Origin of the sequence: Lysinibacillus odysseyi 34hs-1 = NBRC 100172 (genome assembly GCF_001591965.1) — a bacterium.
GTDB classification, from domain to species: domain Bacteria; phylum Bacillota; class Bacilli; order Bacillales_A; family Planococcaceae; genus Lysinibacillus_B; species Lysinibacillus_B odysseyi.
Genome location: NZ_BCVX01000002.1, coordinates 170953 through 401638, shown reverse-complemented (window position 1 = coordinate 401638; position 230686 = coordinate 170953). Strand labels below are relative to the sequence as shown.

Annotated in this window: 209 protein-coding genes, 1 pseudogene and 1 other annotated feature (2 of these 211 running past the window's edge); of the genes and pseudogenes, 164 read left to right on the top strand and 46 right to left on the bottom strand. The window is 40.7% G+C overall.

Going from position 1 to position 230686, the window contains the following annotated elements; all coding sequences use genetic code 11:
• On the top strand, window positions 1-209 hold the final stretch of the coding sequence (locus BOD01S_RS04700; RefSeq protein WP_036155585.1) for an N-acetylmuramoyl-L-alanine amidase. 1501 nt of this gene lie to the left of the window's left edge; the window shows 209 of its 1710 coding nt (coding positions 1502-1710); its start codon lies off the left edge, out of view; the stop codon is at window positions 207-209.
• 176 nt (window positions 210-385) lie between these two features.
• The gene (locus BOD01S_RS04695; RefSeq protein ID WP_052124890.1) at window positions 386-1672 is read left to right on the top strand and encodes a hypothetical protein; all 1287 of its coding nucleotides are present in this window, start codon (window positions 386-388) and stop codon (window positions 1670-1672) included.
• 178 nt (window positions 1673-1850) lie between these two features.
• On the opposite strand, the gene BOD01S_RS04690 is transcribed toward BOD01S_RS04695, so the two are convergent.
• Together BOD01S_RS04690 and BOD01S_RS04685 are read right to left on the bottom strand one after the other, a co-directional pair.
• Window positions 1851-3773, bottom strand: a complete 1923-nt coding sequence (locus tag BOD01S_RS04690) for an S-layer homology domain-containing protein (RefSeq protein WP_036155587.1) — start codon at window positions 3771-3773, stop codon at window positions 1851-1853.
• Window positions 3774-3981: 208 nt separating this feature from the next.
• A complete protein-coding gene (locus BOD01S_RS04685) occupies window positions 3982-5880 on the bottom strand; it encodes an S-layer homology domain-containing protein (protein WP_036155589.1) in 1899 nt (632 codons plus the stop codon).
• A gap of 501 nt (window positions 5881-6381) precedes the next feature.
• Here BOD01S_RS04685 and BOD01S_RS04680 point away from each other — a divergent pair.
• The 5 genes from BOD01S_RS04680 (at window position 6382) to BOD01S_RS04660 (ending at window position 13509) form a co-directional block, all read left to right on the top strand.
• The gene (locus BOD01S_RS04680; RefSeq protein WP_036155591.1) at window positions 6382-8628 is read left to right on the top strand and encodes an S-layer homology domain-containing protein; all 2247 of its coding nucleotides are present in this window, start codon (window positions 6382-6384) and stop codon (window positions 8626-8628) included.
• A 276-nt stretch (window positions 8629-8904) separates the two neighbouring features.
• Window positions 8905-10071, top strand: a complete 1167-nt coding sequence (locus tag BOD01S_RS04675) for a polysaccharide pyruvyl transferase family protein (RefSeq protein WP_036155593.1) — start codon at window positions 8905-8907, stop codon at window positions 10069-10071.
• Complete coding sequence (locus tag BOD01S_RS04670) at window positions 10046-11146, top strand: glycosyltransferase (protein ID WP_036155596.1); 1101 nt, start codon at window positions 10046-10048, stop codon at window positions 11144-11146. Before BOD01S_RS04675 ends, BOD01S_RS04670 begins: the two co-directional genes overlap by 26 nt.
• Window positions 11143-12678, top strand: a complete 1536-nt coding sequence (murJ, locus tag BOD01S_RS04665; protein WP_036155598.1) for a murein biosynthesis integral membrane protein MurJ — start codon at window positions 11143-11145, stop codon at window positions 12676-12678. The genes BOD01S_RS04670 and murJ overlap by 4 nt, the downstream gene beginning before the upstream one ends.
• 237 nt (window positions 12679-12915) lie before the next feature.
• Window positions 12916-13509 carry a TetR/AcrR family transcriptional regulator gene (locus tag BOD01S_RS04660; RefSeq protein WP_036155600.1) on the top strand — a complete coding sequence of 198 codons (594 nt, stop codon included), beginning with the start codon at window positions 12916-12918 and terminating at the stop codon, window positions 13507-13509.
• 249 nt (window positions 13510-13758) lie between these two features.
• Here the strand turns inward: BOD01S_RS04660 and BOD01S_RS04655 are convergent, their stop codons facing one another.
• Window positions 13759-15120, bottom strand: coding sequence for a S41 family peptidase (locus tag BOD01S_RS04655; protein WP_407655989.1), 1362 nt, complete (start codon window positions 15118-15120; stop codon window positions 13759-13761).
• A 153-nt stretch (window positions 15121-15273) separates the two neighbouring features.
• A complete protein-coding gene (brnQ, locus tag BOD01S_RS04650; RefSeq protein ID WP_036155604.1) occupies window positions 15274-16593 on the bottom strand; it encodes a branched-chain amino acid transport system II carrier protein in 1320 nt (439 codons plus the stop codon).
• Between the two features lie 262 nt (window positions 16594-16855).
• Between brnQ and BOD01S_RS04645 the strand changes: the two genes are divergently transcribed.
• The 3 genes from BOD01S_RS04645 to BOD01S_RS04640 all read left to right on the top strand — a co-directional run bounded on the left by BOD01S_RS04645 (window position 16856) and on the right by BOD01S_RS04640 (window position 18725).
• Window positions 16856-17824 (top strand): C40 family peptidase, encoded by a 969-nt coding sequence (locus tag BOD01S_RS04645; protein ID WP_036155606.1) that lies wholly within the window; start codon window positions 16856-16858, stop codon window positions 17822-17824.
• Between the two features lie 54 nt (window positions 17825-17878).
• On the top strand, window positions 17879-18043 hold the full coding sequence (locus BOD01S_RS23195; RefSeq protein ID WP_169745620.1) for a hypothetical protein: 165 nt from the start codon (window positions 17879-17881) through the stop codon (window positions 18041-18043).
• Window positions 18044-18242: 199 nt separating this feature from the next.
• The gene (locus BOD01S_RS04640) at window positions 18243-18725 is read left to right on the top strand and encodes a C40 family peptidase (protein ID WP_036155607.1); all 483 of its coding nucleotides are present in this window, start codon (window positions 18243-18245) and stop codon (window positions 18723-18725) included.
• A 241-nt stretch (window positions 18726-18966) separates the two neighbouring features.
• Here the strand turns inward: BOD01S_RS04640 and BOD01S_RS04635 are convergent, their stop codons facing one another.
• A complete protein-coding gene (locus BOD01S_RS04635; protein ID WP_036155609.1) occupies window positions 18967-19863 on the bottom strand; it encodes an accessory Sec system S-layer assembly protein in 897 nt (298 codons plus the stop codon).
• A complete protein-coding gene (secA2, locus tag BOD01S_RS04630) occupies window positions 19863-22232 on the bottom strand; it encodes an accessory Sec system translocase SecA2 (protein WP_036155611.1) in 2370 nt (789 codons plus the stop codon). Before secA2 ends, BOD01S_RS04635 begins: the two co-directional genes overlap by 1 nt.
• Before the next feature lie 595 nt (window positions 22233-22827).
• Between secA2 and BOD01S_RS04625 the strand changes: the two genes are divergently transcribed.
• Window positions 22828-23874, top strand: a complete 1047-nt coding sequence (locus tag BOD01S_RS04625; protein ID WP_036155613.1) for a glycosyltransferase family 4 protein — start codon at window positions 22828-22830, stop codon at window positions 23872-23874.
• A gap of 225 nt (window positions 23875-24099) precedes the next feature.
• Here the strand turns inward: BOD01S_RS04625 and BOD01S_RS04620 are convergent, their stop codons facing one another.
• Together BOD01S_RS04620 and BOD01S_RS04615 are read right to left on the bottom strand one after the other, a co-directional pair.
• Complete coding sequence (locus tag BOD01S_RS04620) at window positions 24100-25161, bottom strand: LCP family protein (protein WP_036155615.1); 1062 nt, start codon at window positions 25159-25161, stop codon at window positions 24100-24102.
• A 94-nt stretch (window positions 25162-25255) separates the two neighbouring features.
• Window positions 25256-25891, bottom strand: coding sequence for a YigZ family protein (locus tag BOD01S_RS04615; RefSeq protein WP_036155617.1), 636 nt, complete (start codon window positions 25889-25891; stop codon window positions 25256-25258).
• Between the two features lie 179 nt (window positions 25892-26070).
• Between BOD01S_RS04615 and BOD01S_RS04610 the strand changes: the two genes are divergently transcribed.
• The 4 genes from BOD01S_RS04610 to BOD01S_RS04595 all read left to right on the top strand — a co-directional run bounded on the left by BOD01S_RS04610 (window position 26071) and on the right by BOD01S_RS04595 (window position 29821).
• Window positions 26071-27225, top strand: coding sequence for a sensor histidine kinase (locus tag BOD01S_RS04610; protein WP_036155619.1), 1155 nt, complete (start codon window positions 26071-26073; stop codon window positions 27223-27225).
• Between the two features lie 41 nt (window positions 27226-27266).
• Complete coding sequence (locus tag BOD01S_RS04605) at window positions 27267-27941, top strand: response regulator (RefSeq protein ID WP_036155621.1); 675 nt, start codon at window positions 27267-27269, stop codon at window positions 27939-27941.
• A gap of 367 nt (window positions 27942-28308) precedes the next feature.
• Complete coding sequence (locus BOD01S_RS04600; protein ID WP_036155624.1) at window positions 28309-28845, top strand: nuclear transport factor 2 family protein; 537 nt, start codon at window positions 28309-28311, stop codon at window positions 28843-28845.
• Between the two features lie 127 nt (window positions 28846-28972).
• Window positions 28973-29821, top strand: coding sequence for a DegV family protein (locus tag BOD01S_RS04595; protein WP_036155626.1), 849 nt, complete (start codon window positions 28973-28975; stop codon window positions 29819-29821).
• 254 nt (window positions 29822-30075) lie between these two features.
• Here the strand turns inward: BOD01S_RS04595 and BOD01S_RS23905 are convergent, their stop codons facing one another.
• The gene (locus BOD01S_RS23905) at window positions 30076-30231 is read right to left on the bottom strand and encodes a hypothetical protein (protein WP_322787991.1); all 156 of its coding nucleotides are present in this window, start codon (window positions 30229-30231) and stop codon (window positions 30076-30078) included.
• 6 nt (window positions 30232-30237) lie between these two features.
• On the opposite strand from BOD01S_RS23905, the gene BOD01S_RS04590 reads away from it, so the two are divergent.
• The 32 genes from BOD01S_RS04590 to BOD01S_RS04435 all read left to right on the top strand — a co-directional run bounded on the left by BOD01S_RS04590 (window position 30238) and on the right by BOD01S_RS04435 (window position 62060).
• Entirely contained in the window at window positions 30238-31269 is a 1032-nt protein-coding gene (locus BOD01S_RS04590) for a DEAD/DEAH box helicase (protein WP_322787990.1), read from the top strand.
• Window positions 31262-31855 (top strand): ComF family protein, encoded by a 594-nt coding sequence (locus BOD01S_RS04585; protein WP_036155629.1) that lies wholly within the window; start codon window positions 31262-31264, stop codon window positions 31853-31855. The genes BOD01S_RS04590 and BOD01S_RS04585 overlap by 8 nt, the downstream gene beginning before the upstream one ends.
• 104 nt (window positions 31856-31959) lie before the next feature.
• Window positions 31960-32376, top strand: a complete 417-nt coding sequence (locus BOD01S_RS04580) for a TIGR03826 family flagellar region protein (protein ID WP_036155631.1) — start codon at window positions 31960-31962, stop codon at window positions 32374-32376.
• Between the two features lie 595 nt (window positions 32377-32971).
• Entirely contained in the window at window positions 32972-33235 is a 264-nt protein-coding gene (gene flgM, locus BOD01S_RS04575) for a flagellar biosynthesis anti-sigma factor FlgM (protein WP_233153096.1), read from the top strand.
• A 58-nt stretch (window positions 33236-33293) separates the two neighbouring features.
• The gene (locus tag BOD01S_RS04570) at window positions 33294-33800 is read left to right on the top strand and encodes a flagellar protein FlgN (RefSeq protein WP_036155634.1); all 507 of its coding nucleotides are present in this window, start codon (window positions 33294-33296) and stop codon (window positions 33798-33800) included.
• A 133-nt stretch (window positions 33801-33933) separates the two neighbouring features.
• The gene (flgK, locus tag BOD01S_RS04565; protein ID WP_036155636.1) at window positions 33934-35484 is read left to right on the top strand and encodes a flagellar hook-associated protein FlgK; all 1551 of its coding nucleotides are present in this window, start codon (window positions 33934-33936) and stop codon (window positions 35482-35484) included.
• Between the two features lie 44 nt (window positions 35485-35528).
• Complete coding sequence (gene flgL, locus BOD01S_RS04560; protein WP_036155638.1) at window positions 35529-36452, top strand: flagellar hook-associated protein FlgL; 924 nt, start codon at window positions 35529-35531, stop codon at window positions 36450-36452.
• 60 nt (window positions 36453-36512) lie between these two features.
• Window positions 36513-37079 (top strand): DUF6470 family protein, encoded by a 567-nt coding sequence (locus tag BOD01S_RS04555; protein ID WP_036155641.1) that lies wholly within the window; start codon window positions 36513-36515, stop codon window positions 37077-37079.
• 13 nt (window positions 37080-37092) lie between these two features.
• Window positions 37093-37536 carry a flagellar assembly protein FliW gene (gene fliW / locus BOD01S_RS04550; protein WP_036155644.1) on the top strand — a complete coding sequence of 148 codons (444 nt, stop codon included), beginning with the start codon at window positions 37093-37095 and terminating at the stop codon, window positions 37534-37536.
• Window positions 37536-37751 carry a carbon storage regulator CsrA gene (csrA, locus tag BOD01S_RS04545; protein WP_036155646.1) on the top strand — a complete coding sequence of 72 codons (216 nt, stop codon included), beginning with the start codon at window positions 37536-37538 and terminating at the stop codon, window positions 37749-37751. The genes fliW and csrA overlap by 1 nt, the downstream gene beginning before the upstream one ends.
• Window positions 37752-37975: 224 nt before the next feature.
• Window positions 37976-38785 carry a flagellin N-terminal helical domain-containing protein gene (locus tag BOD01S_RS04540; RefSeq protein WP_036155647.1) on the top strand — a complete coding sequence of 270 codons (810 nt, stop codon included), beginning with the start codon at window positions 37976-37978 and terminating at the stop codon, window positions 38783-38785.
• A 977-nt stretch (window positions 38786-39762) separates the two neighbouring features.
• Window positions 39763-41445, top strand: coding sequence for a motility associated factor glycosyltransferase family protein (locus tag BOD01S_RS04535; protein ID WP_036155649.1), 1683 nt, complete (start codon window positions 39763-39765; stop codon window positions 41443-41445).
• A gap of 1 nt (window position 41446) precedes the next feature.
• Complete coding sequence (locus tag BOD01S_RS04530; RefSeq protein ID WP_036155651.1) at window positions 41447-41776, top strand: hypothetical protein; 330 nt, start codon at window positions 41447-41449, stop codon at window positions 41774-41776.
• A gap of 251 nt (window positions 41777-42027) precedes the next feature.
• A complete protein-coding gene (gene pseB / locus BOD01S_RS04525; protein WP_174523061.1) occupies window positions 42028-42999 on the top strand; it encodes a UDP-N-acetylglucosamine 4,6-dehydratase (inverting) in 972 nt (323 codons plus the stop codon).
• Complete coding sequence (gene pseG, locus BOD01S_RS04520) at window positions 42996-44039, top strand: UDP-2,4-diacetamido-2,4,6-trideoxy-beta-L-altropyranose hydrolase (protein WP_036155652.1); 1044 nt, start codon at window positions 42996-42998, stop codon at window positions 44037-44039. The genes pseB and pseG overlap by 4 nt, the downstream gene beginning before the upstream one ends.
• Before the next feature lies 1 nt (window position 44040).
• Window positions 44041-44544, top strand: a complete 504-nt coding sequence (locus BOD01S_RS04515; protein WP_052124891.1) for a GNAT family N-acetyltransferase — start codon at window positions 44041-44043, stop codon at window positions 44542-44544.
• A 16-nt stretch (window positions 44545-44560) separates the two neighbouring features.
• Window positions 44561-45229 (top strand): WbqC family protein, encoded by a 669-nt coding sequence (locus BOD01S_RS04510; protein ID WP_169804309.1) that lies wholly within the window; start codon window positions 44561-44563, stop codon window positions 45227-45229.
• Complete coding sequence (locus BOD01S_RS04505; protein WP_036155656.1) at window positions 45229-46584, top strand: MBL fold metallo-hydrolase; 1356 nt, start codon at window positions 45229-45231, stop codon at window positions 46582-46584. The genes BOD01S_RS04510 and BOD01S_RS04505 overlap by 1 nt, the downstream gene beginning before the upstream one ends.
• 12 nt (window positions 46585-46596) lie before the next feature.
• On the top strand, window positions 46597-47499 hold the full coding sequence (locus BOD01S_RS04500) for a class I SAM-dependent methyltransferase (RefSeq protein ID WP_036155658.1): 903 nt from the start codon (window positions 46597-46599) through the stop codon (window positions 47497-47499).
• A complete protein-coding gene (locus BOD01S_RS04495) occupies window positions 47496-48218 on the top strand; it encodes a cytidylyltransferase domain-containing protein (protein ID WP_036155660.1) in 723 nt (240 codons plus the stop codon). The genes BOD01S_RS04500 and BOD01S_RS04495 overlap by 4 nt, the downstream gene beginning before the upstream one ends.
• Window positions 48219-48255: 37 nt before the next feature.
• A complete protein-coding gene (gene pseI, locus BOD01S_RS04490; RefSeq protein ID WP_036155663.1) occupies window positions 48256-49302 on the top strand; it encodes a pseudaminic acid synthase in 1047 nt (348 codons plus the stop codon).
• Window positions 49302-50438, top strand: a complete 1137-nt coding sequence (gene pseC / locus BOD01S_RS04485) for a UDP-4-amino-4,6-dideoxy-N-acetyl-beta-L-altrosamine transaminase (RefSeq protein ID WP_036155665.1) — start codon at window positions 49302-49304, stop codon at window positions 50436-50438. The genes pseI and pseC overlap by 1 nt, the downstream gene beginning before the upstream one ends.
• 610 nt (window positions 50439-51048) lie before the next feature.
• On the top strand, window positions 51049-51435 hold the full coding sequence (locus tag BOD01S_RS04480) for a flagellar protein FlaG (protein ID WP_036155667.1): 387 nt from the start codon (window positions 51049-51051) through the stop codon (window positions 51433-51435).
• A 28-nt stretch (window positions 51436-51463) separates the two neighbouring features.
• Window positions 51464-53836, top strand: a complete 2373-nt coding sequence (fliD, locus tag BOD01S_RS04475; protein WP_036155669.1) for a flagellar filament capping protein FliD — start codon at window positions 51464-51466, stop codon at window positions 53834-53836.
• Between the two features lie 16 nt (window positions 53837-53852).
• Window positions 53853-54215 carry a flagellar protein FliT gene (locus BOD01S_RS04470; protein WP_233153097.1) on the top strand — a complete coding sequence of 121 codons (363 nt, stop codon included), beginning with the start codon at window positions 53853-53855 and terminating at the stop codon, window positions 54213-54215.
• Window positions 54216-54240: 25 nt separating this feature from the next.
• The gene (gene fliS, locus BOD01S_RS04465) at window positions 54241-54645 is read left to right on the top strand and encodes a flagellar export chaperone FliS (protein ID WP_036155673.1); all 405 of its coding nucleotides are present in this window, start codon (window positions 54241-54243) and stop codon (window positions 54643-54645) included.
• A gap of 823 nt (window positions 54646-55468) precedes the next feature.
• Window positions 55469-56047, top strand: a complete 579-nt coding sequence (locus BOD01S_RS04460; protein ID WP_036155675.1) for a competence protein ComK — start codon at window positions 55469-55471, stop codon at window positions 56045-56047.
• Window positions 56048-56233: 186 nt separating this feature from the next.
• On the top strand, window positions 56234-56623 hold the full coding sequence (locus BOD01S_RS04455; RefSeq protein WP_036155677.1) for a PilZ domain-containing protein: 390 nt from the start codon (window positions 56234-56236) through the stop codon (window positions 56621-56623).
• A gap of 85 nt (window positions 56624-56708) precedes the next feature.
• Complete coding sequence (gene hpf / locus BOD01S_RS04450) at window positions 56709-57266, top strand: ribosome hibernation-promoting factor, HPF/YfiA family (protein WP_036155679.1); 558 nt, start codon at window positions 56709-56711, stop codon at window positions 57264-57266.
• 343 nt (window positions 57267-57609) lie between these two features.
• Window positions 57610-60120, top strand: a complete 2511-nt coding sequence (gene secA, locus BOD01S_RS04445; RefSeq protein ID WP_036155681.1) for a preprotein translocase subunit SecA — start codon at window positions 57610-57612, stop codon at window positions 60118-60120.
• A gap of 324 nt (window positions 60121-60444) precedes the next feature.
• A protein-coding gene (gene prfB / locus BOD01S_RS04440; protein ID WP_143815047.1) for a peptide chain release factor 2 occupies window positions 60445-61549 on the top strand; the annotation gives its coding sequence in 2 pieces (ribosomal slippage) (window positions 60445-60516 and window positions 60518-61549; 1104 coding nt in all).
• 142 nt (window positions 61550-61691) lie between these two features.
• Window positions 61692-62060 carry a hypothetical protein gene (locus BOD01S_RS04435; protein WP_036155682.1) on the top strand — a complete coding sequence of 123 codons (369 nt, stop codon included), beginning with the start codon at window positions 61692-61694 and terminating at the stop codon, window positions 62058-62060.
• Here the strand turns inward: BOD01S_RS04435 and BOD01S_RS04430 are convergent.
• Complete coding sequence (locus BOD01S_RS04430; protein WP_036155684.1) at window positions 62044-62547, bottom strand: competence protein ComK; 504 nt, start codon at window positions 62545-62547, stop codon at window positions 62044-62046. The two genes, BOD01S_RS04435 and BOD01S_RS04430, sit on opposite strands and share 17 nt — an antisense overlap.
• Window positions 62548-62837: 290 nt before the next feature.
• On the opposite strand from BOD01S_RS04430, the gene BOD01S_RS04425 reads away from it, so the two are divergent.
• From BOD01S_RS04425 to BOD01S_RS04320, 23 genes are all read left to right on the top strand, one after another.
• Entirely contained in the window at window positions 62838-63080 is a 243-nt protein-coding gene (locus BOD01S_RS04425; protein ID WP_036156102.1) for an IDEAL domain-containing protein, read from the top strand.
• Between the two features lie 253 nt (window positions 63081-63333).
• Window positions 63334-65316 carry an excinuclease ABC subunit UvrB gene (gene uvrB, locus BOD01S_RS04420; RefSeq protein ID WP_036155686.1) on the top strand — a complete coding sequence of 661 codons (1983 nt, stop codon included), beginning with the start codon at window positions 63334-63336 and terminating at the stop codon, window positions 65314-65316.
• A gap of 6 nt (window positions 65317-65322) precedes the next feature.
• Entirely contained in the window at window positions 65323-68190 is a 2868-nt protein-coding gene (gene uvrA / locus BOD01S_RS04415) for an excinuclease ABC subunit UvrA (RefSeq protein WP_036155688.1), read from the top strand.
• Between the two features lie 72 nt (window positions 68191-68262).
• Entirely contained in the window at window positions 68263-69465 is a 1203-nt protein-coding gene (locus BOD01S_RS04410) for a DUF4097 family beta strand repeat-containing protein (RefSeq protein WP_233153098.1), read from the top strand.
• A 449-nt stretch (window positions 69466-69914) separates the two neighbouring features.
• Window positions 69915-70601 (top strand): cell division ATP-binding protein FtsE, encoded by a 687-nt coding sequence (ftsE, locus tag BOD01S_RS04405; RefSeq protein ID WP_036155691.1) that lies wholly within the window; start codon window positions 69915-69917, stop codon window positions 70599-70601.
• On the top strand, window positions 70591-71487 hold the full coding sequence (gene ftsX, locus BOD01S_RS04400; protein ID WP_036155692.1) for a permease-like cell division protein FtsX: 897 nt from the start codon (window positions 70591-70593) through the stop codon (window positions 71485-71487). Before ftsE ends, ftsX begins: the two co-directional genes overlap by 11 nt.
• 28 nt (window positions 71488-71515) lie before the next feature.
• Entirely contained in the window at window positions 71516-72805 is a 1290-nt protein-coding gene (locus BOD01S_RS04395) for a murein hydrolase activator EnvC family protein (protein WP_036155694.1), read from the top strand.
• Window positions 72806-72919: 114 nt separating this feature from the next.
• Window positions 72920-73486 (top strand): peroxiredoxin family protein, encoded by a 567-nt coding sequence (locus BOD01S_RS04390; RefSeq protein ID WP_036155697.1) that lies wholly within the window; start codon window positions 72920-72922, stop codon window positions 73484-73486.
• 92 nt (window positions 73487-73578) lie between these two features.
• Window positions 73579-74985 (top strand): S41 family peptidase, encoded by a 1407-nt coding sequence (locus tag BOD01S_RS04385; protein ID WP_088321730.1) that lies wholly within the window; start codon window positions 73579-73581, stop codon window positions 74983-74985.
• A gap of 296 nt (window positions 74986-75281) precedes the next feature.
• Window positions 75282-76451 (top strand): PDZ domain-containing protein, encoded by a 1170-nt coding sequence (locus BOD01S_RS04380; RefSeq protein ID WP_036155698.1) that lies wholly within the window; start codon window positions 75282-75284, stop codon window positions 76449-76451.
• A gap of 35 nt (window positions 76452-76486) precedes the next feature.
• A complete protein-coding gene (locus tag BOD01S_RS22835) occupies window positions 76487-76642 on the top strand; it encodes a hypothetical protein (RefSeq protein WP_156117042.1) in 156 nt (51 codons plus the stop codon).
• A gap of 346 nt (window positions 76643-76988) precedes the next feature.
• Window positions 76989-77603 carry a TVP38/TMEM64 family protein gene (locus BOD01S_RS04375; protein WP_036155699.1) on the top strand — a complete coding sequence of 205 codons (615 nt, stop codon included), beginning with the start codon at window positions 76989-76991 and terminating at the stop codon, window positions 77601-77603.
• Window positions 77604-77681: 78 nt separating this feature from the next.
• Window positions 77682-81212, top strand: coding sequence for a helicase-exonuclease AddAB subunit AddB (addB, locus tag BOD01S_RS04370; RefSeq protein WP_036155700.1), 3531 nt, complete (start codon window positions 77682-77684; stop codon window positions 81210-81212).
• Window positions 81190-84921, top strand: a complete 3732-nt coding sequence (gene addA, locus BOD01S_RS04365) for a helicase-exonuclease AddAB subunit AddA (protein WP_407655988.1) — start codon at window positions 81190-81192, stop codon at window positions 84919-84921. The genes addB and addA overlap by 23 nt, the downstream gene beginning before the upstream one ends.
• Before the next feature lie 140 nt (window positions 84922-85061).
• Window positions 85062-86234: a DUF418 domain-containing protein gene (locus BOD01S_RS04360; RefSeq protein ID WP_036155705.1), complete on the top strand. Its 1173-nt coding sequence runs from the start codon at window positions 85062-85064 to the stop codon at window positions 86232-86234.
• Window positions 86235-86291: 57 nt separating this feature from the next.
• On the top strand, window positions 86292-87194 hold the full coding sequence (locus BOD01S_RS04355; protein WP_036155706.1) for a fumarylacetoacetate hydrolase family protein: 903 nt from the start codon (window positions 86292-86294) through the stop codon (window positions 87192-87194).
• Between the two features lie 302 nt (window positions 87195-87496).
• Window positions 87497-87880, top strand: a complete 384-nt coding sequence (locus BOD01S_RS04350; protein WP_036155709.1) for a YisL family protein — start codon at window positions 87497-87499, stop codon at window positions 87878-87880.
• A gap of 322 nt (window positions 87881-88202) precedes the next feature.
• Window positions 88203-89681: an alpha-amylase family glycosyl hydrolase gene (locus tag BOD01S_RS04345; RefSeq protein WP_036155712.1), complete on the top strand. Its 1479-nt coding sequence runs from the start codon at window positions 88203-88205 to the stop codon at window positions 89679-89681.
• 647 nt (window positions 89682-90328) lie between these two features.
• The gene (locus BOD01S_RS04340; protein ID WP_036155714.1) at window positions 90329-91360 is read left to right on the top strand and encodes an ABC transporter ATP-binding protein; all 1032 of its coding nucleotides are present in this window, start codon (window positions 90329-90331) and stop codon (window positions 91358-91360) included.
• Complete coding sequence (locus tag BOD01S_RS04335; protein WP_036155716.1) at window positions 91338-92294, top strand: ATP-binding cassette domain-containing protein; 957 nt, start codon at window positions 91338-91340, stop codon at window positions 92292-92294. Before BOD01S_RS04340 ends, BOD01S_RS04335 begins: the two co-directional genes overlap by 23 nt.
• A gap of 1 nt (window position 92295) precedes the next feature.
• Window positions 92296-93258: an oligopeptide ABC transporter permease gene (opp4B, locus tag BOD01S_RS04330; protein WP_036155717.1), complete on the top strand. Its 963-nt coding sequence runs from the start codon at window positions 92296-92298 to the stop codon at window positions 93256-93258.
• Window positions 93259-93292: 34 nt separating this feature from the next.
• Entirely contained in the window at window positions 93293-94216 is a 924-nt protein-coding gene (locus BOD01S_RS04325; RefSeq protein WP_052124892.1) for an ABC transporter permease, read from the top strand.
• 188 nt (window positions 94217-94404) lie between these two features.
• Complete coding sequence (locus BOD01S_RS04320) at window positions 94405-96225, top strand: oligopeptide ABC transporter substrate-binding protein (protein WP_036155719.1); 1821 nt, start codon at window positions 94405-94407, stop codon at window positions 96223-96225.
• 51 nt (window positions 96226-96276) lie between these two features.
• On the opposite strand, the gene BOD01S_RS04315 is transcribed toward BOD01S_RS04320, so the two are convergent.
• The gene (locus BOD01S_RS04315; RefSeq protein ID WP_036155721.1) at window positions 96277-97083 is read right to left on the bottom strand and encodes a Cof-type HAD-IIB family hydrolase; all 807 of its coding nucleotides are present in this window, start codon (window positions 97081-97083) and stop codon (window positions 96277-96279) included.
• A 128-nt stretch (window positions 97084-97211) separates the two neighbouring features.
• Between BOD01S_RS04315 and BOD01S_RS04310 the strand changes: the two genes are divergently transcribed.
• Both BOD01S_RS04310 and BOD01S_RS04305 read left to right on the top strand, forming a co-directional pair.
• Window positions 97212-97964: a prolyl oligopeptidase family serine peptidase gene (locus tag BOD01S_RS04310; protein ID WP_036156109.1), complete on the top strand. Its 753-nt coding sequence runs from the start codon at window positions 97212-97214 to the stop codon at window positions 97962-97964.
• Between the two features lie 56 nt (window positions 97965-98020).
• Window positions 98021-98335, top strand: coding sequence for a metal-sulfur cluster assembly factor (locus BOD01S_RS04305; RefSeq protein ID WP_081977989.1), 315 nt, complete (start codon window positions 98021-98023; stop codon window positions 98333-98335).
• Window positions 98336-98443: 108 nt separating this feature from the next.
• Here the strand turns inward: BOD01S_RS04305 and BOD01S_RS04300 are convergent, their stop codons facing one another.
• Entirely contained in the window at window positions 98444-99139 is a 696-nt protein-coding gene (locus BOD01S_RS04300) for a Crp/Fnr family transcriptional regulator (protein ID WP_052124893.1), read from the bottom strand.
• A 178-nt stretch (window positions 99140-99317) separates the two neighbouring features.
• Here BOD01S_RS04300 and BOD01S_RS04295 point away from each other — a divergent pair, with 178 nt between their 5' ends.
• The 3 genes from BOD01S_RS04295 (at window position 99318) to BOD01S_RS04285 (ending at window position 103917) form a co-directional block, all read left to right on the top strand.
• Complete coding sequence (locus BOD01S_RS04295; protein WP_081977990.1) at window positions 99318-101441, top strand: ATP-dependent Clp protease ATP-binding subunit; 2124 nt, start codon at window positions 99318-99320, stop codon at window positions 101439-101441.
• A 50-nt stretch (window positions 101442-101491) separates the two neighbouring features.
• The gene (locus tag BOD01S_RS04290; RefSeq protein ID WP_036155723.1) at window positions 101492-101713 is read left to right on the top strand and encodes a hypothetical protein; all 222 of its coding nucleotides are present in this window, start codon (window positions 101492-101494) and stop codon (window positions 101711-101713) included.
• 167 nt (window positions 101714-101880) lie between these two features.
• Window positions 101881-103917, top strand: coding sequence for a catalase (locus BOD01S_RS04285; protein WP_036155725.1), 2037 nt, complete (start codon window positions 101881-101883; stop codon window positions 103915-103917).
• 215 nt (window positions 103918-104132) lie between these two features.
• Here the strand turns inward: BOD01S_RS04285 and BOD01S_RS04280 are convergent, their stop codons facing one another.
• Window positions 104133-104324, bottom strand: coding sequence for a YjzD family protein (locus BOD01S_RS04280; RefSeq protein WP_036155727.1), 192 nt, complete (start codon window positions 104322-104324; stop codon window positions 104133-104135).
• 206 nt (window positions 104325-104530) lie between these two features.
• On the opposite strand from BOD01S_RS04280, the gene BOD01S_RS04275 reads away from it, so the two are divergent.
• Window positions 104531-105466: a beta-ketoacyl-ACP synthase III gene (locus BOD01S_RS04275; RefSeq protein WP_036155729.1), complete on the top strand. Its 936-nt coding sequence runs from the start codon at window positions 104531-104533 to the stop codon at window positions 105464-105466.
• 16 nt (window positions 105467-105482) lie between these two features.
• Window positions 105483-106718 (top strand): beta-ketoacyl-ACP synthase II, encoded by a 1236-nt coding sequence (gene fabF / locus BOD01S_RS04270; RefSeq protein WP_036155731.1) that lies wholly within the window; start codon window positions 105483-105485, stop codon window positions 106716-106718.
• Window positions 106719-107045: 327 nt separating this feature from the next.
• Here the strand turns inward: fabF and trpS are convergent, their stop codons facing one another.
• The gene (gene trpS, locus BOD01S_RS04265) at window positions 107046-108035 is read right to left on the bottom strand and encodes a tryptophan--tRNA ligase (protein WP_036155733.1); all 990 of its coding nucleotides are present in this window, start codon (window positions 108033-108035) and stop codon (window positions 107046-107048) included.
• Window positions 108036-108081: 46 nt separating this feature from the next.
• Window positions 108082-108293: a binding site (T-box leader), on the bottom strand.
• Between the two features lie 573 nt (window positions 108294-108866).
• Between trpS and spxA the strand changes: the two genes are divergently transcribed.
• The 4 genes from spxA to pepF all read left to right on the top strand — a co-directional run bounded on the left by spxA (window position 108867) and on the right by pepF (window position 113556).
• On the top strand, window positions 108867-109265 hold the full coding sequence (gene spxA / locus BOD01S_RS04255; protein WP_036155737.1) for a transcriptional regulator SpxA: 399 nt from the start codon (window positions 108867-108869) through the stop codon (window positions 109263-109265).
• Between the two features lie 485 nt (window positions 109266-109750).
• Window positions 109751-110404, top strand: coding sequence for an adaptor protein MecA (mecA, locus tag BOD01S_RS04250; RefSeq protein WP_036155739.1), 654 nt, complete (start codon window positions 109751-109753; stop codon window positions 110402-110404).
• 171 nt (window positions 110405-110575) lie between these two features.
• Window positions 110576-111685 carry a competence protein CoiA gene (locus tag BOD01S_RS04245; protein WP_052124894.1) on the top strand — a complete coding sequence of 370 codons (1110 nt, stop codon included), beginning with the start codon at window positions 110576-110578 and terminating at the stop codon, window positions 111683-111685.
• A gap of 62 nt (window positions 111686-111747) precedes the next feature.
• A complete protein-coding gene (pepF, locus tag BOD01S_RS04240) occupies window positions 111748-113556 on the top strand; it encodes an oligoendopeptidase F (RefSeq protein ID WP_036155741.1) in 1809 nt (602 codons plus the stop codon).
• Window positions 113557-114058: 502 nt separating this feature from the next.
• On the opposite strand, the gene BOD01S_RS04235 is transcribed toward pepF, so the two are convergent.
• The 4 genes from BOD01S_RS04235 to BOD01S_RS04220 form a co-directional block, all read right to left on the bottom strand.
• Window positions 114059-114871 carry a DsbA family protein gene (locus BOD01S_RS04235; protein ID WP_036155744.1) on the bottom strand — a complete coding sequence of 271 codons (813 nt, stop codon included), beginning with the start codon at window positions 114869-114871 and terminating at the stop codon, window positions 114059-114061.
• Complete coding sequence (locus tag BOD01S_RS04230; RefSeq protein WP_036155745.1) at window positions 114864-115268, bottom strand: globin domain-containing protein; 405 nt, start codon at window positions 115266-115268, stop codon at window positions 114864-114866. Before BOD01S_RS04230 ends, BOD01S_RS04235 begins: the two co-directional genes overlap by 8 nt.
• Window positions 115269-115428: 160 nt before the next feature.
• Entirely contained in the window at window positions 115429-116145 is a 717-nt protein-coding gene (locus BOD01S_RS04225) for a lytic transglycosylase domain-containing protein (protein ID WP_036155748.1), read from the bottom strand.
• An 11-nt stretch (window positions 116146-116156) separates the two neighbouring features.
• On the bottom strand, window positions 116157-116744 hold the full coding sequence (locus BOD01S_RS04220; protein WP_036155750.1) for a CYTH domain-containing protein: 588 nt from the start codon (window positions 116742-116744) through the stop codon (window positions 116157-116159).
• Between the two features lie 119 nt (window positions 116745-116863).
• Here BOD01S_RS04220 and BOD01S_RS04215 point away from each other — a divergent pair, with 119 nt between their 5' ends.
• The 6 genes from BOD01S_RS04215 (at window position 116864) to BOD01S_RS04190 (ending at window position 121785) form a co-directional block, all read left to right on the top strand.
• Window positions 116864-117256, top strand: coding sequence for a UPF0738 family protein (locus BOD01S_RS04215; protein ID WP_036155752.1), 393 nt, complete (start codon window positions 116864-116866; stop codon window positions 117254-117256).
• Window positions 117257-117324: 68 nt separating this feature from the next.
• Window positions 117325-117996, top strand: a complete 672-nt coding sequence (locus tag BOD01S_RS04210) for a GTP pyrophosphokinase (protein ID WP_036155754.1) — start codon at window positions 117325-117327, stop codon at window positions 117994-117996.
• Window positions 117993-118787, top strand: coding sequence for an NAD kinase (locus tag BOD01S_RS04205; protein WP_036155755.1), 795 nt, complete (start codon window positions 117993-117995; stop codon window positions 118785-118787). Before BOD01S_RS04210 ends, BOD01S_RS04205 begins: the two co-directional genes overlap by 4 nt.
• Before the next feature lie 12 nt (window positions 118788-118799).
• Complete coding sequence (locus tag BOD01S_RS04200) at window positions 118800-119705, top strand: RluA family pseudouridine synthase (protein WP_036155758.1); 906 nt, start codon at window positions 118800-118802, stop codon at window positions 119703-119705.
• A 365-nt stretch (window positions 119706-120070) separates the two neighbouring features.
• The gene (gene mgtE, locus BOD01S_RS04195) at window positions 120071-121447 is read left to right on the top strand and encodes a magnesium transporter (protein ID WP_036155760.1); all 1377 of its coding nucleotides are present in this window, start codon (window positions 120071-120073) and stop codon (window positions 121445-121447) included.
• A 47-nt stretch (window positions 121448-121494) separates the two neighbouring features.
• Window positions 121495-121785: a hypothetical protein gene (locus tag BOD01S_RS04190; protein ID WP_036155762.1), complete on the top strand. Its 291-nt coding sequence runs from the start codon at window positions 121495-121497 to the stop codon at window positions 121783-121785.
• Window positions 121786-121954: 169 nt separating this feature from the next.
• Here BOD01S_RS04190 and BOD01S_RS04185 read toward each other — a convergent pair whose 3' ends face one another.
• On the bottom strand, window positions 121955-122467 hold the full coding sequence (locus BOD01S_RS04185; RefSeq protein ID WP_036155765.1) for a CotY/CotZ family spore coat protein: 513 nt from the start codon (window positions 122465-122467) through the stop codon (window positions 121955-121957).
• Between the two features lie 139 nt (window positions 122468-122606).
• Between BOD01S_RS04185 and BOD01S_RS04180 the strand changes: the two genes are divergently transcribed.
• The 6 genes from BOD01S_RS04180 to BOD01S_RS04160 all read left to right on the top strand — a co-directional run bounded on the left by BOD01S_RS04180 (window position 122607) and on the right by BOD01S_RS04160 (window position 125307).
• Window positions 122607-123002 carry a YhcN/YlaJ family sporulation lipoprotein gene (locus BOD01S_RS04180; protein ID WP_036156118.1) on the top strand — a complete coding sequence of 132 codons (396 nt, stop codon included), beginning with the start codon at window positions 122607-122609 and terminating at the stop codon, window positions 123000-123002.
• Window positions 123003-123458 (top strand): stage V sporulation protein AC, encoded by a 456-nt coding sequence (spoVAC, locus tag BOD01S_RS04175; RefSeq protein ID WP_036155767.1) that lies wholly within the window; start codon window positions 123003-123005, stop codon window positions 123456-123458.
• On the top strand, window positions 123452-124444 hold the full coding sequence (locus BOD01S_RS04170; RefSeq protein ID WP_036155769.1) for a stage V sporulation protein AD: 993 nt from the start codon (window positions 123452-123454) through the stop codon (window positions 124442-124444). The genes spoVAC and BOD01S_RS04170 overlap by 7 nt, the downstream gene beginning before the upstream one ends.
• Window positions 124445-124456: 12 nt before the next feature.
• Window positions 124457-124822, top strand: a complete 366-nt coding sequence (gene spoVAE, locus BOD01S_RS04165) for a stage V sporulation protein AE (RefSeq protein WP_036155771.1) — start codon at window positions 124457-124459, stop codon at window positions 124820-124822.
• A 65-nt stretch (window positions 124823-124887) separates the two neighbouring features.
• The gene (locus BOD01S_RS22450) at window positions 124888-125049 is read left to right on the top strand and encodes a YjcZ family sporulation protein (RefSeq protein ID WP_081977992.1); all 162 of its coding nucleotides are present in this window, start codon (window positions 124888-124890) and stop codon (window positions 125047-125049) included.
• Between the two features lie 12 nt (window positions 125050-125061).
• Window positions 125062-125307 carry a stage VI sporulation protein F gene (locus BOD01S_RS04160; RefSeq protein ID WP_036155773.1) on the top strand — a complete coding sequence of 82 codons (246 nt, stop codon included), beginning with the start codon at window positions 125062-125064 and terminating at the stop codon, window positions 125305-125307.
• A 275-nt stretch (window positions 125308-125582) separates the two neighbouring features.
• On the opposite strand, the gene BOD01S_RS04155 is transcribed toward BOD01S_RS04160, so the two are convergent.
• From BOD01S_RS04155 to BOD01S_RS04145, 3 genes are all read right to left on the bottom strand, one after another.
• Window positions 125583-126011: a GNAT family N-acetyltransferase gene (locus BOD01S_RS04155; protein WP_036156120.1), complete on the bottom strand. Its 429-nt coding sequence runs from the start codon at window positions 126009-126011 to the stop codon at window positions 125583-125585.
• Window positions 126012-126015: 4 nt separating this feature from the next.
• Window positions 126016-126531: a YjcG family protein gene (locus BOD01S_RS04150; protein ID WP_036155777.1), complete on the bottom strand. Its 516-nt coding sequence runs from the start codon at window positions 126529-126531 to the stop codon at window positions 126016-126018.
• Between the two features lie 84 nt (window positions 126532-126615).
• The gene (locus BOD01S_RS04145) at window positions 126616-127335 is read right to left on the bottom strand and encodes an alpha/beta hydrolase (protein ID WP_036155779.1); all 720 of its coding nucleotides are present in this window, start codon (window positions 127333-127335) and stop codon (window positions 126616-126618) included.
• A gap of 186 nt (window positions 127336-127521) precedes the next feature.
• On the opposite strand from BOD01S_RS04145, the gene BOD01S_RS04140 reads away from it, so the two are divergent.
• The gene (locus BOD01S_RS04140) at window positions 127522-128103 is read left to right on the top strand and encodes a phosphatidylglycerophosphatase A family protein (RefSeq protein WP_036155781.1); all 582 of its coding nucleotides are present in this window, start codon (window positions 127522-127524) and stop codon (window positions 128101-128103) included.
• A gap of 489 nt (window positions 128104-128592) precedes the next feature.
• Window positions 128593-129390: a thermonuclease family protein gene (locus tag BOD01S_RS04135; protein ID WP_036155782.1), complete on the top strand. Its 798-nt coding sequence runs from the start codon at window positions 128593-128595 to the stop codon at window positions 129388-129390.
• Between the two features lie 343 nt (window positions 129391-129733).
• Here the strand turns inward: BOD01S_RS04135 and BOD01S_RS04130 are convergent, their stop codons facing one another.
• Window positions 129734-130333 (bottom strand): TetR/AcrR family transcriptional regulator, encoded by a 600-nt coding sequence (locus BOD01S_RS04130; protein WP_036155785.1) that lies wholly within the window; start codon window positions 130331-130333, stop codon window positions 129734-129736.
• 173 nt (window positions 130334-130506) lie between these two features.
• Here BOD01S_RS04130 and BOD01S_RS04125 point away from each other — a divergent pair, with 173 nt between their 5' ends.
• Window positions 130507-131295, top strand: a complete 789-nt coding sequence (locus BOD01S_RS04125; RefSeq protein WP_036155787.1) for a tyrosine-protein phosphatase — start codon at window positions 130507-130509, stop codon at window positions 131293-131295.
• 511 nt (window positions 131296-131806) lie between these two features.
• Here BOD01S_RS04125 and BOD01S_RS04120 read toward each other — a convergent pair.
• Entirely contained in the window at window positions 131807-132658 is an 852-nt protein-coding gene (locus tag BOD01S_RS04120; protein WP_036155789.1) for a TetR/AcrR family transcriptional regulator, read from the bottom strand.
• Between the two features lie 115 nt (window positions 132659-132773).
• Between BOD01S_RS04120 and BOD01S_RS04115 the strand changes: the two genes are divergently transcribed.
• Window positions 132774-134204, top strand: coding sequence for an MDR family MFS transporter (locus tag BOD01S_RS04115; RefSeq protein WP_036155792.1), 1431 nt, complete (start codon window positions 132774-132776; stop codon window positions 134202-134204).
• 162 nt (window positions 134205-134366) lie between these two features.
• Window positions 134367-135014, top strand: a complete 648-nt coding sequence (locus BOD01S_RS04110; protein ID WP_036155794.1) for a FusB/FusC family EF-G-binding protein — start codon at window positions 134367-134369, stop codon at window positions 135012-135014.
• A 432-nt stretch (window positions 135015-135446) separates the two neighbouring features.
• Here BOD01S_RS04110 and BOD01S_RS04105 read toward each other — a convergent pair whose 3' ends face one another.
• From BOD01S_RS04105 to BOD01S_RS04095, 3 genes are read right to left on the bottom strand one after another with little or no spacing between them, the layout of a single operon-like run.
• On the bottom strand, window positions 135447-136571 hold the full coding sequence (locus BOD01S_RS04105) for a Ger(x)C family spore germination protein (protein ID WP_036155796.1): 1125 nt from the start codon (window positions 136569-136571) through the stop codon (window positions 135447-135449).
• Window positions 136546-137661 carry a GerAB/ArcD/ProY family transporter gene (locus BOD01S_RS04100; protein WP_036155798.1) on the bottom strand — a complete coding sequence of 372 codons (1116 nt, stop codon included), beginning with the start codon at window positions 137659-137661 and terminating at the stop codon, window positions 136546-136548. The genes BOD01S_RS04105 and BOD01S_RS04100 overlap by 26 nt, the downstream gene beginning before the upstream one ends.
• Window positions 137658-139001: a spore germination protein gene (locus tag BOD01S_RS04095; protein ID WP_036155800.1), complete on the bottom strand. Its 1344-nt coding sequence runs from the start codon at window positions 138999-139001 to the stop codon at window positions 137658-137660. Before BOD01S_RS04095 ends, BOD01S_RS04100 begins: the two co-directional genes overlap by 4 nt.
• 392 nt (window positions 139002-139393) lie before the next feature.
• On the opposite strand from BOD01S_RS04095, the gene isdC reads away from it, so the two are divergent.
• The 7 genes from isdC to BOD01S_RS04060 all read left to right on the top strand — a co-directional run bounded on the left by isdC (window position 139394) and on the right by BOD01S_RS04060 (window position 146370).
• Complete coding sequence (gene isdC, locus BOD01S_RS04090) at window positions 139394-140137, top strand: heme uptake protein IsdC (protein ID WP_036155801.1); 744 nt, start codon at window positions 139394-139396, stop codon at window positions 140135-140137.
• 31 nt (window positions 140138-140168) lie between these two features.
• The gene (locus tag BOD01S_RS04085) at window positions 140169-141989 is read left to right on the top strand and encodes an NEAT domain-containing protein (RefSeq protein WP_036155803.1); all 1821 of its coding nucleotides are present in this window, start codon (window positions 140169-140171) and stop codon (window positions 141987-141989) included.
• Between the two features lie 145 nt (window positions 141990-142134).
• Window positions 142135-143031 carry a heme ABC transporter substrate-binding protein IsdE gene (gene isdE, locus BOD01S_RS04080; protein WP_036155805.1) on the top strand — a complete coding sequence of 299 codons (897 nt, stop codon included), beginning with the start codon at window positions 142135-142137 and terminating at the stop codon, window positions 143029-143031.
• 60 nt (window positions 143032-143091) lie between these two features.
• On the top strand, window positions 143092-144048 hold the full coding sequence (locus tag BOD01S_RS04075; RefSeq protein ID WP_036155807.1) for a FecCD family ABC transporter permease: 957 nt from the start codon (window positions 143092-143094) through the stop codon (window positions 144046-144048).
• 18 nt (window positions 144049-144066) lie between these two features.
• A complete protein-coding gene (locus tag BOD01S_RS04070; protein WP_036155809.1) occupies window positions 144067-144837 on the top strand; it encodes an ABC transporter ATP-binding protein in 771 nt (256 codons plus the stop codon).
• Window positions 144838-144847: 10 nt separating this feature from the next.
• Entirely contained in the window at window positions 144848-145531 is a 684-nt protein-coding gene (gene srtB, locus BOD01S_RS04065; RefSeq protein WP_081977995.1) for a class B sortase, read from the top strand.
• 14 nt (window positions 145532-145545) lie between these two features.
• Entirely contained in the window at window positions 145546-146370 is an 825-nt protein-coding gene (locus tag BOD01S_RS04060; RefSeq protein WP_036155812.1) for an EfeM/EfeO family lipoprotein, read from the top strand.
• A gap of 133 nt (window positions 146371-146503) precedes the next feature.
• Here the strand turns inward: BOD01S_RS04060 and BOD01S_RS04055 are convergent, their stop codons facing one another.
• The 3 genes from BOD01S_RS04055 to BOD01S_RS23190 all read right to left on the bottom strand — a co-directional run bounded on the left by BOD01S_RS04055 (window position 146504) and on the right by BOD01S_RS23190 (window position 147995).
• Complete coding sequence (locus BOD01S_RS04055) at window positions 146504-146821, bottom strand: CotD family spore coat protein (RefSeq protein ID WP_036155814.1); 318 nt, start codon at window positions 146819-146821, stop codon at window positions 146504-146506.
• A 369-nt stretch (window positions 146822-147190) separates the two neighbouring features.
• Window positions 147191-147694 carry a hypothetical protein gene (locus tag BOD01S_RS04050; protein WP_036155816.1) on the bottom strand — a complete coding sequence of 168 codons (504 nt, stop codon included), beginning with the start codon at window positions 147692-147694 and terminating at the stop codon, window positions 147191-147193.
• Window positions 147695-147845: 151 nt separating this feature from the next.
• Window positions 147846-147995: a hypothetical protein gene (locus BOD01S_RS23190; protein ID WP_169745621.1), complete on the bottom strand. Its 150-nt coding sequence runs from the start codon at window positions 147993-147995 to the stop codon at window positions 147846-147848.
• A 229-nt stretch (window positions 147996-148224) separates the two neighbouring features.
• Here BOD01S_RS23190 and BOD01S_RS04045 point away from each other — a divergent pair, with 229 nt between their 5' ends.
• On the top strand, window positions 148225-149613 hold the full coding sequence (locus tag BOD01S_RS04045; RefSeq protein WP_036155819.1) for an aldehyde dehydrogenase: 1389 nt from the start codon (window positions 148225-148227) through the stop codon (window positions 149611-149613).
• A 193-nt stretch (window positions 149614-149806) separates the two neighbouring features.
• Here BOD01S_RS04045 and BOD01S_RS04040 read toward each other — a convergent pair whose 3' ends face one another.
• Window positions 149807-151384 (bottom strand): two-component system sensor histidine kinase NtrB, encoded by a 1578-nt coding sequence (locus BOD01S_RS04040; protein WP_036155821.1) that lies wholly within the window; start codon window positions 151382-151384, stop codon window positions 149807-149809.
• Between the two features lie 102 nt (window positions 151385-151486).
• Between BOD01S_RS04040 and BOD01S_RS04035 the strand changes: the two genes are divergently transcribed.
• The 8 genes from BOD01S_RS04035 to BOD01S_RS04000 all read left to right on the top strand — a co-directional run bounded on the left by BOD01S_RS04035 (window position 151487) and on the right by BOD01S_RS04000 (window position 163385).
• Window positions 151487-152548, top strand: coding sequence for a M42 family metallopeptidase (locus tag BOD01S_RS04035; protein WP_036155823.1), 1062 nt, complete (start codon window positions 151487-151489; stop codon window positions 152546-152548).
• 2 nt (window positions 152549-152550) lie between these two features.
• Window positions 152551-154020, top strand: a complete 1470-nt coding sequence (locus tag BOD01S_RS04030) for a UDP-N-acetylmuramoyl-L-alanyl-D-glutamate--2,6-diaminopimelate ligase (RefSeq protein WP_036155825.1) — start codon at window positions 152551-152553, stop codon at window positions 154018-154020.
• 144 nt (window positions 154021-154164) lie between these two features.
• Entirely contained in the window at window positions 154165-154734 is a 570-nt protein-coding gene (locus BOD01S_RS04025; protein ID WP_081977996.1) for a VanZ family protein, read from the top strand.
• A 130-nt stretch (window positions 154735-154864) separates the two neighbouring features.
• A complete protein-coding gene (locus tag BOD01S_RS04020; protein WP_036155827.1) occupies window positions 154865-156436 on the top strand; it encodes a peptide chain release factor 3 in 1572 nt (523 codons plus the stop codon).
• Window positions 156437-156733: 297 nt separating this feature from the next.
• Window positions 156734-159787, top strand: a complete 3054-nt coding sequence (locus BOD01S_RS04015) for an efflux RND transporter permease subunit (RefSeq protein ID WP_036155829.1) — start codon at window positions 156734-156736, stop codon at window positions 159785-159787.
• 14 nt (window positions 159788-159801) lie between these two features.
• Window positions 159802-160887, top strand: coding sequence for an SDR family oxidoreductase (locus tag BOD01S_RS04010; RefSeq protein ID WP_036155831.1), 1086 nt, complete (start codon window positions 159802-159804; stop codon window positions 160885-160887).
• Window positions 160888-161179: 292 nt separating this feature from the next.
• A complete protein-coding gene (locus BOD01S_RS04005) occupies window positions 161180-161935 on the top strand; it encodes a TerC family protein (protein WP_036155833.1) in 756 nt (251 codons plus the stop codon).
• Between the two features lie 100 nt (window positions 161936-162035).
• Complete coding sequence (locus BOD01S_RS04000; protein ID WP_036155835.1) at window positions 162036-163385, top strand: TrkH family potassium uptake protein; 1350 nt, start codon at window positions 162036-162038, stop codon at window positions 163383-163385.
• A 33-nt stretch (window positions 163386-163418) separates the two neighbouring features.
• Here the strand turns inward: BOD01S_RS04000 and BOD01S_RS03995 are convergent, their stop codons facing one another.
• The gene (locus tag BOD01S_RS03995; protein WP_036155837.1) at window positions 163419-165155 is read right to left on the bottom strand and encodes a B12-binding domain-containing radical SAM protein; all 1737 of its coding nucleotides are present in this window, start codon (window positions 165153-165155) and stop codon (window positions 163419-163421) included.
• A 209-nt stretch (window positions 165156-165364) separates the two neighbouring features.
• Here BOD01S_RS03995 and BOD01S_RS03990 point away from each other — a divergent pair, with 209 nt between their 5' ends.
• Together BOD01S_RS03990 and BOD01S_RS03985 are read left to right on the top strand one after the other, a co-directional pair.
• Complete coding sequence (locus tag BOD01S_RS03990; RefSeq protein ID WP_036155839.1) at window positions 165365-166771, top strand: ATP-binding protein; 1407 nt, start codon at window positions 165365-165367, stop codon at window positions 166769-166771.
• A gap of 73 nt (window positions 166772-166844) precedes the next feature.
• Window positions 166845-167291 carry a MarR family winged helix-turn-helix transcriptional regulator gene (locus tag BOD01S_RS03985; protein ID WP_036155841.1) on the top strand — a complete coding sequence of 149 codons (447 nt, stop codon included), beginning with the start codon at window positions 166845-166847 and terminating at the stop codon, window positions 167289-167291.
• Between the two features lie 41 nt (window positions 167292-167332).
• Here the strand turns inward: BOD01S_RS03985 and BOD01S_RS03980 are convergent, their stop codons facing one another.
• From BOD01S_RS03980 to BOD01S_RS03970, 3 genes are all read right to left on the bottom strand, one after another.
• A complete protein-coding gene (locus BOD01S_RS03980) occupies window positions 167333-168037 on the bottom strand; it encodes a hypothetical protein (protein ID WP_036155843.1) in 705 nt (234 codons plus the stop codon).
• Between the two features lie 58 nt (window positions 168038-168095).
• A complete protein-coding gene (locus BOD01S_RS03975) occupies window positions 168096-168707 on the bottom strand; it encodes a CPBP family intramembrane glutamic endopeptidase (RefSeq protein ID WP_036155845.1) in 612 nt (203 codons plus the stop codon).
• A gap of 79 nt (window positions 168708-168786) precedes the next feature.
• Window positions 168787-168975: a YkvS family protein gene (locus tag BOD01S_RS03970; RefSeq protein WP_036155847.1), complete on the bottom strand. Its 189-nt coding sequence runs from the start codon at window positions 168973-168975 to the stop codon at window positions 168787-168789.
• Between the two features lie 247 nt (window positions 168976-169222).
• Between BOD01S_RS03970 and BOD01S_RS03965 the strand changes: the two genes are divergently transcribed.
• The 12 genes from BOD01S_RS03965 to BOD01S_RS03910 all read left to right on the top strand — a co-directional run bounded on the left by BOD01S_RS03965 (window position 169223) and on the right by BOD01S_RS03910 (window position 181849).
• Window positions 169223-169411, top strand: a complete 189-nt coding sequence (locus BOD01S_RS03965; protein ID WP_036155849.1) for a hypothetical protein — start codon at window positions 169223-169225, stop codon at window positions 169409-169411.
• A gap of 68 nt (window positions 169412-169479) precedes the next feature.
• Entirely contained in the window at window positions 169480-169671 is a 192-nt protein-coding gene (locus BOD01S_RS03960; protein ID WP_036155851.1) for an aspartyl-phosphate phosphatase Spo0E family protein, read from the top strand.
• Window positions 169672-169902: 231 nt separating this feature from the next.
• Window positions 169903-170772 carry an NAD(P)-dependent oxidoreductase gene (locus BOD01S_RS03955; protein ID WP_036155853.1) on the top strand — a complete coding sequence of 290 codons (870 nt, stop codon included), beginning with the start codon at window positions 169903-169905 and terminating at the stop codon, window positions 170770-170772.
• A gap of 184 nt (window positions 170773-170956) precedes the next feature.
• Window positions 170957-171865 (top strand): chemotaxis protein, encoded by a 909-nt coding sequence (locus tag BOD01S_RS03950; RefSeq protein WP_036155855.1) that lies wholly within the window; start codon window positions 170957-170959, stop codon window positions 171863-171865.
• A 221-nt stretch (window positions 171866-172086) separates the two neighbouring features.
• Window positions 172087-173634: a Ppx/GppA family phosphatase gene (locus tag BOD01S_RS03945; RefSeq protein WP_036156125.1), complete on the top strand. Its 1548-nt coding sequence runs from the start codon at window positions 172087-172089 to the stop codon at window positions 173632-173634.
• Window positions 173631-175808, top strand: a complete 2178-nt coding sequence (locus tag BOD01S_RS03940) for an RNA degradosome polyphosphate kinase (RefSeq protein ID WP_036155857.1) — start codon at window positions 173631-173633, stop codon at window positions 175806-175808. The genes BOD01S_RS03945 and BOD01S_RS03940 overlap by 4 nt, the downstream gene beginning before the upstream one ends.
• 93 nt (window positions 175809-175901) lie before the next feature.
• Window positions 175902-177533 carry a putative bifunctional diguanylate cyclase/phosphodiesterase gene (locus tag BOD01S_RS03935; RefSeq protein ID WP_233153099.1) on the top strand — a complete coding sequence of 544 codons (1632 nt, stop codon included), beginning with the start codon at window positions 175902-175904 and terminating at the stop codon, window positions 177531-177533.
• A 405-nt stretch (window positions 177534-177938) separates the two neighbouring features.
• Entirely contained in the window at window positions 177939-178172 is a 234-nt protein-coding gene (locus tag BOD01S_RS03930; RefSeq protein ID WP_036155859.1) for a hypothetical protein, read from the top strand.
• Between the two features lie 288 nt (window positions 178173-178460).
• A complete protein-coding gene (cbpB, locus tag BOD01S_RS03925; RefSeq protein WP_036155861.1) occupies window positions 178461-178904 on the top strand; it encodes a cyclic-di-AMP-binding protein CbpB in 444 nt (147 codons plus the stop codon).
• 129 nt (window positions 178905-179033) lie between these two features.
• On the top strand, window positions 179034-179924 hold the full coding sequence (locus tag BOD01S_RS03920; RefSeq protein ID WP_036155862.1) for a LysR family transcriptional regulator: 891 nt from the start codon (window positions 179034-179036) through the stop codon (window positions 179922-179924).
• A 77-nt stretch (window positions 179925-180001) separates the two neighbouring features.
• Entirely contained in the window at window positions 180002-180718 is a 717-nt protein-coding gene (gene dapD, locus BOD01S_RS03915; protein WP_036155864.1) for a 2,3,4,5-tetrahydropyridine-2,6-dicarboxylate N-acetyltransferase, read from the top strand.
• Between the two features lie 12 nt (window positions 180719-180730).
• Window positions 180731-181849, top strand: coding sequence for an N-acetyldiaminopimelate deacetylase (locus BOD01S_RS03910; RefSeq protein WP_036155866.1), 1119 nt, complete (start codon window positions 180731-180733; stop codon window positions 181847-181849).
• A 97-nt stretch (window positions 181850-181946) separates the two neighbouring features.
• Here BOD01S_RS03910 and BOD01S_RS03905 read toward each other — a convergent pair whose 3' ends face one another.
• The 6 genes from BOD01S_RS03905 to BOD01S_RS03880 form a co-directional block, all read right to left on the bottom strand.
• A complete protein-coding gene (locus BOD01S_RS03905; RefSeq protein WP_081977998.1) occupies window positions 181947-183206 on the bottom strand; it encodes an MFS transporter in 1260 nt (419 codons plus the stop codon).
• A gap of 81 nt (window positions 183207-183287) precedes the next feature.
• Window positions 183288-184364: an ABC transporter substrate-binding protein gene (locus tag BOD01S_RS03900; RefSeq protein WP_036155869.1), complete on the bottom strand. Its 1077-nt coding sequence runs from the start codon at window positions 184362-184364 to the stop codon at window positions 183288-183290.
• The gene (locus BOD01S_RS03895) at window positions 184361-185158 is read right to left on the bottom strand and encodes an ABC transporter permease (protein ID WP_036155872.1); all 798 of its coding nucleotides are present in this window, start codon (window positions 185156-185158) and stop codon (window positions 184361-184363) included. The genes BOD01S_RS03900 and BOD01S_RS03895 overlap by 4 nt, the downstream gene beginning before the upstream one ends.
• Entirely contained in the window at window positions 185158-185961 is an 804-nt protein-coding gene (locus BOD01S_RS03890) for an ABC transporter permease (protein ID WP_036155873.1), read from the bottom strand. The genes BOD01S_RS03895 and BOD01S_RS03890 overlap by 1 nt, the downstream gene beginning before the upstream one ends.
• Entirely contained in the window at window positions 185951-187054 is a 1104-nt protein-coding gene (locus BOD01S_RS03885; protein WP_036155875.1) for an ABC transporter ATP-binding protein, read from the bottom strand. Before BOD01S_RS03885 ends, BOD01S_RS03890 begins: the two co-directional genes overlap by 11 nt.
• 17 nt (window positions 187055-187071) lie before the next feature.
• Entirely contained in the window at window positions 187072-187614 is a 543-nt protein-coding gene (locus BOD01S_RS03880) for a helix-turn-helix domain-containing protein (protein WP_036155877.1), read from the bottom strand.
• 445 nt (window positions 187615-188059) lie between these two features.
• Between BOD01S_RS03880 and BOD01S_RS22445 the strand changes: the two are divergent.
• The 3 genes and pseudogenes from BOD01S_RS22445 to BOD01S_RS03870 all read left to right on the top strand — a co-directional run.
• Window positions 188060-188330, top strand: a pseudogene (locus tag BOD01S_RS22445) (redoxin domain-containing protein); the annotation flags it as partial.
• Between the two features lie 41 nt (window positions 188331-188371).
• The gene (locus BOD01S_RS03875; RefSeq protein ID WP_036155879.1) at window positions 188372-188818 is read left to right on the top strand and encodes a redoxin domain-containing protein; all 447 of its coding nucleotides are present in this window, start codon (window positions 188372-188374) and stop codon (window positions 188816-188818) included.
• 72 nt (window positions 188819-188890) lie between these two features.
• Entirely contained in the window at window positions 188891-189547 is a 657-nt protein-coding gene (locus tag BOD01S_RS03870) for a potassium channel family protein (protein WP_036155881.1), read from the top strand.
• Between the two features lie 95 nt (window positions 189548-189642).
• Here the strand turns inward: BOD01S_RS03870 and rnjA are convergent, their stop codons facing one another.
• Window positions 189643-191310: a ribonuclease J1 gene (gene rnjA / locus BOD01S_RS03865; RefSeq protein WP_036155883.1), complete on the bottom strand. Its 1668-nt coding sequence runs from the start codon at window positions 191308-191310 to the stop codon at window positions 189643-189645.
• A gap of 6 nt (window positions 191311-191316) precedes the next feature.
• Window positions 191317-191526, bottom strand: coding sequence for a DNA-dependent RNA polymerase subunit epsilon (locus tag BOD01S_RS03860; RefSeq protein WP_036155885.1), 210 nt, complete (start codon window positions 191524-191526; stop codon window positions 191317-191319).
• Window positions 191527-191892: 366 nt separating this feature from the next.
• Between BOD01S_RS03860 and BOD01S_RS03855 the strand changes: the two genes are divergently transcribed.
• Window positions 191893-192666 (top strand): Cof-type HAD-IIB family hydrolase, encoded by a 774-nt coding sequence (locus BOD01S_RS03855; protein WP_036155887.1) that lies wholly within the window; start codon window positions 191893-191895, stop codon window positions 192664-192666.
• Between the two features lie 182 nt (window positions 192667-192848).
• On the opposite strand, the gene def is transcribed toward BOD01S_RS03855, so the two are convergent.
• Window positions 192849-193403, bottom strand: coding sequence for a peptide deformylase (gene def / locus BOD01S_RS03850; protein WP_036155889.1), 555 nt, complete (start codon window positions 193401-193403; stop codon window positions 192849-192851).
• 378 nt (window positions 193404-193781) lie between these two features.
• Here def and pdhA point away from each other — a divergent pair, with 378 nt between their 5' ends.
• The 5 genes from pdhA (at window position 193782) to BOD01S_RS03825 (ending at window position 202910) form a co-directional block, all read left to right on the top strand.
• Window positions 193782-194888, top strand: a complete 1107-nt coding sequence (pdhA, locus tag BOD01S_RS03845; protein WP_036155891.1) for a pyruvate dehydrogenase (acetyl-transferring) E1 component subunit alpha — start codon at window positions 193782-193784, stop codon at window positions 194886-194888.
• A gap of 2 nt (window positions 194889-194890) precedes the next feature.
• A complete protein-coding gene (locus BOD01S_RS03840) occupies window positions 194891-195868 on the top strand; it encodes an alpha-ketoacid dehydrogenase subunit beta (protein WP_036155893.1) in 978 nt (325 codons plus the stop codon).
• Between the two features lie 16 nt (window positions 195869-195884).
• Window positions 195885-197243, top strand: coding sequence for a dihydrolipoamide acetyltransferase family protein (locus BOD01S_RS03835; RefSeq protein WP_036155895.1), 1359 nt, complete (start codon window positions 195885-195887; stop codon window positions 197241-197243).
• A 5-nt stretch (window positions 197244-197248) separates the two neighbouring features.
• Entirely contained in the window at window positions 197249-198661 is a 1413-nt protein-coding gene (gene lpdA, locus BOD01S_RS03830; protein ID WP_036155896.1) for a dihydrolipoyl dehydrogenase, read from the top strand.
• Window positions 198662-199229: 568 nt separating this feature from the next.
• Window positions 199230-202910 carry an S-layer homology domain-containing protein gene (locus tag BOD01S_RS03825; RefSeq protein ID WP_036155898.1) on the top strand — a complete coding sequence of 1227 codons (3681 nt, stop codon included), beginning with the start codon at window positions 199230-199232 and terminating at the stop codon, window positions 202908-202910.
• A gap of 448 nt (window positions 202911-203358) precedes the next feature.
• Here the strand turns inward: BOD01S_RS03825 and BOD01S_RS03820 are convergent, their stop codons facing one another.
• The gene (locus BOD01S_RS03820) at window positions 203359-203709 is read right to left on the bottom strand and encodes a DUF5082 family protein (RefSeq protein WP_036155900.1); all 351 of its coding nucleotides are present in this window, start codon (window positions 203707-203709) and stop codon (window positions 203359-203361) included.
• Window positions 203710-203934: 225 nt separating this feature from the next.
• Here BOD01S_RS03820 and BOD01S_RS03815 point away from each other — a divergent pair, with 225 nt between their 5' ends.
• The 27 genes from BOD01S_RS03815 (at window position 203935) to BOD01S_RS03690 (ending at window position 230380) form a co-directional block, all read left to right on the top strand.
• Window positions 203935-204228, top strand: a complete 294-nt coding sequence (locus BOD01S_RS03815) for a WXG100 family type VII secretion target (protein WP_036155902.1) — start codon at window positions 203935-203937, stop codon at window positions 204226-204228.
• A gap of 75 nt (window positions 204229-204303) precedes the next feature.
• Window positions 204304-204543 carry an EsaB/YukD family protein gene (locus BOD01S_RS03810; protein ID WP_036155904.1) on the top strand — a complete coding sequence of 80 codons (240 nt, stop codon included), beginning with the start codon at window positions 204304-204306 and terminating at the stop codon, window positions 204541-204543.
• Window positions 204544-204555: 12 nt separating this feature from the next.
• A complete protein-coding gene (gene essB, locus BOD01S_RS03805; protein ID WP_036155906.1) occupies window positions 204556-205872 on the top strand; it encodes a type VII secretion protein EssB in 1317 nt (438 codons plus the stop codon).
• Between the two features lie 168 nt (window positions 205873-206040).
• Window positions 206041-210519, top strand: coding sequence for a type VII secretion protein EssC (gene essC / locus BOD01S_RS03800; protein ID WP_036155908.1), 4479 nt, complete (start codon window positions 206041-206043; stop codon window positions 210517-210519).
• Window positions 210516-213275 (top strand): type VII secretion protein EsaA, encoded by a 2760-nt coding sequence (gene esaA, locus BOD01S_RS03795; protein WP_036155910.1) that lies wholly within the window; start codon window positions 210516-210518, stop codon window positions 213273-213275. The genes essC and esaA overlap by 4 nt, the downstream gene beginning before the upstream one ends.
• Window positions 213253-213741 (top strand): type VII secretion protein EssA, encoded by a 489-nt coding sequence (gene essA, locus BOD01S_RS03790; RefSeq protein WP_169804308.1) that lies wholly within the window; start codon window positions 213253-213255, stop codon window positions 213739-213741. Before esaA ends, essA begins: the two co-directional genes overlap by 23 nt.
• A gap of 145 nt (window positions 213742-213886) precedes the next feature.
• Window positions 213887-214192 carry a DUF5344 family protein gene (locus BOD01S_RS03785; protein WP_036155914.1) on the top strand — a complete coding sequence of 102 codons (306 nt, stop codon included), beginning with the start codon at window positions 213887-213889 and terminating at the stop codon, window positions 214190-214192.
• Between the two features lie 140 nt (window positions 214193-214332).
• Window positions 214333-216480, top strand: coding sequence for a T7SS effector LXG polymorphic toxin (locus BOD01S_RS22440; RefSeq protein ID WP_156117043.1), 2148 nt, complete (start codon window positions 214333-214335; stop codon window positions 216478-216480).
• 20 nt (window positions 216481-216500) lie between these two features.
• Window positions 216501-216905: a hypothetical protein gene (locus tag BOD01S_RS03775; RefSeq protein WP_036155916.1), complete on the top strand. Its 405-nt coding sequence runs from the start codon at window positions 216501-216503 to the stop codon at window positions 216903-216905.
• 196 nt (window positions 216906-217101) lie between these two features.
• A complete protein-coding gene (locus BOD01S_RS03770; protein WP_036155918.1) occupies window positions 217102-217473 on the top strand; it encodes an Imm3 family immunity protein in 372 nt (123 codons plus the stop codon).
• 525 nt (window positions 217474-217998) lie between these two features.
• Window positions 217999-218343 carry a hypothetical protein gene (locus tag BOD01S_RS03765; RefSeq protein ID WP_036155920.1) on the top strand — a complete coding sequence of 115 codons (345 nt, stop codon included), beginning with the start codon at window positions 217999-218001 and terminating at the stop codon, window positions 218341-218343.
• A gap of 113 nt (window positions 218344-218456) precedes the next feature.
• A complete protein-coding gene (locus BOD01S_RS03760) occupies window positions 218457-218924 on the top strand; it encodes a DUF2004 domain-containing protein (RefSeq protein WP_036155922.1) in 468 nt (155 codons plus the stop codon).
• A 1012-nt stretch (window positions 218925-219936) separates the two neighbouring features.
• Entirely contained in the window at window positions 219937-220992 is a 1056-nt protein-coding gene (locus BOD01S_RS23505; RefSeq protein WP_198948689.1) for a hypothetical protein, read from the top strand.
• Between the two features lie 4 nt (window positions 220993-220996).
• Entirely contained in the window at window positions 220997-221398 is a 402-nt protein-coding gene (locus BOD01S_RS03750) for a hypothetical protein (RefSeq protein WP_036155924.1), read from the top strand.
• 335 nt (window positions 221399-221733) lie between these two features.
• The gene (locus BOD01S_RS23185; protein WP_052124898.1) at window positions 221734-221943 is read left to right on the top strand and encodes a hypothetical protein; all 210 of its coding nucleotides are present in this window, start codon (window positions 221734-221736) and stop codon (window positions 221941-221943) included.
• Window positions 221944-222229: 286 nt separating this feature from the next.
• Complete coding sequence (locus BOD01S_RS03740; RefSeq protein WP_052124899.1) at window positions 222230-222733, top strand: Imm6 family immunity protein; 504 nt, start codon at window positions 222230-222232, stop codon at window positions 222731-222733.
• 268 nt (window positions 222734-223001) lie between these two features.
• Window positions 223002-223538 carry a SecY-interacting protein Syd gene (locus tag BOD01S_RS03735; RefSeq protein ID WP_036155927.1) on the top strand — a complete coding sequence of 179 codons (537 nt, stop codon included), beginning with the start codon at window positions 223002-223004 and terminating at the stop codon, window positions 223536-223538.
• 180 nt (window positions 223539-223718) lie between these two features.
• Window positions 223719-224165: a hypothetical protein gene (locus tag BOD01S_RS03730; protein ID WP_036155929.1), complete on the top strand. Its 447-nt coding sequence runs from the start codon at window positions 223719-223721 to the stop codon at window positions 224163-224165.
• 333 nt (window positions 224166-224498) lie between these two features.
• On the top strand, window positions 224499-224840 hold the full coding sequence (locus BOD01S_RS03725; RefSeq protein WP_036155931.1) for a hypothetical protein: 342 nt from the start codon (window positions 224499-224501) through the stop codon (window positions 224838-224840).
• A 49-nt stretch (window positions 224841-224889) separates the two neighbouring features.
• Window positions 224890-225531 (top strand): hypothetical protein, encoded by a 642-nt coding sequence (locus BOD01S_RS03720; RefSeq protein WP_036155933.1) that lies wholly within the window; start codon window positions 224890-224892, stop codon window positions 225529-225531.
• Window positions 225532-225724: 193 nt separating this feature from the next.
• Window positions 225725-226087 (top strand): Imm3 family immunity protein, encoded by a 363-nt coding sequence (locus tag BOD01S_RS03715; RefSeq protein ID WP_036155935.1) that lies wholly within the window; start codon window positions 225725-225727, stop codon window positions 226085-226087.
• Between the two features lie 25 nt (window positions 226088-226112).
• Window positions 226113-226253, top strand: coding sequence for a hypothetical protein (locus BOD01S_RS22830; protein ID WP_156117044.1), 141 nt, complete (start codon window positions 226113-226115; stop codon window positions 226251-226253).
• Window positions 226254-226282: 29 nt separating this feature from the next.
• On the top strand, window positions 226283-226837 hold the full coding sequence (locus tag BOD01S_RS03710) for an SUKH-4 family immunity protein (RefSeq protein WP_036155936.1): 555 nt from the start codon (window positions 226283-226285) through the stop codon (window positions 226835-226837).
• 154 nt (window positions 226838-226991) lie between these two features.
• Window positions 226992-227504, top strand: coding sequence for an Imm6 family immunity protein (locus BOD01S_RS03705; protein WP_036155938.1), 513 nt, complete (start codon window positions 226992-226994; stop codon window positions 227502-227504).
• Between the two features lie 38 nt (window positions 227505-227542).
• Window positions 227543-228034, top strand: coding sequence for an SMI1/KNR4 family protein (locus BOD01S_RS03700; RefSeq protein WP_036155940.1), 492 nt, complete (start codon window positions 227543-227545; stop codon window positions 228032-228034).
• A gap of 380 nt (window positions 228035-228414) precedes the next feature.
• Window positions 228415-229116, top strand: a complete 702-nt coding sequence (locus BOD01S_RS03695) for an endonuclease V (protein WP_088321732.1) — start codon at window positions 228415-228417, stop codon at window positions 229114-229116.
• 481 nt (window positions 229117-229597) lie between these two features.
• The gene (locus BOD01S_RS03690; RefSeq protein ID WP_036155944.1) at window positions 229598-230380 is read left to right on the top strand and encodes an SDR family NAD(P)-dependent oxidoreductase; all 783 of its coding nucleotides are present in this window, start codon (window positions 229598-229600) and stop codon (window positions 230378-230380) included.
• Window positions 230381-230497: 117 nt separating this feature from the next.
• On the opposite strand, the gene BOD01S_RS03685 is transcribed toward BOD01S_RS03690, so the two are convergent.
• Window positions 230498-230686, bottom strand: partial view of a carbon starvation CstA family protein gene (locus BOD01S_RS03685; RefSeq protein ID WP_036155946.1) — the 3' portion only. The gene runs 1245 nt beyond the window's last position; 189 of the gene's 1434 nt are visible here — the last part of the coding sequence; its start codon lies beyond the right edge, outside the window; its stop codon occupies window positions 230498-230500.

Sequence of the window (230686 nt, the reverse complement as noted above, 5' to 3'; positions counted from 1 at the left end):
AAATCGTAAAAAATGTAAAAATGGTTGATCGGGGAACAAAGCGTGAGGACTTCTATGTCATCCGTAACTTATATATCCCGGCTGTCCTTGTAGAGCTAGGCTTTGTGACAAATAGTGCAGACCGCGCGAAGCTGACAGATGATGCCTCTATTGAGCTCTTCGCACAATCTATTTACAACGGGATTATAAAGTATTACTCACAATCATAGGAAAACCGCTTTAAATAACGGTTTAACATGCGGCTATTCTGTAAGAAACACTTTACGGAATAGCCGTTTTTATTTTCCTATGTTTTTTTTGATAGGCTTCTTGGATTTTATGGTATAATGCAAAGAGCAAATTATAGAGAGGAAAGGTAGACATCTGAGGATGTTGATGTATTATTATGTTACTAAAATTTAAACAAATTACTAATAAAATAAATAAGATTGATACTTTCTCACCTTATTTCTTTTTACCGTTCATTTTAGCTTTATATTTCTTCTTGAGTTTATTCGACTTCAGCCGCTTCGAGTTATTTAATGTACGCGCGTCGATTTGGCCGGCTGTTTTCCTGGCGATCATTTGCTATTATATCGGCGTGTATATCGTGGATAAGCTAGGGTGGACATTCCCAACATTCGGGCTTTCAGCTTTAGGGAAATACGTGATGCATTTTGTCGTATTACTGACGCTGATTGGACTTGTAGCGTATGTAACGATGATTTTCCAAGGAAGTGTCGGGATTTCAGATGAATCAGTACGACGCGGGCTTGATCCAAAGCTGAACTTCCTAAGTCAGCTATTATGGTTTGGGGTATTACTACTGTTATCGTATCGCATGATTAAAGAAAGTAATATGACATGGAAGAAAGCAATTGTGTATGCCCTAGCGTTTGCCGTTGTAATGACTGCATTCCTGCTTATGGGTTACCGTACGCCACTTGTCATTATGCTATTTACAGGGCTTATCATTTTCCACTATTGTGTAAAACGCATCAAGCTGACATGGTTCATCACATTTATTGCGTTAGTTGGAATATTCTTTGCAATGTTTGGATTCGTCCGTGTATTAACAGAGGACCCAACGCAAAAATTCAACGACCGCAGCCAGCCAGACCGTGAGCATATGGCAGAAGAAGACGTAGAAAAGCTCATTACTGCGGAACGCCGTGTAAACCTGACACCAAAATGGGTACGCGCGATCAACCAAGAGATGGTAACAGGCCATATTGTACTAAGTAAAATTATTGAGTACACAGAAGAGGAAGGCTATACCGGTGGAGAAATGCATAAGGGCATCTTCACGACGATTCTGCCTGGTGAGCAAGTATCACCGCGTATGCTTGTAACAGATGTTGTGAACTCGTTAAGTACGGAGGAAGGGAAGTATATTACGCGTCCTGGCCGTACAACGACACCAACCTTCATTGGACAGCTGTTCCTTGACGGAGGCTATCTGTTAGTGTCGATCGGCTTCCTATTATACGGAGCAATTATCTCTTTAGTTTACAATAAAATTAAAAAAGCGGGCGTGAAGACGTTCCATTCAGTGGCCTATGCATTTGTTATTACATTATTCACTGTATCGATGCATACAGGCCTGCTCGATCTTATCTTTGTGTTGATGTTTGCCTTCGTTGTTCTGGCATCGTCCATTCAAAGTACGAAAAACAGCAACAAACTTACTTAATAAAAGCGATTGATAGAAGGAAGTTCTTCTATCAATCGCTTTTTATTGTTGGCAGCTTGCATATGCATAGGATGAAAGTTATGATTCGCTCAATAGGAGGCTAAATTCGCGCAATAGACTCTACTATTCGCGCAATCTCTCAAAAACCCCTCTCTTGTTAGCAAGAGGGGGGCAGCTGTTATTTTGATGTATTTTCCAATGACCGCATAATAAATGTAGCAAACTGCTGCCGTGTGACAGGGCTGTATGGGCTATAAAGGGTCGCCGTTATACCTGTTGTGATCCGGTAATGATAAAGGGTGGCAATGTGACGATACTGGCTATAAGAGCTCGCTGTGCCGATATCAGTAAACACCATGTCACTTGTTCCCTGTAGTGCAAAGCCTTTTACAAGTGCCTGCGCCATTTCGCCGCGGCGCATCGGTGCATCCTTTGCAGCCAGGCCGTTCTCTAGATTAAGCAGCCCCATTTTGTAAGCTGTCGCCATCACATCATAGCCATACATCCCCTTCTTTAAATCTGTAACAGAGCTTGGCAAGGAAGCAGAAGCAGACGGGCTGGTTCCTTTCGCGCGCAACAGCATCATCATCGCATTTAAGCGTGAGACATTGGCAGTAGGTTTAAAAGTTTGGTCCCTGTAGCCCGTAATGATCCCGATTTTCGCGGCATTAAGTATGTTCTGGTAGTGGCCATTGCCTGAACCAATATCTTTAAAACCGGTGAAGTTTGCAAATGTGCCTTTGTTGCCCTGCTTTGTTAGCGTATGTGTCTCCGCTCTTGTAACATAGCCGGTACGGTCATGGCGTGTTTCTTCAAACGATGCTTTTACCGTATATTTCCCATCCTTTATACTGCCGGGTAATAGAATTTCAAACTTCTCTGCATAGCTTGATATGTCGTTTGGAGAAGGAGAGAGACCAACTAAAACCTTTTCGTATTTGCCGAGCACTTTGTTGTCAGCTTCCAATACATGAATGCGCAGTTTACCGCGTACCGGTACATCGCCGATATTCGCTGCTGTTACTGTACCCCGGACTGCAAAAGACTTCTGCGGTGTCATATTTGCCGTGTAATTCGATGCCGTAAGCTTTACATTATAATTACGCGGCTTAAAGGAATCAGAGCCTTCAAGCAGCCATTCCATTGAAGCAGAAAGGACAGCTTCTGCATCCTCCTCACCTGACGTTTCCGTATAAGGCTTGCCCGAATCTTCCTGCCAGCCACCTTCATGCTTCCCGACACCTACATAGTCATACATCTTAAATGGTGCATGAACGATACGGCCAGCTCCGTATTCCAACGCAAATAAAGCACCGGATTGACCCTTTTTTATATTGGCAGGCTTATCTGTCCAGCTGTAATTGGACACAACAAGCAGCGGTTTAACAGTAGACTTCCATGGTTGAACAATTTCATACCACTCATTGGCCGACTCAGTTAGTCGGATGGAATTCCGTCCCAGCTTTTCAAACGCTTTTGTTAAAATCGGATGGGTAACACCCGGAGTATTCGTAATGACAGCATCCCGCAGCTGCACATCATCAATAAAACGAGATTGGAAAATTTCCGTTAAGTTATCCCATTCCCACACCCATGTTAACGTATCAAAAATAAGGGGGGTGACATCCAGCTCAGAAGGGCTTTTCGCGAGTTTCGCCAATTCATTACGGGCCGTCGCATATAAAATCTGTACATTGCCTCCGCCGTAGATATAGGCTTTTACATTCTCCCGCTGCTGCCGGTTCATCAAAACGGAATAAGGGAAAACAATCACATCGTATTTATCCAGTGACTCCAGGCTGTTCAGCTCATCATGGCTTATTTTTGCAACTGAAAAGCCTGCCTCCTGGTAGAAGTAATACATTTTTAATGCTTTGTCATTGATTGGACTATATTTTACTTTAGCTGCTACGTCGACAGGTTTTGTGGCGTAGGGAAGAGTCATGGCACTCGTTTTTCCAGGATGTGTAGAAAGTGAGTAGTCATTAATAACATCTGAGAAGAGAATGCCGATCTTCTGTCCTGAGCTTGCCTCCTTAGGCGAAGGTAGGATCATGACCCATAAGAGCAAGGCAAAGATAGGAATCCATAGTTTTTTCAAAATATACGCCTCCTTTAAGATAGATTACTTGTTTATCGTATTGGAATAGGAAAAGTTAAAGGCTTTTTTAATAGGTTAGGTTAAATAGGAAGAGAAATTTAAATAAAGTGCTATAAAATTCAGGACTAAAGAAGTGAATCGCGCAATACCCGTCCCAATTCGCGCAATCTACTAAAAACTCCCCTCTATAAAAGAGGGGAGTGGCAGTTTATTTCGTTGTTTGCAAAATATTTACGTATTGCTTGTTAACATACCCAACTGGCAGGCCTTTTTGTTCGCCGATAATTTCGTACCAGTCTGCTAGATGGTCACTTGTGATAATAATCGGTAGATTTTTCCGGTTATACGTATACAGCGGTGAGTTATTAACTGTTGTAGCAACTGTACGGATATTCAGGCCGACTGTTGTCGTTAGGCCGATTGTATAAGGGTTGTTTGCATCCTTGAAGCCAAGGTATTGATCAGCACGGTAGAAATGACCCGCTGCTTTTGCACCCCAATATGGATCTGAAGCATATTTTACATTAATGCCGATTGCTTTGGAGCCGAATACCGCACCGTGAGCAAATGATGCGTTGGCAGGAATGTAATTTTTCCAGATGAACTGGTTAATATATTCAAGAATATTTGCCTCAACAGAATCGAACTTTTTATTTAACGGATTTGTATCGTATACATATAGGCCGAATAAATTATTCAGCTTTTGCGCATGGTCACTCATACCGAAATCGCTTTCGTGGAAGGCAAGTGCCAGTACCATCAATGCATTGACATTATACTGTTCTTCCATTTTCTTAAGTGTCGAGCCGAGACCGACAAGCTTGCTGATTTTTGTCGCATTCGCATACTTTGAGCTTACTTTTTCCCGTTCAGCCAGCGCGTAGTTGATATAACGGTCCAGCTCTTCAGCGGTATAATGCGTTTTAGAGTAAATCGGCAAGAACTGATAATAGTTATAGTAAGTAAAAGATTCGCCATTTCCTGAGAAATAAATCCCGTCCCAGCTATAGTAGGCTGCACCGCTGTTCATTTGGGCAGGGGCCTTGCCGGATGTATAGCTGCCTGTCACTTTTCCTTCTGTATTCACTAAATAATGACGTAATTCGCCGCCCTCATTCTTATAGTAAGAACGCCCTTTTGAAGTAGCAAACGGAATCAATGTGACATCATCTACTGATACAGTACCAATTTGGCCCGCTAGATTTACGCGGACATTTTTGCCGTCACTGCCGGAATACTGCATTTCCGTAGCTGCTGCAACAGCAATTTTGTCGCCAGCTGTTTCTGATGGCAGGGCAATGTACTTGTTTGAAACCACGTAGCCAAGACCTGATTTCATATAAACGATTTTGTCGCCTTTTGTAATGACCTGTGTATTCTGATCTGTTAGTTGATTATAAAGGGCATCATAGGAAACTGATGTTTTTCCTGTAGAGACAAGTTCTTTATTTTGAATGGCTTTAATCTCATACACATCAAATTTCGTATCAGGGTCTCCTAAATATTCATTCAAGCGATAGATAAATGTTGCAGTTTGGGCACGGTTTGTATTCTGCGCAGGGTAGAAGTATGTGCCGTCTTTCATTGGTGTACCTTTAATGATATCCAAATGGGCGCCGACCGCAACAGCATGGCGGTACTCAGGCAAAATTTGCGATTGATCCTTGAAGGCCGTCGGGTTTGGTGTATCAACAGACACTTTCAAATAACTTAATGCACGCTCAATCATAACAGCCATATGAACACGGCTAATCGTGGCATTTGGGTTAAATGTCTTTCCGCCATAGCCTGTCACGATATCAGCAGCGGCTGCCTTTTGGATAGATGCATAATAAGGTGAGTTTTTCGGAACATCTTCAAAATCTTTCACAGACTCTGCATTTGGTAGATTTAATGTGACTGCTAAATAGTGTGCAAATTCTGCACGCGTTACCATATTATTAGGATAATAGTTTCCTTTACTATCAGGAGTTAAGGCTCCTTTTAATATTAAATAACGCAGACTTTTTTCATGGTAAGTACCGGTTACATCGTCTGCAGCGTGAGCCGAGAAAGTGAACGAAACCATGAGCAATAGGACAATGGGGAACAGTAACAGCTTTTTCATTCTCTATTTCCTCCTTCTTTCATAAGTTTATAGTACCAAAAACTATTTTCTAGTAAAAGAGGAAATAGGATATACATCTATATAGAATATTCTTGTACAGAGTCTATTTTCTATAAAAAAAGATTCATCGCCTTAATAGGTGGTTGATTTCCACGTTGGCTGGACGCTTTCCCGGGGATACGGCTCCAACTAAATAGTTTCCGGGGTGGACCCCGAGACTATTGGATTTTCCGCACATTCTCATCCTCAAGGAGCCGCCAGACGCCATTCCAATCACCTTCCTATAAGAATAGCTTGTTATCCCCACTTATAGTAAAGGGTTAAATACTACAGAAAATGGAATCACTTCCTGTCAAAGAAAAAGCTTGCTAGAGCAGCGGTCATCCTGCTATACGGGAGATATATTATATAGGTCAAAAGTCGACACATTCTGAGGAAACATAGAATTTTTTTACATAGTTTGTTATCCTAAAAAGGTATTAAAAAAGAAAGGAAAGAAAAATGAAGAAAACAAGTAGATTAATAACTTTCATGGTTGCACTTGTCATTGTCCTTGCACAGGCGGGCCCCGCTTTTGCATTTCAAACTATAAATGAGCAATATCCGCTCTCAAGCGGGGTCATGTATAACAACTATACATATAAAAGCAGCAATACCAATTCCATTAATCATTTATCGATTAATCTGAATGATGCTTATACGAATGTAACCTTAGGAATGCCAGATCCATTCGCATCGCGGATTCGTACAACAGCACTTGCTACGAAGAACTCTACAGAAGGTAATCGTGTTGTTGGTGCGGTAAACGCAGCTTTCTTTAATATGGGAGAAGGCTATCCGTTATTTTTAATTGCACAAAATAACCGGATCATTAATGGAGGAATCGTTTCGAACGGATCAAGTGAATATATGAACGTACCGACTGCCTTTGGTATGAAGGAGAACGGTGAAGCGGTTATTGATTACTTTGATTTTGATGTGAACCTGACGGCAAATGGTGAGACGCTTCAGTTAAATGGTATGAACCGTGAGCGTAACAATCAGGAAACAATCCTTTTCACACCGGAATTTTATAAACCCGGTACAAATTCAAACCAGTACGGCTATGAAATCGTGGTGGATGCCGGAACAAGCACGCGTAATATCCACTTTGGCGATACAATTTCCGGGAAGGTCGTGCAGGTACTGCCATATGGGCAAAGCGTGAGCAAAATTCCGGAAAACGGTTTTGTCATCTCAGTACAAGGGGCATCTCCGTTGAATGCAAAATTGCAAAAATTGACTCCTGGTACAGATGTGTCGGTAAATTTCTCGATTGATTCACAATGGAACAATGCACAGTTTATCGTGGCATCAGGCCCAATGCTTGTCCGTAACGGGCAGCCTTATATTATGATGAGTACATCAAGCCCCCGTGCAAAGGAAGTAACAGCACGGACAGTTGTCGGTATTAGTAAAGACAAGAAAACCGTCCATTTTGTCACAGTAGACGGTAAACAGTCGAAAAGCCCAGGGATGAATATGTCGCAGCTTGCCGATTATTTAATCCGCCTTGGTGTCGACACAGCGATCAATCTGGATGGCGGCGGTTCGACAACGATGGGTATCCGTAAATACGGCAGCAATAATGTTGTCTTGGCAAATGTTCCAGCAGCCGGCTCGGAGCGTGCAGTAAATGCTATTTTACAGGCAGTAAGTACAGCACCTACAAGTGAGGCAGCAACAATCAAATATACACGAAATAATGTAGGAACAATGCTGGTCGGTACGACGTCTACTATTAATGTGCAGTATGTACTCGATCAGTATTATAATCCGCTGCCGATTGCAAACGGTACGATGAGCTTCAGCTCGCAAAATGGTACATTGCAGGTGAGCGGCTATAGCTTTACAACGACAAAAGCCGGTGATGATCGTCTTTACATGGCGCATAACGGCAAAGTCATCCAGTCCTTCCCGGTGAAGGTAGTCGATGGTCCATCTACACTGACAATCAGCGGCACAAAAACACTTGGAGTGAAGCAGTCCGCTGCTTACAGCATTTCAGCATTAGATGATGCAGGTAAGCCGATTATCTATAACGCAGATCAGGTGAAATGGTCTGTAGAAGGCGGTATTGGTTCTATTTCCAGCAGCGGCCAGTTTACAGCAACAAAAGAAGGACAAGGAAGCATCGTTGCGAAACTTGGATCGAAAACGGCAAGCTTCCCTGTAACGGTAAAAGGGGCAGCATTGTTCACAGACATCCCGGCAGATTACATCTATGCCAAGGAAGTAAAATTCCTGGTAGATAAAAAATATGTAACAGGCTATGGGGATGGGACATTCAAGCCGAACCAGACACTATCACGTGCCCATGCAGCAGTTATTATCAGCCGCGTGCTTGGCCTTGATACAACGAAGGTGAAGGATCCGGGCTTCAAAGACGTAACACCAAGCCACCAATACTATAAAGAAATTGCTGCTGTGCAAAACGCAGGAATTATCAGCGGAGTAAACGGTGCATACAACCCGAACAGCTATTTAACACGTGCACAAATGGCAAAAATCGTTGCTAACGCATTTAAATTAAAAGGCGTATCGAACATCCAATTTACCGATGTACCAAAAACAAGCTGGGAATATGAGTTTGTTCAGGCACTAGCAGCAAATAATATTACGACGGGGTATGGAAATAATCTCTTCAAACCTTATGAATCCATTACACGCATGCATTTCGGTCTGTTCTTATACCGTGTGCTAAACTAACAGGGAAAAAAGCAGCCTGCCTGCAGAAATAAAGATATAAATAGGAATCTCATTCTGAACGAATGGGGTTCCTATTTTAAAAAGAAGAAAGTAGTCATGTGCAGCATGAAGAAACGATCCAGTGTGATGGCGGTTTATCATCTCTATATCTATAAAACGCGCTGCTGACTCTTTTAGCGCATGCCACAGTGAGAGGGCAAATGCGCTTTTTCTTATTTCTATTCAGCTTCTATGCTATAATCTCTGTATTAAAAAATATTTAAAGGATGTAGTTTCATGAAAATCGGAATCGTAGGAAATTACGGAAATGATAATAACGGTGATGAATCGATATTATATGGCCTGATCGAACAGGTAAAACAAACATTTTCCGTAAATAGCGCGGATATTACGGTATTTAGTAATAATACGCAGCAGACATCCGAGCAGTACGGTGTCCAAAGCTACCCGCTGTATTATCGAAACAGCAATTTGTATAAAACCTTTTATAAAACGTATCAGACGAATAAAAAGTATGTAACCAAGTTCGACCTGCTCATTATCGGCGGAGGCGGACTCTTGATGGATTTTTACCGGCGTGAGGCACATCTGTATAGTACATATGCGTTAATGGCGAAGCACTGCAATATTCCTTACATTATTTACGGATGCGGGGCGGGGCCTCTTGATACGATAACAGGAAAGCTTATGATTCGTATGATGTGTCGTTTTGCCGAAAATGTTTCAGTTCGCGACCCGCAGTCTAAACAATTACTAGAGCGCCTCGGTGTAAGAAAGCCAATTCAGGTCATTGGAGATCCGGCGTTTACATTGCACCGCCCGAAGCAGGCACATGCAGAAGCACCGAAGAAAATCGGTATTTCAGCGGTTCCGATGTACAATGCGAACTACTGGCCATCAGGAGATTTAGAAAAATATGACTCGTATGTTACAAGTATGGCAGCAAATCTTGACCGCCTAGTAGAAAACAAAAATATAGAAATTACTTTTTTTGCTACGAAATATCCGCAGGATGTCACAGTAACAAAGGATATCCAGAAAAAAATGCAGTATGCAAAAAAGACAACCATCATCGACCAAAACTTAAAGCCAAACGCATTGATTGATATTACATCAAAACAAGACCTGATTATCGGTACCCGCCTGCATTCCCTTATTTTGGCCACAGACTCAGCAACACCGATTATAGCGATTTCATATCATCAGAAGGTAACCGATTTTATGAAACTAATCGGTCAGGAAAAGCGTTGTTGTTCGATAGAGGAAATTACGAATGAATCTGATATTTTATTGAAAATCTATAACACGATGGAAGCGGACTGGCCTGCTGTCGTGGAAAAAACAAAAATAACTTCAAAACAACTTCATGATGAAGCAATGCGAGGTAAACAATTGATGATAAAGGCAGTGAAGGCAAATGAAAAAGCTATTAATGATCAGTAATATGTACCCTTCCAACGAGCATTTATCATTCGGAATTTTCGTCAAAAATCAGGTAGAGGCTTTAAGAAAACAAGGCGTTGATGTGCTTGTTGCAGCGAATGATAATCCTGCGACCGGTAAAAAAAATACAATTATCAAATATGGCAAATGGGCGATGAAGACGATTTCAACGGCAATCCGCCACCGCAGATCTATCTCCATCACCCATGCACACTACGTATTCCCATCTGGTGTATTTTCACTTTTGTTGAAAAAGCTATTTAAGATCCCGTATATCGTAACGGCCCATGGCGGTGACATCGAACGGATGGCGAAGAAAAGCGCCCGAATCCGCAACTGGACGGAGCTTATTCTGCAGGAAAGCGACCATGTGATTGCAGTAGGACCGGTCCTTGCGGAGCAAATAGAAACAGAATTTCATATTCCTAAAGAAAAAATTACGATTTGCAGTATGGGTGTCAATCGTCACGTGTTCCGTCCAGGAGATAAGAAAGAAGCCCGTAATGCACTCGGACTTGAGCAGGACGCCTTTACGTACCTGTTTGTCGGGAATGTTATTAAACAGAAGGGAATTGAAGAGCTGTTAATGGCTTTTGAAAAGGTACAGACTGAGACGGACCGCAATGTAAAGCTCATCATTATCGGTTCTCGCCGTGATACGAAATTCATTGACAGTATTCAGCCGTTTGTAGATGGGGATGTACGATTTGTAGATCCGCAGCCGCAGCCGCAGCTTGTCAAATGGTTCCAGGCGAGCGATGTATTTGTACTACCTTCCCATTTAGAAGGATTTGGCCTTGTCGCATTAGAGGCGGTTGCTTGTGGTACTCCTGTCATTGCTTCTCGTGTAGGCGGTCTTGTATCATTGCTGGGTGATGGAGCAGGGCATCTTGTAGAGCCTGAAAATGCACCGGAATTAGCAATAGAAATGCTGAGTGCGCTCCATACACCGAAAGAACAATATAGCAATAAAGAGTCAGCAAATGCCATTTTACATGTGCATGATGAACAGGAAATTACAAAACGTGTGCTGGCCCTCTATGAATCTGCAATTAAAGGTGGCGCAGCGCGATGAATAAATTTTTGAAAATTATTGGGGCAGTTGCGATCATTAATATTGTGGCCCGTGTGTTCGGATTCTTCAGAGAGGCGGTTATCGGGTATCAATATGGATCTAGTCATATAGCGGACGGAATTTTTACAGCCTATACACTGCCGAATTTTCTGTATTTAGTAGTGGGCGGGGCTTTTACAACAGCCTTAATATCGATTTATAACAAGAAAGAAACCAATCAGTCGTTGTTTGTAAAGCAGTCCTTTACGATTGTTACCATTACAGGTATTGTCATGACAGCGATTGGACTGGCATTGACGACGCCAATATTAAACATGCTTTATGAAAACGCCACTGATATCTCGGCTCGAGATTTTGAGACGACTAAGCATCTTTTCTATTGGATGATGCCATCGTCCGTCTTGCTCATGCTGGCTTCTTGGTACAGCGGTCTATTGAATATACACTCGAAGTTTCACTTATCGAGCTTTGCGATATTGATTTACAATATTTTCTTCCTGATTATCGCTGTTGGATTGTCTTATGTCATTGGGCCCGTTTCCTACGGGGTCAGTGCCTTCTTCAGTGCGGTGCTCATGCTGTACTTCCTCGTACGCGGCTATCGTAAACTAGAAGGGCCAAAAGTAGGCTTATCATTTGCTCGTACGCAATCGACGCGTGATTTATGGATTATGGTATTCCCGATTATGATCGGTGGCGGTACGATCCAGATTTATGCGATGCTGCAGCGCTTCTTTGTATTGGTGCTTGGCCTTGGGGATAGCGCCATTTCGGCTGTTAACTATGCATCTAGGCTTACGCAGTTCCCGCAGTCGATTTTGATTACAGCGGTCACAACGGTTATCTACCCGATTTTAAGCCGCAAGGAAGCAGAAGATGATCACGAATCGATTAAGGGTCTGTACGGTAAGGGACTCCATTATTTGCTGTTACTCCTTGGCCCGGTAACGATTTTCTCTTATTTCTATGCAGAAAATCTCGTCCAAGTAATTTTAGAATATAAGAATTTTACAGCTGAGGATACGGCCATTACAACGCCAGTAGTCGCTATTTTTGTACTATCGATGTTATTTTTAGCAGCCAACACGTACATTACGCGCTTCTATTATGCAAAGGGAGATTCAATGACACCGGTCGTACTCAGCCTGCTAAACGTATTTGTTGTCAATATTGCAGTCATGTATATGATGGCAGATAGTACAGGCGTAAGCTCCATCGCATGGGGAACGTTGATCAGCTCTATTACAAATACAATCATGCTGGTTGTGTATGCAGCAATTAAATATGACTTAAAGCTTGGGGCGGGATTAAATAAACGTGAGCTTTTAAAGCCGATTATTCCGTTTATCGTTTTGACATTCATTATGTATATTTCCAGCAAATATTTCATTTTTGATTACAAGTGGATTACCTTCATCGTAGGGGTAACAGTCTTTGGAGTGAGCACGGTCATTTTATATGTGATGTTCCAAATCAAAGAAATTGAACAGTTCTATAAAAAATTAAAATCAAAATTAGTAAAATCGAATTAGGTGAAAGGAAAGGTATCTACAAACATACTATATGTTTGTAGGTATCTTTTTGTTTATTAAATCCTGCAACGAGCCTACTTTTGGATAATTTAAATGGACTATAATCTGTCATATTAATCGTTTGAATTATGACTAAAGCCTTTATTTTGAAAAAAAATTAATATATAATGAATGTACAATATTTGGTAACGTGTGAAGTACCAAACATCTATTAAAGAGAGATAAAGGTGGAGAAGTATGGCAAGAGGACGACGAGTGAATTCAAGTGGAGAAAGAAGCAAACAACTGTTATTGGAGAAAGCAATTGAGCTCTTTTCGGCTCACGGCTATCATCAAACAAAGATTAGTGATATTGTGAAGGCAGCTAATTTAACTCAACCTACGTTTTATTTGTATTTCCACAGTAAAGAATCCCTGTTCAACGACTTAAATTCCGAGTTTCAAAAGAGTTTTTATGATATTTTCAACGGTGGCTTAGCACAGCTGGAAGGCAATGAAAACGTTCGTAAAAAAATGTTTGCGATGTTAAAGGATATTTTATCTTACTTTGTACAAAATCCGAATCTGACGAAAATCGGCTTCTTTGAATCGGCAGAAGCGGAAGAGATGAAGAGAGAGCTTGCAGATCGCCTGGTGGAGATAATGACTGTCCATAATATCCAAGGTTCTATGCTGGAGCATGTAGATACTCGTATATTCGTAGAAAGTCTGTTAGGCTCGTTGGAACGTTTAACATTAACTAAACTATTAACAGAAAAGCGTACGCCTGAAATGTTGGCTGAGGATATTATTAATATCTATTTCGCTGAACAGGAAGAGCTTGTCCGTTAACATGCCAATGTATTTGCGCTTTAATTTCTGAATATTTAAAGCATTTGACAAAGCCGGTGCCGAGGGGGTGCCGGCTTTTTTTTATTGCTGATGAAATTCCAATCCATCTGCAAAGCTGCCTGTTTAAAAGAAACGTATAGGCTAAAAGGATAGAATGGCACAATAGAGGCCCGTATTCGTGCAATCGTCTATCAAACTCATATAAAAACCTCCCTCACTATATAGCGAGGGAGGAGCCGATTATAAAGGCTATTTTACTGTGATGTAAAGATATGAGCCCTTTTTCATTGTACTGTTGAGGCCCTTTATATTTGGGTGGACGACCAGCATATAGTGGCCGCCTGAAGTTAATGCTACCTTTGGCTTTATAAGTACCTTTGAGCCTTCTACCTTCACCTCAGCATCTATGCGCCCATCACCGAGTTTTACAAGATCAATCGTATCAGCAGGTACTGTTGTAAGATCATGGTTGAAGTTTACGGTAAATGTTTTAGTCGCTGGTACGTTCTTTAGCGCTGCAAGCTCCCGATAGGCGGGAAGATTGGCTGCAACGGCATCATAATGGGCGCGGTATATGCCGTTATCGGAAGTTTCAATATGCGGCTTTACACCAACATGGTTTATAACGGTAGTAGTAGGACCGGCAAACTGCGCCATTGTCAGCTTTAAATAGCTGCCATCCGATAATTCATAAAAGGATTGCATCGTTCCTTTGCCGTATGATCTTTCGCCGTACAGAATCGCTGCTTTTTGGTCCACCAGGGCAGCTGCTGTCATTTCTGAAGCGCTCGCGCTGTACCGGTTGATCAGGACTCGTGTATCCTTTGGAAATTGAATCGATTGGCGTTTGGCACGTATCAAATAGCTGCCTGAAGCATCCTCATACGTATAGGCATCTTTTGCATTCGGGAACAGACCGATTACTTCTTCAGCTGCAGTTACATAGCCGCCGCCGTTATCCTGAAGGTCTAGTATAAAGCTTGTGGCCCCGTTTGCTGTCAGATCTCGGATTGCCTTTTTGACAAGCCCTGCTGCGTCAGAAGAAAAGGAGGAAAGGGCAATATACCCAACATTTCCGTAAAGCAGCTTTGAAGTACCATTAGGCAAAGAAAAAGGCTTACGGACAATCGTTTTTGTAATGGACTGCCCGTTTGATGTTAAAACGGTTAAGGTCACACTCGTATTTTCCTCTCCTAATATAAGAGAAGAAGCTTGTGATGTCGTCAAATTGGCAGCCTCTTTACCGTCAATATGCGTGATAATATCACCAATAGCTATTCCCGCCTGTTCAGCGGTTCCCCCTTTTATAACATCAGAAATATAAATGCCTTTGCTGTGCTCCTCAATCACGATCCCGATTCCTACAGACGTCATTTCAATAGAATTGATAAATGCCTCAAACTCCTCAGCTGTAAAGTAAGCTGAATAAGGATCCAGCATATCGATGATTTGTTCCGCAGAGGAAGCCTTCTGTAAATCTCCCTTTATTTCCCCTACATAGAGCGATTCTACATAGTCTTTTATTTCATTTAATGGGGCAGCACTAGCTGACACTGGCAGTAATAAAAGAATGAATATACAGGCCAGCCATTGGATTTTCTTCAAAAACATCACACCTTTATGCGTAGTATCTTTATTATATAACGATTGTAAGAAGTTGGCTATTTTCCATATATACTTTTTCTCTAAAAGTTATAGATAAGTAATATGGAAGGAAAGGGATAAAAAAAGCCCGATGGGAGAGCGGCTCCCATCGGATACTTGTTACTTTTTGCTTACTAAGCTAATGATGATACCGATTACACATGCGATAACTGAAGGGATCAGCCAGCCGAGACTTTGCTCCTGCAACGGCAGCAGATTTAGTAGGTTATCATACGCAGCAATTTTAATACCTGCTGTTTTTAGCCCGTCGTTTAGCCCGACAACAGTCGCGACAAACAATGGAAGTGCATAAATAATTCTTGCGTGATTGAAGCGCCCGGCAAATAATGACACGATCATCAATACAATGGCGATTGGGTAAATCATCATTAACACTGGAAGCGAAATAGAAATCAATTTTGCCAATCCTACATTGGAAATGGCAAAGCTAAACACCGTAAAAATAATCAGATATGCCTTGTAGGACAATTTAGGGAAGAGACGATTAAAGAATGTGGCATTTGCTGAAAGTAACCCGACAGATGTTGTTAAACATGCCAGAATAATAGTAGCAGATAACACGATATTCCCGAAACTGCCGTACAGCACTTTTGCTGCTGCAGCAATAATTTGCCCGCCGTCTTCATAATAACCAGTTGCATGAACGCTTGTAGCACCGATGTAGCACAAGGAAATGTAAACAAATGATAAGCCGAGTGCTGCTACAATTCCTGCGAATATGGAAACTTTCACTTGCTTTGATACATCTTTTACACCACGGGCCTGCAGAGCCTGTACAATGACAATTCCGAATACTAATGCGGCAAGTACATCCATTGTTAAATAGCCCTGAATGAAGCTTTCAGAAAAAGCATGGCTGCTATAGTTGCCCTGTGACGCACCAAATTCACCCATAGGTGTCACGAAGGCTTTCACAGCTAAAATTAAAATAACGATTAATAAAGCAGGTGTCAGAAGTTTACCGATCCGGTCAACCAGCTTTGTTGGGTTGAACGCCAAGTACAGCGTCACACTGAAGAAAATCAATGTTGTAATAAATAAAGGCACCCAACTTTCCAACTGACTTTCTGTTAAGAAAGGTGTAATTCCGATATTATAGGATACTGCTCCTGTACGTGGAATCGCAAAGAATGGTCCAATCGATAAATACACGATCGAAGTAAAGATAACCCCGAAGATAGGATGCACCTGATTAGACAATATTTGCAAATCTCCGCCATTTTTCGCTACGGCGACAATTGCTAATAATGGTAACCCTACGCCTGTAATAAGGAACCCGATAATAGAAATAAAGAATTGTTCTCCTGCCTGCTGGCCGAGTAAGGGTGGAAAAATAATATTTCCCGCCCCCAAAAATAGGGCAAATAGCATAAAACCTACTGCAATATTCTCTTTGAAAAATCCTTTGTTACTAGACATATTTTTTAAAACTCCTTTTAATTTGAGAAAAGCGTAAACTTTCAAAAAACTTTAATGTTTCACACAAGAACTGATTCTATCATAAAAAAATGAGGTTGCCTATATTTTTCTTATAACTATTTTAGCAATTTTTTAAAAAAAGAAGTTGGTAAAAAAATGTAGTACAAAAGGCCTTTTTAATACTAGGTTATAAGTCTATTGATTAAGGCAGGGAAATTTCAGTAAAATGGTAGAATAATAGTAGAGAAGGCGGGCGGATTTTATGAGAAAATGGCAAATTATATTAGCCTCTGTCGTAATGACAAGCATGTTGGCGGCTCCGATAGCACACGCATCAACCTATACGGTGCAAAAAGGGGACACACTGTCTAAAATTGCCTTAGCGAACGGGACAACTGTTGCCTCATTAAAGCAATGGAACAACTTGCAGCAGGATACTATTTTTGTAAGCCAAAAGCTGATCGTCACAAAAGAGCAGTCGACAGGCGGGCAGACAAGTAAGCTGCCAATTGTAGCTACTACAGTTCCGGCCATCAAGCCAAGTGCTGTGTCATCAAAGATCTATACATATATCGTGGAAAAAGGCGATAATTTAACAAAAGTTGCTTCCAAAAACAATACGACTATTGCCAAGTTAAAGGAATGGAATGGATTGTCTTCCGATGTCATCTATGTCAACCAGACATTGATCATTAAAAAGGAAGAATTAACTTCTGCTGGGACGGTTGTCACATTGCCTAGTACTAATCCACCAGCAGATTCACAGCAGCCGGCTATGTCCAATGCAGATAAGGAAATAGCAGCCCAATTGGCGGCAGAGAAGAAAATTACCGTGCAGCCTAGCGCCGCCTCTCAGGAGAAGTATAAAAAGGCAATTGAAACAGCCTACTCTTTAATTGGCACTCCCTATATATATGGAGGAAATACGACATCGGGATTCGACTGTAGTGGATTTGTGAAATATGTTTATACAAATGCAATGGTAAATGTCAGCCGCAAAAGCAGTCTGGATTATTTTATGAATGATACGACAGTGGTGGCAAACCCTGTACCGGGAGACGTCGTTTTCTTTAAAAATACCTATATTCCAACCATTTCACATATGGGTATTTATATAGGAAATAACCAGTTTATCCACGCGGGCTCAAATGGCGTAGAAGTATCCAGTCTTTCCTATAGCTACTGGGATACAAGATTTGTAGCCTTTAAAAGATTTAATCAAATACAGTAAAAAAGAAACAGCCGGACAGAAAATGTAACTTTCTGTCTGGCTCTATTTTTGTCAGTGGAAGGGCGAGAGGCATACCGTCTACACATCGCAACAGTAAATGGCCCAGCACAGGCCTCTTTTCAGCAGCAAAAGAGCCTTGCCGCGTTAAAATACAATCTAGCACTGTTTCATTACAAATATTACAAAGTTGTTGTGAATAGATACGGAAATGTAAAATAATATGTAGTACTATTTTTGAATAGCTGGTTGAAGCTTTGATATATAAGCGTTTTTACTTTATGTAATATATTTCCTTAGGTAGTAAAACGTAACCAACTTGTTACATAACTGTAATGTTACAAAAGGCTCATACATGTTACTCTAATTACAGGATAAATTTTCAGAAAAAAATTATTTTTTTTGGCGATGGAGGTTTACGATGAGTAAAATTAGGGTATTAAAGTATGGTGCGCTTGCATTAATAGCAGCAATAGCAATCTTTTTCTCTCCAGTAATGGGAGACGACAAAGCTGAGGCCTCTACACTGACAGTCGAACAGCTTCAAGCAACAGCTAAACAATTTATCGGTGTAAAATACAGCTACGGAGGCACAACTACTTCTGGTTTTGATTGTTCCGGATATGTACGCCACGTATACAACCAAGTTGGTGTCTCACTGCCACGTACATCTAAATCAATGTATGGAACAGGCACAGCGATCAAGAAGGGCGATTTAAAAGCAGGAGATTTAGTTTTCTTCAATACTTCTGGAAAAGGAATCTCTCACGTAGGGATTTATATCGGAGGGAGCAAGTTTATCCATTCGATGACTGGTAAAGGAGTAACAATTACTGATATTAATGACAAGTGGTACTGGGGTAGCCGTTACGTAGGAGCAAAGCGTGTAGCAACTGTTCAATAGTAATAACGACTGATCATACATACTACTAATCAACGTATAATTTATCCATAATAAAGCCAAATAGCCAATATAAGAAACCCACCATCTGCAAGAGCGGAAGGTGGGTTTTTCGATGTATAGTTCTTTCTTCAGTTATTATTTCCCTCGTATGAGGCAGGTGGTTTTTAATATCTTATTGGTAAGGGCAAAAGCAGAGAAATAAAAATCCGCCTTCGATTAAACGAAAGGCGGATAAAAGAGACTATTGGGGTACGCGTGCTGTCCAGCGGGATAGATCAGCATCTTCTCCCTCTACAAGCTCAGCCGGGAAGATAAATGTCCACGGTTTTGTAGAGTTTGGCTGTACTGTTAAAACAGGATCCATTTTGAATGACCCTTTTGCTACACGTTTGCCGTTTGCATCGATAATTTCCAACGGTAACTGCTCCAGGTTGATGGATTTGTCGTTGCCGTTCCGAATGAAAATAGAAGCATGCAGCGATTTGTCTTCATTTAGACGAACCTGTAAGCCGGTAAAGTTAACTTCTGTTTTGCCAAGCTTCGGCAGATCTTTAATAATTTCGGCCAGTTTTTCCTGCTGCTCTTTCGGAAGCTGCTTTTTCCATGTCTCATCCAGATCGAGCTGATGGCCTCGCAGGGAGATCAGGTTAAAGGCAATTGTCCAGCCATCTTCCGGTATTTCTTCTGCTTCCACAGATGTTTTATCAAACTCAAATACCCATGGCCGTGCACTGTTTGGCGGGATGACGCCAAGATCCTTGAAATTAAATGTTTTCGCCCCGATCCGCTTACCTTCTTTATCCAGAAGCAGCAGCTCGATCTCGCCAAGCTCGATTGGCTGGGATAGGGAGGAGCGGAAGAATGCTTTCACATTCCAGGCTCCTGTTTTTTTATCTTCCTCAATATTGATTGCAGCGAGTGATAATTGGTTTGGCTTTAACGGCTGCAGATCATTTGCCAGGAAGTTGAACACATATTGCTGCTCCTGCGGTACATTCCAATCCGGATGGAAGGACAGCTTTGTTTTTACTTGCGATTTTGTACTTAATGGTGTTTTGCCTTGTACAATTTCTTTTGAGTCGACTGCTGAATCTTTACCGACTGTATCTGATTTCTTGAAAAATGAAAATAAACCCATTATTGTTGCTCCTCCTGCTCCTGCATCGTTAAATCCTTCATGAAAATAACGAGCTCTTCTACGATTTGTCGGCGTAGTTCTTGATAGTTTTTACCGAATAGCTCTAAGCCTTCCCGCTGATAGATACGCATTGGATCTTCCTGCTGATATTGGCGAAGGCCGATACCCTCTTTCAGGTGGGACATTTGCTCCAAGTGCTTTACCCACATACGGTCGATGTATGCGAGCATGACATTTGGAATAACCTGCATCATGCGCTCATTTTCGCTGTACGTATCAATCATTTGTTTGATTTCATCTATTTGCGGTTGCAGACTTGCTAAAATACGGCTTATTTTTTCTTCCTGACGATCGATTGTTACAGGTGTCAGGAATAGGGAATTGACTGTCTGCTCCATTTTATCGAAGTCCCATTCAACCATGCTCAGCTCTTCCGGTGCATTGTCACGGACAGCAAAGTCGACTGTTTCCTCTAACATCGTTTTTAATTTACCTAAAAGATCTTCGTTTTTTAGTACGCTGTCACGGAGGGAGTAAACAACACGACGCTGGTCATTAATTACATCATCAAGCTTCAGGTTGTACTCACGCATAGAAAAGTGTGCGCCTTCTACAATACGCTGTGTACGTTCAACCAGCTCATTGACCTCTTTATTGAGGATACGGCCGATTTCGTTTGCTTCCAGTTTCTTTTTGAACTTCTCTACATCTTCTTTGGCAAACCGGCGTAACATATCATCCTCAATCGAAAGGATAAACTGTGTTTCACCTGGGTCACCTTGTCGTCCGGAACGACCGCGAAGCTGATTATCTACACGACGGCTTTCGTGCTTTTCAGTACCAAGAACACAAAGTCCGCCTAAATCGTGTACACCTTCACCGAGCATAATGTCAGTACCACGGCCGGCCATGTTTGTAGCGACTGTAATACGGCCTTTTTGTCCGGCTTCGGAAATGAGCTGTACTTCCTGCTCCACAGTTTTGGCGTTTAATACTTGATGCGGTAAACTATATTTCTTCAAGTATTTTGATACTTCTTCTGATTGCAAAATAGAGGTTGTCCCGATAAGTACTGGCTGCCCGTTCTCATGCCGGCGCAGGGCTTCCTGTGCCACATATTCGTATTTCTGCTCGGACGTTTCGAATACGAGATCTTCCTTATCAATCCGGGCACGCGGCCGGTTCGTAGGAATTTGTACTACGCTCATGCCGTATACTTCCATGATCTCCTTTTCTTGCGTTTTCGCAGTACCTGTCATTCCCGATAAGACAGGGTACATACGGAAGTAGTTTTGGATCGTTACTTGTGCCTGGGCTTTGTTTTCCTCAGTGATCGTAACGCCTTCTTTTGCTTCGATTGCTTGGTGCAGCCCATCAGATAATGAACGGCCTTCCATAATACGTCCCGTGAACATATCAACAAGCTCGATTTTATCCTCACGAACGATATAGTCTACGTCCCGTTTGAACATCACATGTGCTCGTACGGCCTGAATGACGTAGTGGTAAAGTGTTTGATGCTCTAAATCGTATAAATTATCTACACCGAAGGCAGCTTCCACCTTTTCAATGCCTTTTTCAGTGAGGGAAGTAGCTTTTGTCTCTTCGTCGAAGTCATAGTCTTCTTCTACGACAAAGCGTTTTGCCAGCATAGCGGCAATTTGGTGCAATTCGGCATTGGCCATCATTTTCCCAGCGATAATGAGCGGTGTCTTCGCCTCATCAATTAATACGGAATCAACTTCATCGATAATAGCGAAATGATACGGACGCTGTACTTTGTCTGCAATGGAGTGGGCCATATTATCCCGCAAGTAGTCAAAGCCGAATTCAGTTCCGACACCGTACGTAATATCTGCATTATAGGCATCCTTTTTCGCATCCGGCTCCATCATCGGCACGTTTAGGCCGACTGTCAGGCCGAGGAATCGGTGAATCTGGCCGATCAGTTCAAAGTCACGCTTGGCCAAATAGTCATTTACCGTAATGACATGTACGCCTTTTCCTTCCAATGCGCGTACATAGGAAGGCAGGGAAGCAACGAGTGTTTTCCCTTCACCGGTAGGCATTTCGGCAATATTGCCTTCTGTTAATACAAGACCACCGATCAGCTGTACATCAAAGTGGCGCATGTTTAATACACGTTTGGAGGCTTCGCGAACAACCGCAAACGCTTCAGGTACGATTTGCGGGATTGTCTCACCTTTCTCCAGACGTTCTTTAAATACTACAGTCATATGCTGGAGTTCCTCGTCTGTCATCGGGGCAAACTTGTCTTCCAGGCGATTAATTTCATCCACAATTTTATAGTATTTCTTTAATTCCCGAGCACTTGTCTGCTCTTTATTACGTTTAAAAATTGAGAACATCTTATTTACGCTCCTTTTAATTCGTCTACTTTACTAGTAGACATAAAATATTTTATCAAAATTTAATAAGTTTTTCTACTAAATGTCAGATAGGGATACCACTTCTTTTACTAGAGAACATGTGCCTCTATTGTCAGGTAAGTAATGTTGTATAATCCAAAGGGTTATCCGCAAAAAATTGATAAATTGCATCCTGAAGGTATGAAGCGGCGTCACTATATATACAGGTTGAATTTATAACTCCCATTAGCTTACAAATGGTGCATTTGTGTCTGTTACGTTGCGTTGCAAGAGAGTGGAGAATGAGACCCCACAAGAGGGAGAATAAAGGCTAAAGAGCGCCACATCATGTGGCAATGCCTTTATGACTAGTATCATGCTGGTCTGAGGCTCAGGCAGAACGTGCAGCAAGCGCAAATGGTATAGGGAGAATTAAATTCAATATATAGAAATGGAAAAGGTTTCATTTTCGAAAAGGATGGTAAATATAACGGGAGATGCTCATACTACAGAGAAAGGCTATATTTTATGAATTGGACGTGCTATAATACACTTGAGTAAAAGTGTATACTATTTTTTCTTAAGGAGGATAGACATGATTTACGTGTCTTTAATCGTGGCGATGGTTGCTGCCATCTTATTAACTCCACTTGTAAAGCGTTTAGCCTTTCGGATTGGAGCGGTCGATGCACCAAACTATCGGAAAGTGCATGCACGCATTATGCCACGGCTTGGCGGGCTCGCTATTTTTGGAGCCTTTTTAATCGGAATCGCTGTATTGCGACCGGATAATCAATATATGCTGGCGATTATTTTAGGGGCGACGGTGATTGTAATTACCGGCGTGCTTGACGATATGTACGAAATATCAGCGAAAGCGAAAATGCTTGGCCAGTTAGTGGCGGCAGGTATTATCGTTTTTTACGGCGGTATCCAAATTGAAAACATCAATCTTCCCTTTACTGATGAAGGGACGTTAGCATTCGGGGCCTTGAGTATTCCGCTTACCATTCTTTGGATTGTCGGGATTACAAATGCCATTAACTTGATTGATGGGCTTGATGGACTGGCAGCAGGAGTTTCGACAATTGCCTTGATTACACTTGCAGCAATGGCATTTATTATGGGCAATGGATTTGTATTAGCTGTAGCAGCTATTCTTGCAGCAGGTACATTTGGCTTTTTATTTTATAATTTCCATCCCGCGAAGATTTTCATGGGAGATACAGGAGCGCTCTTTTTAGGATTTATGATTGCGGTATTATCACTGCTAGGATTCAAGTCCATCACAGTCGTATCATTTATCGTTCCTGTTATCATGCTCGGTGTACCGATTTCGGATACATTCTTTGCGATTGTCAGACGTCTACGGATGAAAAAGAAATGGTCTGACCCCGATAAATCCCATCTGCATCACCGCTTACTTGATTTAGGATTTTCCCACCGTCAGACGGTACTGATCATTTATGGTATTGCGATGCTGTTTGGATTGTTTGCCATCATTTTCTCCATGGCGAAAATTTGGGGAGCTATTTTACTGATTACGGTTATTTTAGTTGTAATCGAGCTATTTGTAGAAGTCATCGGGCTGGCCGGTAAAAACTATCGTCCACTCATTAATTTTGTACGTATGTTTAAATAAATAACCTAAGTGGATATAAAAGTCACTGTCTTCGGACGGTGGCTTTTTTTTGTTGTGATGTGAGGGGAGTGTGTAAGCCGAAAGAGATGATTAGCGCAATAAAGAGGAGAATTCGCATAATTGAGCCCTGACTTCGCGTAATACAACCACAAATTCATGCAATAGCAAACTCTTTGAGACTATGAAAAATAAAAAATCCCCCGCAATCGCTGCGGGGGACGGTTATTACTGGGATGCACTGCTGTTAGTTGAATCGGACTGTGTTTGTTCTTCTGAATCATCATTTGAAATACCCGAAACATTCGTTGATTCTGGAACAAGACCTAAATGGCTTTTCAAAATATGCTTTGTCTCTTCTAATGCTTCTTCATCCAATGAGTAGTAGTAGATGCCTGTTGACATGTCGTCATAGCCTTGTAAAGTCAATGTATCCACTCGTGGCATACCTTCGGATAAATAGCTGATGAAGGACTTCATTTCTTTAAATGTCATATCAGTTTTCATATTGTTGCCGACTGCTTCGATGACATCATCGTATTTTGTGATTGAAGAAGCGGATGCAACTTTTGAAAGAATGGCTGTAAGAATTTCCTGCTGGCGTTTTCCGCGCTCGATATCGTTGTCTTGCTTCCGTGTACGGGCAAGGGCTAGCGCTTCTTTACCGTTCAACTCCTGTAAGCCGGGCTCCAGGTCGATTGTATAACGATCAAATTCATCTTTTTCCAGCATCTTGTAAGGAACTTCTGCTTCAATACCGCCTAATGCGTCTACGACGTCAATGAAAGCGTCAAAATTCATGCGTACATAATAGTCAACTGGGATGTCAAACAGTTCCTCGACTGTTTCAATTGTAGCCAATGTGCCGCCTAATGCATGGGCATGTGTAATTTTGTCTTTGTAGCCGACGTAAGGGATCTCTACGTAGGAATCACGCGGAATACTTAGGAGCTTGACAGTTTTAGTTTTGTTGTTTAATGTCGCCAGCAAAAGAGCGTCAGAGCGTGAACCATCTGAACCCTGTCCGCGTGTTTCGCTATCATCGATACCGATGAACAGCACGGAGACATTGTCTTGAAGAGGTTCGACTTTTGTTTCGCGTTTATCAGATACTTCGCGGTTTTCCACGGCCTCATACGCGTTATTGACAGCGTGTTCAGCCTTCTTCGTCAAATAAATGCCGTACGTTGTCACACAAATGAGGATGGATGCTGCTAAAATAAGTGTTATTTTTAGAAAAAGACCAAGCTTGGATGAACGCCTTGGCTTTTTCTGCGTTAATCGATTCATATTAAATTCTCCTCTATCAGGAATAGTAGCTGCAAATTCTATTTAATCTGTTTAATTATACTCGTTTTTTGCTGGAGCGTAAATGAAAATTACTTTACAAAACGACAAATTCTACAAATTGCTTGTCGATACATGTAATATCCGCTTGTCCATTCGTTAATTCTGTCATCCATCCGGTAAACGCCTCTTCGTCATCTTTTTGTACAAACACATATAGCTCGACTCCTTCAGTATATTGGATATCACGCAATGTATACTGGGAGCTGCGTACCTCATTTTCCACTTTGCCGAGCCAAGTATAGTCGATTGCCACCTTCATAATATGATGGAGCTTGCGTTCAACTACCTGGGCAGCTGCAATCCCTTCAGTTGTTGCTTTGCCGTATGCGCGGATTAGACCGCCGCCGCCAAGCTTTATACCGCCGAAATAACGTGTAACGACAACGACGGTATCTTTGAGGTCCTGTTTTTTTAGCACCTCTAGCATTGGAACGCCTGCAGTGCCGCTTGGTTCCCCATCATCGTTCGCTTTTTGAATTTGATTATTTTCTCCTACCATATAACATGAGCAATTATGCGTAGCATTCGGATGGGTTTTCTTGATCTTTTCAATAAATTCCAGGGCTTCTGACTCAGATTCTGCCCGGTTTATATAGCAAATAAATCTTGACTTCGAAATAATTATTTCCTTTTCTCCATATCCTTTTATTGTTTTATAGTCCTTTCGCATTATGATGACTCCTCTCATTTTTGAAATTATAATGGATAGTATTTATAAATTTACTTAAATTTTGTTCGTTAAATGTTATAATAGTAGAGAATTATTGTATTTAAGTGTAATAAGATGTGTCTTGCTGTACTTTACTTTCCGAAATAAGTAGCAACATCTAAGAAGAATGGAGATTTTTTATGTTTTCGAATGATAAATTAGATATTGCTTCCCTGGATGTTATATTTAATAGAATGCTTGAAACGATTACGAGTTCGAAAGATGACATTTTTATTATAAGCGAACAAAGTCGAAGAAGCTTCGAGGAAATGCAGAAGGAACTGGAAATTGTCCGGCAGGAAATAGCTCTTGTCATTGATGAAGCAGACCATTTGGAGGTCAAATCACAACTTTCCAAGCAACGGCTCGTCCAAGTGAGTAAAGCCTTTGATAATTATAGCGAAGAACAGGTCCGCGCGGCTTACGAAGTAGCGAATGATTTACAAATCAAGCTTATGCTCGCTAGGGAAAAAGAAAAGCAACTGCGTGATAAACGGGATGATCTGGAACGGCGGCTAAAAGCCCTCTATGAAACGATAGAGCGTGCTGATCATATTGTCAATCAAGTGAATGTTGTCATCAACTATTTAACATCTGATCTAAGAAATGTAACGATTGCATTGGAGCAGGCGAAAATTAAACAAGATTTTGGCATCCGCATTATTGCAGCTCAGGAGGAGGAGCGGAAGCGGCTGTCTAGGGAAATCCATGATGGTCCGGCACAGATGATGGCGAATGTGCTGATGCGTTCCGGTCTAATTGAGCGCACATATCGTGAAAAAGGCATGGAAGCCGCTATTACAGAGCTGGCTGATTTGAAGATAACAGTACGAAATGCCCTTTCCGAAGTGCGGAGAATCATATATGATTTAAGACCTATGGCGTTGGATGATCTAGGAATTGTCCCGACGCTGAAGAAATACTTATCGACCGTAATGGAGTATAATCCAGGAGTACAAATTTATTTCCAATCATTTGGACGGGAAAAGCGAATTCCCTCCGAACACGAGGTAGCAATTTTTCGGTTAGTTCAAGAATGTGTTACAAATGCATTAAAACATGGCAAACCTAAGGAAATAAATGTTAAATTAGAATGGTTGAAAAGCGGGATTAATATCGTCGTCAAAGATGATGGTACGGGCTTTGAGAAAGAGACAGTAAAAGAACAGTCGTTTGGACTTATTGGCATGCGCGAGCGCGTTGACTTGCTGGAAGGTCAGATGCATATACGCAGTCATGTAGGCGAAGGAACGCTTGTTATTTTCAAAATCCCGTTCCCAGGAAACGAAGTATAAAAATGTAGAAAACGACCGAGAGTTTATAGGGGGTAACAGAGATGACGAAGATTATTATTGTAGATGACCACCAATTATTCCGTGAAGGAGTAAAGCGTATTTTAGATTTTGAAGACACCTTTGAAGTGGTGGCAGAAGGTGATGACGGTACAGATATCAATAATTTATATGCTGCACATATGCCGGATGTTGTATTAATGGACATTAACATGCCAGGTAAAAACGGTGTGGATGCAACGGCCGAGCTGATTAAAGAGTACAGCGATGCAAAAGTGATTATGCTGTCGATCCATGATGATGAATCATATGTGACACATGCATTAAAATCCGGTGCACTCGGCTATATGCTAAAAGAAATGGATGCGGATGAAATCGTCGAAGCAATCAAAGTAGTAGCAAACGGCGGCTCATACTTGCACCCAAAAGTAACGAAAAATCTAGTAGCGGAATTCCGCCGCTTATCTGAGCATGAAAATAAAGGAAACTTCCACCAAACAGAAATCCGCCGTCCATTCCACTTATTGACGAAGCGTGAATGTGAAGTCCTTCAGCTATTAACGGATGGCCAGTCAAACCGGGCAATTGGTGAGACACTCTACATCTCTGAAAAAACGGTTAAAAACCACGTATCAAGCATTCTGCAAAAGATGAATGTAAACGACCGTACACAGGCGGTTGTGACAGCAATCAAAAACGGCTGGGTAGAAGTACGCTAACACCCATTGAACCCTGTCAATCTACGGATTGGTAGGGTTCTTATATTTTTATGCAGAGGAAAACCGCTGATAAATGGGGCGAAACCGCTGATAACCGGGTGAAAATCGCCTATAAATGATGAGAAAAAAGCTGATAATCAGTCCTGATTCAACAAATGATGGCCTTTAAAAAGTTAGATTGACTAGATAAAAAGAAACTTTCATCTAGCTGCCCAGAGGTTCATGAAATTAGGAATATAGGCTGGAAATCTATTGATTTTCGCTGTAAAAAGACAATACTCTGCCATATTTCATGCAACATTCCATACGTTATTTCGTCCTTACATATGCGAATTATGCTACAATATTGCGCGGGAGGTTGTGAACAATGAAAAAATGGTTGTTAGCAGTCATAACAGTACTTGTACTTGCTGCTTGTGGGGATACAGAACAAGAAAAAGATAATAATACAAAAGAGAAAAGTACCGAAGAAGTTATTGAACAAGGAACAGTCGGCTTTGAAGTAATGGGTGACTCTATTGAAGAAGCAGCAAATGTACCGGCAGAGGAAAAAGAGAAAATCCTCGCTGCTTTCCATGAGTATATAGATGCCTTCAATGCGGAGGATATTGACCGCTATGCGGAAACAACATCAAAGCATGCAAAAGGATTTAAATATGAGGAAGATATAGAGGCGGCAAAACAGATTTTTTCTCAATATAGTGTGATTAATCGAAAAGCGGAAGATGTTACGATCGTAAAATATAGTGAAGAGGAAGCGCAGGTTTTCTCTAATATGACCGCCGATATGGTGGAGGAAAAAACAAATATTGAAATGAAAGGTGAAGCTCGGACGGTAGTTGTCTTTGTGAAAGAAGATGAGACATGGAAGGTAACGAGTGTTCACTCAATGGATAATCAATAAGTAAATTATCAAGCGTTCTGTGGAAAAATCACCGAGCGCTTTTTTTCATGAATGGCGTTTTCTCCCACTTTGGCATTCACATTCTCTGATGGATACGGTAAACTAATGAGCATAGGAGAGTGGGAAAATGAAAACTGCAGTCGTAACCGATAGTACAGCGTATTTAACGCAAGAAGAGCGCACACGCTATAATATCCGCATGGTACCGCTAAGTGTCAATTTGGAAGATGGTACGTATGAGGAAGAAGTAACGATTACAGCTTCCGAATTTTACGATAAGGTGCGTGGCGCAAAAGTATTTCCGAAAACGACGCAGCCGCCTGTCGGGAAATTTGTAGAGCTTTTCGAAGAGCTTTCAAAAGAGTATGATGAAATCGTCACAATCCATCTATCAAGCGGGATCAGTGGGACGTATCAGGGTGCCATTCAGGCCGGAGATATGGTGAATAACATAGAAGTTTACGCATTTGACAGCGAAGTAGCTTGCAGCCCACAAGGTATGTTCGCTATCGAAGCAGCGAAAATGGCGGAACGTGGTGCCTCAGCAAAAGAAATCATCGCAAAGCTGGACGAGCTAAAAGCAACAATGAGTGCCTATTTCATTGTGGACGATTTAGCCCATTTGCAGCGCGGCGGACGTTTATCTGCAGCGGCAGCACTGATCGGCGGATTGCTGCAGGTGAAGCCGATTCTGCACTTTGTTGATAAAAAGATTGTGCCATTCGAAAAAATCCGTACACGCAAAAAAGCAATGCGCCGTGTAGAGGAGCTATTGAAGGAATCGACACAACAGTACGAAAAATTACAGGCGGTTGTAATCCATGCCAACTGTGAGGAAGAGGGACGGGCCTGGCTTGCACAATTAGAGCAGGACTTCCCGACGGTTGACTTCAAATTTAGTTATTTCGGGCCGGTTATTGCCACGCATTTAGGCGAAGGTGCTATTGCGATGGGCTGGATGAAAAAAGAGGGTTAATAGAAGACGGTTTCTACTATTTAAGTAGAAGCCGCTTTTTTTATGGAGGAGGAAAAATGCGCACAAAGAAATCTTCAAGTTTCCAAAAGTATAAAGGGTTTTTACTAGAGCCAAGCATCCAAAATTTCTTCACAGGACGAATATGGGCAAGGGAGACAACTCCTTTTCCGAAAGAAAAAATAGATATCTATATTAAGCGGGGGCTTCTTAAGATAAAGCCGGCGATCGGAGAGGGGCCTGTCTGTCACAGGTGTTTAAATAAAGAAAAGAAACAATTTATCTTTTATCATTGTGCACGCTGCCAAAAAGTATGTACGTACTGCCGCTACTGTATACAGATGGGCAGGATGAGCAGCTGTACTGAATTGCTCACTTGGAACGGACCGCTCCCCAAGTTGAATTCGTACCACAGCCTTGTGTGGAAAAGCCGGTTCACTCCACTTCAGGAGAAAGTATCTATAGAGCTGACAGAGAGCATCAAGCAGGGGCGCAGCCATCTCGTTAGCGCGGTATGCGGGGCAGGAAAAACCGAGATCTTGTTTACAGCTATCCACGATGCATTAAACGAGAAAAAGCGTGTATGTGTAGCTACCCCAAGAACTGATGTAGTGCTTGAGCTTGCACCACGCTTTGCGGAAGTATTCCCACAGACGACTGTGCAGGCGCTTTACGGTGGTGCCCCGCAAAGCTGTATGTATGCCCCACTTATCATAGCTACCACCCACCAACTATACCGATTTGAGCAGGCGTTTGACATCATGATTGTAGACGAAGCAGATGCCTTTCCATATACGTATGATGCCTCTTTGCAGCAAGCTGTCCAAAAGGCGAAAAAAGAGCAGGCACCGATTGCCTTTGTGACCGCAACGCCAACATCTGAGCTGCTGGAGCTGAAAAAGACCGGCGGCTATTCCTTTATTCCGAGCCGCTATCACGGCCACCCTTTACCTGTCCCGCGCTTTAGCAGCCTGTGGGGATATGACAAGTCAATAAAGAAAAAACGTATTCCGAAAAAGCTAAAAGAGTGGACGGAAAAAAGAATAGCAGAAAACGAGCCGTTTCTTATATTCTTTCCAACTATTGAATTGATGCAGCAGGCGATTCCATTGTTTCGGCAGCTAGATTCTAAAATTGAAGCTGTCCATGCGGAGGATTCCGATCGGAAAGAAAAGGTCCTGCATTTACGGAACAGAGAAATAAAGGGGCTGCTTACTACGACAATTTTGGAGCGCGGAATTACGATCAAAAATGTCCAAGTCGCTGTAGTCGGAGCAGAGAGCAAGATCTTTACAGCAAGTGCCCTTATTCAAATTAGCGGACGTGTCGGCAGGAATAAGGATTTTCCGGCAGGGGATATTGTCTTTTTTCATCACGGCATGACAGTGGAGATGGACATGGCCCAAGAGGAAATCAAAAGGTTGAACAAGGAGGGATTCCCTAGTGCTTAAAGAGGTACATAATTGTCTTCTATGCCAAAAACCCCTCCAGACACAGGTGTCATGGCTCACATTTTTTGAACGTTTTCCTCCGATTATTTGTGCAGACTGCGAGGGAAAATTTGAGTTGTCGGCCGATACGGATCCTGATCACCGTTCTCTTTATCAATATAATGAACCAATGAAAGATTTTTTGCACCGCTATAAGTTTTTGTATGATGTCGTACTTGCTAAAGTATTTCAACGGAAGCTGCATGATCTGCTGAAGAATGAAAAGAGGATTATCGTGGCGGTGCCGATGCATCCGGAAAAACTGCTTGAGCGGACATTTTCACCGGTAGAAGAATTACTAAATGCTGCAAAAATTTCTTACACACCTTTACTTGAAAAAACAACGACCGATACACAAAGTAAGAAGACACGCGAAGAGCGGCTGAATACACCCCAGCTTTTTCGTACAGCAGGTGAGGTAAAGGCTGCCCACTACGTTGTGTTTGATGATATTTATACGACCGGGACAACGATTGAGCACGCAAAAAGAGCGCTTCTTGAGGCAGGTGCGAAATCTGTAGCTTCCGTTACGCTGATCAGAGGATAGAAGTGTGTCTGAAAAACAATAATTGGGAAAAGATGCTCGTTTCCTATATGGAATCATGTATACTAAAGCTAATTTGGTAGAACGGAATAGATGGAGGGATTATCATGGCTGAATTACGAAATTGCCCGATGTGCGGGGCGTTTTTCAACTATACAGGGCTGCGCGAAGTATGTCACAATTGCGCGCAAAAAGAAGAGGATCTATATCAGATCGTATATCGTTTTTTACGCAAACGTGAAAACCGAGCAGCAACGGTTGATCGGATTGAAGAAGCGACAGGGGTGGAACGTGAACTGCTCTATAAATGGGTGAGAAAAGGAAGGCTGCATCCGGCCATGTTCCCAAATTTAGGTTACCCATGTGATAACTGCGGACGCCTGACAAACAAAGGTAAGCTCTGTGAAAAATGTACTGAAGAGATTAAATCTGGGTTGCGTACATTTGAAGCGGCGAAGGAATTCCGCGAAAGTATCATCCAGCAGGATCGTGCCACGTATCATGCAGAACGGAATAAAAAATAGAATACCGGTTTCTAGTAGGATTATAAATGGAGCCGTAAAAAAGATACCCCCTGTTTTGTACAGGTGGTATTTTTTATAAGTCATAGTACGGGAAACAGATAATTTACTCCGGGCCTGCGCCACATGGAGAGATAAAAGCGAGGTTATCTGCAGGATAACCGATGTCCGGTACGCCTGTTAAGATGCGTTCTAAAGAAAAGAGTACTTTCCCCTGAGCATTTTCCATGCAGCTGGGCAGAAAAGGTGAGAATGAGGAAGGGGAAAGTTACAATAGAAGAGAAAGCATATATAGGTTGGTAGATGCCCTGAGCAAATATAAGGGGATTCAACAACGGGAAAAAAGGAAAATACACAGTAGAGCGGATAGTTAAAAATATTCAGGCGCCATTTTAGTAAACCTTTTTAAAATAGGGACGATACAAATTATAGGTTTTATGGTCTAAAAATATGGCGGAAAATGATGGAATACATGAAAAATGGTCTGGTTTGGCATGGCGTTTACTAGTCGCTCTGTAGGTTTTTTCGTTAATTTATTAACTTTTGTTATGCAGAACCGAAATAAAACATAACTGAAAAGCGAAAGAGGGAGGGATGCATGATGAAAATCAATGGCATCGGTTTAAATAATGTAAATCCATACAATCAAACAAAACGCACGGCTCAGACGAATAAGGCAGGCCAATCGTTTGCCGATAAATTAGAAATTTCATCTGCCGCAAAGGAAATGAAGGTCGCAACGGAATATACGGATGCCCGTGCCGAGCGTGTTCAAAAGCTAAAGGCACAAATCCAGTCCGGCGAATACAAGGTCGATGCAAAAAAAGTGGCAGCAGACATGCTGAAGTATTATCGCTTTTAACGAGCAGCGCGTTACCCGCACGATAAAAGGCTAATTTACAAAAGAAGGAGTTGCCAACATGTCAGTGAGCAACATCATCTCGATTTTAGAGAAACTGGAAAAAATGCATAAAAGTTTACTGGAATTGGCGAACAAGAAAACAGAGCTCATCAAGGCAAATGACATGGAGCAAATCGATGACATGCTGAAAATGGAACAGGCACATGTAGCTGCAATCGACAAACTTGAGCAACAGCGTCAGGTGATGGTAACGGATTACCTACAGGCAAAAGGAATTGCCTTCACTGACATACCGACTGTCGCACAGGTGATTGATACAGCTGATGGACCTGAAAGAGAAGTACTGCAGGAAGTACGGGGGCGCCTTGTTACACTGCTGGCTGATTTAAAAAGACAAAATGACCTGAACCAGAAACTTGTCTTCCAATCGCTGCAGTTTGTTAACCTGACATTGGACATGATGCGTCCACAGCAACAGCAAGGAAGCACTTTTAACTACTCAGGTGCAGAAATACGCGGGGAGTCAAAAGTCGGAAAGAAATCCTACTACGATTCGCAAGCATAACGGTGCATGCTGTATGCGCCGTTTTATTTCGGCATAAAGGTGTTCTAGACCTGATTTTTCTAGGAATAAAGCAGTACAAACGTTCATGATCAAACACTTCCCGCGCTAGGCGGGTTACATAGGAGGAACAAATATGCGTTCAACTTTTATGGGGCTGGAAACGAGTAAGCGCGGCCTTTTCACACAGCAGTCCGCACTTTATACAACGGGTCATAATATTTCAAATGCGAATACGCTCGGCTACTCACGCCAAAGAGTCAATATGCAGGCGACAACAGGCTATCCGATGGCGGGACTGAATTCACCGACATATCCGGGACATCTTGGCACAGGTGTTGAAACTGGCTCTATCCAGCGTATCCGCGATCAATTTATTGATCGTCAGTATCGTCAAGAGACAAATAAATTAGGCTACTGGGAATCAGCAGCAAAATCAATTAATCAAATGGAAGATATCATGTCTGAGCCATCTGAGTTTGGGATTAATCAGGCATTTACAGACTTTTGGAAATCGATGGAGGATGTTGTCAGTAATCCGAAGGACACAGCCGGCCGTCAGGTGTTAATTTCAAAAGGAGAGGGACTTGCCGAGTCTTTCAACTATATGGATACACAATTGAAGCTGATCCAGGGGAACATTGGAAACGAAATTAATGTTTCTACTGAAAAAGTAAATTCTATCCTGAAGCAAATCGCGGCGATCAATAAGCAAATTCAGGCTGTAGAGCCAAATGGATATGTACCGAATGATTTATACGATGCGCGTGATGTATTAGTCGATGAGCTGAACGAATATATTCCTGTCTCCATTTCGATGGTAAAGTCGGGAGGCAATGTGAATGATATAGCAGAAGGAACTATGACAATTAAGTTCAAACCGGCAAATGGTGGAGATGAAATTACCCTTGTTGAGGGGAAAAACTTTGCTAAATTAGCAACGGTTGATACAAATGGGGCACCGGTTGATGGTGATGTGGATGACCAAGCAACAAACGGCTATGCCGAGTTTGGCGCCATTAACGTATCAGAACCAGGTGACCCGCCGGCAGATGCTGTAGGAAATGCAGCTGGGACAATTGAGTATGCCGGTTTGGAAACTGGAAAAGGAAAGTTACTAGCTCTTATTGATGCATATGGACATAGCGGCGGTCAGGGCACTTATCCTGAGATGCTGAAAAAATTAGATGCATTAGTTGCTGACTTTGTTACAGCTTTTAATGAGCAACATACAAAAGGATTTGACTCAGAAAAAAATGCAGGAGTAGACTTCTTCACTGGCACTACAGCGCGGGACATAAAAGTGGTCATTTCCGACCCGAAAAAAGTCGCTGCATCCGGCGTAGCCGGCGAGGAAGGAAACAATGATAATATTCGCCTTTTAGCAGCATTACAATCTGGCACTCGGCCAAATCTCCAAAATGCTACATTCCAGACATACTATAAATCCCTTGTAGGGCAATTAGGTGTGAAGGGACAAGAGGCCATCACCAATGCATATAACTCTGGAACCCTTCATTTGCAAATTGCGAATAGCCGTGCCTCACAGAGCTCGGTTTCGTTAGATGAGGAAATGACAAATTTAATTACATTCCAGCAGGCGTATAATGCGAACGCACGGATGATTACAGTAGTGGACGAAACGCTGGAAAAAATCATTAACGGTATGGGCCGAGTAGGATTATAGTGGATAACCAGCAAGAATGAAAGACTAGGTAAGGGGGGAACTCTATGCGCGTTACACAATCTATGCTGTCAAGTAACATGCTGCGAAACTTAAATACAAGCTACGGTAAAATGTCGAAATATCAGGATATGCTTAATTCAGGAAGTATTATTTCACGCCCATCTGATGATCCTGTTGTTGCAGTAAAAGGAATGGGCTACCGTGTTGATTTAGATAAAAATGAGCAATATACGCGTAATATTCGGGAAGCACACACATGGCTGGATACAACAGACGAAGCCTTAGGGCAGGTCGGTGAAGCCATGAAACGTGTAAAGGAATTGATTGTTCAGGCGGCCAATGATACAAACACAACAGAAGACCGTCAAAAAATTAATGCAGAAATCTCACAAATTAAAGAACAGCTGCGTGATATTGCCAATACGAAGGTTGGAGAAAACTATATTTTCTCCGGTACTCATACGAATCAGCCGCTGTATACGGATCAAACAGGTCCTCAAAATCCATTAGTTACGGAAGATGGGGGAAAAAGACCGATTGAAATTAATGTATTTGACGGTATTTCAATGAAATTGAATACACAAGGTAATGAGTTTTTTAACGATGTTGATGAGTTTATGAAACATGTAGAAACCGTACTTCAAAGTGATGCAACAAGTGAAGAAATCAGTAGTGCGCTAGGTCTTGAGGTAACAAGCGGGGGAGGGAATATCCCAGCGCTTGACGGTTTGTATGAAAATGGCCTAACATTACGTGCTGAAGTTGGGGCACGCCAAAATCGTGTGGATATGATGGAAAACCGCTTAGATATTCAAAATGTTAATGTAACAAAGCAAATGTCCCAAAATGAAGATACGGACTATGCAAAAACGATTACTGATATGGTGACGCAGGAATCGATTCATCAGGCGGCACTTTCAGTAGGGGCAAAAATTATTCAGCAAACATTAGTTGATTTTATTAGATAAGAGGAAATAGCGTTTGGACTTGCTCCAAGCGCTTTTCTTAAATAAAGGGAGGGAACACGGATGCGAATCCCGCAAATACAAATTACAACAACGGATATTCAAATGGATTTGAATATTACAAAGCCGCGCCAAATCATTAAACAGCCAATGGCTACTCAAACAATAGAGCAGCCGGCTGCCATTTTGGATATTAAAACAACAAGAGGTAAACTTAAAATAGATTCATCACAAGCAAGAAGGGATCTAGGTATGATAGGCCCTCTTGAATCCGTAGAAAACTATGCAAAGGCTGGCCATCAAAAAATGCTCGAAGGAATTTCGCGCAGAGTAAGTGAAGGAAATCAAATGATGAAAGAGTCGGGAAAAGGACAGGGAAGAGCAGTCATTCAACAGATTGCTGTCCAAAATCATGGACCTAAGCGCCCGGGTCCATATAATATTAAATTTGTTCCATCAATCGGCTCCGTAAAAATCGATTATATGCCCGGTAAAACAGACATTTCGATTACACCACAAAAACCAAAAATAAACGCTCAAGTGAACAAGCCGATTCATGACTATACACCGGGTGATGTAACGGGTACAATGCTGGTAAGACCTGATGTAGAAATCGATGTCCTCGGCTAAAAGGAGAGAAATCATGCTGATCAATACAAAATTTTTAGGAGAAGTAGAAATTAAGGAATCAGAAATCCTTACATTTGAATACGGACTGCCTGGATTTCCTGATTACCATAAATTTATTTTACTGGCGCTTGATGCAGAGTTGCCATTGGTGTTACTGCAATCAACAGAAGAAGCGTCCCTAGGGTTTGTTGTAGCATTCCCATTTGCATTCAAGCAGGACTATGTATTTGAGCTGAGTGAAGAGGATAAAGAGGATCTGCAAATAGAAAAAGAGGAAGATGTGTTGACATATTCCATCATGACATTAAAAGAAAGCTTTAAAGATTCCACTATCAATTTAATGGCACCCGTATTAATAAATATAAATAAAAAGGTAGGGAAGCAGATTGTGCTGCAAGACAGTAAGGCATATCCTCTTCGCTTCCCAATACAAGCCGCAATAGGAAGTGCAGAATAATGTTAGTACTATCACGGAAAAAGACAGAATCCATTATGATTGGCGACCATATTGAAGTAAAGGTCCTATCAATCGAGGGCGACCAGGTGAAACTTGGCATCGTTGCGCCAAAATCGGTGAAGGTCCATCGCTCAGAAGTATTCGAAGCAATCCAGGAGCAGAATAAGGAAGCATTGAATGTTTCAGCGGAGTTTCTAAAGACCTTAAAAAAATAGAGTTGTGTAGTCAGTCGTTCCTTGAAGTAGTTTACAGGGGGCGGCTTTTTAATACGGGTATGTAGTAAATATGGAGTGAAAGAAAAAATATAAAAAAATATAGAAAAAACTATTAAACAATAAAAACAAGTTACGATATATAAAGTGTAAGGCAGAGGAAAACTTTGCTAAGCTTTCCCACAAGGACGTGGGTCATAAATAACCAATTCAAGGAGGAATTCCCAATGAGAATTCAACACAACATTTCAGCTTTAAACACACACCGTAACCTTACTTTCAACAACACTCAAGCTTCTAAAAACCTTGAGAAATTATCTTCAGGTTACAAAGTAAACCGTGCTGGCGATGACGCTGCTGGTTTAGCAATCTCTGAAAAAATGCGCGGACAAATCCGTGGTCTTGACATGGCTACTAAAAATGCTCAAGACTCAATCTCTTTAATCCAAACTGCTGAGGGTGCACTTAATGAAACGCATGCTATCCTACAACGTATGCGTGAATTAGCAGTACAATCTGCAAATGATACAAACGTTACAGCAGACCGTACAGCACTTAACAAAGAAGTTACTGCATTAAAATCAGAAATCGATCGTATTGCTAAAAATACAGAGTTCAATACTCAAAAATTATTAGATGGTACTTTCACAGGCAAAAAATTCCACATTGGTGCAAATGATGGTCAATCAATTACATTGAAAATCAGTACAATGGATACTAAAGGTTTAAAAATTACTGGATCAATTGATACTCAAACTAAGGCTGACAAAGCAATTAAAAACTTTAACGATGCTTTAGAATCAGTTTCTTCACAACGTTCTGATTTAGGGGCAGTTCAAAACCGTTTAGAGCACACTATCAACAACTTAGGTGCAACATCTGAAAACTTAACTGCTGCAGAATCACGTATTCGTGACACTGATATGGCTAAAGAGATGATGGGCTTCACTAAGAACAACATCTTAATGCAAGCAGCACAATCTATGTTAGCGCAAGCAAACCAACAACCACAAGGCGTACTTCAATTATTACAATAATTCTTTAATATTTAGTACGAACTAAAAAGCTTGAACGAAATTTCGTTCAAGCTTCAGAGTGTCGACAGATTCCCCCGAGAGTTCCACCTTTCGGGGGCTTTGTCATTTAAAACGTAATTGAATTTAAATTCTTCTTGAAGTTTGTGTGTAAATCATCTCTCCAAGAAACTTCCATTCTCTATTAAGTAGCTTGCCGTATTCGAGTGGTAAGTTTTTTCAAATTTCATGTAACAAAAATAAGACTCGCCTGCATGTACAATTTTTAGAACTCGTATGGTACCCAACAGTACCACAATTCCCCTTTACATCAGCAATATACCTCAATTTTTTCTTTATGCTTCCCATGATTTTTTATTTTATGTATATTATGAATAAGAAAGGATAGCTCATATAAACCGTTTATTGGGATTTGATTATTGATATCCTTCTTTTGCTGTCGTTGTGTAACCTAATAGCTAGTTATTCGAACAGCTATAGGCTTTGGGATACTCATCATACAAATTCCCCTTGCTTGCAGAAGAAGCACTCCTTTGTTTTAGGACGAGTATAGGGCGGCAATGCAACTAACATGTGATTTGATTTTCTAGTAAGAAATTTGTGTAATCGTACGAGTTCTATAAGCAGCATCTGCTGTCATAGCAAAGGGTTTCTTAATATGTCTGATAACATTTTAAACTAATGACCGAAGTAGAAGATTATCGTGTACATTCCCAACAATAATAAATACACTTAATACAATCGTGTTTCATCTCTTACTATATATTGTAAAACAGAAAATGGAGATAGTCTTAAACTTCTCTGGATTTATTTAAAGACTAAAGTTTGAATGGTATCTCACTCGAGTTTTCTAATTAAAATTTAAAAAAACAGTTTTAAACCGATATAAACAAAGGAATAAAATTATTGGAAAACTAAATAATTTAATAAGTCTTTCTTAAAAGGAAAGTCTTTATTAAGTGAAGTAAGGAGAAAATTTTATGGAGGATTTGGAAGTAATCTATTTAGAAACAAAAAATGGAAAACCTAATGCTAAAGTGAATGGGTATTTTTTGCATAGTAATTATAATCCAGAAGCTGAGGCTGATAAATACATAGAAAATAATTATAAAGAGGGTTATCTAAATATCCTTTTTGGGTATGGATTGGGATATATAGCTAATTCTATTACAAAAAGGTATGAAGAAACTGAGACTTTAGTTTATGACCCTTTGCATCATTATTTAAATATTGAAAACAAAGATAACATCCTTGGCGTCTTTTCTAATTTTAAAGACTTCAGCAAACATTGTGAAAATTATATTGCTGACTTTGATCGTAAAGTTAACATCTTAATTTCGCCTAATTACGATAAGATTTTCGAAAGGGAGTATAAGGAATTACTTGATTTTATTCATCATATTCAAATTGAAGATATTGTGAATGAAAATACGATTAGATTTTTTGGTGATTTATGGCAAGAGAACTACATTATGAATTTATACTATGTTCATAAAGATCAAAGTTTAAAAGAGCTTTACAACAAATATGATTGTCCAGTAATCCTAGCTTCGGGAGGCCCTTCATTAACTAAACAGTTGCCTTTATTAAAAAAAATAAAAGATAAATGTTTGATAATAAGTGCCGGATCAACAATTAACTCCTTATTGGCAGCTGATATAATTCCTGATTATGTAGTAACCATGGATGGTGGGGAAAGTAACTATTTACACTTTAAAAATATAAATAATTATGATTTCGATTTAATTTATGGCTTGGGAAATGCATGGAGAATCGAGAGAGACTTTAAAGGAAATCGCTATAGTTTTTGTTTTTATGGAGAAGATAGTATACAGAAGCGAATTAAAGAAGGTCTAGGTAAAGAAATTCCAATGCTATCAACTGGTGGTACAGTTGCTATAACGGCGTTAGAAATAGCAAGTAAAATTAGTACAGGCCCTATTGCAATCATTGGACAGGATTTAGCTTATACAAACAATAAATCCCATGCCGAGAATAATAATCATTATAGTGAGTTGAATGATGAATTTTTCAAGAAAGATATGGCCTTTGAAGTAGAAGGATACTACGGAGAACCTGTAAAAACGAATCACCAATTTAGTAGTATGAGAAAAGGTTTAGAGAAATTATATCAAATCTTAAAAAATGATCATATAATCTATAATTGTACTGAAGGTGGCGTAAAGATTAATGGTATACCACAATTAGATTTCGCAGCATTTTGTAAAGATTATATTTATCATACAAATGATATCTCGAAGCTGAAATCTAGTAATGCTGTTAATGATGTTGCGATGTATAAAGAATTTATGAGTCAAGAAATAGAAGTCTATTTAAAAATAAAAAAATTATTAATTGAAGCAGTTCATTTATTGAAAGGCGAAAGATATAATACCATGTTTTCGATTAATACATTAAAAAAACTAGATAAAATTGATTCTAAATTGAAAGAATACTACCCACAAGTTATTATGGAAAGAATCATTGATCCCATTACTATGGATGTAATGAGGATGAACATAGATAATAAAAAAATAGAGGCAAAAGAAAAATTTAAACAGATTCACAAACAAAATATGTATCTTTATGAAAATATTTTAGAGGCAACTGAAAAATCTTTAAAATATACAAGAATGGCATTAGAAGAATTCGGGGGTTATTAAATTGGATAAATTAGAGATTGTAAATGAGTATTATAAATATATATCTAAAATACCAACAGGCTTGCAATATATTTCTGATAATTTAAGAACAGACAATGTCCCATTAGCTCTAGACGAAATATTAAATTTTTCAGAGGGACTATCTTGGATAACCAAAGTTGAACATATATTAATCGAGCAAGGCGTTAATACGCATTTAAACAAGCAACAATTAGATAATTTTTTAAATCTAATTAATGAAGGTTTAGAAAAACAGGATTTTGTCCTAGTAGCTGATATTTTTGAATATGAGATATTACCATATTTCGAACAATTCTTAGCTCAAGACTAATATTCTTTATAGAGAGTAGTCAATAAGAACACTTTTTGAATTTATGTTAAAATTCAAAAAGTGTTTTTTCGATTTCTGCTATTTAAAAGTATTTTTGATGCAGGTAAAATAGTGTGGAGAACATACGGTAAAAGTAAAAGAGGAAAAGAAAACGAAGTAATATCATCTAAAATATTATGTTTTTCCTATGTAGAAATACATTGAAATTAACCGATATAATATTTATATGATGTTACAGATAAGGGGATATTATGAGTATTTTAAAAGATAAAGTGGTATTAGTAACAGGTGGTACAGGCTCTTTTGGTAAAAAATTTATCGGAAAAGCACTTACACTAGGTGTGAAAAAAATTATTGTTTTCAGTCGTGATGAACTGAAGCAGTATGAAATGAAGCAAGAGTTTAATGATGAAAGAATTCGCTTTTTTATTGGGGATGTTCGTGACAAAGAGCGTTTATATAGAGCATTTGATGGGGTAGATATCGTAATTCATGCTGCAGCAATGAAGCATGTTGATTCATGTGAATATAACCCTTTCGAAGCAGTAAAAACTAATATACATGGAGCTCAAAATATTATCGAGGCTGCTATTGACCGTGGTGTTGAAAAAGTAATTGCACTTTCGACAGATAAGGCATGTAGTCCAGTAAATTTATATGGCGCGACAAAATTGGCATCTGATAAATTATTCGTCGCTGCGAATGCTTATGTCGGGGAAAAGAAAACGCGTTTTGCTGTAGTAAGGTATGGAAACGTGGTAGGTAGCCGTGGCAGTGTTGTTCCATTCTTCAAAAAGATTAAGTATACAGGCCGCGTGCCCATTACAGATGAACGTATGACACGTTTTTGGATTACGTTAGAGCAAGGTGTTCAGTTTGTACTTGATAATTTAGAGCGTATGCGGGGTGGGGAAATTTTTGTTCCTAAAATTCCAAGTATGAATATTATGGATTTAGCCAAAGCAATTGCTCCTGAATGTAAGTTTGAAATTGTAGGCATTCGGCCTGGCGAAAAACTACATGAGGCAATGATTATGGAAGATGATGCACGCCACACATTAGAATTTGACGATTACTATGTTATTCAACCAGAGCTTGCTTGGTGGTCTCAAGAGCAATTAAAAGAGGGGAAAGCCTTGCCAGAGGGGTTTGCTTATACAAGTGAAAATAATACAGAGTGGCTTACAGTAGAGCAACTAATTGAAATGGTAGAAAGAGTGTGAATGAAGTATTAGTTTTTTTTAGAGTGGATGCCTCACTAAAGATTGGGTTGGGACATGTAATGAGATGTCTCACCTTATCAGAAGAGTTACAAAGAAGAGGGGTAAAGGTAATATTTATTAGTGCTGCGTTAGAAGGCAATATAATACAATTAATAAATGATAGAGGAATAGAGGTTCACCCTGTTGTTAGCAATACTTTAAAAGTTGACTATGAACAAACTAAAAATGTGCTTAATAATTATACTAGTAAATATAAGGTTTTAATAATTGATAGTTACATTCATGATGTTGAATGGGAGACATTAATTAAAAGGCATGCAGATCTTTTGATTAGTATTGATGATAATCCAAGATTTCACAATGTAGATATTTTAATAGATAATAATTATAAAGCAGAAATGATTACTTTTTATAAAGAGTACATGCTAGAGACGAAGAAACTATTAGGCAGCCCTTATGTATTAGTACGCTCAGAGTTTATAGACTATAGAAAAAAGGATATTGAGCAGGACTTGGTAGTTCATATTTTCTTTGGAGGAGCAGATTACAAAAATTATACCTACCTGTACAGTGACAAGATTCTTCGATATATAAAAAAAATTAAGGTTCATGCAGTAGTTAGTAACACTTTTTCTTATGAAGAAACCTTAAGAAAACTTAAAAGTCAATATGGGAGCAGGTTTGAATACAGTATTTCACCTAAAAATATGGCCAAAGTGATGGAGAACTGTAGGATTGCGCTGGGTGCTCCGGGAACGACAACTTGGGAGCGTCTGGCTATTGGCCTGCCATGTGCGTATTTAGCTACAAATAGTAATCAGATTCCTATCCTTCGAGAAATCCAAAATAATAAGTTAGGCATCTATTTAGGCGAAGCTACTAAAGAGACGCCTTTAGAACAGGTTCAGAATTTCATGCAGTTTATAAAAAATAAAGATTTACAAATTGAAATAGCGGAAAATGGAAAAAAACTTATTGATGGAAAAGGTAGCAAACGTATTACGGATTTCATTATTAATACATTGCAAGGGAGAAAGTAATATGAATGAAGTGAGCATTAGAAAACAAGAACCTAGTCAATATAAAAACACTATAAACTGGTTGAACAATGAAAAAATTCAACGAAGCTTCGGTCTTACAAGAGAGGTTAATTTAGTAGAGCATATTAATTGGCTTGGTAAACATCCTAATATTGAGTTTTTAAGTATACTACACAATGATTACCATGTCGGCAATATTGTATTAGATTTTAATGAACGTCATGACTCTGTATTTTTACAGATTTATATTGGAGATACTAGCTGTCGGGGTAAAGGGATTGGCGCAAACGCTATGAATATAGCATTAGATTATATTTTTGTGGAAAAACAAAAGCATCGGGTGCACTTAAAGGTCTTTGAAGATAACTTTCCAGCAATTAAATTATATGAAAAATTAGGATTTATTAAGGAAGGTATTGAAAGAGATTCTCATAAAATGGATGGTGTTTTTCGTAATCAGCTACTGTACTCAATGTTAAGCAAAGAATGGAAGGGAATACATTAGTATGAAATGTGCCATTATGCAGCCAACATATTTGCCGTGGATAGGCTATTTTAAAATGATGAATCGAGTAGATAAATTTGTATTTTTAGATGATATTCAATTCGCGAAAAGATCTTGGCAGCAGCGTAACAAAATCGCATTGGATGGAACAGAGAAAATGTTAACAATACCATGCATTACTAAAGGATTAAGACACCAAAAAATTAATGAAGTTAATATGGATTTTAGTACAAATTGGAAGTTGCAGCATCAAAAGACAATTGAGCAAGCTTATCATAACTACCCATATTTTACAGAATTACAATATATATTTGAGCTTTATAATGAGCCACCGAAGAAACTCTCAGAATTTACAATAGCATTGATAAAGAGAATTGCTACTCAGGCTAATATAACTACAGAATTCATTTTAAGTAGTGAATTAAACGTTCATGGAACTAAGTCAGCGTATTTACTTAATATTTGCAAAGAACTGGGTGCGACTGAATATATTAGTGCAGCTGGATCTAGAGAGTATATTGAAGAAGAAGGTCTTTTTAGGCAATCTGATATAATTGTTACTTACGAACAGAGTGAACCTTTTATCTATAAGCAGTATAACGGAAAAGCTACAATTCCCTACCTATCTTCTATAGATTATATTGCGAATCATGGATTCCTTAAGATGAAGGAGGAGGTATTATAATGAAAGTAAGATATTTAACAGATGCTTGTATTGTAATTGAATATGAGGGGAAAAAGTTACTATGTGATCCATGGCTGAGTGAGAGTATTTGTTACGGGGGGCTATATCACTATCCTCCGATAGATATAAATATTAACGATTATTTAGATGTAGATTGTATTTATATTTCTCATATTCATGAAGACCACTTAGATGCAGAAACATTACAACATTTCTCTAAAGAAATTCCTATAGTGATACATAGTTATGAAGAAAAACATGTATATAATCGTTTAAAAGGTATGGGATTTACTAATATATATGAACTAAAGCATAAAACAAAATTTGAAATAGCTCCTAAATTTACAATAGAAGTATTAGCAGCAGATAATTGTGATCCAGCCATTTGCTTCAAATTTTTTGGATGTCAAGTATCTCAACTGTATGAGCATTCTTTACAAATTGATTCAATGGCAGTTATTCAAGGGGGAGATTATGTTGTAGTTAACACAAATGATTGTCCTTACGAGTTATCCCATACTATGAATCCGTATATTTTAGAACAATATAAAAAAGTTGATTTCCTTATGACAAGCTATAATGCAGCCAGCCCATACCCACAATCATTCGAAAATTTTACAGATGATGAAAAAAGTGCAGAAAAAGAAAAAATACGACAAAAGTGCTTAGATCGGGCAGTTAATTACTGCAAAGATTTACATCCGGAATATATATTACCATTTGCTGCTCAAAGAGTAATAGGTGGTAAAAATTACAAATTGAATAAATTTACTGCCACTACTCCTCTAGAAGTTCTAGAAAAGGAACTAAGTATAAAATTGGAGAAAAATGATCAATTTTCTAAAGTAATTCTTTTAAATTCCAAAAGTTTCTTTGATTTAGAAACAAAGACGAGTTCCTCCAAGTTTATGCCGCCCACAGCAGAGGAAAGAGAAGAGTATTTAAAAAGCGTAATAGGAATCAATCCCTATTTATTTGAGTTACCAGAATATAAAGTTAAGGTAGAAAATCAAATTAATTTAATAGAAAAATTCAAAGTAGCTCAAATGAGAATGTTGAAAAAAATGGATGAGGTTTACTATGGTATGAAAATAGATACCGTACTATATATTGATGCACATCAGGATTATATTTATAAGATTCCTCTAAATGGTGAATCAGTTAGTACAGTGGACCGATCCAATATGAAAGAACCATATTTAAAACTAACTTTAGATTATAGTTTGTTGAATATGATATTAGAAAGAAAAGCTCATTGGAATAATGCTGAATTTGGTAGTTTTATAACCTATTTGAGGAAACCTAATATATTTGACCGTGCAGCTCATCATGTTATTTCTTATTTACATACCTAGGAGGAGTTTTTATTGAATTGTAAGGGTGAAATTGTTGTGAAACAAAGTGACTACAATATTATTGACTGTAATATTTGTGGTTTTAAACATGTTTATCCCTATCCAGATGATCAATCTATAGCAAAACTATATACCGAAGAATATTATGAGAAGGCACAACCAGAATATATAAAAAAGGTAGAAGAAGATAAAGAATGGTGGCTAGAAGTCTATAAAGAACGTATAAAACAAATATCAACATATGTTGAAGAAAAACATGAAGTAAGTGTTTTAGATATCGGCTCCGGTCCAGGATATTTTTTACTGGCTGCGAAATTAGAAGGGTGGAATGAAACAGGTGTTGAACCTTCATTACAGGCATATAGCTATAGCAAAGATCAGGAATTGAATGTATACAATAAGTTTTTTTCAGAGGAAATTATTCAAGGGCTTCCCTTATATGATGTTATTCATATGAATCATGTATTGGAGCATGTTCCTTATCCAAATAAAATATTAAAACTTATTTGGAATCAATTAAAGCCCGGTGGGATTTTTTGTGTGGCTGTTCCTAATGACTTTAATCCATTTCAAAATATTTTAGTGGCAGACCAAGACTATCATTCTTGGTGGGTTAGCCCATTAGAACATGTAAATTACTTTGATTTTAAAAGTCTAATTAAATTGCTAGAATGTAATAACTTCGAGGTTTTAGAGCAATATACTAGTTTTCCAATGGAGCTCTTTTTACTTATGGGAGATAAATTTGTCGGTAATCCTGAGTTAGGGAGAGCATGCCATAAAAAAAGAAAAACATTAGAGATGAATTTGTTTGTGGGTGAAAATAAATTTATAAAACAAGGTTTATATAAATCTTTTGCAGATGCAGGATTAGGCCGAGATGTTATTCTATTTGCGAGGAAGCCTGAGTTATGAAAATAATCGCAATTATTCAAGCCCGAATGGGTTCAACACGCTTGCCTGGAAAAGTGTTAAAACCTTTAGGAAATACGGATGTGCTATCTTATGTAGTTGCACGTTCTCGTAAAATTGAAGGGGTGGCCGAAGTAATTGTGGCAACATCTTCACTACCACAGGACGATGCAATCGTAAAATGGTGTGAGGACCATTTTGTAGAGTATTATCGGGGATCGGAAGAAGATGTTCTAGACCGATATGTACAATGCGCTAATCTTTATCAACCAGATTATGTGATACGAGTAACGGCAGATTGTCCTTTTGTCGATTATGAGATGGCTAGTGAAATGGTCGCATTGGCGAAGAATACACAAGCTGAAGTTATCGATATTGCCCAAAAGTTACCACGTGGTTTAGCAGTTGAAATAATTAGTTACGATGCGCTTTGTCGTATACATACCATTACTACAGAGCTACGCCACCGTGAACACGTTACGTATTATGCGTATGAGTTTAAAGCACAATTTAAACGTGAAATCTACGAGCCGCCGGTTGATCGCCAATATCCAGAACTTCGTATTACATTAGATACAGTTGAAGATTACGCACTATGCAGTGTATTGGCTCATCATTTTAATGACAAATTTATTTCAAGTGCAACTATCGTTGCGTTCTTAAATAGTACACCTAAAATAGCAAAAATTAATGCACATATTGAACAAAAAGAAGTTAATTGATAGTTTGACTTCTTTCTTTTAGGATGGAGGAAATAGCATGATTAAAATTGGAGGCCGTCAAATAGGGCATCATACAAAACCTTTTATTATTGCTGAAATGTCAGGGAATCACAATCAGTCGTTAGAGCGCGCATTGTATTTAGTGAAACTTGCGGCGGAAGCAGGTGTCGATGCATTAAAACTTCAAACTTATACGCCTGATACAATCACATTAGATGTACATACAGGGGAATTTTTTATTCAAGATAATGCGAATATTTGGAAAGGCAACTCTTTATATAATTTATATAAAGAGGCTTATACACCTTGGGAATGGCATAAGGAGATTTTTGATAAAGCAAAAGAACTTGGTTTACTTGCTTTTAGTTCACCGTTCGATGAAACGGCAGTGGATTTTCTCGAAACTTTAGATGTTCCTGCCTATAAAATTGCTTCATTTGAAAATGTCGATATTCCATTAATTAGAAAAGTAGCACGTACAGGAAAGCCAATAATTATTTCAACAGGTATGGCGACTGCTGCTGAAATAGATGAGGCAGTGCGTACTGCGCGTGAAGAGGGCAACAACCAAATCATATTACTGAAATGTACTAGTACATACCCTGCAACACCTGAAAACTCTAATTTAGCAACAATTCCACATATGAGAGATTTATTTGAAACTGAAGTAGGTTTATCAGATCATACAATGGGTGTTGGAGTGTCAGTTGCTGCTGTGGCACATGGTGCCACAGTAATAGAAAAGCACTTCACGACTTCGCGTGCCGAAGGTGGAGTAGATGCGGCATTTTCAATGGAACCTCATGAATTAAAAATGTTAGTAGAGGAAACGGAACGTGCATGGCAAAGCCTAGGAAATGTAAAATATGGGCCAACGGAGGCTGAAAAGAATTCTACAAAATTCCGTCGCTCTTTATATATTGGCGAGGATTTAAAAGCAGGTGATATTTTAACAGAGCAAAATATCCGAAACGTAAGGCCGGGATTAGGATTACCAACAAAATTTTATGATCTAATAATTGGAAAAGCAATTAAGCAAGATGTAAAAAAAGGGACACCACTAAGTTGGGAGCTACTATTATAATGGAGAAATATCCTAAATTCATTTCATACGGTAGTCAAGCAATTGATGAAGATGATATTCAATCAGTTATAGAAACATTACTTTCTCCAAATTTAACACAGGGACCGAAAATTACACAGTTTGAGCAGGCAATAGCAAATTATGTTGGAACGAAATACGCTGTTGCTTTTTGTAATGGTACAGCTGCACTTCATGGGGCTTGTTATGCTGCTGGAATCAGTGAGGGAGATGAAGTTATAACTTCTCCCATTACATTTGCAGCAAGTGCAAACTGTGTGAGGTATGTTGGTGGAACAGTTGTGTTTGCAGATATTGACGAACGCACCTATAATATCGATCCTGAACAAATCCGTTCGAAGATTACATCAAAAACGAAGGCAATTATCCCAGTAGATTTCACTGGGCAACCTGTTGATATAGATGCAATTATGGACATTGCAAGAGAACATAATCTTATTGTTATTGAAGACGGTGCCCATTCACTTGGCGCTAGTTACAAAGGGCGTAAAGTTGGAACACAGGCAGATATGACAATGTTTAGCTTTCATCCTGTTAAGCCTATTACAACGGCAGAGGGAGGGGTTATTGTCACAAATAATGAGATCTACTATAAAAAGTTGCTAAAGTTTAGAAGTCATGGGATAGAACCAACAGCATATGCCAGTGAGCAGGGTGATTGGTATTATGAAATGACAGAACTTGGATATAATTACCGTATGACTGATTTGCAAGCGGCGCTTGGTATTTCACAAATGAAAAAATTAGATGAATTTATTGAGCATCGCCGTGGAATTGCGGCAGTGTATACAGAAGCATTAAAAGATATTGACAGCATTAAAGTGCCGAAACAGTTAGAGGAAACAAAATCTGGCTGGCATCTATATATGATTCAGCTTGAAAATGTAAATCGTAAGCAAGTTTTTGATGCAATGCGAGCGGCCAATATTGGGGTGCATGTTCATTATATTCCAGTATATTGGCATCCATATTATAAGAATCTTGGTTATGAGCAGGGACTATGTCCCATAGCAGAGGCTTGGTATGAGAAAGCATTGACATTGCCGATACATCCAAAACTAAAAGATAATGAAATTAATTATATTGTGAATACTTTAAAAAAACAAATCACTTTATAAGAATTTATTAATAAAATTATGCTTGGTAAGTATTTATCAAATTTAATAGTTAATAAATTGACAATTTAAATTTTGAAAAAGACTTTGAAAATTGAAAATTGAGACCTATATTAATCCCTGATTATTTCAATGACTTTAGCTGTATTGGTAACGCTTGTGAAGATGCCCTCTGTACTGGTTGGAATGTCACAGTAGATAAAGAGACATATCAAACTTATTATAAATTTTACCACCCTGGTATGGCAGAAAAACTACAAAAATATATGGACGTAGGAAATGTCTATTGAGTGCGTACAGCAACTTGCAAAAATAGTTGAGCATAATCCTTCCTATTTACAAGGTGTACACGAAGGGATGGAGTCTTTGGGTTATACTACAATGGGGCACATGTTTATCATGATTATGAGTTGAATTGTTATAAAATGGTGGATCGATAAAGAAAAATCGGGGATAGAAAAGTTAGCTGTGGATGTTTTACGAAAACACACACATTTTACATATAAGAATTTCAGTTTTTTATTGATGATTTATGGAAAAACTGAAATTCTTTTTTGTTTATCCGATATTATCCATAACAACGCTTGTATTAGGTTCAGGGAGGATGGAAAACATGCGTATTTCAGGAAATGCAGATATAGAAGCAACGCTTAATAAATCTTTTTCTCCTAACAGCTCAACAGGAGAAAAAGTAGCGAAACAAGGAAACACTACTATAAGCAACGCGCCCATGCCAAATGCCGAACAAGGGCAACCCCTTGATCATAGCGAGGAAACGAAAGCGAAGGTTCAAGAGGCAGTCGATAAAATGAATGAAATGCTTGAAGTAAACCATAGCGCTTCAAAGTTTATGTATCATGAGGGACTGGAACGCTACTATGTAACGGTAGTTAATAAAGATACAGATGAAATAGTTAAAGAAATCCCGCCGAAAAAGCTTTTAGATGCATTTTATGAAATGCAGAAAATGCTTGGCATGATTGTAGATGAGAAAATATAGAACTGTTTAAAACAAGGAGGAAAACAGTATGGTAAATAGAGTCGGTGGTTTGGCATCTGGAATGGATATTGACGCTTTAGTGGAAAAGCTTATGAATGCGGAAAGAGCGCCTTTAAATAAGCTCTACCAAAATAAGCAAAGATATGAATGGCAACGTGATGCTTATCGGAATATCAATACAAAATTAAAAACATTTGATACGTATATTGCGGATAATTTAATGCTAAAAAACCTAACTTCTAAAACAGCAACAAGTTCAAATTCCGCTTATGTCTCTGCTGTAGCAACAGGCACAGCATCAGGTACGCTTTCAATTGATGGTGTATCACAATTAGCAACAGCAGCGCGCGGCGTAGGACAGCAAATTAATGCTACTGGATCTACAAAGCTGAGCGAGCTGGGTATAGGAGAAACTTCTATTGAATTAAAGGCTATTCAAAGTGATGGAAATATGGCAACTACAGCAACTAAAATAGAATTCGATCCAAATACGACAACTGTAGATCAACTGATTAGCAAAATTAACTCGAGTAATGCAGGAGTCAGTGCTATTTTTGAAGGTGGTAAAGTATCAATTACTGCTAAAAATACAGGGGATAATAAGGTAGGTGCAGAAGTGCAAGTAACTTCTGGCGCAGACGTTTTTAATAAACTAGGTTTTAAGTCATTAACTGGCCAATCTGGTGATTTAGCTTCTGGTGGAACAAATGCAGTATTTGAAGTGAATGGTATTGCAACCGAGCGCACAACTAACACTTTTACAATTAATGGTTATACCTTAACTCTTAAAGAAACATTTAATGCTTTAACTACAATTGCAAATAAGTTGGAAGCTGCTCAGAAAGAGCGTGACAATGCCTATGCCTCTCTTTATGAAGACGTAAAAGATAAAGATGGTAATATTATTAAGTTTAGTTTAGAAAACGCCGTTCAAAATGCGAATAATGCTTATTCGCCAGATATTATTAATGCATACCAGACAAAATTAACGGAAGTACTTGGCTCTTCTAAATTAGATGAAACAGAGCAAGCAGTCTATACTAAATTTAAAAATAAAGATTTTTTAAGTAAACTTTCTGATCAAGATATCGCTCAGCTTGGACCATTTACTGTTAATCCAGATGCAACTCGTGAAGAGATGTTGGCGGCAATTTCATCGTCCCTTGATGATGAGCTATCTCCTGAATTAAAAGAAAAACTGCACACATTGTCAAAAGAAGAATTAATAGCACTATCAAATCTTGATTCAGCCCAGTTAACAGATTTACGTACAGAAGTAAATAGAGAAATTAAACAAAATAATTATAATACAATAAGTAAAAGCTTTTTAAATGGATTAACTTCTGAAGAAATTACAGCAATTCAAGCTATTGATTTTACAAAAGAAGACCCATATGAAGGTTTAACTATAAGTGATGATTTAAAAACAAAGCTGAATGGGTTATCTGGAGCTGAAAGAACAGCCTTAGACAATCTTAACGAGCAAGATTTAAAGTCTTTTAAAGAACTTGCAGCGGTACAAATTCCACATGATGAAAAGAAATCAGCTAAAGAGGCTGCGGATGCTGCCCTTGCAGCAGGACAAACACGTCTTGCAAATGCAGAAGCTACGCTGAAAGCAGCACAAGAAGCAGCGGCTAATCCGCCGACTTCCACTACTATTGCATCTGTAACAATGACATCAAGTAACAATGTAGACGATATGATGACAAAGATTAAAGAATTTGTTAATACGTATAACGGTCTGATTAAAGATTTATCCGATCAAACAAAACAAACAAAATACCGAGACTATGCTCCTTTAACGAATGAACAAAAAGAAGATATGTCTGAGAATGAAATAAAGCTTTGGGAAGAAAAAGCAAAGAGTGGTTTACTGCGTAACGATGCGCTTATTCGGAGTGGCCTGGCAGATATGCGTTCTTTAGTTTATCAGTCAAATCCAGCCATAACGGATTCGAAATATAATACTCTATATAGTATCGGTATTACAACCTCGAAAAATTATAATGAGGGAGGTACACTTCAAATCGATGAAAACAAATTACGTGCCGCATTAGAAGCAGATCCAGATGCAGTAGAAAAGCTATTTAAAAATAGTGAAGGAAAAAAAGAAGATACGATAAATGGTGAAAAAGTAGATACACGTGGATATTTAGAGAAGCTACGTGAATCGATGAAATCCTTTGAAGTTTCTATTGAGAAAAAAGCCGGACGTTCTTCAATGACTGATGCCGAATATGCAATCGGTAAGAATTTAATGGATACAGAGAATCGTATTGATACATGGAAACGCAAACTTGAAGATATTGAGACGCGTTATTGGAAACAGTTCACTGCAATGGAAACAGCTATCAATAAAGCGAACCAACAGTCCTCTATGTTTATGCAAGGTCAATAACCTGTAGGTGGTAAGTATGATGGAAATGATAAAACAGGTTTTACAAACATCAGCTAAGCTATATCAACATTTAACGAATCTGCCAATAGAAGAGCAACGTGATGAGTATATCGAGAAAATTCATCTTCTTTTGGATGAACGAGGTTTGTTAATTGAAGAAATGCAAAAAGGTGGATTCCAAGTTGATTTAGAGAATAAATCACATAAGATGTTGGTGGAATTAGATAAAGGAATACGTGAACGGCTGAATAAGGTAATGAAATTAATTCAAGAAGATTTGAAGGATCTACAAAATGCAAAAAGAAATGAACAACAATATAGAAATCCTTATGCAAGTGTTCAAGTGATGGACGGCCGCTACTTCGATAACAAGAAATAATGAAAGCTTCAAAGGAGTGTCAATAGTGACAGCACAAACAAATGCATATAATGCATACAAACAAAATAGTGTAACGACTGCCTCGCCTGGTGAATTGACTTTAATGTTATATAACGGTTGTATCAAGTTTTTAGGAAAAGCGAAAGTAGCTATTACAGATAAGAATATACAAGAAAAAAACCATAACATCCAACGTGCACAAGCAATCATCGCAGAACTAATGTCCACGTTAAATATGGATATCGACATTTCTAAACAAATGCTGCCATTATACGATTATATGAACCGTCGCCTGATAGAAGCAAATATTCAAAACGATATTGCTATTATTGAAGAGGTGGAGGGCCTAGTAACAGAGTTCCGTGATACATGGAAGGAAGTTATCAAAATTACGCGCCAGCAGCAATACGGCAGCGCCCAGCAAGTATAATTAAAAACTACTTTTGTACATGCCATTTAGCAGGTAATACGCCTGTTAGATGGCATATTTTATTGAGTAAAAAGAGTATGCACAGCTAAGTAAAAAATGAATGTATATAACCGCAAACACGGGTTGAAAGCTAGTAAATGTCGAAAAATGCACTTATCAATCGTCCTTTTTCCGTGAAAAAGAGAAAAAGAACCAATAATTTAAGAAGAATAAAGTACAAAAATGAGACCTCAATAATTTAATTATTTTGAAAATATAGACATAAATTATGTATACAGTTACAATGTAGTCGTAGAGAGAAAGGACGAGAAGGTAGAGTTAAATAGGCCTATGTGCTATTTTTCATGCTCCTATATCTCAGATTTCTACCCGACATCATGGCAGGACAACCTCAATTACGGTACTTCAATTACTATGCCCGCATCAGCAGAAAAGCCAATTTACCCCATGAAAAGCGGCTTTTCACCAATTACACCTAGAGCATACGGATCTACCCTCGCACATTTATTTCAGTAGTCTACTAGAAAGCAAGACTCGTAATTTCCACAACGTAGAAAACAGCCAGATCAGCAGAAAAATTGTATATATATGAAGTAAAAATATGAGGGGGATGTGTGCCTGCTTACTTAGTTTTTGTCGAAACTGTTTGTGGAGTAGCCAATTAAAGGAGGTGAATAAGATGTGAAAGAGGCAAAAATAAAATCCCCAAGTAAGTTGTCCAGGAAGACTCAGTACTTGAGGATTTAAGGAGCAGGAGTATACCTGCCATATTGCAAGTATACTCCTTTTTTTAAATTAATTAAATTGAAAAGGAGTGAAAATTATGAAAAAGAAATCAGACTTTCATATTACAGGAGAGACAAAGAGAATCGCCCCATTTCGTGAAAAGGGAACGGGCGAGCTCCATTCGATGATCCTTCAAGGAAACGATGTTATCCGCGTGTCGGTGCCTCCGTATGAAATTATTGATTATAATCTGAGAAGAGTCGGATCGAGTCTGCGCGGAGCAAAGGATAGCGCCAAAGAATTACTCGATACTTCTAGCATGTTTCCGGTAGCTTTAGGGAGAAGAATGGAATGGATATGGTTTATGAGCGAGGCGATGAAAAATGAACATTGTCACTGGTATGGGCTGCATCATGTGAAGGAGCTGAAGAAAATTGATGATAAGAGAACGGAAATTTTTTTATATTGCGGACGTTCGGATATGCTTGCTGTACCTAAAAATTCTTTAGCTAACCGCAAGAAAAGCGCCCATTATTTCCAATCAAAGCTTCTTCAAAGCGACTATCTCGACCCATTTTTGTATAGCCAGCTACCTAAGCATTATGGAAAGGTGAGCGAGGGTGAACGTGCACCATACGAGGTAAACAAGCCAAAAGAGGATAAAGACCGTAAATAATTTTTATAATGCTCCATTGGAAAGCTCATTCTTTTGCTTAAAAGGATGGGCTTTCCCCCTATACCTCTATAGTTTTTTCAATGAGATTATCCTTCAATAGTACCCAGCTATTTGCTAAATTTTGCCGTATATTGGGCGATATAAGTAGTTGAACAACATGCTTTTTTATCAGCTGGGGGTGCTAGGATGATTTTTAAAAGAAAAGAAGGGTTCCGTTTTTCGTTCGGCGAGCCGCTTGATGCGGGGTTTGTCGTGATGATTGACGGAAAGCCGATTGGAACCAGGGAAAGCCGCCTGGCGTGCAAGGTACTGGATGTCAGTCCGCGCGGCATGAAAATGATGACGGAAGCGGACTTGAGTAGTTATATAAATAAAGTATTGCAATTGGAGATTTCCTTCACACTCGATCATACGGAAATTCGTGGAATCGGTGAAATTGTGTGGAGTAAAAAATTTGGAAGCGGGTATCAATATGGTATCGTCTTCTATAATCAGCCGGGTGTGGAATCATTGATCATCAGTGAGCTGAAAGCAAGACGTCGGAAAGAGACGTTCGGATCAAAAAATCAGGGATAATTTTTCAAAGATTTTTTTGATTCGGCAGGATTTTGCGGTTGGATATCGAAATAAGTAATATAGCCGTATTGAAGGAGGAGTTTACATGCTAAAGTTTAACATTCGTGGCGAAAACATTGAGGTAACTCCAGCGATTCGTGAGTATGTCGAGACGAAAGTCGAGAAGGTCGAACGCTATTTTAATGAAGACGTGGATGCGAAAGCAAACGTCAATTTAAAGGTCTACAATGATAAGCAGACGAAAGTAGAAGTAACAATTCCGATGAAAAATGTTACGCTTCGTGCAGAAGAGCGTCATAACGATATGTATGCTGCTATTGATCTTATCGTAGACAAATTAGAGCGTCAAATTCGCAAGCACAAAACAAAGGTAAACCGTAAATTCCGGGAGCGTGAGGGAGCAGGTACTTACTTTGCAAATGTCGCGCTGGCTGAACCGGAAACAGAGACGGACGAAGAATACCAAATCGTACGCACGAAACAATTTAACTTAAAACCAATGGATCAGGAAGAAGCAATTCTTCAAATGAACTTATTGGGGCATGATTTCTACATCTTTACGGATGCCGAAACAGACGGCACAAATATCGTCTACAAACGTAAAGACGGAAAATATGGCTTAATTGAAACAGAAGCGAACTAACTAAATAGACGCCCGCCTTCCCAATCATGTGGGAGGCGGGCGTTTTTTCTATATACTCAATGCTTTGCTAGCCATTACTTTTTCGTCATAAAGGCTTCCGTTGTGCGAGATGACAAACTATCTGGGGAATAGTTTATTTTTTAGAAATAGGGAAGCTGATATTCCTATTTTTTATAATACATAGAAACAAAAGGTAAAATAAGCTATTATTTTAGATATATATATAGCCTACTCCAAGCAGTCATCTTTTTAAGATTTTCCCTCTGAACCCTTCCGGCTATTTGCACCGTCATACAAGTAAATGATAAAATGAAAGTTGATACTAAACGGGAAGTGACAATACATGCTAAACATCTTAAATAAAATGTTTGATTTCAATAAAAAAGAAGTAAAGCGTCTTGAGAAAGTGGCAGAACAGGTTGAGGCATTGGCAAGTCAAATGGCAGGATATTCGGATGAACAGCTGCAAGCGAAAACACCCGAATTCCAAAATCGCTATGAAAACGGTGAGTCTTTAGATAAATTATTACCGGAAGCATTTGCCGTGGCGCGTGAGGCAGCAAAACGCGTATTAGGTCTGTATCCATACAAAGTACAGATCATGGGTGCTGCTGCCCTGCATGACGGGAACATTGCAGAAATGAAGACCGGGGAAGGGAAAACGCTGACGGCAACGATGGCGGTTTACTTAAATGCTTTAGCTGGCAAAGGTGTCCATGTTGTGACAGTCAATGAATACTTGGCGACACGTGATGCGACAGAGATGGGCGAGCTATATAACTGGCTTGGCTTAACGGTCGGTCTAAACTTAAATAGTCTTGATAAGGGCGGCAAGCGAGAAGCATATGCCGCGGATATCACATATTCTACGAACAACGAGCTAGGGTTCGATTATCTGCGTGACAATATGGTGCTTTATAAAGAAGATAAGGTACAGCGCCCGCTTCATTATGCAGTTATTGATGAGGTAGACTCTATTTTAATCGATGAGGCGCGTACACCATTGATCATTTCAGGGCAGGCAGGAAAGACAGCCCAGCTGTATGTCCAGTCAAATGCCTTTGTCCGTATGTTAAAGGCAGAAGAAGATTACAACTACGATGAGTCTACAAAGGGCGTTACGTTGACAGAAGCAGGGATTGAAAAAGCAGAGCGTGCATTTGGTATTGATAACCTGTTTGACCTGACCCACGTCCGCCTGAATCATGCGATTAACCAATCATTAAAAGCACATGTATCGATGCATAAAGATGTCGATTATGTTGTACAGGATGGCGAAGTGGTGATTGTCGACAGCTTCACAGGCCGTTTAATGAAGGGCCGCCGCTATTCAGACGGTCTGCACCAGGCGATCGAGGCGAAAGAAGGCCTTGATATCCAAAACGAATCTATGACAATGGCGACGATTACGTTCCAAAACTACTTCCGTATGTATGAAAAGCTTGCTGGTATGACAGGTACAGCAAAGACGGAGGAAGAGGAATTCCGCAATATTTATAACATGCAGGTAATTGCGATTCCAACGAACAAACCGATTGCCCGTGAGGATAAAGCGGACTTGATCTATGCTTCAATGCAGGGGAAATTCGAGGCAGTTGCTAAGGATATCGCTGAGCGTCACCGTAAAGGTCAGCCGGTGCTTGTTGGTACGGTAGCGATTGAAACATCGGAAATTATTTCGAACTTACTAACAAAGCATAAAATCCCGCATAATGTACTGAATGCTAAAAACCATGAACGTGAAGCGGAAATTATCGCAAACGCCGGGAATAAAGGTGCCGTAACGATTGCAACAAACATGGCGGGCCGTGGTACGGATATTAAGCCGGGTGAGGGTGTACTAGAGCTTGGCGGTCTTGCGGTAATCGGTACAGAGCGACATGAATCGCGCCGTATCGATAACCAGCTGCGCGGTCGTTCCGGCCGTCAAGGGAACGCCGGTGTGACACAGTTCTACTTGTCATTGGAAGATGAGTTAATGCGCCGCTTCGGTTCAGATAATATGAAAAATATGATGACGAAGCTCGGGATGGATGATTCACAGCCAATTCAGTCGAAGATGGTATCCCGCGCGGTAGAATCAGCGCAAAAACGTGTAGAAGGAAATAACTTTGATGCACGTAAACGCCTGCTGCAATATGATGATGTACTTCGTCAGCAGCGTGAGGTTATTTATAAAGAGCGCGAACAAGTACTTGAAACAGAGGATATGCGAGCTCTTGTTGAGAATATGATTGATGAGTCGATTGACAACGCGGTGGCACTCCATACGCAGGGTGAGCAGGCGGACTGGAACTTGCAGGCGCTGGTTGACTACATTTCAGCTAATTTACTGGACGAAGGCGATCTGCAGGCTGCTGACTTTGAAGGGTTGACTGCAGAAAAGATTACCGATGTCATTAAAGAGGCAGTAAAGGCCCGCTATAATGAAAAAGAGGAAGCATTAACGCCTGAGCGGATGCGCGAATTTGAAAAGGTCATTTTACTTCGTGCAATCGATTCAAAATGGATTGACCATATTGATGCGATGGATCAGCTTCGCCAAGGGATCCACCTTCGTGCATACGGACAAAACGATCCGCTGCGTGAGTACCAGCAGGAAGGGTTCGCCATGTTTGAGGACATGGTCGCCTCTATCCGCGAGGACGTAACGAAATATGCGATGAAGGCAGAAATCCGCAGTAACCTGCAGCGTGAGGAAGTAGCGAAGGGACAGGCAGTGAACCCGAAAGAAGAGGGAAGCGCCAAACCGAAGAAAATGCCTATGCGCAAATCTGAAACAATCGGACGTAACGACCCATGCCCATGCGGCAGCGGGAAGAAGTATAAAAACTGCCATGGGGTAACCGAGTAAGTAGAGCACTATATATGTCTGTAAGAATGTATAGTAATGGACTCCTATAGCAATTTATGGCCAGGACTGCTTTTAGCAGTCCGGTTTTTGCCTGATTAATTTTACCGTATTTAAGGAAAATCTCCTGCCGGCTTTCTAAATGTTAAAATAGACAGGGATTTTCTTATATAATGAGAATTTATTCCATCCAGTAGTCACAGAATGTTGCATTTGCGCCTATCACGCTGCAAGAGCGTGGAGGCTCAAGCAGAACGTGCAGCCAGCACAAATGCTTTTGGAAGAATATAATTCAATATACACTACATGTTGGAGGATTTATAAATGATTGAATTAGCAGAAGCAAGAAATATCCTGGAAACTACAGCTACGAAACTAGCGGACTTCAGGGGGTCTCTTTGACTTAGAGAACAAAGAAGCACGGATTCAAGAGCTTGACGAAATGATGCTTATGCCGGATTTCTGGAATGACCAGCAGGGAGCCCAGACGATCATCAATGAAGCGAATGGCATTAAAGCGATTGTCAATGAATACAACGATTTGTTATCGACACAGGAAAATTTAGAAATGACGCTGGAGCTGCTGAAGGAAGAACCGGATGCTGACTTACAGGAAGAGCTTGGTTCGGAGCTGGAACAGTTTCAAGCGAAGATGGCGGACTTTGAGCTGCAAATGCTGCTATCGGAGCCATACGATAAAAACAATGCCATCTTAGAGCTGCATCCAGGAGCAGGCGGTACAGAGTCACAGGACTGGGGCTCGATGCTGCTGCGCATGTATACACGCTGGGCGGAAAAGCGCGGCTTCAAAGTAGAAACGCTTGATTACTTACCAGGTGATGAGGCGGGTATTAAATCGGTAACGCTTAAAATTTCCGGTCATAATGCGTACGGCTATTTAAAGGCGGAAAAAGGTGTACACCGTCTTGTTCGTATTTCGCCTTTTGATTCATCAGGCCGACGCCATACATCGTTTGTATCATGTGATATTATGCCGGAGTTTAATGATGAAATTGAAATTGACGTACGTACAGAGGATTTGAAAATCGATACGTACCGTGCAACAGGTGCCGGTGGTCAGCATATCAATACGACGGACTCAGCTGTCCGTATCACTCATATGCCGACAGGAGTTGTCGTCCAGTGCCAATCAGAGCGCTCACAAATTAAAAACCGTGAGAGTGCAATGAAAATGCTGAAGGCAAAGCTGTATCAATTGGAGATCGAAAAGCAAGAGCAGCAGCTTGCTGAAATTCGTGGTGAGCAAAAGGAAATCGGATGGGGTTCACAAATCCGTTCGTATGTTTTCCACCCGTACTCTATGGTAAAAGACCATCGTACAAATGAAGAGACAGGAAATACAGGCGCTGTGATGGACGGAGATTTAGACGCATTTATCAATGCCTACCTCCGTTCCCGTATCGCACAATAATTATAAATCGCCCAGACGCTGGAGTATAGCGGCTGGGCGTTTTTTTTGTTGGGTATGACAGATTTAGCAATTGGGGCTTGCAACTTTCAACTGAGCATGTAAAATAGGGATAAGAACAAATGTTCGTTTTGGAGGAGTGGAAATGGAACAATTACCACCTGCTGCCGCCCGCTATTTTGAAGCAGCCATTTATTTGCCAATGCTGCTCATTGTATTGGAAAAGGATTATATGCTGCTGGAAAAAGGAGAATTTAAACTGAAGGGTCCTTATCTTCATTTAGTTCAAAAAACAAGCGAATTAATTGCAATGGACCTGAAAAAAGCAAAGGCGTATTTGAAGAAGCATGATTTGTCAGTTGTACGCATCGGTCGTGATGATTTATTCACGGAATATCAATTTCATTATGTAAGGGCTACTGTTGTACGACGATATTCTAATATACGCCTTCGCAACCAAAGTGAAAAACTATTGAAGCACTATCTTTATCAAACGATTAAAACAGTGGAGTGAAGCGGTTCCAGTGTTTGTGAACGGCCTTGAACAGCATGGAAGATGTGACATACTGGTTATTGAAAGATGAGATTAATACGGGCAGTTCGACTTCTACGCTGTCTCTAAAGGTGATGGTTACATGTGTTTTGTGGTTCACAATATTGCTGATGGAATTATAGGCAATCCAAGCATTGTGTTCAGATTTCGGTGAAAAGAGAGGGAACATGATGTAAGGCTGTCGGTTGACATCGACCCCCACCACAACGGGGAGTTTGTGCTTATTCCCGGTAAGGAACTGTTTTGTTCGTTCTGTTGCTGTGCGATAACTGCTGCCCATATCTTTACAGGCTGTATCCACGAGCTTTAACGACCTCGTCGGTACATGGAAAGTACCCTTTTTTTCATAGACGATCGTATGACTTTTCTGTCCGTGGCGAAAAGATTGCAGCATATATGTGTCACTCGTAATCGTATAGTCATTAATGAATTCCTCTGGAAGGTTCAACTGTAATTCCTCCTACCTATCGTATTCAAGCGCTGTACCGGACTATTGTTGAGAGGGGGCTTTTTACATACATTACTGGGCAGTTCTCTATGAATATCGTTTTACGTTCATAGAGGAGAAATTTCAACAATCTTCGATAACAGGGCTTGTTATGTATAATCATACTGAATGATAGGACAAAATCAATAGAAAAAGAGAAAATAATGGATAATTATGTTCAATATTCAGAAAATATTGCAAACTCTCACCCGTTTTTGTATAATAACAAAAAGGGTATTGGGGTGATATCGATGGATAAATATTATTCATATACGGATTTTCTGCGAGCAGTAGGGCAGTACCCGCAAACAACGGAAAGCGAAAAACTGTTGAACGATATTTATTTGGATTTATTTTTAGGTAGATTGCAGCGATTACAGCGTATTGACCAGCTAAAGAAACTCATCGATATGTCATTAGACCAACGAAATGAACAGGCTTTTTATAAGTATGCCCAAGAGATTTGTGAACTGCAGAAAGAGATGAATGAATAGAGTAAAAATCGTCACGAAAAGCCGTGGCGATTTTTTTATGGAGGAAAATACTATAATGGCTGGATATGGAACACACTTGGGGAAAGAGTCCGTAGAAGCGTAAAAATCGAACATCCTCCAATAGTTCTTAATCAGTGGAGCCGAATTATAATTGTGTCCTTTTTGCAGAATATATGTTCGTTTATTGTTCGATTATTGAAAACGGGTATGGTAAAATGAACATATGATTATTGGAGAAAGAGGGCGACTGCAGATGAGCGAAAAATTTGAAATACAGTCCCACTATCAACCAAGCGGAGATCAGCCGGCAGCCATTACGGAACTGGTAAAGGGCGTAAAGGAAGGAAAACGGCATCAAACACTGCTTGGGGCAACAGGTACAGGGAAGACGTTTACGATTTCAAACGTCATTAAAGAAGTAAATAAACCGACATTGGTTATGGCACATAATAAAACATTGGCCGGCCAGCTTTATAGTGAGTTTAAAGAATTTTTTCCCGATAATGCGGTTGAATATTTTGTCAGCTATTATGACTACTTCCAGCCGGAAGCCTATGTTCCGCAGACAGATACGTATATTGAAAAGGATTCAAGCATCAATGACGAAATTGACAAGCTGCGGCACTCAGCGACATCTGCCCTGTTTGAACGGAAGGACGTCATTATTATTGCTTCTGTTTCCTGCATTTACGGCTTAGGTTCCCCGGAAGAATACCGTGAGATGGTCGTATCTATTCGAACAGGAATGGAGATAGAGCGCAATCAATTGCTGAGACGTTTAATCGATGTTCAGTATGAACGCAATGATATCAATTTTACGCGAGGAACGTTTCGTGTCCGCGGGGATGTAGTCGAAATTTTCCCTGCCTCCCGCGATGAGCGTTGCATCCGTGTAGAGTTTTTCGGCGATGAGATTGACCGGATCCGCGAGGTGGACGCCTTGACAGGTGAAGTGCTTGGGGAGCGAGATCATGTAGCGATATTCCCTGCTTCCCACTTCGTAACGCGTGAAGATAAAATGGTCAAAGCAATCGATAGAATTGAAAAGGAGCTGGAAGAGCAGCTTGAGAAATTCCGCGCAGAAGGAAAGCTGTTAGAAGCACAGCGTCTTGAGCAGCGGACAAATTATGATTTGGAAATGATGCGTGAAATGGGCTTCTGTTCGGGTATTGAAAACTATTCCCGCCATTTAACGCTGCGTGAAGCTGGTTCAACACCGTATACACTGCTCGATTATTTCCCGGAGGATTTCCTTCTCGTCGTTGATGAAAGCCATGTCACATTGCCGCAGGTACGGGGTATGTACAACGGAGACCAGGCGCGTAAGCAAGTACTTGTTGACCACGGGTTCCGGCTGCCATCAGCGCTTGACAACCGCCCGCTGAAATTTGAAGAATTCCAATCGAAAGTGTCACAGGCGATCTATGTTTCAGCAACGCCAGGGCCGTATGAGCTGGAGCATACACCCGAGATGGTCGAGCAGATTATTCGTCCTACGGGGCTGCTTGATCCAACGATTGACGTCCGCCCGATCGAAGGACAGATTGATGACTTAATCGATGAAATTCAGGAGCGCATTCGACGGAATGAACGCGTGCTTGTAACGACGCTTACGAAGAAAATGTCCGAAGATTTATCGGATTATTTGAAACAGATGGGCTTAAAGGTGGAATATTTGCACTCGGAAATTAAAACGTTGGAGCGCATCGAAATTATCCGAGAGCTGCGGAAAGGCATACATGACGTCCTCATCGGCATTAACTTGCTGCGGGAAGGACTGGATATTCCGGAAGTATCACTCGTTGCCATTTTGGATGCTGATAAAGAAGGCTTCCTCCGCTCAGAGCGTTCATTAATCCAAACAATCGGCCGTGCTGCGCGTAATGCCAATGGCCATGTCATTATGTACGCTGACAATATGACAGACTCCATGAAAAAGGCCATTGATGAAACGAAGCGTCGCCGGGCAATCCAGGAAGCTTACAATGAAGAGCACGGCATTGAACCAAAAACAATCATCAAAAAGATTCCAGAAGTGATTCGTGCAACACAGGCAGCTGAAGAAGAAGCAACATACGTAACGAAGGTCACAAAAGGCAAAAAATTGACGAAGGCGGAAATCGATAAGCTGATCGAAACGCTAGAGGCGGAAATGAAAGAAGCTTCAAGAGCGCTTGATTTCGAGCGGGCCGCGGAACTTCGCGATACTATTTTTGAACTGAAGGCAGAAAGGTGACGTAATGTGAAAAATACAGAAATCGTTGTAAAAGGTGCAAGAGCACATAACTTGAAAAATATTAATGTAACGATTCCACGCGATCAGCTGGTTGTCCTAACCGGCTTATCGGGTTCAGGAAAGTCGTCGCTTGCTTTTGATACGATTTATGCAGAAGGGCAGCGCCGCTATGTGGAAAGCCTGTCTGCCTATGCACGTCAATTCCTCGGGCAGATGGACAAGCCCGATGTGGACTTGATTGAGGGGCTGTCTCCTGCGATTTCGATCGATCAGAAAACGACGAGCCGAAACCCACGTTCCACAGTAGGGACAGTAACAGAAATCTACGACTATTTGCGTCTGTTATTTGCGCGTGTCGGAAAGCCCGTTTGTCCAAATCACGGTATTGAAATCAGTTCCCAGACGATTGAGCAGATGGTGGACCGTTTGATCGAATATCCGGAACGGACAAAAATGCAGCTGCTCGCACCGATTATAGAGGGAAAAAAGGGGACGCATGTGAAGCTGCTTGAGGACTTAAAGAAGCAGGGGTATGTGCGGATCCGGGTAGACGGTGAGCTGCGTGATTTAGACGACAACATTGAGCTTGATAAAAACAAAAAGCATACGATTGAAGTCGTGGTAGATCGGATTGTCATGAAAGAAGGGGTTGCTGCCCGTTTAAGCGATTCGTTGGAAGCGGCCCTTCGCCTTGCGGATGGACGTGTGCTCGTCGATGTCATGGAACATGAAGAATTGTTGTTCAGCGAGCATCATGCTTGCCCGATTTGCGGATTTTCCATCGGCGAATTGGAGCCGCGTATGTTTTCATTCAATAGTCCGTTCGGGGCCTGTCCATCATGTGACGGGCTTGGCATGAAAATGGTAGTGGACCCTGACTTGGTCATTCCGGATTGGGACCGAACTTTAGAAGGACATGCCATCGCGCCGTGGGAGCCGACAAGCTCGCAGTACTACCCTGAACTGTTAAAAGCGGTTTGCAAGCATTATGGTATTCCAATGGATGTGCCTGTACGTGACCTGTCAAAGGAACAGATGAATAAAATCCTAAAAGGATCCGGCAAAGACAAAATCCATTTTACTTATACAAATGAGTACGGACGCACGCATTCCAAAATGATTGAATTTGAAGGCGTACTGAAAAATATTGAGCGCCGTTTTAAAGAAACGAGCTCAGACTACGTACGCGAACAGATGCAAAAATATATGACGGAGCAGCCATGTCCGACTTGTAAAGGATACCGCCTAAAACCGGAATCGCTGGCCGTTAAAATAGAAGGAAAACATATTGCGGAAGTTACACAATATGCTATCAAGGAAGCAAGCAGCTTTTTTGAGACGCTGAATTTATCGGAAAAGGACCGGCAGATTGCGCATTTAATTTTGCGTGAAATTGATGAGCGTCTCGGATTCCTTGTAAATGTCGGTCTTGACTATTTGACATTGTCAAGGGCTGCCGGAACGCTCTCCGGCGGGGAAGCGCAGCGGATTCGTCTGGCCACACAGATTGGCTCACGGCTGACAGGTGTCCTCTATATTTTAGATGAACCGTCAATCGGTCTTCATCAGCGTGATAATGACCGCTTGATTTCAACGCTTCAAAGTATGCGTGATCTCGGTAATACATTGATTGTTGTCGAACACGACGAGGATACAATGATGGCGGCTGATTACTTAATCGATGTGGGACCAGGAGCCGGGGTGCATGGCGGTACGATTGTTGCCCAAGGAACACCGGGGGAAGTAATGGAAAATGATGCTTCACTAACGGGACAATATTTGAGCGGGAAGAAATTTATCCCGCTGCCGACAGAGCGCCGTACGTCTGATGGACGCAAGCTGACAATTAAAGGTGCTTCAGAAAACAACCTGAAAAACGTATCGGTTGATGTGCCGCTCGGTATGTTCGTTGCCGTAACAGGTGTATCAGGGTCAGGAAAGTCTACACTGATCAATGAGATTTTATATAAGACGCTTGCCCAGAAATTAAACCGCGCAAAAAATAAGCCGGGTGCCCATAAGTCGGTGGAGGGACTGGAGCAGCTTGAAAAAGTGATCGATGTGGATCAGTCACCGATCGGCCGTACACCACGTTCAAACCCAGCGACATATACGGGAGTATTTGATGATATTCGGGATGTATTTGCTTCAACGAATGAAGCAAAGGTAAGGGGCTATAAGAAAGGACGTTTCAGCTTTAATGTGAAAGGCGGCCGCTGTGAAGCATGCCGCGGGGACGGCATTATCCAAATTGAAATGCATTTCCTGCCGGATGTATACGTACCATGTGAGGTGTGCCACGGTAAACGCTATAACCGCGAAACACTGGAAGTCCGCTACAAAGAAAAGAATATCGCCGATGTGCTTGATATGACAATAGAGGATGCAGTCGTATTTTTCGAAAACATTCCAAAAATCAAGCGGAAGCTCCAGACAATTGTAGATGTAGGGCTTGGCTATATGAAGCTTGGACAGCCTGCCACTACACTATCCGGTGGGGAAGCGCAGCGTGTCAAGCTTGCTTCGGAACTGCACCGGCGTTCGACAGGGAAATCCTTCTATATTTTAGATGAACCAACGACAGGTCTTCATGCTGATGATATCGCCCGCTTGCTGAAAGTATTGCAGCGGCTTGTTGAAAATGGTGAAACAGTACTTGTCATTGAACATAATCTGGATGTTATTAAAACAGCAGACTATATTATTGATCTTGGTCCGGAAGGTGGAGATAAAGGCGGTACCATTGTGGCTGCCGGGACACCTGAGGAAATCTGCGAAGTGAAAGAAAGCTATACTGGCCGTTATTTGAAGCCGGTATTAGAGCGTGACAAGAAACGTATGAAAGAAATTATTGAAAAGGCTAAGGCAAAATAGTAGAGCGCAAACGAAACTTTTTCGCCTCCCACGTCGTATAATAACCTATATGACGAAAGGGAGGCTTTTTTGATGGATGAACGGAAACGCATTTTAAAACTAGTGGAAAATGGTACGATTTCAGCCGAAGAAGCAATCGAGTTACTGGAAGCATTATCACAGCAAAAAGAACCTACTCAGTCTACAGCTCCTACTATGTATACGACACCGGAGCAAACAACGAACCAGGAATCCCCGTTTACGTTTGAAGAAGAGAAGAAGCGTAAAACGACAGGATTTGAAGATTTATTCAGTAAATTAGGCAATAAAGATTTAAATAGAAAAGTGGACGAGCTTATGCAGGAGCTTCGCCATGACCTATCAGAATTCGGCGGTCGCATGATGACGATGATGAATACAACACTATCAAAAGTAAAGGATTTTGATGTGGAATTCCCATTTGGTGAAAAAGTAGAATTTAATAAGTCATATGCCTTTAACGCAGAAGAGGTAAAAGGTTTTGAAATCGATATTCCGAATGGTCGCGTGACAATCGAAAAGGGAACTGCAGAGCCCCATGTAATAATCGAGGCGCTTGTCAAAACGCAGAAAAAGGATACACAGCATGATACAATCGAGGAATTTACAGATGGATTTATCGAGCTGAAGGATGGCAAGATTGAGGTGGCTACACAATCGAAACTATCCCATGTCGCCCTCAATATTATCCTGCCGGAAAAGCAATATGATGTATTTATTATACGCTTGTTAAATGGCGGCATTACAATAAATGATGCTGAGGCGAAGCTCATAAAGGTGAAAACTTATAATGGAGCAGTGAAAGTGGAGAATGTCGTATTCGACCATGCGAACCTTCAATCCGCAAACGGTGCTATTGAAGCACGCGGCATCCAGGGGGATGATATCGAAGCGGAGACGGCAAATGGCCGAATTTACATCGATGGTGATGTGAAGGAAGTCGAAGCGGAATCCGTCAACGGCCATGTAGTGGTGACGACAACATCTCAGAAAGCATATAAAGTAAAGGCCCGCACAATGGCAGGGTCTGTGGAGCTATACATTCCGAAAAATCTAGCATTGGACGGCCAGGTAACTTCTAATTTAGGCCGTACAGATGTCGGCTTAGCAGATGTCGCCGTACGCATGGGAGAAGGACAGTTCCTTCAAAAAACATGCTATTTCAACAAGATGGTAGAGGATGCGTCATTGTTGAAGATAGTCGGTGAATCACGAACGGGTTCTATCCTTGTCCGCTATACAACACAAGGTGAATAATAAGAAAAGCATCGGAAACATTTACGTTTTCCGGTGCTTTTTCTATGCAGAAAATAGCTTGGACAAGTTGTGGTGAATGGCTTAAAAGATGGCATCACTACGCCGTGATGGATAGATGATAAAATCGCTGTGTAAAACAAATAGCTTTCTTTTTAGGGAAAAGAAATGGAGCGGGCGGACCAGAGTTTTGCTGCTTTTTATCATTTCCCTTTTTTCAATTTTTTGATATGAAGTTTTTTATTGGAAAAATAAAGAGGTGTGAAAACTTCCTTGTAGAATGTAAATAGGAAAGGAGGATTAGCAGGGAATATGTAGCATTTTGTCTCATTCTCTGTAGGAATGAAATGAAACTGTAATAAAATAAAGGTTTTAAAGTGCTATAATATATGGCGGAAGAAGAAAACTAGAATTAAAAATTAGATTTAAAAATTATTAGGTGGTTTCGTTACATGATTCAAATGAAGAATGTCATAAAGAAGTACCCGAACGGTGTCCTAGCAGCAAATGGCATCACGGTGAACATAAAGCAAGGTGAATTTGTCTATGTAGTTGGTCCCAGTGGTGCCGGAAAGTCGACGTTCATCAAATTGATGTACAGAGAGGAAAAGCCGACATCAGGGGAAGTAACTGTGAGTGGGATTAACTTATCCACATTGAAAAATGCACGTGTCCCGCATCTGCGCCGTCAGTTAGGCGTTGTATTCCAAGACTTTAAACTATTACCTCGTTTAACTGTTTATGAAAACGTTGCTTTTGCGATGGAGGTAATTGAAGAGCAGCCGAAGGAAATCCGTAAACGTGTGATGGAAGTGCTCGAGCTGGTCGGCTTAAAGCATAAAGTACGGATGCTGCCGAATGAATTATCAGGCGGTGAGCAGCAGCGTGTATCCATTGCCCGCTCCATCGTCAATAAACCGAAAGTATTGATTGCCGATGAGCCTACAGGGAACTTGGACCCTGAGACTTCATGGGAGATTATGGAGATTTTCGAAGAAATCAACCGCCAAGGCACAACAATTGTCATGGCAACACATAACCGTGAAATTGTAAACACAGTCCGTAAACGAGTCATTGCTATAGAAGGCGGCATGATTGTACGTGATGAATATGGAGGTGACTACGGCTATGAAGGGTAGAACAGTGCGTAGGCATTTTCGTGAGAGCTTCAAATCGCTCGGTCGTAACGGATGGATGACATTCGCTTCCATCAGTGCCGTCACAGTTACATTATTACTGGTCGGCGTATTTGCCATCATTATGATGAACTTAAACAAAGTGGCAGACGATTTGGAGAATGATGTAGAAATTCGAGTACTGATTGAGATTTTTAATGATGAAGCAGAGATGAAAGCTGCTGAAGAAAAGCTGATAGCGCAAATAGAGAATTTGCCGGATGTATCCGAAGTTGTTTATTCGGCGAAGGAAGATGAATTGAATGATCTGATTCAAGACTTTGGGGATGAGCTAAGTCTGTTTGAACAGAACAATCCATTGCACAATGTGTTGTATGTGAAAGCAGCAGATCCACAGGCTACAGCCAAAGTAGCCAAGGAGATTGATAAGCTTGATTATACATATGAAGTATTGTACGGCGAAGGAAAAGTAGAGAAACTATTTAGCTTCTTAAATATTAGCCGCAATATCGGATTAGTATTGATTCTTGGTTTATTGTTTACAGCGATGTTCTTAATCTCCAATACGATTCGTATTACGATTATTGCCCGTAAGGATGAAATTGAGATTATGAAACTAGTAGGGGCAACTAATTCATTTGTACGGATTCCGTTCGTATTAGAAGGAATGTGGATCGGTTTGTTAGGGTCTGTCATTCCAATTGTTGTCGTTTCTACCGTTTATTATAATCTCTACCATACATTAGCTCCACGTTTGAAAGGGAATATGCTGGAGCTGCTGAATGTTACACCTCTTTTATATCAAGTAAATGCGTTACTTGTTTTAATCGGTCTGTTAATCGGAATTTGGGGCAGCTTTATGTCGGTCCGTAAATTCCTGAAAGTTTAGCCATGTGAAATGAAGGGAGCATCACCAATTGAAAAAGGGAAATAAGAAGCCTTGGAAGTCGGCCGCTGTTTTCATGGCACTGCTATTAATGGTTCAAGTGCCTGCAGCGTATGCGACATCTTTATCAGATTTACAGCAGGAACAGAAAAAGATTAATCAACAGAAAAATTCATTAAACAGTTCCATTAACCAAAAGTCTTCTCAAATTAAAACAAACCAATCGAAGCAAGAGCAGTTAATGCAGCAGATTCAGACATTAAATGCTGAGATTGAGAAAACAAATACATCGATTGCAGAAGTGAAGAAAAATATCGGAGCAACAAATAAGGAAATTCAAGAGCTGGAAGAAGCGATTAAAGAATTGCAGCGTAAAATTGATGAGCGTAATGCATTATTAGAAGAACGTGCACGCGCCATCCAATCGAACGGATCTGTAAGTTACCTGGATGTGCTGCTTGGTGCTAATAGTTTCGTAGATTTCATTGACCGTTTCTCTGCGGTCAGCACATTAATGGATGCGGATCGTCAAATTATGCGCGATCAGCAAAATGACCAGGAAAAGTTGGAAGAACAGAAAACAATTCTTCAAAATAAGAAAAAGCAGTTGGAAAATGATAAAGCAAAGCTTGAGTCGCTAAAAGCTTCATTAGATTCCCAAAAAGCTGAGAAAGATAAATTAATAGATGAGCTTGAAGCAGAGCAGGCGAAATTAAAAACTGAAAAAGCGTTACTGGAAGAGCAGTATTCCGAGGCGCTGGAGCTGAACAAAGATATAGAATCTCAAATCCAAAAAGAACAAGCCCGCCTTGCTGAAATTGCACGCCAGGAAGCAGAGCGTAAAAAGCAGCAGCAAAGCTCACATTCAGGTGGAGGAAGCAGTGTGTCAGGAGAGGGACCGGCTGTTTCAGCTGGTACATGGACAAAGCCTGCCAATGGACGTTTGACTTCACCATTCGGCTGGCGTAACATCGGCGCCGGTCCAGAATTCCATTATGGTGTCGATATTGCCAATGCAGCCGGCACACCTGTTGTAGCAGCTGCCGATGGAGTTGTATCATATGCAGCGCCATTATCCTCTTATGGAAATGTCATTATGGTGACACACTCTATTGATGGCCAAATATGGACAACTGTCTATGCCCATTTAAATGGCTTTAATGTAAGTAAAGGACAATCCGTTTCAAAAGGACAAGTTATTGCACCAATGGGAAGCACAGGCCGATCTACAGGTCCACACGTTCACTTTGAAATCCATAATGGACCATGGAGCGGTTCCCGCAACAATGCATTAAACCCATTACGTTATATTTCGTTATAGAAAAGAGCTTATATAAGAAAAGGGATGCCCATTTTGCGGCATTCCCTTTTTTTTGTTAGACTAATATGGAAAAGAAATGGTCGTCCATTTACCATGCACAATCGGAGGCTAACAATGAAGAAGAATATCGGATTGCTGTTCGTCCTTGCTCTGGTAGCTACCATGCTTGGAACATACATTCATCAACAGCTTCAAAAGGCTGAGGCTATTGATAAAGTCGGTTATGAAGCGGATCTGTCAAAAGAAGAGGGATTGCAGAAGGGCGCAATAGCACCTGACTTCACCCTAGAAACGATAACAGGAGAGAAAGTCACGCTTTCCGATTTAAAGGGAAAGAAGGTTATTTTAAATTTCTGGGCAACATGGTGCAGGCCATGCCAAATCGAAATGCCCCATCTACAATCGTATTATGAAGATTATGCCAAAAAGGATAATGTCGTGATCATCGCTGCCAATACGACATATAATGATCAAGGAAAGGACAAGATCGAGACATTTATTAATAGACTTGATATTACCTTCCCGATCCTGCTCATGCCGGATCGCAATATTATCAAAACGTATGAAGTATTAACAATTCCCTCTACATTTGTAATTGATACGGAAGGAAGAATCCAGCATCATATTGTAGGACCGCTTGATAAAGATGCCATTCGGGATTATGTGACACAATTAGATTAAGCCGACGAGGTTCGACTTTTTATGTATGTTCTTATTATTCTATTCATATTCTTAGAATAGAGGTGAGAAGGATACCAAAAAGTCGACTTTTTTTGTTTTTAGCGTTTACTGTCTTGGCCGTGACGACCTATACAGCCGTCCGGCATCAGTTTGTGTCGGTTGAAGGCGCAAGCGAACTTGAGGTAGTGGAAGAGCTATATTCATTGATTGAAGAACAGTCGGTTTACGAGTTGGAAAGTGGAACACTTGTGGAAGGGGCACTCCGGGGGATGGCCTCGGCAATTCAGGACCCTTACAGTACGTATTACTCGAAGGAAGAGGCTGCCATTCATAAGGCATCGCTCGCTGGTGAAAAAGTCGGGATAGGCATTGAAATGTCGGAAAAAAACGGCAAGTTCCTTGTCATCTCACCCGTAAAATCTTCGCCGGCTGAAAAGGCAGGCATCCGTCCGTATGATGAAATTGTACAGATTAACGATGTTCGCCTTGATGGGAAAACGATGGGTGAAGTGATGAAGCTCATGCAAGGCAAGGCTGGAGAGAAAGTATCTCTTGTCCTTTATCGTCCAAGCCTAGAGCGTCACATAACAGTTGTCGTTGAACGAGCAGAAATGAAAAATGAAACAGTACTATCCGAAATAGTGGAGGTAGAAGGAGTAAAAATTGGCCATATCACAATCACGCTATTTGCGGAAAATACGGTTGAACAATGGCTCGAATCCCTTACAAAGCTGATGGAGCAGGATATCAAAGGTCTTATTGTCGATGTTCGGGACAATCCAGGTGGTTACTTACATAGTGTAGCGGGCATCATTAGTACGCTTGGAGAACAAAACAAGACATTTGCTTACATGCAGGATGCAAAGGGGCATCTGGAACCGGTAAAGACCGTGAAAGTAGAAGGCTTAGAGAAATTAAATAAGGCAGTACGCAAGCTACCGCTTGTCGTCTTGCAAAATGAAGGGTCAGCATCTGCGAGTGAAGTGTTCAGTGCTGCTATGCAAAGCTGGGGAACAGGTACATTAGTTGGTGTTACAAGCTTCGGGAAAGGAACTGTACAGGAATCGTGGAATTTAGCAAATGGAGGGCAGGTCAAGCTATCGACAAATAAATGGCTGACACCAAAAGAAGCCTGGGTTCACGGCAAGGGTGTAAAGCCTGATGTAGACGCAGAACAGCATCCATTGTTTGAAATTGAATTTGTACCATTAAGAGGACGGTTTGAAGTAGGGGATTTCAGTGAAGAAGTAGCCTATGCACAAAAGGTGCTGCATGCATTTGGGTTCCAAATTGTAAGACAGGACGGCTATTTTGATGAAACGACACAAGAAGCCGTCATCGATTTCCGCGAGCGATATGATTTAGATGAGGGCGATGCGCTAGATGAATTATTCTTTGAAAAACTACAAGAGCAAATTACATTATATAAAAGCAAAAAAGAAAATGATCTACAGCTGCAAATGGCGGTCAGCTATTTGATGCATAAAGCGGGCCACTAAATTTGTATACGCAATAAACGATGCATTTGATACAATAAGTGTAACTTCTTTTAGCAGAAGACAAAGTTTTATAGTGGGAAGTTAACTGTGAAGATAAATAACTGCAGTTAGCCGAACGTATGCCAAAAGAAGTGGAAGCCTTGGCATATATTACGGATTTTAGAAAGGTTCTTCAAGAAAAGTCAGCCGTCCTAACGGCAACAGCTGACAGGACATACGCTTGTGAACCTGGGCACAAAGCCAAATTCAGTAATGCTGAGGCGTAATTGATTGAGTAAGAGACGGCAGGTGGAATTATGTACGCAACAATTTTAGTAGAATTACTCCAAGGAATCGGACGTTTTTTTATTAACCCTCTTTTCTATTTAACCATTATGTTTGCTATCCTTTTAGGGTATAACCGTGTAAAAAGGGAAAGACGCTTTTTTCACATTCGTGTCGTCAATGGTTGGTCTGAACTGAAAAATGGTTTGACAGGCGGACTGCTGGTGTCTCTGCTTCTTTCTGTAGTCATTGTCGCTGCAGGTTTAACGGTCACACCGCAGTTCCTGCTCGTATTAAGTGTAGTAACGGTTGTCGGATTGATCTTGTATACGCTTCACTTTTTGTCTCCGGTAATCTTGATTACTGTTAGCTTTATTGTGCTTGTTATTTTAGAGCAGACAGATACAGCCTTTGCATTTGTAGGAATTGAAGTGGACGGGGCTATGTGGAATGAGACAAGTGTGGTACCGCTTTGCATTCTTGCGGGACTGCTCGTAATGACAGAAGGATGGCTGATCAGAAAAAAAGGTGCTTATTTTGCATCACCTGTTCTTGAAAATACAAAGCGTGGAATGAAGGCAGTTGCTTATTTATCGAAGCCGGTTTGGCTGTTGCCGTTATTATTTGTAATTCCAGGTGAAGGCATTTCTTCGTATGTGCCGTATTGGCCGCAGTTCACCCTTGGAGGAGAATCCTTCAGTCTTGTGCTGTTCCCGTTTATTATTGGATTTCAGCAAAAAGTCCGCAAGACGCTGCCTGTTTATTTTTATCCGAAACTGGCCAAAACGGTCATGCTGCTCGGTATAGCAATTACACTGGGAGGCATCGTTGCTTATTTCATGAAAGAAGCAGGGTTTGTCATGCTGCTGGCAGGTACGCTTATCCGCCTGCTCATTACACTGCAGTATAAAATGCAGGAGCGTGATGATGTGTATGCAGTTGCCCCAAGCTCAAATGGTGCGATGATTGCGGCAGTCCTGCCGAATTCGCCGGCGGAAAAAATGGGCTTGGTTACAGGTGAAATCATTAAAAAAGTAAACGGTCGTGACGTGCAGACGGAACGAGAGTTATATGAAGCGCTGCAGGTAAATGCGGCCCATTGTAAAATTGAAGTACTTGACCATCATAAAGAGCTTCGGCTGACACAGCATGCTGTTCATAGCAATGACCATCACGGCATTGGTTTGCTGTTGGCGAGGTAGAGAGGCATCTCCCGTTTCACGGGAGGTGTTTTTTTATGGAGATAAACTGCGGCTTTTTAGACTCCCTACTAAACGTTAAGTGTAACAAGCTGCTTTTATCAGTAGCTGTTTGGAATGGCGAATGGCAGCTCCTTGGGGATGCGCGCATACGGAAAAAAATGGTTTCGGGGTCTATCCCTGAAATCATTTAGTTGGAGCCGTACCCGAGGAAAGCGTCCAGTCAGAATGAAAAATAACCTTAGAGTAAGATGTCGACCACTTTTAAAAAACGGGTAGAGAAGTAGAAAGGGAGGTTTCTAAATGAAGAAGTAAACCAATCTTGTAGAAAAAGCGTCTATATAAAAAATAGAAGCTTTCATAGAAGAGAATCTGTTGTTTTTATAGGAAAAATGGCTATAATTTTACTGATAAATAGGCGTAATAGTGGGATGCTATTATGAAAACAGAAGTGCAGTGTTTGTAAAAAGCGCTTTTGTATTATAATAATATTCAGAAATTAATGCTTAGAAATATAGATTTACATTTGGAGTGGTTGACATGTTCGATTGGCTGACGGTTGAAAATATAGAGGAGTTAGAAAAGTATTACCGGACATTGGGACCGCTTGTTAGTATCCTGCTGCCCTTCATTGAAGCCTTTTTACCCTTTTTACCCCTTTTTGTAATTGTGGTGGCTAATGTAAATGCGTTTGGATTGTTTTGGGGATTTATCCTGTCGTGGGTGGGGACGACCCTCGGATCTTATGCTGTCTTTCTTGTAGTCCGCAAATTTGGACGGCATCCGAGACTTCAATTTTTCACACAGCGCAAGCGGATAAAAAAGCTGATTAAATGGGTGGACATGAACGGGCTGAGTCCATTGTTTGTGTTGCTGTGCTTTCCGTTTACCCCGTCTGTCCTTGTAAATATTGTAGCAGGGCTTTCTCATATACATCCGCGTTTTTATTTATTGGCGATTATTATCGGAAAGCTGGTCATGATTTTTTCCATGAGCTTTATTGGACAAGACATTACAGAGCTGCTTCACAATCCGGTGAAGCTGATTCTTTCGGTCGTTGTTATTTTCCTTTTATGGTTGTTAGGAAAGGCGGTAGAAGTACGCCTTAACAAAAGGGTTGAACGTGATCTACAAAAACGCCATAAAAAGGAATGATAGGCGAGCTTTTTCGGCATACACGAACATGTATTCTAAGGTACAATAGAACTAATGAGTTTTTAAGGGGGAATTGCTGTGTCACTACGTATCGTTTCAGGACGAGCAGGCACGGGGAAAACAACATTCATCCATGAGGAGATCGTAAAAGACATCAAAAACGATCCGCTGGGACACCCGATTTTCCTAATTGTGCCTGATCAAGTATCCTTCACAACCGAGTTTGAAATGACAAACAATTATGATGTGCAAGGAATTATGCGTGCACAGGTATTAACATTTAAACGTCTGGCATGGTTTATTCTGCAGGAAACAGGGGGCATTGCAAAGGAACGAATCGACAGCTTCGGCTATCGTATGCTGCTCCGTAGAATACTAGAAGAGCATAAAGAGGAGTTTACACTGTTCAGACAAGCTGCTGGAAAGAGAGGGTTCACACAGGAGGTAGAGTTGCTCCTCCGTGAATTCAGTCAGTATGATATTACGAGCGAATCGATTGTGCCGCTTATTGAAGAGTTGGAACAAGCGAATGCCTCACCTACATTAATTGCTAAGATGAAAGATTTTGAGATTATTTTACGGGAGCTGGAAGATCGGCTTGGGGATGGCTATGTCGATGGGGAAGGATTTTACCCGCTTCTTGTCGAGCAGCTGAAAAATTCCTCTCGTATTCACAATGCTTATGTGTATATTGACGGCTTTGTCATGTTTACAAAGAGGGAGTTTGCTATTATTCAGCAGTTGCTCGCTTTGGCAAAGCGTGTGACGATCGTGCTTCCATTCGAGTCACCGTTGGATGCGCAGGATACGGATGCCTTGTTTTACCGGGCAGCGATGTCCTATGACAAATTGCTTTCTGAAGCGATGCAATTGGGTGTAGATATTGAGCCGCGTGTTCATCTGGAAGTAGGACACCGCTTTGAAAATAAGGATTTACAGCATGTGGAGCAAAATTTCCATGCTCCTATTCCGGCAATAAAACGTTCACAAGGCTTTGTACAAGTGATAGAAGGGTCGAATCGGCGGGCCGAAATACAGGCGATTGCCCGGGAAATAAGGAGACTTGTGCAGGAAGAGGGCATGCATTACCGTGATATTGGTATTATGTATCGACAAGCGGATGTATATGATCCAGTTATCGCTACGACATTTGCACAATATGACATTCCGTTCTTCTCAAACGAAAAGCGTCCTATGCTGCATCATCCACTGATTGAACTAACGAGATCGGCTTTGGAAGTCGTGACATCTAACTGGCTGTATGAGCCGGTATTCCGCAGTGTAAAAACAGATTTATTCTTTCCGATAGACAGTAATATCCATGAAATGCGGGAGAATATGGACCAGCTCGAAAACTTCGTGATTGCCAAAGGGATTATTCGCGACCGCTGGAAGAAGGATGACTATTGGGAATATAGACGCTTCCGTACTTTGGAGAAGCTCGGTTATGTGCAAAAAACAGCCGAAGAGAAAATGCAGCAGTTCCTGATGCAAATGCGCGACATCATTCGCACACCGCTGATGAAGCTGGAAAGCAAGCTGAAAAAGGCGGAAAATGGCCTTGCAATCGCACAAGCAATCTATGAATTTGTGGAAGAGCTGAACGTTTATGAGAAGCTGGATCGTCTTAAGGAGCACGAGCTGGAAAGTGCCGCCTATGAACAGGCAAGCGAGCATGATCAGGTTTGGGACGGCTGGGTGAATGTGCTGGATCAGTTTGTGCTGATGTTTGGGGATCAAAAAATCCCGCTTGAGGAAGCGCTGCAGCTGCTGGAAGAAGGGTTTGATTCCCTGAAGTTTTCTGGTATCCCGCCCAGCATCGATGAAGTGACGGTTTCTACACTTGATGCTTCGCGTTTTGATAACAAGAAGGCAATTTTTGTGATTGGGGTTAATGATGGTGTTTATCCGCAGCGTATAGACAATGAAGGGCTGCTTAGTGATGCAGAACGCGAGCATTTTGACGCTGTGCATTATGAGCTGGCGCCGAATTCCAAAAGCAAGCTGTTCCACGAGGCGTTTTTGATCTACCGGGCGATTTCTTCACCGACGGATCGTCTGTACTTGACTTTTGCAAATGCTGATGAAGAAGGTAAAGGCCTCCTTCCGTCTCTTTATATCAGTCGGATGGAAAAGCTGTTTGAAGGAATGCCGTACAACCGTGTGTTTATTGATCCGGTGGAGGAGACAAATGAGCAGAATGCCCTTCAATATTTGCGGCATCCATCTCCATCGATTGCCTATTTAACGATGCAGCTTAAATATGCGGAGATTTTAAAGAAACCACTTGAGCCAATATGGGCTGCTTTGCAGGCTTTTTATGAGCGGGATCCTTATTGGACATCTATTTTACAAAAGGTTTCTAAGCCGCTTTACGAAAAGAATGAAGCCCAGCCGCTGACAGAAGAAAATACAGCGCAGTTATACGGGGATGAACTATCTGCGAGTGTATCGCGTATTGAGAAATTTTACAGCTGTCCGTTTGCTCATTTCACTACGTATGGGCTGCAGCTCCAGGAGCGTCTGCAGTACAAGCTGGAATCGTTTGCGATGGGTGATTTATTCCATGAAGCATTACGGTCTATTTTAACAAGCGGGGACATGCCGCCTAAGACATACGGGGAGTGTCTGGAACAAGCGCGGGCGACGGTCAATCCGCTTGTAGCCGTATTTTCTTATAATATTTTAGACAGTACTTCCCGTTATTTGTACATTAAAGAAAAGCTGATCCGCATTGTCGCGAGAACGTTATATGCTTTGACACAGCAGGCACAGTATTCGAAATTTAAGCCGATTGCCCATGAAAAACCGTTTGGCAAGTTCGACCAGAAGTCGATGAAGGAACAGGAAAGGCCGCTATCTGCCTTGGAGCTGGATCTTCGCCATAATCGGAAAATGGTACTGCGCGGGCAGATTGATAGAATCGATGCCTATGATGACGGTGATAAAGTGCACCTGCGGGTAGTAGATTACAAGTCATCACGCCATATGGTCAGCTTAAATGAAGTGTACCACGGGCTGTCATTGCAGCTGCTCACTTATTTGGATGTGGCGCTGCGCAATGTCGACGAGCTGCTGCCAAATGAAAACAAGGAAGTGCTTGTATCACCGGCAGGTATGCTGTATGTACATGTACATGACCCGCTGCTTTCCTTCCAGGACCTTGTGGATGTGAACGTACAGGAACTGAAACGCTTAGAGGAATACCGGATGACAGGGCTAGTCACAACGAATGAAAAAGTACTAACTGCGATGGATGAGACACTTGAAAACCGAGGAGATTCAAAGGTAATCAAAGTCGGTATGACAAAAAAGGATGGCTCATTTAAAAAAGGTTCTATCGTAATGGAGGAAGAGCTGTTACCATCATTGCAGCAGTTTGTTTTAGAAAAGCATAAAGAAGCGGGCAATGAAATTTATGAGGGCAAGACGGCCATTGCCCCGTACCGCTTACACAAAAAGACAGCATGCGAATATTGTAACTTCAACTCGGTTTGCCAATTTGATCCGAGTGACGGTTCGCAAGGGTATCGTGATTTGCCAAAACTGGAAAAAGAAGAAGTCATGCAGCAAATAAAGAAGGAGTGTGGTAGAGATGGCGACGAGTGAAGCGCAAAAGACAAAGTGGACCCCAGAACAGCAGCTTGCGATTGATTCGAAGGGCCGGGATATTCTAGTTGCTGCCGCAGCCGGTTCGGGAAAGACAGCTGTGCTGATTGAACGGTTAATCCAAAAAGTTTTGGATAAGGACAATCCGGTTGATGTAGATCAGCTGCTTGTCGTCACATTTACAAATGCCTCGGCCGCAGAAATGCGCAGCCGTATGGCAGAAGCACTCGAAAAAGAAATTGCCAAGGCACCTGACAGCCGGTTTCTGCGCCGCCAGCTGAGTCTGATTGGAAAAGCACAGATTTCTACATTGCACTCTTTCTGCCTGGCGATTTGCCGGCAATACGCCTATATGATTGATTTGGACCCAGGTTTTCGTATTGCAAGCCAGGATGAAGTGGCACTGTTGCGGGATGATGTATTAATGAACGTGCTGGAGCGTGCATACGGCGGGTTGGAAGAAACAATCAGCCTGGAAGAAATGTATACACTTGTTGACAGCTTTACTTCTGATCGAAGCGACCAGCAAATTGAGCAGCTGGTGGATAGATTATATGAAATGTCACGTGTTCATCCGGCGCCGTATGAATGGTTACAACGATTGCCGGATGCTTATGATATAGCGGCAGGCACAAAGGTGGACGAGCTGTTCTTCATTAACGAAGTGAAGGAAGCATTGATGAATGAAGTCATGATGGCCAAATCACGTATCGAGGATATGCAGGAATATGCTACCGATGCATATGGCCTACAAAGCTATCAAAAGGTTATAGAGGCAGACGGAATTATTTTGGACACGCTTTTCCGGCTGTTAGAAGAAGGAACGTGGCAGGAAGTATATGAGCTGCTCGGTAATTTAAAATGGGCGACAATGCCACGGCTAGGTAAAAATGATATTTTCGATGAAGTGGCAAAGGAAAAGGCAATGAAGCTTCGTAATGCCGCGAAGGATATTATTACAAAAAAGGTAAAAACACCGTACTTCTCACGTTCGCCTGAGCGGCTGCTGGAAGAAATGCGGATGATGAAGCCGATTATCGAAACGCTCGTTCATTTGACAATCGTTTATAGTGAAGCGTTTAAGGCAGCCAAACTGGAAAAGGGGCTCGTGGACTTTTCGGATTTAGAGCATTATGCACTGGAAATTTTGACGGATGATGAACGAAATCCATCTTCTGTAGCAAAGGATTTCCAAGAACGGTTTAAGGAAGTGCTTGTCGATGAGTACCAGGATGTGAACATGCTGCAAGAGACGATTCTTCAGCTTGTGAAAACAGGTACTGTAGAAAACGGCAACATGTTTATGGTAGGGGATGTAAAGCAGTCGATCTATGCATTCCGTCTTGCAGAGCCGCGTCTTTTCATGGACAAGTATAAACAGTTCCAGCTATCTACAGAAGAAAATCTCCAAACAGGGTTGAAAATTGATTTAAATGCAAACTTCCGCAGTCGGAAAGAAGTATTAAATAGTACAAACCATGTATTTGAGCAGTTGATGGATGAGGCAGTCGGGGAGATTAATTACGATGAAAAGGCTGCGCTGAAGTTCAAGGCTAACTATAATGAAAAGAATGTCCCTGTAGAGCTTGTTTTGCTGAACGGAGGAGATGATGTACCGGATGCAGCTGCTTGGGATGGGGAAGAGATAGATTTGGAGGCAGAAGAAGTAGAAAGCCTCCAGACTTCCCAGCAGGAGGCTCGCTATATTATTAGCCGTATTCAACAGCTGGTGGAGGCGGAGTATCCTGTATTTAATCCAAAAGACGGCACGACACGTCCTATTCGCTATAGCGATATCGTTATTTTAATGCGTTCCATGACATGGGCTTCCGAGCTGTCGGAGGAATTCAAAGCAGCCGGCATCCCGTTATATGCCGAATCGTCCAAAGGCTATTTTGATGCGCTGGAAGTGATGATTATGCTGAATGTATTGAAAGTAATCGACAACCCTTACCAGGACATCCCGCTTGTGTCCGTGTTACGGGCGCCGTTTATCGGGCTGACAGAGAATGAGCTTGCGGAAATCCGGCTTGCCGAGCGTAATGTACCTTTTTACCAGGCATTGAAAACATATTTGCAGCAGGCAACGGGCAATATTCACCCGCTGACATTGCGAAAACTTGAAAAGTTCCTTGAGCACCTTCGGGCATGGCGTGCCGAGGCACGCCGAGGTCCATTGGCAGATTTAATCTGGGATATTTATTTGAAAACGAATTACTACGAAATGGTCGGCGCTATGGCAAATGGGAAGCAGCGCCAGGCGAATCTCCGTGCACTGCATGACCGTGCGCTGTCCTATGAAAAAACGTCCTTTCGCGGTTTATTCCGGTTCCTTCGTTTCATTGACCGGATGAAATCACGCGGAGATGATTTAGGGATTGCCAAATCAATCGGAGAAGCAGATGATGTTGTCCGTCTTGTTACGATTCACTCATCAAAAGGGCTGGAGTTCCCGGTGGTCTTCGTAGCAGGGCTTGGGCGCCAGTTTAATATGATGGACTTCCATGGCTATTATTTATTCGACCAGGAATTCGGTATGGCCGTTAAAGCTGTTCATCCGCAGGACCGGGTGATGTATACATCCTTACCATACCTGGCACTGAAAAATAAACGGGTAGCGAAAATGAAGGCGGAAGAAATGCGGATTCTTTATGTAGCAATGACAAGAGCGAAGGAAAAATTGATTCTTGTCGGCTCTGTAAAGGATTGGGACGATACGCTGAAAAAATGGAGCGAGGTACAGGATTTACCGGCAGATGCGTTATTGCCAAATCACATCCGTGCTGGTGCGAAAACTTATTTAGATTGGATTGGCCCGGCTGTAGCGCGGCATGAGGACTTTAAACCACTTCTCGTGGATGAGGAAAATGTGGCTGAGCTTGTCACTGATTTTCTATGGAAAATCGAAGTGATCCCAAATGGGCGTTATGTGCAGAAGAAAATAGGGGAAGAACAGGACAACGTACTAGTAGAGCAGCCGGAAGTGGATGAGGCGCTCGTTAATGAGCTGACAAAACGCTTTACGACTATGTACCCTTATATGCAGGCAGTGAATAAAAAATCCAAAACTTCCGTTTCCGAGATTAAGCGCTATGAGGCAATGCAGCGAGTAGAGGAACAGGATCCGCCATTTAACCTGCTGAAGCAGTCAAGCAAAGGGCTTATTCGCAGGCCGATGTTTATACAGGAGAAGAAACTAACGGCAACAGAACGAGGAACCGTAGTGCATACGGTCATGCAGCATGTACCGCAGCAAGGATTTGAAAGTATTCAGCAGGCAAATGCGTTTTTAAATAGTTTAGTGGAACGTCAGCTTCTCCATCAGCGGGAAGCAGATGCAATCGATATGGAAGATGTCATGGCATTCTTTGCTTCACCGCTTGGAGTGCGATTTAAACAGGCGACTTTCATGCTTCGGGAAGTACCATTTACCCTTAGTCGGACAGATAGAGAAGGCGATGCGCAAATTGTGCAGGGGATCATTGACTGTCTGTTCCAAGATCAGGACGGGCGCTGGGTGCTGCTTGACTATAAAACAGACCGCATTAGACCGCCATTTGATCAGGAGCCGGCTTTAACGAAGGAAATGAAAGACCGGTATAGTCTGCAGCTGGCAATTTACGAAGAAGCGATCCAGACAATAAATTATATCCACGTGGATGAGCGTATCCTTTATCTGTATGATATAGGGAAGGCTCTTACAATTTAAGGAAGGATGTGCCGTAAAAGGTACATCCTTTTTCTTATGGTCAAACCGGAAAAATGGAATATTTTTATCAAATGGCAAGCGGGTATTCGAAACGGCCTGGATGTATTGTAAGATAGAGGAAGAACAGAGGAGGGCTTCATTTGAATTTTCAACCGACACACCTGAATGAACGCGTAACGACGATTGATATTATACGCGGTTTTAGCCTGCTGGGGATTTTATTAGTCAATATATTCGGCTTCTATTTACCTCAGCCTTATATTTCCTTGAATGATTGGTTTACAGAGGCAGTGGATATCATCTGGCATCAGACGTTGGATATTTATGTGCAAAGTAGTTTTTATCCGTTATTTTCTATGCTATTCGGGTATGGGTTAGCAATGCAGTACATGAAGGCCCAGCGAACGGGGATAAATTTTTATAAATTCGCACCAAAACGCCTGACCATCCTATTTATCGTTGGGATGCTGCATGCCCTTTTCCTATGGTGGGGCGATATTATTGCTATGTATGCATTTTGCGGCTTTTTTGTGCTGGCACTTATTCGCTATAACAGCTGGGTGCTGCTGACAATTGGGGTAGTGCTGCAAGGCATTATCCATGGCCTCTATTTATTCATGTTCAGCTTAGGCGGCATGATCAATATGGAAATGGAAGAAATGGCGGTAGATATCCAAAGCATACAGGGGGCAGTGACAGCCTATTCTACAGGGAATTATATGGATGCATTTATGCAGCGGCTGCATGATTTATCGCTGCAGATGAATGTAAGCATGTGGTTTAGCTCACTGTTCATTATTTTACCGTTTATGCTCATTGGAGCAGCAGCGGCAAAATGGCGGCTTATTGAGCGTGCGAAAGAATTGAAGGGGCTGTGGATTTTTCTGGCTATTGGCTTTACAGCGGCCGGTCTGTTCATTAAAAGTGCCCCGACTGCTTTTTCCTATACGTATCTTCTATACTATTTGAAGGTATATGTAGGCGGTCCGATGTTATCTGTAGGTTATATTGCCATAATTGTTGTGCTGTGCATGATTCCTCTACTAGCAAAGGGGCTGTCCCTGATTGCCAAAATGGGGAGGATGTCAATGACAATGTATATCCTCCAATCAGTCATCTGCACAACCATTTTCTATCATTACGGATTCGGGCTTTACGGCAAAATTGATGTACCGACAGCCGTTTATATAGCACTGGGAATCTATGTACTACAAGTAATTCTGGCGGAGCTTTGGCTATCTAAGTTTAAGCAGGGACCGCTTGAAGCAGCAGTGAAGAGATTAACTTACGGAAAAATGCATTCAGAAAAATGAGGAAATTTACAAAAGTTTGCGGTATGATGAAGAAAAAAGAAGGAGCGCTTGTACACTATGAAACTCTTATCGTTTAAGCTAGACGGACAAGTAAAATTCGGACCAAAAGTGAAAAAAGAAGACGCCGTATGGGACGTGTTAAAAATTCAGGAAGAGTTGAACGTCCTGCCCTCATTCCCGTCTACGATTATTGATGGTATCTCTCTAGGGTTTGACTTTGTAGAGCAGACACGTAAATTAGTGGAAGCGGCACTTGCAAGTGAGAAAGCAGATGCGTTTAAGTATACATTTTCAGCAATCGAATGGCTTTCGCCAATCCCGCGCACACCAAAAAATATTTTATGCGTAGGAAAAAATTATAATGAACATGCTGTTGAAATGGGTGCTGAAAAGGCGCCGGAAAATATTATGCTGTTTACGAAATCCCCGACTGCCATTGCAGCGGATGAAGAAACACTACCCGTCCATTCAGATAAAACCGATTCCCTTGATTATGAAGGCGAGCTGGCAGTAGTAATCGGTAAGCGTGGCAGCAACATTCCAAAAGCAATGGCATATGACTATATTTTTGGCTATACAATTGGCAATGATTTATCGGCACGGGATGTACAATACCGCCATCAGCAATTTTTCCTAGGGAAGAGCCTTGATGGCACATGCCCGTTAGGACCGTACCTTGTTTCAAAGGATGAGATCCCAGATCCTCAAAACCTTACAATCGTCACAAAAGTAAATGGGGAAGTCCGCCAAAATGGTTCGACAAAGGATATGATGTTCCCTGTTGCAGATATCATTTCGATTGTTTCCCAATATGTAACACTTGAACCGGGAGATGTTATTTTAACCGGAACTCCAGAAGGGGTAGGAAAAGCAATGAATCCGCCACAATTCCTGAAAGCAGGAGACGAAGTAAAGGTTTCGATTGAAGGAATCGGTACATTGGCAAATCGTTTCGCGTAAAGAAACGAAAGTTACATGGAAGAGAATAATAGATAAAGGGCAAGGCTGATTGTTCAGCCTTGCCCTTTTTAGATGGAAAAATGGATAGATAGGACGGTTTTGCAGTGGATGGCGTATGTGGATCTTATGCCAGTCCTGTGCAGAGCAAAGAGGAGACTTATTCGTATTCTACTATTTTAAGTCTCTATTTTGACAAATTTATTACTTCAGAAGGGTTTATATAATCGAATTCATTGAATACGCGGGCTTTGACATGGTAGGATATTGCATGTAGAGAAAAAATAGAAAGTGGGAACAAAAAAATGGACTTTTTAACAAGTGGCACACATCTGCATCTTACAACGTGGATCATTGCATTAATACTATTTTTCATCGCTGCTGTATCACCGAAGAAGCTTACAGGTGTGCAAATGGTATTACGTGTTTTCTACATCCTGATTATCATCACAGGCGGTGCGTTATTCCTTGAATACCGCGATATGATTGCATCAACGCATAATGGCAGCGGCATGACGTATGACATGAAAGTATTATTCGGTATTCTTGTCATCGGCTTTATGGAAATGATTTTAGCCCGTAAAAACAAAGGGAAATCACTTGGCATTTTCTGGGTAATTTTCGTCATCGTATTTTTAGTAACATTATATTTAGGCTTGAGCGGCGGAATTGGCTGGGATTTATTCTAACAAAGAAGCTTTGAAGATGTAAAAGTCTTCAAAGCTTTTTCCTTTTCCTTTTTCCACTTTACCGGAGAGAAGATAAAATACCGCTCCATTGCAAAAGGTGTAACTGGCTGACTATAACATAAAATCATCCATTATAGCTGTCTGGAATAAAGGATAAATCTACACGCCTGCTTTCTTTATGGTTAAATACTTGTATATAAAGGAATGAGGGCTTGTCACGGATTTGACGTATATTTGGCTCTTTATTTTTGAAAACTCACTACATACGAAATAGAATTTTGGTAAAATGAACTGTGGATTGGTTGGAAAGAGAGGGATTAATTTGCGATTTAAGAAATGGATCGGTGCAGCAGCAGCGAGTGTTTTGCTGGCGATGAGCTTTTCCGCGGCTCCCATGCAAGCGGAAGAAGAGCGTACAATCGCCGATGAGAGTATATATGATGTACTGGTAGACCGCTATTTTAACGGTTCCGGAGCAAATGATAAAAATGTAGATACACAGGATCCGACGCAGTTTGCAGGAGGGGATTTTGCAGGTTTAATCAGTCGTGGCGACCATATTAAAGAGATGGGATATACGGTTTTATCGGTTGGCTCAGTTTTTGCAACGGAAAAGTATGATGGCTCTTCTGTAACAAGCTATACGAAATTAGAACCTCACTTCGGTACGGCTGAGGAATTTTCTGATATGATTAAATATTTCCATGATAAAGATATTAAAGTCATGGTAGATTTTCCATTAACAAATGTGAGTGCAAACCATGAATGGGTACAGGATACTTCCAAAAAAGCATGGGTGGCAGGCACAGCTGATGGAAAAGCCCAATTTGCCTTAGGGAATGCTGATTTTCAGGGGGCGCTGAAAAAAGCGATTGTCGACTTTGTTTCTACTTATAAAGTGGACGGCATCCGCTTAACCAATATAAATGGGGCTGATACAGCATTTGTTAATGAACTGATTAGTGCTATTAAAGAAGTACATAAGAATATTTATGTCATTTCTAATGAAGAGAGTGATGCGGATTTTGATGCAGATTTCCATGCTGATATAGCTGCATTATTCAGCGAGTCTTATAAAAATGTAGACCTGTCATCGAGTGAAGTGACAAAATATGTACAAGGGATAACAGAAGGAAACATAAAACCTTCACAGCTTATGATTGATTCCATTTGGACAGACCGTTTTACTTACGCCGTTATGTCAGATGAAGGTAACCATTATCCGCCGAATCGTCTTCCGCTAGCCTACGCGGCTTCATTATTAATGCCAGGAGTACCGGTTACTCAATATGGAACAGAAATCGGGATGAACGGGAAAGTCGGTCCTGAATCCCATCAGCTCTATAATTTTAAAACAGATGAAGAATTAATAGATTTCATTAAAAATCTTCAAACACTTCGCAATGACTCTGCAACGCTACGTCACGGAAAATTTGAAGTATTGAAAAATGAGGATGGTTTCCTTGTCTTTAAGCGTCAGTCGGAAAAGGAATCGTGGATTGTGGTCCTCAATAATACGAGCATCACCAATCGAATCGATCTTTCTACAGATGTAATTGGCGAAGGAAAAGAACTGCGGGGAATGTTTGAAAATGACATTATCCGTGTGAATAAAGAAGGAAATTATCCTGTCATTTTAGACCGTGAAAGCATAGAGGTTTACCAAGTAATTGATGAAACAGGCATTAATATGTCCTATGTAATCACCCTGGCCATTGTGTATATTTTATTTACGATATTTGTTGTAATGGTAGTAAAGCGTGGACGTAAGCGCCGGGCAGCACAAGATATGAAAAAATAAAGCGAAAGGGCCTTAGATGAAGACAGCATCTAAGGCCTTTGTTATTGTTCAAGCGTTCTAGAATAGGTCATTTAGTGTGCAATTATCAAAATTATCTTGCATTTTTTTTACAAAAACGATATTGTATAAAGGGTCGTAAAGTCTAATCAATAGACGTCTAACCTTTTATTCTGAAAATTCGGTTAATATGTAGTCGATTCTTTGCATACATACTAACAAAGGTTTTATAGAAAGGTATAGATAAATTTGTCCTAATCCTAAAAATTTTTTATGCACAAAAGGAATAAAAATACAATATTTATTCATGTGTTTAGTTTTCCTAAAATAATATAGCCATTATAGGGAATATATAGTTGATAATAAAAAACCTGATAAATAGTTGAAAATTATGTCGATTTAAAGTACTAAAGTGCGTGGAATTTTAAAACTATTTTTTTGTATTAAATATACAAACTATTTAATTATGTCAGAATAATTTGTCATGTATATATTGACTAGGTCTATTTTAAGAGGGTATAATTCAAAACATCTATAAATGAATATTATAATTATTCGCTTTTTAGGATGTTCGACATTCTTTATCTATTAAATGACAGCGTAAATATTCTAAATATTCACACCTATAAAGTTTGGAAAGGAGCAAGCAATTGAGAACGTCAGAGGAACTTTTGAAGATCAGAGACCTACATACAGGATTCCGGATCGGCGATGCTTATTTTGATGCTGTTGATGGTGTTTCACTTACATTACGTGAAAATGAAATTTTAGCCATTGTTGGAGAATCAGGATGTGGAAAGAGTACGTTAGCCACATCGATTATTGGGCTGCACGATCACAATAAAACACGGGTACAAGGGGAAATCTTATATAAGGATAAAAACCTTGCGAAGATGACCGAAGATGATTTTAATGATATACGCGGTCTGGAAATCGGAATGATTTTCCAGGACCCTCTCTCAGCATTAAATCCTTTAATGCGTATTGGTGAGCAAATTGAGGAAGGGCTTATTTATCATACGGACTTCAATAAAGAGAAACGTCAAGCCCGCGTACTGGAACTTTTAAATCAAGTAGGCATTCCAAATCCTGAACGAGTGGCGCGCCAATTCCCTCACCAATTGTCCGGTGGGATGCGTCAACGAGTTATTATAGCGATTGCTATCAGCTGTAAACCGAAAATCATCATTGCAGATGAGCCGACAACAGCGCTGGATGTAACGATCCAGGCACAAATTTTGGATTTATTGATTGATCTGCAAAAGGAAACAGGTGCTGGTATTATTTTAATCACCCATGACCTTGGCGTTGTGGCGGAGGTAGCTGATCGAGTAGCAGTTATGTATGCTGGCCAGATTATTGAATTAGCCTCTGTCGAAGAATTATTTGCCAATCCAAAACATCCATATACACGTTCACTGTTTAACTCTATTCCGCAGATGAACAGCGAGAATGAAAAATTAAATGTTATTGAAGGGATTGTCCCTTCCTTAATGAAGCTGCCGCGTCATGGATGTCGTTTTGCTCCACGTATTTCCTGGGTTCCAGAATCGGCACATGAGACAGAACCGCAGCTGCATGAAATATCGGAAGGCCATTTTGTAAGATGTTCTTGTCACGAGCATTTTTACTTTAAAGGCGAAAAGGAGGACAAACATCATGAGCTTTATGCAAATCAATGATTTAAAAGTCCATTACCCGATTCGCGGAGGATTTTTCAATCGAGTGATTGACCATGTTTATGCCGTAGATGGTATTACAATGGAAATTGAACGCGGCAAGGCATATGGTCTTGTTGGTGAGTCAGGTTGCGGTAAATCGACAACTGGTAAATCCATTATTGGATTAGAAAAAATTACTTCCGGAACGATTGTATATGAAGGCGAAAATGTAACAAATCGCCGACGTGATCGGAATTCATCCTATAATCGTGATATCCAGATGATTTTCCAAGACTCTCATTCTAGTATGAATCCAAGAAAGCGTGTTCAAGATATTTTGGCTGAACCAATTCGCAATTTCTTAAGCCTGACACCACAGGAAGAGACGAAGAAGATCAGCGAATTATTGGCAATTGTCGGTATGCCGGAAGATGCGAAATTAAAATATCCGCATGAGTTCTCGGGCGGCCAAAAACAACGTTTAGGAATTGCACGTGCCATCGCGACAAACCCTAAATTAATCATTGCCGATGAGCCGGTATCGGCGCTTGATCTTTCTGTACAGGCACAGGTACTGAACTTTATGAAAGATATCCAGGATGAATACGGTCTAAGTTATATATTTATTTCCCACGACTTAGGTGTTGTTAAACATATGTGTGACTATATTAATATTATGTATAAAGGCAGATTCGTAGAAACAGGTACAAAACAAGAGATTTATAATAATCCGCAGCATATTTACACAAAACGTTTATTGTCTGCTATTCCGGATGGAACGCCGATTGGACGTGAAGAGCGGAAACGTGAGAGAATTATAGTAGAGAAAAACTATCAGCAGGAACATGCAAAATACTTTGATGCAAATGGTCGTGTATTTGACTTAGTACCGCTCACAGGTACACATTTAGTGGCTGCCACAACTTCCATGGCACAAGTGAAGGAGGGAATCTAATATGTGGAAAACGATAGTTCGCCGTTTTTTAATTATGATTCCACAGCTTTTTGTACTAAGCCTTATCATCTTCATCATGGCCCAGTTCATGCCGGGTGATCCTTTCACTGGTGCTATTACACCTGAAACAGATCCTGCTAGGATTGAAGAGTTGAGAGAAAAGAATGGCTTGAATGATCCATGGTATCAGCAGTATGGCCGCTGGGTCGGTAATGCGTTCCAAGGAGAGTTCGGAATGAGTTATACGTTCAAGCGTGATGCAGGTTCCCTCATTGGGGAACGGGCGGTTAATACATTCTGGCTGTCACTAGCAAGTGTTATTATTCTATATGTTCTTGCCATTCCACTTGGGGTATTGGCTGGACGTTATCACAACTCTTTGCTGGATCGGGCGATTATTTTATACAGCTTTGTATCCTATGCGATTCCTACGTTTATTTTGGCACTGCTGTTCCTGTTCTTCTTCGGTTACACGCTTGGCTGGTTCCCGACAAGTGGTTCAGTAGACATCAAATATGACCCAGGAACTTTCGGTTATATAATGAATAAGATTTATCATATTTTACTGCCGGCCACGACGTATGCGATATTAGGGACAACTACAGTTATCCAGTATTTACGTTCAGAAATTATCGATGCAAAAGGACAGGACTATGTACGTACAGCACGCAGTAAAGGAATCCCGATGAGAAAAGTTTATTCCCGTCACATTTTCCGTAACTCCCTGTTGCCAATCGCAGCATTTATAGGCTTTACAATTACGGGACTACTAGGCGGCTCCATCTTTATCGAAACAATTTTCGGTTATCCAGGTATGGGACAGTTGTTTATCTCATCAATTCTATCTCGTGATTATAGTGTTATTACAGCACTTGTTATGCTATATGGCTTCTTAGCGTTATTAGGTAGTCTATTGTCGGATATCATTATGAGCATTGTGGACCCGCGTATTCGAATTGAATAGACAAACTAATAAACATTAAGGAGAGGTGAAAAAAATGTCTATCGAATTAACTGAAAATAAAGAAATAGCAGTAAGCTCTCCTCCTACCGGTTGGCAGGTAATCTGGAGAGAATTTAAAAAAGATAAAGTCGCGTTGTTTTCTTTAGTCGGGCTTGTCGTTGTCATTTTGGGCGTATTTATCTGGGCATGGTTTATTGACCAGGAAGCCTTAATGAAAATTTCGCTTCGTGATAAATATGCAGCACCAGGCACTGAGCAATATAGTGGACTAGGATCATATTTCCTTGGTGCAGACCAAGGCGGCCGTGATATTTTTGGCCAGTTGATTGTTGGTGCGCGGAATTCCATAGCGATTGCCATTGCAATTACATTAATTACAGGTATATTCGGCATTGTTGTAGGACTGGTTTGCGGCTACTTCGGTGGCTGGATTGATAATATGTTTATGCGTATTATTGACTTCTTTATCACAATTCCATCATTGATGTTGATCATCGTATTTGTTACGATTGTTCCAAAGTATGATGTTCCAGCATTTATCATGATTATGAGTATATTCCTGTGGACAGGAACGGCGCGTCTTGTACGTTCTAAAGCTTTATCCGAAAGCCGCAGAGATTATGTGAACGCTTCCAAAACGCTTGGTACCAATGATTTTATCATTATTTTCAAAGAAATCATGCCAAACTTAAGCTCGATTTTGATTGTTGAAATGACATTGAACTTTGCGGGGAATGTAGGTATTGAAACCGGTCTTTCCTATTTAGGATTCGGTCTTCCACCGTCTACACCATCATTAGGAACGCTTGTAAGTTATGCAAATAACCCGCTCGTTCTTTATGAATATTGGTGGTGCTGGCTGCCGGCTGCTGTGTTTATCCTGCTAATGATGCTAGGCATCAATTATGTGGGGCAGGCATTAAGACGTGCAGCTGATGCGAAACAACGGTTAGGTTAATACACATATATAGAGACTAATATATTTAGTCTCTATATTCACAAATTCAATAGACTGAAAATTTCTTATTTTTATTCTATGTTTTTGAAAACTGGTACTTTCACATTTAATTAATAGATGTGTTTGTATATATTTAAAATAGCTGGTAGATTTTAGAGAATACCGGCATAAAAAGGGAGGAACAAACGATGAAAAACAAAAGTTGGTCATTACTAGCGATGTTACTTGCAGTGCTTTTGGTTTTAGCAGCATGTAATGGAAGCGACGATACCAAAGAAAAGTCTCCAGGAAAAGACTCTGACGGCGAAAAAACTTCAGATTCAGCAAGCGGGGATTTATTAACACTAAGTGTAGAAAACAAAGGTGACGCTGTTAAAGGCGGTGTTCTTCAAGTAGCATTGGTTAAGGATGAGCCTTTCCAAGGGATCTTTAACTGGGAGCTTTATGAAGATGGCTATGATGCTGATTTAATGGAATGGACAAATAACACGATCTTTGAAGTAGACGGCGAGTTCATGATCAATGACAAAGGTGTCGCAACTTTAGATGTAGATGAAGAAAACTTAAAAGCAACAGTAAAAATCCGCGATGGCGTAAAATGGTCTGATGGTGAGCCTCTAAAAGTAGAAGACTTAATCTTACCATATGAAATTATTGCAGACAAAGACTATGAAGGCGTACGTTATGACGGCGACATGAAAAACGTTGTCGGTATGGAAGAGTACCATGCAGGTACTGCAGATACAATCTCTGGTTTGAAAAAAATTGATGAGTCAACGTTAGAAATCAGCTTCAAAAAATTATCACCAGCTGTTTACTATGGTGGCGACGGCCTATGGACATATGCAGAACCATCACACGTACTAGGTGATATTCCTGTAGCTGATTTATTAGCGCATGACTTAGTTCGTAAAAACCCAGTAACATTAGGTGCGTTTAAAATTGAAAAAATCGTACCAGGTGAGTCTGTACAATATGTAGCAAACGAACACTATTGGAAAGGCAAACCAAAGCTTGACGGCGTATTAGTGAAAGTTGTTCCATCAAGCTCAATCTCTGTAGCGATTAAAGAAGGTAAATACGATCTTGTACAACGCTTCAATGCTACAGCTTGGAAAGAAATCGAAAATCTTGACAACATTGATGTTCTTGGCCGCCAAGAATTATACTACTCTTACATGAGCTTTAAATTAGGTAAATATGATTATACGAACAATGTAGTTGTAACAGATGAAGCAAATGCAAAAATGGGCGATGTAGAACTACGTAAAGCAATGGGCTTTGCATTAGATATCGAACAAGTATCTGAAGTATACTACAATGGTTTACGTGAACGCGCAAACTCATTAATCCCACCAGTATTTGAATCATTCTATGATGATTCATTAGAAGGTTTCTCATACGATCCGGATAAAGCAAACGAAATCCTTGATGCAGCAGGCTACAAAGATGTAGACGGCGATGGACTTCGTGAAGATAAAAACGGTAAACCGCTTGAAATCAAGCTTGCAGCTATGGCTGGTGACCAAACACAAGAAGACGTAATTTCTTTCTACCTGCAAAACTGGAAAGACGTTGGTCTAAATGTTACATTAGCAACTGGTCGTTTAATCGAGTTCAACTCGTTCTATGACAAAGTACAAAATGATGATCCTGAAATCGACATCTTCATGGGTGCGTGGGGAACAGGTACAAACCCATCTCCATACGGTTTATACTCTAAAACAGCTGTTTATAACTTCTCTCGCTTCTCTTCTGATGAGTTAGAGTCAATTTTAGAAAGCATTGATTCGAAAGAAGCATTAGACACTGATTTCCGTGGTAAGCAATTCCGTGCGTTCCAAGAATACATGGAAGACAATGCTCTTGTAATCCCAATGCAGTTCCGTTACGAATTGTTCCCAGTGAACAAACGCGTGAAAAACTACAATGTTGATTACAACAGTTTAACTTCAGATAACTTACAAGACCTTGAGCTTGTAGCTGAAGAGCCGGTTGCGGCGAAGTAATTTATAATAAAAAGACGAAATCTCCATTTTGGATGATTTCGTCTTTTTTCTTTATAAGCCTAACCGATCAACAAGGAATTTTCCAATGCCGTCTTCATTATTGCTTACTGTAATTTCATTTGCTACAGATTTCAACTCATCGATTCCGTTGCTCATCGCTACCCCAATACCTGCATAGTCGATCATTTCCAAATCGTTGTCCTCATCGCCAAATGCAATAATACGGTCGCGCGGTATTTCAAATTCGTGCGCTATTTTGGAGACCCCGACCGCCTTGCTTAGCCCTTTCCGGACGATTTCGATAATAGGGAAGGGTGCGCCCCATTTCCGATGTTCAATCAGTTCTGCATGGACATCTTCCAGATGCTTGCGGATAATCGGCACATTTTGTTCATTTGCCTGAATAAGCAGACTTGTCGGATCTTCATGCAGGTTTAACTTTAAATTGCCTGTTGTGACACGTGGATTTCCCATATTAAACACGCTCATCAATTCATCGTTCTTATTGTGAAGGTATACATCGTCAATCACTTCGGCAATCAGGTTTTCATAATGGAATTTGTCGACCGAGTCCACGACATCGTATACAACTTTCATAGAGATAGGAGAATGCATTACACCCCATGATTGGTTGAGAGGATGATGGATAAAAGCACCATTGAAGTTAACAATCGGTGTTGTCAAATCGAGTTCCTGATAGTAAAGTCGGCTTGCGCGGAAAGGACGTCCTGTTGCAATCATCACCTGATGGCCTGCTTCTCGAGCTTTAGCCAGAATATTTTTCGTATATGGGGAAATTATTTTATCATCAGTTAATAATGTACCGTCCAAATCTAATACGATTAAATGCTGCTTCATGATAGAAAAGCTCCTTTCGACATTGTTTCAATTTTATCGTTATTCTTTCCGTTTCGTCAAAATATTGTAACCATAACGAGCCAATTTTTGTTACGCTATGAATGTAATATAATGAAGGAGTGAAAATGGTGATTGTACAGAAAGAAAAATGGGAAGGAATTCCCCTGCTACATGTATATAATGAAAGAATGCAGGAAGATGCGCCGATTGTTATTTTTCTGCATGGTTTTATGAGTGCAAAGGAACACAATCTCCATTACGCTTATAATCTTGTGGAAAAAGGTGTACGTGTTATTTTACCCGATGCCTTTATGCATGGAGAACGTTCTGAAAATTTATCGGAATCACAAATGAATTCAATATTTTGGCGCATTATAGTAAAGAATATAAAAGAAGTACAAAGTTTATACGATACTTTACGGGGAAAAGGTTTTATAGGGAAAGTAGGCATTAGTGGTACATCTATGGGCGGTATTACGACGGCGGGCTGTTTAAAAGCATATGACTGGATAGAAGCGGCCGGTATTTTAATGGGTGTAGTAAGCTATACGGAAATGGCCCAATATCAGCTGCGTCAAATGAAGGAGCTGGGAGTGGATCTTCAGCTCACAGAAGAGCAGACCCATGCTATATTAGAATCCCTGCAACCATTCGATTTGGTGGAGCGCCCTGAAATTTTTGAAAAAGTGCCTGTTATGTTCTGGCATGGAAAAAAAGACCCTGTTGTACCGTTCCATATGACGTTTCCATTCTACGAGGAACTTGTTCAGCAAGGAGATAAGCTAAAGGTCAAGTACATAGCTGATGACAAAGCGGGACATGCTGTTTCCCGTTCAGGAGTGCTTGCTGTTACGACGTGGCTGGCTGAACATTTGGCATAAAGCAGTACTATTTGATATGATGAACCTACACAACTGTACGAAAGGAAGATGCAGAAATGGCAATTGATCAAGATATGAAAGACAGCATGTTAGGCGCTTTGGAAAATGTAATCGATCCGGAATTAGGGATTGATATCGTAAACCTTGGCTTAGTATATGATGTAGATTTAAATGAAGAAGGATTAGCGACTGTTACAATGACATTAACATCAATGGGCTGTCCGCTAGGCCCGGTTATCGTTGACCAAGTAAAAACAGCTTTAGGAGATTTACCTGAGGTGAAAGATATCAATGTAAATATCGTTTGGCAGCCGGCATGGTCGAAAGATATGATGTCGCGTTATGCGAAAATGGCATTAGGTATTCGATAGGAATAGCAATTTTAAAAACCCGCGTTTGTATTCAGACGCGGGTTTTTTTTATAAACAGCGGCAGTCTCCAGCGCTTGCCGCAGCAAAACGGACGTGAAGGTGCTTTTCTTAGTCAATGCGGCAGATGGAGAGGGGACAGTTTTCACAGGCAATCTCGTCCTTTAAAAACTGGAGGTTATTTATTGTAATATATCCTTTATCAAAAGTAAGAATATGATGGTTTTTTAAATCGTTTAACATACGGTTAATCATTTCCCGGCTAGTCGCGCAAAGATTGGCGATATCGGTATTAGTTAAGGAGAAATTGATGAATACCTCATTCTCGCTTCGAAACTCCCCATATGTATTAGCCAGTCTGATGAGTGTTGAAAAGAGTGCACCCTTTTTTCCATTCAGCATCAGATCACGCAGTCTGCTTTGATGCTTTAGATTTTCTGTTTGCAGCCATTTTATATATTCGAGCATCAATGGAGGGTTTTCGGATAGCAGCAGCTCAAGTGTATCGGTGTGCAATGTTAGTAATTGAACATCTTCTAATGCTTTAGCGGAAGTGGAATGATAGCTTGTTTTGCAAAACATAGCACTTTCGCCGATCAAAGCGTGTGGGCCGCAAATCCGCAGTGTCAGTTCCTTACCATGCTCGGCTTCTTTACTAATCTGTACTGCCCCTTGTTCAATAAAAAAAATATGTTCAGCACGTTCACCTTCACGGAAAATAGAACTGCCTTTTTTTACCTTAATAACTAGCCCGTAATCCTTAAATAAATGATGTATCTTTAATGGAATGCTGTATAGTGCAACCATTATAATCACTTCCTAACCTGAGGATGGAAATGCAAGATTTCCCTTTATAAACTATGATAACATAAGGGTTTTGGAAATAAGAGTAAAAATTTTGTGAAGGTATATTTTTGATTTTTAGTAAAATAAGGCTTATAATCTAATTAGTCAAAGATGGTCAAACTTTAGGGAGGTAGAGGCTATGCAATTTACGCAAACACAAGATAATCGTCCGCCGCTGGAACAATTCGGTCGCAATTTAATAGAAGAAGTAAAAAATGGCAAGATGGATCCGGTTATTGGACGCGATGAAGAAATTCGTAATGTTATTCGTATTTTATCACGTAAGACAAAAAACAATCCTGTGCTCATCGGGGAACCTGGTGTAGGGAAAACGGCAATTGTAGAAGGCCTCGCACAGCGTATTGTGCGCAAGGACGTTCCGGAGGGGTTAAAGGATTGTCTATTATATGAACTGGATATGAGTGCCCTTATTGCCGGGGCAAGCTATAGAGGGCAATTTGAAGAGCGGCTAAAGGGCGTATTGAAACAGGTGAAGGAATCAGAAGGGCGCATTATTCTCTTCATTGATGAAATCCATACGATTGTCGGTGCTGGGAAAACAGATGGGGCGATGGATGCCGGTAATATGCTGAAACCGATGCTGGCGCGTGGGGAGCTGCATTGTATCGGTGCTACGACACTTGATGAATACCGTATGTATATTGAAAAGGACCCGGCACTTGAACGCCGGTTCCAGCAAGTGATGGTACGTGAACCGTCCATCGAGGATACAGTATCGATTTTGCGCGGTCTGAAGGAGCGTTTTGAACTTCATCATGGGGTGCGAATTCATGACCGTGCCATTATTGCGTCAGCTGAACTGTCAAACCGCTATATTACTGAGCGGTTCCTGCCGGATAAGGCAATCGATTTGATTGACGAAGCATGCGCCATGATTCGTACTGAAATCGACTCAATGCCTCAGGAGCTCGATCTTGTCACACGCCGGCTGATGCAGCTGGAAATTGAGGAGCAGGCATTACGTAAAGAAAAAGACGAAGCGAGTAAAAAGCGGCTGGAAGCACTGCAGGGGGAAATTGCCCATCTTCGCAGTTCTACAGAACAGCTGCGTAAACAATGGGAGCTTGAGAAAAATGGCTTGCAGAAGCTCCAGAAAAAGCGTGAACAGCTCGATAAATACCGCCGTGATTTAGAGGATGCAGAAAGTAAATATGATTTAAACAAGGCCGCGGAACTCCGGCACGGAAAAATTCCGTCTCTTGAAAAGGAACTCGCGGCATTAGAAGCGGAAATATCGAAAACAGCCGATAATCGTATTCTTCGTGAAGAAGTGACAGCTGAAGAGATTGCAGCGATTGTCTCACGCTGGACAGGTATTCCTGTGACAAAGCTTGTTGAGGGAGAGCGGGAAAAGCTGCTTCGTTTAAAAGAGACGCTTCATGAGCGGGTAGTCGGTCAGGAGCAGGCGGTATCCCTAGTAACAGAAGCTGTATGGCGCGCACGTTCTGGTATCAAGGATCCTACAAAACCGATCGGCTCGTTCTTATTCCTAGGCCCAACCGGGGTCGGGAAAACAGAGCTTGCAAAAGCATTAGCAGCACAGTTATTTGATTCTGAGGAGCATTTTATCCGCATTGATATGAGTGAATATATGGAAAAACATAGTGTTTCACGGCTGGTAGGGGCACCTCCTGGATATATAGGGTACGAGGAAGGCGGTCAGCTGACAGAAGCGGTGCGCCGGAATCCATATTCGGTTGTGCTGCTTGATGAAATTGAAAAAGCCCACCCGGATGTTGCAAATATTTTACTGCAAATACTGGACGATGGGCGCATTACTGATTCACAAGGGCGTATGGTGAACTTCTCCAACACAGTCGTCATTATGACTTCAAATATTGGATCAGAGTATTTATTGAATCCGGCTGACCAGACAGAAACGGAAGATTTAATTATGATGGCGCTTCGTCAGCACTTCAAGCCGGAGCTGCTAAACCGGGTGGATGATATTATCACCTTCCATGCATTAACGAATGATCAGTTCCATGCCATTGTACGGAAATATGTACAGGCACTTGAAAAAAGGGTGGCTGAACAGGAGATCAACTTAGTAGTAGATGATAAAGTCATCGATTATGTAGTAGAGCATGGAGCAGATCCTCAGTTTGGTGCACGTCCACTGAAACGATTCGTCCAACGGTATTTAGAAACAGCTGTAGCAAAAGAATTACTGCGTGGTGAGGTAGTGCCGGGTGGAACGATTGAACTGATCGTAAAAGACGAAAGAATCACTGTAAAATGAGTTAACAGCATGCCTCCTTTGGGTAAGGTATAAAAAAGGAGGCGTGAAGTATGGAAAAAAGAGAAGGAAACGGCAAAGATAAAAAAGTACAGCAAGGTAAACTGGATAACCCGGATATGCTGGATACAGAGAAAGAAAGTCTGTTTGATATGCATGACGACATGAAGACAGTGGATCCATTACCAATGGAAGAATTGAATGACCAAGTAAAAGATGAAGATGACCATGAAGCGACAAAATCGACTTCAGGATCCGAAAGAAGATATAAATAAGAAAAAGTCTTAGCTGACGGCTGATATGACCGCCATAAAAATACTATATTCAATGAGTAATATAAGGCCTATCCGGTAAGTTAGCTTACCGGATAGGCCTTTTTGGTTTATGGCGAGGGAAAAAAGGATAGAGAGGGGTAGAGCAAGTATTTGAGGAGGGGACTGTTTTGCAGGAAAAGAAACCAAAAAAGACGACAAATGAGAAAGTAGAACAGCTTGGGCAATACTATACAGTTGATGAGGGGAAAGATCTCACAACAAACCAGGGATTAAAAATGACGAATGATGAGTTTTCATTAAAAGCGGGAGAGCGCGGACCTACCTTGATGGAAGACTTTCACTTCCGCGAAAAGATGACGCATTTTGACCATGAGCGTATTCCCGAACGAGTTGTTCATGCCCGCGGGTATGGAGTGCATGGTGAATTTCAAGTGTATGAATCTCTTGAACGCTATACACGTGCCAAGTTTCTGACAGATCCTACAAAAAAGACACCGGTATTTGTCCGTTTTTCAACAGTAGCGGGATCAAGGGGATCGGCTGATGTTCCACGGGATGTGAGGGGCTTTGCGGTGAAATTTTATACGGAAGAAGGAAACTATGATTTAGTAGGGAACAATATCCCGGTATTCTTTATTCAAGATGCCATTAAATTCCCGGATTTAGTCCACGCTTTAAAACCGGAACCCCACAATGAAATTCCGCAGGCAGCAACGGCTCACGATACGTTTTGGGACTTCATAGCAAACAACCAGGAAAGTGCGCATATGATTATGTGGGCAATGAGTGACCGCTCTATTCCGCGCAGCTATCGTATGATGGAAGGCTTTGGTGTGCATACATTCCGTCTTGTGAATGCGGCCGGCGAAGCTTTCTTTGTTAAATTCCATTGGAAGCCGCTGTTAGGGGTTCATTCCGTATGCTGGGATGAAGCACAGAAAATTAACGGTAAAGATCCTGATTTTCATCGCCGCGATTTATATGAAGCAGTTGAAAACGGGGACTACCCGGAGTGGGAATTAGGCTTACAGATTATCCCGGAAGCGGATGAATTTAAATTTGACTTTGATATTTTAGATCCGACAAAGATTTGGCCGGAGGAGGATATTCCGGTACAGCGGGTGGGCAAAATGACATTAAACCGCAATGTGGAAAATGTTTTTGCTGAAACAGAACAGGTAGCATTCCATCCGGGGCATGTTGTGCCAGGTATTGATTTTACAAATGATCCGTTATTACAAGGTCGGTTGTTCTCTTATACGGATACACAGCTGATCCGTTTAGGTGGCCCGAACTTCCATGAATTGCCGATTAACCGTCCGGTATGTCCGTTCCATAATAACCAGCGTGACGGCTATGGACGTCAAACGATTAATGTCGGGCGGGTAAGCTACTCGAAAAACAGCCTGGCAAACAATACCCCGCGTCCGGTTCCGGCAGAAGACGGCGGTTATGAGCACTATCAGGAAAAGGTAGAGGGCCGTAAAGTCCGTGCACGCAGCGAAAGCTTTGCTGACCACTTTACACAGGCAGCGATGTTCTGGAACAGTATGTCGGATGTGGAAAAAGAGCATATGATCAATGCTTTCAGCTTTGAGCTTGGCAAATGTGAAACCGAATCGGTACGCATTCAAGTACTTGAGATGATCTCGAATATCAGCCACGAACTGGCAAAACCTGTAGCAGAAAATCTCGGTCTTCCGGTTCCATCCCAAAAACCGCTTTTAACAGATAAAGCGTCATCTGCTCTAAGCCAAATGAATACCGTGAAAAAGCCGGATACGCGGAAAATAGCAGTCCTTGCAGCAGATGGTTTTTCGAAAGAGCTTTCTTTATGGCTGCAAACATTGAAAAGTAAAGGGACGATGCCTGAAATTGTCAGTGATCATCACGGGAAAATTGTAGGTGAAGATGGAACAGAGCTGGAAGTTAAGCATACACTGCTGACAGCAGATTCTGTATTATTTGACGCAGTCCTTATTGCAAGTAAGGAAGGGAGATCTGTAACCTTTGCTAAAGAAGCACCTGACTTTATAACTGAAGCCTTCCTGCATTATAAGCCGATTGGTGCCTTAGCAGAAGGAAACATTCTGCTTGAAAGCCTTGTAAATATTAAAGGGGCTGGAGTCGTACAAAATAATATAGATGCCTATATTGAAGCGGTGACGGAAGCACGCTTCTGGGACCGAAACGGTAAACCATAAACGAAAGTTCCTAGCATGTAAACAGGCTTGCTTGAAAGAGACATTTCAGGCAGCCTGTTTTATTTTTAATAGAGGATAAAAAGAGTGAAATGTCATTTCAGCATGAAAGTATGTATTTATAATAAGAATGGAGGCTCTAAAAGCGCATAAATTTTAATAAAGAACCGCCAAATTCAGCCAAACAAAAAAACGCTCCTCGTTGGAGCGCCTTCTAATTAGTGATGTTCAGCATGACCTGCTGGATCGTTTGGAATCACCGCAGCGATAATTAAAACAATTACAGAGAATGCTACAGAAATGATTACCCCAGTCATGAACTCAAAAGGTACATTCATTACGGAACTTACTACATAGTTCAACATGGAGATTAATAGGAATGACCAGAAAAATGTCATAATGTATTGCATCAGTTTCACCTCTATCAAACGTTATGGATTATTATTATCAATTTACACCTCCATTATCATACCATACGTTTTATGAAAAGAAAAATAAACTTTGCAAACATTTCTTGAACAATGAAGTAAAAATTAACGTTGTATAATGGGTTTTTATGAGCTATAATTATGACCAACTACTAATCGTTAGTGTTAAAAGAAAAGGGGATGTTAGGATGAATGCAGGCATTATAGGGCTGGGAAAATATGTACCGGAAAAAGTGCTGACAAACGAGGATTTAGAAAAGGTTCTTGATACATCGGATGAATGGATTCGATCAAGAACTGGAATCCAAGAGCGGCATATTGCTGCAGCAGACGAAAATACCTCTCATATGGCAATTCATGCTGCTGAGCAAGCGATGAAAAATGCTGGCATAACACCAGATCAGCTTGGCTTAATTCTAGTAGCGACTGTGTCTCCTGACAGGGCTTTTCCAAGTGTTTCCTGTCAAATAAATGAGCATTTCGGCGTGCAATGTGCAGCAATGGATATTTCTGCGGCATGTTCGGGTTTTATTTATGGGCTTGTCACAGCTAAACAATTTGTGGAAAATAATAGTTATGAATATATACTAGTAGTAGGTGTAGAAAAATTATCAAAGATAACAGATTGGGAAGACCGTAACACTGCTGTATTGTTCGGAGATGGAGCATGTGCTGCCATCGTTTCGAAAGTATCAGAAGGACGCGGAATTCTATCCTATGAACTGGGAGCGGATGGCTCAGGCGGCAAGCATTTATATTTGAATGATAACCAGCACATTTTTATGAATGGACGGGAAGTATTCAAGTTTGCTGTGCGGCAAATGGGGGAATCAGCTGTATCTGTTTTAGAGAAGGCAGGTCTTCAGAAAGAAGATTGTGATTTTTTAATTCCACACCAAGCGAATATTCGTATTATGGAAGCTGCACGTGAACGATTAGGTTTACCTGAGGAGAAGATGTCTAAAACCGTACATAAATACGGTAATACGTCTGCTGCTTCCATTGGTATCTCATTAATAGAAGAGCTGGAGCAGGGCAAAGTAAAAGAAGATGATATTCTTGTTTTAGTTGGGTTTGGCGGCGGCTTAACATGGGGCGCTGTCGCACTTAAATGGGGAAAATAATGAAGGGGGAGTATGTATGAAACGTAGAGTAGTAGTAACAGGAATCGGTGCAGTGACGCCGTTAGGAAATACAGCTGAAGAAACATGGTCTGCTATAAAAGCAGGAAAATCTGGAGTTGGCCCGCTGACACGTGTAGATGCGGAAAAGTTTCCGGCAAAGGTAGCCGCTGAAGTAAAGGACTTTGATGTGGAACAATATGTGGAACGCAAGGAAGCACGAAAAATGGACCGTTTCACTCATTATGCGCTTGCTGCTTCCATGATGGCTCATAAAGATTCAGGTTTGGAAATTAATGAGGAGAATGCACACCGGGTAGGCGTGTGGATCGGCTCAGGTATTGGCGGTATGGAAACATATGAACAGCAGTTCCTGACATTCCAAGAGCGGGGGGCGCGTCGTGTAAGCCCATTCTTCATTCCGATGCTGATTCCGGATATGGCGTCCGGCCAAGTGTCCATTTATCTTGGGGCAAAGGGACCTAATTCCTGCTCTGTTACAGCTTGTGCGTCGGGGACGAACTCGATTGGTGATGCTTTTAAAGTGATTGAGCGCGGTGATGCAGATGTGATGGTAACAGGGGGAGCAGAGGCACCGATCGTCAATATGGCGTTAGCAGGCTTCTGTGCGAATACAGCTCTGTCGACAAACCCGGATCCGTCAACGGCTTCTCGTCCGTTTGATAAAAACCGAGATGGCTTTGTTATTTCAGAAGGAGCCGGAATATTGATTTTAGAAGAGTTGGAGCATGCGTTGGCACGCGGGGCGAACATTTACGGAGAAGTGCTTGGCTACGGTACGACTGGGGATGCTCATCATATTACAGCTCCGGCACCTGAAGGAGAGGGAGCAGCACGCGCTATGGATATGGCGCTGTCAACAGCCGGTGTGGATCCTTCTTTAGTGGATTATATTAATGCCCACGGGACAAGCACGCCTTACAATGATTTATTCGAAACGCAGGCAGTAAAATCAGTATTTGGCGAACATGCCTATAAATTAGCGATGAGTTCTACAAAGTCAATGACTGGCCATTTACTAGGAGCTGCGGGTGGTGTAGAGGCGATTTTCACAGTGCTGGCACTAAAAGAAGGTATTATGCCTCCGACAATCAATTTACAAGAACCGGATCCAGAATGTGATCTTGATTATGTTCCAAATGAAGCGCGTCAAGCTGATATTGTATATGCAATGAGTAATTCGCTCGGATTTGGCGGCCATAATGCAAGTCTTTTATTTAAAAAATATGAATAAACTAGTACCAGCAGCTTTAGCTGCTGGTTTTTTCTTTTCACCCATTACTAAAAAGGACAGGCAGGGGAAAATAAAAGGGGGGGCAAAACAGACATTCTGGACTGCATGAAAAAAGCCACCCCATAAGAGGTGACTTTTACAGAAAGGATGGCGGAATGTTTCGTTATGTGCTCTTACTTGTGAGCTATGGATTATGTGTTATGTCCGTAACACAATGCATTTTATATTTGAACTACCGTACTCTTGGCTATTCATGGTCTGCTGTATTCAATTTTCTGCTCCATACAGCAGAGTTTTATTTGGCGATCGGCTCGCTCATTGTCCTATTTAGCGTCGTTTACGGCCTAGGCCCATCGCGTTCTCCATCTTCTTGAGCGTTTTAGAGGCGATTACATTCGCTTTAGCAGCTCCTTCGTCCAAGATCGTATCAAGCTCAGCAGAATCAATCAGGGCATAATAGCGTTCTTGAATAGGCGTTAAATGCTCGATAACTGCCTCTGCGACACCTGCTTTAAAGTCGCCGTAGCCCTTACCTTCATATTTCTTTTCTAATTCTTGTATAGAGTGGCCGGATAGGGCAGATTCAATCGTCAATAGATTGGAAACACCTGGTTTGTTTTCTGTATCATATTTAACTAATCCTTCCGAATCTGTAACGGCGGATTTGATTTTTTTCTCGATTTCTTTCGGTGTATCGAGCAGTCGGATTGTCGCCTTTGTATTTGGATCGGATTTACTCATTTTTTTCGTTGGTTCCTGTAGGGATTTAATACGTGCCCCTTCCTTTGGTAAACGGATATCTGGAATTGTTAGTACGTCATTATAGCGTTTGTTGAACCGCTCAGCAAGATCGCGTGTCAGTTCGATATGCTGCTTTTGATCATCCCCGACCGGTACGATATCCGTATTATAGAGAAGAATATCGGCAGCCATGAGCGGCGGATACGTAAGAAGCGCTGCAGATACTGACTCCTTACCCGATGATTTGTCTTTAAATTGTGTCATACGCTCTAACTCTCCAATAGAGGCAATACATTGTAACATCCAGCCAGCCTGTGCGTGGGCTGGAACCTCAGATTGGATAAACAAAATTGATTTTTGGGGATCAATTCCTACGGCAATGTACATAGCGGCTAGACTGCGGATATTTTTGCGCAGCTCCAAGCGATCCTGCGGTACGGTAATGGCATGCTGATCGACGATACAGTAAACAGCCTGCCCCTCATCCTGTAATGCAGGGAATTGCTTGATTGCCCCGATATAATTTCCTAATGTAATTGTTCCTGTCGGCTGGACACCTGAGAAAATAGTTGTCATAAAAACTCCTCCTTTAAACGTAAAAAAACATCATGCTTCCCATAAAAAAAGGGACGAATGATGTTTGAATCCGCGGTACCACCCAGCTTGCCTGTGACAGGCCACTCTTCTTCGTAACGTGAAGGAAACGAGCCAGGATACTAATTTTCCCCAGGCTAACTCGGAAGTCCATTCCATTTATGTCTTCATCTGTTCCCACCAACCACAGACTCTCTGAAAAAGACATTTAAATGTACTACTCTTCGTCATCGTCTTTACATTTCATTTTTAAAATTATATTATATGCAGCATTGAAAAAGCAATTCCTTTTTTTTAGTATACCTCATACACAAAAAGAACATACTTGTAAGAAAAATCATTCGCTTTTTAAATACTACTCAAACAAATGCTAATACCTTCCTGACCACTATGGCACGTGACGGAAGAGCCTATAGAAACGGTTAGTCGGTCGGGCTCCATATGATACGAAATATAGGCAATAATTATTTGATAAAGAAATCAAGTTTTGTCAGCTTCTTTTCTATACACTGGAACATAGGATTTTTCTCATTTGTTTTATATTAAATGAGAATGTTAGCCAGAATTCTGGTGTTTTAATGCAACTTCCTGCGGGTATGGAAATAATACAAGCGAAAATTATCTATAGTAAAATCAAGTTTTTTCGAGAAAAAAGTCGAATAACTATGAGCGTTAAAAGAGACAGTTTTTATTGCCATCCTATATCCAAATGACCAAGAGTGTTGTATAATAAATAAGGTGTTTTACATTAAATTAATTCTAAAGTAAGAAAACGTCAATAGATTGAGTATAAATCAGGAAGGAAGTGTAGTCATGCAAGTTACATTATTTACTTCGCCAAGTTGTACTTCGTGTCGTAAAGCCAAAGCCTGGCTTGAAGAACATGAGATTCCATATATAGAACGCAATATTTTTTCGGAGCCTTTAACGATCAGCGAAATTAAAGAAATTCTTCGAATGACTGAGGACGGTACGGAAGAAATCATTTCGACACGTTCTAAAGTTTTCCAAAAACTAAATGTTGATGTGGAAACACTGACATTACAGCGCCTTTACGAATTGATCCAAGAGCATCCTGGATTACTTCGACGTCCAATCATTCTAGACGAAAAGCGTCTGCAAGTAGGATATAACGAAGATGAAATTCGCAGATTTTTACCTCGTAAAGTACGTGCTTACCAGCTTCAGGAAGCACAGCGGATGGTAAACTAAATACTCCTATAAAGATGTTGCAACGAATGGAAGTTTGTAGCATCTTTTTATATTATATGACTGATTTCCCATTGCAGATGGAAAATGGCTTGAGTAGTATCTTTCTGACTCGTGATGCTCTATTTGGCAGCACAGGGCAATATAGAATTTTAGAAAATATGTAACTTCTTCTATACTATGAAACCGGGAACTTTACTATTTACCTTTAAGTCATAAAAATTGCCCTTGATTTCATAGGTGTAGTACAATACAATTTCAATATTCAAATTATTTATTGTAAATAGTGTTTTTCCTTTTCATTTTATGAAGGAACATCATACAATAGAGTTATAGAGTCCGAATTGCTTCTCGGAACTTTATAGAACGTTTGTAGTGTTCATTAAGTTGGAAAGAGCATGTATGATTTTAGATGGTTTAAACAAATAGTAAGGTAACCTTGGTTTACATGTGTTTCAACGAATGACTGTGAAGGGAGTTGAAGTCTTATGGACATCGAACGCATTAATGAAAACACACTGAAGCTATTTATTACGTATAGTGATATTGAGGACCGCGGCTATAGCCGTGAGGAGATTTGGTATAACCGCTCAAAAGGCGAGGAACTGTTTTGGGATGTAATCGGTGAAGTGAATACAGAGGATTATTTCGATTTAGACGGTCCAATCTGGATTCATATCAATGCTTCCGAGCAGGGACTTGAAGTCATCGTCACACGTGCCAACCTACATCCTGACCAAGAGGCAACAGCCATGATGGATAGCTTCGATGAAAATCGAGAAGTAGCCGCACAGTTACGGGAGATGGAAAGTGTCATCTTTGAATCGTTTGATACAGATTCTGATGACGATATAACAATTTCAAATGCCCGTTTTACATTCAAAGACATTGATGAACTTGTACCGCTTGCTAAGCGGATCGCACCTATGGGATTGACGTCCTCGCTTTACCAATTTGAAGGACATTACTATTTACATGTTGATTTCACGGACTTACCGGAACAACGTGAACGTAAAAACGCTTTAGCGCTTATTAAAGAATATTTAAGACCTTCACGCTTAACAATCCATCGCTTAGATGAGTATGGCAATCTAATTATGGAACACAATTGCTTTGAAACGGTCCTTGAATATTTTGCATAGATGATTTACCCGTACTGTATTAGTGCGGGTTTTTTGTTTGGAAAATTTCTTTCCGATACAGCGCCTTACCTGTTTTTAGAAATGGCTTAAATTAAAATTTTGAGACAAACATATAAATATGCTTGAACCCCGCCTGGATCTTTTCTACAATGTGGCAAAGGAGGTTTAGTTATGCTAGTCGCAATCAATGAGCATGGGGAACATGTGACATTGACGGAAAGCTTAACAGAAGCAGCCTTACAGCGATTGCGTAAAACAAAAGTATATTGTCCTCATTGCAAGAAAGCATTGATTTTAAAAGCGGGTGCTATTAAAATTCCCCACTTTGCCCATACTGCCGATACAGCATGCGTTTCTTTATTTGCTGAAGGAGAGTCCTTTACCCATTTGTTAGGAAAGCAGCAGCTATATAATCATTTACAGCAATTAGGAGAAGAGGTACAGCTGGAATGTTATCTGCCCCATTTACAGCAGCGTCCTGATTTACTCGTCACAAGAAAGCGCCTCTATGCGCTTGAATTCCAATGCAGCCGGATTCCTCTCCCAATGATGGCGGAGCGGACAAAAGGCTATCAAACGGCCAATATCATGCCGGTTTGGCTGTTGAAAACACCGTCTTCCTTCCTCAAGAAAGGAACGGTCCTCAAATTTTCTCTTACCCAATTTCATCAGCAATTTATCCAAGATAATTATTTAATTACTTATGCCCCCGAAACTGAGCAATTCCATTATTTTTGCCATTTCTTTTTCCTTCAAGGGAATACCTTTTTAGCCCGGCTTATAAGCCTCTCTTTAAAGGAACAAGTCTTCCCATTTTATGAGCCAAAAAAGATGAGAAAAGAAGGATTTAATGAAATGTTTTCAGAATATACTAGGTATCGTCTGAGGTTTTTAAAGAACCGTCTTTTTTACAGCCAAAAAGGGGTAAGCGACCTGTTTTTACGTGCGGTTTACGAGCTGCGTCTCCCGCGTGAGAAGCTTCCCTTATTTATCGGAATACCCGTCACGCAGGCAAGCGGGATTCCTGTTTTTTCGGCGGAATGGCAGCTGCTATTTTTTTATTTTTTGTACTGCCATGGTTTGTCTGCTACGCAGGTTCGGGAAGATACTATGAAATATTTTCTTTCATGGGCCGGCTTCCCCGTTACGGAGCAAGCCTGTCGCGCAGTCACAGAGTATATACGCATATTAGAAAAGCTTTCTATAAGGAAAGTGGAGTCTTCCTACTCAATGGAGCAATTAATTGAGCTGGTTTTTGATCAAATTATTGCAATTGACTAAAAATATTGAGAAAATGGAAGAGAATTTCGATTATCGAAATATATTATTGGAGGATAGATAAGATGGCAAAAGAAGCATTATTACGAGAACAAGTTCCCGAGGAGCTGACTTGGGACCTCACATCGATTTTCTTTACAGATGAAGCATGGGAAGAGGAATTTAAGGCTGTTGAGGCGTTTGAGGAGCAGGCAAAAAGCTATAAAGGAAAAGCAACTGAGAGTGCCCAAAGCTTATATGATGCTTTACAGTTTGGGGACAAAATGAATGAGCGCTTTAGCAAATTGTATGTATACAGCCATCTAAAGCATGACCAGGACACTGGAAACGGTAAGTACCAGGCAATGGATAGCCGTGTGCGTTCATTAGGGGCAAAATTAGGGGCGGCATGGTCTTTCATCACGCCGGAAATTTTAATGCTTGATGAAGAGACGATTAATGAATATGTAGAAAGCTACGAACCTCTACAGCTGTATAAGCAAATGCTAAAAGAGCTGAATATGGGACGTCCGCATATTTTATCAGCAACAGAAGAGCAGCTGCTTGCGCAAATGTCTGAGATTACAGGTGTTTCCGGGGAGACGTTTAGTAAGCTGAATAATGCTGATCTGGAATTCCCGAAAGTTAAAAATGAAGATGGGGAAGAAGTGCGTATTACACATGGTTCCTATATTTCATTCTTGGAGAGTGCTGACCGAACTGTGCGAGAAGCTGCGTTTAGTGCTGTCTATGATACGTATGGAAAATTCCGGAATACATTTGCGTCCACGCTTGCAGGGAATGTAAAGGCACAAAATGTTAGTGCCCGTATCCGCAAATATGATTCTGCACGCCATGCAGCGATGAGCAATAACTTTATTCCTGAAAAGGTATACGACCAGCTTATTTCGACAATCCATGAGTATTTACCGCTGCTTCACCGATATGTAGCCCTTCGTAAAGAAGTCTTGGGATTAGATGAGCTGCATATGTATGATTTGTTCACACCGCTTGTGAAAGAAGCAAAAATGGATATGCCTTATGAAAAGGCAAAAGAGTTGATGGTGGAAAGCTTTGCGCCATTAGGTGAAGAGTACCAAAGTATTGTAAAAGATGGACTGAAAAGCCGCTGGGTAGATGTAATGGAAAACAAGGGCAAGCGAAGCGGTGCTTACTCTTCTGGTACATATGGTACAAATCCATATGTATTAATGAACTGGCAGAATAATGTAGATAACTTATTCACGCTGGCTCATGAATTTGGCCATAGTATGCACAGCTACTATACTCGACAAAATCAGCCGTACCCATATGCCAGCTATTCAATCTTTGTTGCCGAAGTAGCTTCTACATGCAATGAGGAATTGCTGTTTGATTACTTATTAAAAACAATCGATGATCCGCAGCAGAAAATTTATTTATTAAATCACTGGCTTGACAGCTTCCGCGGCACTGTCTTCCGTCAAACAATGTTTGCTGAATTTGAGCATATGATTCACGAAATGGATGCGAACGGTGAGGCATTGACAGCAGACAGATTGACGGAAGTATATTACGAGCTGAACGTCAAATATTTTGGTGACGCTGTAACAGTAGATAAAGAAATTGGGCTGGAATGGGCACGTATTCCTCACTTCTATTACAATTATTATGTATACCAATATGCAACAGGGCAAAGTGCTGCGACAGCATTAAGCAAAAAAATCCTGGAAGAAGGCGCACCAGCTGTGGAACGCTATATCAATAACTTCTTAAAAGCGGGCTGCTCTGACTTCCCTATTGAAGTTCTGAAAGCGGCAGGTGTCGATATGGAATCGCCTGAACCAATCGCTGAAGCTTGTAAAGTATTTGAGGAAAAATTAAATGAGCTTGAAAAATTGCTTTTAAACAAATAGGACAAAAGCCGTTAGAATCGTTCTAACGGCCTTTTTCTGTTTAAAATAGTATTTTTCTCGCTTGTTCTTTATTTTACTAAAATAATATTTAGGGATGTTATAAATCTAGTGTTTTTCTTTCTGAGGTTAGAAGGGGAACGTTGGTATAATAGTCTTTTGCAAGCGCTTTCTATTTGACGGATTTGTGAATTTCTATCTATTTTGTTGCAACGATTATTATTGTGTGCTAAATTATAAATGTGAAATAAATCACATAACAAACATACACCCCTTTGTTTGAACGTGAACATTTCTCCCATCCCCTTTGTGAAAAGAGGCGTCCTATCTGTCGAGGTTAGGGCGTCTCTTTTGTTTTTTACATAAAATTACTCGCATGAATTAAAATGAAATGGTTTATGCCCGTTAGTGCGAATAAACATATTTACAATAAAAAAACCGCCCAACAGCTGAGCGGCAATATAAAAAGCTATAAAAATATGAAAGAGACTATCTATAATTGCGGTTACTTTAAACGCCAAAGCGTCACATCTTCATTTGTTATGCGTTCAATTTTTTGCTGAAGCATACGTTTTTTCAATTCGCGTTCTGCTATAGCATAATCAACGGAGAAAATCTCGGCTATTTCTTCTGTTGTCAGAAGCTCGTATCGCTTAAATACATCTTCTATTGAAGGAATAGGCTGGGAAACAAGCTCTTCACCAAGCATCTCCTCTAAAATATGTTCATACACCTCATACTGATAGGAGCCGCTTACCTTTAACCCCTCATCTTCAATGCATTCATTGAAAAAGACGATGCTCGGTACGTCATCTACATCCATCTCGCGTGTGATATACAAATCACATTGAAATGCGCGGGCTGCTTCTTTGGAGCCGAAATCGATAGCGAATTCATTCATATCGAGTCCGACCTCTTCAGCTATTTCGAGAAGGGTAGCGTGAGAATTGACATTCTTTGTCTTTAATACTGCATATTGCTGCAGCTTCGTTAAATAGCGCGAACCTGCGCGTTTCCCTTGAAGCTCAGCTGCCTTAATAGCGATCGATGGAAGGACAGGATGGGCAATATCTAACTCATCACCGCCACAGCAGCCCTTCAATCGATTTGTTACAGAATTCAGCGCAGATAGTTCTGTGCTTAGTACATAGCGCCACGTGAAATAATGTTCATATTGGAGTTGAAGCTTGCGCAATATACTTTTCATTGCGAATGCCTTTGGGCAAAGCGGGTCAATGAAAATATATAATTCTACCGGCTTATAAGTAGTACTGGTAGTAGGTGCGGCAGGCTGTGGTAATAGCTGAACATTATTCATCGAATCCCCCCTCATCTTCATTCTCTGCATTGATCATATGATGAGCAGTCATAACAAGACGCTGGAAATACGTTTCACGGAATTGTCCGTCCAAACCAACCTCATCCATTGCTTCAGCCATACACTCGAGCCAAGCCTGCGCACGGTCAGGTGTAATTTTGAAGTTCATATGGCGAGCACGCATCATCGGATGGCCATGCTCCTCTGTATATAAATTAGGACCACCTAAATACTGGGTTTGAAACTGGATTTGCTTACGAATTGTTTCAGTTAAATCTTCCGGGAAGATTGGAATGAGGTGTGGATGCTTTGCGACGCGTGCATAGAAAGCATGGATTAGCTCCGAAAGCTTTTCAGCGCCAAGTTCCTCGTAAGGAATCGTATATTTTCGATTCATAGGTGCTACTCCTTTATGTCTAACTTCTTCTAGTATACGCGGTGACGTATACTTTGCTGCTTCACAAACGTATTTAGTAGACGATATGTTCATTCTAACAACGACTTTCGATTTTCACAAATAAAGAGCTCCAGCACGACTAGGATGAGATAAAAATAGGTTAGGCATTATATGTTGTTAATATTTTTTTTACATAGTTTTGTGTTTCCTTGAACGGTGGAATACCATTATATTTCGAGACATTCCCTGGTCCCGCATTGTATGCAGCAAGAGCCAAAGACATGTCCCCGTCAAATTTGTCCAACATTTGACGTAAATATTTAGTCCCGCCCATAATATTCTGAAACGGGTCTTTTGTATCTTTCACACCGAGAAATTTAGCGGTTGACGGCATAAGCTGCATGAGGCCGGATGCCCCGGATGAACTGACGGCATTTGGGTTGAATCCGGACTCCTGTTTGATCACTGCTTCAATTAATTTAGCAGGAACGTTAAATTTAGCTGCAGCCTCCTCGATAGCAGCCTGATAGTCTGTTCTGGAAGCGCTGGCTGCAGATGGAGAGGCCGCTGTAGATGAAGCAGAAAGTGATTGCAATACGGAAGCGGGAACATTAAGCTGCCCTTCATAAATAAGCGACTGCAGATAATCTGCTGTTCTTTCTTCATTATTTCCATACATATCCGCTATACTGGCGTGACTTCCAAGCAGGGCAGACCATTCTGACGCTTGGTCATTTCCCATGCTTTCTACCACTTCTTCGATAAGTTCAGAAAAGGCGGAAGAGCCGGTTCCTAAAACAGCGTTTGTTTGACTTTCACCACCAACTGATTGAATTGCCTGAATCTCCATTAACGTGCGTAATGATTGAATATCCATTTCATCGTCCCTTACTCAGATTGCTGCGCTAAAGCTTCTGCAAAGCGCGCGATTTTTTTCTTTGTATCTCTTTTTTCGATATGATGCGCTGCTAAAAAACGCTGGAAAACATCACTGCCTGTTTGTTCATCATTTGCTTCATATTCTACTTCATAATCCTCACATTGCAAATAAAAAGAATGGTCCAAAAAGAGTAGTCCGCCTTCGTACTCCAGTGCTACACGGTTTGTTGCAAGTGTACCAAATAGCTGTAATTGCTCAGGCTGAATATTCATCGCAAGGAGCCTCTCCTTAACACTCGGGGCATGGAAGCCTTTTCCTTGGATCATCTCCGCTGCTGCATCATCGGATAAGCGGTCGGTTGTTTCAAGATAAGCATTGTCCGTCGAGCGCTCCTTTAATGTGCATTCGATATGAGAAGGCAGTATACGGATACGAAGTCCGCTCATTGCCTTTTTTAAATGCTGCTGGGATGTATCGAAATAGTGGTTTTCCTGTCGTACAATTTGCTCCTGCTGCACATGAAAATGAGTGAGGAGGCGGTCATACTCATCTGCTGTTAATAAGTTTTTAAATTCGATTTCTAGCTCCTGGCTCATAAAATCACCCTTTCTGCTTGTCTAGGGACATTTCTATTCCTCAATTCTAAAAAGCACACTGCATACATGAAAGCTGTATGTTAAAATATGAAAAGATAAAGTGGAAAGGAAGAAATCCATTGCGTAACATATATAATATCGAAAATCATGTTGACATACATAATAAAATGACATTCCGTGTAAACGAAAAGGCACAGCACATTCACATTTCCCCTGCCAGACAGGTTATCGTTGACTCAGATGCATATGCCTTTATTTATATCGTAGAAGAAGACGGGGAGTTTAGTTATTTACACTTTGGTGAAGATACATGGCCTGCTCTCCTGAAGATGCTGCTATGTGGCGAGGATCCTCTTCTCTCTGTAGGGGAAGAGACGATAGAACTCCAGCAATTCCATGAAGAATTAGAAGGATTGATTTATAATATCGAAGGAAACAGTAATTACGGCGAGGAATTTGTCGCCCGTGTGGAAACTGCTTTTCAAGCGTTTTTAGCAGATGATGAAGTATAATATAAGAAAGTGGAAAGATGTGCTGACGAAGTGTTTTTCGTCGCCTCATTGTTGGGAGGTTATTTATTTTGGGACAGTGGGACGTTTTTTTAAGCCCTTACAAGCAAGCGGTGGACGAGCTGAAAGTAAAATTGAAAGGAATGCGCTCGCAGTTTGGTATTGTGAATGCAAACTCACCGATTGAATTTGTAACAGGACGAGTAAAGCCTCTGGCAAGCATATATGACAAATCATTACTTAAAGGTATACCATTCGAACCTTCCGACAAATTAGGTTCGGAGCTGCAGGATATTGCAGGTGTGCGTATTATGTGCCAATTCGTTGATGATATCTCGACTGTCACACAACTGATTCGTCAGCGTGACGATATGAAGGTTATTGAAGAAAAAGACTATATTACAAATAGCAAGCCAAGTGGCTACCGTTCACATCATATGATAATCGAGTACCCTGTCGAAACGGTGCAGGGACGCAAAATAGTAGTAGCCGAGATTCAAATCCGTACATTGGCGATGAACTTCTGGGCATCAATTGAGCATTCATTAAATTATAAATATAAGGGAGAGTTTCCCGACGAGATTAAAGACAGGCTGCAAAATGCTGCAGAGGCTGCCTTCCGCCTGGATGAGGAAATGAGCCAAATTCGTAGTGAGATTCAAGAGGCGCAAGCTTACTTTAATGAATATAAAGATGATCTAGCGATACTAAATAACTCGGAAAAGGAGCGTGACAAACCGTGAAGTTCGCCATCCAATCACGCCGCGATGTTCAATCGAATGAATTGATGGAGCTTGCCAAAACTTATTTGCAGGATTTTGGATTAGAGATCGACGAAGAAGAGCCTGAAATTGTGTTGTCAATTGGTGGGGACGGGACGCTTTTGCATGCATTTCACCGTTATTCCCACCGACTGGACAAAGTCGCATTTGTCGGTATTCATACGGGACATTTGGGTTTTTATGCAGATTGGAAGCCATCTGAATTGGAGAAGCTCGTCCTATCGATTGCGAAAAAGGAATTTAATTCAGTAGAGTATCCGCTGCTTGAAGTCCAGGTGCATCGTAATTCTTCGGATTCAAGTACGTATTTGGCACTGAATGAGGCGACGATTAAATCTCCAGACGTTACGCTCGTGATGGATGTAGAGTTAAACGGTAAACATTTCGAACGTTTCCGCGGGGACGGCCTATGTGTATCAACCCCGTCTGGGAGTACAGCCTATAATAAGGCGCTTGGGGGGGCGATTATCCATCCGACCCTGCATGCGTTCCAGCTGACTGAAATGGCTTCAATCAATAATCGTGTGTTTCGTACAGTCGGTTCGTCCCTAGTACTGCCAGCCCATCATAACTGTGTATTAAAGCCGGTAAATGATCAGAAATTCAATATGACGATTGACCATATCCAGATTATCCAAACTGACGTTAAGTCGATTTCATTTAATGTAGCAAACGAGCGTGTACGCTTTGCCCGGTTCCGTCCATTCCCGTTTTGGGAGCGCGTGCATGATTCCTTTGTTTCAAACGAGTAGTACGAGGGGAATATGAATAATAGATTTACAGTAACTTTCAATGCCAAACAACAAGGGCAGCTTCTAAGGGAGGCAATTAGTGAATTTGGTATTTCTAAACGGGCATTGACTGCGATTAAATTTGAAGGCGGCGAAATTCTGGTGAATGGCTGTGAGCAAAATGTCCGGTATATTTTGCAGGCTGGGGATGAGATTACTATTATCTTTCCGCAGGAGCAGATTAGTGATGGTCTGCTTCCACAGAAAGGCCCGCTTACTATTGTCTATGAGGATGAGGCGATCCTTGTTTTGAATAAGCCTGCCTATATGAGCACCATTCCGTCCCGGGAACATCCCAACGGCAGTATTGCCAACTATGTGGCAGGCTATTTTTTACAACAGGACATTGCGTCCACGGTCCATGTCGTAACAAGGTTGGACCGGGATACATCAGGGCTTTTATGCATTGCCAAGCATAGGCACATTCACCACTTGACAGGGCTGATGCAACAGGCAGGCACTATTCACCGTGAATATGAGGCAATCGTGCATGGACATGTACAGTCGCAAACTATTATTGCGCCCATTGGCAGGAAAGAAACGAGTATTATCGAACGGGAAGTAAGGGATGACGGCCAGCATGCCCATACAGATGTCTTACTGCTGGAGCAGCTGACGATTGACGGCCGGCCGTACTCCCATATCCGGTTGAAGCTCCATACAGGCCGGACGCATCAAATTCGTGTACACATGGCACATATCGGTCATCCACTGATCGGTGATGAACTGTATGGAGGACGCCGCGAGCTTATTTTAAGACAGGCGCTTCATTGTATAAAACTCCAGCTTAAGCATCCTGTCACTGATCAGGCACTGCTGTTCGAATGTAAATTGCCGCCCGATATGATGAATATAATAAACAAAAGATGTTCGGAATAGACGAGCATCTTTTATTTATTTCAGCGGCTGTCGTTGCAGATATACTTGTTTCTATTATGTAACCTATCTGTTGATCACTTGAATACAAGGCGATAGAGGGATTACAACTTATAAAAATAATACATCATTTACTGAAGACATAAGCAAATTGGCTGCAGCAGAAAACAGCTTTCTAGATTATTCACTTCTAGTAATTAGTGAATCGATATAGTTCGTTATTTCATAATATAAAGTTTTTGGTCTCATTATAAGTAATAAAGCGGAAATGTACCCAATACGAATGCAAAAATTTTGAGGGAAAGATAAATAATTATTTACGAATAGCTGCTCACACAACTATTATGTAATGTGAGAGGAGGGATTACATGGTCGAAAACAAACATGAAAAGGATGACGTCCAATATAATGAGGAATTTCTTTGCCGGCTATTAAGAAAAGAAGATATCCACTTATTCCGCGAGAACTTTTTAGCACTTCATCCGTACGATCAAGGGCAATTTTATGAGAAGGTTGGACCTGATATACGGGAGACCATGTATCATTTTTTATCTCCTCATGAAATGGCTGTTATCTTCCGGGAGTTGGAGCTGGAGGATGACAAATATCAGGATTTTCTAAAAGAAATGGATACTTCCTACGGTGCGGCAATGTTATCCGAGATGTATACGGATGACGCCGTAGACGTATTAAATGAGCTGGATAATAAGGAACGGGAAAGCTATCTGGAAATGATGGATAGCGAAACGGCTGAAGAAATCAATGAACTTCTCGGCTATGCTGAATATACGGCAGGAGCCATTATGACAACGGAGTATGTGTCGATTTTGGAAAGTTCTACGGTCCGTTCAGCTATGGCGGTTATGCGTAAAGAAGCGCCGACTGCTGAAACCATTTACTATATTTTCGTTGTAAATGATGGGCATCAGCTAACAGGTGTTTTATCATTGAGGGATTTAATCATCGCCGATGAGGATACATTGATTAAGGAGATTATGAGTGATCGTGTTGTCTTTGTTGGATTAAAGGACGACCAAGAAGAGGTCGCGCAAATTATGAAGGACTATAACTTTCTCGCTCTTCCTGTAGTGAATGACAATAAGGAGCTGCAGGGGATTATTACGGTCGATGATATTATCGATGTTATTGAGGAAGAGGCAAGTGATGACTATTCAAAGCTTGCCGGGATTTCAGATGTGGAGGATATAGATGATGGCCCGTTTAAATCGGCAAAAAATCGGCTGCCATGGCTCATTATCCTGCTGTTTTTAGGCATGCTGACAGCCAATCTCATGAGTCGCTTTGAAGAAACATTAGACCAGGTGGCGCTGCTGGCCTTATTTATCCCGCTCATTTCCGGTACATCGGGAAATAGTGGGACACAGGCACTGGCTGTAGCAGTACGAGGAATTGCTACTGGAGAAGTAAGCGAGAAAAGCAAGATGAAGCTACTGATGAGAGAACTGGTGACAGGCTTAATCATGGGCATAGTTTGTGCTCTCATCGTTGTAGGGATTATTTACTTCTGGAAGCATAGCCTAGTGATGGGTCTTCTTGTCGGAGGAGCGATCAGCTGCTCCATTTTGGTGGCGACGCTTGCCGGTTCATTTATTCCTTTACTGATTCACAAAATGGGCATTGACCCTGCTGTAGCATCGGGTCCTTTCATTACAACTTTAAATGATGTCACAAGCCTGATGATTTATCTTGGGCTTGCAACTATGTTTTTAAGTCAAATTATGTAGCAATGAGGCCTCCTCAGCATATCGTAAGGAAAAAAGGATGTGGACGGTTGGAGTATCCGTTATTATACATTCATACCCCGCCCCCTGCGCGCCAAATCGATGATGAAAGCACATCGATCTATGTAAGGAAGGAGCCGGTGCCATCGCTGATCATCCATCAGCTTCGATATTTTGCGCGCCCGACCAATAAGGAAAGACAGCTGTACCTTCAATTGAAAAATGGAGAGCACTTGATCGGAACCATTGTGAAGGTAAAAGGTGAAGAAGTGTTAATCCGTGCGTTGGAGCAGGAAATATGGCTGGCCGCGGAATCAATTGCTTATATTACGGCAAAATAAAGAGCAGATGCAATACGCATCTGCTCTTTTAATTTTGATAGAGATATTAGGTATTTGCGCCTGCTGCTCGAGGATGCTTTGTTTGCTTCCCGCATATGCAAGCACATTTGTTGGAAGCCTCCAACGCTCATCAGAACTATGCAGGCGCTTTAGCGCTTTTATTCTTTGGTTAGTTACAAATGCCAAGGTCAACGTCAGCAATACATTGAACCGCACAGAAGCAGTTCAAGTCCACTGTGATACAGCTATCAGATGCAGCAAAGTATTCAACCGCACAAATAGCACCTAGGTTCAGTTTCGTACCGCAATCTGTTAATAGAGGCACTGCGTCGCCACCGCGGTCGTACAACGGAATCAACACGCGTAAAGTAGCACAGCAGTCATCGAAAATGTCTTCTACACGGAAGAATACAGATGTACAGTAGTCATACTCCTCTGAAGAGTATGATGCCATGAAAGGAACACCTGTTTTTGTTAGTAATGTAAATACTCGCGTATCTGCTGCATTACGTGCAGGACTCACGATACCACCAAGCGGCTCTAAGAAACAGTTTGTTGTACATGTTGAACACTCATCTTCTGTAGCTTGGTTTTGGATATCTAAAATGGCGCGTACAACTTCGCATACACAGCCTCTGTGATGGTCACCAAATCCACCTACGCTCTCTCTTCCACAACCCATATATTCACCTCCCTGTATGTGAATTCTTTCTACAATATGAAAGTGCACACTGTGGATTAGGGCGATTGCTATGGTTGAATAAAATTTACTGCGTGGGACGATACTATACACAAAAAGGAGGTGCAGGAAATTGAGAGGGATGCTGCTCACTTTATGCTGCTGCCTATTACTTGCCGGGTGCGGGAATACGGACGAAAAGCTTACAACCTTTTATGCTACATATGATGGCGAAAAAGAAACCGAAATTGAGGACATGCTAGATAAGCAAAAGGATATTGAGCATGCCAATGTCATTTTGGTAGATGATCAATTGCTTGTTGCCATGCAAGTGAAGCCGTGGAAGAAGTATAAAAAGAGATCCATCGAAAAAAAAGTGGAAGATGAGCTGAAAAAGGACTATCCGAACCTACAGTTAATTGTCTCAGCAGATTTTAAACTGCACTGGGAATCAGCAAAGCTGATTGAAAAGAATGAGACAAAAAATTTAAGCAAAAAACTGGAAGATTTGAGGAAGTTAGCAAAGGAGGAAACATAAGTGAACGAGCAGCGATATCAAACAATTGAACAGCAAATCAGCCCCAAGCCCCCTATAGGGATGAATATGCTTAAAGCTTTTTTAGTAGGAGGAATCATTTGTGCTATTGGACAAGCGATTTCATATTTTTATATTATTTTTTTTGATTTTACAGAACAAACAGCGGGGAATCCTACGGTGGCAACAATTATCTTTATCGCGATGCTGCTGACAGGCTTTGGCCTGTACCGAAAGCTTGGCCAGTTTGCGGGTGCAGGAAGTGCAGTACCAGTATCAGGCTTTGGAAATGCCGTTATTTCTGCCTCGATTGAACACCGGACAGAAGGATTTGTCCTTGGAGTTGGCAGCAGTATGTTCAAGCTCGCCGGATCAGTCATTTTATTTGGGGTTGTGTCAGCATTTTTTGTGGCACTTATTAAACTTATTTTAGTAACTATTGGGGTGGTATCATGGTAATCGTATTTGGGACAAAGCCGGCAATTTTAGCATGTGCGGCTGTTACAGGGCCGCTTGAAAAACGGAGTGTCTTCAAGTCTTATTTTGATACTATTATGGATGATGAGCGGTTCCAGGAAAATACGAATGAAAAGGGCCAAATGGTACTCGTACAAGAAGCATGCCAAGTTTTGATGAAAAAGGCGGATGTGAAAAATTTAGATATTGATTATTTCTTAAGCGGTGACCTTGTGAACCAAATGACACCAACCAGCTTTGCGGCAAGAGAGCTTGCCGTTTCTTTCATTGGTTTATTTGCCGCCTGTGCCACAGCTGTTTCTTCCCTCATTATTGCCGGGCTTTTAACGGAACTCGGGGCATCCAACTTTGCGATTGCAGGAGCGAGCAGTCATCATAATGCAACGGAGCGCCAATTCCGTTATCCAGTGGACTATGGAGCACAGAAACCTGCCACAGCCCAATGGACAGTGACAGCAGCAGGGTTTGCACTTGTTGGGAAATATCATGAGGGTATGCCTTATATGGCAGCAGCAACTGTCGGGAAAGTAATTGATTATGGGCAGGATAATCCATTTCATATGGGGGCGGCGATGGCTCCGGCTGCTTATAGTACCATAACTACTCATTTAAAGAAGCGCAACCAGAAAATAAGCGATTATGATGTTATTTTCACGGGCGATCTCGGAAAGATTGGCCTTAAGCTATTAAAAGCGATGTTTGCCGAGGATGGTATTAAAAGTGAGGAACTGAATATTCTCCGGGATGGGGGAGAAGAATATTTTGGCGAAGATACGCGCTTCCAGGCAGGAGCAAGCGGTGCAGGGTGCTCTGCCTCCGTCTTTTATAGCTATGTTGATCTTCAGATGAGAACAGGCCGCTATAAAAAGGTGCTCCTAGTAGCCACTGGTGCCCTGTTATCACCACTTTCCTATCAGCAGGGGGAGACGATTCCCTGTATCGCACATGCAGTAGAATTAACAGTATAGGAGGAAACAGGGATGATTTACTCGTTTATTTTTGCCTTCATTGTAGGGGGGCTTATTTGCGTAATCGGCCAGCTGTTGATGGATGTAGGCAAGCTGACTCCTGCCCATACATTATCTCTCCTTGTAGTAGCAGGATCGATTTTGGGCGGGCTTGGCTTGTATGAATATTTGATTGATTTTGCGGGTGCCGGTGCCACTGTACCGATTACCTCGTTTGGAAATTCCCTTACCGGCGGGGCGATAGCTGAGGCAGAAAAACACGGCTGGATTGGTGTGCTGACAGGGATGTTTGAAGTAACAAGTTCAGGGATAAGTGCAGCAATCGTATTTGGTTTTATTGGCGCCTTACTTTTTAAACCTAAAGGAACAATCGACTAGACGTATATCCTCCTTTCATTTGCTTTTGTTACATACATTAGCAAGTAGAAGGGAGGTGTTTTTTTATGGGTGGCTATTATAACTATGGCTGGCAAGGTGGTGTTGGCCAACAACAATGCTATTATAACTACGGCTACGGCGGAGGTTACGGCGGAGGCAGTAATGTATTCGTATTGATCGTAGTATTATTTATTTTATTAATTATCGTAGGTAGCGTTATCATCTAAGGAGGGAAGCGTGTGGAACCGTTTTTCAGACAGGTCGAAAAAAAGACCGGTGTCCAGTTTGAGGAAATACTAGCGCTTGCCAATGCGATTCAACACGCTGATTTTTCGAATGAAAAACAAGTACGTAAAATTGTTCGTAAAGTGGGCAAACTGGCAAACCGTCCGGTAGATTCAACACTGGAAGATAAAATTGTAAAGTCCATCATGCAGGATGGGCAATCTCTTGACTTAAATAAAATTGAAAAAATGATGAGATAAAAAACAGGGCTATCCAGAAAGTATTTACTTTCTGGATAGCCCTATTATTCTTGATTACTATTTGCGGTAAATCTTTGCTTTAGTAGCAGTCATATCAACATGCCGCTATTCCTGTTGCTAGCGGAGCACATTGCCATGAATTTTCAGCCGCTGCCTTTTCGTAAAACGGAGCTGCGACTGGGTATTGTGCCGTACTCAAGAAAGGCCAGAGGGGAAGCGATGCAGTACATGCCTAGACATTGCTTCATTACCTTTTCTGCCCGTCCCTTTATTGCTTAAATTACTTTTTCCATTGCCCGGTGCGGGATATAGGCATCTAAAAATTCTGGGGAAGTAACTATATAACCAAGCTTTTCGTAAAATGGGATTGCATAGCTTTGGGCATTTAGTTTGAGTTTTTTCCACCCGTATTCCACAGCATATTTTTCTACCTGTTCCATAATTAATATACCAAGCCGTTTTCCGCGGTATTCCTTGAGAACACAAACACGCTCTATTTTTCCAACTCCCGGAGAAACTTCACGTACACGGGCTGCTGCGATCGTATGGTCATCTTCCTGGACAATGAAATGCGCAGCTGTTTTATCAAATTCATCGAGTTCTAAATGAAGCGGAACACCCTGCTCCTCGACAAATACTTTCTTCCGGACGTCAAATGCTAATTGTTTTTCTTCTTCCGTAGTGACTAGTTTTACAGTAAACAAAACCTCATTCAGCTCCACTCAATCTAAATGTCTCATAAGTCGTCCATGAACCATCCTGCAATTGATAAAGAAGGTGGAATCGGTCGATTGTTTCTTTTTCGTCTACACCTGTCATGCGCAGTTGGCCGAAAATGTCATCATGTTCAGAATCCGTCATTTTTTGAGCAATTGTAATATGAGGGACGAAAACATGTTTTGATTGGCCGATTTGTAATTGGTCCTGAATTTCATTATGAATGTTTTCAAGCTGAGGTGTTGGCTCAATTCGGAAATAAATCGCATTTGTCGTTGGGAAGAACGAACTGATACGAGAAGCATGAATTTCCAACGGAGCAAAGCGCTTAGCGATATCCTCTAGCTTCTTCGTAATTTCTCCGATTTCTGTTTCATCTGCTTCAAACACGTCCTTCAAAGTCATATGCGGTGTAATCAGCGCATAGTGTGGGTCATAGCGCTTACGATACGTATTCGCCAAATCTTGTAGTTTTTTTGATGGAAATGCAACAATACCGTACTTCAAAGTTCATTACCTCCCGGAAATTCAAATTTCTCTTCATATTTAGTATAACAGATTGAATAGTCTTTGCGCGATTAGATGAAAAGATTATCCGAAATTTTCAATCAATGCCCTCTTTAAATCAGGTTTCCAATATTTCCATGTATGATTCCCGTTGAATTCTTCATAAAATGTGTCATAGCCCATTTCGACCATCAGTTTATGCATTTGGCGGTTGGGCGTCAAAAAGTCTTTGACAGTTTGATCATGTAATACTACTTTGTTTTCCTCTGTTCCAATGACATGGTAAATAGAAAGCTGGTCAAATTCTTTTGTTGAGCGTACTTTTTCCATAACAAGCTCATCCACATAGGGAGAGTGAAGAATGGCTTTACCAAAAATATTAGGGTACTTGACAGCTGCAAGCAGGGACGCTGTAGCCGCCATGGAATCGCCGATTAACCCGCGGTTTGAACCAAGGGCATTTGTCGAAAACTCCCGATCCAAATAAGGTACAAGCTCATGAGCTAAAAAGCGCAAATATGCTTCATGTTGGTCCCCTGAAGGAATGTATTTGCGTTTTCGGTCTTCTACACTCTTATAGGGAACACCGACAATGATTAAATGCTCGATTTCATAATCATTGATCAACTCATCAGCGAGCCGGGGAATACCGCCAAGCTGGAAATAATCTTTCCCGTCGGAAGCGATTAAAATATTGTACCTGTATAGTGGAGTATAGTTGGCAGGAATATAAATCAGCAGCTGCATCTGTTCCTGCAAGCATTCACTATAAAAATTAATGTCTTGAACGGTTCCTTTATCCACAGATGTCACTCCTTCTCATTGTTGTAACGAAATTGTATCATATAGAATAATAAAGGTGTAATATGTAGGTAATGTTTGTTCTGCTTGCCGGCTCAAATAGGAAGAAAGCTTAGGATGCGTTCTCTACCTTCTTGCGCTTTTTAAGAGCCGATCTTATATAAATACGTAAAGAAATGGAGATTGACTATGCATAATAAGAAACTTCGTGTCCATTCAGATGAAGTGGTAGCGGCAACACGGGCAGCTTTAATACGCCGTGGTGTCACAATAGATGCAATAGCAGAAATTGTGTATGAAATGCAAAAGCCTTACAATCCAGGTTTGGAGATTGCGCATTGTATAGAGTCGGTGGAACGGGTCCTGCTGAAGCGGGAAGTGCAGCATGCTGTCCTTGTAGGAGTAGAGCTTGATGAATTGGCGGAAAAAAAGATGCTATCAGAGCCTCTGCAGTCAATTGTAGAAAGTGATGAGGGGCTGTTCGGCGTTGATGAGACGATTGCGCTTGGTTCGGTCTTCACATACGGAAGTATTGCTGTCACGACATTCGGCCATTTGGATAAGCAGAAAATCGGTGTTATTGAAAAGCTAGATACAAAAGCCGGTGGCGGTGTCCATACGTTTCTTGATGATCTAGTGGCGAGCATTGCAGCCTGTGCCGCATCTCGTTTAGCCCATAGAATGCGCGATTTAGAAGAAGAAGGCGAAACATTTGCTGATGTGCCGCCTGTTGTACTTGGGCCAAATCCAAAAATAAAGCCTGAAGAGTAAATATTCCGCCATTTACGTTTTCGTAAATGGCGTTTTTTTTAGTTATCGATTATGATAAATAGTCGGTAGTATATTTAGTGAAGGAGAAAGCGAGTAAATAAAGCTTAAAGATATTAAAACCTTCATCACCAAGCGGAATGAATTATATATTATTCGGATCTTCGGTATTTGAAACTGAAGATTTTTTAATGAACAAGATAAAATTCAATTAATTATTGAGAAAACTCTTTAGCAGAAAATAAATCAAATTCATTGTGATATTGGGTCGCTTTATTGATAATAGAGGTAAGTAAAGTATTAATGAATGTTAGAAGAGAGGTACTAAAAATGAGTGATAAAGATATTAAAACGTTAATTACTAGCGGAACGATTATTTTCGCTGTTGTGATGTATTTGATATTTAAATGAAATTTTAGATCTTCAGTTTATAATTCAACTGAGGATTTTTAGTTTTAAGAGAACACAGGATTAAGAAAGTAGGATACTGAGTTGAAAAAGGTCTTTTTTGCTTTGTTCTTTTCTACATTGCTTTTAAGCGCATGTACAGAAGAAACAGATACGAATATTATGGAAAGTGAAGATATACAAGGTATTGCAGCCACAGCAAAAGAAACTGCAGAAAAGCATGATATAAGTAAGTTCGAAGAATATGACCTGCAGGAAATAATTGATGGTGACACAATTAGAATAAAATATAATGGCAGTTCCGAAAAAGTGCGTTTTTTACTTATAGATACACCTGAAACTAATCATGAGACATTAGGGGAACAACCATATGGACCTGAAGCAAAAGAATTTGTTAAGAAGCTTTTAGAGGGACAAGACACGGTTTACTTAGAATTCGATGTTTCATATCGTGATAAATATAAACGTCTATTAGCATATATTTATACGAAAGATGGGATTAGTATTCAAGAACAGCTTTTGAAGAATGGTTTAGCCCGTGTGGCTTATATTTATGAGCCAAATACAAAACATGTTGATTGGTTTAAATCGATTCAAGAAACTGCACAAAAATCAGCTGTTGGCATTTGGTCTGTAGAAGATTATGTAACGAATCGGGGCTACGACAAAGATGCTTACAATGCTGCTGTAAAAGAAAACAAGGAAGAGTCTAGTACAAGAAATGATGAAAACAGCTGTGTAATCAAAGGTAATATTAATTCAAAAGGCAATAAAGTATACCACATGCCCGGGCAAAAAGATTATAAAAATACAGTAGCTGAAGAAATGTTTTGTACTGAAAAAGAGGCAAAGGAAGCTGGATTTATTCCAGCCAAGCAATAGATCAATATAATCATTTGGTAATTTATAAATTACCAAATGATTATATTGCAACAATAACCAAATTGATCACTCCGTTTGACTTTCTTCCCGCCATGTATTCTAAAAGCTTTGAATTAATTTTGGCTGAACTATATAACTTTTAAATACGGCCGATCAATCTTTCTTCTAAATGAGTTCGTTTAATTTATCTCCAAAATAGCTTTCCCATGGATTTTTAATTAAATCTTAACTTAAAATCTGTACATTTATTGTGCATATTTATAAACGCCTCTTCTGGTATAAACGTATAAAAACCGTATTGATTCCACTTTACGAAAGTTGAATAATTTTATAGCTGAAAGCACTAATTTTTTTCTTTTAGTAAGCCTTCTACTACAAATTCAATAATCTTATCTTTTACTATTGGGAAGATATCATCGCCTATTTCATTTTTATGTAAGCGTAGTGTCAGCACTGCCTGCATAATTCCTACAATGACTCTAGGGTCATTTGTTGGTAATGTACCTTGTTCCATTAATAAGTTAACTGCTTGAACCCCTCTCACTGCATTCATTTGATTAAATTCCAACATTTGAGCTGGTAATTTACGTATCAGTCGATCATGGTCATCATTTTCAAAAAATTGGTGTAGAAAAGGGTTTTTTTCAACTGAGTCGAAAGAAAAATGAAAGAATGAGTGCAACAACTCTTTTGATGTAAGATTTTTTCGAAACAGTTCATTTAGAACCCCCTCACGAACTTCAACTTCATTTATTAATATTTCATAATAAAGCTCTTCTTTGGAATCGAAAAACTTATAAAATGTTCCTTTGGCAATCCCGCACTCTTTAATTATTTCATCAATACTCGTCTTAGCAAGACCGTATTTGATAAAGATACTGCGACCTTTTGTTAAAAGATCTTGTCTAATGTGTTCTCTTTCTTTATCGGTAAATTTCGGCATTTTTATCTCCTTTAAATTTATATGACTTTTTGTGGATTTTTAGTCACGTATAATTTATACTATACCACATATAGTCGAAACAGAGGTGAAAATAATGCCGTCTTCATCACTTTTTATGACTATAAGAACTATTAAAGTCATATAAATTTAATTAAAAAGTTAAGGAGAAAAGTATGAGAGTTATAGGTGAAAATCCGGTTAAATTTGACAGTCTTTATAATTTCCGAGACATCGGGGGATTTATAACGAATGATGGGAGGGTAATGAAAAAGGGGGTTCTATTTCGCTCTGATGAGCTATCGAGGCTTTCAGTCAAAGATATAGATGTATTTAATCATTTAAAAATAAAATTAATCTGTGATTTAAGAACAGACCAAGAAAGAAAATCTAAGCCTAGTAAATTTTCTTCAGGACATACCATAAAGGTGATGAATATTTCTATTCAAGATAGAAGTCAAGAATTCACACGTTTTGAATTTTTTAAATTTCTAGTAAGTAATTCAACTTCAATAAATTTTGAAACAATTATGAAAGATATGTACTACAATATGGCCTTTGTTAACAATTCTAAAATTAATGAAGTAATTACATTGCTTTCTGAGCAAGATCACTTACCTGCGTTAATTCATTGTACTGGAGGGAAAGATCGAACCGGCTTCATTTCTGCACTGATACAATTGATGGTTGGAGTTCCATATCATAAAGTAATGGAGGAATATTTGTACTCCAATCATTTAATTGAACCTAAAATGAAAAAAGCAGAGAAAATGATCAGATGGATGAGCCTTTTTCAAGTATCTTCAGAGCGGATAAAACCAATGTTAGAGGTTCGAAGAGAATATTTGGATGATATTTATAAAGAAATCATTAACCAATATGGTGATATAGAAACTTATTTATGTGATGGTTGCAGTATAAAACAACAGAGTATATCAAGATTAAAAAATATGCTCCTTGAATAATAAATTTAAAAAAACACTGCTTTATTTTAAATAATTTTTTATTTACTTACGATATGACTAATAGAACAAAAAAAGTCACTATGTTTCTTTTTTGAAAAGAAATTTTAATGGAAGTGAATGAGAATATCTTGGGAGAATGACTTTCAACCAAAGGCTAGTTGTTTATTTATACGTTGAGGACATAGTAAATTAGAGTAGAATATTAAAAAGGATAATCTGAAAAGTTTATGTGACTGATGTGGTCCAATTTGTTAAAGAAATAAAACTTCTGAACTCCTATTATTATTGTCACTCTCTGGACGAGATGGCTGGAATATAAATAGCGGCGTATTAGTTTGGACTAATAATTGGTGAATCCTCTTTACATTTAGAAGTATTCCATTTCTTTTTTATCCTTCTTTTCTTATTATTTTGGCTGACGTTATATAAAGTTGGTTTTGATTCCTTTGAATAAGCAAAAAAATTGTCAACAAAGTCCTATAAAAGGCTTTGTTGACATAAAAAGTGTAATTTATTTATTGCTTTGTTTGTGAATAATATTAAATACTTCATTCAATAGCTGTTCATTTCCTGAAAGAGAGGGAGCTATTATTTTTAACTGCCGCATGGCCCCTTCACAAACACCCCATCTTATATATGAGCTTTGAATTTCCTCCAAAATAAAATTAATTAATTCTTGGGCTTCTTGAGGGAATTTGTTTTGATTCGATGTTAATAATTTCTGGATATTACTAATGGCAGTTTCTTGACTCTCATATGAACTCGGTGATTTATATGGGAAGAGAATTTGATTAGTTTTTTTTGTTATTTCAATATTTTTCTCTAAACGTAAAATATTATAATCTAAAATATCCGAGCTATTGAGATTCAGCTTCATCTGATCAGAATATCTAAATTGATAGCCTAATCCTCCAATAAAGTGAGTAGATAAATCCATTGCACTCTCCTCTATTTCATTACCGTAAACCTCTATTAAGCGATTGGCTAGCCAGTTCAGTTCCTTATAATGGCTTTTCACCATATATTTTTGCAGCTCTTCATCATTTTCTCCTAAAGAAATATTATATAACTCTGCAATTTTCTCGGTTCCATAGATGGAATGTTTTGCTCGAAGCTGAGAATAAAAAATTTGTTTATCGTTAGGCTGGCCTTCAAATAGCAACATATTTTGCTGCTCTTCTACTTTCTCATCGACCTTTTGGATGATATGAAGAATTAATTGGGATTTTGTAGAGAAGTATTTATAGAATGTCCCTTTTGATACTTTGGAAAGCTCCAGGATATCCTGGATAGCGGTATCGTGATAGCCTTTTGTCCTGAATAGTTGTTTAGCCACTTCAATGATTTTTTCTTTTTTACTCATATCTTTAACACCCCTGAAATTATTGACATTGTTATTATAACATATTATCATGGAAATGAACTCGAGTATAAAATATTGAACGTACGTTTACTCTTTGTGAAAGGAAGTAGGCGACATGAAAGAAAATCAAGTGCAGCCAATTGATATATATGGCAACCAATTTAAACGATCTAGGTTTGTACTCGTTTTATTGGCGGCCACCTTTTTAACGATTATAAACCAGACCTTGTTGGTGACTGCTTTACCTAAGATAATGGGAGATCTAGGTATCAATGCTATAGATGCACAATGGCTGATCACATCATTTATGTTAATCAGTGGCATAATGATTCCCACTTCTGCATTTTTGCTAAATACAATAACTAATAGAACTTTATATTTTATAGCAATGGGCAGTTTTGCAATAGGAACGGTCATTTGTGCACTTAGTACAACATTTACTGTTTTACTATTCGGCCGAATTATTCAAGCGATTGGTTCAGGGTTAATGATTCCTTTAATGCAGACCCTTATGTTTATGGTTTATCCAGCAGAACGGAGGGGCGAAGCAATGGGACTAGTAGGGATTGTTATAGCCTTTTCTCCCGCCATCGCTCCAACAGTATCCGGCTGGATAGTTGATTATTATGACTGGCACTACTTATTTTATATACTTCTTCCACTAGTAGGGGTTAATATTTTGCTAGCAATCTTTTATATGAAAAATATTATTCAATTAACAAAGCCTAGGCTTGATGTTTTCTCCTTATTACTTAGTAGTGTAGGTTTAGGTTCACTTTTGTATGGGATAAGTGTTGCAGGAAATGTAGGGTGGCAGAATAAGACTTCGTGGATAGCTTGTCTAATAGGCATAGCAGTCATATTATTTTTTTCTCTTCGCCAATTAAAATTGGCTCAACCTTTTTTAGAGTTACAAGTATTTAAAAGTAGAACATTTACGTTGTCTACAATCATTGTTGCGATTATTTTTATGACAATGATTGGTTCAGAAATTCTCTTACCTATTTATACACAATCAATAAAGGGATTTTCAGCACTTCAATCAGGTCTAATATTGCTTCCAGGTGCCCTTGTTTTAGGGGTGATTTCACCGGTTGCCGGCAAGCTGTTTGACAAGTATGGAATAAAGAAAATAGCAATTATAGGTATGTTTATTTTAACTATAGCATCATTTCCCTTTTTATTTCTTACGAATGATACAGCAACTTGGTGGATCGTCTGTCTTTATTCATTAAGGATGTTAGGTATGGGGTTAGTAATGATGCCATTAGCTACAGCTGGGATTAATGCATTACCTAATGAGCTAATAAGCCATGGTTCAGCAATTAATAATACTGTGCGCCAAGTGTTTGCTTCATTAGGTTCTGCCATAATGGTAGGGGTTATGTCAGCCACAGTAGCTAGATATTCAAATGATGATGAGGGCGTCTCTGCTTTGTTGAAGGGAATCAATAATGGCTTTATGTCTGCTTTCTTTCTAATAGTTGCAGCCTTTCTTTTATGTCTTTTTATAAAATCAGCAATTCATATAAAAGAGACAGAGTAAATTGTTGTGTAGACTCTTAGTTAGTTAAGAGTATCAAGGCTTAATATGCATTGTGAAAGCATGAGAAGAGATGTAATGGCTAGGACGATAAAAGCATAATTTTTATTTCGATAAATTAAATTGCATTTAAAGATAAGACAAAATGTATGGGAGTGATTTTAAATGACTAAAATAATCCAACCGTTTTTAACGGTTGCTAACTATCATTTACTTGAACAACAAATGAATAAAATTTTGCAAGCACTTGCAACGACAAAAGATAAAGACGTCATACTTGCTGTGCGTGGTATTGTTGAAAGTGAAATTACAGCAAAATTAGTGCTGTCTACTGGGGAAACCGAGTTAGTTGAACAACTTTTTGACGTTACAGATCGGGTACAAGGGGAAGCGTATTTAGAACAATTAAAGCCTTATGTCATCCCCTTTAAAGCAGTTACAGCGAATACAGTGAAAAGCCTATTTAAAAAGGAAAAAAAACTAAAGTTACCGAACCTTGAAGAGATAGATTTTCAGCATATTTGTTATTTAACGTGGAATGATGCTGGTGCACACCGAAAATATGTCTTAATTGATAAAGATGAACAGTTTAAAGCGATTAAAGGTACTATCTCCAATGACACAGTTAAAGGAATATGTGCCATTTGTAACCGACACGCCGAAGTGAACTTATTTACTACTTCAATAAAAGGAAGAGTTGTCGGGACATTTACAAGCCATAGTAATTACATTTGCGTAGATAGCCAAAAGTGTAATCGGCATATAACCGATTTAGAAAAAACGCTAGCTTTTTTCGAGCGTATTACACAATAAGAACCATCCATTAAAGGGGGATTTTGACCCGTAATTCCAAACCCATCTTTATTACAATTTTTAAGACTTATTGAATCTTGAAAAAGATTGAAAAGTTTTGATATATTCAGTTTCATGGTGGATTGTTAAAATAGTACTTTATTATTCTAGATTCGTTTTTACTTAGAAAAGGGAACTTGCTGTTATAACAGTGCATACCAGCTAAAATTATCAAGAAGTAATAGGAATAACTAACGATAAATAGAATATCTGTTGCACTATAGGATGACGGTACTTTGCAGCCAGCTGTAGGTGTACTGTCTCTTTGCTAATATTTGGAAGGAAATAAAGCCGTACAGAAAGGTAAAACTTTCAGTGCGGCTTATTTTTTTATAGGTAGATATAAGATTTGGGAGGTACGAAGCTTTGAGGGGGAGTCATACCTTAAATTTTCTATTGAATAGATCCTGTACTCTTAAGCTGAGGTGTCACAGATAAGTTAATTTTTGCATTTCGGTATGCTTCTTCCCATTCCTCTTTACTCATTCGGCGATTATGAAGTGTTCTAGATCTATAGTCCAATCCAAAACCAAGCGGATCAAACCCGAGCTCTTTCATATCAGTAAAAAATTTCGTAAACTTTTCCTCTGACTCAGCCTTCAATAACTTGTTGTAGAACGGTAAATCCTTACTGTCTAAATTCTTTTTAGACTCTGATATATAACCGTATAACTTTATTTTTATATCGAGCTCAATTTTGTTACCGCCTTTTATAGTGACACTATGTTTCGTTTTTAACCGGTCAATTCTGGCGATAAAATATTCATCGTCTTCATTTATCGCCAGATCTGCTCTATCCGTGCCTTTTGTTAGCATCGTATAAAGTGACGTATTTAAAGGATCAAACTCATGGGGCTCCATACTATCTCTCACTATAAGAGATTTATCTATTTCAAAATGTGAATCCTTCTCATTGATCCTGATGATAGGAAGGACAGGATCAATTCCCCACGCCTTCATGTCCCTTCTAAAGTTGAATAAATAGGTAGTGACAATATATTGGCTCTCTGTCCCGGTATGATCGAAATAGTTAAATAACTCTGGGTAGGCGGAAGTTTCGCCCTGCGGTACCATTTTGATGATTTTTTCAGCAGATGGCCTTCCGACAGCAATCCAGGCAATCATTTGAATGTCCGGTCTTCTTAGCAGAAAGTCTAAAATTTCTTTGCTTTTATCCGCCTGCACTAAATCCTCCCCAATCACAATCAGCTTGGTATGTCCAAACTGCAGCTCCTTGTCCGAATAGGCCTCCATCAAACGGATTGCTTCGGATAGAGTTTCTCCGGCCTGTGTCAGGTAAGAGTATGTGGGCTGCGGTGCATCCTTAAAAGAGCTGGACGGCTCATATAGCTTTAAGGTAATTTTGTAAGGTTTGTCTGCTTCATCAGATTGATCGATCGCAATCATCGCAACGAATACATCCTTATCGATATCTTTAAACTCACAGCCTGACAGAAGAATGAATAGGGGCAGCAGCAATAAAAAGCCCAATCTATTTTTGATTTGCTTGTTCAGCATATTTCATCCTCCGTTTGATAAAGAGAAATAAAAAACACATGGACGGAAAAATGACGATTAATGCGTTATAAAAGTAGTGTGTATAGAGAAATAGCCTGTATTCATTCAACAACTGGACCAGAATTAAGGAGATTCCAATGAAGAAGGGAACAGGGATGAATTTTCCGAATTTTTTTCCCTTGTACTTTATTTTCTCCAGGTTGAAGACAAATTTTAAAAACTCCATGGAGGCATGCCAATGAATTAAAATGCTTAAAAATGCTATGCCTAAATAGAACAATAAGAAAACGAAAAGTACACGTTCGATAATAAAATATTCCATCCTTAAGGAGTCACTTGTAGAAATCCATGGATAAACAAGCTCGCCGATATTTTCCAAGCCATTAAAACCGATTGGGATGAAATATGTTGTAAATAATGTGGCCATTGCTATGACGGCTATTATAAAAATTTGCTTCCAGCCAAACTTTTGCTTCTCTGTAAAGAAGCGATTAAAGATTGTCAGGTTGGCCACTCCTAAAAATAAAAAAAAGCAAGCAGAGAACGCATCTATATTTGGCCATTTATTCACATATAAAGCTGCATCTTTTACATAATCCCATTCTAGATGATCGTTGTTGTAGGCTTTGAAAAAGATAAAAAGAATTAATGGAATGGTTATTAATAAGATAATCTCCACCGTATAGAAAACCCGTTCTGTCTTCATTAAACACCCAAAGATAACAGATAGGATAAGCGTCAAGCTAATAAGGTTGATGGACATTTCAGGTGTCAAGTAGCGAATAAGGAGGAATACAAAAGTAATTAATGTAATGACACCCGCTATAAACCACATGACAGCCAGAAAAAATACAAATGGCCGATAAAACCACGGTGCTGTTGTTTTCTGCAGTAATTCAGGCAATGTACGGCCGGGAAAGGCATTGAAAAAACGTGTATAAACGGTGACAAGAAATGTTCCCACAAATATAGCCAAAATCATGGCAGAAACCGCACCATCTTTATGGGAATGCAAGAGAATAGCGGGAACGGAGGCGATAATATTGGCCACCATATTAATCAAAATCAAGTAGTAATAATATCGGCTCAAGTCTTCCTCTCCCACTTTGACCTATTTTTCGGCGAGGTGTATAGCTGCAGATAAGGCTCACCGAAACTGTCCAAGTTCACTAAATACATAATTAAAACGTAAAGGCCCAGTGTTAAGCCGGCCAGGCCGAATATGGTTGTAACAAAGATAAACAGTAACCGCACGACCCGTATTGAAAATGCCATTTCATTTACAGGAATAACAAAGGTCGAAATAGCGACTGCAGATACAATAATTACCATAATATTGGATGCAAGTGAAGCCTCTGTTACTGCAGTTCCCAGAATTAATCCTCCTACAGTAGTAGCCGTTGCGCTGATTGCCTTCGGAAGACGGATACTTGCCTCTAACAGCAGTTCCATAAAAAACAGCATGAACAGCACTTCGATGAAAGAAGAGAACGGAACTCCTACCCTGCTTCCAGCTATCGTTAGGGCCAATTCGGTTCTAAATACTTCAGGGGAGAAAGAAGTAACACCTACATATAGACCGGGCAGAAGAATACTGATCATTAATCCGGCATAGCGGAGAAATTTTAAAAATATTGAAATGATTAAAGTATGATAATTATCCTCCATTGTGCTCATGTAATCGAAAAAGACTGCCGGCGTAGCTACAGCCTGGGGATTCCCGTCCACTACTAAAATAACTTTTCCACCGGCTATATTGTATACAATCCGGTCGGGACGCTCTGTCATAATCATCTGGGGGAATAGTGACAGCCGTTTATTGTTTAGAAAATTATTTAATTGCGTAGTAGAAGAAACAACTTGTTTATCGACATTTTGAAGTCTTTCTCTAATCGTATCCAGTACGCCGTTTTTGACCTTTTCTTTATCATAAATGATAGCGACTTTATGTTGATTTACTTCTCCTTTAACAACATATTCAACACATAAAGAGGGCTGATGATAATAGGAGCGAATGACATTGATATTCGTCGCCAAGTTATCGCTTAACGCTAATTGAGAGCCATGGATGGTAGTTTCGACAGAGGTGTTATTGACTTTATCATTGGTCGATAATTTAAAATCAAGTAAATACCATTCATTTTGAATGACAGCAACGACACTGCCGTTCATTATTTCGCGCATAACTTGTTCCTTCGTCGTAGCCTCCTGAAATTGAGGCAATGCATGCAAATATAGTTTGAATTGATTTTCTGACGCCATCTCAAAAAAAGGTTTAATTACACTGTTTTGGAGCATTTCCCGATCGATAAGAGGTTTAAGGTAGAATAACTGCATATATTTCTGCTCGTATTCCAATGTTTTCTCAGTCAATTCATTCGTCTGTTTGAATTGATCATTAATCCATTTAACCGCTTCTAATGAAAACATCGTATCCTCCAATCATTTAGTAAGGATTAGTCATATGTTATCCAAATAGATAAATTGCAATTCATAGATGGATATAAATCTTTTATGATTTTTCACTATAATGGAAGCTGTTTTTATTGACATACCTTTGACAAGTAAAAAAAGCAGCCCGAAAATATGAAAGTAAACCAGCTATTGCAAAAACGGCTTTCTACAGGGATCAGTTTTCATAAAAGACGAATCTATAAGCCCGATAAAAGGTAGCCCTTTAGGTTAATGTTAGAAAAATGTGACGAAAAGTTGTTGGAATGTGACAAAAGTGTAAATTTAAATGGAATTCTAATTGAGAATAAATCTTATTTATGGCATTCTAGTAGATGGAAATCATTTTAGAAGGAGGGAACAGTAGGAAAATGAGAAAGTTTTTTCTTGCAGCCGTAACGGTTATGTTTATGTTATTCCTCTTCTTGCCGGCTACTACAAAGGCAGCAGTGGCAGATGGTACATATAATGTCAATTACCAGGTAAACAAGCCGGGCAGCAACTCTGCTTCGATGGCTAATGACTATTTTTTAAAACCCGCTAAGCTTACTGTAAACAATGGGAAAATGTCGATTCAGCTGACGATCAAAAACAGCGCCTGGGTGACCCAGTTCAATCCGCCGGGAGGGGCAGCCGTAATCAGCTCAAATACAGGGGCTGATCAACGAGTTGTCCAGTTTGGAATTGGTACATTTAATCCGTTAACAGTAGGGTTGAAGATAGACATTGAGGATATCGATTACCATCATTCCTATAGTGTAGATTTTGTTTTCGATAGTTCTGGACTGCCGGAAGCAAAGCAGCAGACACCACCGGCATCAGTTCCAGCCAGCAATACAGAGGTAAAGCCAGCTCAACCTTCATCGTCAGGAAGTAATACTTCTTCAAATAATCAGCCTGCCACAAATGAAAAGGTACATAACGCTTCCGTAAGTGAGCAGTCAAAACCAACAGCCAATGAGACAGACGCTTCACAAACGACAGCGGATAATACGAATCAACAGCAAACAGCACCGGCTGAAGAGGTAGAAAATCCAGAGACGAGCGATGCACTGCCACTAGCTTCTCTTGTGGCATTCATAGCAGCGGCAATTATTTTTATCCGAACAAAATAACCAAAACTAAATGAATTTGGAGGAACAAGCAATGACAAAGAACCGTAATACAAAAGTGGCATTAGTAGCATTGATGGCTGTATCAGCTATTACACCTGCTGCCGTATCTGCAAATGCAGGTGAAACACAAAATGTAAATGGAACGGATGCAACTACAAAGAATACTGCCGCTCCGGCGACTGAAACGGCAGTACGTACGATTGACTTTACGCTTACAGATGAAACGGGTATGCTATCCCGTTATGTAAAAAGTCCCGGTAAGTTAATCGAAAGAGAAGGACAATACTATATCCAGCCGGAAATTAGTGAGGCTGCATTGGCAATGATTACAGATGCGAAAATCGGAGATACACCAATCATTCACACGTACGGCGACGTAAAGATGGTATTGATTCCTGTAGGGAAAGACTTTGCTCCGGTTAAAGGTGCGTTGACACTTCAGTCTCCGGGTTATAAAGGCACAGTTGATTTCACTCTAACTGCTGACCCAGCTACAATTAAAGAGGTAAAGGATGAAAAACCTGAAGAAAAGCCGGAAGAAAAACCGACGAAGCCGTCTACTCCGTACGGTGATATTGCTGATGGTAAATACGAAGTAACATTTGATGCTTATAACCCAAAAACAGGTGAGGGCAATTACGCAGCTATTACGAATCATTTAAATGAAAAAGCTGTATTAGTTGTGGAAAAAGGAAAGTACTTCCTGGAAGTCAGTGCGACAGAAAAATCAAATGGCATGATTGCAGAATATCAGGTATTGGCAGGGGACAAGTATGTAAAGGCGGAAACAGTTTCCGGCTCTCAAGCAAAATACCCGCATGTTGTACGACTGCCTTTGACATCTCTAAATGATTTAACGACTGCTAAATTACATGTTGTAGCCGGTACGCATGATGCATGGTATGACTTCCAAATCGCGGTGGATAAAGGTCTTGATTTACCGAAAAAGGAAGAATCCGCTGATGAGACGGTAACACTGCCTGCTTATGTCTACCAGGACGGACTACAAGACTTGTCAATTATGCATGGAAAATACTTGGCGGATAAGGTGAAAGTGACGGCAACAGAGACTGGCTACAACGTTGATGTGACATTCCCGGAAGGTCAGCATTTAAATGGCTTTACTGTAGAGGGCGCAACAGTGGCGAAGAAATCCGAAAATAAGGTTGACGGTAATACAGTAAAAGTATACACGCTATCAGTAGATGATTTATCAAAAATCTACACAGCAACTGTTGATTTATCAGTGCGTGTTGGTGACTTTTCATATGATGAAAAATACAATATTCAATTACAGTTCGGCGGTATGAAAAACCCATTCGGAGATATCCAGAAGCTGGCGAATTATGGCGCCATTGTTTCTTTATACTCCCAAGGGATTTTCAAAGAAAGCGAGAAATTCAACCCGTATACGACAACAACACGCTACCAATTCTCCTTAATGCTATTCCGTGCGTTAGACTTGGAAGTACCTGAAACAACAGGCTTTAAAGATATTACAACACTGGATGCAGAAGCACTTTCTGCGATTAAGGCACTGAACAGCTATGGTGTTATCAATGGGGTGAATAAAGAGACATTCGCACCGAACAACAAAATCACACGTGCGCAAACAGCTAAAATGATTTACCGTCTGTTGGAGAAGGAAGGCTACAAGCCTGCAGCAGATGCAAAAATGCCATTTAGCGATGTCCCTGCAAATGACCAAGAGTTAAATAAGGCAGCAGCCCAATTACATGCACTAGGCATTATGACAGGATCTGCCGGCAAATTAAATCCAGGGGCACCACTTACACGTGACCAGATGGCAAAAGTGTTAAATAACGCTTTGGAAGTGCTTGGAAACCTATAAACAATGCCGTAGACAGACAGCTTCCTCCCCATGTGAGAGGGAGCTACTGTCATATTTACAACTATTCAATTGACGTAAATTTCCATCAATTGTGTTAGTAGAAGATGAAACTTTACTTCAATTTGAATAAGCAGGGGGAAATGACATGAAAAAATGGTTATGGGGCTTGTTTTTTGTCCTAGCTATGCTCGCGGGCTGCGGCGGTAATGAAGGGACAAATGAAAAAGCAGCAGCCAATACAGCAAAAGAAACGATGGATACGCAGGGCGAGTACCGCATTATTGCAGGGACGGTTGTACTTGCCGAGATTCTAGATCGCCTGAACCTTGATGCGGTCGCCATCCCGGAAACAGAGAAGAAGTTACCGGCACGTTTTGATGGATTGCCGACGATTGGCAATGCTATGAGCCCTGACGCGGAAATCATCAAATCATTGAATCCGACAGAGGTATTATCCGTTTCTACATTGGAATATGATCTCAAGGATTCATTTGAGCAATATAAAATCCCCGTTGATTTCGTTGATTTGACAAGCATTGATAGTATGCTGGACGAAATCGGGCAAATCGGTGAAAGATATAACCGCAGCCAGGAAGCGGCGGATTTAGTGAAGGAACTCAAGAAGGAAATTGAAAAGGTAGAGCTTGTGGCAGATGAAAATGAAAAGCCTAAGGTATTAATCCTGCTTGGTGTGCCGGGAAGCTATTTAGTAGCGACAGAGCATTCATATGCTGGAGACCTAGTGCGTATTGCCGGTGGAGAAAACGTGATGGCCGGGCAGGATGCGGAGTATTTGGCATCCAATACAGAATACTTATATGACGCTAATCCTGATATTATCCTGCGCTTGGCACATGGCATGCCTGAAGAGGTTGTGAAGATGTTTGATGAGGAATTTAAAAAGAATGATATATGGAAGCATTTTAATGCGGTGAAAAATGATCGTGTCTATGACTTGGAGGAAGAACTTTTCGGTACAACAGCGGCTTTGAATGTTCCGGAAGCCCTTGATACTTTGGTAGAGCATTTCTATAACGAGTAGTGGCAGCATCTTACCAGTCTTGCTGCTTTCATATAGACAGGAAATAAAGGATGTTTTGTTGTGACGAAAAAAATAGGAAGTTTCATTGCCATAACGGTGCTGTTATGTATGACTATCATATATGCGGCTACTACGGGCAGTGTCCAACTCAGTTATATGGAGTTTCTGACTGGATTATTTGATAGCACAAACGAAAAAATGGCAGCTATTCGGGATTTACGTTTCCCACGTATTTTTGTAGCTATTTTTGCAGGGGCGGCTCTTTCAGTAGCAGGGGTGCTCCTACAGGCAATTATGCGTAACCCGTTGGCGGATGCAGGGATTATCGGTATTTCCTCAGGAGCTGCTTTTACAAAGCTGTTTATCGTTTCGTTTTTCCCGACTTACTTCTTCCTTTCGCCGATTGCCGCTTTTGTTGGAGGGGCAATAGCGTGCTTACTTGTTTTTATGTTGTCATGGAAGTCCGGGTTAAATCCATTGAAATTAATTCTTGTCGGGATTGCAATCAATGCGATGTTTTCTGGCTTAACAGAAGCACTTATCAGCTTTGGGGCCTCTTCAGCAGGTGCCATTACATCCAGCCTGACATTGAAAACTTGGGATGACGTAACAGTCATTGCTACATACGGATCAATTGGTCTTGTCCTCGCACTTACAATGTACGCATGGTGTAATGTACTTGTTTTATCTGATAAAACTGCTAAAAGCATTGGGTTTCATGTAACGGGCGCACGCATCGCTATAGCAGCTGTCGCTGTTTTATTATCAGCTGTTTCTGTAGTAGTTGCAGGTGTAATCTCATTTGTCGGTATCCTTGTCCCGCATATTGCCCGCAGATTAGTCGGTCATGATCACAAACTATTGATTCCTTTTACTGCCTTGCTAGGAGCATTCATTATTTTGCTCGCTGATACACTCGGGCGTACAGTACTGTCACCGATGGAAATACCGGCATCAACGATTATGGTTATCATTGGCGGGCCATTTCTCATCTTCCTGATCCGCAAAGATAAATAGAAAAGAGTGACAAACGAAATGGAGATTAATCAAGTAACTGTTTCGCATGATGGCACAAAACGTCATTTGAACAGTGTCACAACAGCGATACAAAAAGGAAAAGTTACGACCATTCTCGGTCCGAATGGCTGCGGGAAATCCACCCTGCTGAGTGTCATGTCACGTAATAACAGGCCGGCAGAGGGACAGGCACGTCTTGAACACCGTGATTTGACAGATTACAAGCCAAAGGAATTCGCCAAGAAATTTGCAATCGTTTATCAGCAGAACGATATACCGCAGGATTTGACCGTAGAAAAGCTTGTTATGTTCGGTCGTATGCCCTATTCCTCTTTATTGAAAAAGCGAACGCAGGAAGATGAGGAAGCAGTGATATGGGCATTAGCGTGTACAAATTTGCTGGAAAAACGAAAGCAGAATTTAGCAGCTTTATCGGGTGGAGAGCGGCAGCGCGTCTGGATTGCCATGGCATTAGCGCAAAAATCGGAAATGCTATGTCTGGACGAACCGACAACCTATTTGGATATTTATTATCAGCTGGAATTGCTTGAACTGATAAAGGAGCTGAATGAGCGGTACGGCCTTACAATTGTTATGGTACTCCATGACATCAATCAGGCAATCCGCTACAGCGATCATATTATTTTAATGAATGAAGGCAGGATTGTGGCGGAGGGTGAGCCGAGAATGGTTATTACAAAAGCAGTCATTAAAGAAGTATACGGTGTCAATGCAGTGTTTCACGAGGACGAGGAACTGGGCCTTTATATGATACCGTTAAATATTTAAGGAATATAAAATGAAAAGAATAATTCAGTTGGCCTGCATCGTCGTGATGTTTTATGCAGGAGGGCACATTGTGCGTTATATATATTCGTATGTGAAGATTGAGAATGAGCTGGAGGAGATCCAGCAGTTTGCCGGGGTTGGAAAGCTGGAGGAGCTCCGAAAGGTAAACCCGCGTATAATCGGCTGGCTCACTTTAGAAGGGACAAGGCTGGATAATCCTGTACTCCAGGCAGAGGACAACGAATTTTATCTGCGGCATAATTATATGGATAAAGAAAGCCGTGGAGGGAGTGTTTTCATGGATTATCGCAATAATTCCCTACATGACCGGCATACGATTTTTTATGGCCATGTTCTTAGAAACGGCACGATGTTTGGAAGTCTGGCAAAGTTTGCTGACCAATCCTACGCAGAAGCACATCCAGTATTTTATTATGAAACGCCTGAGAGGCAGTACGAGTTTCAAGTATTTGCTGCTTATGAAACAACGACTGATTTTTATTATATTGAAACCGATTTTACTGATGAATCGTATGCTGCTTTTTTAGAAGAAATTCAGAGTCGGTCTGCTATTACGATGCCTGTAGAGGTGCGTGAGGAAGACCAAATCGTGACATTTTCAACATGTACGACTTCTATCAATGATAAGGAACGGTTTGTTGTGCATGCGAAAGTAGTAGAAAGGATGGAATAGTAGAGGTGGGAAAGATGACATTTAAAAAAGGGCTTGCTGCTGTTATTTTGGCAGCGTCCATGCTTGGAGCATGCGGCAGTGACAAACAAGAAGAAACAAAAGAGGAGCAAGTAATAAAAGAAGAGATTGATTTATCTTCTGAAGCAGAACAGTTCCGTGCTTTTGCAATCGAACAGATGGAGCCATTCATTGCGGATGCAGAGATGCTGGCAGGGTATGTAAAGGAAGGAAAGCTGGAAGAAGCACAGAAGCTGTACCCGCTTGTCCATATGTACTATGAACGGCTACAGCCGGCAAAAGCAAGCTTTGCTGCATTAGATGCAAAGATTGATACCCCCGTTTTACGTAAAGACGAAGAGACAACAGGGTTCCGCCGTCTGGAGTACGGCTTGTTTAAGCAAAAGAAAACTACCGGATATGAAGCTGCGGCAGAGGAGCTTGTGGCCGATATTAAAAAGCTGAATGAAAAGCTGCCGGAAGTGGAGCTGGACGGCAAACAATTAGTGAATGATACAGAGGGTATGCTGGCTCAAATAATCGATGAACAGCTGGCAGAAAAGGAAGTAAGCTATGCAGGCAACTATCTTTACGATATAAAAGCGAATATCGAGGCACTAGAGGAAATAGTAAATATTTTCATGGCCCGTGCAGATACGGAAAAAGCAGCGGCAGTTACAGAGAAAGTGAAGAAGTTAAATGAAATCATCGCCTATTATGAGATTGGCAAGGAAGACTATGTTAACTACAGCCTCTTTACGAGTAAGCAGAAACAGGAGCTGATTGATGCACTTTCAGCGGTTCGTCAGGCACTGGAAAAGATGAACGCAACGATAGCTTAAAAATCAGTGAAGGAATGCAGGAGAGCCCTGAAGTTACTTAAAATTCAAAAACCGGCACTTTTGGTCTTTTCAGAACAGAAAGTGCCGGTTTCTTCTGTACAAACCTTCAAACTCTTGGCAATAGCTGAAAGGGTTATCGACGTCTTCTTCTTGAGGAACCCCAGCCTGGATAAGGCGTGCCGCAAATTGTATTTGTTTCGCAGCATTCATTTACTACAGATTCAGTATGTGGGAAATAGTGTTGATTATGAATCATGTGTCTGTTGACTGTTGTAGTATGGGACGGATGGATATGCGGTACGTAAGTGTTGAAAATATTTGTGCGCACAAATTCCTGTGTCGGCGAAACAATCGGTGGATCATAGGTAGCAGGGGAATTTTGAGGTGGGAAGTTATAAGGCGCTCGGCCGAAGCCTCTTCTGCCTTGGTTGAACCAGTTTCCTCCGTACATAGGTAAGCCTCCTTTTTCCTATAATGTGAGTCCTTATTAACATATGATCATGTGTCTTTGCTTGTATAGTTATATACCTATTTCTCCTAATAAAAACAATCATACACTCAGCATTAGACGAAAATGAATTTGTTCAATAGCACAGCCTGCATTCACCATAGGTGAAAAAATAGGGCGAATGATGCTATAGACAGGCATTTTCCTATTATAGAATATTGAGGGTTAGTACTGGTAGAAAGGGTGAGGAGCCGGTTTTTCTAAAGTAGAAATAGGCTTTTATGTCGGCAGATTGAAGAATTGAAAGAAGAAAGGGAGAATCCAAAGGTGTTTGTCCTGCCTAGGATATCTCCCACCGCACAGAACGGCTGTTTATTGCAGCGCTTTATGCTCCACATATTTAGAAGTGATGGAAGGTAATTCACTATAGCGAATCGTATGTAACTCGTCAAGCTCCTCTTTTTTAAGTGTAAGGGACAATACTTCAGCATTTTGGTCTTCCAGCTGCATAAACCAGGAAATGGTGAACGTCTCAATCGATCCAATCTTTTGAACATCCTGCAGCAGATCATATGTATTCTTTAGGAGCGTATCCTCCGTCGCAGATTCAGTTGTTTGGAGCTGCAGCAATGCATCCTCCCGCATCTCGTCAGGAGAGACTTGAATATCTAAAATGGCGTCTTCTTCCAGATGCTTTCCGGCAATGTCAGCAAGTGATGTCATAGTTGCGTAACCAGGCGTCTTTTGGGCAGCTTTTTCTTCTAAACTTGCCCGCTCTACTTCGCTTGGCTTACCAGAAAGAAAAATGCTAACTCCCCCTAAAATAATCAAACCTACTAAAAATACCATATACAGCTTTGTGAACTTTCTAAACATGACTTTCCCCCGTGTTCTTAATCCATCTCTTTAGCGATTATACGAAGGATGAGAAGGAAATGCAAAGCGGAGGGGGTATAAAATCATGTTAAAAAGCGCAGCATAGCTTTTTAGTCAGCTTGTCCGCGCTTTGGGTTACATTTTTATTTAGTTACATTTCATTTTCATCTTGAATTTCAGGCAATTGTTCCTTGAAATAGAGGAATGATTCATCTTCTAGTTGATGCAGTTTTTTCTCGTCGATTCCAATTGCAAGTACGCCAGAAAAAATTGTCTCCCACCATGTCTCTGTAATAATCATAAAAATTGCCTCCTTCATTTAGTGGAAATATAAATATCCGTCTTGTTGTTGATAAACTTTACCCTAGCGATTTTGTTTGTAAACATACAGCGCAAGTGTTACGATTTTTTGTAGCAACATGCATCATCGGAAAGGGTCTAACATTACCGATGTAATGTATATATAGTTAATATGTGAGCAAGCAGTTGGATTATGCATTTAAATTAAAAAAAGAGGGGGAAAATAGACAATGAATTTTACGCAGACAGATGTAGAAAATATGATTGAAGAGCAGCGGACGTATTATTTTACACGGGCTACAAAGGATGTAGAGTTTCGCAAAGCACAGCTTGTTAAACTAAAAGAAACAATCAAAAAGTATGAAAAAGATGTGATCCAGGCTTTGAAGCTGGATTTGAACAAAAGTGAATTTGAAGCCTATGCAACAGAAATCGGAATTGTTTATGACTCCATAACTTATATGCTGGATCATCTAGAGGAATGGATGAAGCCTGAAGCAGTAAAAACGCCCATTCAGTTCCAGCCGGGTAAGAGCTTTATTGTACGGGAACCTTATGGCGTAGTATTGATTATTGGTCCGTTCAATTATCCATTCCAGCTTGTGATTGAGCCATTACTTGGTGCTATTATTGGCGGCAATACAGCCATTGTAAAGCCTTCTGAGTCGAGCGTTCATACAGCAGCGATTTTAAAGACGATTTTGGGAGAAGCATTTGAGCCTCAATACGTTCGTGTAGTCGAGGGCGAGAAGGAAGAAGTGACAGCACTTATCCATGCTTCCTTTGACTATATTTTCTTTACAGGGAGCGTAGCTGTCGGCAAAATTGTAGCGAAGGCTGCTGCTGAAAGATTGACACCAATTGCTCTGGAGCTGGGCGGTAAAAGCCCGGCAATTGTAGATCAAACAGCAAATCTTGATGTAGCTGCCAAACGCATTGCCTGGGGAAAATTCAATAACGCCGGCCAGACATGTGTAGCACCGGATTATGTGCTTGTGCAGCGATCTGTTTATAAAAAGTTTGTGCAGAAGCTGCAAAAAGCACTTACACAATTTTATGGAAAAGACCCGCAGAAAAGTAAAGATTATGGCCGTATTATTAATGAACGACAATTTCAGCGCCTGCAGTCCATCTTAGACGAGGAAGCTGGAAATATTACATTTGGTGGACGGACAGACAGCGCCGATTTATATATCGAACCTACTATTTTAGAAAATGTGGAGTGGTCCAGCCCGTCAATGGAGGATGAGCTGTTTGGACCAATTATGCCAATTATGGCTTATGAGGACTTGCCACGTGTCATCCATTGCGTCCGGCAGTTGCCGAAACCTCTTGCAGCTTATTTATTCTCGGAAAATGAAGGGGCCATTGAATACTTCCTGGAGGAGCTGCCGTTCGGCGGTGGCTGCATTAATGATGTCATCACACATGTAGGAAATGCCCATCTGCCATTTGGCGGTGTTGGTCCTTCCGGAGTAAAGGCTTATCATGGGAAGGCAAGCTTTGAAAACTTTACGCATCCAAAATCTATTTTAAAACGGTCATCCAAGCTTGCGAATAATCTGTTATTCCCGCCTTATAAGAAAAAGGTAAAATTGATCCGGACAATTATGAAATAATAGCTGTTAGAATTTACGACCGGCTGAGCCAGCGAAGAGTTTTAGCTGAAAGAATGCCGAATTGCTTCAAAAAGTAAAAAATAAGCCAGGCGGAAAAAATTCCTCCCTGGCTTTTTACATATGCCTGCATTTTTGTTAGAGATGATGGATAACAGGTTATTGAAAACTATTTCATTTGCCGCAAATAAAAGCTTTATTTGTCCGAAAGCAGAAGCGGAAGGGAGATGGAAATCTCTGTTCCGATCTGTTCCTGACTACATATTGTAATGGTTCCCATATGTTCTGTAATAATTTTGTTAGCAATCATCATCCCAAGGCCAGTACCCGTTGACTTCGTAGTATAGAATGGTTCGAAAATACGCTCTAGCAGGTGCGGGGGGATGCCAAGGCCAGAATCCTTAAGAGAAACAATGATATGCTTCTTCTCTTTCCTCAAGAGGATGCGGATGCTGCCTTCCTTATCGATTGCTTCCATTGCATTTTTCAGCAGGTTGATGAGCACCTGCTTGATCTGATTAGCATTCCCGAGAATGACAGCTGTTTTTTCTTCAGTCTCCATAAAAAACTGTATATGACGGCTTTGGAGTTCGAATGAAAAGAGTTTTGCTACATCGTCCAGCAAAGGGCAAATATCGAATGGCTTATATGTATTTGCTTGAGGACGCGAAAGGACGAGAAAGTCTGAGATAATCATATCGATCCGTTCAATTTCGGGCTGAATCAATCCTGTATAGCTGTAATAAGGAGAATCTTTATCAGAAGCCATCATTTGAACGAACCCCGAAACAACAGTCATTGGATTGCGGATTTCATGGGCTACTTCTGCAGCAATTTCCCCAGCCAGCTTTAACTTTTCAGATTGCATGATTAATCTCTCGTTTTCTTTAATCAGTGAGATATCCCGTGAGATTACAGAAATCGCAATCATTTCAGCGTATTCATTATAGATAGGGGATAAGGAAATTTGCGCATCGAATATCGTCCCGTCCTTTTTCATGTCTTGCGTATCTAGAAGGTGAAAGCGTTCACCCTTCATCAGCCGTTTTAAACGTTCTCTTGCTGCTACTTCGTTAACAGGCGGGACAAGCGGTAAGGAACGGCCAATACATTCTTCCCGGCTCCAGCCGTATAATCTTTCAAATGCCGGGTTTACTTCAATTACTTTTTCTTCTAAATCGAATACGGCAATAGCATCTTCAGCCTGCTCAAAAAACAAATGTAAGTACGCTTCCTTCGAAGAAAGCCTTCTTTCTCTTTCAAGGTTAGCATGCTCGGCCGTTTTCCAAAATTGGCGTATATATATTATTTGGATGGTTCCTAATGCGACAATCAGCAATAGGACGAATATATACAGCGGATTGACAGCAGAAGACGGGAGATACATAGACTCGAAGAAATAAAATAGAATGAAGGCAACCTGAATAGTACTACAAAGCGATGCAATCATCGTAATAATAAATGATTGATAGATGCTCGCCATGATAATGAAAATTAGGAACCAATAAAGAGCAAAGATTTGCGGATCACTTATTATACTCAATACAATAAGACTATTCCATGTAATTAATAGAATGAAGCGCATGACGGTAGGCGATATTTTAAAACGAAATAAAATGCCTACTAGTATAATGGCGGCACCGGCAATAAAGGGATAATAGTGGTTATATTTAAATATTCCTGTAATGATTGTTATAAAATATATAGAAAAAGCAACGGTCATCGAAAAATAAATGAATAAATTACGTTTATGCAAAATTTCTAATTGTTGCATTCTGCACCTCAAATCACGTTAATATTTTCATGATACATGATTTCCCTGTGTCGAGAAACGCCGAATTTTGTTATGATAAATAGAATTGAGGGGGTATTTGACATGAACTACAAGTTTAACGAAGAAAACACTGTGAATTTGTTAGAAAAGTTGGTAAATATAGCAAGTCCTTCTGGCTACACGACAGAGATTATGCGCTTTATGGGCAAATATCTACATACTTTAGGGATTGATTATAAAAAGACGAATAAAGGCGCCTTGATCGTAACGTTCGAAGGGGAAAATAAAGAAAAGCAGCGTCTATTAACAGCCCATACGGATACATTAGGGGCTATTGTAAAAGAGGTAAAATCAAGTGGCCGCTTAAAATTGGGAATGATCGGTGGTTTTAATTGGAATGCCGTAGAAGGAGAATACTGCACAATTCATACTGCTGCGGGCGAGAAAATTCGTGGTACAATTTTAATGCACGAAACAACGGTCCATGTGTATCGCGGGGCAGATCAGCTAAAGCGTGATGAAAACCATATAGAGGTAAGAATTGATGCAAAGACCTCTTCCTCTAAAGAGACACGTGAATTAGGAATTGAAGTAGGAGACTTTGTATCTTTTGATGTACGCTTTGAAAAGACGGAAACAGGTTTTATTAAATCCCGCCATCTGGATGACAAAGCAAGCACGACACTTCTGTTGGAAGTGATAAGATATTTAAAGGAAAACGATGTAACATTGCCATATACAACGCATTTCTATATTTCGAATAATGAAGAAATCGGCTATGGAGGAAACTCGAATATTCCGGAAGAAGTGGTTGAATATATAGCAGTCGATATGGGCGCAATAGGGGATGGCCAGGCAAGTGATGAGTATACCGTCTCTATTTGTGCGAAAGATTCCAGTGGTCCTTATCACTATGAATTAACCCGGCATCTTGTGGAACTGGCAAAGGCAAATCAGATCGATTATAAGCTCGATATCTATCCTTATTACGGCTCTGATGCCTCCGCTGCTATCCGTGCAGGGTACGATGTCCGTCACGCGCTGTTTGGCCCGGGAATAGAGTCAAGTCATGCTTATGAACGGACACATATTGACTCACTGAAAGCTACAGCACAACTGATATTTACTTATATTATGTCACCACTAGTTGAAATGGAGGATTAAGCATGTATGCAGAAGAAATTTTAAGCGCTCTTCCGCACAAAAAAATCATTGGGCGTTTGCCGAATAATATTAAAGATATTGCTATAGATTCGCGTGGGGTACAGCCCAGCACGCTTTTCATCTGTATTAAAGGGTACACGGTAGATGGGCATGACTTTGCCCAAAAAGCTGTCGATGCAGGGGCTACCATCGTTGTAACAGAACGTGCCCTTGATTTAAAAGGAAATGTTGCGCAAGTTGTCGTTGATAGTACAGACCGGGCGCTCGGATTATTAGCGGCGAAGTTCTTTGATTACCCATCAAATGATTTAACGATGATCGGTGTAACAGGAACAAACGGCAAAACGAGTGTAGCTGGTATCGTCCACAATATTTTAGTGGGCTTGGGGGAAAAATCCGCACTTTCTGGTACGATTGGTTTTAATCTAAACGGCGTACTGTATGAATCGGCTAACACAACGAGTGATGCTCTTAATACACAGCAGATGATCTTCCGTGCAAAAATGGAAGGCTGCCGCGCGATGGTCATGGAAGTGTCCTCGCACGGCTTGGTTCTTGGCCGTTTAGCAGGAGTGGATTATGATGTGGCGATCTTTACCAACCTGACACATGATCACCTGGACTTCCATGGCACGATGGAGGAATACGGCAATGCAAAAGGCTTGTTGTTTTCTCAGCTTGGACAGGATTTATCGAAAAACAAAAGTGTCATTTTAAACGCAGACGATCCTTGGAGCGAGCGCTATGCAAAGCTGACGCCGTTTCCTATTTGGACATACGGGCTGAAAAATCAGGCGTTATTTAGTGCACAAAATATCCGCTACGAAAATGGCATGACTTATTTTGATATGCTGACACCTGAGGGGATTTTCCCGGTAGCTATGCATTTGCTGGGGGAATTTAATGTTTATAATATCCTCGCTGCTACAGCAACCTTTTACTCCCGTGGTTTTGCGTTAGAGCTGATTATAGAACAAATTGAAAATCTTTCACCTGTAAAAGGCCGGATGGAGAAGGTACATACGGAGCTGCCGATCCAGATTTTCATCGATTACGCGCATACACCAGATGCTATTGAAAAAGCAATCGATGCGGCACTTCCCTACAAAAAGGAAGGAAGTAAGCTTATTTTCCTTGTGGGAACAGGTGGAAACAGGGATAAGTCAAAAAGGCCGGCAATGGCTGAGAAAGCTTCCATAGCTGATTATGTTATACTAACAACAGACGATCCGCGCTATGAAGCATATGACAGCATCACCAGTGATCTGGCAAAAGGAATGCTTCATGACAACTATGCGTGCATTGGTGACCGTGCTGAGGCAGTTCGGCATGCAGTAGAAATTGCAGACCCCGGTGATATTATTATTTTTGCAGGAAAAGGGCATGAAGATTATCAGATTATCGAAGATAAAAAATATCCACACAGTGATGCGCAAATCGCTATCGAAGCGGGTAAATTAAAATTCGTATAAGAAAAGGGGGCTCGTCCTACATGGACAGCCCTCTTCTTTTTGGAGGAGAGATTTAGCCGGGCAGCCTTCCCTTGTCAGCTTTAAAGAGAGGAAATAAGGAAACTTTCATGGAAATAAAACGTGATACACTAAGAGGTGAACAGGATGATTGAACAATTTTTACAAAGCACAGCGGCTTATTGCATAATCCTGACACCGGTTTATGTCATTGCACGCTTTCTTTGGTTAAAAAATAAGAAAAAGAGCTTCATCAGAGAAATAGTGATGTTATTGTTCTTTTTCTATAGTGTTAGTATTTTTTCACAAACCATTATCCCGCAATTTTGGATAGAAAACGGCCATATTAAAGTGGCTACCCACACATACAGAAGCAATAACCTCGTCCCTTTTGCAACGATTTCTGCTTATACAGAGCTGCTACAAGGGCCGCTTGTCCGTATTGCCTTTTACAATTTAGCAGGGAATGTAGTTCTCTTTATCCCATTCGGCTTTTTTATCCCCCTTGTATGGCGCTTCTTCAGGAAATGGGGGAAAATGATTATCGTATCCCTTGCCATTCCGTTATTTATTGAAGGGATTCAGTATTTTATCGGCAGAAGCACCGATATCGATGATGTCATATTGAATGCACTCGCTATCCTGATCGGTTATTTGCTTTACCTGATACTCGCTTGGTTTAGTAAATTTATGAAGAATGAGCAAAAAAGGTTGTAACGGGCAGTATAACTCTTTTAAAATAAGTAAGTATGTTAGAAAGCACCTATCCTAAAGAACAGATGGTGTCTTTCTCGTGCGGATGTACGATGATGTAACTGCTTATCCGCTGAAAAAGGAGACGAAACGAATGACGTTAGAACAAGATATATTATCACGTCGTACTTTTGCTATCATTAGTCACCCTGATGCTGGTAAAACGACGATTACGGAAAAATTGCTATTATTCGGCGGCGCGATCCGCGATGCCGGAACAGTAAAAGGAAAGAAGACAGGGAAATTTGCAACTTCCGACTGGATGGAAATCGAGAAACAGCGTGGTATCTCTGTAACATCTTCGGTGATGCAGTTCGACTATTCAGGCTGCCGTGTAAATATTCTAGATACACCGGGGCACCAAGATTTCTCTGAAGATACGTACCGTACACTGATGGCGGTAGATAGTGCTGTCATGGTGGTCGATGCTGCTAAAGGGATCGAGGCACAGACATTAAAGTTATTTAAAGTATGTAAAATGCGTGGTATTCCGATTTTTACATTCATCAACAAACTTGACCGCCAAGGTAAGGAGCCGCTTGAGCTAATCGAAGAGCTGGAGGAAGTGCTCGGCATCCATGCATATCCGATGAACTGGCCGATTGGTATGGGGAAAGAGTTCCTTGGTATTTATGATCGGTACAACAAGCGAATCGAACAGTTCCGTACGGAAGAAGCTGACCGCTATTTACCTGTAGATGACAATGGGGAGCTGGCAGTAGATCACCCAATGAAAGTAACATCTTACTATACACAAGCGATGGATGATATCGAATTATTGAATGAAGCTGGAAATGAATATTCGGAAGAGAAAATCCGCCGTGGTGAATTGACGCCCGTATTCTTCGGCTCAGCTTTAACGAATTTCGGTGTGCAAACATTCCTCGATACGTATTTGAAATTTGCGCCTGTGCCGCAGCCGCGGATTACAGAAGATGAGCAGTTTATTGATCCGGTCGAGCATAAGGACTTCTCAGGCTTTATTTTTAAAATCCAGGCAAATATGAATCCGGCTCACCGGGATCGTATTGCATTTGTACGAATTGTATCCGGTCAATTTGAGCGCGGAATGAACATGACGCTTGCCCGTACAGGCAAGTCCTTCAAAGTGACGCAGTCTACGCAGTTTTTAGCAGATGACCGCGAAATAGTGGATACAGCGGTTGCCGGTGATATCATTGGTCTATATGATACGGGAAATTATCAAATCGGCGATACAGTCGTTGGCGGTAAAAAATCATTCCAATTTGAAAAGTTACCTCAATTTACTCCTGAAATCTTCATGCGTGTGACAGCCAAAAACGTTATGAAAGGTAAACAGTTCCAAAAAGGGGTACTGCAGCTAGTACAAGAAGGTGCTATCCAATACTTTAAGACGTTGCATACGGAGGACGTGATTCTCGGTGCGGTTGGTCAGTTACAGTTCGAAGTATTCGAGCACCGGATGAAAAATGAATATAACGTAGAAGTGCGAATGGAGCCGATTGGCAGCAAAATGGCACGCTGGATTGAAAACGAGGAAGATGTGAAGGATTCCATGAATTCCGCACGTTCGATGCTCGTAAAAGACCGGTATGATAACCTTGTGTTCCTATTTGAAAATGAGTTTGCAATGCGTTGGTTCTCAGAGAAAAATGAACACATTAAATTATATAGCCTTCTATAATGTTCATGGAATGGAGGCAAAATAGGTCTCTTAAATAAAAGCACTGAAAATTTTACGATTCGTAAAGTTTTCAGTGTTTTATTTTTTAGTCTGCTTCAAAGCTGGATACTTTGTTGTGTGAGATGCCTTCCTCTCTTTTTCAGGCGGTAAAAACTCAATAAGGAAGAGAAATTTGAAGTTTTGGCTAAAATAAGGCAACATAGCTTCGTAGAGAAAAGATTTCCATTGCTATAAAAGGAAATAAATCGACAAAAAACGAAATATATAAGCAATCATACGGCTAGAAAGGACTTATAGATGAAGATAACTGATTTTTCAATAAAAAGGCCCGTTTTTACGTTTGTAACGATGGTGCTGGTCATTTTATTAGGTGCAGTATCATTGTTGAAAATACCGATTACGCTTATCCCCGAGCTGAATCCGCCGATTGGGGTAGTGGTGTCTACCTATCCTGGGGCTAGTCCTGCTGAGGTCAATGAAAAAGTAACAAAGCCATTAGAATCAAGCCTTGCTACATTGCCGGGCATCGAAAAGCTGCAATCGACCTCCCAAGAGAGCATGAATCTTATTGTGCTGGAGTTTGATTGGTCCACTGATATAAATGAAGTACAATCGGATGTCCTTCAACGGTTGGATATGGTGGAACTTCCCGAGGAGGCAGGCGCAAGCTTTTTGAAATTTGATCCTTCCCAATTACCGATTATTCAGCTCGCTATAAGTGCTGATACAAAGGAGGTAGATATCCGGTCAATTGCTGAGCAGTTGGAGTTAGAGCTGCAGCGGCAAGAGGGTGTAGCTAGTGTGAACGTATCAGGGAAAATTGTAGAGGAAATTCAAATTGCCTTGGACGCTGAGGCAATGGAAGAACGCAATTTAGCCCAATCCGATATTGTGCAGCTCATTCAAGCAAATAATATCTCTCTTCCCGGGGAGTCGGTAAATACAGACGAAGGACGTATGCTGACGACACGTATACTGAGTACGTTCACTTCTGCTGAAGACATAGCAAATCTTACACTCTCTGTTAACCCGTTAACAGGTGAGGAGATAAAAGTAAAAGATATTGCGTCCGTCAAGCGGACTGAGCAAGAGCAGGAGATGATTACGCGTGCCGGTGAACAAAGTGCAGTATTGATGTCAGTCTTACAGGAATCAGGAGCTAATACCGCACAAGTATCAAAAAAATTCAAGGCGGCGCTTGAGGAACTTTTGGACAAGCCTGAGTTTGCAGGTGTGGAGGCAAATATACTATATGATCAGGGGGATTATGTCGATCTAGCTATCGATAATATCAGCTCTTCCCTGCTCTACGGTGCCATTTTCGCCATGATTATTTTATTTATTTTCCTTCGGGGCATAAAAAGCCCGATCATTGTTGGTATTGCTATTCCTTATTCAGTCATTGTGACATTCGTTCTTATGTATTTTGCGGATTTTTCCCTCAATATTTTAACGCTGGGTGCCTTGGCTCTTGGAATAGGAATGCTTGTGGATAATGCTATTGTTGTGATTGAAAATATTGAACGGCATATTGCGCTCGGTCAATCTCCGAAAGATGCAGCTTCTATCGGCACAAAAGAAGTTGGGGTGGCTATTATCGCATCTACGCTGACAACAGTAGCCGTATTCGTTCCCGTCATTTTTACTTCAGGGCTGATCGGCCAGATCTTTACTGAGTTTGCGCTCACTATTTCCTTTAGCCTGTTTGCATCACTTGTAGTAGCCCTTACAGTAGTACCGATGCTTGCCAGTAAGTTTTTGAGTGCGAAGAATGGAAATTTAAACGAGCAGCGTGCCAATTCATCATTTTATCAGTCTTACCGCAAAGCATTGAACTGGACTTTGCAGCATCGTCTACTCGTATTGCTATCGGTCGGTATATTATTTGCAGCAAGTTGTTTTGTACTGTTCAGGACGGGTACGGAATTTCTTCCACCGACAGATGAGGGATATGTAACAGTGGATGTTGAATTGCCACGTGGAACATCCCTTGCAGCTACAGAACAGGTAATCAGCGAAGTGGAGGATAGGATTGAAAAAGAGCCAGAGGTGGACGTTTTGGTCAGCCTTATTGGTGGTGATCAGCAATCGCTATCACGGGGCACAGCCACTTCAAGCAAAGCACAGCTATATGTGAAACTTGTGCCTCTCTCAGAACGGGATCGTTCCGTTTTTGAATTCACAGAAGAAGTAGAGAAGGATGTGAAGAAAATTATCGGAACTAGAGGGGAAGTAGATTTCTCGTTAAGCACCTCTACCGGTTCTTCGCCAAATACGATGACTTTCCGGGTCACTGATTCAGATGAAACTCGATTAAATAAAGCTGTCAAGAAGCTGCAGGCTGAATTGAAAAAGGTAGAGGTCATTTCAGAGGTGACAACTGATTTAGATGCGACAGCCGATGAAATTCAAATCGTTGTCAATCGCGAGGAAGCCAATGTATACGGAATGCTGCCAGCCCAAATAGCCCAGACCGTTTATTCGATGATGCGGGGAGTATTGACTACTCAAATACTGGCAGAAGATGGGGAGGTCCTATCAGTTTATACGGGATATGGAAACCTGTATAAAACAGATATAGAGGCGGTAAAAACAATGAAGCTTCGTACATCGGCAGGGGTTTTTGTAGAGCTTCAGGATGTGGCAGATGTCACTGTTGCTGCCGGCCAGACATCTATCCGCAGGTCAGATCAGGCTGCTGCTGTCGCCTTTTTCTTGCAATACGAAAATGCCGAATCATTAAGCAGTATTTCAAATAAAGTGGACACCGTAATTGACAAGGCAAACCTTCCTTCAGAAACAACCGTTGTATTCAGCGGAGACCGGGAGCTTTATGAAAATGCAAAGAGTGATATGTATCTAGCCGTCGCGCTAGCTGTCGTATTAGTATACATTGTCATGGCAGCCCAATTTGAATCACTGAGATATCCATTTATCATGATTTTAAGTGTTCCATTAATGGTAATAGGCATAGCTGCCTCCTTATGGATGACAAATACGTTACTTGGCATTACAGCTGTAATCGGTATTCTTGTCCTTGTCGGTATTGTTGTCAACAATGGTATTGTTCTTGTCGATTATATAAACTTGAAAAAGGCAGAGGGTTACCGGACTTATGACGCTATTCTCATAGGTGCCCAAGACCGCCTGCGTCCTATTTTAATGACGGCCCTCACGACAATGCTCGGGCTTGTTCCGCTGGCATTAGGAATTGGTGAAGGAACAGAGATGAACCAACCGATGGCCATTGTAGTAATTGGCGGCTTATTTACTTCAACACTTTTGACTCTTTTTATCGTTCCAATCATCTATAGTTTAATCGATCAGGAAACGAGGAAAATGGCCTCATAAAGGAGGAGTGACAGGTGGGAGCACACTTATTAACGGGATTTCCAGGCTTCATAGCTGGTCATTTGGCTGACCAGCTTTTTAAGGAGAATGTGACAGAACAAATATATGCCATTGTATTGCCGGGCGAAATGGAGAAGGCAAGAAGAAAGGTACAGACAATAGCTAAACGATATCCGAACTGCCGGATAGAGCTTTTCGAAGGGGATATTACCCTCCCTAATCTGGGTCTGGGTGATGCCGAGCTTGCCGCGATATCCCTGTATACACAAATTGTCTGGCACTTGGCAGCCATCTACGACTTGGCAGTTGAGCGTAAAGCAGCTTGGAAGGTAAATGTCCATGGAACAGCACATGTAAATGATTTTGTCCGGACACTTCCGAAGCTGCAGCGCTATATGTATTTTAGTACAGCTTCCGTGGCAGGCAGGCGTTATGGCCGTCTGTTGGAAACAGAACTTATACGTCCTCCTGCATTTAAAAATTACTATGAAGAAACAAAGTATGAAGCAGAGCTCCGTGTAGAGGATCTGAAAATGGAAGTGCCATTGACTATTATCCGGCCGGGTATCGTTTGCGGCCATTCTGAAACCGGAGAAACAGATAAATTTGATGGGCTCTACTTTTACTTCAATATGATAGACTCTTTAAAGAAATGGCCATTTATCCTTTATGTAGGAAGCAAAAGGGCAGCACTGAATATTGTGCCTGTTGACTATGTTGTAAAAGCTGCCATATATATGTGTAAATCTCAAGAAGCAGAGGGAAAGACATTTCATATAACCAATCCAAGACCGCCTAAAACATATAAAATCTTTAAAGAGATAGTAAGACAACTGTCCGGCAGAAGAGTAGCGGGACGTATCCCGACAGCAGTCATGAAAAAAATAGCAGAAAGCTATAAAATAAGAAAAAAGCTTGGAATAGAATACGAAAGCTTCGATTACCTTGCCTGGCAAGCTGAATTTGATGCAACACAGACAGAGGAACTTTTACGAACATCTACTATTTCCTGCCCGGATACTATGGAGATAATACCCATATTAGTAGACTTTTATAACAAAAATAAATGCCGCCAAGATTTGTTAATTTCTATCAAATAATATAGTTGCTTTTCTAATGGTCCATCGCTTATACTTATATTACAAAGTAACTGAATATCCGTTGACATTTTGTCAAAGGGGAGTAGCTATAAGTAGGAAACTACTTACTTCACATTCGTCATGACATGGTTTGGAGCCATCGGGTGTGATAGCATATAATTTTTGCTTAGCAAGACCTTTGCCTGTTTTTTAGGCATGGGTCTTTTTCTTTTGTGCGGAAACGGATTTTTCAGCATTACCTTGTAGAGTTGAATAAAAATTGATGATACAAAAAAAGGAGGATGTCACGTTTATGGAGACAATTTTATTAGAGTACGCATGGGTCCTGCTCGTCCTAGTATTTTTGGAGGGACTGCTTGCTGCCGATAATGCTGTCGTCATGGCGGTAATGGTAAAGCACCTGCCGCGCGAGCAACAAAAGAAGGCTTTGTTCTACGGGCTATTCGGAGCATTTGTATTCCGCTTTATTGCTTTATTCTTAATCACAGTTTTAGCAAAGTACTGGCAGATCCAGGCAATCGGTGCGGCATATCTGTTATTCATTTCGATCAAGCATTTGTATGATAACCACTTTAATAAGGGTGACGATGATGAGATCAAAGAGGGCAAGGGCTCTGGTTTCTGGATGACTGTTGTAAAGGTAGAGTTTGCAGATATTGCTTTTGCAATCGATTCGATGCTTGCAGCAGTAGCAATTGCGATGACATTGCCGCATCTTGGGGATTTTGAAATTGGCGGTATTAATGCAGGGCCATTTTCTGTTATGTTCCTAGGCGGGTTCATCGGGCTGGTCATCATGCGTTTTGCGGCGCAATGGTTCGTGAAAGTTCTGCAGGATTATCCAAGCCTTGAAACGGCCGCATTCCTAATTGTAGGATGGGTTGGAGTGAAATTGGCAGTACTGGCGCTTGGTCATGAAAATCTGGCGATCATTGACCCGCATTTCCCACATTCTACAGCATGGAAAGTAATTTTCTGGGTTGTGTTACTTGGAATTGCGGTTGGCGGTTACTTGACTGGTGTAGCAAAAAACAAAAAAGCAGCCTAATAAGAATGAAGATGTGCTAAAGGTGGTATAACAACCTATAGCGCATCTTTTATTTTTGTGGTAAATTTCGCTATATACGTTTTTTTGAGGAGGGCGGGCTATGCGAATAAAACGAAAAACGAAGCAGGGGATTACACCATTCCAAATGCTCGTCTCATATTATTTTATAGCAATAGCGGTCTCGTTTGGCCTGCTGAGTTTACCTTGGGTACTTAAGCCAGGAATAGAGGTTCCAGCCATTGATACGCTTTTTACAGCCGTCAGTGCTGTGAGTGTGACGGGTCTTACGGTCTTTGATATATCGCACACCTACACCGGATTTGGTATCGTCATGCTACTAATCATCCTGCAGTTTGGCGCGATCGGCATCATGTCCTTGGGTACTTTTATTTGGCTGCTGGTCGGGAAAAAAATCGGGATGCGGGAACGGCAGCTGATTATGATCGATCATAATCAGACAAGCATAGCAGGAGTTGTCCATCTTATACAGGAAATCGCCAAAATTTTATTTGCCATCGAAGCGTTTGGCGCTATTATTTTAACAGTGCATTTTAAACGATATTTTGAAACATGGGAGGAATCTATTGTCCATGGGGTGTTCACCTCTATTTCGGCCACAACCAATGGAGGATTTGACATTACCGGAATGAGCCTGCAGCAATTTCATTTGGATTACTTCGTCCAGTTTGTGACGATGCTACTTATCGTTTTAGGTGCCATTGGGTTTCCGGTATTAATTGAAGTCAAAGCTTTTCTGAAAAGAAAAACACCAGGATTCCGCTTTAGCCTATTTACGAAAATTACAACAGCTACATACGGGGTACTTTTTGTTATTGGCTCACTTGGTATTTATATTCTGGAAATTTTCCAATCCTTTAAAGGCATGAAATGGCATGAAGCAATCTTTTCCGCGATGTACCATTCTGTCTCGACAAGATCTGCTGGATTAACGACATATGATGTCAGGACATTCAGTGAGGCTACTGATATTTTCATGAGCTTTCTTATGTTCATCGGTTCATCCCCAAGCTCAGTAGGCGGAGGGATCCGTACGACAACATTTGCTATTGCTATTTTGTTTTTAATCACATTTGCCAATGGCAGAAATGAAGTGCAGATTTTCGGAAAGGAAATTCATCAGATTGATATGTTCCGTTCCTTTGCTGTTATTTTCCTGGCGTTATTTATGGTGCTGGGCGCAATGATCATCCTGTTAATTACAGAGCCCCAGGCGACGACGACCCAGATTATTTTTGAAATTACATCTGCCTTCGGAACATGCGGCATGAGTCTCGGCATTACAAATGAATTATCATTTATTGGGAAGGGTGTCATTATCGTCCTCATGTTCATTGGACGTGTCGGTCTTATTTCCTTCCTGTACACATTAGGCGGAAAAACAAAAAAAGTAAATTACCGTTATCCGAAGGAACGCGTGATTATCGGATAAAAAAGAAATCGTGGGCAAAAGCCCACGATTTTTCTATAAGGTAAGATCCGCCATATAAGGAGCCTGTCCTTGACGGAAATACGTAAATAAATAACCTTCTTTTTTTACTACCTGACCTTCGTGCAATTCCTTCATTGAAAGGCTGGAAGGCAGGATAAGGGTGTGTTTGAATAAATCCTTTTCGCTAATATTTAAAGCTGCGAATTCTTCCCCGGCTATAGAAGCGTCCGTACGAATCAGCTTATAAAGTTCCTTCGCTTTCTCCTCAGGTACCCGCTCCTCCCACCATGTTTTTCTTGGAATGAAGGACATTGGTGTAAAGTAGTCGATGAGCATTAGCGTATTCACAATACCTACATCGACATGCGGTAAAGTACGTAGAAACTCTAGCAGACGAAGGAATAGGTCCTCCAGCTGATGGCCGATCCGCGACCAGCCCCGCTCTTCCCAATACGTGCCGAAGCTTTGGAAGAAGTCAAAAGGTGTTTCAAAGACATCTGTCACGAGGTATTCGATTGTCCGGTCCATCCGGTGGGCATTCCAATATTTCTCTAGTACATCTTCAGCATGTTTGATACGGACAATATCTTCAAACGGAAGGACATTATTCGAGAAGATTTCATATGGCGCCACGTCGACATATGTGTAGCCGTATTTCTGTGCTTCAAGACGAAGACCGGTACCGCGTAAAAGCTTGAGGAAACCAAGCTGTAATTCTTCCGGGCGCATGGCAAATACATCATTAAATGTTTTACGGAAAGAATAATAGTCTTCCTCAGGAAGGCCGGCGATTAAGTCAAGATGCTGATCAATTTTACCGCCCTCTTTTACCATCGTTACGGTACGTTTTAGCTTATCGAAATTTTGGCGCCGCTTTACTAAATCATTCGTTAAATCGTTTGTTGATTGGACACCGATTTCAAAGCGGAAAAGCCCGGCTGGTGCATTATCATTTAAAAATTGAATAACCTCAGGACGCATAATATCGGCTGTTATCTCAAATTGGAAGACAACACCTGGTTTATGTTCATCAATGAGGAATTGGAACATTTCCATCGCGTAGCTGCGGCTGATATTGAATGTACGGTCTACAAATTTAATTGTCCGGGCTCCGTTATCCATCAGGAAGCGGATATCCTCCTTGATTTTCTCGCGGCTAAAGTAGCGGACTCCTACTTCGATGCTTGATAGGCAGAACTGACATTGGAACGGACAGCCCCGGCTCGTTTCAATATATTGAATCCGCTTACCAAGGTGAGGGAGATCCTCTTCGAAACGAAATGGTGTTGCTAGTTCCCGAAGATCTATTTTAGGAGGCTGTGCATGGATTTTCACTTTATTATTTTCCAGGTAGCAAATACCCCGTACTTCTTCTAACGGAAGGCTTCCGTTTAAGTAGTGCATGAGTTCTTTGAAAGAGATTTCTCCTTCGCCCATAATGATAAAGTCTATTTCCGGTATTTTTCTCAGCCAATCATGAACATCATAGGAGACTTCCGGACCTCCAAGTATGATTTTTGTCTGCGGCAATACAGTTTTCAACATACGTACAACTTTTATTGTCTCTTCAATGTTCCAAATATAACAGCTGAATCCGATAACATCTGGCCGCTTTTGGAAAAGATCTGATACAATATTAAATGCAGGGTCTTTAATTGTATATTCAGCAAGCTCAGGATCAAATTCAGGACGAGCGCTTGCTTTTAAATAACGGATAGCCAAGTTTGTATGAATATATTTGGCATTAAGAGTGGCTAAAATAATTTTCATGTTCTAATCTCCTTCTCGTGTTATATTGTAACAGTGTAATGTTGAGTGAACAATATGATAAAAATTACCCATTCTATTCATACCTAAATTATGGAATAATTTATACTACTTGTAAGATAAAATTAGGAAAAAACTAAATAGTATGTATAAGATGAGAGATTTCAACATAAAATACGTTATCTGAGCTTGAAAGAAAGGGAGGAATGACTATGGTATTAACCCCTAGCACAGATTTCCACCAAGATTCACAGCTAGCCAATCAATGTACAATATTTGTTTCTAAATCTTTGGAGATCCTTTTTATCAGTAAGCAAACAAGGAATTTGCTGGAGCTAACAGAAAGCGACTGCTTTTTGCCGATTGCCGAGGAATCTATTAAGTTATGGCATGAATTCATAAAGCAAGCGTGCCAGCAACCTGAGGCTTATGGCGAAATTCAGGTGGAAACATCAACGCCGACTACTATTACTATTAGTGGCAATTATGATGAACTCTATGATATTGTCATTGTGACAATCGAAGACATAAAGCAACCGGCACGGGAACAATCAAGCTGGCCTGTCCTTTCGATGTTCAACCAGATAGAGCTGGGTATGGTGGTTTTTAATGCAACGGGTCATATTTTGGATGCAAATCAAAAAGCCCTGCAGTATATCGGTTTCAGTAAAACACAAGTTCTAACAAAGCATTATAAGCAGATGTTGAAATACTTTACTTACGAGTATTCTTCAGCTTCGCAATTTTTTGAAAATATAGAAAAAAGAATGCCTTCTACACTGCTTCTTCAAAAAAGTGACAGTGCAGAACATTTTTATTATGAAATTAAAGCTATGTACGATCAGGTGAATGATCTTTACATCATTTCAATTTTTGATCATACAGCTTATATGAGATTACAGGCACAAGTTAAAGAACAAAGCTATTTAAAAGAGCTGGGCCAAATGAGTGCTTCGATTGCCCATGAAATCAGAAATCCGCTGACTGCACTAAAAGGTTTTGTGGAGCTGATTAAAAGTGAGGCCCCGGCAGGACAGGAAAACTACTTTTCCATAATGGATCAGGAGTTTCAAAGATTAGATTCTATCCTATCTGAGCTGCTATTTTTATCAGCCCCGCGCAAGTCCTCCTTTAAAAAGGTTGATTTAGTAGCACTATCCAAAGAGGCAATTGATTTTATGCAGTTTGAAGCATTAATGCACAATGTGATTCTGCAATTAGAGGTTGATGAGCAGCTGCCGCATATTATTATTGGAAACGAAGGACGACTCAAGCAGATGCTGATTAATTTGATTAAAAATGCTATTCAAGCAATGAACAATCAAGGCAATATTTCTATTCGGCTGCATGCAACAGCACATTATGTCCAGCTTTGTGTCCAGGATGAAGGCGTGGGCATGAGCGAAGAAGCGTATAAAAATCTATTTAAGCCGTTCTTTACAACGAAGGATAAAGGCACGGGATTAGGATTACCGCTTGTGAAGAAAATTATGGACGATTTAAATGGCTCCATTGAAGTAGAGAGTATGCCAAATATCGGCACAACGTTCATCTTGACGTTTCCGAATGCCTTGACAAATCAAGTCATCGTGCAGCACGGAAATGTACTGCCTGGTTAAAATTCATTTTGACAAAGCTTTTTTCTACTAGCTATAATAAGAGAGAGAATAAAAAGTAGAGGATGATTTGTCAATGGCAACTGAAGAGGTAAAACAATCGCTTAAATTATTTATTGTGTTATCAAGGGCACAAAAAGCGATTAGTGAAACGACAAATCAATTTTTCCAACAAAAAGGTTTAAATCCTACGGAATTTGCTGTATTAGAGCTGCTTTACCATAAAGGAAGACAGCCTTTGCAACAAATTGGGAATAAAATTTTACTTGCAAGCGGTTCCATTACTTATGTAGTGGACAAGTTGGAGAAACGTGGGCTTCTAAATCGTGTTTCTTGTCCGACAGATCGTCGTGTCACATATGCAGAGATTTCTGAAGAAGGGGCTGCATTCATGGGAGAGATTTTCCCTGAACACGAAAAGGAGCTTCATGAGCTGATGAGTGTCTTGTCGCCTGAGGAAAAGGAAACAGCAATTGAGCTATTAAAAAAATTAGGCCGGTCAATAAAGGATTTATCTTATTAAAAAAAGGAGCATGCACTAGGCAAGCTCCTTTTGTTTCTTCATTATTTAACTGTTAAGCCCATTTCAAGCAAGGCATTCGTAACTTTTGAAGATGTCCGGTCAAATACTGTTAAACGGACAATTTTTGAATCCTTTTCATAGATTACTGTCACAACCTGGTCATCGTCTTCTGCAAATGTTGCGATAAAGCCAGTAGCATGCTGGATCTCTTTATTTTTCTCTACTAAACTTTGAATATCATAAGGCTGATACTGGCCGTCCGGCGCCGTAAGTCCTACTGTACTTTCCGTTTCACGTGCCTTTTCTTCATAGTCTGTATCGTCTTTTGAGAATGTTTCAACACGCATAGATATTTGGTCGTTTGCGTTATATGTTACCATATCACGGCCAGGTTCTTCAGCAGTAAGAGAGAAGCCTTCAGCTAAAGCAATTTCATAATCTTGTTCCGGACTTGTTGTCCAGGAAAGCTTTGATTCTTTCTTTTGTCCGTTTTCATCTTCATACTGAATTGAGGGTAATGTGTTCTCTACGTCTTTCCCTGCATTCTCCTCAGTTGTATCTTCGGATGACCCGTTTGCTGTTTCCTCTTTGTTTTCGTTACTTCCGTCTTCTGTTTTCGTTGTTTCATCTACAGAACCTGTTGTTTGATCGTCAACTGGAGTGTCATCTTTCTCCGTAGTATTACAAGCTGCGAGTAGGAGCATTGCTGATAATGCCGATGTAAAAAGTAATGTTTGTTTTTTCATCCTTCTTGTCCTCCTTGTTAATAATTTGACGTATTGCAGGGAAGTAAGTTCCGCATATTTAAATAATAGGCAAAATTAGAAATAATAACAAGACAAAAGTAAGGTGAGCAACAATGATCAGCGGTAAACTTTTCTTCCATTCATACAATCCGCCCCATATTAATCCAGCTACGATCGCTGCCAAAGCACCTGGTAAAAAACCGCTGACTGCAAGCGAGATAGAAAATAAAAGAGCTGTAATAAACACAGCATATAACGGAGAAGTAAAGCGCTTCAACTGTTGTTGAATATAGCCGCGCCAAAAAATCTCTTCGCCGATTACGATAATGAAAATAAGCATCAAGTAATGCCAAATATTTGTTGGTCCATATGTTCCAAGGAATTTTGAAATATCTTTCTCGGCTGAGCTATCGATATATGGAAGTAATACATGGCCCAACTTGACAAGACCGTATGTAATTGTCCCATAACCAATACCATAAATTAAATACTGCCAGGTTGGAAGTTGATCCTCAAGCTTTCCAAAGATGAGTGCAATAGCGATTCCTACTAAAAGAATAAAAGCATACAAATACCAAAAAATAGCTTTCTCCTCAAATGTATAAATCAGCATTGCATAAACGAAAAGTAAAGAAAGAAGGAGCACGATAGTTTGTTTATGTTTCGTCATTTCTAGTTCCCTCCTTGATACAGTGTAACAAAAAAACACCCCTTCATCATCTTTTTAAGATGAAAAGGAGTGAAAACATTTATGCATCTTTACTTTGCATTATTTTATATCTTTTATGGTTTACTACGGTTTTTTCTTCCACCTCTAGGTGCTGGAAGTTTTCCATAATTGTCAAATTGACAATAACAGAGTTTTCATTTACTTTTTCTACTAGTCCTTGCAGACCGTCTTTAAATTCGACAATATTCCCAACTTCAGCTATTTTCACAAGCAGTCAGCTCCTTTATCGACTAATACTCTACAGTGTGCCTCAATTTTTGGAAAAGGTAAAGAGTTTTTTGAATTATTACTTATAGAAGATAGAATTTTTTGTAGTGGAAGATTATTTTTCTGTCGAATAATCAGGAAAGAACTAGTTGGCATATTTTTAGCAAAAAAAGCAGTTTCTTTCTCCTCACAGTCGTATTTCAATTGTATAATAAAGGAGCGTTACTTAAGAAAAGGTGGAATAAAGAGTGGAAAAATATAAAGATTTATTAAATCAGCTGCGAAATGGCGAGATAGAAAAGGTAGAGATTTCTAAGGCAGATTATTTGGCATTTAGGGAAGTTCTGGTTCAGGATCCACAGTTTAAACATTTTCGTGGAGAAGCAAAGCAGGGAGGAAATATAGTCTTTAAATTTTTAGCAACACCCAGAACATGAAATATTTCCCATCGTATTCAATTTATCGTATAATAAACTAATAATTACTTTCATATGGGGGGCAACCAATGGAAAAAGGCATTTTAAAGCAAGTAGAACTTACACGTACACTCATGATTCAATCCGGTTTGAAGCATGGCTTTCAAAATGCAAAAACAATCCAACTAAGTAGACGACTTGATGAATTGCTAAATGAATACGATATGCTGAGTACGGAAGAAAAGGAACATGAATTTATTAAAAAAAATTTTCTCCAATAAATTTTAAAAAATGTTTAAGACGAAAAATAGTGGGAATAATACTCTTGAACACAGCAACATTCTCATTTCCCCCTTAAGAGCAGATGCCGAAAAGCAGCTGCTCTCTTTTTTTGGGGAAAAATAACGAAGTCCATGCTGTAACCTTGTAAATAAAATTTTCTATTCATTCGAATTTTTTAAATTATTGACCGGAAGATTTGATACACTAAGAAAAAAAGGGAGGAATGGAAAATGAAAAAGAATATCGCTTTTATCGGTACCGGTGTAATGGGAGCAAGCATTGTAAAGCATTTACTCAAAGCTGGTCATGAAGTAACAGTATATAACAGGACAAAAAGTAAAACAGACGAACTTGTAAAACTAGGAGCAAAATGGGCAGAGACGCCTGCAGAAGCAAGCGAGGGACAGGATATTATTCTGACAATGGTAGGGTATCCAAAAGATGTAGAAGAAGTGTTTACAGGAAAGGACGGCATTTTCCAGGCAGCGAAGGTGGGTGCAATCGCGGTGGATATGACAACTTCTGAGCCGAGCCTGGCTAAAAAACTGTTTGAAATAGGCCGGGAAAAGAAAGTACATATGATAGACGCACCTGTCTCCGGTGGGGATATTGGAGCGCAAAACGGTACGCTCTCTATCATGGTAGGAGGAGAAAAAGAAATATTTGATCAGCTTTTCCCTATTTTCGAACTGTTCGGCACGAATGTTGTTTACCATGGAGCTGCAGGTGCCGGCCAGCACGCTAAAATGTGCAATCAAATAGTCATTGCCTCAGGAATGATCGGCGTATGCGAATCGATGGCTTACGGATTAAAGGCTGGTCTTTCAATGGAGGACGTACTGAAATCGATTACTTCAGGTGCAGCAGGATCCTGGTCTTTATCGAATCTGGCTCCCCGCATGCTGAAGGGTGATCTAGAACCAGGCTTCTATATAAAGCATATGATCAAGGATATGAAAGTGGCTCTAGAAGAGGCTGAAAAAATGAATCTCCAGCTTCCAGGCCTGACATTGGCAAAAGAGCTCTATGAAGAGCTGGAGAAAAGGGGCTATGGAGAAAAGGGAACACAGGCATTAATCCAATACTACAAAGAAAAATAAGAAGTTATTAAAGCTCGCTGCTTGTGAAGTTAACAAGATAAAAGTACTCCTATCATCTTAGATGATAATGAATGAAAAGAGTATATTTTGTCACATACTAGTAGAATTAGAATATAGGAGAAACGCCCTGCCTATGATACAATTACTGTATATATAGGTAAACGTCGAAAGGGGCGGGCAAGTTTTGGTAAAGGAAAACAAAGGTATCTTATTAGAGAGTGGTACAAACGAGCTTGAAATAGTAGAATTTGAGGTCGCTAATAATAAATTTGGAATCAATGTCATTAAAGTAAAAGAGATTATTCAACCGATTAATGTAACATTTATTCCTCATGCACATCCGCATGTAGAGGGGATTATACAGCTTCGTGGCGAGGTGCTGCCGGTAGTAGATATGCTGCGGGTTTTAGGTATTCCGAATACAGAGCGTAATCCGCAGCAAAAATATATCGTGGCGGAATTTAATAAGCAGCGTGTTGTCTTCCATGTGGATAATGTGACACAAATTCACCGTATTTCATGGGATCAGATTGAAAAGCCATCAGATATGTATCAGGGCGGAGCTTCTCAGGTTATCGGTGTTGTAAAGTACAATAATGAAATGATTCTTCTTCTTGATTTCGAACGAATTATGGTTGATATTAATCCGGCCTCTAGTATTAGTATCGAGGCAGTAAAAAAACTAGGGAAACGCGATCGTTCTGAAAAGAAAATTGTAGTAGCAGAGGATTCACCGCTACTACGTAAGCTTCTCTTTGATACAATGTCGGAAGCGGGCTATGCAAATGTAGATTTCTTTGAAAATGGCCGTGATGCCTATGATTATTTAGAAGCGCTTGTAAAGGCGGATAAAAAAATTGAAAACCATGTGCAGCTAGTTGTGACAGATGTTGAAATGCCTCAAATGGACGGACATCACTTAACAAAAAAAATTAAAACACATCCGGATTTGGAAAAATTGCCGGTCATTATTTTCTCAAGCCTGATTACAGATGACCTTCGCCATAAAGGTGAAGAGGTAGGTGCAGAGGACCAAATTTCCAAACCGGAAATTGCAGAGCTTATTTTACGCATGGATCAATTGATTCTCTAAATAACAGCGCCTGTAAATTAGGGAAATATAAAAGGAAAAGTCGGGTGCTATTATGGTATTCCGGCTTTTTTTGGCAAAGAAAAAAACTGCAAAAGGGTGCGGCTTTGGAACTCTATAGTAAACGAGCAGGCATAGAGAGTTTTTATTTGATAGACAAAAAAATGGGATGAATGTTAATGGATAGCTGTGTCGCTGAATATGGAGAGAAAGAAGTGAATCTGATGAATAGGTTAAAAACAGCTATTATTGACATTGGCTCAAATACAATTCGGCTTGTTTTATATAAATATGACAAAAAGGAAGGACTTCATGAATTCGGCAATATTAAAACAGTAGCACGGCTGCGCACATATTTACTGCCATCCGGTGAAATGAGCGAAGAAGGCATCCGTCTTCTATCACAGACGCTTTTATCTTTTAAGCAAATATTGGCGGACTATGAGGTAACCAATATTCTGGCGGCCGCAACAGCTGCAATACGCCAGGCGATTAATAAGGATGAAATTGTAGAGCGTATGAAAAAAGAAACCGGTATAGAGCTGGATATCCTTTCCGAAGAGGAAGAAGCCTATTTTGGTTTTTTGGCAGTAGTCAATTCTATGGACACCCCTTCTGCTGTCACGATCGATATAGGCGGCGGTTCTACAGAAATAACATTGTTTAAAAATAAAAAGCTGCAAAAAACCTACAGCTTCCCTTTTGGTACTGTAAGCTTGAAACAAAAATTTGTTGGCGGTTCCGTTATTAATGAAGAAGAACGGCAAGCCCTGCACGCGTATGTGAGGGAACAATTTGAGACGCTTGGGTGGATTCGGGAAGTCGGACTACCCATTATTGCCATTGGCGGAAGCGCAAGAAATGTGGCGCAGATCCATCAGCAGCAAATCGATTATCCGATTTCAGGTGTCCATCATTATGAAATGCATAAACCGGATCTGCTGGCACTAAAGAGAAACCTTGGCAAAATGACTTTTGAACAGCTAAAACAATTGGACGGGCTATCGACAGATCGAGCTGATATTATCGTGCCGGCGCTGGAAGTATTTACGACGCTGATGGATGTGGTAGGGACCGATAGCTTTCAATTGAGCAAAAAAGGGCTAAGAGAAGGCCTGATTATTAATAAGGTGTTACAGGAAGATGCGAAAGCGTTTGATAAGTACAATGTCTTTGCGGAAAATGCCAAACGGTTTGCATTTGAATATGGCCGTTCAGAGGAGGAAATGAATACCCTTCACCGATTAAGCGGTCAGCTGTACCGCGAATGCTGTGACTTGGAGCTGTTCACCTATCAAGAAGAGGATTTAAAACTAATCCAGCGCGCAGCGAAGGTATTTTCAATTGGTGAGTATATCGAGCTTGATTCTTCCAGCCAGCATACGTTTTACCTGCTGTCAAACCAATCCATCGCCGGGATGAACCATATTGGCCGGATCAAGCTGGCATTATTGGCCTCCTATAAAAACCGTGACTATTTTCGTCGTTTTTCAGCTCCTTTTGAAACGTGGCTGACGAGGGAGGAATGGAAGAAATTAAGGGAATTCGGCGCATTATTGAAATTCGTCTATGCCCTGAATGTCTCCAAACGAAACGTTACAAGACAGGTAACAGTTGAGATGGCTGACGGGGTTATTCATGTGAATATCATTGTAAAAGGAAGCGCTATCGCTGAAATTTATCAGGCAGAAAAGACAAAAAAACATATTGAACGTGTATTTAAACGTGAGGTACAGATCCATTTCAAAGAAGAAAGGTGGAAAGAGGTATGACAATCAATTTTGAAGAGCTTCAAAACGCATACTTGAATCCGGGACTTACGGAGACAGCTGCAACCGATTTTGAACCTACAGCCTTGCTCGATGAAATTGCAAAGCCTCAATATTATAATAACCGCGAACTTAGCTGGCTAGCCTTTAATGAGCGTGTACTGGAGGAAGCGGAGGATATAAATAATCCGCTTCTTGAACGTTTGAAGTTTCTCGCAATTTTCAGCTCTAATTTAGATGAATTTTTTATGGTACGTGTGGCAGGTCTCCAGGATCAGATCAGAGCGGGATTCCATAAGCCTGAGAATAAATCCGGCCTAACACCTAAAGAGCAGCTGACAAAGATTGCAGAACGTACACAGGCACTTGTTCGCCGGCAAACAGAAGTATACCGTTTTCTAGTGGATGAGTGCCTGCCGAAGGAAAATATTCATATAAAGGATTTCAAATATTTGTCGATAGAACAAAAGCAATACATTAATGAACTGTTTGAAGAAACCATCTTCCCTGTATTGACACCGGTGGCAGTAGATGCCTATCGCCCGTTTCCAACATTGCTTGGTAAAACATTGAATCTTCTTGTCCGTCTGGAAAGCAATCAGGCGGACGGAGAAAGTTCCGACCGTGTGGCTATCGTACAGGTGCCGTCTGTATTGGACCGGTTTATTAAAGTACCGTCGAACGAAGGGGAAACGATATTTGTCTTGTTGGAAGATGTGATTACAAGTCATATTGACCGCTTATTTTATGGTTATAAGGTAAAGTCCTCCCAGGCATTCCGCTTAACACGTAATGCAGATTTAACGATTCATGAGGAAGGAGCACAGGATCTGCTTTCCGAAATTGAAAAGGAATTGAAAAAAAGAAAATGGGGAGTCGGTTCGCGCCTTGAAGTACGAGATGGTGAAATGAATGAAGAAGTGCTGGCTTATTTACTTGATGAATTCGAAATCAGCGAATCGGATGTCTTTCGGATAGACGGTCCGCTCGACCTTACATTCATATTCTCTTTTGTAAAGACAATTTCTGTAGGGCGTGAACATCTTGAATATGAAAGCTTCATTTCGCAGCCGCCGCTTGATCTAGGGTCAGATGAAGATATATTCGAAAAGGCATTAACCCAGGATTTGTTCTTCCATCATCCGTATGAATCGTTCGTACCGATTGTTGACTTCATTACAGAAGCAGCAAGTGATCCGTCTGTTCTGGCGATTAAACAGACATTATATCGTGTAAGCGGAAATTCTCCAATCATTCAAGCACTCAAGCAGGCTGCTGAGAATGGCAAACAAGTGACAGTGCTGGTGGAGTTGAAGGCGCGTTTTGATGAGGAAAATAATGTCCATTGGGCAAAGCTATTAGAGCAGGCAGGTTGTCTTGTCATTTATGGAATGAACAATTTAAAGACACATTCCAAAATTACGCTCGTTGTTCGGCGCCGTCAGGAGAAAATAGAACGGTTTGTCCATCTTGGAACGGGAAATTATAATGATGCTACGGCAAAGGTTTATACAGATATGGCTATTATTACTTCCAACAAGGAGTTTGGCATCGATGCGACGAATTTCTTTAATTATTTAAGCGGCTATACAGAAAAGCCGCAATTTCATCATATCGTTGTAGCGCCATTTGATATTAGGGATGAGTTTATTCGTCTGATCGATGAAGAGATTGCATGCCATAAAAAATATGGTAATGGTTTTATTCGGGTAAAGATGAATTCTTTGACGGATAAAGATTTGATGATGAAGCTATATGAGGCATCGATTGCTGGCGTGAAGGTAGAGATGATTATACGGGGAATATGCTGTTTGCGACCGGGTATCCCGGGAATCAGCGAAAATATTACCGTGACTTCCATCGTGGGGCGTTTCTTGGAGCATTCTCGCATTTATTGGTTCCATCATAATGGTGAAAATAAAGTTTTTTTATCTTCGGCGGATATGATGACGCGGAATATGATTAAGCGGGTAGAAATTTTGTTTCCTGTGTATTCGCTTGATATTAAAAAACGAATTCAGCGCATTATGGAGCTACAGCTGCAGGACAATCAAAAGGCACGTATACAGGACTCAAATGGGAAATATCACTATAAAGAAGATCATAATAGCGACAAGAAAATCAACAGCCAGGAAATTTTCCTTCAAGAGGCAATCGGTGAGCCTGTTGAAGAGTAGAATAATGGCTGTATAAGATGTAATACCATTGCCAAGTTGTTAGCTAATGGAAATGGAAGGCATCAGGATGATTGTTGGATGGGAGGATCCGAAGTGATAGGAATCATAGCAGAAGAGAGAGAGCAAGCTTTGCAGCAAATCATTCGACTAAATCCATTCGATGCTGTTGTAATGTTGAAAAAAGTAAAATGCGGCTATACCGTTGAAGAGATAAATGAAAGGGCTATCCGGTTGTTTGGCCATTTTGCCGAGAAGCATGTTGATGCAGAAACATTTTTCGGCATAGCGGATTGGCAAGTGATCCATACCTTCATTGAAGAAGAAAGCCGAATAGTTCAATACATAACTATTCAATCCGGAAAGCAATATGCTTGTTATACACAGGAATTGACAATAAATGATGAACGATTGCTTTTTATCGTGCTGCGGTCGATTGCTGCTCATGAGCAAATTGCCTATGAGGATGAATTAACTGGCTTATTGAACCGGCGTGCCCTGCAAGAAGGATGGGAACTGATGATGGAGGAAAAGAAGGAGCTCCATACAGCCCTTCTTATCGTTAATCTGGATCGCTTTAAAAAATTTAATGAGTCATTAGGAAAACCTATGGCAGATGGGATGCTTGCAGTTATCAGCAGCTGGTTTAAAGGATTGCGCAGTAACCAGTGTGAGGTGTTCCGCTATAACGGTGATGAATTTGTCTTCACCTACCACTATCAGGAAAGAGAAGAAGTGGAGAGGCTGGCGGCGCATATTTTGCAGCTGTTAAAAAGACCGATTGTTGTCGAGCAGCAAGATTATTACGTTACGGCTTCTATCGGTATTGCGATCAGTATTGCCGAGCAAATCCCGCAATTAGATACAATGCTGCATCATGCAGACCAGGCGTTATTTTATGTGAAGAACCACGGCAGAAACCATTATAGCTTCTATCAAAAAGAGATGAATCAAGTATTTCCGAATGAAGCCTTATTGGAGGCCCATTTGCGGAGAGCCATTGAATTGGAGGAGCTATCGATCCATTTCCAGCCACAGATTGATTTACAATCAAAAAGAAGCAATAGTTTTGAGGCATTGATACGCTGGCACAATCGGAAGTTCGGTTTTGTGTCACCCGGCCAATTTATTCCGCTCGCAGAATCCTCAGGTCTCATAATAGAAATCGGTGACTGGGTGTTAGAAAAAGTTGGCGAGTATATGAAGGAGTGGCGTGAAAAAGGGTACCGGCCTGTCCGAATTGCTGTTAATATTTCACCAAAGCAATTTAGACAAGCTGACTTTGTGAGCAAGATTGAACAGTTGATCAAGCGCTATGAGCTGGACCCTGCTCTATTAGAGCTGGAAATTACAGAAAGCTCCATGACGAACGTAGAGGAAACTACACTTGCACTGCAAAAGCTTAAAAAGATAGGTGTCTACGTATCGGTAGATGATTTTGGAACCGGCTATTCCTCGCTGAGTTATTTAAAAACCTATCCAATTGACATCATTAAGATTGATCAATCGTTTATCGCTGATATCGAAAAGGATAAAAAAAATGAAGCGATTATTGAAGCGATTATTTCCCTTTCCCATAGCCTTGGATTAGAAGTGATAGCAGAAGGAGTGGAACGGGAAGACCAGGAGAAATTTTTAAGCAGCCTGCAATGTAAAAAAGTACAGGGCTATCTGTATGATAAACCGCTGCCCGTCGAAAAAATTATTAGTCAATACTTAATGCCCTAATAGAAGGCTGTACTGAAGGCCAAAGGAATTGACATTTTTGGCGATACTGAAAAAACTTATCAAAAGAGATTGTGCCATAGCAAAAAACAGGAAACTGTTTATGCTATGGCTTTTTCTTTTAGACTGCTGATTACTGTATCGGCGGATGCTTTCCTGAAGAAGGTCCCTGAGCCGCTTCGTCGCTGACGCTCTTGCAACGTCTCAAGCTGTTTGCTATTTTTTTAGAAGCCGCCGCCTGTGTGCTGATTAACTTGCTTTACGCTTTTCTATAGTATGTGAAAAAAGTAAACTTTTCGATGCTGTTATTTTTGGGAAAGGGCATTTTTGCTTAAACTGGCTTGTCCGTCGCTGCATAAATTACTAGGAGCGCAGTAATACTAAAAAGAAACGAAAGGGGAGGATTCGATGAACGCTATATGGTGGGGAGCGTGCATCATTGTCGCTGTTTTATGTGGGATAGCAGCTTATTCAACTGTAGCTGTGGCAAAGCATATAGGTCGACGCGATGCAACACATGATACAATCAGCCAGGCAGTTGCTCGTCATCCATTTTTACTGAACCCTATTATTATGATGTACTTTGTCGTCGGAATATTCATGGCTATCATCATTTTTTATTACCACGCTGCTAGCAGTTAAAAAGGGAACAGAGGGACATTACCGGCCAATATGGGTACGGCCGGAATTGTCCCGTCTTCATCTTAGCAATCTAGGTTTTTCGGTGAATTCGCTGTCTTTTTAGAAAGAGAGTTCACCGCTATTTTCATTATTTACTTGAAAGCAGCAGTGATTTTCTTGCAAAATGTTAAAGGGAAAATTTAAGAATTTCAGGGCTCCTATGCGTAGGCACTCTAAAAGCAAGTGTGATATGATAAATACGAGTGTACTATCCTGTTCGATTTTTGGGCAGTAAAGGAGTAGAATGACATGCTTTCAACAAACAACAAAGAATTATTGGATGTACCTATTAAAGATTTTATTATTTCATCCGAAAAGGTTGCTCATGTTCAAAGCGGAAACAGCGCGGAACATGCATTGCTTGTCTTGACACGTACAGGGTATTCGGCTATTCCTGTATTGGATATTAAATACCGCTTACAGGGATTGCTCAGCAGCAAAATGATTACAGAAGCAATTTTAGGATTAGAACGGATTGAATATGACCGTCTTCCAGATATAAAAGTTGACGATATAATGCAAAAAGAAGTCGCCTATTTAAAAGTTACAGATACATTTAAGCGCGCTCTTGACCTAGTCATTAACCATGCTTTCCTTTGTGTAATAGACGAAGAAGGAACATTTGCTGGCATTATGACCCGTCGTGTTATTTTAAAACAACTAAAAAAATATATTTACCAGAGTGAAGGATAAAAAGGGTCGGCAAAATCCGTAAAGGGTTTTGTCGACTTTTAACTTCTTTTGGCACAAGTTTTCTAGTTTTAGAGAGTATGAGCCGGACTAGAGAGAGACATAATGGATAATGAAAGAGGAGGGGACGAGATGACAGCAACAGAAGCAGAAATCATCAAAGTGCTTGCTGAAGAAAGGAATATGCGAAAGGCGGCAGAACGGCTGTTTTTAACTCAGCCGGCTCTATCCCAACGCCTACAATCAATTGAAAAGGAATGGGAAACGCAGTTATTTTTACGTTCGCAAAGAGGATTGACTCCAACGCCGGCAGGAGAGCTTGTTATTCAGTATGCGATTGAACAAATTGCCAAAAGGGAGGAAGTGTTTGAAACAATCCAGGCATTCAATTCGAAAGTGCATGGAACACTTAAAATTGCCTGTGCTTCTATTGTAGGGCTGAATTGGCTGCCTAAAGTATTAAAGGATTTTGTGACATTATATCCGGATACAAAAATCTCCCTCATGACAGGCTGGAGCTCTGAAATTGTGAAAGCCCTATATGAAGGGGAAGCACATATCGGCATAGTGCGTGGACAGGCGGATTGGAAAGGAAAGAAAATTCACCTGTTTCGGGATATGATGTACTTGGTCGATAAGGAGATTAAAGCATTGGAAGATTTGCTTACAACAGACCGGCCATTCATTCAATTTAAAAGTGACTCAGATTATTACCAGGAAATTCTTCAGTGGTGGCAGCGGCATTTCAATCAAAATCCTCGTCATCAGATTATTGTAGACCAAATCGAAACATGCAAGCAAATGGCACTTAATGGGATTGGCTTTGCTATTTTGCCTTCCATTACATTGAACGGCTCGGAGGATGTAAATAAAATCCCTCTCCATCATACGGAGAACGATATGGGGCTGACACGAGATACATGGCTGATCGGCTATGAGTCTGCATTCGAGCTGCGGCAAGTAAATGCTTTCGTTGACATTGTGCAAGACCACGCACGCTGTTTATATGAATACAAAAATTAATTACGTGATATTTGACAGAAATTTTAGTACAATCATAACACGTTAATTATTCTTACATAGAGAGAGGTTAAAATAGGATGAGCGAAAAATTAAACGCGCAGCAGATTATTGAATTTATTTCCGGTGCTAAAAAAGTGACACCGGTAAAAGTATATGTAAAAGGCGACAACGCAGCGTCTTTATCATATGGAAAAGATACAAAAGTATTCGGCGAAGGCAATAGTGCAATCGTGTTTGGCGAATGGAGCGAAATCGAGACAGCACTGCAAAACCATGGCGGGAAAATTACAGACTATGTTATTGAAAATGATAGAAGAAATTCCGGTGTACCGTTACTGGACATGAAGCATATTAATGCCCGTATTGAACCAGGAGCGATTATCCGTGACCAAGTAACGATTGGTGATCAGGCTGTCATTATGATGGGGGCTATTATCAATATCGGAGCAGAAATCGGGCCAAAGACAATGATTGATATGGGCGCTGTCCTTGGAGGACGTGCAACGGTTGGTGCAAACTGCCATATCGGGGCAGGAACAGTGCTTGCAGGGGTAATTGAGCCGCCAAGTGCACAGCCGGTTATTATCGAAGACGATGTAGTGATTGGCGCTAATGCTGTCGTACTAGAAGGCGTACGTGTCGGAAAGGGTGCCGTTGTAGCAGCAGGCGCTATCGTTATTGAAGACGTAGCTCCTTATACAGTAGTAGGGGGAGTTCCAGCCCGGGTACTAAAAGAGCTAGACGAAAAAACAAAATCAAAAACAGAAGTAATTGATGCATTACGAAATATTTAAGAGGGTGACTGCATGCAATCATTGATTGAAATCCGCCGGGCCCTGCACCAAATTCCGGAGCTCGGTTTTCAGGAAGTTAAAACACAAGCGTATATCCTGTCATTTTTAGCTGAATTACCGCAGGAACATTTGACAGTTACAACTTGGCGTACGGGGCTTATTGTATCTATTAGCGGTACAAATCCGTCCAAAACAATTGGCTGGCGGACAGATATCGATGGGCTGCCTGTAAAAGAGGAAACAGGTGTTGCTTATGCGTCTAAGCATGAAGGGCATATGCATGCGTGCGGCCACGATTGTCATATGACGGTTGCACTTGGCCTAGTCGCGGCGTTTACGGCAAGTCGTCCAAAACAAAATGTCAATGTTTACTTTCAGCCTGCAGAGGAAGGTCCAGGAGGCGCAGAGCCAATGTTGAATTGGCTGAAGGAAGAAAGACCGGACCTTCTATGTGACGAGATCTATGCACTCCATGTAGCACCGGAATACCCGGTAGGCACGGTAGCTACGCGCCCGGGATTATTATTTGCCAATACATCGGAGCTTTTTATTGATTTAAAGGGAATCGGCGGGCATGCTGCTTATCCTCATAAAACACGCGACATGGTAGTAGCAGCAGCCAACCTCCTGCTGCAGCTGCAGACGATTGTGAGCCGCAATGTCGATCCGATGAGCAGTGCTGTTATTACTGTTGGAAAGATGACAGCCGGGACAGTGCAGAATGTCATTGCAGAGAATGCACGACTAGAAGGTACTATCCGCACATTGAATGCTGATTCTATGCAGGAGGTAAAGCGGCGGATAGAGGCGATTTGTGCAGGAATAGAAGCTGCATTTGAATGTACGGTTTCTATAGACTACGGTTCTATGTATTATGAGGTAAATAATGATTCTGCCTGTGCAGAACGCCTATTGAGCTTTGCGAAGGAATATGAAGGGGCGACGGACTACCGATGCCCTGCTGCCATGACTGGAGAGGACTTTGGCTATTTTGTGAAGGAGATCCCAGGTGCTATGTTTTGGAGCGGTGCTAATTGCTCGTATGGACTGCATCAATCAAAGATGAATCCGGATGAAAAACTATTGTCATTCAACAGTGAATTTGTTGAGGCATTCATTAGAAGCTTATAGAGAAAAGGTGGGCAAGCTTTATTGTTTGCACACCTTGCGTTTTATACAAAAAGGCCGCCCGGGAATATGTTCCCGGGCGGCCTTTATATTGTGCTTGTTAAGAGGCACGCAGTAGATGAGATGCTTTCCTTGTTGCCCAAGTATAAGCAAGTACAAAACAGCCAGCTAATACAATGCTTCCTAAAATATAAGGAGATGTGATTTTCCACTCAAAAAGCATACCGGCTAAGGCCGGGCCAAACATATTACCTAGACTCATGTACGCATTGTTCATTCCGGCAGCGAAGCCCTGCTCATTACCTGCTACTTTACTGATGAGCGTATTTACCGCTGGACGGATAAATGTAGTAGCAATAGAGAATAGGGTTGCAACGATGAGTACAACGAAGAAGCCGCTTACGAATATAACAAGTAGCATCATGACAGCCGCCAGTAATAGATTGACTAAAATGACTTTCATTTCCCCGTATTTCTTAAACAACTTATCAATGACGAATATTTGAAGGATAACCCCTGCAAAGCCGCCGACAGTTAAAATGATAGAAATATCCAGTGGCGTATAGCCGAATTTATGATCTAAATAAAGCGATAATGTCGACTGGAAGTTAGAGATCCCAAAGCTGAAAGTGAATACAACAATTAAAAATATAAAATAGGACGCTCTTGTCGATTTAACCAATTGTTTTAGCAGATTTTCACTCGGTGGTCTTGCCACAGCTTTCATATCTGCTGTATTTTTAATATTTGGTAAGATCAGCCATGATAAAACAGCTGCGACTAATGCAGCAGAGCCAGCTACATAAAAAGGAAAATGCAAATTGATGCCTGATAAGACACCGCCGAGCCCAGGACCAATAGTAAAGCCCAGACTCATAGCAGCCCCCAGCATACCCATTCCTTTACCGCGTTCTTCCACAGTCGTGATATCAGCAACAAAGGCCATAATTGGCGGCATGACGAAGGCAGCTCCTGCACCACTTAAAAAGCGGGCAATAAATAATACCCATACTGCATCGGCAAGACCAAATAAAATTTGAGAAAAGCCGTAGACGATGAGCCCGCCGATAATGAACATTTTTCTTCCGTGACGGTCGGATAGCTCCCCGGCAACCGGAGAAAATAAAAATTGTGCCAATGCAAAGCCTGCAATCAGGAACCCTAGAACTTGTCCCCCTACACCGAATATTTGTAAATATGCGGGCATAACCGGGACGATAATGCCGATACCTCCCATTGTGATGAAAAGGTTGAACATTAGTATATAAAGAGCACCATTATTAGTACCTTTGGCCATGTGACACCGCCTTTCTTCTAAATTATTTCGATTTTTGAAATGATAATACACATAGTCTAACATAATTAGACTGCAGGTGTCTCTATTGTAAAGCTCAGGAAAAAGGACGGAAAAACGCACAGCTGTCCGCTGTGCGTACTTTACCTAGTTTAAGTTCATTTTAAACTTAAGGAAATGTTCATTATATTTTCCAAGCCATGTAAGACCTAAATTTTCATACACTTCGAGATGCTCCCGAAGTTCAACATCCGGATAGAAACGTTCATCATTAATGACTTCTTCATCCATCAGTTTCCATGCCGCAGCATTTGGTGTCGAATAGCCGACATAGTCAGCGTTTTGAGCATTGTTTTCAGCATCCAGCATAAAGTTGATGAAGGCATGTGCACCTTCGATATTTTTGGAAGTCTTCGGAATAACAAAGTTGTCAAACCATAAATTAGATCCCTCTTCTGGTACCGCAAAATCCAATTCTTCATTTTCCCACATCATATCAGCCGCTTGACCGGACCATGTAAGAGCTACCGCAGCCTCATTATGAATCATCAGCGGTGTAATTTCATCACCAATGATGGCCTTCACATTTGGCGTCAGCTTGATTAGTTTATCTGTTGCTTTATCAAGTGCTGCATCATCTTTTACGTTTAAAGAGTAGCCAAGTGAATTCAGTCCCATACCAATGACTTCACGTGCACCGTCTACTAAGAAAACCTTACCCTTTAAACGTTCATCCCATAAATCTTCCCACGATTTGAAAGTCAAATCCTTGGGCACCATCTTCGGGTTATAGACAATACCAACTGTTCCCCAGAAGTAAGGAATAGAATACGTATTGCCTGGATCAAATGGCAGATCTAAAAAGTACGGGTCGATATTTTTCAAGTTCGGAAGCAGGGAATGGTCAAGCTCGACCAGCATATCATCTTCAATCATTGTTTCTATCATATATTCGGAAGGAACAGCAATATCGTATGATGAACCTCCTTGCTGAACTTTTGTATACATCGCTTCATTTGAGTCAAATGTTTCATATATAACATGAATGCCTGTTTCCTTTTCAAAGGCCTTGATTAAAGCCGGGTCGATATACTCGCCCCAGTTATAGACTGTCAAAGTATCCTTGCTGCCTTTTGAACCGGCAGATTCTAAAGACTGTGAAGCAAAGAATAAAAGGAGACAGACAACGATAATGGCAATGGAAGCCTGTACTAATTGCTTCATTTAGATTCCCCCATTCTTGCCTTCGCCCGGTAATTGACAAAATAGTAGCCGATAACAACAAGGACGGTCACTAAGAAGACCAGGCCGGAAATAGCATTGATTGTCAAAGTAATACCAGCGCGGGCCATGGAATAAATCTCAACCGAAAGAGTAGAAAAACCGTTTCCTGTAACGAAAAATGTTACAGCAAAATCATCCAGTGAATACGTAATAGCCATAAAGAAGCCGGCAAAAATACCAGGAGCAATGTAAGGTAAAATAACACGTTTCAGTACGTCTCGTTTTGTCGCTCCTAAATCGTGTGCCGCATCAATCAGGGATGTATTCATTTCCGAAAGCTTCGGCAGTACCATCAGTACAACAATTGGCACACTAAAGGCGATATGGGATACAAGCACTGATGTAAATCCAAGCTTTACGCCTATCATCGTAAAGAGAATAAGGAAGCTGGCTCCAATCACAACGTCCGGTGATACAATAAGAACATTGTTTAATGAAAGGAACGTATTGCGCAATTTATTGTTCTTCATAGAAACGATCCCAATTGCACCGAGAGTGCCAATGACTGTAGCAATAAAACCTGACAACAGGGCAATCAGCACTGTATTAATGAGAATAACAAGCAGGCGCGTATCTTCAAATACTGCTTTGTAGTGCTCCAATGTGAAAGACTCGAAGTTATTCATATTGCCGCCGCTGTTAAACGAATAGAAAATTAAATAAAAAATCGGTGCATACAAAACGATAAACACTATTAGCAAATAGGCTTTAGAGGCAGCAGATAATTTATTCATTAAACACGGCCTCCTTTCTTCTTTTGTCCAGTCACTAACATAGTCAGCACCATGAACACGATTAAGAATACAGCGATTGTTGAACCCATCCCCCAGTTTTGAGAGACGAGGAACTGCTGTTCAATAGCTGTACCAAGCGTAATAACCTGATTTCCTGCAATCAGTCGTGTAATCATGAACAGGGACAGGGCAGGGATAAATGTAACTTGAATCCCGGACTTTACGCCGTCAATTGTTAATGGAAATACAATACGGCGGAATGTTGTCCAGCTGGATGCCCCAAGATCACGTGCAGCAAAAATAAGGGACGGATTTAGTTTATCAAGCGAGTTGAAGATCGGTATGATCATAAAGGGAATGAAGATATATACCGATACAAAAATAAAGCTGAAATCCGTAAACAAAATTTGCTGAGGATTAAAGCCGAAAACTTCAATAAATGCATTGATCGGGCCGTACAAGCCAAAAATACCGATGAATGCATAGGTTTTTAAAAGCAGGTTAATCCATGATGGGATAATAATCAACATAAGCCATAGCTGTTTATGCTTTGTCCGTGTTAGCAAATAAGCAGTCGGGTATGCAAACAATAATGTAAAGAACGTAATAAGGAACGCATACCAGAAGCTTGTAAAGGTCATTTTTAAATAAACCGGTGAGAAAAAGTTTTGATAGTTGGCCAGCGTGAAATTCCCGGAAAGATCAAGCATGGAATAATAAAGAACTAAGGCAATCGGTGCAATAACAAATAAAGCAATCCAGACGACGTACGGTATTAATGCTGTGCGGTTTTTACTCTGCATCGTCATCTTCTCCATAAGCTTCCAAACGTTTATCAAACTCTTCTTCTGTTTCATTCAGACGCATGACATGAATTGCTTCTGGGTCAAAGTCCAAACCGATTTCTGCACCTACTTCTGCCTTTTTAAGTGAATGGACAAGCCATTCGTTGCCGTCTTTATCATATGTCGATAGCTCATAGTGAACTCCGCGGAACAACTGTGTATCGACACGTACAATCAGTTTTCCGTTCTCTACTGAAGTGATTTCCAAATCTTCCGGGCGAATAACGACGTCAATTTTTTCATTCGGTTTCATTCCGCCATCAACACACTCAAATACTTTACCAGCAAACTGTACTTTATAATCTTCAATCATGACACCATCAACAATATTTGATTCACCGATAAAATCAGCGACGAAACGGTTGATTGGTTCATCATAAATATCAACGGGCGTTCCGGATTGCATGATCTCTCCGTGGGAAAGGACGAAAATCTCATCACTCATTGCTAACGCCTCTTCCTGGTCATGTGTGACGAAGACAAATGTTTTGCCAAGACGCTGTTGTAATTCCCGCAGCTCGTACTGCATTTCTGTACGTAATTTTAAATCAAGCGCAGATAGCGGTTCATCCAATAGAATCACTTCAGGATCATTAACGATGGCTCGGGCAATTGCTACACGCTGACGCTGTCCTCCCGACATTTCAGAAATTTCCCGGTTTTCGTATCCGGCTAGGTTAACGAATTTTAATGCTTCCAAGACACGTTCCTTAATTTCCGTTTCCTTTATTTTTTTGATACGAAGACCGAATGCTACATTTTCAAAAACATTTAGATGGGGAAATAACGCATAGTCCTGAAATACGGTGTTTACCTGTCTTTCATTTGCTGGCACATTGTTAATGCGCTTTCCTTTGAAGTAAACATCACCTGTTGTGGCATCGGTGAACCCGGCAATAATACGTAAAATCGTTGTTTTGCCACAGCCGGAAGGACCTAATAATGTATAAAATTTGCCTCTTTCAAGCTCGAAATTGATATTTTTTAGGACGGTTGTTCCATCGTTATAAGTTTTCGTTACGTTTTCAAAACGAATAATTGTGTTATCCATTATCGTTGTCCTCCTCATTACAAATAAGATTCAGTAGCTACTAGCAGCATCTTCGTCAGACCGCTGTGTGCATTAAATATCTGATGATTAGAAGATGCCTCGTAATAAACCGAGTGACCTTCACCGGCAATATACTCCTGGTTTCCAATGACGACGCGGATGCGCCCCTTTAATACATAAATAAATGTTTCAGATAATGAGGGTTCAAACTGCTTGAATTCACCATCTTTTTGTAGGGTTAAAATGACAGGCTCCATTTCCTTTTCATTCGAGGTAGGAATCAGCCATTCAATTGAATAGTTTTTTTCATGATCGGTAAAGCTTGTTTGATCTTCCTTCGTATAAACAATCTGTTGTTCCTCGGATGTATCATCGAAAAATTCTTTTGGTGTCGAGCCAAGTACCTCGAGAATATGGAAGAGCGTTTCGATAGATGGGGAGTTCAGATCACGTTCCAGTTGGGAAATATAACCCTTTGTCAAGTCTGTGCGTTCCCCGAGCTCTTCTTGCGTGAGTCCCTTTTTCAATCGCAAAGCTTTAATTTTTGCTCCGATTTGCATTTGGCACATCCCTTCTGCATTGTTTAGTAATGATAAACAAACAGTATTAAAGTTTACTATTACCAAACTTTAAGTTTACAAAACATAATAATTATATCGAATTATCCTATGATTTCAAGAGATTTTTTTAGGTTTCTTAAAAAGGCCACTTCAATGCTTGCTGCTTATTCGAATAAGGGCTGCTAGAAAGCCTTTTAGGTAGACAAAACATTAGTAAAAGCAAAGAGTCAGCCGGTTAAAGCGCCAACAGAAGCAATGCAGGTAAAAAAGTTTCTCATAATGTGAAAATATTTTAACAAGGTAGAAGGAGGTACGGGCTAAAAAGGAAGCAGGTTTCAGTTGAAATGGAATAGATGAACAAATCTATCTTTTTGAAAAATGATGTAAAAATGAATAATTAGTTAAAAATGAAAGCAGTTATAGAAAGGAAAAGGAATTAACTGTAATGGAAAAGGGGAAATGGCCAGTGCTGCTTTTTTACCTGATGGATTTTACAGTTGTATGTCCGACAGAAATTACGGCTATAAGCGACCGCTATGATGAATTCACCGGACTGGATACAGTGGTGGTTGGTATATCGACCGATACTATACATCCCTACCTTGCCTAGAGTAGGACAGAGCGTTTAAAAAGATGAAATATTAAGAGTGGTCCAAACTCTGCATTGTGGGGGATTATGTCCTGCAAATTGGCGACCCGGTCAAGCGACACTTTAACCAAATTTGCATATCATAACAGGGAGCAAGGAGGATGAAAGATGAAACTGCGCGCTCCGATACCTTCATTTGATGGAGCAAATTGGTTAAATAATATAAAGGTAAATGAAAAATTGTTTACAGAAAAACCGACATTTGTCCACTTCTGGTCGGTTAGCTGTGATTTATGTAAATATGGGCTGGATACAATCAGCGGGCTGGCGGATAAATATGACACTCATATAAATGTCATAGCCGTCCATATGCCTCGTACAGAAGAGGATATGATTCTTCAAAATGTGAAGACAGTTGCAAATTATTATCATATAGCCCATCCGCTTGTCGTAGATAATGATTTCCTCATAACAGACCGTTTTGCGAATCGTTATGTGCCTGCCTATTATCTATTTGACGAGAAGGGCCAGCTTCGTCATTATCAAGCGGGAGGAGCCGCTTTACGGATGCTTGAAAAACGTATTCAACGTATCATTGAAGACTCGAAAAGGTAGGGCATATGCCATACCTTTTTATTTTGCAGAAATTACGTTACACTGTAAGCAATAGGAATAGGGGGAGTACATATGAGAAAAGAATTTGTTGTCATTGGACTGGGCCGCTTTGGCGGGAGTATTGTAAAAGAGCTGATTTCTCAAGGTGCGAATGTTATGGCAATCGATTCTTCACCGGAGCGTGTAGATGATTTTGCACATATTGCGACACAGGCAGTTGTAGCGGATACAACAGATGAAGCAGTCATCAAATCACTTGGTTTACGCAATTTCGAGCATGTGATTGTGGCTATTGGGGAAGATATCCAATCAAGTATTTTAACGACCCTGATTCTCAAGGAGCTGGGTGTTCAGCAGATTACTGTTAAGGCAAATAATGATTATCATGAGAAAGTGCTGCGTAAAATTGGAGCGGATTTCGTCGTCCATCCTGAGCGGGATATGGGGATCCGAATCGCTAATCACATGATCTCCAATAATGTACTTGATTACCTGGAGTTATCCGATGAGCATTCCATTATGGAAATCAAGGTAAGTGACAGAATTGCCGGCCGCTCTCTTGTAGATTTGGATCTACGGGCAAAATACGGCATTAACATCGTCGGAATTAAAAGAGGGGAGGAGATTCTTATTACACCAGAACCGACAGATCCTATTCTGACGGGGGACCTTCTGCTCATTATCGGTGCCGATGTGGATATTAATCGTTTTATGAAAAAAGTGTTATAAAAAACTAAAAGAGCAGTCCAGAAAGCGGAAACTTTCTGGACTGCTCTTTTGAGTACATAGAAGCAGCAAGTATACGTGCTGCGGTAAATATTTTATTACACTTCCATAATGATTGGTAAAATCATTGGACGACGTTTAGTCTTTTCAAAAAGGTAAGGACCTAAAACATCTGTAATTTCGTTCTTTAGCTCTGTCCACTGAGTAGACTTTTCCTGAATTGTGGCATTTAAATGCTGTGCCAATGTTTTTTGGGCCTCGTTAATCATCGTGCCGGATTCGCGCATATACACAAATCCGCGGGAAATAATGTCTGGTCCAGAAACGATTTTTTGGTTCGCCATATCCACGCTTACTACAACGATGACAAGCCCTTCCTCTGAAAGAATGCGGCGATCGCGCAGAACGATATTGCCGATATCGCCAATTCCGCTGCCGTCGATATAAACGTCGCCAGATGGGATACGTCCTGCTACATGCGCTTCATTCGCGCTTAATGCCAATACATCACCATTTCCCATAACAAATGTATTTTCAGCAGGAACATCACAATCAATGGCCAGCTCCGTATGCATTTTCAGCATACGATATTCTCCATGAATTGGCATAAAGAATTTTGGCTTGATCAAACGAAGCATTAGTTTCTGCTCTTCCTGTGAACCATGTCCAGACGTATGGATGTTATTGAGAGATCCATGGATAACTTCTGCGCCTGCACGGAATAGTAGGTTGATAATCTTGTTGACACTAATTGTATTCCCTGGGATAGGAGATGATGAAAAGACGACCGTATCTCCAGGCTGGATTTGAATTTGGCGATGTGTTCCATTCGCAATACGTGATAGTGCTGCCATCGGTTCACCCTGCGATCCTGTACATAAAATCAGCACTTCATTTGCAGGAAGACGGTTAATGCTTTGGGCATCAACAAATGTTTCCTTCGGAGCAGTAATATAACCAAGCTCCCGCCCAATTGTAATAGCATTATCCATTGAACGCCCGAAAACAGCGATTTTGCGACCATGTGCAGCAGCTGCGTCAGTTACTTGCTGCAGACGGTGGATATTTGATGCAAAGGTAGCAAAAATGATTCGCCCGTCCACTTTACGGAAGATATCATTAATGCTTTCCCCGACTTTACGTTCAGACATCGTAAAGTTTGGTACTTCGGCATTCGTACTATCGGAAAGGAGACACAATACGCCATCACGTCCGATTTCAGCCATTTTCGTTAAGTTGGCCGGCTCGCCTACAGGTGTGAAGTCGAACTTGAAATCCCCTGTATGGACGATATTGCCAGGTGGCGTTTTTACTACTATACCAAACGCATCTGGAATACTATGTGTCGTACGGAAGAAGCTTACCGATGTTTTCCGGAACTTAATGACATCTTCTTCCTTGATTTCTATGAGCTTTGTCGTGCGAAGCAGTCCGTGCTCATCCAGCTTATTGCGTAGTAAACCCAGTGCAAGCTTGCCTCCGTATACAGGAATATTCAGCTGGCGCAGTAAATAAGGGATACCGCCAATATGGTCTTCATGGCCGTGCGTAATAAATAAACCTTTGATTTTATCAACGTTTCGTACTAAATATGTGTAGTCGGGAATGACATAATCGATCCCGAGCAGGTCATCCTCCGGGAATTTAATACCTGCGTCGATTAAAATAATTTCATCTTGGAATTGAACTCCGTATGTGTTTTTGCCGATTTCGCCCAGTCCGCCGAGTGCGAAAACAGCCGCTTGATCATTTTTAACAAACTTCATAAGCGATTAAGCGTTCTCCAGTCGGAAGCTCGGGCTATTGCGCTCATACTCTAGGTAATTTCCTTCAAGTAGTTGCACAAGCTCGATATTGTAGTTTCGATCTTTTAGAAACTCACGAACTTCACGCTCTGTAGATGCCTCTAAGTATAATGATTTTGTGTTTTCGCGAACTGGAATCTCATTCTTATTTTCTTGGTAATAAACTTTATAAATCATAATTACTCTCCTTTTGGTACGTACATAGTGGTTGCATTTAGGTCCACCCTTTACATGACTCTTCCGTCACCTTTCATACTTTTATATAAGTACATGTCTGAAAAGGTATAGATGACATGAAGACAATGTAAAGAATTCGTCAAATAAATGCATTTCCTTTATATTATCACGCAGCTATCCTAAAATAAAGAAAAGCCCTTCAAAAACTGAAGGGCTTACGCAATTGATTTTTTTCCGAGGATGCCATTCAACTGTTTCAACAATTTCTTTTTGAGACGTTTTAACATAACGCATCACTCCTTATACTTATTATAATGAATATTCAGTAATTTGTAAAGACCTTTATAGAAAGAGAGGATGGAATATATGAAGAAAATATTATTTTTTGATGTGGATGGTACCCTTTACAATAGTGAGAAATGTCTCCCTGCTTCGACTAAAGAGGCATTATTTACTGCACGGGAAAATGGCTATGAAATTGCAATCGCAACTGGACGTGCCCCATTCATGATTAAGGAACTGTTAGAAGAGCTTGATATCGATACATATGTAACATTCAATGGTCAGTACGTTGTCTATAAGGGAGAGGTTATTTTTACGGACTCTATTCCGAATGACTACCTCCAGAAAATTATCGCATTTGGTGAGAGTCGGGGAGAGCCAGTTGTATTCCTCGATGAACGGGAAATGATTGCCTCCCTTCCGGATAATGAGAAAGTTGAAACAAGTCTAGCAACACTCAAATATCCATACCCGCGAATCGATGCGTATTTCTTTAAAAACAAGCCAGTTTACCAAACGTTGATTTTTATTGAAGAAAAAGATGAACCATTATATCGAGAAACATTCCCGGAGGTACAATTTGTAAGGTGGCACCAATATTCATGCGATATTTTGCCGAAGGAAGGCTCTAAGGCGCGTGGTATCCAAAAAATACTTGACCATTTAGGACGGTCCATGGAAGATGCAATAGCCTTTGGGGATGGATTGAATGATATTGAGATGCTAGAAGCTGTCGGGACAGGGGTTGTGATGGAAAATGGCCATGAAAAAACCAAGGCAGCGGCAGATGTGATGGCTCCTCATGTAGATGATGATGGTATTTATAAAGTAATGAAAAAACTCGGAATAATCGAGTAAAACAAAGAAAGTACAGCCAATCTATATATAAAAAACCGGGGGAAATTCCCCCCGGTTTTTTAAATTTCAAAGAGTAGGATGTTTATACGTTCAAGTTGACCGGCTGCAAGCTTCATGCTCTTAAAAGTGCAAATTATTTGCTCGTGCAGCCTGCAGGACGCCTCAATAAGACGCATCATTTCCTATCTTTCAAATGGAGAGGAATTAGGAATATCGCTAAATGGGTCTTTTTCGTTGATGCGGTCATAGAACATGACACCATTTAGGTGGTCCAGCTCATGCTGAAAGGCAATAGCTGGAAGACCTGAAAGACGTAATTTCTTTTCCTCTCCATCTACAGTCATAAATTTGACCGTTACGCGTGCGTGACGCGGTACATATCCGGGAACGGCACGATCGACAGATAAGCAGCCTTCTCCAGATGTAATATATGTTTGTTCAACCGAGTGGCTGACGATTTTTGGGTTTATTGCTACAAAGCTTAACTGCTCACCTTTTGCATCTTCCACATGCAGGGCAAACATGCGCTTTAATTTATTTACTTGGTTGGCAGCGAGGCCTATCCCACCACGCAGGCTGTATTTTTCAGCCATTTCCGGATCCTGACTGTTAACTAGGTACTCTAACAAATCATGAGCCAGCTTGCGGTCTTCCTCTGTTAGCGGAAATACTACTTCTTCTGCACGTGTACGTAAAGCCGGATGACCTTCACGAACGATGTCCTCCATTAAAATCATGTAAAAACTTCCTTTCCCTTTCTACGGTATATCCTAAGTATACAATACTCTTCACTCTCGACAACGAAAAAAACTTTAAGAAATTTAAAAAAAGGCAGTTGTTTCATGTAGGGAATGGGAATAGTAGAAACGGTACGTTCAATCAGCTGGTCAGCTGTTTTGCAATGTCTTATTTATAATACAGAACTAATACAGGTTGTTGATTGATATATAACAGATTTGAGGACAAGAGCTTCTCTAATAGAAAGAGAAAATAATGAAATTCTCAAAGAATCAATGATTGACCGATGCTATTTTCTTCTTTATACTCATGTTATGGAGAAGTTGTACTAATAAATTTTTGCAAAAAAATAATACAGTTGAAAGGGAGAGTTAACTATGGGAGAAAATAAATTCGATCCTACGGCAGCATTGCATGAAGTGGAAGAGAAGTTTCAAATGTTCCAAATTTTGAATGAAGAAGGGGAAATTGTTAACAACGAAGCAAATCCTGATCTGTCAGATGAAGAACTTGTGGAACTAATGAGCCGCATGGTATATACACGTATTTTGGATCAGCGTTCTATTTCGTTGAACCGTCAAGGACGTCTAGGGTTCTATGCGCCGACAGCTGGTCAAGAAGCTTCTCAATTAGCATCACACTTTGCATTAGAGAAGGAAGACTGGATTTTACCAGGATATCGTGATGTACCGCAAATCGTCTGGCATGGCCTGCCTCTTTGGAAAGCATTCTTATTCAGCCGTGGACATTTCGTTGGTAATCAAATCCCTGAAGGTGTAAACGTGCTGCCGCCGCAAATTATTATCGGGGCGCAGTATGTTCAAGCTGCAGGTGTAGCACTTGGCATTCAAAAACGCGGCCAAAAAACTGTTGCCGTTACTTATACAGGTGATGGAGGGTCATCACAAGGGGACTTCTATGAAGGAATTAACTTTGCAGGTGCCTTTAAAGCACCAGCTATTTTCTTCGTTCAAAATAACCAATTCGCAATTTCAACGCCGCGTGAAGTGCAAACTGCTGCCAAAACGCTTGCCCAAAAGGGAATCGCTGCAGGCATTCCAAGTATCCTTGTAGATGGCATGGATCCATTGGCAGTATACGTAGCGACAAAAGATGCGCGTGAGCGTGCAGTAAATGGTGAAGGCCCAACATTAATCGAAACGCTATGCTACCGTTATGGTCCACATACAATGGCAGGGGATGACCCAACACGCTATCGTACAGGCGATTTGGATAATGAATGGTCATTGAAAGATCCAATCGTACGTTTCCGTAAATACTTGGAAGCAAAAGGAATCTGGTCAAAAGAGAAAGAAGAAGAAGTAATTGAGCGTGCAAAAGAGGAAATCAAAGATGCCATTAAAAAAGCAGATCAGGCACCAAAGCAAAAAGTGACTGATCTGATTGAGAATATGTACGAAGGCGAAAAGCCACATAACCTGAAAGAGCAATTTGAAATCTATAAAGAGAAGGAGTCGAAATAAGCATGGCACAAATGACGATGATTCAGGCAATTACAGATGCACTCCGCTGTGAACTGAAAAACGATGAGAATGTTCTAGTTTTCGGTGAAGATGTTGGGGTAAATGGAGGAGTATTCCGTGCAACGGAAGGCCTTCAAAAAGAATTTGGTAAAGACCGTGTATTTGATACACCGCTTGCGGAATCCGGCATCGGCGGCCTGGCAATTGGCCTTTCTCTTCAAGGTTTCCGTCCAGTACCGGAAATTCAATTCTTCGGCTTCGTATATGAAGTAATGGACTCTATCAACGGTCAATTAGCTCGTATGCGTTACCGTACAGGCGGCACATACAATGCACCTGTTACAATCCGTTCTCCATTTGGAGGCGGCGTGCATACACCGGAAATGCACTCTGATTCACTAGAGGGATTAATGACACAACAGCCGGGCTTGAAAGTGATCGTACCATCAACGCCGTATGATGCAAAAGGACTTTTAATCTCAGCAATCCGTGATGATAATCCGGTTGTTTTCCTTGAGCACTTAAAACTATACCGTTCATTCCGTGAAGAAGTACCTGAAGAGTCTTATACAATTGAAATTGGTAAGGCAGATGTTAAGCGTGAAGGAAAAGACTTAACCATTATTGCGTACGGTCTTATGGTTCATGAAAGCTTAAAGGCTGCTGAAGAATTAGAAAAAGAAGGATACTCTGTTGAAGTAGTGGACCTTCGTACGATTCAGCCGCTTGATATCGATACAATTATCAAATCGGTAGAAAAGACAGGACGCGCAATCGTTGTGCAGGAAGCCCAAAAGCAGGCGGGCATTGCAGCAAACGTAGTAGCGGAAATTACAGAGCGTGCTATTTTAAGTCTGGAAGCCCCAGTACTTCGTGTAGCAGCACCGGATACAGTTTATCCATTCCCACAGGCAGAAGGGGTTTGGCTGCCTAACTATAAAGATGTAATGGAAACAGCGAAAAAAGTTTTAACATTCTAAGAAGAGGTGAAGAAGTATGGCATTCAATTTCCGCTTACCGGATATCGGTGAAGGCATTCACGAAGGTGAAATCGTTAAATGGTTCGTAAAACCGGGAGACAAAGTTCAAGAAGACGATATTTTATGTGAAGTGCAAAATGACAAAGCAGTCGTTGAAATTCCCTCTCCTGTAGAAGGCACTGTAGAAGAAATTTTAGTTGAAGAAGGAACAGTCGCCGTTGTTGGTGATATACTAATCCGCTTCGATGCGCCAGGCTACGAGGATTTAAAACTAAAAGGCGATGACCATGCAGGCGGTGAAGGCGAGGCTGAGACAGAATCTCAGGTTCAAGGTACTGCTGAAGCAGGTCAAGAAATCGACAAAAAAGAAGCAAAACAGGAAGAAGCTCCGCAAAGAGACGATGCTGGTGAAAAAGAGAAGGGCGTAGTTATTTCGGGTAATGAGCAGGATGTAAACAGCCGTGTGATCGCTATGCCTTCTGTCCGTAAATTTGCCAGAGATAACGATGTTGAGATTCGTCAAATAAAGGGTACAGGTAAAAACGGCCGTATCCTAAAAGAAGACGTCGAGAAATTTATGGCTGGCGGCCAAGTGGAAGAAACACCACAAGCTGATGAAACAGCTGTAGAAACAGCACAAGCTGCACCGGCTGCAATCAACTTGGAAGGTGACTTCCCTGAAACACGCGAAAAAATGAGCGGTATTCGTAAAGCAATTGCTAAAGCGATGGTACACTCGAAACAAACAGCACCGCATGTTACATTAATGGATGAGGTAGATGTTACAGCACTAGTAGCACACCGCAAACGTTTCAAGGAAATAGCTGCGGAAAAAGGCGTTAAGCTAACATATCTTCCTTATGTTGTAAAAGCGTTAGTTTCTATGCTGCGTGAATTCCCAGAATTTAACCGTTCATTGGATGATGCAGCACAGGAAATTATTCAAAAACATTATTTCAATATCGGCATAGCAGCTGATACTGAAAAAGGATTACTGGTTCCTGTTATCAAGCATGCTGACCGTAAATCTGTCTTTGCGGTATCAGGCGAAATCAATGAGCTAGCAACAAAAGCACGTGAAGGCAAGCTGGCACCGAATGAAATGAAGGGCGGATCGATGTCGATTACGAATATCGGATCTGCCGGAGGACAATGGTTTACACCGGTTATCAACCATCCGGAGGTTGCTATCTTAGGAATTGGCCGAATTTCTGAAAAACCTGTGATAAAAAATGGTGAAATTATAGCAGCACCTGTGTTAGCATTATCATTGAGCTTTGATCATCGCATGATCGATGGAGCCACTGCGCAAAATGCTTTAAATCATATAAAGCGTTTGCTAAGTGAACCAGAACTTTTATTAATGGAGGCGTAATAAAAATGGTAGTAGGAGATTTTCCAATCGAGATTGATACTCTTGTCGTTGGTGCAGGCCCTGGTGGTTATGTTGCAGCAATCCGCGCAGCGCAAACTGGACAAAAGGTAACGGTTGTAGAGCGCGGCGCATTAGGCGGCGTATGTTTAAACGTAGGTTGTATCCCATCAAAAGCGTTGATCTCAGTAGGTCACCGTTTCGAGCAAGCGAAACATTCAGATGATATGGGTGTAGTAGCTTCAGAAGTGAAACTTGATTGGACAAAAGCACAAGCATTCAAAGATAGCGTTGTTTCTAAACTTGTAGGCGGCGTTGAAGGCTTACTAAAAGGAAACAAAGTAGACATCGTAAAAGGTGAAGCATATTTTGTAGATGCAAATACTGTACGTGTAATTGATGGCGAAAAAGCACAAACTTACACATTCAAAAACGCTATTTTAGCAACAGGATCTCGTCCTGTTGAAATCCCAACGTTTAAATTCACTGAACGTGTAATCAACTCTACAGGCGCGCTTTCTTTACCGGAAGTACCAGAAAAGCTAGTTGTAATCGGCGGCGGTTACATTGGTACTGAGCTTGGTTCTGCTTATGCAAACCTTGGTTCACAAGTAACAATCATCGAAGGTGGAAAAGACATCCTAGCTGGTTTTGAAAAACAAATGACGCAAGTTGTGAAAAAAGGCCTGAAGAAAAAAGGCGTTGAAGTAGTAGTTGGCGCATCAGCTAAAGGTGTAGAAGAAAACGAAAACGGCGTAGTTGTCACATACGAAGTTGGCGGAGAAGAAAAAACTGTCGAAGCAAACTATGTATTAGTAACTGTAGGACGCCGTCCAAATACAGATGAAATGGGTCTAGAAGAAGTTGGTATCAAGTTTGCTGAACGCGGCTTACTTGAAGTTGACAAACAATGCCGTACTTCAGTACCTAACATTTATGCAATTGGTGATATCGTAGCTGGTCCTCAGCTTGCACACAAAGCTTCTTACGAAGGTAAAGTGGCAGCAGAAGCAATTGCTGGCGAAAAATCAGTTGTAGATTACTTGGCAATTCCAGCAGTATGCTTCACAGATCCAGAACTTGCGACTGTGGGCTACTCAGAAGATCAAGCAAAAGCGGAAGGCATCGAAGTAAAAGCAGCGAAGTTCCCATTCGCAGCAAACGGCCGTGCATTAGCGCTTAACCAAACAGAAGGATTTGTTAAATTAGTTGCCCGTAAAGAAGACGGCCTACTAATTGGTGCTCAAATCGTAGGTGCAGGTGCATCTGATATGATCGCTGAAATGGGCTTGGCTATTGAAGGCGGCATGACTGCAGAAGACGTAGCATTAACAATCCACGCTCACCCAACATTAGGTGAAATCACGATGGAAGCTGCTGAAGTATTACTTGGCAACCCAATCCACATCGTAACTAAGTAATATAGCAATCCGAAAAACACTGTATGGCAATACGCCGTACAGTGTTTTTTATTTATGTTGGAGAATGGGTTAATAGACGATTTCATAGGGTTAATAGACAATTTCAGGGCGATAATAGACAAACACGTCTTTTTGAGTCTAAAAAGTCAGGAAACGAGCCAGCCGAGAACATTCTTGTATAACACGTGGCTGGTGCAAATGCTCGTGAAAAAAGTGCTTCATTATATAGCGCATATTAACAGAATGAATATAAGTATTTTGTTATATGTTTTTTCACAATATAGATTCTTGTTCCTTACTACCTGATACATAAATGATATATTTTTATTCTTAAATAGAAAGCCGGCAAAATAGTTAATAGGAATGTAAAAGTCCAAATTTTAAAGTAAGGCATTAAGTTATAAAATAGTGATTTAAAAATAATAGTTTTGTTTATATCTGATTCATTAGAATTAAAATTCAGAAATTTCTATTAAATTTAACTAATAATAGTTTTATCTGGAAAAGGAAGGGCTAAATAGGACAGTGGGCAGTATTTTATTATTTTATAATTAGGAGGACCTGTAAAATGAGTGGAAGCAATAAATTTAGCAAAAATACTAAACTGTTTATGTCTACTAGCCTTATTGTGAGTGCTGCTATAGTCCCTTTTTCCTCTAGCTTTGTAGAAGCCAAGTTTGTTGATGTAAGCGGTAACACGCATGAAACAGCCATTAATGCATTGGCAGAACGTAATTTACTAAAAGGCTATTCTAATGATATTTTCAAGCCTTATGAGCAATTGACACGCAGTCATGTTGTTAAAATCATTGGCCGGTATCTAGTCGAGGAAGAAAACTTACGTATCCCAAGTGACTATAAGACAAATATCCGCTTTGCAGATCTGAAAAATAGTCAGGACGATGAACTGCTCCGTTATGCCGCAGTTGTGGCTGATTCCAATATTTTTATTGGATCTAATGGAAACCTGAATCCGGGCAGCTATATTACACGTGAACAAATTGCATTGGTTGTTATGCGCATGTTTGACAAACACTTTAATATTAATAGCTCTGGATATGTAAAAGCACAACCGAACTTCGAAACGGCAATAACAGATTTAAACAGTGCAGATCCAGGTGCTGTAGATGCAATTAATATGATTGATTATTTTGATATTACGGTTGTAAAGGAATACCAACCGAAAACTTATACCGGACGCGGACAGTTCGCCTCATTTATTTATCGTTTGTTACAGAAGATGAGTGAACCGAGGTTAGAGCCAACGTTAGAGGAATATAAACAGCAAGTACTTATTCAGCCAAACCTATTAGAAGTGAATACTGATGAAAAGGCATTGGTAGGAACAGATGCTAAACCTGGTGCATCGATCACAGCAAAAGATGCAAACGGCGTTATTCTTGGTTCGACTACAGTCAATGCTAACGGAGCTTACACTATTCCACTCAAGGTAGATGAAAATACGAAAGGTCCTATTACAATTGAAGCAGCTCATCCGGATGTTGGAAGTACAGCGATGTCTTATACGGAGATAAATATTTCTGATTTAGCATCGGATGTAGGGCAAAATGATAACCCAGGCAGCGGCGGCAGCACACCAGGTGGAGGAGACACACCAGGAGGAAGTACGCCGGGTGATGGCAGCACACCAGGTGGAGGAGACACACCAGGGGGAAGTACACCGGGTGACGGAGGAAATCCAGGAGGAGAAAACCCGGGTGATGGCGGCACACCAGGCGATGGAGAAGACCCAGGCGGGGAAAACCCAGGTGACGGCGGCACACCAGGTGAGGGAGAAAATCCAGGCGGGGAAAACCCGGGTGATGGCGGCACACCAGGTGAGGGAGAAAATCCAGGAGGAGAAGACCCAGGCGATGGAGGAAACCCAGACGAAGAAGCGCCTTCAACAGTTGATACTTTAGATTTAGAAAATGCACTGGCTCAAGCAGAAACAATAGAACGGGCTAGGGTCTCCGAAGACGGCAGTGATGTGCCGGCAACAGATGAGTGGACAACGCAGGAAGCATTAGATACATTCACGACAGCTATAGAAAATGCGGAAGCAGTACTGGCAAATGAAGAAGCAACCCAAGAAGAGGTAAATGCTGCTGTTTCAGCATTGACTGAAGCTATCAACACATATAAGGAAGCGAAGCAACCAGGTGTTCAAACTGAGGAGGAAGAACTGAGGGTTGATACGGCAGCGTTAGAAAATGCACTAGCTCAAGCAGAAACAGTAGAACGGGCTACGGTCTCCGAAGATGGCAGCGATGTGCCGGCAACAGAAGAGTGGACAACGCAGGAAGCATTGGATACATTCACGGCAGCTATAGAAAATGCGGAAGCGGTACTGGCAAACGAAGAAGCGACACAAGAAGAAGTAGATGCTGCAGTAGCAGCGCTAACAGAGGCCATCGACAAATACAACGCAGCAAAACAAGCAGGTAGTCAAGAAGAGGGAGAAGAGTCACCAGTCGATACTTCAGCGCTAGAAGAATTAATCGCAGAAGCGGCAACAGTACAGGTGAATGTTTCTACGGATGGAAGGGATGTTTCGTCGTCTGAGGAATGGACAACAAAGGATGTATTCGATACGTTCACAACGGCAGTGAATGAGGCTCAGGTCGTTCTCGATAACGAAGAAGCGACTCAGGAAGAAGTAAACGCGGCCGTTACAGCACTGACAGAAGCGATTGCAGCATACAACACAGCAAAACAAGCAGGTACTCAGGAAGAGGAAGAAGAGTCACCAGTTGATACTTCAGCGTTAGAAGAATTAATCACACAGGCGACAGCAGCACGGGTGGATGTCTCTACAGATGGAAGCGATGTACCAATAACAAAAGAATGGACAACGCAGGAAGACTTTGATGCCTTCTACGCTGCTCTTACAGAAGTAGAAGCCTTGCTGGAAAGAGAGGATGCGACTCAGGAGGAAGTAAACGCTGCAGCAGAAAACTTACGAGCGGCCATTAATGCATATAACAATGCTAAGCAGCCAGGTACACAAACAGAGGAAGATCTCTCAGCAAGTAAAGAAGACCTACAAAACTTAATCACAGATGCTGAGGAGGTCGACAGAGCAACTGTATCGGAAAATGGAAGCGGCTTGGCCCCTGATGAACAATGGACAACGCAGGAGGAGCTGAATAGTTTCGAGAGCGCTATTGATAATGCAAGAGAGGCAGTGAACAACGAAAACGTCACAAGAGCAGAAATTGAAAGGGCAACAATGCTGCTGCGGCTTGCTATTGAGCGCTATAATAATGCGAAGCAGCAAAGCACACAGACATTACGATCCGAGTATGAAGTAAACGAAATTACTTTAAACAATGGAGAAGCCGAAAGCTCAGAAGGTTTAGGCGATATTCAAAAAGGTAATAGAGATTTAAAATTTACAACACTCGGTGTTACATTGAGCCCTGTGCTTAGTACTGATGTTCTTTCCTCTCCTGACATCGGGGCAGGCTTTGTGGTAGAAGAAGGAAAAGAATTTAAATTTAATGTGCGTGCAATTGTAAGTGGTGTGGTAGGTACCGGAAGGCTTGGGCTTGCGGTGTATAAAAAAACAGATCAAGGATATGAAAGAGTATGGAATGATAATCTTGACTATCTCACTCTTTTAGGCATTCCTATTCAAAATAAATACAACTTTGAAACATCTTATTTTGGGGAAGGGGAATACAAATTTGTCACGTCTCCTGATAGTAACTTCAATCTGGATTTACTAAGCGGCGACGCGATTAGGTTTACTGATACTACTTTAAGAGACACTACAGCAGGTACTCCTGATAAAGAGACACCTCAACGACAAGGTACCGTTACTTTTACAGAAGGAGCAGCCATTTCACAGGTTCGATCAATGACAAACGACAATGCCGCACCTGTAGAAATTGAAGATGAGACAACGGTAGTAGTAGGGAAATACGGCGCGCTTACAATAAATCCTGCTACTGGAGCCTACACATACACATCGTATGGTGACCCGGCTTCCATAGGAAAGCTTGATGAATTTGAATATACAGTTACAGGTGAGGGAACAGAGCCGGTAACTAACAAAATCGTGATTCTTACAACGAGTGCATCCGGTACAAGTGCTGCGGCTAGTCTGCCAAGTAACGCCGATACACTAAATGTTTCAAATGCAGCGGGAGCTTTCAATTCAACTTCTACTCTATTGCCTTTACGCTATACGCTGCTAGAAGACATGGCAGCGGCAGAAACAGTAGATTATAGCGGCTTGAATTAAAATCAGTGCTGACGGGAGAACGGTAAATGATAAATTTACCGTTTTTTTGCGTTGGTCAAAACTTTCACTGAGTTTAGCTATGCTTCATCCACATACCGTAGGAATAATATTATCCTTGATGTAGTAGTTTTTAGAAAGCTGTACTGCAAGCTTCTCTCAAGGCTTAAAAACAACCGCATATTATCTCGGAAGGTGTTGTTATACACTTTACCTCCCCTCTCTTTTCAAACTTCCTAAGAAAAGAAGCTGTTAGAAAGAGGGTTTTCATAATGCAAGGCCTGCATGAGACGGTAGAGACTTCGGGCTTAAGAAGGATTTTGGCAATATTCTTCTTAGCCGAGACACCTATTAACGTACACAGCTGTCATCAGCTAAGTTGTTCTTCTATAGTAAGAAACTTACCTATTTAATAAGCTTGTTTTCAGACGTTTTAAGTAGCAAGGGAACGTTATTGGGAGAGGGCACTTTGTTCGGCAAGCAGCTGAGCGATAATTTGCTGGATTCGTTCGATCTCTTCCTGGATTTCCTTTATTTTTGTCGCCAATGCCTCAAACGTAGCACTAAATTGTGTAGTTTCAATTTCAATGTAGCTGGCGAGGATACCGTTTTCTCGAATATCATCGAAGGCCTGGGCCCAATTTCCGTGCCATGTTGTCGTTGTTAAGGAAGGCTTTATCATAAGGTTTTCATTCTCAGAGAATTCCCCCTGCTTTGTTTGCAATTTGCTATTGCATGACTCCAAGCGCAGCAGATCACTCTGCTTTTTCGCTAAAAGCGCATAATAAAATGCTAAAGACACTTATATCACCTCTAACGTTTTGAAAGGATTTTGTTTCCATATATTATTACTATAGCATATAAAATATAGTTGAAAATGGTAATTTACTACAGTTTGATAAAGGGGAAAATGAGTAAAATACTACTAACTGTGCTGGTAATTTATAACTGATTTTCGGTATTGTTATTGACCAATATAGAAGTTGATTTTAGAATGAGTTTAAATTTTGCAAAAGGAGAGATGTTTATGTCAGGAATTATTCGAGTTACCCCTGCTGAATTAGAAGCAATGGCGGGACGCTATACAGATGAGAGTGGCCAGGTAGATGAACAGATTATTCGTCTAGATAAAATGATTGAAGAATTGCAAGGAATGTGGGAAGGGGAATCCAGCCGTGCATTCGCTGACCAATATTCCACATTAAGACCATCTTTCGTTGAGATGCAAAAACTTTTAGAAGATGTCTCTGTACAATTAAAAAAGACTGCACATGCACTGGCAGATGCAGATCGTCAAATTGCGAGCCAAATTCGCGGTTAATCATCATCTACATGAGGAAACTGGAAGAGCGTCACTTTTTAGGAAAGGCGCTCTTTTATTTTGAGGTGATATAAATTGTACATAGAAGTAACGGTAGATTTAAAAAATTACACAGGGGAAAGCTTTGACATCCGTCTTTCCGACTATTATTCCGTTAAGCAATTAGTCGATGTTGTCTGGCAAGTAAAGGCTATAACTGACATTCCAAGAGAAGGATATTGGGTACGTGTGCAAAACAAAAAAATCATGTTATCCGGGAGTGAACAGCTGGCAGCCAGTGGGGTCACGACAGGCGATCGTCTAGAAATTTTGTAAGGGAGTAATACGATGACAGAAAAAAAACAAACATATCTTGAAAGTCAGCTGGAAGCAAAGATTGAAAAGACTCCGGAACTCGTCACGATCACTTTCCAAAAGGAAAAAATTAAATTCCAGGACGAACTTGAAGTGGCCTTATTGAAAAGTGCCAACCCCTTCATTCGAAAAGACATATCTTTTACAGAAGACGAGCTGATTATGACCTTCTACCCGGAAAAATATCATATGTCCTTTGCCCAGCTTATAAAGCATGAAGAAAAAAGCAGATGGATGTTTGCCGCGAATTTAGTAAAGGCAGTGGCAGCCCATTCATCGAACCGCCTCCATCTATTTATCTGCCCTGAAAATATTGTCATTGATGAAAGTATGACGCCCACATTCCTTCATTATGGTGTAAAAGAAAGTGTGCCTCCATATGAAAAAAATGATGAGCGGACGTTTCGTGAAACAAAGGCGCTTGTTGCCGCAGCGGTGGAGCCAAAATATACCTTTGAGCAGTATTACCAATTCTCTGATTCGATTAACCGCACGCCCGAGGTTGAAAAAATACTGCAGGCCACTGATGAAACGGAATTGATAAATATTATCCAAAAGCGCATCAAAAAGCTTGTCGCAGAGGAAAAAAATTATACAAAAATGACACTGGTGAAGCGTAATTGGCTTCGCTATTCGATTGTTGTCCTTTTATTATTAGCCATTCCGTTAGGGATTTACAATGGGTATTCCGTATTCATTTTACAACCTAGACAAGAGGCTTATATTTTTTCTCAGGAGCATTACCTTCAAAAAAAATACAGCGAAGTCATCAATACACTTTCAAACTATGAGGTGGAGGATATGCCGAAAGTTATTCAATACGAGCTATCCATTTCCTATATCATCAATGAAACGCTGACAGAAGAACAGAAGGATAATGTGTTAAATACAATCACCTTACAGACAGATCCCCGCTATTATCAATACTGGATTTTCCTCGGACGCGGCCAGGCAGAAAAAGCGCTGACAATTTCACGCCAATTAGAAGATCTGGACTTAATTATGCTGGCTCTTCTGCACTACGAGGAAGAAGTGAAACAGGATAGCGATTTAAAAGAAGAAGAGCGCGAGCGGCTCCTAAACGAGATTGAAACAGAAAAGAAAGACTATGAAAAACAAATTCAGGAATTGCAGGAGCTAATAGAAAAGGCTGAGGAAGAAAAGGAAACCCCAGTGAAGGATGAGCAGCAAGAAACAAATGATCCGGCTGATGCAACATCGTCGGCACAACCTGAAAACAAACAGGAAAAGCCAGCGGATACACAAACCGAAGAAACACCAACACCGTAGAGTAAGTGATGGATAAAAAAGATAAGTGTTTCGCATAGGTGGTAAGTACAATACCTCATACACTCTCTTGGCAGTCTGGTGAATTGTAGTCCTTGTCCTGAGCAGTATGGATGCCCCCTCTAAACAAGTGGAGGGGGACCAACCTTTAAGCAAGAGAAGGTGGAATAATTGAGCGCATTTTTGTTTTTTTACGAAAATAATTACCAAATAATACAATTGAATAGAAAACAAATGGAAGCATTCACTATCGGAAATGAAATCGACCGTACGGTAACAATTAGACAATTTCCTTTTACAAATGGTTTCCTTTCGATTACGGAAGATGCTGTTGGATATAAAGTGAGACAGGACGGCCAAATTCTTGGTAATTTGGAGGCAAATCGGCCATTTGAGTTAGTAGACGGCAGCCGTAGCCTGACAATCCTTCATTTACGTTCGGACGGAGAAACGTCGGATTATTTTGTAGGGGAAAAGGAAGAAATTGTCGTTTCAGATTTTCTGGAAACAGCTGATATTTTCAAGACAGAAGCGCACTTCAACGGGAAAAAACAGCTTCATTTTTCATTTTTTAAGTATGAAGAAGAGTGGAGGATTGCTCCGGGAGACAGTGATGTTTATGTAAACGGTAAAAAAATCGGAGGTAAACGGAAAATTGAGGTAGGGGATTGGATTTTCACACCATGTATGCTTCTTCGTTTTATAGAGGAGGATGTTTTGCAGGTAATCGGCTATGAACAGTATGAAACGGCCCTTCCTCCAATCAAAGTGCCGCTTTCGGAAATGAAAAAGAAGTACCCGATTTACCGGCGGACGCCCCGTATGCTTTATGAAATGCCAAAGGAAAAAGTCTCCCTATCCTTCCCAGCCCAGGAAAGTGAATTGTCCAATAGGGGACTGTGGTTGATCATTCTTCCACCGTTAGTGATGCTGATTGTGATGGGGGTAGTCGCGATCATTCAGCCAAGGGGAATTTTTATTATTGTCTCGATGGTTATGTTTATCATGACAATGATTACCTCCTCCGTACAGTACTTTAAAGACCGCAAGCGCCATAAGGAAAGAGAAGAGAAACGGGTGCGTGTGTACAGAAAGTATCTAGAGGATAAACGGGAAGAGCTTCAGTCACTGGCAGATCAGCAAAAGTTTGCTGTGGAGTTCCATTTTCCCGCCTTTGAACGGATGAAGTATTTGACAGCGGGAATTTCTGATCGGATTTGGGAACGTTCCATTACAAGCAGAGACTTCCTGCACTTCCGTCTCGGGACGGGGAGCATACCTGCCAGCTACTCGGTTACGCTCAATTCAAATGATATGGCTAATCGGGAACTGGATGATCTCATCGAGAAATCACAGCAATTAGAAAAGTTGTATAAAGAAGTGAAAGATGTACCGATTGTCGTCGATTTTTCAGTCGGTCCTGTTGGGCTGATCGGGAAAGAACGTGTCGTGAAAGACGAAATTCACCAACTAATCGGTCAGCTGGCATTTTTCCATAGCTATCATGATATCCGATTTGTCTTTATTTTTGAGGAGAAAGACTATGAAGAATTTGAGTGGATGAAATGGCTGCCGCACTTCGTTCTGCCGAATCGGCATGCAAGAGGGTTTATCTATAATGAAACAACGCGGGATCAGCTTCTAACATCCATCTATGAAATGATTCGGGAACGGGATGTGATGGAGAAAGAGGACAATCTCATTTTCACACCGCAGATTGTCTTTATTGTGACTAACCCGGCACTTATTGCTGACCATGTCATAATGGAGTATTTAGAAGGAGAGTATGCAAACCTCGGCATTTCAGTAATGTTTGCTGCAGATGCCAAAGAGAGCTTATCGGATAATATCCATACACTCGTCCGCTATATTAGTGATACAGAAGGGGATATCCTGCTGCGCAACCAGCGGACAGTCAATATTCCTTTTAAGCTGGATGCACATAGCAGAAAAGGCAATGAAGAGTTTGCTCGGATGCTGCGCACACTTCACCATCAGGTCGGTATGACAAACTCCATTCCGGCAAGCGTGACTTTTTTAGAGATGATGAACGCAAGCCAGGTGGAGGAGCTGCCAATTTACGAAAACTGGATTTCCAACGAATCTGCAAAATCGCTTGCCGTGCCGATCGGACTGAAGGGTAAGGACGACTATGTGTACTTAAACCTTCATGAAAAGGCCCATGGACCGCATGGATTGCTGGCAGGTACGACCGGCTCGGGGAAAAGTGAATTTTTACAGACTTATATTTTATCGCTGGCTGTTCACTTCCACCCGCATGAAGTGGCATTTCTTCTGATTGACTATAAGGGGGGCGGGATGGCGAAGCCTTTCAAAAAGCTGCCTCACCTTTTAGGGACAATCACCAATATAGAAAGCAGCGTGAACTTTACAAACAGGGCGCTTGCTTCCATCCGAAGCGAACTAAAGCAACGCCAGCGTCTATTCGACCAATACAGCGTTTCACATATCGATGACTATACAACGTTATATAAACAGCAGATTGCAACAGAACCGCTGCCGCATTTATTCCTTATTTCCGATGAATTTGCAGAGCTGAAAAATGAAGAGCCGGAATTCATCCGTGAGCTTGTCAGTGCTGCGCGGATCGGGCGGAGTCTAGGGGTCCATCTTATTTTGGCGACACAAAAACCTGGTGGGATTATTGACGACCAAATCTGGAGTAACTCCCGCTTTAAGGTTGCACTGAAAGTACAGGATGCAAATGATAGTAAGGAAATCCTGAAAAATGCCGATGCAGCTGCTATTACAGTGACGGGGAGAGGCTATTTGCAGGTAGGAAACAATGAAGTGTATGAGCTGTTCCAATCTGCATGGAGCGGAGCCCCTTACTTAACAGAGCATGCGGAGGGTGAAAATGAAATTGCCCTTGTAACGGATTTGGGGCTTATTCCTTTATCGAATGTTTCGGCAAATGAACCAGGCCGCAAGACACGGACAACCGAAATTGATGCGATTGTCGAGCAGATCGCGATACATCATGAGGAACATAATATCGAGATGCTGAAGAGTCCATGGCTGCCGCCGCTTGCTGAAAGAATACCCGGTACCGGCTATCCGTCACCGTCACCAGAGCTCATTCCGCTTGCTGTTATGGATGAGCCGGAAAAGCAAAGTCAGGCTCCTTATTTCTACCGCCTGATGGACGACGGCAATATCGGTATTTTTGGAGCAGTCGGCTACGGAAAATCCTATACTGCGCTGACGATTCTACTTGGTATTGCGCAGCATTATACACCGGAAGAAGTGCACTATTATTTACTGGACTTCGGTAATGGTTCATTGCTGCCATTAAGACAGCTGCCGCATGTTGCAGACTTCTTCACGATGGAAGACACACGGAAAATCGAAAAGCTCATGAGTTTCCTTCGAGAAGAAATCAAGCGAAGAAAGCAGCTGCTTCAAGATTACGAAGTGAGCAATATCAAATTATACAACCGCATTAGCGAAGAACGTCTGCCGGTATTATTCATCGTCATTGAAAACTTTGACTTCGTGAAAGAAGAAATGCAGGATATCGAGCAATTCTTCAATCAATTTGTAAGAGATGGCCAATCATTGGGAATTTATATGATCTTCACAGCAACGAGAATTTCCACGGTTCGACAGGCTATGATGAACAATCTTAAAACAAAGGTTGTCCATTATTTGTTCGACCAAAGTGAAGCATATACGGTTTTAGGCAAGACAACATTAAAGCCCGAGCCTATACCGGGAAGGGCCATCATCAAAACGGATGAAGCCGTATTTGCACAAGTGCTCCTGCCTGTCGATGGTGCAACTGATTTTGATGTGCTAGAGGGAATCAAAGAGCGGGTGCAACTGATGAAGGAGCGGCATAAAGATGCTGTACTACCTGCTCCGATTCCGATGCTGCCGGCACAATTGACGCTTGAAGGCTTTAAAGGGTATATCCAGCAGACAGGCAATTCACGGATGCTGTTCCCAATTGGGCTTGAAGAGGAATTTGTCCAGCCGGTCAGCGTAAACCTGCAAAGCAATCGACATTGCCTCATTCTCGGCCAGGCACAAAAAGGCAAAACAAATATCCTGAAAAATATGGTAAGAACAGCGCTCGAATACGGAATCGAAGATATTGCTGTCCATGATTCAGTCGAGGGAGCATTGGCAAACATAGCTGACTCGGAAGCTGTCGCCATATTGGAGATGAAGGAGCAAATAGCTGACTGGCTGACAACAGCAGAAGGAAAGCTTGCCGATCGTGAAAAGCAATATATGGCAATGAATGCGATGGAAAGGGCGAGTCATTCGTTTGAACCGATCCTATTCATCATAGACGATTATCCAAGATTCCTGGCCAAGCTGGATAACAGCTTACAGGACCGAATCAGCAAGCTGATGAAAAATTACAGCCATTTAGGCTTCAGCATGATTGTCGCCGGTAACAGCAGCGAGGTAACAAAAGGATACGATGCATTAACAGGCGAAATTAAGCAGATCCGCCAAGCAATCCTTCTTGTGAAAAAATCAGAGCAGACGCTGTTTACCCTGCCATATGACCGGAAAGAAGAGGATGTCATAACAGGCTTCGGTTATTATGTATTAAATGGAAATGCAGTGAAAATACAAATTCCATTATGCGAAATAGAAAGAAGGATCTACACGTGACAAAAAAGACAAAATTAACAATCACCATTATCTCTGTGATGATTTTGATTATTGCGACGCCTTTCCTATTTTTCATGGGAATTGGCGAAAACCCTTTTTTTGATCGTTCCAATGGGATTAAAAAAATTGCCATCGTCAATGAAGACGGAGGGACAGAGAAAAAAGAGCAGCTCTTTGATTTCGGGGAGGAAATGGTGCCGATTCTTTCAGGCGATTCGGATTATGAATGGGTCGTCACTAGTAGAAGTGCTACGGAAAAAGGATTACAGGATCGGGAATATGACGCTGTAGTCTATATCCCGTCCGATTTTTCCGAAAACATCATGACATACGAAGAGCAACAGCCGGTAAAGGCAGAATTTAAATATACAATTTCCGACCAGTTGAATGCGATTAACCGTGAAAAAATTCTACGTGAAATCAACAAAGCAACCTCACGGGTGAACGGAAAAGTTGGTACCCTTTATTGGAGCTATGTATCCCAGGACCTCCAAAAGGTGCGGGACCAATTTGATACGATTCTTGATAAGGAAATGGAGTTTCTAGATACAATCTCCGCCTATTATCAGCCGAATCTCGCAACAGTCGTACAGGACATTGAAAACCAAAAAGGCCTGCTGGAAAATCTGCATACAGCTGTAGAGGGTCAAGGGGCTTCTGTTGGAAACAGTGCAGATCAAGCAAAGCAGTTTGAATCGGGGCTCCTTGAGTTCGTGACATTTGTAGAGCAGTACAAGGATTTCCAAGTGGCAAACCAGCAGCTCCTGCAGACGATGCAAGATGAGAATGTGCAATTAGTCGTGAAAGCAAAAACGGAGCAGGAACCCCGCTTCATGACGATGAAGGATCAATTGGACAAAGCAAATGAAGCATTCACTACGAATGTAGAACAATTGGAGGACCAGCTGGCATCAAATCAAAAAACATTTGTAGAGTTGAGAAAGCATGCGTCCAATCAGCAGGATGAAATTTGGAGTCTGCTGAAGGAAATAGAAGGTGAGCTCGTCGTTGAATACGAAAACGAAGTAATTGCAATGAGAAATAAGGTGGATACTGCCCCTGTTTTACCTGTAAAACCAGATAGCGGCAACATTCCTCCTGTCACTTCTACAAATGTAGATGACTATCTTGCTTCTTCCAAGATTTCAGCTTTGGAGGCTGAACGAGGAAAACTGCAGGCAATCCTTCAGGAAATTACAAATATGAAGGGTCAGGTAGGAACTGATCCGGCAACTGCGACAGAAGGGACATCGAATGAACTTGAAGTCCTACTAACGAATGTAGTACTACAGCTTGCGGAGATCGAAACAAATATCAAGCTGATTCAGCAGCAGGAAAGCCAGCTGCAACAGCAGCTCGGTGATGCCCAATCCGATCTTGGCGTTGAACAGGAAAACACAGAGGAAGAAGTAGAAGAGGAGCTTTCCATTGCCGAGAAAATCGAGCAAAAGGAATCAGAGATTCTTCAGTCAGAGCAAGTGACAGACGGAAAAAGAAATCGTCTGCTCAAAATATTCCAAACACCGCTGCCAAATGTGGAAGAAGATCTTCTGCTTTCCTATTTCGAATCATTGGTGAAGTATGAATCAGTGATCGATACGCAATTAATAGATGAAAATAATCATCTTATCGACTCAAAAGCAAATGACATTCTGGACATCGCAGAGCAGGAAAGAGCCGGCTTTGAGGAGTTGAAAACGGGCATGCCTGCTGCCCAACAGCAGCTTGCTACATTAAAGGATGATATCAATTCATTCTTTTTCGCACAGCTTGTCACACTGGAGGCAGACTATGTCGAAATGACTGAGCAGATGGACCAAGTTGAACAAAGCGCTAATAATGCAAGAGAGCAAATGAATGTCCTGCTGTCAGACACGCCTGTTTCTGCAGGTGATATGCAGGGAGCCGGTCTTGTATCGGGTCAGCAGTCACTTAGCCAAGAGCTGGAGTTCATAAGAGCTTCGATGGAAATGGTAACGGACAATCAAGCAAACCTGATGGCTGTAACAAATGAGCTGCAAACAAAGGCTCAAGGTGTCAATGCAGATACTTCTGTACTCAATAATAAATGGAATGAAAATGTCAAAACGACAGAACTCTACCGAAATGATATCCATGCGATTCTAAACGGAGCGTTTATCGATGGGCAGAAGAACGGGCAAATCTATGAATATTTAGCAACACCGCTTGCGACAAGCAGCCTGGACCCAACTATCCAACAGGAAAATAAAATGCCGCCGGTTATTATATTAGCGATCGTACTGATCAGCGGACTGATGATTGGATACTTCTGCTATTACTTCAAGCAGGATAAAGTACTTGTCCGTATGGCATTATTCGTCCTGCTGAACATTATTGTCGGTCTTATCATCAGCATCTATGGCTTGGATATTTATCCTTTAAGTGAACAAAGCTCCATCGAATGGACGATTTTCACAGTGATGCTGCTGACAACGGTCTCTGCCGTCATCTTTGCCGGCTTCTCTATTCACAGCCTAGTCGGCTGGTTCGTGACGGTCGCGGTCATTGTATTCTTCGTCACACCGATGCTTGCACTGCTTGCTACAAATATCGATTATGAAGACCCGATGTCAAAAGTTTACCTATCCATCCAATATGGTCCGGAATCACTTCTCATGACAGCAGTAGTCGTGCTCGCTGCTATTTTGGTGTTTGCAGCTGTCATTCCGGCGCTTGTAAAACGTCTGAAAAAGGAGTCTGTTCCATTCGATGATGAAGCATCTATGGAAGTATAGCGTTCTATTAGCCGTTGTTTTCTTATGGATGGTTTCAGATACCGATTTGGCTTTTGCCAGTCCAAGTCTGGAGGAGCTGAATCCGAATGAGTATAAGGATAAACAGTTTAAGGACAACACGGAATATATTCATAATGATCCTTTATTGGAGAAAAGAGAACACTTACCCGAGGAGCAAAAGCTTCTCGACTTCCTACCAAAGAATTACGATGCCAATGAGGAAATGAAGAAACAGTTGTTTCAAGAAGGCTTTGAAGAACACAAAACGACTGCCTATGAATCTACCAAGCTTCTGCTTTTCACAAATAGTGAAAAGGAAGTGAAGACCGAGGATATAAAAAGTCGCAGCCTTGTGAATACAAAAGGCATCAAAACCTTCTACATCGGCCTGCTGCTAGGCTTGTTGTTTTTGACATTCCTGATTTTGCTGCCACGGTTCATCCGCGGTACGAAAGAAAGTACTTAAAAAGCCAGCCAGCTTTTTACTTTAGCATAAGCCCTTCTTCGGTCTGAGGAAGGGCTTATAGCTGAAAAGGTATTAATTTTTTCTAGTTGATGATTTCCTATCCGGCACTTATCTAAAATCAAAGGAGTAAAGAGGAGATGATTGCATGACAACTGAAATCAAAATGATTTATGCAGAAGCAGAAGAGCAGCTAGGTGTAATGGAAACAGAAGCCAATGCATTAAATCCGAAGGCGGAGCCAGAGATTACAGGCAACGTATTAGAGGTAGCAACAAAATTAAATAGTGTAGCAAAAGAGCTTGAGAACCTTTTGACGACCTATCAAACGCTGCTGCTCAACAATGTCCAGACATCGAAAAATTCTGTTCAATATATGAAAGAGCAGGATGAGAAAATATCTGCTGCCATTAACGGAGCAGTGTTGAATAAGCCGTATGTAACATACTCTTAATCTTTTGCAGTCATCTGTCAGGCTTCCTTATGGAGCTTGACTGTTTTTTTCAGCAGGCAGAATTGAGGGTTAATAGGACAGACCACTTACATCAAGCCTGAGGGGAATTCCCTCAGGAGACAGCTTTGCAGTCCCAGTGCTTGTCGGAACTACTCGGCATTTTAGCACTTTGGTTTAGAAATGTTTCTAATCAAATTAAAGTGGGTGATATAATGAAAGTATTGGATGTCGATCTTCTGCATGATGGATTGATCCGTAATATTAACAGGATGAACCGGCTGGAGAAAGAAATCACCGCAATCCAGAAGGCGGTGGAGAAACTTACAGCTATGGAAGAAGCGCTAAAAGGAGAAGGCGGCCAGGCAATTCGTGACTTCTATACATCCTGCCATCTCCCTTTCCTTCAATATTTCCTGTCATTTAAAGAGGAATTCAATACAGTCCTCCAGCAGGCTCAGCAGGCACTTGTCTCACTGGAGCCGGTCGATGCCGGTCATATTGTAGAGGAATTCCTGGAGACGAAGGTCGAAGAAGGACTCACAGAAAGCGCCACGATTACCGCAGCCCTGACAGACGAGGCGAATGCCATCATGGATGAAGTCTCGGATATCGTCGGCCTGCCGAAGCTTGACGATACGCTTGTTCAGGAAAGTGTTGCAGATGCCAAGACAAAGCGGGATGACACGGTAGAGGCACTTCATACATTTGACAGTACCCAAACAACGCAGCTCGTACCGATTGAATCAAGTATCCAGTCGATGAAGGAGTGGGTACAAAACATCGAAGGTCTCTTCCAAGAAGGACTGACGGATGTCAACTTCCCGACCGATAAGTGGTCGAGCATCACGGGTAACAGTGCGATTGCGATGAGCCTGTCTGCCATGGGTGTAGAGAACGGAATTGACTCGCAGGAGATGCTCGCATGCGAACGTCCCGTCGAAACAGATGTGAAGGAAGATAAGGCGTGGTATAAGGTTGTAGGAGATGTGCTTGTAGGAATTGCTGAAGGGGTTGCCAAAGCAATCGCGGATATTTTTACAGGCTTGTTCGACCTATTAAAAAACCTGTTCACAGATCCTGTCGGCTTCTTTGGCGGTCTTGCGACAGCGATCATGAACCCGATCGATACCGCAAAACAGATGTGGGGGGCGGTCGAGGCGGCATGGGAACGCGATGTTGTGAACGGAGATGCCCGCAGCCGCGCTGAATTCTTCTCCTATGGAATCGTCTCGGTTATCGGAGTGAAGGGACTCGATAAGCTCGGTAAGGCAGGGAAACTCGGCAATGCCGCGTCCAAGGCCGATAATACCCTTCCGTACAATGCGATGAAGACCGACAAGCTGAAGGAAACCCTCAAGACAAATGTCTACGCCACGGTTCAGCAAAAAGCCCAGCAGGCAGCGGATTTTTGGAAAAGCAACTTCAGTAAAGAAGCGATCAATAAGACCATCGAGGCCGTGAAAAATTCAGCGATTATTACAAAAGCTAAGAATACCCTTGATCCAGCCAATATCAAGGCGGCCGCTGCTAAAACGTATGATGACGTGGTGAAGACACCGATTGCCAAGACGCAGGCGGCATTGAAGGCAAAGAAGGCAAAGAAGGAACAACTGCTTGACATGCCTTTACCTAACTTTGGATTAGCCCCTGTTCCTCTTGGTCCCACAACGAACATGACCGTGCGGGAAGGAATAGAAGCCACGAAGGACACGGTGATGCAGGCCGTTGGGAAGCAAGATGGTGGGGGGAAACGGGATAAGGATACGGTTAATCTTAGTGGAAAAGTTTTAAAAGATAGATCTCAGGTTGTGAGATTAAAACTCTCTGAGTCGATAGCAGCATTTAAAAATACAGATGAATATATAAATTTATCTAACACACAAAGGAAAAAAATAGATAGAAAAATAAATACACTACTTAATAATGGTAATGTTGCAACAGCAGATGTGAATATATTGGGTGTAAAAAAAGAATTCAATGCTCATAGTCAAATTCATTCTAGTGATAGTTTAGGGGCTGATGTTATGGATTTTTCATATGCAACAGCAGAAAGTAATCGTATTTTCAAAAATTATGTGATAGATGAATTTCCAAGATATAATGATACAGAGGTAAAGATTCTTGAAGACATAGCTTCAAAAATAAAAGACCCAAATATTAAAGGTGAGATTAATCTTTTCTCAGAGTTAAATACTTGTCAAAGTTGTACAAATGTTATATTAGAGTTTAGAGAAAAATATCCTAATATAAAGTTGAATGTCTTTACAAATGATACAGTAATTCCATAAGGATTAAGGGGGAATGTGCTATGAATAATAATGTTGATTATGAAATTATCAAAGATTCTGTTGTATACAGTTTTGAAGAATATATTGAAGAGGATGGATTTACAGCACCACAATCTGCAGCAAAAGTATTTGAAGAAGATTGGAGAGATTTAAATTATAATACTTTTACAAGGACTGCATATTATATTTGTGTTGCAATTGAGTGTTTTAAACTTAAGGAAATACCAGATTTTATATACGAAAATTTAGAATTTTATATTAATGGTGATGGATTTAAAAATGAGGCTAATGAAAAAGATATAGAATTGTTATCACAAGATATAAATAAATGTATACAATTAATGGAAAATGGAGATTATAAAGTTATTAAATCAAGCTTTGGCGCTAAATCAAGAATCGAATATATTCTTAGTTTGAAGCCATAGTTAAACCATAGTAATTATTTAGGTATTACAATTGAAGTCATTTATAAACATTATCAAGTACTTGAACCTTGATTGGCCAGATGCCTCTCAAGGTTTTTTGTGATGATAAAAATAATATGACTTTAGGATATAACTCATAGTAGCATAATAACGGAAACAGGATAAATCCCTAGATTTAAAAAGGAGGATATAATATATGGAGGATTGGAAATACAACGAATTGCTTGAGAGTGTTAACGAGATGTATGGGAACTTATTGAATGAGAAAAAAGGATATAAATATGCTGTTGCAAGAACGTTTTATGAATTTGAAACTGTATGCAATGAAGGTGGAACAGAAAATTTATTAGTTCACATAGCTATGGGAGAAATTATATTAAAACATTCTAAAGTTTTTGTAGGGGCAGTTGATGCTATTAAAAAAGAGCTTGGAAACATAAACATAGAATATTTAGAAGAGGAATTGTCAACTGAAGAAATAAAGGATCTCTTGAAAAGAATAAATAATGTTAGTAATAGAATTAATGAAATAGTGCTAGATTATGATCCTAGCACTGATAATTATTAATGATGAATATAACTTAGTGCTAAATCTGTTCTTGATAAAAAATAGAGATTGAGCATCTGTAACCTTTATAGCGTAGGCCTCCCATCTAAATTGATGTTATGAAGGGAGATGTTTCATAAAGTGAGGAAAGTAAGCTTGCTGAAGAATAATCCCTAGCAGGATTTTTTTCATTAAAATTCCCCTGTTATATAATTATTTTATAGAATAGAGCTCCAAGTTGTTAGGAATGTAATCAACAATATTTTGAAAGGCTGCCAAGGCAACTGCGGATATCTTACCAACCTCTCAGGTCTTGACAGTTTAAATGAAGAGTCTTATTTCACCATCATAATGGATGGGGAAGGTAGGTAATATATTTAAATTAAACAATGCTAGACCAATTCAAGATGTTCTAACATACTTAAATAGATGAGCTAGTAGTCCTCATAAAATAGATTTACTAGAGAAGCGATTAATAAGACGATTGAGGCAGTGAAGAATTCAGAAGCTATTACAAAGGCCACCAACACCATAGGAGGAAGATGAATGGATAAAGTATTAGATGCCAATGATTTAATTAGCCTGGAACACTCACTAGTGGAAAATTTAATTAATGCATATTATTTTGTCGGGGCATTTAAAGACGCTGCAAGATGTTTGAGTAATAAGATTGGTTTTGGAATAGATTTTGGTGGATTTACTTTTTGGAGTGACCTAGATAAATATGATAAGTCTCTTTATAAAGAAAAATTTGATGATATTGAAATTGAATTTGGGAATGAGTCAATAATCCTGAGTATAGCAGGAGAAAGGTATATTGAGAAGAATCCACAGTACGAGCAAGAAATTGAAATGTACTTAGACAATATCAGGAACAATATAGATGGGTAATAATTAGAAAAGCTTTCATATAGGAAGCTATAAATTATTGGTTGTTGTATATTGAACAACACAAACAAAAACAGCACTTGGGTTTGCCAATAAATAAAAAGGAGTATCTGAAAATGATAATAAATGATGCGGTTTTTGGTGAGCTTGAATATAGTTATGGATGGGTTAGGTACACCACCATAGAATTTTGTGGAAAAGAAGCTGAAATAGCATTGATGGTTAAAGGTGAAGAAGACGGAAAGTTTGATGAAGAACAATATATTGCTTATAAATCACTAATGCAAAATTGGGAACAGTTACAGCAAGGTTTTTTACCAGCAATATTAGACTATTACAAACAAGAGCGTCAAGAACTAGGATATGATATTGAAGTTAATGAAAATTATCCGCAAATTGAATCAACTGATCAATTACTTGAGATGATAAATTTAGTTGGAATTATTGTTCCATATGGTGATATTTATGAAGAGCGAGATATTGGGATAACCTTTGATTGTACATGGGACATAGAAAATGGACTAGGGATTCGTCTATTAAACGAACGAGTAGCTGAAGTAGGTTACCAGGATGTGGCTATTTAAAATAGGATGTGAAAAAGTAAAGAGTCATGATGGTTGTACCATCATGGAGTACTGTAGGCAATGATAGAATAGTAAAAGAAGTACGAGCATAGGTGAGATGACATTTTACTGGGCGATAAATATAAACACGTGGAATATATATTAAAATGATGAACTCGTAAAAACCCGTCAGTTTTAATGTAATAGTTGTCACAACATATAAAAGGTGTCACAACATATAAAAGGTGTCATACTGTTACTATAAAACTTATAAATTTATGCTACTTAAAAATATATGAACTTGAAGCACTTGATTGTCAACTAAAGGCAACGAGTGCTTTTTTGCGTTTTTAATGTTTTACATGGCAAGGTTGTTATGTGAGGGAATAGCTAACAAACTCCCTAGAATGACAAAGCTCGCGGTATTAAAGTGATTGGTAACGAAAAAGCGTATTTATATTGTACATTGATTTATAGATTTCGGATTGTGTTTATAAAGTATATGATTGTCTAGAGTCATAGGGAGATATGGACCTATATATCATATATCTCATAAGAAAACTTCCGATATACAGGGAACGGCATCTCTGCTTATTTTGTTATAAAAATAGACACAACTTCTTTTTACTACCGTGTTTCTTTAGCAGTTATATATTAAAAAAATAGATAAATCCATATACGACATAACGTAAACTAAGTGTCATATAGAAAACTTTGTCGCTTATTTTTGTTTAAGTTGTATGTCAAAACCAATGAATAGCCGTTTTGGCAGTATAAAATCTTCCAATAATATCTTGACATCCTAATTAAGCGATTATTGTTTGCTAAAAAGTGTTTGTTTAGATGCGTGGTGCTGGAAGAGTAAAGCGGACTTATATATACTATTTAAAATAAATACTTCTGGTCTAGGTAGGCGCCTTACTTTGTGACTGAGAGAAGAAAGGCTGTCAGAGATTATTCTCTGACAACCTTTATCTTGTGAAGCATGATTCCTTGCGCCTAATCAATACATAGCGGGATTGCGACAGCAATCATGAACCCGATCGATACCGCAAAACAGATGTGGGGGGCGGTCGAGGCGGCATGGGAACGCGATGTTGTGAACGGCGATGCACGCAGCCGCGCTGAATTCTTCTCCTATGGAATCGTCTCGGTTATCGGAGTGAAGGGACTCGATAAGCTCGGTAAGGCAGGGAAACTCGGCAATGCCGCTTCCAAGGCAGATAACGCGCTTCCGTACAATGCCATGAAGACCGATAAGCTGAAGGAAACCCTCAAGACAAATGTCTACGCCACGGTTCAGCAAAAAGCCCAGCAGGCAGCGGATTTCTGGAAAAGCAACTTCAGTAAAGAAGCGATCAATAAGACTATTGAGGCTGCGAAGAATTCAGCAGTTATTACCAAAGCTAAGAATGCTCTTGATCCAGCCAGCATCAAGGCAGCAGCTGCTAAAACGTATGAGGACGTGGTGAAGACGCCGATTGCGAAGACGCAGGCGGCATTGAAGGCGAAGAAAGAACAGCTGCTTGATATGCCTTTACCTAACTTTGGATTAGCCCCTGTTCCTCTTGGTCCCACAACGAACATGACCGTGCGGGAAGGAATAGAAGCCACGAAGGACACGGTGATGCAGGCTGTTGGGAATAAAGATGGTGGGGGGGAACGGAATAAGGGTACGGTTAAAGTTGGTAGATTTACCGAAGAGCAAATCCAACAAATTTTAAAAGAAACAGCTAATGGGGTAAAGACCCATCCACTTAGACAGGCATATGAAAAAGAAGTAGCAGGCTTGGCTCAGAAAGCTGAGGAACTATTAAAGCAAGGAAGATCCGAAGCAGAAATCGCACAAATAATGAATCAAGCTAGAAGAGATATTGGTGTACAGTATAAAAATGTTACCCCAGAACGTTTAAGGGAATACATTTACGAAGTAAACAAAGGGAGATACGGAGATCCACTGGGGCCTACCTACGAGTATTTAAAGGCAAACGGAAAAACAGACGCTCAAATTATACAGTCTGCCTCTAGACCAAATCCTGATGTGGACAAATTGCTTTCGGGTTTTGAAAAATGGTTAAAGGAGCAGTGAAAAAATGAATGTAATAGAATTGAAAAAATATGATGAAGCCGAGTACTGTGAATTAGATCTTTCAACTGGAAAGAAAATATTTGCAAAGTACAAAAAAATCCCAGGATTTACAGGGTTGTATTTTAAGGATGATCAAAGTTTTTTTGCGATTTACCCAACAAAGACAGGTCCGCAAATTTATTTTGAAGGTAAGCAGTTGTCAATTAACAAAAATTTATTGATTTCATTAATTAAAAATGGTAAGAGACGTAAGTTTGTCATTGATGATTATAATATCGAAATAAATTATACGGAGTCTCCATATATTGGATTCGATATTTGGTCTGATGAAATTGATGTAGACTTATTTTATATGATAGAACAATCATATAAAAATGACGATTTTTATGAAAGATATACCTTGTGAGTTTTTGATATGTAATCTATTTTCGCTGGTTAAACGGTGGGCTAGTGCCGAATTAACCTAACATTAAACCAATAACACAGTTAAGCCATATGATACCCGTATAAAGATTTCATCAATTCGTTGTACACACAGAGACGCTTGAATATTGTAAAAGACAGGTTGATTATGGTCAGGTGACACCATGATTGACCTGTTTTTGTATCTTCTTTTTTCACGTTATTTTAAAATATTTGCAACTGTAAACATGGATGCCCCGATAGTTATAGTGGGCGGTCAATAGTGGTGTAAAGTATAATGCTAATGATGTTGTTGCCGTAACAAAAAACGTAGAACTTATGAATGAGCCATTGATTGTTAAAGCGCTAGATGAAATTCAAGGAATATATGATAACTTATTCGAGGATAACGAAGTGAATTTTGAATTTAAAGGTTTTGCACAGGAACAAGATAGAGAGCATTTTCTACGTTTAGTTAGCGAAAACGCCAAATCCAATGTAAACAAATTAAGCGATAATTATAAGGTCGAAAACAGAATAATTCTTTGAGAGTTTATTACCTTGACTGGCTATATGCACTGACCTAAATAAATGAGCCAATTTTAAAACACCTTACGTTGAAAACGGGTATTGAATACCAGGAAATCAAGGCACTGACTGTCGTTTTTGGGATAGTAAGAAACACGCAACCAATTGTGTAACAATCGAAATGTTAAGTATAATTATTTTTTTAGGCATGAGTTCAGTATTTAATGTGCTCATGCCTTTTAATCTATCCTAATTTTTTATTATTATTTTGAGAAGTGGAAAATTAGTTGAGTAAATGAGGGATAGTATGTTAGATACATTTGAACAATTAGAATTAGATAAACAAGTTGCGTTTTTGTTAGGGTTAAGTGAAACAGTTGTTGATTTGTTAATTTCCTCTCCAGCATATAAGGAGATAACGAAAGCAATGGCAATCTGTTGGGAATGGCTAGAAAATAAGCGGTATTCAGGAGATGAAATATACTCCCTGTTAGACGATGGGACGGAATTTACAGGGCTTTTTATGCAAATGCAAGAGGAGAATGACTCTTTAAAAGAATTCGTTTGGGATTGCATTGTAGATGCAGTATCTTTTACTAATTGGAGAGCTTATCAATTTGATAAGGAAGAGTATTTACCTGCCCCGATTGAAAATGTAGATGAAAGCATATTGCAGCAGTTTCTAGAGAGCTTTTACGAAATAAAATCAATAAACACGGCAGTAGCTAAAGCGTTCATTAATTATTTAAAGGATCCTACAACGCTGCTAAACAAAGATGATATTATGCACTTTTTAAAAGGGTTGTTATGAGATAAATTTTAATGTAATACTTGTCGCAATATAAAGATCTCAAAAACATCCCAAAACAATAAAATCTAAGCTTGAATGGTGAATACATAGCTGATTTGTTCAGAGCTGGACTATAATTTATTTACTATATTTGTGTTGCGATTGAATTCTTTAAACTAAAAGAGATTCTGCAGACAGAAGTTGTGAAGGGCTAAAAATGACGAGCTCTGATATGACAGTAATTCTAAAAAGATATTAAGCATATCAAAGATAAGGAATGAGTCAGAAAATGAAGCAAGCATTCAATATCTATTTCGGGAAGCTTCTGGATAAATGGAGAGAATATAATAATTCTTTACCCCAAATTTCTTTTAATGAAGAAGTGGATGAATTTATGTATGAAAGTAAAGAAGATGAATATGGGTATGTTTTCTGGAAACCCAAAGAGAAAAGGGAATTATTTAATTTCGATGAAGTTGAAAGTCAATGTAATGTTCAATTGCACAATTCAATAAAACAATATTTTAATTCATGCTGGTTTTTAGAATTAACCGGATATTTTTCTTCATACCATATTAATTTGCACCCTGTTATCCCAGGAGTTGAACCGGATTATTTTATTTCAATCTTAAAAGATTATGTAGAATCTCAACATGATATCTTAAAGTATATTCCAATCGGTTTTGAATCAAATGGAATGTTAATAGTTTTAGACAATAATACAGGTGAAATTTTTATTGAGGATTTCGAATTAAATGAGTATAAGCCGTTATCGAAGAGTTTAGATCAACTTATCCAGGGATTAGGTTTTAAGGAACAAATGTAAAAAAATAAGTAAATAGGATAAAGATTATTTGAAAAAGCAATAAAAAGAGGGGCTGGAATCATCAAGGATGGATTAATCATTAAAAGCCCTATGAAAAAAGATGATGTGTTGAATATCTTGTAAGGATTAAAGCATACGTAAGCGTTTTGTTGGGAACAAGCTCAGAAAGAAGGATACGAGATGATAAGGTTACGAAATTACTCGGAATTAGGATCATTTATTTTAATTGGCAATAATCATTATACAATCGTTGAAGGTATGGAAAAAAATAAAGAAAGGAATGGAGTAGGAGGGGTAAGCGAAAATGGCGAAGTAGTTGGTATTTATGTAAAGGATGATAAGTTATATTTTTTTTATAAAGGGATTTCCTATTTAGCTAACCCGGATAATTTAATATGTACGAATGAGTATATTGCTGCATCAAAAAGGTGTTTTCGTGTAACAATTGAGGAGCAGGAAATTTGCAGGATTGTCTATGAACCGTTTATTGATCCTGGCATCATATATTATGATGCAGACCCTGAAGAATTCGATGTTTTGTTATATTTAAGTAATAATGCTCTAAAGAATAAGGAAACATTACAAAGCTTTATAGAAGGCATGAAATTAATTAACGAACGTGGATAAATAAAAGTTTGGGTACCGGATATCATCTTGATGGGATAATAATGTATTTCATGAAACTGGGTAAAGCAGGTCTGTCACAGAATAATCTCTGGCAGGCTTTTTTCTTGTTTAAATGCTCCAGCTGTCCAGTGGGATGGAATTTCTGAAGACCTCCTCGCAAGTGTCGGGAGAACAGTAATTAGGAAACTGCAGCAAGGTTTTGATAATATTCATAATATAGAAAGCACTCAGTCTGCCTTGATTAATTATTTGAAAGGTATGGTACGCAAGGAAGTGGTTATATCTCGGTAAGAGAAGTAATCCGGGGATGATAATGTATGGGGGTAATTCATTATGCGGATAGAAAAAAGAAACGAACAGACTGTCTGGTATAGTTATGGAGAGTATGCTTTTAAAGCTAGCAGGCTAGCTAGCGGGAATATTGCTGTTTGGGTCAATTATAAAGGCTGCAATATAGCTTTCCCAATGATTATACGTGAACTTTTGGATAATATGGAGGAGTATAATAACTTTAATGTGACAGTCAATAGGGACTGGAATGAACACATCGGCTTTGAAGTAAATCAAGATGAGGTAGAATTATTAATTGGCGAAATCCTGCACTTTTGCACTGAAAATGATCCAGTTAGTATGGATTTGACAGAGAAATATACTGATGAAGAATGGTATACATGATACTTTTTAAAATTAATAATAGGCTATTAATTAAGAAGGGGACGTATAAATGAAGAAACTAATAAAGATATTTTATTGTAATGTTGCTTTATTATTGCTTGTTCTATTGCTGGTTGGATGTAAGGATGATGCCAAGGGGTCTCCAACAGTTGAAAAGGCAGGAGAGGAATCTGCTTCTCAAACGGAAAAGGAGATAGATGGGGCGGATTCTCCATCCGAATCGACAGAATCAAGTTCTAATAATGACTCTCCTGATGCAAAGGATTCTATTTCAAATCCTTTCGAAGAAACAACGGAAAAGGGAGAGAATTCATTATCTACATATTCCTCTCAGGAAATCGAGTACGCCCGCATTTGGTTGCAGCTTGGACCGAACCAGGATATAGATGAACTAATTGTGCACCATATTCCAGCGGGTACACCACTTAATCCGAGTGATACTACTAGCGGCAGCTATCCGGAAGATGTAATCCAGCTATCAGGCTCCCGCTTAGTGGATGGTTCAATAACTTACAGCGGGAATGGTGATGGCACAATTAATGTATACAATGTTCCTTTACGGTGGGACGGGAATTATCCTGCAGGTGAAACGTTCTATAAAGAAATTACCCAAAATACAAAGCAGGTGTACATTACTCCAAGTACTGGCAAGGACGTCATAAAGCTGATCAATAAACTAAATAGCAACTAAACAATATCTGCTCAACTGAATTTCCCGGAAAATAAAATGCCCTAAAGATAGAGAGCAAAATTTGAAGAGTAATGACTTCGTATATTTACACAGCCTATTTTACTAATCTTTATTCACTGCTTGGATATTAGGGCATTTATTTATTATTTTATAGTTATTAGAAAGTATCATTTATATATATAAGGAGAGACCTATGAAAGATTGGGAGTATAACGAATTATTTGATGTAATTCAGGAAACATATGAAGAGTTTTTAGAGACAGGCAGAGGATATAGGTACGCTATAGCAAGGCTGGCGGATGAGTTTGATAGGTTAGGGAAGATAGAGGATGTCATTACTGATACCGCTATCGGTGAAATTGCAATAACGCATGAAAAAGTTTTTATCGGGTGCATCGAAGGCATCACAAGGAGATTAAGCATGTTTAATCCCCAGGAAGCAGAAGGGGAATTAACAGAAGAGGAGATAAAGGACTTATCAAGAAGGATCACTAAAGTAATAGAAGGACTGAAAAAAGTAGAAGTAGATTATAACCCTTCAGCAGAACGGCAATAAAAGAATTGGAGTGAGAAGGAAAGGAATGATTATGAAGAAAAGAGAAACTGCCGAAACTTTATCAAAGAGAAATGAAACAGAGTATAAAGCTTTGGAAATTTTAAGAGCTTCCGGATGGTATGAAGGAAGAAGTATGAGTACCGATAATGAAAGAGTAAATAGATAAGAAACATTTTTTAATAGGAAGGTGAAACAATCATGTTACCTGAGGAGTTTTGTGAAAGATGGGATGCTGACAAGAATGGGCCTTTAATTAAAATTGATAAAGAAAGTTTGAACAGCGCTCCCTTTTCAGAAGAAGTGAAGGGCTTTTTGTCTATAGGCGGCTTGCCTGAAACACCGGCTCCATACTTTGAATTCACTTCTATGTCTTCCTTCTTGAAACCGATCATAAATGTTTTTAATATGCCTGAAGAGTTTGGGAAGTACTATTTTCTAGGGACGACTGGTTCTGGCAATCCGATATGTATAATTGAAAAACAAGGTTATATAGTGTACCTCGACAATGGGAATAACTTTCTAGAAGTATTTATAAATTCCTCAATCAAACAATTTGCACACTGCTTACTTGTATATGCGCAAATGATTGACAAGGCAATTGAGAAAAATGGGGAAGATGCTTTTATAGACTTGGATATTCCGGCATCGATAATTCATTGGTTAAGCGGAGAGTTTGAGCGTATCGATTCTAAATGTATGGAAAACGGAAATTTTTGGTTCGACGAAGTAGAGAGTTTATACGGATCATGATAAACTCTCTACTATATTTTCTTGAACAGTGCAGTGGAAGCTGGCTTTCTTACCGCAGAGCAGATTGGCAGCATGAAAATTGCTCTTCATCATTCGCTGGCAGCGGGGAATGCAAAGGTAATATAGATTGATATATGAGTTTGGAAGCAGGAAGGTGGTTACTATAAACTTCAATAATTTTTCGGATGACAATAAAGTACTTTTTCTTCTTGGGCTTTCAGAAAAAGTATTGTCGGTATTTTCTCAAACGGAGGACCGGTCTGCTGCTCAATATGTAATAGAGCAATGTTGGGAGTGGTTAGAAGAGAAAGACAACAGAGGCGGGACTCTATATGATTTATTGGATAATGAAGAGAACGGTATAACTATCATCCAGGAGATGGCAGCCAATGAAGTAGAGGCGACTGCGTGGAACTGCATTATTGACGCAACTGCTTATACAAGCCGAAAAGCTTTCGATAGAGAGGGTGCAATGTATTATCCGGAACCAATTGCTTTAGTTGATGACACATTGGTAAATCATTTTATTGAATGTTTTAAAAGGATTATAGTGGATGCACAGCTTTATATTCAGCAGATTGTCTCTCTGTTAGATGAGTATTCAGATCCGAAGATGATAAGTGATAGGCGGAACAAAATTTTAACAGAGCTGCACATCCTGGATTGATTACCTTGCGGGAACTAAATGAAGGGAGCGGATATTAGGTGAGAAAAGACTTAGAGTGGGAATACGCGGACGCAGAAGTATCCGAAGCGAGGGTGAAGGAAATCGGAGCCCAATTAGGTTTTTATTTACCGCAGGATTATATAAAGTGTGTAAAAGTAAACGGAGGAGCCAGTGTATTACCGGAGGAATTTAATGTGGAAGATGTAGAACGCTGCTTTGGAAGCTTATTCAGCTTTGACGAGAAAAGCAGTCAGTACATCGTTAAAAAGTATGAATTATACAATTCGTCGCTTCCGAGGGACATTTTACCGATTGCTATTGACCCGGCCGGGAACTTACTGTGTTTTGATTATAAAGATCAGCAGGAGAAACCAGTGGTAGTTTTTTGGGAACATGAAAATGCATCGGAGAAGGAAACGCTGATGCATGATGAAGGATTAACAGACGAACAGCCTGAAGAGCGTGCAAGAGAAAATCTATTTTATGTAGCGGCCACATTTACGGCGTTCCTTGACAAATTGCATGATTGAAACAAAAAATATGCAAAATACAAAAATATACATACTTCCAAGTACCTGATTGTCCGTTGGCAACAGGTTTTTTCTACTTAACGAAGAAATGTTATAAGGACAGGAACGGCTATTTTAAAGGTGAAGAAATTGAGCCATAGCAATGCTGTCATTGCCTGCTAAAAACAGCTGGCATACAAAAAGGGAGAAGAGATAGAAGGGATTCCCATTATGATTGATGGTCCGTTTAGGCAAGTGCTGGATATTCTGATAGCTCATAGCCCGGATCATTCAAATTATCATGAGGTAATACTATATTCAGTGGAATGTTACAGTTAATGGAGTCGATAAAAAAGTGAGATTTCGGCTAATTATAAATGCAGGTTCAGGAAGGGATGCACATGGAGAAAATTGAAAAGATGAAGCAGGAGTTTATGGCATTGCAAAATGAGCTGCTGCCATTAGTAAAGCTGGAAAACAGCTTTCGTAAAGAGGAAGTTCAGTTGATTGCAGGAGTGGACCTGGCTTATTGGGATGCAGGTGGTAAGGCTTATGGCACGTGCTGTATTGTAGTGATCAATTATCATACGAAGGAAGTTATCGAGAGAGTCAATAGTTACGGAGAGATACAGGTTCCCTATATACCAGGCTTTCTAGCTTTCCGGGAGCTCCCTTTAGTACTCGAGGCGGTAAAGAAGTTATCAAACGAGCCTGACCTTTATATGTTTGATGGAAACGGCTATTTGCATGCCCGTCATATGGGCATTGCTACACATGCTTCCCTGTATTTACAAAAACCAACGATTGGGGTGGCAAAGAGCTATTTACGAATCGATGAAGTTGACTTTCAGATGCCTGAAAATGCGGCGGGAGCCTATACAGATATCGTCATTCACGGTGAAGTATATGGGAGAGCATTGAGAACAACGGCGAATGTCAAGCCGATTTTTATTTCCTGTGGGGATAGGATTGATTTAGAGACGAGTACGGCGTTTGTCATGGACTGTATCAATCGGGAGAGCCGTCTGCCGATCCCTGTAAGGCTGGCAGATCTGGAAACGCACCGGGCAAGAGCATATTATATGAAAAAGGAAGAGGAATAAAAGAAATGGAAAGTCAGGAGAAAGTATCCGTATGGCTGGATAACCTGGAAGAAGATTGCCGGCCCTACTCTTTTTTCATGGATTTATGGCAGATGTGGATGAAGATTTTATGGAAATAGATGTAGTAACGGAGGCAAGCAATTAAGTTGCTGTACTAGTTTAGGGATGTTCTGATGAAGAAATTGTTATTCCTGCAATCGAGTAGGAAATCCCTTTAACTAACACTTATAAAGCGATGATTCTCATTTATTATTTCGACGATCAGCAGGCTGTCAGATCAGTAGTTGGGTTTGGTTTTATTGTTTCTATTGACTACATAGAAGATTAGTTTTTTATAGCTATGCTAAATGAAAAACCACAAGAAAGATAATTATAGCGTGGAAGATGAGAAAGCATGAAAGAAATTTCACGGGGCTGGTGATTCATTTCCAAAATTCTTCACGGTATAATAAAGATATATCAGCAAAAGGGGGAATAGGGGATGGATCTACATTTACAAGGAAAAGTGGCAGTTGTGACAGGAGCAAGTAAGGGGATTGGTTTTTGTACCGCACTGCAACTTGCGAAAGAAGGGGTCCATGTCGTCATTTGTGCGCGTGGTGAAAAGCATTTAGAAGTCGCAGCAGCGAGCATTAAGCAGCTAACTGGAGCGGATGTATTGGTCGTACCGGCTGATATAATGAAGGAACAGGATTGCAGAGATGTTATTGAAAAGGCTGTTGCCAAATTTGGCAGAATCGATATTTTAGTGAATAATGCAGGGACCTCTTCAGCTCATTCGTTCGAACAGGTAACTACGGAGTTGTGGCAGGCGGACCTTGACTTGAAATTATTTGGTGCAGTCCAGTGTGCCAAGTATGCAGTTCCTTATATGAAACAGGCAGGAGGGGGCTCGATTGTCAATGTCACGGCTGTACTGGCAAAGACACCGCCGGCAAATTCGCTGCCGACATCAGTCAGCCGCGCAGCAGGGCTTGCCCTGACAAAGGCAATGAGCAAGGATTTAGGCCAATATAATATCCGGGTAAATGCCGTCTGTATCGGACTCATCCGTAGTGACCAGATTGAAAAGCGTTGGAAATCGCAGGCTCCGGATTTATCTTGGGAAGATTATTCCAAAGAGGTAGGCCAGTCGATTCCGCTGGGGCGCATTGGAGATACAGAGGAAGCAGCCAATGTGATTACATTTTTAGCATCTGAGGCAGCATCGTATGTATCGGGGACAGCTATTAACATTGATGGCGGTTCAGGAGAGGCGCTCTAAAAGAAAGGCTGGGTAAACCTTCTTTTACGATAGTATCTAAAAATACGTAAAGACAAAGCCGTAAAAAGACTTTGTCTTTACTCTGAGGCTCGTACACAATTTGTACGAGCCTTTTTGCTAGTTTTCTTTTAAGAATACTGGATTAGTAAACGCTTTGTAGCGGAAGATTTGGTATACATACATAAGTCCGACGATAATCGTCAATGATAAGCCAATGATAATGGATGTATTATACGCCAGTCCGAATCCTTCCGGTGCTACCATTAAATAGACGAAAACGACCGATGTCATAAACATGGCAGGCAG

Coding starts and splice junctions, on each gene's coding strand:
- BOD01S_RS04695 (WP_052124890.1), top strand. CDS start 386: ATGTTACTAAAATTTAAACAAATTACTAATAAAATAAATAAGATTGAT.
- BOD01S_RS04685 (WP_036155589.1), bottom strand. CDS start 5,880: ATGAAAAAGCTGTTACTGTTCCCCATTGTCCTATTGCTCATGGTTTCG.
- BOD01S_RS04680 (WP_036155591.1), top strand. CDS start 6,382: ATGAAGAAAACAAGTAGATTAATAACTTTCATGGTTGCACTTGTCATT.
- BOD01S_RS04675 (WP_036155593.1), top strand. CDS start 8,905: ATGAAAATCGGAATCGTAGGAAATTACGGAAATGATAATAACGGTGAT.
- BOD01S_RS04670 (WP_036155596.1), top strand. CDS start 10,046: ATGAAAAAGCTATTAATGATCAGTAATATGTACCCTTCCAACGAGCAT.
- murJ (WP_036155598.1), top strand. CDS start 11,143: ATGAATAAATTTTTGAAAATTATTGGGGCAGTTGCGATCATTAATATT.
- BOD01S_RS04660 (WP_036155600.1), top strand. CDS start 12,916: ATGGCAAGAGGACGACGAGTGAATTCAAGTGGAGAAAGAAGCAAACAA.
- BOD01S_RS04655 (WP_407655989.1), bottom strand. CDS start 15,120: ATGTTTTTGAAGAAAATCCAATGGCTGGCCTGTATATTCATTCTTTTA.
- brnQ (WP_036155604.1), bottom strand. CDS start 16,593: ATGTCTAGTAACAAAGGATTTTTCAAAGAGAATATTGCAGTAGGTTTT.
- BOD01S_RS04645 (WP_036155606.1), top strand. CDS start 16,856: ATGAGAAAATGGCAAATTATATTAGCCTCTGTCGTAATGACAAGCATG.
- BOD01S_RS04640 (WP_036155607.1), top strand. CDS start 18,243: ATGAGTAAAATTAGGGTATTAAAGTATGGTGCGCTTGCATTAATAGCA.
- BOD01S_RS04635 (WP_036155609.1), bottom strand. CDS start 19,863: ATGGGTTTATTTTCATTTTTCAAGAAATCAGATACAGTCGGTAAAGAT.
- secA2 (WP_036155611.1), bottom strand. CDS start 22,232: ATGTTCTCAATTTTTAAACGTAATAAAGAGCAGACAAGTGCTCGGGAA.
- BOD01S_RS04625 (WP_036155613.1), top strand. CDS start 22,828: ATGATTTACGTGTCTTTAATCGTGGCGATGGTTGCTGCCATCTTATTA.
- BOD01S_RS04620 (WP_036155615.1), bottom strand. CDS start 25,161: ATGAATCGATTAACGCAGAAAAAGCCAAGGCGTTCATCCAAGCTTGGT.
- BOD01S_RS04615 (WP_036155617.1), bottom strand. CDS start 25,891: ATGCGAAAGGACTATAAAACAATAAAAGGATATGGAGAAAAGGAAATA.
- BOD01S_RS04610 (WP_036155619.1), top strand. CDS start 26,071: ATGTTTTCGAATGATAAATTAGATATTGCTTCCCTGGATGTTATATTT.
- BOD01S_RS04605 (WP_036155621.1), top strand. CDS start 27,267: ATGACGAAGATTATTATTGTAGATGACCACCAATTATTCCGTGAAGGA.
- BOD01S_RS04600 (WP_036155624.1), top strand. CDS start 28,309: ATGAAAAAATGGTTGTTAGCAGTCATAACAGTACTTGTACTTGCTGCT.
- BOD01S_RS04595 (WP_036155626.1), top strand. CDS start 28,973: ATGAAAACTGCAGTCGTAACCGATAGTACAGCGTATTTAACGCAAGAA.
- BOD01S_RS04580 (WP_036155631.1), top strand. CDS start 31,960: ATGGCTGAATTACGAAATTGCCCGATGTGCGGGGCGTTTTTCAACTAT.
- flgM (WP_233153096.1), top strand. CDS start 32,972: ATGATGAAAATCAATGGCATCGGTTTAAATAATGTAAATCCATACAAT.
- BOD01S_RS04570 (WP_036155634.1), top strand. CDS start 33,294: ATGTCAGTGAGCAACATCATCTCGATTTTAGAGAAACTGGAAAAAATG.
- flgK (WP_036155636.1), top strand. CDS start 33,934: ATGCGTTCAACTTTTATGGGGCTGGAAACGAGTAAGCGCGGCCTTTTC.
- flgL (WP_036155638.1), top strand. CDS start 35,529: ATGCGCGTTACACAATCTATGCTGTCAAGTAACATGCTGCGAAACTTA.
- BOD01S_RS04555 (WP_036155641.1), top strand. CDS start 36,513: ATGCGAATCCCGCAAATACAAATTACAACAACGGATATTCAAATGGAT.
- fliW (WP_036155644.1), top strand. CDS start 37,093: ATGCTGATCAATACAAAATTTTTAGGAGAAGTAGAAATTAAGGAATCA.
- csrA (WP_036155646.1), top strand. CDS start 37,536: ATGTTAGTACTATCACGGAAAAAGACAGAATCCATTATGATTGGCGAC.
- BOD01S_RS04540 (WP_036155647.1), top strand. CDS start 37,976: ATGAGAATTCAACACAACATTTCAGCTTTAAACACACACCGTAACCTT.
- BOD01S_RS04535 (WP_036155649.1), top strand. CDS start 39,763: ATGGAGGATTTGGAAGTAATCTATTTAGAAACAAAAAATGGAAAACCT.
- pseB (WP_174523061.1), top strand. CDS start 42,028: ATGAGTATTTTAAAAGATAAAGTGGTATTAGTAACAGGTGGTACAGGC.
- BOD01S_RS04515 (WP_052124891.1), top strand. CDS start 44,041: ATGAATGAAGTGAGCATTAGAAAACAAGAACCTAGTCAATATAAAAAC.
- BOD01S_RS04510 (WP_169804309.1), top strand. CDS start 44,561: ATGCAGCCAACATATTTGCCGTGGATAGGCTATTTTAAAATGATGAAT.
- BOD01S_RS04505 (WP_036155656.1), top strand. CDS start 45,229: ATGAAAGTAAGATATTTAACAGATGCTTGTATTGTAATTGAATATGAG.
- BOD01S_RS04495 (WP_036155660.1), top strand. CDS start 47,496: ATGAAAATAATCGCAATTATTCAAGCCCGAATGGGTTCAACACGCTTG.
- pseI (WP_036155663.1), top strand. CDS start 48,256: ATGATTAAAATTGGAGGCCGTCAAATAGGGCATCATACAAAACCTTTT.
- pseC (WP_036155665.1), top strand. CDS start 49,302: ATGGAGAAATATCCTAAATTCATTTCATACGGTAGTCAAGCAATTGAT.
- BOD01S_RS04480 (WP_036155667.1), top strand. CDS start 51,049: ATGCGTATTTCAGGAAATGCAGATATAGAAGCAACGCTTAATAAATCT.
- fliD (WP_036155669.1), top strand. CDS start 51,464: ATGGTAAATAGAGTCGGTGGTTTGGCATCTGGAATGGATATTGACGCT.
- BOD01S_RS04470 (WP_233153097.1), top strand. CDS start 53,853: ATGATGGAAATGATAAAACAGGTTTTACAAACATCAGCTAAGCTATAT.
- BOD01S_RS04460 (WP_036155675.1), top strand. CDS start 55,469: ATGAAAAAGAAATCAGACTTTCATATTACAGGAGAGACAAAGAGAATC.
- BOD01S_RS04455 (WP_036155677.1), top strand. CDS start 56,234: ATGATTTTTAAAAGAAAAGAAGGGTTCCGTTTTTCGTTCGGCGAGCCG.
- hpf (WP_036155679.1), top strand. CDS start 56,709: ATGCTAAAGTTTAACATTCGTGGCGAAAACATTGAGGTAACTCCAGCG.
- secA (WP_036155681.1), top strand. CDS start 57,610: ATGCTAAACATCTTAAATAAAATGTTTGATTTCAATAAAAAAGAAGTA.
- BOD01S_RS04435 (WP_036155682.1), top strand. CDS start 61,692: ATGGAACAATTACCACCTGCTGCCGCCCGCTATTTTGAAGCAGCCATT.
- BOD01S_RS04425 (WP_036156102.1), top strand. CDS start 62,838: ATGGATAAATATTATTCATATACGGATTTTCTGCGAGCAGTAGGGCAG.
- uvrB (WP_036155686.1), top strand. CDS start 63,334: ATGAGCGAAAAATTTGAAATACAGTCCCACTATCAACCAAGCGGAGAT.
- BOD01S_RS04410 (WP_233153098.1), top strand. CDS start 68,263: ATGGATGAACGGAAACGCATTTTAAAACTAGTGGAAAATGGTACGATT.
- ftsE (WP_036155691.1), top strand. CDS start 69,915: ATGATTCAAATGAAGAATGTCATAAAGAAGTACCCGAACGGTGTCCTA.
- ftsX (WP_036155692.1), top strand. CDS start 70,591: ATGAAGGGTAGAACAGTGCGTAGGCATTTTCGTGAGAGCTTCAAATCG.
- BOD01S_RS04390 (WP_036155697.1), top strand. CDS start 72,920: ATGAAGAAGAATATCGGATTGCTGTTCGTCCTTGCTCTGGTAGCTACC.
- BOD01S_RS04380 (WP_036155698.1), top strand. CDS start 75,282: ATGTACGCAACAATTTTAGTAGAATTACTCCAAGGAATCGGACGTTTT.
- BOD01S_RS22835 (WP_156117042.1), top strand. CDS start 76,487: ATGGAGATAAACTGCGGCTTTTTAGACTCCCTACTAAACGTTAAGTGT.
- BOD01S_RS04375 (WP_036155699.1), top strand. CDS start 76,989: ATGTTCGATTGGCTGACGGTTGAAAATATAGAGGAGTTAGAAAAGTAT.
- BOD01S_RS04355 (WP_036155706.1), top strand. CDS start 86,292: ATGAAACTCTTATCGTTTAAGCTAGACGGACAAGTAAAATTCGGACCA.
- BOD01S_RS04350 (WP_036155709.1), top strand. CDS start 87,497: ATGGACTTTTTAACAAGTGGCACACATCTGCATCTTACAACGTGGATC.
- BOD01S_RS04335 (WP_036155716.1), top strand. CDS start 91,338: ATGAGCTTTATGCAAATCAATGATTTAAAAGTCCATTACCCGATTCGC.
- opp4B (WP_036155717.1), top strand. CDS start 92,296: ATGTGGAAAACGATAGTTCGCCGTTTTTTAATTATGATTCCACAGCTT.
- BOD01S_RS04325 (WP_052124892.1), top strand. CDS start 93,293: ATGTCTATCGAATTAACTGAAAATAAAGAAATAGCAGTAAGCTCTCCT.
- BOD01S_RS04320 (WP_036155719.1), top strand. CDS start 94,405: ATGAAAAACAAAAGTTGGTCATTACTAGCGATGTTACTTGCAGTGCTT.
- BOD01S_RS04315 (WP_036155721.1), bottom strand. CDS start 97,083: ATGAAGCAGCATTTAATCGTATTAGATTTGGACGGTACATTATTAACT.
- BOD01S_RS04305 (WP_081977989.1), top strand. CDS start 98,021: ATGGCAATTGATCAAGATATGAAAGACAGCATGTTAGGCGCTTTGGAA.
- BOD01S_RS04300 (WP_052124893.1), bottom strand. CDS start 99,139: ATGGTTGCACTATACAGCATTCCATTAAAGATACATCATTTATTTAAG.
- BOD01S_RS04295 (WP_081977990.1), top strand. CDS start 99,318: ATGCAATTTACGCAAACACAAGATAATCGTCCGCCGCTGGAACAATTC.
- BOD01S_RS04290 (WP_036155723.1), top strand. CDS start 101,492: ATGGAAAAAAGAGAAGGAAACGGCAAAGATAAAAAAGTACAGCAAGGT.
- BOD01S_RS04280 (WP_036155727.1), bottom strand. CDS start 104,324: ATGCAATACATTATGACATTTTTCTGGTCATTCCTATTAATCTCCATG.
- BOD01S_RS04275 (WP_036155729.1), top strand. CDS start 104,531: ATGAATGCAGGCATTATAGGGCTGGGAAAATATGTACCGGAAAAAGTG.
- fabF (WP_036155731.1), top strand. CDS start 105,483: ATGAAACGTAGAGTAGTAGTAACAGGAATCGGTGCAGTGACGCCGTTA.
- trpS (WP_036155733.1), bottom strand. CDS start 108,035: ATGACAACTATTTTCTCAGGTGTCCAGCCGACAGGAACAATTACATTA.
- spxA (WP_036155737.1), top strand. CDS start 108,867: ATGCAAGTTACATTATTTACTTCGCCAAGTTGTACTTCGTGTCGTAAA.
- mecA (WP_036155739.1), top strand. CDS start 109,751: ATGGACATCGAACGCATTAATGAAAACACACTGAAGCTATTTATTACG.
- BOD01S_RS04245 (WP_052124894.1), top strand. CDS start 110,576: ATGCTAGTCGCAATCAATGAGCATGGGGAACATGTGACATTGACGGAA.
- pepF (WP_036155741.1), top strand. CDS start 111,748: ATGGCAAAAGAAGCATTATTACGAGAACAAGTTCCCGAGGAGCTGACT.
- BOD01S_RS04235 (WP_036155744.1), bottom strand. CDS start 114,871: ATGAATAATGTTCAGCTATTACCACAGCCTGCCGCACCTACTACCAGT.
- BOD01S_RS04230 (WP_036155745.1), bottom strand. CDS start 115,268: ATGAATCGAAAATATACGATTCCTTACGAGGAACTTGGCGCTGAAAAG.
- BOD01S_RS04225 (WP_036155748.1), bottom strand. CDS start 116,145: ATGGATATTCAATCATTACGCACGTTAATGGAGATTCAGGCAATTCAA.
- BOD01S_RS04220 (WP_036155750.1), bottom strand. CDS start 116,744: ATGAGCCAGGAGCTAGAAATCGAATTTAAAAACTTATTAACAGCAGAT.
- BOD01S_RS04200 (WP_036155758.1), top strand. CDS start 118,800: ATGAATAATAGATTTACAGTAACTTTCAATGCCAAACAACAAGGGCAG.
- mgtE (WP_036155760.1), top strand. CDS start 120,071: ATGGTCGAAAACAAACATGAAAAGGATGACGTCCAATATAATGAGGAA.
- BOD01S_RS04185 (WP_036155765.1), bottom strand. CDS start 122,467: ATGGGTTGTGGAAGAGAGAGCGTAGGTGGATTTGGTGACCATCACAGA.
- BOD01S_RS04180 (WP_036156118.1), top strand. CDS start 122,607: ATGCTGCTCACTTTATGCTGCTGCCTATTACTTGCCGGGTGCGGGAAT.
- BOD01S_RS04170 (WP_036155769.1), top strand. CDS start 123,452: ATGGTAATCGTATTTGGGACAAAGCCGGCAATTTTAGCATGTGCGGCT.
- spoVAE (WP_036155771.1), top strand. CDS start 124,457: ATGATTTACTCGTTTATTTTTGCCTTCATTGTAGGGGGGCTTATTTGC.
- BOD01S_RS22450 (WP_081977992.1), top strand. CDS start 124,888: ATGGGTGGCTATTATAACTATGGCTGGCAAGGTGGTGTTGGCCAACAA.
- BOD01S_RS04140 (WP_036155781.1), top strand. CDS start 127,522: ATGCATAATAAGAAACTTCGTGTCCATTCAGATGAAGTGGTAGCGGCA.
- BOD01S_RS04130 (WP_036155785.1), bottom strand. CDS start 130,333: ATGCCGAAATTTACCGATAAAGAAAGAGAACACATTAGACAAGATCTT.
- BOD01S_RS04125 (WP_036155787.1), top strand. CDS start 130,507: ATGAGAGTTATAGGTGAAAATCCGGTTAAATTTGACAGTCTTTATAAT.
- BOD01S_RS04120 (WP_036155789.1), bottom strand. CDS start 132,658: ATGAGTAAAAAAGAAAAAATCATTGAAGTGGCTAAACAACTATTCAGG.
- BOD01S_RS04115 (WP_036155792.1), top strand. CDS start 132,774: ATGAAAGAAAATCAAGTGCAGCCAATTGATATATATGGCAACCAATTT.
- BOD01S_RS04110 (WP_036155794.1), top strand. CDS start 134,367: ATGACTAAAATAATCCAACCGTTTTTAACGGTTGCTAACTATCATTTA.
- BOD01S_RS04105 (WP_036155796.1), bottom strand. CDS start 136,571: ATGCTGAACAAGCAAATCAAAAATAGATTGGGCTTTTTATTGCTGCTG.
- BOD01S_RS04095 (WP_036155800.1), bottom strand. CDS start 139,001: ATGTTTTCATTAGAAGCGGTTAAATGGATTAATGATCAATTCAAACAG.
- isdC (WP_036155801.1), top strand. CDS start 139,394: ATGAGAAAGTTTTTTCTTGCAGCCGTAACGGTTATGTTTATGTTATTC.
- BOD01S_RS04085 (WP_036155803.1), top strand. CDS start 140,169: ATGACAAAGAACCGTAATACAAAAGTGGCATTAGTAGCATTGATGGCT.
- isdE (WP_036155805.1), top strand. CDS start 142,135: ATGAAAAAATGGTTATGGGGCTTGTTTTTTGTCCTAGCTATGCTCGCG.
- BOD01S_RS04070 (WP_036155809.1), top strand. CDS start 144,067: ATGGAGATTAATCAAGTAACTGTTTCGCATGATGGCACAAAACGTCAT.
- srtB (WP_081977995.1), top strand. CDS start 144,848: ATGAAAAGAATAATTCAGTTGGCCTGCATCGTCGTGATGTTTTATGCA.
- BOD01S_RS04060 (WP_036155812.1), top strand. CDS start 145,546: ATGACATTTAAAAAAGGGCTTGCTGCTGTTATTTTGGCAGCGTCCATG.
- BOD01S_RS04055 (WP_036155814.1), bottom strand. CDS start 146,821: ATGTACGGAGGAAACTGGTTCAACCAAGGCAGAAGAGGCTTCGGCCGA.
- BOD01S_RS04050 (WP_036155816.1), bottom strand. CDS start 147,694: ATGTTTAGAAAGTTCACAAAGCTGTATATGGTATTTTTAGTAGGTTTG.
- BOD01S_RS23190 (WP_169745621.1), bottom strand. CDS start 147,995: ATGATTATTACAGAGACATGGTGGGAGACAATTTTTTCTGGCGTACTT.
- BOD01S_RS04045 (WP_036155819.1), top strand. CDS start 148,225: ATGAATTTTACGCAGACAGATGTAGAAAATATGATTGAAGAGCAGCGG.
- BOD01S_RS04040 (WP_036155821.1), bottom strand. CDS start 151,384: ATGCAACAATTAGAAATTTTGCATAAACGTAATTTATTCATTTATTTT.
- BOD01S_RS04035 (WP_036155823.1), top strand. CDS start 151,487: ATGAACTACAAGTTTAACGAAGAAAACACTGTGAATTTGTTAGAAAAG.
- BOD01S_RS04030 (WP_036155825.1), top strand. CDS start 152,551: ATGTATGCAGAAGAAATTTTAAGCGCTCTTCCGCACAAAAAAATCATT.
- BOD01S_RS04025 (WP_081977996.1), top strand. CDS start 154,165: ATGATTGAACAATTTTTACAAAGCACAGCGGCTTATTGCATAATCCTG.
- BOD01S_RS04020 (WP_036155827.1), top strand. CDS start 154,865: ATGACGTTAGAACAAGATATATTATCACGTCGTACTTTTGCTATCATT.
- BOD01S_RS04015 (WP_036155829.1), top strand. CDS start 156,734: ATGAAGATAACTGATTTTTCAATAAAAAGGCCCGTTTTTACGTTTGTA.
- BOD01S_RS04005 (WP_036155833.1), top strand. CDS start 161,180: ATGGAGACAATTTTATTAGAGTACGCATGGGTCCTGCTCGTCCTAGTA.
- BOD01S_RS04000 (WP_036155835.1), top strand. CDS start 162,036: ATGCGAATAAAACGAAAAACGAAGCAGGGGATTACACCATTCCAAATG.
- BOD01S_RS03995 (WP_036155837.1), bottom strand. CDS start 165,155: ATGAAAATTATTTTAGCCACTCTTAATGCCAAATATATTCATACAAAC.
- BOD01S_RS03990 (WP_036155839.1), top strand. CDS start 165,365: ATGGTATTAACCCCTAGCACAGATTTCCACCAAGATTCACAGCTAGCC.
- BOD01S_RS03985 (WP_036155841.1), top strand. CDS start 166,845: ATGGCAACTGAAGAGGTAAAACAATCGCTTAAATTATTTATTGTGTTA.
- BOD01S_RS03980 (WP_036155843.1), bottom strand. CDS start 168,037: ATGAAAAAACAAACATTACTTTTTACATCGGCATTATCAGCAATGCTC.
- BOD01S_RS03975 (WP_036155845.1), bottom strand. CDS start 168,707: ATGACGAAACATAAACAAACTATCGTGCTCCTTCTTTCTTTACTTTTC.
- BOD01S_RS03960 (WP_036155851.1), top strand. CDS start 169,480: ATGGAAAAAGGCATTTTAAAGCAAGTAGAACTTACACGTACACTCATG.
- BOD01S_RS03955 (WP_036155853.1), top strand. CDS start 169,903: ATGAAAAAGAATATCGCTTTTATCGGTACCGGTGTAATGGGAGCAAGC.
- BOD01S_RS03945 (WP_036156125.1), top strand. CDS start 172,087: ATGAATAGGTTAAAAACAGCTATTATTGACATTGGCTCAAATACAATT.
- BOD01S_RS03940 (WP_036155857.1), top strand. CDS start 173,631: ATGACAATCAATTTTGAAGAGCTTCAAAACGCATACTTGAATCCGGGA.
- BOD01S_RS03930 (WP_036155859.1), top strand. CDS start 177,939: ATGAACGCTATATGGTGGGGAGCGTGCATCATTGTCGCTGTTTTATGT.
- cbpB (WP_036155861.1), top strand. CDS start 178,461: ATGCTTTCAACAAACAACAAAGAATTATTGGATGTACCTATTAAAGAT.
- BOD01S_RS03920 (WP_036155862.1), top strand. CDS start 179,034: ATGACAGCAACAGAAGCAGAAATCATCAAAGTGCTTGCTGAAGAAAGG.
- dapD (WP_036155864.1), top strand. CDS start 180,002: ATGAGCGAAAAATTAAACGCGCAGCAGATTATTGAATTTATTTCCGGT.
- BOD01S_RS03910 (WP_036155866.1), top strand. CDS start 180,731: ATGCAATCATTGATTGAAATCCGCCGGGCCCTGCACCAAATTCCGGAG.
- BOD01S_RS03905 (WP_081977998.1), bottom strand. CDS start 183,206: ATGTTAGACTATGTGTATTATCATTTCAAAAATCGAAATAATTTAGAA.
- BOD01S_RS03900 (WP_036155869.1), bottom strand. CDS start 184,364: ATGAAGCAATTAGTACAGGCTTCCATTGCCATTATCGTTGTCTGTCTC.
- BOD01S_RS03895 (WP_036155872.1), bottom strand. CDS start 185,158: ATGAATAAATTATCTGCTGCCTCTAAAGCCTATTTGCTAATAGTGTTT.
- BOD01S_RS03890 (WP_036155873.1), bottom strand. CDS start 185,961: ATGCAGAGTAAAAACCGCACAGCATTAATACCGTACGTCGTCTGGATT.
- BOD01S_RS03885 (WP_036155875.1), bottom strand. CDS start 187,054: ATGGATAACACAATTATTCGTTTTGAAAACGTAACGAAAACTTATAAC.
- BOD01S_RS03880 (WP_036155877.1), bottom strand. CDS start 187,614: ATGCAAATCGGAGCAAAAATTAAAGCTTTGCGATTGAAAAAGGGACTC.
- BOD01S_RS03875 (WP_036155879.1), top strand. CDS start 188,372: ATGAAACTGCGCGCTCCGATACCTTCATTTGATGGAGCAAATTGGTTA.
- BOD01S_RS03870 (WP_036155881.1), top strand. CDS start 188,891: ATGAGAAAAGAATTTGTTGTCATTGGACTGGGCCGCTTTGGCGGGAGT.
- rnjA (WP_036155883.1), bottom strand. CDS start 191,310: ATGAAGTTTGTTAAAAATGATCAAGCGGCTGTTTTCGCACTCGGCGGA.
- BOD01S_RS03860 (WP_036155885.1), bottom strand. CDS start 191,526: ATGATTTATAAAGTTTATTACCAAGAAAATAAGAATGAGATTCCAGTT.
- BOD01S_RS03855 (WP_036155887.1), top strand. CDS start 191,893: ATGAAGAAAATATTATTTTTTGATGTGGATGGTACCCTTTACAATAGT.
- def (WP_036155889.1), bottom strand. CDS start 193,403: ATGATTTTAATGGAGGACATCGTTCGTGAAGGTCATCCGGCTTTACGT.
- pdhA (WP_036155891.1), top strand. CDS start 193,782: ATGGGAGAAAATAAATTCGATCCTACGGCAGCATTGCATGAAGTGGAA.
- BOD01S_RS03840 (WP_036155893.1), top strand. CDS start 194,891: ATGGCACAAATGACGATGATTCAGGCAATTACAGATGCACTCCGCTGT.
- BOD01S_RS03835 (WP_036155895.1), top strand. CDS start 195,885: ATGGCATTCAATTTCCGCTTACCGGATATCGGTGAAGGCATTCACGAA.
- lpdA (WP_036155896.1), top strand. CDS start 197,249: ATGGTAGTAGGAGATTTTCCAATCGAGATTGATACTCTTGTCGTTGGT.
- BOD01S_RS03825 (WP_036155898.1), top strand. CDS start 199,230: ATGAGTGGAAGCAATAAATTTAGCAAAAATACTAAACTGTTTATGTCT.
- BOD01S_RS03815 (WP_036155902.1), top strand. CDS start 203,935: ATGTCAGGAATTATTCGAGTTACCCCTGCTGAATTAGAAGCAATGGCG.
- essB (WP_036155906.1), top strand. CDS start 204,556: ATGACAGAAAAAAAACAAACATATCTTGAAAGTCAGCTGGAAGCAAAG.
- essA (WP_169804308.1), top strand. CDS start 213,253: ATGAAGCATCTATGGAAGTATAGCGTTCTATTAGCCGTTGTTTTCTTA.
- BOD01S_RS03785 (WP_036155914.1), top strand. CDS start 213,887: ATGACAACTGAAATCAAAATGATTTATGCAGAAGCAGAAGAGCAGCTA.
- BOD01S_RS03775 (WP_036155916.1), top strand. CDS start 216,501: ATGAATAATAATGTTGATTATGAAATTATCAAAGATTCTGTTGTATAC.
- BOD01S_RS03770 (WP_036155918.1), top strand. CDS start 217,102: ATGGAGGATTGGAAATACAACGAATTGCTTGAGAGTGTTAACGAGATG.
- BOD01S_RS03765 (WP_036155920.1), top strand. CDS start 217,999: ATGGATAAAGTATTAGATGCCAATGATTTAATTAGCCTGGAACACTCA.
- BOD01S_RS03760 (WP_036155922.1), top strand. CDS start 218,457: ATGATAATAAATGATGCGGTTTTTGGTGAGCTTGAATATAGTTATGGA.
- BOD01S_RS23505 (WP_198948689.1), top strand. CDS start 219,937: ATGAACCCGATCGATACCGCAAAACAGATGTGGGGGGCGGTCGAGGCG.
- BOD01S_RS03750 (WP_036155924.1), top strand. CDS start 220,997: ATGAATGTAATAGAATTGAAAAAATATGATGAAGCCGAGTACTGTGAA.
- BOD01S_RS23185 (WP_052124898.1), top strand. CDS start 221,734: ATGAATGAGCCATTGATTGTTAAAGCGCTAGATGAAATTCAAGGAATA.
- BOD01S_RS03740 (WP_052124899.1), top strand. CDS start 222,230: ATGTTAGATACATTTGAACAATTAGAATTAGATAAACAAGTTGCGTTT.
- BOD01S_RS03735 (WP_036155927.1), top strand. CDS start 223,002: ATGAAGCAAGCATTCAATATCTATTTCGGGAAGCTTCTGGATAAATGG.
- BOD01S_RS03730 (WP_036155929.1), top strand. CDS start 223,719: ATGATAAGGTTACGAAATTACTCGGAATTAGGATCATTTATTTTAATT.
- BOD01S_RS03725 (WP_036155931.1), top strand. CDS start 224,499: ATGCGGATAGAAAAAAGAAACGAACAGACTGTCTGGTATAGTTATGGA.
- BOD01S_RS03720 (WP_036155933.1), top strand. CDS start 224,890: ATGAAGAAACTAATAAAGATATTTTATTGTAATGTTGCTTTATTATTG.
- BOD01S_RS03715 (WP_036155935.1), top strand. CDS start 225,725: ATGAAAGATTGGGAGTATAACGAATTATTTGATGTAATTCAGGAAACA.
- BOD01S_RS22830 (WP_156117044.1), top strand. CDS start 226,113: ATGATTATGAAGAAAAGAGAAACTGCCGAAACTTTATCAAAGAGAAAT.
- BOD01S_RS03695 (WP_088321732.1), top strand. CDS start 228,415: ATGGAGAAAATTGAAAAGATGAAGCAGGAGTTTATGGCATTGCAAAAT.
- BOD01S_RS03690 (WP_036155944.1), top strand. CDS start 229,598: ATGGATCTACATTTACAAGGAAAAGTGGCAGTTGTGACAGGAGCAAGT.